We start from the raw sequence: 230686 nt of genomic DNA on the forward strand, positions 1-230686 counted from the left end.
CAGGGGCGCTTCCAGAAGGGGCGGCCCCGTGCTGACCGGGGGGCGCCGGGATGGTCGCCCAGGTCAGGGGTCGCGGGTGGCGGCGGGGTGTCGTGCGGAAGGCCCGGTGTGGTGCCGGTGAGCGCGGTCAGCAGCTCGACCGTGCGTCGCCAGAGGGCGTCCACGTCGGCTCCCGGGCGCTCGGCGGCCTCAAGGTCTCGGGCGAGGGCCGCCAGCTCGGGCTGGTCGGTCAGGTAGGTGGCCAGGGCCGCGAGCCGGCTGCCGAGGTCGGCCAGGAAGCGCAGCCGGTCGGGGAGCGGGAGTCGCTCGGCCGTACGCAGGCGGGTGAGCTCCTCGGCGAGTTGCGGGCGCACGGTGTCCAGTGAGTGCGGGACGGGGTGGGCGGACATGCCGCGGGAGAACATCCGGCCGCGCGGGGCGGCGGCGAACGACGGGGCCCCTGCGGGCTGGGCCAGGCCGGGATCGCCGCCGGCGAGGAACTCCGGAACGCTCGTCGCGGCGAAGGAAGCCGTCGTGGCCTGCATGCCGTACGCCATGGGTGCGGCCGACAGCGGCGCGGCGGGCATCTCCCAGCCGCTGGGCGGCTCGACGGGCTGGACGACGTGGTGCTTCGGCCCGCCCTCGGCGACGACCCTGGAGTCGATCGCGACGAAGGCCGTGAACCGGCACAGCACGCCGTACCGCAGTGAGGTCTCCACGATGGCCTGTTCCAGCGAGCGGTCGCCGACCGCGTAGCGGTCCTCCAGGGTGCGCAGGCGGGCGCGGGCCCAGATGGCGCGGACGGCGGGATTGCGGGCGACCCGGCCGGCGACCCGCCGCTCCCACGGCTGCCCGTCGGCGGCGAGCCCGTGTACGGCGAGCGCCGGGTCGGCCGAGGCCGAGCGGTAACGGCCGGAGACGGACAGCGGGACGCCGGAGTAGAGCGAACCGAGATGGGTGACGGTGTCGGCGACCAGGTCCATCCCTTCGGCCTTCAGGGTCAGGTCGGTGACCAGCGGCGCGCCGATCCGGCGGTGGATGTGCTCCATCGCCTCGTCGAGCCGGTCCTCCGACTCCACCAGCTCGCAGCGGCCCGCCCCGAGCCCGGCCAGGCGGCCGAGGAACCCGGCGTTGACCGCGCGGTCGATGCCGACGGTGTGCACGTGCACCCCGGACAGGCCGCCGCCCGCGCGTTCGAGGATCTGGTCCTCGTTGCCGACCTGGCCATCGGTGACCAGCACCAGCACCCGCCGCCGGGCCGGGTCCGCGAGCAGCGAGAGGGCCCGCTCCAGCGGGGCGAGCATCTCGGTGCCGCCGCGGGCCTCCAGCCGGGACAGATGCTCGACCGCGCGGTAGCGGTTGCGGTCGGAGGCGGCGACGAGCCCGTCCGGGAGGCGTTCGGGCGTCTCGACGACGGTGTCGAAGGACAGCACGGCGAACCGGTCGCCCGCCGTGAGGGTGTCGACGATCCGGGCGGCGGCCCGCCGGGCGGCGACCATCTTCCAGCCGCCCATGCTGCCCGATCGGTCGAGCAGCAGCACGACGTCTCGCGGGGTGCGCGTGTCCGCGCCCTCGGGGGGCACCACGCTGAGCGCGAAGGTGCCCTCGGTGGCGTCCTCGTCGGGGACCAGCACCAGCGACGTCGAGGTGTCGAAGGACAGCCGCAGGATGAAGTCGCGGTCGAGCCGCTCACCCGGCTGGAGCCGCACCTGGGCGCCCTCGCCGGTGACGACGTGCAGGCTGGAACGCATCTCGCGCAGGTCGAGCCCGGCGGGGTCGACGTTGACGGTCAGGGCCAGCCGTACCGGGTCGGGGAAGCCGGGCAGCAGCACGGGCGGGCTGATCCGCGAGGCGTCGGGGACCGCGTCGGTGTCCGGAGCGGTGCCGCTGCCCGCCGGGGCGTCGTCGATCGGGTTGCCGGGGATGTAGCGCGGCGCGACGACCAGCGGGAAGCGGAACGTGGCGGCGCCGTCCTCGTACGGCAGGGGCTGGCTCATGGTGAGCAGGATCCGGACCCTCTCGCCGGGCAGGATGTTGCCGACCCGGATGGTGAAGACGTCGGGCCGGTCCTCCTCGGCGATCGCGGCACGTCTGCCCTGGGCGACCGCCCGGTCGTAGTCGGCCCTGGCCTGGCCGCGCTCCTTGAGCACGCCGTCGACGACCCGGTCGGCGGCCTCCATCCGGAACGCGGTGACCGCGGCCCGTTCGGGCAGCGGGAAGATGTAGGTCGCCTCCAGCGGCACGTCGAACGGGTTGCGGAAGCCCTGCACCACCTCGACCCCGGCGATCAGGCCGGCGACGTCGGCGGTCACCTCGACGCTTTCGAGCGGCAGGTTGCCCCGCTCGGTGAGCAGCGCGCCGAGTCCCGCGTCGGGCACGGGGACGCACTCGTCCGGCTTGAGCGAGATGATCGGCACACTCATGGGGTGCTCCCTTCGGTGAGGCCGCGCTCCCCGAGCGCGGCCAGCAGCGGTCCGGCGGCCGCGACGAGCGCGGCCATGTCGTCGGGCGAGGGCGTACGGCTCGCGCCGTCGAGGACCACCGTCACCCCGGGCGCGAGCCGCACGCCGTGCACGAGGCCGGTGGGTGTCTGGGGACGCTCCGCCCAGAAGCGGTCTCGCGCGGGGCGGGGCGTGGCGGTCTCCGGTTCGGGGAGGCCGGCGGCCCCGGCGAGCTGGGCGTCGGTGGCGCCGGCGAGGTCGGCCTGGATGGCGGCGATGGAGTTGCCCGCCGCCTGGAGACGCTTGATCGCGACGAGCTGGAGCAGGTGGCGCCTGCCGTACAGGGCGATCCTGCCCCGGCGGGTGAGCGGCGGGTCGACCAGGCCGATCGTGGTGTACCACCTGATGAGGCGTTCGCCGGGGACCTCGCGCACCCGGCCGTTCACGGGCGAGCCCGACGCCGCGCGCAACGCGTCGGTCGCCCGCTCCGCCAGCTCGCGGATGGTCCAGGTCTCGCTCATATTGTGATAGTGACACTGTAATAGTGACAGTGTCAAGGCACGAAACCCGGGGTAGGGGGGTTGCGGCCTTTGATGTCCATCGAACGGGGAGGTACACATCATGGCCACGATCACCAGTACGTTGCGGCCCGAGGCGAAGAAGGTCGTCGGTGAGGTCCTGCAGGGAGCGCTCATCGACCTCGTGGATCTCTCGCTGCTGGCGAAGCAGGCCCACTGGAACCTGATCGGGCACAACTTCCGGTCGCTGCACCTGCAACTGGACGAGATCGTCGCACTGGCCCGCACGCACACGGACGTGATGGCCGAGCGGGCGGTCGCGCTGGGCGTGAACCCGGACGGGCGTTCGTCGACCGTGGCGCGTGACACCAAGGTGCCGCAGCTCGAAGCCGGCTACCTGCAGGACGGCAAGGTGGTCGCCGCGATCACCGACATCCTGGAGTCGATCGTGAACCGCATGCGGAAGCGGGTGAGTGCGCTCGAGGAACCCGACCCGGTGACCCAGGATCTCCTGATCAAGGTGACCCAGGAGCTGGAGAAGCAGCACTGGATGATGCAGGCACAGCGGTAGAAACGGACGATGCGGAACAGGCCGGGCGGGGCAGTCCGGTCTTTCTCGCGCACGTCCGCCGGCCGTCGGCGGGCGGACGCCGCCCGTTCACGTGGAACCGATCGAATCGACGCAAGCGGGCCCGCGTGGGGCGTAGCGTGGCCGTGAACGTCGCACTTTCCGGACATGTGGAGGCAGGTCCCATGCTGCGCCGTACGTTCGTCCGTTCCGACACCCTGGCCGCGAGCGCCGCCTTCGCCGGTTCGCTGTGGCAGGGCGCCGCCCTCGCGGCGGATGGTCCCACCAGCCGCGCGAGCGGTCCGTACGGCCCGCTCGCGCCGCCCGACTCCGGCGGGGTCTCCCTGCCGGACGGTTTCACCAGCCGCGTGGTCGCCAGATCCGGGCACCGGGTCGGCCGCCTGCGCTGGCACGCCGCCCCCGACGGCGGTGCCTGCTACCCCGACGGGGAGGGCTGGATCTATGTCTCGAACTCCGACATCCCGCTGTTCGGGGGCGCCTCGGCGATCAGGTTCCAGCCCGACGGCTCGGTGCGCGACGCCTACCGCATCCTGTCCGGCGCCGACCTCAACGGCGCGGGCGGCAGCACCCCGTGGCACACCTGGCTGTCCTGTGAGGAGACCCCGCGCGGCCGCGTCTTCGAGTGCGACCCGTACGGTGTCCGGGCCGCGATGCCGCGCCTGGCGATGGGCAGGTTCAAGCACGAGGCCGCCGCCTGCGATCCCGACGCGGAGGTCGTCTACCTGACGGAGGACGAACAGGACGGCTGCGTGTACCGGTTCAGACCCACCGAATGGGGCGATCTCACCGAGGGGACCCTTGAGGTGCTGTGCGCCCCAGCCGGCGGGGGCACGGTCACCTGGCAGCGGGTGCCGAGCCCGGCGGCGCTGTTCCAGCCCACCCGGCACCAGGTTCCGGAGGCCGTGCACTTCGACGGCGCCGCGGGCTGCTACTACGCGGCCGGAACGTGCTACTTCACCACGAAGGGCGACAACCGGGTGTGGGCCTACGACGCGACGGCGATGCGGCTGTCCGTCGTCTACGACCGGGGCGAGCCGCTGAGCGGCGTCGGCGGCATCGCCGGCGGCGACCGTTACGTGGCCGAGGACGGCGGGATCATGGAGATCAACGTCATCACTCCGGAGGGAGTCGTCGCGCCCTTCATGCGCCTCTCCGGCCACGGCAGGTCGAAGATCACCGGCCCGGCGTTCACCCCGGACGGCCGCCGCCTCTACTTCTCGTCGCAGCGCGGCGCCTCGGGCGCGAGCGCGGGCACCGGCGGCGTGACCTACGAGGTCACCGGCCCGTTCCGCGGCTGAGCGGCCCCGCCCGTCCGGGCGTTCCGGTCGTCGAGCGCCGGCAACAGGTAGCCGAGGAGCATCGACTTCAGTTCGGCGATGAGGTCGGCGGCGCGCTCCGGCGGGGCGGCGGCGACCAGCGGCATCACCGCCTTCACCATCGCCAGCGACATGGTGGCCAGCGTCAGGCAGCGGTCCTGCTCCAGGTGCGGGGCGCGAAGTGAGAAGATCTGCGCCACGCGCGCGGCGATGTCCGCGTGCAGCCGCCCGGAGGCCGCGGCCAGCCGGTCTCCGGTCGCCGAGCCGTGCAGCAGCGCCCAGTAGGCGGGCCGGCTGCCCTTGAAGTCGACGATCTCGTTCACCAGCTGGTCGATCAGCTCGTCGAGCGGCATCCGCGCCACGTCGCCGGTCAGCCGCGCGTTCCAGTGCTCGCGCCTGCCTTCGGTGAACCGGGTGAGCAGGCCCTGCAGGATCTCCTCCTTGTTGCGGAAGAACTGGTAGAGCGAGCCGGGGGACATGCCTGCGCGTGCGGCGACCGCGTTGGTGGTCATCTCGGCGTAGCCGGCCTCGCCGATCACCTCCTCCGCGGCGTCCAGGATCTCCTCCATGCGTTTGAGGCCACGCGCCTGGCGGCGCACCGGCCTGTGGGTCTCGGTCACGGGTACCGTCCAACGTTGACAAACACGAGTTTTTACTTGTATTTCTACTCTCGACGCCAAATGCGAGTAGTTTACCGACTTCGGGGATGATCAAGATGACCGTTCGCACCCACGCCCCTCCGGTGGCCGCCCCGCCGGGCCCGCCGCTGCGCCGCCTCGGCCACCTGGTGGTACGGCGCCGCCGCCTGGTGATGATCCTCGCGCTGCTGGCGACCGTCGTGCTGGGCGTGCTCGCCGCCGGCACGGTGAGCGGGTTGTCCCTGGCCAGGTACGACGCGCCGGGCTCGGAATCGGACCGGGCGCAGGACGAGCTGGCCACGCGGTTCGGCACCGGCAGCGCCGACCTCGTCCTGCTCGTCACCGCCAAGAACGGGAACGTGGACGACCCCGCCGTGGCCACCGCCGGTCGCGAGCTGACCACCAGGCTCGCCGCGTTCGACGGCGTGGCCGAGGCCGCCTCCTACTGGTCCCGCGGCGCCCCCGCCACCCTGCGCAGCGAGAACCGGGTGCACGCGCTCGTCGTCGCGCGCATTCCCGGCGACGCCGACCAGGTCAGAGGGCAGATCCTGCCGCGGATCATCCCAGCGGTGACCCGCGGAGACGCCACGATCACGGTGCGGGCGGGAGGCGGCGAAGAGGTCTTCCGGCAGACCGTCCCGCTGGCCAGGCAGGACTTCGTACGCGCCGAACTGGTGATCTTCCCGCTGGTGTTCGTGCTGCTGTGGGTCTTCCTGCGCCGGGTGCTGGCCGCCGTGCTGCCCATCGTGCTCGGCGTCTTCGTGATGGTGGTCGCGCTCGCGCTGATCCGCGTCCCGCTGCTCTACGCCGAGGTCTCCACCTTCGCGCTCAACCTCACGCTGGCGCTCGGGCTGGGGCTCGGCATCGACTACGCGCTGTTCATGGTCTCCCGGTTCCGGGAGGAGGTACAGCTCGGCCACGACCGGCACGAGGCGGTCGCCCGCAGTGTCGAGAAGGCCGGCCGTACGGTGATCTTCAGCGGGGTGACCGTCGCGGCCTCGCTCGCCGTACTGCTGCTGATGCCCTTCGACTTCTTCCGGTCCTTCGGCTACGCGGGGATCGCGGTGGTCATCGGGGGAGTGGTGGGCGCGGTGGTGGTGCTGCCCGCGGTGCTCGCCGCGGTGGGTGACCGGGTGCTGCCCCGCCGGGTCCGGCCGGAGGAGGGCGTCTTCTGGCGGAACCTGGCCGGGCGGGTCATGCGCAGGCCGGTGATCTTCGGCGGTGGGGCGGCGCTGGTGCTGCTGCTGCTCGGCTCGCCCTTCCTCGGACTGGAGTTCGGGGTGGCCGACGACCGCATCCTGCCCGCCTCCGCGCCGGCGCGGCAGACCTCGGAGGTGATCAGGGCGGAGTTCCCCGCCGAGGAGACCGACGCGCTGCAGGTCGTCTCCGCCGGCCCGGCCGACCCGTCGGACGTGCCTGGATACGCGGCCGCGCTGTCCCGGCTGCCCGGAGTCGCGCAGGTCGACTCGGTGGCCGGGTCCTTCGCCGGCGGACAGCGGGTCGGCGCCGGCGAACCCGCCCGGTTCCAGGGAGGCGCCGGGACCTGGCTGTCCGTGGTGCCGACGGCCGCGCTGATGGAGCGGGACCCGGTGCGGCTGGTGGCGGACGTCCGGGCGCTGGCGGCGCCGTTCGAGGTGCTGGTCGGCGGGTATCCGGCCGAACTCGGCGACTACCGGCAGGCCGTGGTGGACCGGCTTCCGCCGTTGCTCGCGCTGATCCTGGTGGTCACCTTCGTCATCCTGTTCCTGATGACGGGGAGCCTGCTGATCCCGCTCAAGGCCACGGTGCTCAACATGCTGAGCCTGTCGGTGATGCTGGGCGCGCTCGTCTGGATCTACCAGGACGGGAACCTGTCGGGCCTGCTCGGCTTCACCGCGACCGGGACCCTCGATCCGAGCATCCCGATCCTGATGTTCTGCATCGGATACGGGCTCTCGATGGACTACGAAGTGTTCCTGCTGTCGCGGATCAAGGAGGAGTACGACCTCACGGGCGACACCCAGGCCGCCGTCACGGCCGGACTCCAGCGCAGCGCGCCGCTGATCACCGCCGCGGGCGCCATCCTGGCGATCTCCTTCGCCGCGTACGTCACCGCGGGCGTCTCCTTCGTGCAGATGCTCGGCGTCGGAATGGCGGTGGCCATCCTGGTGGACGCGACGATCGTCCGCGCCATCCTGGTCCCCGCCTTCATGCGCCTGGCCGGCCGCGCCAACTGGTGGGCGCCCGCCCCGCTCCGGCGCCTGCACGCCCGGATCGGGCTGAGCGAGTGACCTCGGCTGGAACCGTGCGCGTTCCGATCGGAAACCCAGCGGTGACGTGGGTGGATGTGTGCCGGGTTCGTGTTGGTGACGTGGGTGGGGGTGTGCCGGGTTCGTGTTGGTGGTGAGGCGGGATGGAGCCGTGCGCGCCCGGTCGTTCGCGTCCGGCCGGGCGTGCACGGGGCTCAGGGGAGGTCGCGGGTCCAGATCTGCTCCACGACCTTCTTCCCCGAATCCTCCCCGGGGTGCTCCTCCATGAGTTCGAACCCGGCCGCGGCGTAGATCCGCCCCGCCGTGAGGAGATTCGCCCTGGTCCAGAGCATGATCCGCTTGTATCCCGCGCCGGCGGCGAAGTGCAGGCACTCCCGTACGAGCCCCGCGCCGATCCCCATTCCGCGGGCGGACGGCTCGACCAGGAGCAATCTGAGCTGGGCCGTCTCGTCGTCCTTGCGCACGCAGAAGACGCAGCCCGCCCGCTCGCCGTCCACTTCGGCGATCCAGCCCGCCTCACGCTCCGGGTCGTGCCGTTCGCCGTATCCGGCCACGATCCCGGCGACCAGCGCCTCGAACCCCTGGCCCCAGCCGTACTCCTGGCCGTAGAGCACCCCGTGCCGGTAGACCACCCACCCGAGGTCGCCCGAGCGCGGCGGCCGGATGACGTACGGCCCCGCCTTCGGGTCGCCGTCGAGCGTCCGGCGGATCGTGGTCATCGCGGAGATGAGCCGCCGCTGGTTCTCCTCGGTGAGCTTGGCCAGCAGGTCGCGCACGTGGGCGGCCGAGCGGTCGTCCAGGTCGGCGAAGGTGGATCGGCCTTCGCCGGTGAGCGCGACGATCTGCCGCCGGCCGTCGTCGGCGGACTTCTCCCTGGTGATCAGGCCGTCGGTCTCGAACCTGGAGAGCAGTCGGCTGAGATATCCGGCGTCGAGGTCGAGCAGCCCGCGCAGCTCGACGACCTCCATCCGCCCCCGCTGATCGAGCTCGAACAGCACCCGCGCCTCGGTCAGGGAGAACGGTGACTGGAGCATGGTGGCGTCGAGCACGCCGATCACCCCGGTGTAGAAGCGATTGAACGCCCGGACGGCCGCCACTCGCTCATCCATGGTTGCTCCAATCAACAAATAGCTTGACTGCGTCAAAGATATCGCCGGCTGTCTTCCATCACAACTCCCTCGGTCACCCCCCGCTCGACCGCACGTTCGGCCATGCGGGAAACTGTTCCAACGGAAGCGATCCTTTGGAGATGCCTTGCCGCTTTTCGACATGCCCCTGGAAGAGCTCCGCTCCTACCTTCCCGACCGTGACGAGCCCGCCGACTTCGACGACTTCTGGAAGCGGACGCTCACCGAGGCGGAGGCGTTCGACCTCGCCGCGGAGTTCACCCCCTATGACGCCGCGCTGACCAGCGTCGACGTCTATGACACGGCTTTCGCAGGATGGCGCGGACACCGGATCAACGCCTGGTTGCTGATCCCGCGTGGGGTGAGCAGGCCGGTCCCGTGCGTGGTCCACTTCATCGGCTACAGCGGCGGCCGGGCCTACCCGCACGACCATCTGGAGTGGCCCTCGGCCGGTTGGGCGACGCTCGTGGTGGACACCCGCGGGCAGGGCGGCAACAACCCGGGCGCCCCCGGCGCCACCGCCGACCCCGACGGCGGCGACTTCGCGGCGGCTCCCGGCATGATGACCCGCGGCATCATGGACCCGGAGAGCTACTACTACCGCAGGGTGTTCGCCGACGGCGCGCGCGCCGTGGACGTCGCGGCGGCCCATCCGGCGATCGACGCCGACCGTATCGTCGTGGAGGGCGGCAGCCAGGGGGGCGGCATCGCCCAGGCCGTCGCCGCGCTCCGCCCGCAGGTCAGCGCCGCGCTGATCGACGTGCCCTTCCTCACCCACTTCCGCCGGGCAGTCGAGATCACCGCCCGCGATCCGTACCACGAGCTGGTGCGCTTCCTGTCCACCCAGCGCCAGTCCGCGGAGCAGGTCTTCCGCACCCTGTCCTACTTCGACGGGATCAACTTCGCGGCCCGCGGCATCGTCCCGGCCGTGTACTCGGTGGCGCTGATGGACGACGTCTGCCCGCCGTCCACGGTCTTCGCCGCCTACAACCACTGGAAAGGGCAGAAAGAGATAGCGGTCTGGCCCTGGAACGGTCATGAAGGCGGGGGCGGCGCGCAACGGCAGGCGCACCTCCGCTACCTTCGCCAGATGTGGGGACCACAAGACTGATCTACATCGGCGGATACACGGTGGACGCCGGCGGGACCGGCCCCGGCATCACCACGGTGCTCGTGGGCCATGACGGGAAGCTCACCGTCGCGGCGGAGACGACGGCCACCGCGCCGTCGTTTCTCGCCGCTCATCCTCGGCTTCCTGTGCTATACGCGGTGGGCGAGACCGAGCGGGGAACCGTGAGCGCCTACACGCGGCGCGCCGACGGAACCCTCAGCCGGATCGCGGAGCTGCCGAGCGGCGGCTCCGACCCCTGCCATGTGGCGGTCGACCCGCAGGGCACCTGGCTGGCCGTCGCCAACTACGGCGACGGCACGCTCGGCGCGTACCGGCTGGACGAGTTCGGCCGGATGGTGGGCCGCGCGAAGCTGTTCCACAACACCGGCTCGGGCCCGGACGGGGAACGGCAGGCGAGCCCGCACGCCCACCAGTCGACCTTCGGCTCCGACTGCGTCCTCTACGTCACCGACCTGGGAACCGACGAGGTCCGCCGCTACCTGGTCGGCGACGAGATCGTGCCGCACCCCGACGGGAACATCCGGATCACCCCCGGCACCGGGCCCCGCCACCTGGCCTACACCGCCGGCCGGTGGTATCTCGCGGGAGAGCTCGACGGCAGCGTCTCGGTCTACGACGAGAACTGGACCGAACTCGGCCGGGTGCCCGCCAGCCAGTCGGCGACCCCCCGCAACTTCCCCTCCCACCTGGAGATCTCGCCCGACGGGCGGTCGGTCTACGTCGCCAACCGGGGCCCCAACACGATCACCGTCCTGGCCGCCGAACCTGAGCTCTCCCGGGTCGCGGAGACGCCCTGCGGCGGGAAGTGGCCCCGCCACTTCGCGGTGCTCGACGACCGGATGTACGTCGCCAACCAGCGCTCCGGCCACATCGCCGTGCTCGCCCTCAAATCGGGCGTCCCCGAGGCCACCGGAGATCTCCTGCCTGTCGGGACCCCCGCCTGCGTTCTCGCGGATCTCTAGCCGGGTTCGGCTTCGAGGTAGGCCAGCACCGCCATCACCCGCCGGTTGTGGTCGTCGGACTGTTGCAGCCCCAGTTTGGCGAAGATGTTGTTGGTGTGCTTGCCGATCGCCTTGTCGGTGACGCACAGGCGGGCGGCGATCGCGGCGTTGGACATGCCTTCGGCCATCATCGCGAGCACCTCGCGCTCTTTGGGGGTCAGCGCCCCGAGGGGCTGGTCCCGTTCCCGGCGGGTGAGGAGCTGGGAGATCACCTCGGAGTCCATCGCGGTGCCGCCCGCCGCCACCCGGCGCACCGAGTCGACGAACTGCTCGACGTCGCCGATCCGGTCCTTCAACAGGTAGCCCACCGCGCCGGAATGGTCGGACAGCAGTTCACGGGCGTAGAGCTGCTCGACGTACTGCGAGAGGATCAGCACGGGCAGCCCCGGCTGCCGCCTGCGCGCCTCAAGGGCGACCCGCAGTCCCTCGTCGGTCAGGGTCGGCGGCAGCCGTACGTCGATCACGGCCACGTCGGGCCGGTGCCGGATCAGCGCGTCCAGCAGCATCGGCCCGTTGTCGACGGCCTCCACCACCTCGAAACCGTGCGCGGACAACAGGCGGACCAGGCCGTCTCTCAGGAGTGCGAGATCTTCGGCGATGACAACGCGCAAGGGAGCTCCATGGTGAGTTCGCTCGGACCACCGGGGGGACTGTGTATGGCGAGCGTGCCGTCGAAGGCTGAGAGACGGCGCCGGATGCCGTCGAGGCCGGTGCCGGCCGCCGGGTCGGCGCCACCGCGTCCATCATCGCCCACGGTCAGCCGCAGGACGCCCGCCGCGTGGTGCAGCCGGACCCATGCCATGGTGGCGTCGCTGTGCTTGGTCACGTTGGTCAGGGCCTCGGCGGCGGCGAAGTAGACCGCTGACTCGACGGGCGGCTCCGGACGGGCGCGCAGGTCGATGTCGACGTGCACCGGGATCGGGCAGAGCAGCGCGGCGGCCTGGATCGCGCCCGCGAGCCCTCGGTCGGCCAGCACCGGCGGGTGGATGCCGCGCACCAGGTCGCGCAGGTCGACGAGGGCCTGCCCCGCCGACTCCCACGCCTCTCCGACCAGCTCGCGGACCTGGTCGGGATCGCTCGCGCCCTTGGCCAGCCCGAGGTTCATCCGCATCGAGATGAGCCTGGCCTGCGCTCCGTCGTGCAGATCGCGCTCGATCCGGCGCACCTCGGCCGCCTGCGCGTCGACGGCCGCGGCTCTGGACTCGGTCAGCTCCCTGACCCGCCCGGCCAGGGAGGACGCGGGCCGCAGCAGCCGCTCGGTCAGGCGGGCCTGCAGCGTGTGCAGCAGCGGGATCGCCGCGACCGCGATCGCCATGAAGGCCAGGATGGCCAGCGACAGGGTGAGCGTGATCGTAGTGCCGTACTCCGCCGTGCGCAGGTGAAGGATCACGCCGGCGAAGGACGGCATCGCCCCGATGGCGATCAGGCAGGCCGGCCCGACCACGGCGTAGACGGCCAGCCAGGCCACATCGCGCGCGGTGCGGCCCTGCCGACACGGCTCCATGATCTCGTGGCCGAGCGTCCGGGCCGCCCGGGCGCGCTGGAAGCCGGTCAGGGCGCGGACCACGACGAGCACGCGGGCCAGCAACGGCCGCCCGAGCCCGCCCAACGGGACCAGCGCCGCGCACCCTGCCAGCAGGAGGAGAAGCGGCCACGCCGCCACCCCCGTGGCGGCGTTCAGCAGCAGCCCGGCGGGTGGTTCGAGGAGGTGACGGATCCTGCGCACACCAGCAGTCTGCCCGCCCGGCGGCGCGAAGGCGGTAGGCCCAGCCCCACCACGACGAGGGCGAAATGCTACCTCCGTGGTGGGCGCAGGCCGATGGAGGAAGCCGGGCCACCTCTCGAAACTGGAGGCCCGCACCGAAACCATGGGGGGTCTCATGATCGAAGTAACCGGCCTGACGATGAGGTACGGCGACGCGCTCGCGGTCGACGACCTGACCTTCGCCGTCAAACCGGGCCTGGTGACCGGCTTCCTCGGAGTCAACGGCGCGGGCAAGTCCACCACGATGCGGGTGATCCTCGGCCTGGAGGCTCCCGACAAGGGGATGGCGCTGGTGGGCGGGCGGCCGTACGGCTCCATGAAGGAGCCGATGCGGGAGGTCGGCGCGTTACTCGACGCGGGCGCGGTGCACGGCGGGCGGACCGCCGCCGCGCACCTGTGGTGCCTGGCCCGCAGCAACGGCATCGGCCGCGGCCGGGTGGGTGAGGTGCTGGAACAGGTGGGGCTGCTCGATGTCGCCGGCCGGCGGATCGCCGGGTTCTCGCTGGGCATGCGCCAGCGGCTCGGCATCGCCGCCGCCCTGCTCGGCGACCCCGGCGTGCTGATGTTCGACGAGCCGGTCAACGGGCTGGATCCCGAAGGCATCCGCTGGATCCGCGAGCTGATGCGCCGGCTGGCGGGCGAGGGCCGTACCGTCCTGGTCTCCAGCCACCTGATGGGCGAGATGGCGCTCACCGCCGACCACGTCGTGGTCATCGGGCGCGGCAGGCTGATCGCCGACACCACCATGGCCGAGATGGTCGAGCGCTTCCAGCGGGGCGTGCTGGTCCGCGCCGCCGACCAGCCGACCCTGGCCTACGTGCTGAGCGCGGGCGGCGCGAGCGTGCGCGAGGAGGACGGCGCGCTGTCGGTGAGCGGCCTGGACGCCACGCGGATCGGCGAACTGGCCCTCGCCCGCGGGATCGCGCTGAGCGAGCTGACACCGCGCAGCGCCTCGCTGGAGGAGGCGTTCATGGAACTGACCGAGGAAAGCGTCGAGTTCGGCGCGGGGAGAGCAGCCTGATGATCGACGCCATCGTCTCCGAATGGCTGAAGCTGCGCACGCTGAGGTCCAATCTGTACCTGCTGGCCTTCTCGGTGCTGTCCGTGCTGCTCTGCGCCGGGGTGACGTTCCTGGTCACCCGCGGCTTCGACAACCAGTCAGGCGATGACCGCCTGAACTTCGACAGCATCGGCGCGGGGCTGGGCACCGGGCTCCCGGTCGCCTACTTCGTGATGGCCGCGCTCGGCGCCCTGTCGATCACCTCCGAGCACGCCACCGGCCTGATCCGCACGAGCCTGGTGGCCGTGCCGAGGCGGCAGTTGTTCCTGTTCGCCAAGATCCCGGCGCTGGCGGCCGTCACGCTGGTCGCCGGACAGGTGCTCGTGTTCGCCATGCACTTCGCCGCACAGGCCGTGCTGGGCGATCGCGCCGGGCACGTCCTCCTCGACGGCCGGACGCTGGGCGTGTCATTGTCGGATCCGGGTGTGCTGCCCGGGCTGCTGGTCGCCGGGGCGGCCATGCCACTGGTCGCCATGGTCGGGCTCGGCCTGGGCGCGGTGATCCGCTCCACCGCGGGCTCGCTGGTCACGCTGATCATGATCCTGTTCGTCCTGCCGGTGGTGGCGCAGACGCTGCCCTCGCCGTGGCGGGCGCGGATCGGCTCCTTCATGGTGGAGAACCTGCCCGACCAGATCGTGGCAGGAGACGGACCGGGCGTCCTCACCCCGTCGGCGGCCTTCGCCCTGCTGCTCGCCTATCCGGTCGTGGCACTCACCGCTGGAGCGGTCGCGATCGCGATGCGGGGGCGCGGAGCCAGGCCGCTGGTCGCGGGCGGGCTGGCCGCAGCCCTGCTGGTCGCGGTGACGGCGGTCCCCGCCGGAGCCACGGCGTCCGCGTTGACGTGGAAACCGTGCGGCAAGGAGCTCGAATGCTCCTCAGTCCAGGTGCCCGTGAACTGGTCGAAGCCGTCCGGGCGGAAGATCTCCATCCAGATCGCCCGCCTGCCTGCCACCGGCACCCACCGCAGGATCGGCACGGTGTTCGCCATCCCCGGCGGGCCGGGCGGATCGGGCATCGAGGACCTGCAGAAGAAAGGCGGCAACTTCGCCGACCTGCGTCAGCGTTTCGACGTGGTCAGCCTCGAGCCGCGCAACACTACGGATCTGGGCGTCATCCCGTTCGATTGCCTCTCCACCGGCCCATGGATCACCTTGCCTGCCGATCGCGCCGGATACGACAGGCTGGCCGCGCGGAACCGGAAGGCCGCCGAGCGCTGCCGCAAGACTGACCCCGAATACTTCGACCACCTCGACTCGGGCTCCGTTGCGAGGGACGTCGAGGCGATCCGCGTCGCGCTGGGCGAGGAGAAGCTGAACTTCCTCGCCACATCCTACGGCGGCGTGGTCGCCGCCACCTACGCCCGGCTGTTCCCCGGCGGCGTCCGCACGATGTACGTCGACGGCGGCATCAACCAGCTCGTCGACCAGACCAGCCACGTGCGGCTCAAATATGAGGCGATCGAGGGCCAGTTCACCCGGTTCGCCGCCTGGTGCGAGTCGGCCGCCGCCTGCGCCCTGCACGGGCGTGACGCCGGCGCCGTCTGGCGCGGCCTCACCGCCGCCGCCGACCGTGCGCCGGTTCCGGTGAAGGGGGAGCGGGTCGCCTACAGCGGGTTCGACTTCAAGGTCGCCGCCGCGCCCGACGTGATCACCCCTGGCCCTGCCCCCGACTTCCCCAACTGGCAGCGCTTCGCCAGGGCAATCGACCAGGCCGTGGCGGGAGACGCCGCCGGCTTCGCCGACTACGTCGAACAGGCCACGAAGACCATAAAGGTCCCCTCATTCAGGGGCATGAACTCGACTCACTGCACGGATGGGCTGGCCTTCAAGGGCTATGAGGAGTTCCAGCGGATGAAGGCGCTCGGCGAGCGTATCTCACCGAACTTCGCCGGAAACGCGCTTTGGCACCCGCTCGGCTGTGTCGGCTGGCCGGCCCCCGTCGCCAACCCCGCCACCCCGATGCCCGCCGACCGGCTCCCGCCGTTCCTCGGCGCCGGCACCTGGACCGACCACGCCGAAACCGCCGCGCTCGTGATCGGCGTGCCGGGGTCGTCCACGGTCCGCTACAACGGCTCAGGGCACGGCCTCTACCTCTCCGGCAACCTATGCACGATCTCCCACGCCAACCGCTACTTCACGTCCCTCCGGCTTCCCCCGCGAGGCACCACCTGCGAACCGCCAGCCGTCGAATAGCCCACCCGGCCTGGTGCCCGGCTCTCAGGGCTGGACCTGGCACGACGCCGACGCCATGCGGAGGTGGCGAATCTCTCAGGCTCGGACGCACCTGTCGGATCGAGGGCGTGGTGAAGGGTATCCTTCATGATCACCGCCTTTGCGGCGGGCCGTATGCGACACACACGAACGTGTTGGTCTAGACCAATACCGTCACCTACGGCAGAATGCCATGCGTCGGGGGGCGAAACACCCTCGCCGGCCGCGTGACACCCTTAGAGAGTCTGTGCAACCCCATGTGGAGGAAACCGCGATGCGTATCGGCGTGCTCACCGGTGGTGGCGACTGTCCCGGCCTGAACGCGGTGATCCGCGCGGTCGTCCGCAAGGGGGTGAGCGTCTACGGCCACGAGTTCGTCGGGTTCCGTGACGGCTGGCGTGGCCCGCTCGAAGGCGACACGATGCCGCTGGACATCCAGTCGGTGCGCGGCATCCTGCCGCGTGGCGGCACGATCATCGGCTCGTCGCGCACCAACCCGATCAAGATCGAGGGCGGGGTCGAGCGGATCCACGCCAACCTGGCCGCCTCGGGCGTCGACGCGCTGATCGCGATCGGCGGTGAGGACACCCTGGGCGTCGCCAAGCAGCTCTTCGACCTGGGCGTCAAGGTCGTCGGCGTGCCCAAGACGATCGACAACGATCTCAACGCCACCGACTACACCTTCGGCTTCGACACCGCCGTCAACATCGCCATGGAGGCCATCGACCGGCTGCACACCACGGCCGAGTCGCACCACCGGGCGCTGATCTGCGAGGTCATGGGCCGCCACGCCGGCTGGATCGCGCTGCACGCCGGCATGGCCGCCGGCGCCAACGTCATCCTCATCCCGGAGAAGCCCTTCGACATCGACCGGGTGTGCGAATACGTCCAGAGCCGGTTCGAGACCCGTTACGCGCCGATCATCGTGGTCGCCGAAGGCGCGCACCCGATCGAGGGCCAGATGGCCCTGCAGGCGGGCGAGCTCGACTCCTTCGGCCACGTACGGCTCGGCGGCATCGGCGAGATGCTGGCAGGCGAGATCGAGAAGCGCACCGGCAAGGAGGCCCGCACCACCGTGCTCGGCCACATCCAGCGCGGCGGCACCCCGACCGCCTTCGACCGCGTCCTGGCCACCCGGTTCGGCCTGCAGGCGATCGACGCCGCCCACGAGGGCGACTACGGCAAGATGGTCGGCCTGAAGGGCACCGACATCGTCCGGGTCGGTCTCGACGAGGCGACCAAGGAGCTCAAGACGGTCCCCGTCGCCCGTTACGAGGAAGCCGAAGTCTTCTTCGGCTGATCGTTGTAAGCGGTTTGCAAGCGGGTCGCCCTACGTTGACGACGTAGCGGTCGATCCGCTCACATCCCCTCCATGTACGGCTTGCGCCCCGGTAGAGCGGCCCGCGGCGGCGCAGGCCGTACATTTGTGTGCGGGCCCGGCCGGGCCCGCATCGGTCACCTGGGACGGGCCTCGAACATCGAGCGGGGCGGATCGTCCGGTCCGGGGGCGGGGCTCCCGGAGGCGTCGGGGACGCCGCCCAGCCGTGCCATCAGTTCGGCCTCGTTGTTCAGTTCGCGTTCCGAGGGCGACAGCACTACGGCGAGCAGCAGACCCAGCGTCAGCAGGCTGATTCCGGCCAGCAGCGGCAGCAGGAAGTCGATCGCCCCGGCTCCCGGGAGCGTTCCAATTTCTGAGAGCGTTCCAGAAACGCTCCGCGGCGAGACGTCGATCGCGAGCATGCCGGTGTAGTGCATGCCGCTGACCGCGATGCCCATGATGAGCGCCGCGCCGGTGGTCGCCGGCACGCCCCGCACGCGCAGGGTGAACCAGAGCGCGACCGTGGCGGCCGCGACCGCGATGACCACGGACAGGGCGACGATGAGCGGGTCGTAGCTCACCTCGGCGTGCATCCGCATCGCCGCCATGCCGAGGTAGTGCATGCCGGCCACGCCCAGTCCGGTGAGCACGCCGCCGCCGAGCAGCGAGGACATCCGCCGGCCGCCGTAGGAGACCAGGAACAGCCCGGTGCCGACCACGACGATCGCGACGACGGCGGAGGCGGCGGTGAGCGGGACGTCGTAGCGAATGGGCGTGCCCTCGACCTGGAAGCCCGTCATCGCTATGAAGTGCATGACCCAGATGCCCGTGCCGCCGATCGACACCGCGGCCCCGGCCAGCCACCTGGCCCTGGAGGCGCCTGCAGATGCCCGCGCTCTGGAGGTCAGCAGGAGTCCCAGCAGGGAGCCGATGCTCGACATCAGATAGGAGAGTGCGGGAGTCAGGAAGCCATTGGATAAATGATTAATATGCGACATAAGGTGACACCCCGTGAATGTGTGACTTGAGCGGCAGTATGTCACCACTTACAGTCATATGTGAGCCCTTGTCGCCTCCTGACCTGCGGATTTGACGAACTGAGGTCTCGAGAGGAAAGGACCGCATGGGGATCGAAGGGCCCTTCTGGCGAGCCATAGCGGTCTTCCGCGTCGCCTCGCTCGTCTACGCCGTCGTGCTCCTGCTGCGCGCCGCCGGCTACCAGGAACCCGCCGTCGGCTGGCTCGTCATGGGCGTGATGGCGCTGTGGACTGTGGCCACGATCTACGCGTACTCCCTGCCGGACCTGCGCGGATGGCCGCTGCTGACGGTCGACCTGCTGGTCACCGTCGGCTGCCTGCTCGCCACGCCGTACGTCCTGGGGGTCTACCAGCCGGGCGCGCTGCCGATCACCGCGACCTGGATGGGCGCCCCGGTCCTGGCCTGGGGCGTGTACGGCGGGCGCAGGGCCGGGGCGGTGGCAGCGGCGATCGTGGCCGCCGTCGACCTGTGGCTGCACGGCGTACGCGATCTCGGCGCGTTCGGGGCGGCCTCGCTGTCGATCAACGGAATGGTGCTGCTCTTCCTGGCCGGGGTGCTGGTCGGGCACATCGCCCGGCTGGCCAAGCAGGCCGAGGAACGCATGCAGCGGGCGGTGGAGATCGAGGCCGCGGGACGCGAGCGCGAGCGGCTCGCCCGCGGCATCCACGACTCGGTCCTGCAGGTGCTGGCGCTGGTGCAGCGGCGGGGGATGGAACTCGGCGGCGAGGCCGCCGAACTGGGCAGGCTGGCGGGGGAGCAGGAGGTGGCGCTGCGCGAACTGGTCAGCGTCCGGCGCGAGCCGGCCGCCGCGGGCGACACCGACCTGCGCATGCTCCTGCGAGGGTACGGCGGCGCGAGGGTGACGGTCTCGACCCCGGCGACCCCGCTCCACCTGCCCACCGCCACCGCGCGCGAGATGGCCCTCGCGGTGGCCGCGGCCCTGGACAACGTGCGCAGGCACTGCGGCGAGGACGCGCACGCCTGGATTCTCGCCGAGGGAGAGAACGACGCGGTGACCGTCACCGTCAGGGACGACGGGCCCGGGGTGCCGGAGGGCCGCCTGGCGGAGGCCGCGGCGGCGGGCCGGCTGGGTGTCGCCCAGTCCATCAAAGGCCGGATCGCCGACGTCGGCGGCACGGTGACCATCGTGTCGGCGCCCGGTCAGGGCACCGAGGTCGAACTCACGGTTTCCCGCTGAGGTTCGCCCGGGGTCGTTGATCGAGCGGCGGAAAGGCCCGGAGCCGCGAACGATGGCGCGCTGACACCGGCCGTGACCATCGCCGACCTGCTCACCCCTGATCACCGGCATCGCCCTGGCCACGGAACACCACCACCCGGACCTGCCGCCGAAGCATACTCGGCCTGACCGTAGCGGGAGTCAGCCTACGAGCAGGCGATCACGGGCCGAATCGGGCTGTCGGTAACGACGCTGTCAGCCAGATATGAGCCCGCTCAGCACGTCACTTCCCCTTTCTCCCGTTTCGGTATGTATGATCGCAGGCGAAGTGGAGGGGAGTACTCCTTCGCGGCCGCGTCGTCATCACGGACCCGTCTCGGGGCCCGGTGCGGTCGGTCCGCGACGCCGCGGGCGGAGAAGACCTCCGACAGACGTGCCAACGCCAAGTCGGAGGAGCTCTCATGCCCCCACCCATGCCCGTGCCCGCCTGGCTGTGGACGGCCACCATCGCGGTCCTGCTCGGGCTCGTCCTCCTCGATCTGATCATCGTCAACAGGAGACCCCACAAGGTCACGATCGCCGAGTCGGCGCGGTGGATCATCTTCTACATCGGCTGTGCCGTCGCTTTCGGCGCAGGCGTGTGGATCTTCGGCGGAGATGACCAGGCGGCCTCCTACATCACCGGCTACATCACCGAGTACACGCTGAGCGTCGACAACCTGTTCATCTTCATGCTCATCATGGCGAACTTCGCCGTGCCCGCGATCCACCAGCACCGCGTGCTGCTCATCGGGATCATGATGGCGCTGGTCATGCGCGGGATCTTCATCGGCGTGGGCGCGCAGGCCGTACAGCGCTTCAGCTGGGTGTTCTGGCTCTTCGGCGGCATCCTCATCTACACCGCGTGGAAATTCGCCTTCAACAGCAAGGACGACGAGGACTACAACCCCAACGGCGGCGTCGTACGGCTGGTGCGCAGGCTGTTCCCGGTCACCGACGACTACCACGGCTCACGGCTGACCATCAAACAGGACGGCCGCCGCCTGCTGACCCCGATGTTCATCGTCATCATCGCCATCGGCGGCGCGGATCTGGTCTTCGCGGTCGACTCGATCCCCGCGATCTTCGGCATCACACAGGACGCCTACCTGGTCTTCGCGGCCAACGCGTTCGCGCTGATGGGGCTGAGACAGTTGTACTTCCTGCTCGGCGGGCTGGTGGAGAAACTCGTCTACCTCACCTACGGCCTGGCGATCATCCTCGGCTTCATCGGCGTGAAACTCGTCCTGCACGCCCTGCACGAGAACGAGTTGCCGTTCATCAACGGCGGCGAGCACGTCACCTGGGTCCCTGAGATCAACAACTGGATCTCGCTGGCCGTCATCGTCACCGTGCTCGCCGTCACGACGGTGGCCAGCCTGCTCAAGTCCAGGCGCGACACACTCCAGCCCGCCGAGCCGTCCGAGTCCGAGTCCGAGCCCGCCGGCCAGGCGCGCAACTGACCAGGGGGCAGGCTCGCCGCCCGGCGGCGAGCCTGCCTCGGACATGCAACGGGTAGGGATCGGTGCGATGAGCTGATCTTCATGGGCGATGATCCCCAACCCGGGCAGGTGGACTGAGCGTGGACACCCTCGTCCGATCCCCGCAGCCGCGTCCTCGTGCCGCTACTCCTCGGAATCAGTCATCTAGGCTGGCGGGGTGAGCGGGCTGCGGGTCATGGTGGTGGACGATCATCCGATGTGGCGGGACGGCGTGGCCAGGGATCTGGCGGAGGCCGGTTATGACGTGGTGGCCACGACCGGGGAGGGACGGCAGGCGGTCCGGGTGGCGGCGGCCGTGCGGCCGGATGTCGTGGTGCTCGACCTGCAGCTTCCCGACATGACCGGGGTCGAGGTGGCGGGCCGGTTGGCCGCGGGGGAGCATCCGCCGCGGGTGCTGGTGCTGTCCGCGAGCGCCGAGCAGGAGGACGTGCTGGAGGCGGTCAAGGCCGGCGCCTCCGGATATCTCGTGAAGTCCGCCAGCAGGCCGGAGTTCCTGGACGCCGTCCGCCGTACCGCGGAGGGCGACGCGGTCTTCACTCCGGGGCTCGCGGGGCTGGTGCTGGGCGAGTACCGCCGGCTGGCCGCGCAACCCGCCGCGGACGACGGTCCCCGGCTGACCGACCGCGAGACCGAGGTGCTCAGGCTGGTGGCCAAAGGGCTCTCCTACAAGCAGATCGCGGACCGTCTCGTCCTCTCGCACCGCACCGTGCAGAACCACGTACAGAACACCCTGAACAAACTTCAGCTGCACAACCGAGTCGAACTCGTGCGGTACGCCATAGAACGAGGGCTCGACGAAGGCTGATCGGGGACTAAAGTGGCCTGGCCGCGGCGTTGTGCCGGGCGTGCACACCCGATCGTCTGCCGGAGGTAGACCTATGTCCGTAGGGACCCATGCAGATCTGGGCGAGCCCTGCGTGCTGCTCAAACTCGGCGAGGTCGTCCTCAAGGGCAAGAATCGCGAGCTGTTCGAGCGCCGCCTGCAGGCCAACATCAAGGCCGCCCTGAAGGACTTCGACTTCAGCATCGAGGTACGGCAGCGCCACGGCGTCATCGCCGTCTTCCTGCCCACCGGCACCACCGTCGAGGTCGCCGAGTCGGTGGCCCAGCGGATCTCCGACGTGCCGGGGCTGGTCTGGATCCATCGCGCCTGGCGCGTCGAGAAGACCCCGGAGGCCGTCACCAAGGCGGCGATCGCCCTGGTGGAGGGCCGCGAGGAGATCCAGCGCAAGGCCACCTTCGCGGTGCGCTCCCGGCGCAGGGACAAGCGCTTCCCGCTGCGCTCCAACGAGCTCGACCGCCTGGTCGGCGGCGAGATCAACGACATCTACGGCCTGCCGGTCGATCTCCGGAACCCGGAGTTGACGATCTTCATCGAGGTCGACAGGGACGAGGTCTTCGTCTTCACCGACGGCCTGCCGGGTCAGGGCGGCCTGCCGGTCGGCACCAGTGGCCGCGCCCTGGTGCTGATGTCCGGCGGCATCGACTCGCCGGTGGCCGCGTACCGGATGATGCGCCGGGGCCTGCGGGTCGACTTCCTGCACTTCTCCGGCATCCCCTTCACCACCTCGGAGTCCATCTACAAGGCGTACGCCCTGGTCCGGGCGCTGGACAAGTTCCAGGGCCGGTCCCGGCTGTGGGTGGTGCCGTTCGGCAAGGCACAGCAGTCGATCAAGGCGTCCGGCCAGGACCGGCTCGCGATGATCTCGCAGCGGCGGCTCATGCTCAAGACCGCCGAGGAGGTGGCCCACCGCATCCACGCCGGCGCCCTGGTCACCGGTGACTCCCTCGGCCAGGTCTCCTCCCAGACCCTGCAGAACATCACGGCCCAGGACCAGGCCGTCGAGCTGCCGATCCTGCGGCCCCTGATCGGCCTCGACAAGACCGAGATCATGTCCGAGGCCCGCCGGATCGGCACTCTGGAGATCTCCGAGTTGCCCGACGAGGACTGCTGCACCCTCCTCGCCCCGCGCCGGGCCGAGACTCGCGCCAAGATCGAGGATCTCCAGCGGATCGAGAAGCGGCTCGATGCGGAGGACCTGGCGGTCCAGCTCGCCGACTCCCTGCAGGAGTACAAGCTCGACGCCTAGACGTTCGGCTTGAAGGGGTCGTGTTCGGTCAGGAGTTTGTCCAGTCGTGCCTGGTCGACGCGGTTGTGCACCTCGGAGAGCTCCTGACGGTCGCGGACGCACTTGGCGAGCGTGAAGGCCGAGGTGACCACGTAGAGGGTGCCGACCGCGAGGAAGCCGCGCACCCAGCCGGAGACGGGCAGGTAGGCGATGCCGACGGCGACCGCCCCCACGGAGACGGCGAAGGAGATCACCGACTGGAGGTAGAAACCGCTGGTGTTGGTGGGCTGGATCGTTTTGGTCATACAGGAGATTCTGCGAGCCGCGAGCGCCCGGCACATGAGTCGTGATGCTTAGTTACTCATGAGTAGCATGGGCGCTCGCGGGCCGGATCAGATCGTCGCCAGAGGCTCGGGAGCGACCGCCGCCGTACGTCCGAGGAGCGGCGGGAACTGGCGCATCACCCGGGCGAGCTCCACGAGATCGCCGTCGACCAGGGCCTGCGGGCCGTCGCAGAGCGCCTGCTCCGGGTGCGGGTGCACGTCGACGATGATCCCGTCGGCGCCGACCCCGATCGCGGCGCGGGTCAACGGCAGCACCAGGTCGCGCCGGCCGCCCGAGTGGGAGGGGTCGACGATGACCGGGAGGTGCGACAGCCGCTGCGCCACCGGGACCGCCGACACGTCGAGGGTGTTGCGGGTGGCGGTCTCGAAGGTGCGGATGCCCCGCTCGCAGAGCACGATGTCGAGGTTGCCGCGCTGCGCGATGTACTCCGCCGCCATCAGCCACTCCTCGATGGTGGCGTTCATGCCGCGCTTGAGCATGACCGGCTTCCCGACCGAGCCCACCGCCTGCAGCAGCGCGAAGTTCTGCGCGTTGCGCGTGCCGACCTGGAGCATGTCGGCGTAGGACGCCACCAGCTCCACGTCGTGCGCGTCCACCACCTCGGTGACGATCGGGAGACCCGTCGCGGTGCGCACGTCGGCGAGGATCCTCAGGCCGTCCTCGCCGAGCCCCTGGAACGCGTAGGGCGAGGTACGCGGCTTGTAGGCGCCGCCCCGCAGCAGCGTCGCCCCGGCCGCCTTGGCCATCTCGGCCGCCTCCAGCGTCTGCTGCGGCGTCTCCACGGCACAGGGCCCGGCGATCAACGTCACGGTGTCCGGGCCGATCGGCACCCCGCCCACCCGGACGGTCGATCTTTGGGGATGGTTCTCCCTGCTGACCAGTTTGTACGGAGTGGACACCCTCATCACGTCGGCCACCCCGGCCATGCCGCGCAGGTTGAGCGAGCTGAACTGGGCCACGTCGCCGACGAGCCCGATGATCGTACGGCTCACGCCGCGGCTGACGAAGGCGTCGCCGCCCGCCGTGCCGACGAGCGTGACGATCGCGTCGACGTCTTCCTTGGTGGCGTGCGAGGCCATGATGATGACCATCTGAGGTACTCCTGTAGGTAGTGGAAAAGCACGAAGGCCCCGAGTCCTTTCGGACCCGGGGCCTTCGCGTTCGCCTTTAGCTGTCAGCGCAGCATCTGGTGGCGAACGGTCCGACCCACGGGCCCGTCGCCATACCAAAACCTGCACGCTGTACGCATCGTGGCAAATTGTAGCGCACGGTCGAAGGCGCGGGAGACGGTGCCCGTGTCCGACGCGCTGGCGCGGCGATGGGAGGATGGCGTCCGTGCCTGACAGGCGGTCAGAACCGGCGAGGGGAGTGACGGTGGAACCACCCGGGACTCCGAGGGAGGAGACCCGCCTTCCCCCGGGCCAGTACATCCCGCGGGGACGGCCGGTCATCCACTACGGGCGGGTGCCCGCCTTCCGCGCCGACACGTGGGACCTCCGCTTCTTCGGCGCCGTCGCCGCCGGGCAGGATCAGCGGCTCACCTGGCCCGAGTTCGCCGCCCTCCCGAGGACCACCCTCCTCGCCGACTTCCACTGCGTCACCAAGTTCTCCATCATGGGCAACGAGTGGAGCGGCGTCGCGGCATCCACCCTCCTCGCCGCGGTCCCGCCCGCCGACGACGTGCGCCACGTGATGCTGTGGGGGGAGTACGGCTACAGCGCCAACGTCCGGCGGGCCGACTTCGACGCCTGCCTGTTCGCGCTGGAACTGGACGAGAAGCCCATCAGCGCGGAGCGCGGCTCTCCGGTCCGGGCCGTGATCCCCCATCTCTACGCGTGGAAGAGCGTGAAGTGGGTCCGCGCGATCGAGTACCTGACCGAGGACCGCCGCGGCTTCTGGGAGGAGCGCGGCTATCACAACGTCGCCGACCCCTGGCGCGAGCAGCGCTACTCCTACCAGGAAGAACCCGGCGAAGGCCCCCCATAGCGCAGGCCACGATCGGAGTTTCCCGGGCCTGGCGGGGCCCGATTGGCTAGCGTGACGCGCATGTCCACCATCGGCTGGGCACTGCTGTGCCTCGCGAGCGCCCTCCTCGGTTTCCTCCTCTCCGTCCGGCGGTCCCGGGCCCGCAGGAGCGAGGGCGCGTTCGCGGCCCTGCACAGCGTCTCGATGGCCGCGCCGGCGTTACGCGGTGGCCTCACCTCCGACTCCGCCCGGGTGGCCGCCGGCCACCTCCGGATGCTGCTCGGCGCCGGCGCGGTGGCCATCGTGACCGGTGACGGCGAGGTGGTCTGGGAGGGGGCGGCCTGCTCGCACGTGCTCCAGGTGCCGCTGCACGCGTCCAGCGTGCTGGCCGCGGGGACGCCGCAGTTGCCGGCCGTACACGGCTGCGACACGTCCGGCTGCCCGCTGGACGCGGCCGTGGCGGTGCCGCTCACCGTGGGCGGACGGGTGATCGGCACCCTGGCCGCCTACGATGCCCGGGCGGGGGCGGCGCTGGTGCGGGCCGTCGCGGAGATCGGCCGCTGGGCCTCCGGCCAGCTCGAACTCGCCGAGCTCGACGCCTCCAGACGGCGCGCGCAGGACGCGGAGACACGGGCGCTGCGGGCGCAGATCTCCCCCCATTTCGTCTACAACTCCCTGACGACCATCGCGAGTTTCGTGCGCACCGATCCCGCCAGGGCCAGGGAACTGCTGCTGGACTTCGCCGACTTCGCGAGGCACGGCCTGCGGCGGGCCCGTGAGTTCACCACGCTGGCCGACGAACTGGGCTGTGTCGACCGCTACCTGTCGCTGGAGCGGGCGAGGTTCGGCGAGCGGCTGAGGTTCAGCGTGGAGGTCGCACCGGAGACGCTCCCGGTCCCGGTCCCGTTCCTCTGCGTGCAGCCCCTGGTCGAGAACGCGGTCAAGCACGGCCTGGGCGGCGGCAAGGGCACCGGCGAGGTGCGCGTCGTCGTCGAGGACGCCGGCCCGGAGACCCACATCAGCGTGGCCGACGACGGCACGGGCATGGATCCCGCGCGGCTCCGCGACCTGCTCAGTTCGCCGGACTGCGGTGACCACGGCATCGGCCTCGCCAACGTCGACATACGGCTCCGCCGTATCTACGGCGAGGACTACGGACTGCAGGTCGAGTCGAAGGTGGGCGTCGGCACGACGATCAGGCTGCGGCTGCCCAAGGTCAACGCGCTCGCCAATAGCTAAACGTAGCTATTTCTTTACCGAGAGCATGCATTCCGGTTGCGACGAGGGCCGCGGCAGGGCAGCGTGGGGGGATGCTGCGCATCCTGGCGGTAGACGATGAGCTGCCCGCCCTGGAAGAGCTGGCGTATCTCCTGCGCCAGGACTCCAGAGTGGAGCACGTGTCCATTGCGAACGACGGGGTCCAGGCTCTGCAGGACATGGTGCAGATGATCGGCGCCGGCGAGCGGCTCGACGGCGTCTTCCTCGACATCCGGATGCCCGGTCTCGACGGCCTGGACCTGGCCCGCCTGGTCGGCGGCTTCCCCATGCCGCCCCGGCTGGTCTTCGTCACCGCGCATGACGACTGCGCGGTGCAGGCCTTCGAGTTGGAGGCCGTCGACTACCTGCTCAAACCGGTGCGCGCCGACCGGCTCGCCGAGGCGGTGCGCCGCCTCGAGTCGGTGGTGGCGCCCCCAGTGGTGCCGCCGTCCGCGGAGGGCGATTCCTCACCTGGCACGGCCGGCGACGACATCATCCCGGTGGAGCTCGGCGGGCGCACCCGGTTCGTCCCCCAGCAGTCGATCTGGTTCGCCGAGGCCCAGGGCGACTACGTCCGGCTGCACACCGTCGACGGCAGCTACCTCATCCGCATGTCGCTGGTGGCCCTGGAGCGCCGCTGGGCCGCCTCGGGCTTCATCCGGGTCCACCGCAGCACCCTCGTCGCCGCACGGCACGTCCAGGAGCTTCGTTTCGAGGGCGGGAAGATCCTCCTCCAGGTCGGCACCGAGACCCTTCCGGTCAGCCGCCGCCACACCCGTCAGGTCCGGGAACACCTCGTCGGCCAGTTCCGCACCCTCCCGCCGGCCACCCAGCCGCACCCCTCCTGACCCGCGACTCTCCCTCCCTGACCCCAGCCCTTCCTCCCTGAGCCGGGCACGCCGGGCCCGGCGTCGCGCCGAGAGACGCCACGGGCCGCCTGAGCCGGCGTTCACTCACCGGACGGTCGCCCAGGTCCCACGGACGTACGGCGCCCAGGGTGTCGTACCGCGACCACGGGCCCGCGGGGAGGTTTCCGGCTCGCGCGGCCCGTCTCCGAGATCCCGCGGCCCGCTCGGCTCGGCGTCGGGCTCGCAGATCACGGGAGCCGGTCGAGGCCCATCGACGCCGACGTCGTGCTCCCGGTGCGCCGGGACGGCGGACGTGGACCTGCGTGGCGCTCAGGATGCCGTACGGGCCCGAGCCGGGAGGCGTCGCGGGCCGTCGGGGTCACCCCTCAGACGACCGGTCTGACGTCGGTCCGGCGGGCGTGACCCGGCCGCGCGACGTTATGGGCGCTGAGGGGCGCCGCGCAGGCGGCCCAGGGGCGCCGCACCGGCCTGGCAGGGGGCGTTTCGGTCTCTGCAGACCGGCCAAGGCTGAGGGCGGGCGCCGAGACGTCCACAGGGCCTTCCAGGCGTGGTCCGTGTCCGGACGGGAAGCGCCGGCGAGGCCGTAGCCAGCGGAGATGCGCGCGTCACCCGGGTCTGGTCAGGGGTGATGGGGCGATACGTCGCAGAAGTGCGAGTGCGCTCCGCGCGCATAGGCACGATCACGGAAGCCGGGGTCAATTCCCGGAAACGACCGTTCGTCGCGGCCGGAATGCCGCTCGGCGTGGGTGCACATTCCGTATGTCGACGGTTACAGACCGTTGATCGAGCTGTCGCTAAATAGGGTTTCGCACTTCATGATCGTGACCGTAATGTGTGCCGAGTCGGAGCCAACGCCGACGCATCGGGGGGGACCTGGCCGCGAGGCCGATTGGGGCCTGGTGCGCGGAGACCAGGGTGACCTCGGGGGTCGCCTGGCTGACGGGCCCTTGACCCGGGGGGGAGGGGCCCGTCGGCTCCGGCGTGGCGGAGGTGCTCGCGGGAGGCCGCGGAGCCGAACCGGCGATCCGGTCTGCGGGGGCGGCCGGATCGCCCGGAGCGAGCACCTTCGTCGCGCCCTGACCCAAGCCCTTCCCGCCCGCAGCGCACGCCCGAGCGGTTCTGAGCGGTCCTGAGCGGTCCCTGAGTGGTCCTGAGTGGGGCTCACGCCCCAGCGGTCCTGGGTCGGGCTCTCGGACTCCGGACGGGTAACCGGCGGGTTCGCGGGTCAGCCGTCGCGGAGCTTCTTCAGCAGGGTGATGTCGTCCCGGTGCTCGTCCACCTTGCCCGGCGTCTCGATGCACAGGGGCACCCCGGCGGCGACAGGGTGCCGCATGATCTCGGCGAACGGCTGGGCGCCGATGAGACCGGCTCCGATGTTCTCGTGGCGGTCACGCTTGGAGCCGCAGGGATCCTTCGAGTCGTTGGCGTGGATGAGCTTGAGGCGTCCGGGCGCGATGGCGTGCAGCGCGTCGAGGGTCTGGGCGACGCCGTCCGGCGCGGTCAGGTCGTGGCCCGCCGAGAAGGCGTGACAGGTGTCGAGGCAGACGCCGACGCGCGGATGGAAGTCGAGGACGCCGAGATAGGGGCCGAGGTCCTGGACGGTGGCGCAGAGCACCTGACCCTGTCCGGCCATGGGTTCGAGCAGCAGGTCGGGGCCGTCGGCGGGGATCTCGTCGAGGAGCGGCAGGAGTTGCTCGCGGACCTGGCGGAAAGCGTCGTCACGCGGCTGGCTCACGGCGGAGCCGGTGTGCACCACGACTCCCAGCGCGCCGATGTCGGCGCCCCTGCGCAGGCTGTGCCGTACGGCGGCGACCGACTTCTCCAGGGTGTCGGCGCTGGGCGAGCCCAGGTTGATCAGGTAGGGCGCGTGGACGAAGGTCGGCATGCCGGACTCGCGCAGGTCCCTGTCCTGCCCGGGATCGCCTGCGGCGAGCGCCCAGCCGCGCGGATTGCTGACGAACACCTGGATGATCTCGGCGCCGATGGAGTCGGCGTAGGCGAGGCCGCCCTTGGCCAGCCCGCCGGTGACCATGGCGTGTCCGCCGATGGCAGAAGTAAGGCTCATGATGGCCGCCAGTTTAGGCGCTGGCTCCGACGACTTGGAGCATGACACAAAAGGGCGGGCAAAGCCCCGGCCGACTTCGGAGTTCTGGATGCTGGACCTGGCCGGACGGGGGTGTGTCTACTTGACTCCATGCCGGATATCACCGCTTTCAACACCCAGGGGGAGGCCGACGCCCGTGCGGCGCTCCTCGCCTGCTGCGCCTCGCCGGCGTTCGCCGCGGAGGTCGCCGCCGGCCGGCCGTACGGGAGTGCGGCGGAGGTGGTCGCGGCGGCGGCGGACGCCGCGGGGCGGCTGCGCTGGCCGGAGGTGCGGGAGGCGCTGGCGGCGCACCCGCGGATCGGCGAGCGGGCGGCGGGGAGCGGCAGGGAGGCGTCGTGGTCGCGGGGGGAGCAGTCCGGCGCGGCGGACGCGGGCCAGGACGTGCGGCTACGGCTGGCGGCGGGCAACCTCGCCTACGAGGAGCGGTTCGGCCACGTCTACCTGGTCTGCGCCACCGGGCTGACCGCGGCGGAGATGCTGGGGCGGCTGGAGCGCCGGCTGGGCAACGACGAGGAGAGCGAGCGGCGGGCCGTACGGGAGGAGCTTGTGAAGATCACCAGGCTGCGGGTGGCGAAGCTGCTGGAGGAGGACGGATGAGCCTGTCGACCCACGTGCTAGACGCGGGCCTCGGCCGTCCCGCCGAGGGCGTCGCGGTACGGCTGGAGGGGCCCGGCGGGGTCATCGCGGAGGGGCGGACCGGGGCCGACGGCCGGCTGGCGGGATGGACGCCGGGGGCGGGGCCGCACCAGCTGGTCTTCGACACCGGCGGCTACTTCGCGGCGCGCGGCCTGGCGACCTTCTACCCCGAGGTCGTGATCGGGTTCACGGTCGGCGACCCGGGGGAGCACTACCACGTGCCGCTCCTGCTCAGCCAGTACGCCTATTCGACCTACCGAGGGAGTTAGCAGGTGGCCGTCGTGCTCGGACCCAACCGCTACGGGAAGGCGGAGACCCGTGTCGTCCGCGTGACCCGCGACGGGGACGTCCACCGGATCAAGGACTGCAACGTGAGCGTCGCGTTGTCGGGCGACATGACGGAGGCCCACATCAGCGGGAGCAACGCGGCGGTGCTGCCGACCGACACGCAGAAGAACACCGTCTTCGCCTATGCCAAGAAGTACGGCATCAGCCAGATCGAGGAGTTCGCACGGCTGCTGGCCAGGCACTTCACCCGCTCCCAGCCGGCCGTCCACCGCGCCAGGGTGGCGATCGAGGAATACTCCTGGGAGCGGATCCCGAAGGGCCCCTCGTGGTCCTTCGCGCGCGCCGGCGGCGAGATCCGCACCTGCGCGGTCCACTACGACCGGAACGGCACCGAGACGGTGGTCTCCGGGCTGAAGGACCTGGTGGTGCTCAACACGACCGGCTCGGAGTTCCACGGCTTCGCCCGCGACGAGTACACGACCCTGGAACCGGCCACCGACCGCGTCCTGGCCACCGAGGTCACCGCCACCTGGCGGTACGTCCCGCCCGTCGCCGACTACGGCGAGTCCTACGAAGAGGTACGGCGGTGCCTGCTGGAGGCGTTCGCGCGGACCCACAGCCTGTCCCTCCAGCAGACCCTCTACGCCATGGGCAGCAGGGTCCTGGCCGATCGGCCCGAGGTCTGCGAGGTACGGCTGACCCTCCCGAACCGGCACCACTTTCTCGTCGATCTCACCCCGTTCGGGCTGGACAACGACAACGAGGTGTATTTCGCCGCCGACCGTCCCTACGGGCTGATCGAGGGGCATGTCCTGCGCGACGACGCCCCCGCCGCCACCTTCGCCTGGGAGTGAGCATGGGATTCAGCAGGGGAGACGGCGGGGGAGGGAGCATGGCCTTCCTCAGGCCGACGACCTGGCCGGAGGCGCTCGCCGCCAAGGCCGAACTGCCGGGAGCCGTGCCCATCCAGGGCGGCACCGACGTCATGGTCGAGATCAACTTCGACGTGCGCAGGCCGGAGGCGCTGCTCGACCTCACCCGCGTGGCGGAGCTGGCACGGTGGTCGGAGACGGGCGGACGGCTCCGGGTCGGCGCGGGCGTGCCGTACTCCCGGGTGATCGGCGAGCTGGGCGACCGGTTGCCGGGGCTCGCGCAGGCGTCGCGGACGGTCGGCTCGCCGCAGATCCGCAACCGCGGCACGGTCGGCGGCAACCTGGGGGCGGCCTCGCCGGCGGGCGACAGCCATCCGCCGTTGCTGGCGGGCGGCGCGGTGATCGAGGTGGAGAGCGCCGCGCGCGGGGTCAGGATGATCCCGGCGGAGGAGTTCTATCTGGGCGTCAAGCGCAGCGCGCTGGAGCCGGACGAGCTGATCCGCGCCTTCCACGCCGAACCCGCGACCGGGCCGCAGTACTTCTCCAAGGTCGGCACCCGCAACGCGATGGTGATCGCCGTCTGCTCCTTCGCGCTGGCGCTGCACCCCGCCGAGCGCCGGGTGGGCACCGGGATCGGCTCGGCCGCCCCGACGCCGCTGCGGGCCAGGGCGGCGGAGGAGTTCCTCGCCGCCGAGCTCGACTGGGCCGCCGGGCTCGCACCCGCCGGGCTCGCACCCGGCGTGCTCGCCAGGTTCGGCGAGCTGGTGAGCGAGGCCGCCGCGCCGATCGACGATGTGCGCGGCACGGCCGGCTACCGGCGGCACGCGCTGGCCGTCATGGCCCGCCGCACCCTGACCTGGGCCTGGAACGACTACCGGAAGGCGAGGGAGCAATGCGCCTGAACTTCACGGTCAACGGCAGAGCCGAAACCGTGGACGACGTGTGGGAGGGCGAGAGCCTGCTCTACGTGCTCCGCGAGCGGGCCGGGCTGCCCGGTTCCAAGAACGCCTGTGAGCAGGGCGAGTGCGGTTCGTGCACCGTCTACCTCGACGGCGTCCCGGTCTGCGCCTGCCTGGTCGCCGCGGGCCAGGCGGAGGGCCGCGAGGTGCGTACCGTGGAGGGGCTCGCCGACGGCGACCGTCTCGACCCGATCCAGCAGGCGTTCGTCGACGCGGGCGCCGTGCAGTGCGGCTTCTGCACCCCCGGCCTGCTGGTGCAGGCCCACGACCTGATCGAACGGGTCCCACGGCCCAGCGACCCGGAGATCCGCGAGGCGCTGGCCGGCAACCTGTGCAGATGCACGGGGTACGAGAAGATCCTCGACGCCGTACGGCTGGCCGCGGAGCGGAAGGCGGGCGCCCGATGACCCTCGTGATCGAGAACGGCTACCTGGCCCCGATCGTCGGCGCGGAGATCCCCTCCGGGCACCTGGTGATCGAGGACGACCGCATCGCCGCCGTCGGGGCGGGGCCGTACGAAGGGGAGGCGACCCGGATCGACGCCTCCGGCTGCCTGGTCACCCCCGGCCTGGTCAACACCCACCACCATCTCTACCAGTGGGCCTCGCAGGGGATGGCTGCGCAGAGCACGCTGTTCGACTGGCTGGTCACGCTCTACCGCCCGTGGGCGAGGATGGACGCCGAGGTCGTGCGGGGGGCGGCGAGCGCCGGGCTGGCCTGGCTCGCGCTGTCGGGCTGCACCACCTCGACGGACCACCACTACCTGTTCCCGACCGGCCGCGGCGACCTGTTCGCGGCCGAGATCGAGGCGGCGCGCGAGCTGGGCATCCGCTTTCATCCGGCGCGCGGCTCGATGGACCGGGGCGTCTCGTCGGGCGGCCTGCCCCCCGACGAGGTGGTCGAGCCGCTCGACCGGATCCTTGAGCACACCGAGGCGATGATCGACGCCTACCACGACCCGTCGTTCTCCTCGATGCTCCGGGTGGCGGTCGCGCCCTGCTCGCCGTTCTCCGTCTCGCCCGAGCTGCTCACGGGATCGGCGGAGCTGGCCCGCGCCAAGGGGGTGCGCCTGCACACCCACCTGGCCGAGACGGTCGAGGAGGAGGAGCACTGCCTGCGGCAGCTGGGCATGACCCCGGTCGCGTACATGGCGGAGACCGGCTGGCTCGGCCCCGACGTCTGGCTGGCCCACTGCGTTCACCTGCACGACAAGGACGTCAAGCTGCTGGCCTCGACCGGCACGGGCACCGCGCACTGTCCCTCCTCCAACGCCAGGCTGGGGGCGGGGATCGCACGCGCCTCGGATCTGCTGCGCGCGGGCGCCCCCGTCGGGCTGGGCGTCGACGGGCCCGCCTCCGCCGAACTGACCTCGCTCGCCGGTGAGGTGCGGATGGCGATGCTCATGCAACGGGCGAGGTACGGCCCGGCCGCGCTGACCGCCCGCGAGGCCCTGGCGATGGCGACCATGGGCGGCGCCACGTGCCTGGGCCGCCAGGACGAGCTCGGCTCCCTGGAGGCGGGCAAGCTCGCCGACGTGGCGATCTGGCGGGTGGACGGCTTCCACGCCGCGATCGAGGACCCGGTGATCGCCTTCGTGCACGGCTCGACTCCGCCGCTGGCCCGGCTGCTGGTCGGCGGCGTCACGGTCGTGGCCGACGGCGAACTGCGGACCGTCTCCGGCGAGGCCGCCGCGCGGGCCGGGGCCCTGGCCAGGCGACGCCTGATGGAGCTCGCCCGCGAGGACCTGTGATGATGGAGACCCATCGCACAGGGCACGGGCACGCCGTCCTGCCCGCTCGCACCGGGCAGGACGGCGTACCCGGCCATTCTCCACCCAGGGAGCAGGATTGTCTGAGACGCCGGGCCACATCGTCATCGCCCCCGACAAGTTCAAGGGGTCGCTGACCGCCGCCGAGGTGGCCGCCCGGGTGGCCGCCGGGCTCGGTCCCCAGGTCACGACCGTGTGCCTGCCGATCGCCGACGGCGGCGACGGCACCGTGGACGCGGTGGTCGCCGCCGGGTTCGCCCGGGTCGAGGTTCAGGTGACCGGCCCGACCGGCGACCCCGTCCAGGCCGCGTACGGCTGGCGGCCCGGTGGTGGCGGCGACGTGCCGACCGCCGTCGTCGAGCTGGCCGAAGCCTCCGGCCTGCGCCGCCTCCCGCTGTCCGCCGTCACTCCGGCCGCGGGCTCGCCCGCCGCGCCCGGCGGGGCGTCCGCCTCGGCTCCGGCGCACGCGGGGGTGGCGCTGGCGCCGCTGACCGCGACCAGCCGGGGCACCGGCGAGCTGATCGCGCACGCCGTACGGCGGGGCGCCCGGCGGGTCGTGCTCGGGCTGGGCGGGAGCGCGTGCACCGACGGCGGCACCGGCATGCTGGCCGCTCTCGGCGCCAGGTTCCTCGACGGGGAGGGCGCGGAGCTGCGGCCCGGCGGCGGCGCGCTCGGGGAGCTGGCGACCATCGACCTGTCCGGGCTCGCCGACGTCCGCGGCGTCGAGTTCGTCGTCGCGAGCGACGTGGACAACCCGCTGCTCGGCCCGCACGGCGCCGCCGCCGTCTACGCACCGCAGAAGGGCGCCGCACCCGCCGACGTGACGACGCTGGAGGCGGGACTGGCCAGGCTGGCCGCCGTGGCCGCGCACACCCACGGCGTGCTGGGCGCCGTCGAGCACGACGGCGTGGTGCGCCAGATGGGCGTGGCGGCGCAGCCCGGCGCGGGCGCCGCCGGCGGAGTCGGCTTCGCCGCCCTGGCCTTCCTGCACGCGGAGGTACGGCCGGGCATCGACTATCTGCTCGACCTGCTCGGGTTCGCCGGCCATCTGGAGGGCGCCCACCTGGTGATCACCGGGGAGGGGGCGCTCGACGAGCAGACCCTGCGCGGCAAGGCCCCCGCGGGTGTCGCGAGCGCCGCCGTCAAGGCGGGGGTCCCCGTGGTGGCGGTCTGCGGGCGCCGCGCTCTGGCGGAGGAGGAGATGCGCGCGGCCGGCATCCAGGCCGCCTACGCGCTCACCGACCTCGAACCCGACCCCGCCCGTTGCATGGCCGAGGCCGGTCCGCTCCTCCAGCGCCTGGCCGCGGAGATGCTCACTCCCTGGATCGTCCGTGGCTGACCCGGTCCCCGCTGCCGGGGGCGGGTGGCCGGGATGCTGACACCTTGGAGGGTGCATGGCTGAGCCGTACGACCTGGTGGTGCGGTCGCGGCGGGCGGTGCTGCCCGCGGGGGTGCGCGGTGCGGCGGTGGCCGTGCGGGCGGGGCGGATCGCGGCCGTGCGGCCCTATGACGCGGAGCTGGGGGCGCGGGCGGAGACCGACCTCGGGGAGGTGGCGCTGCTGCCGGGGCTGGTGGACACGCACGTGCACGTCAACGAGCCGGGGCGGACCCACTGGGAGGGGTTCGCCACCGCTACCAGGGCCGCGGCGGCGGGGGGCGTGACCACGATCCTGGACATGCCGCTGAACTCCCTGCCGCCCACCGTGGACGTCGCCGCGCTGGCGGTCAAACGGGCGGCCGCGGCGGGGCAGTGCTGGGTGGACGTGGGATTCTGGGGCGGGGCGATACCCGGGAACCTGGCCGGTCTGCGGGCGCTGCACACGGCGGGGGTCTTCGGGTTCAAGTGCTTCCTGTCGCCGTCGGGGGTGCCCGAGTTCCCGCCGCTCGGCGACGCGGAGTTGCGGGCCGTGTTCGCCGAGGTGGCCGGGTTCGGTGGGCTGGTGGTGGTGCACGCGGAGGCGCCGGGGCTGTTGGCCGAGCCGTCCGGGGCGACATATCCGGATTTCTTGGCATCTAGGCCGGGGGAGGCCGAACGCCGGGCCGTACAGAGCGTCATCGCGGCCGCGCGTGACACCGGCGCGCGGGCCCACATCCTGCACGTCTCCTCCGCCTCCTGCCTGGAGCCGCTGGCCGACGCACAGCGCGACGGGGTGGCCGTCACCGCGGAGACCTGCCCGCACTACCTCACGCTCACCGCCGAGGAGGTCGGCGGCCCGGAGTTCAAGTGCTGCCCGCCCATCCGCGAGGCCGCCAACCGCGACGCCCTCTGGCGCGGGCTGGAGAGCGGCGTCCTCACCTGCGTCGTCTCCGACCACTCGCCCGCCCCCGCCGACCTGAAGGTGCCCGACTTCGCCGCCGCCTGGGGCGGGATCTCCTCCCTCCAGCTCGGCCTGCCCGTCGTGTGGAGCGAGGCCGCCGGTCGCGGGTACGGCCTGCGAGACGTCGTCAGATGGATGGCCGAAGGGCCCGCCGCGCTCGCCGGACTCGACCGGAAGGGCGCCATCGCGGAGGGCGCGGACGCCGGCCTCGTCGCCTTCGACACCGAGGCCGGGTTCACCGTCAGCGCGGGCGACCTGTACCACCGCAACCCGATCACGCCCTACCACGGGCGGAAGCTGACCGGCGTGGTCCGCCGTACCTGGTTGCGCGGCCACCTGGTGGAGGATCGACCGAGGGGAGAGTTCCAGTGATCGAGTTCGTCCGGTCGACCGGTCCGGTGTCGCGTGGCCTGCCTGGGCCGGGGCCGGCCGGGGTGGTCCTGGTGGTTGATCGGTTCGGCGGGGAGTTCCGGTGACCGAGTTCGTCCGGCTGCCCGACCTGGCGCTGCGCGGCCACGGCGGCACCGTCGCCGCGGCCAGCGACGAGTCCTTCGCCGAGCGGGAGAGCCTGATCAGGCCCGGCCGCCCCGAGTTCCGCCCGCACACCTTCGGCGCCAAGGGGCAGGTCTACGACGGCTGGGAGACCCGGCGGCGGCGTGAGCAGGGCCACGACTGGGCGATCGTCAGGCTCGGCATGCCGGGCATCGTGCGCGGGGTCATCGTGGACACCGCGTGGTTCACCGGCAACTACCCCCCGCACGCCTCCGTGGACGCGTGCGCCGTCGACGGCTACCCCTCGGTCGCCGAGCTGCACGACGCCGCCTGGACCGAGATCGTGCCCAGGAGCGAGCTGACGGGCGACGCCGAGCACCACTTCCGGGTGCTCGACGAGCGGCGGTACACCCATGTGCGGCTCAACATCCACCCCGACGGCGGAGTGGCCAGGCTGCGCGTGCACGGCGAGGTGGTGCCCGACCTCGCCGTCTGGGAAGGCATGACCATCGACCTGGCGGCGCTGGAGAACGGCGGACTGGTCACCGCCTGTTCCAACGAGTTCTACTCCGCGCCCAACAACGTGCTCGCCCCCGGACGAGCCCGGCACCAGGCGGACGGCTGGGAGACCGCCCGCCGCCGCGACGACGGCAACGACTGGCTGATCGTCCGCCTCGCCTGCCCGGGGACGATCCAGGTGGCCGAGCTCGACACGGCCAACCTCCTGTACAACGCGCCGGCCGCCGCCACGCTGACGGGCATGGACGACCGGGTGGACCCGGACGCCTGGTTCGGCCTGCTCCCCAGAACCCGGTTGCAGCCCGACACCCAGCACCGGTTCCGCCTCCGGGAGCGGCGCGAGGCCACCCACGTACGGCTCGACATCCATCCGGACGGCGGACTCGCACGCCTCCGCCTACACGGACTCGGCGCCGGTCCCTAGCGGCGGACCCGGCGCCGGGCTCAGTGCCAGATCGTGATCTCGGTCTGGGGCGGGGCGTTCCCGCTCATCGGCTGCTGACCGCGGACCCGGCCGCTGCCCAGCAGCTTGCGCGTCTTCACCTTGAACCCGGCGGCACGCAACTCCTGCTGCGCGTCCTTGACGTTCTTGAACAACACGTTGGGGATGACGTTGAAGGTGTCCTCGTCGTCCTCGCCCTCGTCGTCGCCCCGGTTGTCCCACGGCCACTGCCACTCGCCGTTGGAACACTGTGACAGGGTCAGCTTCGCCGTCGCGCCCTTGTCGACCTCGGCCTTGGCCTTGGGCTCCTGGGCGATGACGGTGCACGGCTGGGCGTCGTCGGCCTGTTCGACGACCTCCACGTTGTAGCCCTGCTCGCGCAGGAACTGCTCGGCCTGCTCACGGGACAGCCCCATCACGTCGGGCATCAGCAGGCCCGCGCTGAGCACCAGGCTGACCTTGCCGCCCTCCTTGACCTTCGTGCCCACCTGCGGGCTCGTGCGCAGCACCAGCCCGCGTTGCACGGTGTCGTCGGCGAGCTTGTGCACCCTGTGCACGCTGAGGCCGAGGTCGGACAGCCTGGCCCTGGCCCCGGCCTCGGTCAGCCCTTCCAGGTTGGGCACCGGAACCAGTTTGGGACCCAGCGAGGGCACCAGCGTGATCTTCGCGTCCGACTCCACCTCGGTGCCCGACGCGGGGTCCATCCTGACCACGTTGTCCTTGGCGACCTTGCCGTCGTTGACGCCGTCGCCGATCACCACGACGAACCCGCGCCCCTCCGCCTCGGACTTGGCGACCAGGATGTTCTTGCCCACCAGGTCGGGCACCTCGACGTACTTGCCCTCGGCGAACCACCAGCCGGTGAGCCCGATCGCGACGGCCATGACCGCCGCGAGCGCGATCAGGAACCAGTGGGGCCGCACGCCTCGCCGTACTCCCCGCACCGGAGCGGCGGGGCCGGTCAGCACCTCCTCGCGCGGCTGGATCAGCGTGTGGCCGATCGGCGGCGGGGGCGCGGCGGAGGTGCGGACGTCCTGCGGCATCGACGCGCGGGCGGTCGGGCCGCCCGGCGGCGTGCTCTCACGCGGCAGCACCCGATGCGTGTCCACGGCCGCGACCAGCAGCGCCGTCGCGTCGGCCGGGCGCACCTCGGGGTCGCGGCTGGTCGCCGCGGTCACCAGCTTGTCGAGCGCGACCGGCGAGCCCTCCAGCACCGCGGACGGCGGCGGCACCGTGTCGTGCACGTGCTTGTAGGCGATCGCCATGGACGTCTCGCCTTCGTACGGCTGGCGTCCGGTGACCAGCTCGAACAGCATCACGCCCGCGGCGTAGACGTCGCTGCGGGCGTCGGCGTGCCCGGAGGTGACCTGCTCCGGTGACATGTAGCCGATGGTGCCGATCATGACGCCGGTCCTGGTCTGGTTGCTCGCCTCGACCGCGCGGGCCAGCCCGAAGTCGACGACCTTCACCCGGCCGTCATCGCTGAGCAGGACGTTCTCCGGCTTCATGTCGCGGTGCACCAGGCCGCTCTGATGCGCGGAACCCAGCGCCGCCAGCACCGGGATCATGATCTCCAGCGCCTCGCGGGGGCCCAGCCTGCCCCGCTCGCGCAGCACGTCGCGGAGTGTGCGGCCCGGCACGTATTCCATCGAGAGGAAGACGATGTCGCCGTCCGTGCCCTGGTCGAAGACCTGTACCACGTTCGGGTGGGAGAGGCTGGCCACCGATTTGGCCTCACCGATGAACCTGCGCACGAAGGCGGGGTCTTCGGCGAGGGAACGATGCATCACCTTCAGGGCGACCGTGCGGTCGAGCCGGATGTCAAGGGCGAGGTAGACCGTCGCCATACCGCCCCTGGCGATCCGGGACTCAACGCGATAGCGCCCGTCGAGGAGCCGCCCGACGAGGGGATCCGCAAGCGTCGTGTCCACCTGCCCGAGTTTACGGGCGTTTTGCCACGGGGAGGGCCCGCACCTCCCAAACCGATGCCGAGCCGTTCTCCCCGAACGGCAAAATGACCTAGGGAACCCGTGGTGACGACGCCTCGGCGTACCTCCGGCGCGGAATCCGCCCCGCCAGCCGCGCCTGCCGTCCCGCCTCGACCGCGCCCCGCATCGCCGCCGCCATCAGATCCGGCCGCTGCGCCCGGGTGACCGCCGTCGCCAGCAGTACGGCGTCGCAGCCCAGCTCCATGGCCAGCGCCGCGTCGCTCGCCGTGCCGATCCCGGCGTCCAGCACCACCGGCACCGACGCCGCCTCCACGATCAGCTCGATGTTGTGCGGGTTGCGGATGCCCAGGCCCGACCCGATGGGCGCGCCGAGCGGCATCACCGCCGCGCACCCCGCCTGCTCCAGCCTGCGGGCCAGCGCGGGATCGTCGCCGATGTAGGGCAGCACCGTGAAGCCGTCGGCCACCAGGCGTTCGGCGGCGTCGAAGGTCTCGATGGGGTCGGGCAGCAGGGTCCGCTCGTCGGAGATCACCTCCAGCTTCACCCAGCTCGTCCCCAGCGCCTCCCTGGCCAGCCTGGCCGTCAGCACCGCCTCGCCCGCCGTGTAACAACCGGCGGTGTTCGGCAGCACCTCGATGCCCCGCCGCCGCAGCACCTCCAGCACCGACCCCTGCGACGAGGGATCGAGCCGCCGCATCGCCACCGTGGTCAGCTGGGTCCCCGAGGCGACGAGCGCCTGGTCCAGCACCTCCAGCGACGGCGCGCCGCCGGTCCCCATGATGAGCCGCGAGGAGAACTTCTCACCCGCGATGATCAGTTCGTCCGCCATCGTCATCCTCCCTGTACTGCCGTCAGAACCTCGACCCGGTCGCTTTCGGCCAGGGCGGTGGAGGTCCACGCGCCACGCGCCACGACCTCCTCGTTGACCGCCACCGCGATCCCGGTGGCGGCGGTCGTCAGCGTCTGTACGGCCTGCGACACGGTCGCCCCGTCGGGCAGGTCGTGCGGCGCCCCGTTGATGGTCACCTTCATCGAATCTCCTTGCAGACCCCGGTGTCTCGGCCCGGGGAGGGAAGTCAGGCGCGGTCCTCGAAACGCGACGGCGAGCAGGGATGGCCCGGGTCCGCGGCTCCCGTCAGCCCGTCCACGACCAGGTCGGCGGTGAGCGGGGCCAGCAGCACGCCGCTCCGGTGGTGCCCGGTCGCCAGATGGAGGCCCGGCAGGCCGGTGGGGCCGATCAGCGGCAGGTTGTCGGGCGTGCCCGGCCGCAGCCCCGCCACCACGTCGGCCACCTCCAGCTCCGTCACGCCGGGCACCAGCTCCCTGGCGTCCCGCAGCAGCTCCCACAGCCCGCCCGCGGTGATCCTGGTGTCGAATCCCAGTTCCTCCTGGGTCGCCCCCACGACCAGCTCACCGTCGCCGCGGGGCACCAGGTACACCGGAGAGCCGTGCACGGTACCCCGCACGCAACGGCTCAGCACGGGTACGGCCGAGCGCAACCGCATGATCTGGCCCTTGACCGGCCGCACCGGCGGCAGCACCCCTTCGGGCACCCCGGCCAGCCCGCCCGCCCAGGCGCCCGCCGCGAGCACGACACATCCGGCGTTCACCACCCGGGCCGCCGTGTCGGGGCCGGGGGCGGGCCGTACGTCGGCCGCCGTGTCGGGGGAGGGCCGTGCATCGGCAGCCGTGTCGAGGGCGCCGGAGAAGGCGGGCCGTACGTCGGCCGTCGTGCCCGGGGAGGAGGCGAGCCGTACGCCGGTCACCGTGTCGCCGGCGACCAGGATCTCGGCGGCGCGTTCTCTGAGGACGGGCACGCCCCGGCCGGCGAGGGCGCGTCGCAGCGCGCGCGTCACCCTGCGCGGGTCGACCCACGCGTCGTCCGGCGCCAGCAGCCCGCCTCGCACCGACGGCGCGAGCATCGGCTCCAGGCGGCGGCACTCACGTCCGGTGAGCCGTTCGACGGGCAGTCCCAGCTTCTCCATGAACGCGCCCAGCTCGCCCAGCGCGGCCAGGTCGTCGGCCCCGAAGGCGACATCGAGCGTCCCCTCGCGCCGCAGGTCCAGCTCCTGCCCGCTCTCCCGCGCCAGCTCGGCCGCGAACGCCGGCCATCTCGCCAGGGAGGTGAGCCCGAGCCCGAGCAGCGGTTCCTCGGTGTAGGTGACCTCGCTCACCGGCGCCAGCATCCCGGCCGCCGCGTGCGAGGCGCCCGACCCGGGCGCCGGATCCACCACGGCCACCGAGAGCCCTCGGGCCGCCGCCCGCCAGGCCACGCTCAGTCCGATGACACCGCCGCCCACCACGACGACGTCGAACCGCGAGGGTGACGCCGGGGTCGTACTCGATGATTCTGCTGGCCTCATTGGCCCGCGCTCCCTTCGCCGGCATGACCCGGATCAGGTTCTGTTACGGTCGAGGGCCGTGACAGCCCTCCTCTCAGCCCGGTTCGTCCGGGCTCCCGTGCGTTTATCGCTTACAGCCTAAGGGGCCGTCTGGTCTGCTTTCGCACAGGGTGGTCGCTCCTCTGTGCGCATGAATTAGCATTTTCGTTATCGGAACGCCATTAGCGTTTCGGTGCTGCGCCGACTTAAGGTCGTGGGTTACCACCTTTCCTCGGCCTGTAGGCCGGATGCGCAGTTCTTCGTTCTGACTGGAGGTCAGATGTCAGGCCGCGTTACCGGGGGCAAGCCCGGTGTTCGGCGGGTTGACGACAGCCCGGCGATCAGTGGGGATCGCCGCGATGTGGTCGGCGGGGCAGACAGGCCCGCACCTGGTACATCGGAAAACGCAGACAGATATCCGAAACGCGATCTTCCAGGGGGTCCGGTGCTCGAACGCCACTACACCCGCCCGGTCAGCGGTGGCTCCGGCCGGCCGCCAGGTCGCGGACAGGACGTCCGCCCGCGGACGCAAAAGTCGCCGACCGCACTCTCTGCGGGTGCGCGGTGAACGATGTCGTGGTGGTAGGCGCCGGGTTGGCCGGCGTGCGCAGTGCCGAGGCACTCCGGGCGCACGGGTTCGACGGCAGGATCACGCTGATCGGTGAGGAGCGGCACCGGCCCTACGACCGCCCGCCGTTGTCGAAGGCCGTCCTGTCGGGCGAGCTCGACTCGACGTACGTCGACTCCGACCTCGCCGCCATGAAGGTCACGCTGCGCTCGGGCGTGGCCGCGAAGGGGCTGCGCGAGGGGGTCGTGGAGACGACCGAGGGAGAGCTGCCCTACGACGGGCTGGTGATCGCCACCGGCGCGACCCCGATCAGGCTGCGCGGCGAGGGCAGGCAGCACGTGCTGCGCACCATCGACGACGCGCTGGAACTGCGCACCCAGTTCACCCGGGCGCCCCGCGTGGCGGTGGTCGGGGCGGGCTGGATCGGCGCGGAGGTGGCCACCGCGGCGCGCAAGGCCGGCTGCGCGGTGACCGTCGTCGAGGCGGCGGGCGCGCCGCTGAGCGCGGCGCTGGGTGACGACGTCGGCGCGTACACGGTCCCGTGGTACGAGCAGGCGGGCATCGAGCTGCGGCTGTCCACCCTGGTCGCGACCGTCGACCACGGCGGTCTCACGCTGGCCGGCGGTTCCACCGTCGAGGCCGACGTCGTGGTGACCGGCATCGGGGTGCGCCCGTCGGTCGGCTGGCTGGCCGGCTCGGGCATCGAACTGGACAACGGGGTCGTCACCGACGGGCACCTGCGCACCTCGCTGCCGGGTGTGGTCGCGGTGGGCGACTGCGCGGCCTGGTGGTCCCGGCGGTTCTCGCGGCGGCTGCGGGTGGAGCACTGGGACACCGCGCTCGGCGCGCCCGACGTGGCGGCGGCGTCCCTGCTGGGCGAGCCCACCGTCTACGACCCGGTTCCGTACTTCTGGTCCGAGCAGTTCGGGCGCATGGTCCAGTACGCCGGGCACCACGAGGGCGCCCGCCGTGTGCACCGCGGCGACCCCGCCGGCGCGAAGTGGGCGATCTGCTGGCTGACCCCCGACGACCGGCTGACCGCCATTCTGACCGTCGACCGGCCGCGCGATCTGGTGCAGGGCAGACGGCTCGTCGAGAGCGGGCAAAGGTTCGATGTGCAACGTCTGGTGGACCCTGCGATAACGTTGCGCGACTGTACGGTGGCGTGATCGGGCCGATGGGGTGTTTGGTGAGTGGCCAGTCGTGGTAGTGGTGGATTCGTGACGCTTTCTGTTGCACAGATCGACCGGCAGACCGATGAGCTCGTAGGTGAGTGGCTCACACTCTCGGAAGTCGCGAGGAGACTCGGGCTCAGTGCCGGACGTGCCAAACAACTGCTGAAGGACCGCAAGCTCATCGGAGTGCGCAGGGCCGGGGGCGAACCCCAGGTCCCTGCCGTCTTCCTCGGGCCCGACGACGTGCTCAAGGGGCTGCCCGGCACGCTGACCGTCCTCGCCGACGCGGGATACGACGACATCGAGTCGCTTCGCTGGCTGTTCACCCCGGAGGAGTCACTCCGGGGCGCGCCGGTGGAGGCCCTCGCCGCGGGTCGCCACACGGAGGTCAAGCGCTGGGCCCAGACCCTTGGGTTCTGAGCCGGCTTCCGAGCGTCTCGGTTCGGCTCGGCTCTACCTCTGCACCGACGGCCGCCGCGATCGCGGAGACCTGCCCGAGTTCCTCGACGCCGTGCTCGCCGGCGGCGTCGACATCGTGCAACTCCGGGAGAAGGGGCTGGAGGCGCGGGCGGAGCTCGCCCTGCTGGAGGTCTTCCGTGACGCGTGTGACCGGCATGGCGCGTTGCTGGCCGTGAACGACCGGGCCGACATCGCGCTCGCCGCCCGGCCGGACATCCTGCACCTCGGTCAGGACGACCTGCCGGTGCCGGTGGCTCGCGACATCCTCGGCCCCGACGTGCTCATCGGCCGCTCGACCCACTCGGCCGACGAGGCGACGGCCGCGTCGGCCGAGGAGGGCGTCGACTACTTCTGCTGCGGGCCGATCTGGCCGACACCCACCAAACCGGGCAGGCCCGCACCGGGTCCCGCCCTGCTGAAGCACGCGGCGTCGCTGGAGACGTCGCGCCCGTGGTTCGGCATCGGCGGCGTCGACCTCGGCAACCTCGGCGAGGTGCTGTCGTACGGCGTGCGCAGGGTCGTCGTGGTGCGGGCCATCACCGAGGCGGAGGACCCACGGGCCGCCGCCGCGGAGTTCAGCCGTCGCCTGTCCGGCCGGCCTTAGCCCCCGGCACGTGGCGGCGAGCTCCGCGCCGGGCCGTTCGGCGCCCCGCCGTCGTGTGGCGTGCGCCCGGTCAGGTGCGGCGTGAGGTGGCGGCGACGGCCAGGGCCGCGAGGGCGTCGCGGGCGTCCGGGGTGACCGGCGCCTGGTCGAGCGCGTGCAGGGCGTCTTCGAGGTAATGCTTGATCATTTCCTCGCAGGCGGCCAGTGCTCCGCTGTCCTCGATGATCGTGCGGAGCCTGCCGAGGCCGTCGGCGTCCAGCTCGGGATCGCCGAGCAGTTCGCGGACGACCGCAGCCTGCGCCGGAGCCGCGGCGGCGAGGGTCCGGGCGACCAGCATGGTCCGCTTGCCCTCACGCAGGTCGTCGCCCGCGGGTTTGCCGGTCTCCGCCGGGTCGCCGAACACGCCGAGCACGTCGTCGCGGAGCTGGAAGGCGATCCCGACCTTCTGCCCGTACTCCGCGCACAGGCGGTCGATCCACGGCCGGCCGGTGCGCGTGGCGAGGGTCAGACCCAGCCGGAGCGGCTGCTCGACGGAGTATTTGCCGCTCTTGTAGAGGGCGACCCGCAGGGCGCTGTCGAAGGTGTTCTCGCCGTGGGCCTGCTCCAGCAGGTCGAGATACTGCCCGCACATCAGCTCGCTGCGCATGTGGTCGTGGAGCGGTTGCACCGCCGCGAGGGACTCGGCGGGCAGCCCGCTCGTCCGCCACATCTCTCCCGACCACAGCAGCAGCAGGTTGCCGAGCAGGATCGCGGCCCCCTCACCGAACTGGCGGGCCGACCCCTGCCAGCCGGAGCGCTCGTGCAGCGCCTGGAACCGGCGGTGCGCGGCGGGCATCCCCCGGCGCAGATCGCTCTTGTCCATCACGTCGTCGTGGATGAGCGCGCTCGCCTGCAGCAGCTCCAGGGACGCGGCGGCGGTGAAGATCGCGGGGTCGGCGTCGCCGCCCGCGGCGTGCCAGCCCCAATAGCAGAAGGCGGGACGCAGCCTCTTCCCGCCGGACAGGAAGTCCTCGGCGGCGGCCAGCAGCGGCGCCAGATCGGGTTCGCCGATCAGCGGGCGCCGGCCGTCGAGGAACTTCCGGAGCGAACGGTCCACCTCGGCGCGGAGGTCCTCCAGCGGGGTGGCGGAAGTTGTCATGCCATGAGATTAACGGCCGGGGAACGACGGGGGAGATTCAGCATGGCCGTTGCGCCGAACCCAATTCGGTGATCATGGGGATGCTTCTTTCGCTTTCCCTCCCTTACGCCCGATACGATTCGTGCATGGCTGAGGGTCGCTCGTCCGTCCAACGTGAACGCGTGCCCACCGTCCGCGAACTGCTCGCGAATGGTGGCAGGTCGTTCTCCTTCGAGTTCATGCCGCCGAAGACCGAGGAGGGGGAGCGGCAACTGTGGCGTGCGATCAGAGAACTGGAGGCGTTGCGCCCGACGTTCGTCTCCGTCACCTACGGCGCGGGCGGCACCACCCGCGACCGCACCGTGGAGATCGTCGAGCGGGTCGCGCACGAGACCACGCTGACCCCCGTCGCCCACTTCACCGCGGTCAACCACTCGGTCAGTGAGCTGCGCCACCTCATCGGCAGGTTCGCCGGTGCGGGCGTGCGCAACATCCTCGCCGTCCGGGGCGACCCGCCCGGCGACCCGATGGGGGAGTGGGTCCAGCACCCGGAGGGCGTCCTCTACGCCGAGGAGCTGGTCAAGCTGATCAGGCGGTCGGGCGACTTCTGCGTGGGCGTGGCCGCTTTCCCCTACAAGCATCCGCGGTCCGACTCCATCGAGTCCGACACCGAGTACCTGGTGCGCAAGTGCCGCTCCGGCGCCGACTACGCGATCACCCAGATGTTCTTCCGCGCCGACGACTTCCTCCGGCTGCGCGACCGGGTGGCCGCCCAGGGCTGTGACACCCCGATCATCCCGGGCATCATGCCGGTGACCCAGATGAGCACGATCGCCCGCTCCGAGCAGCTCTCGGGGGCGCCGTTCCCGCCCGACGTCGCCGCGCGCTTCGAAGCCGTCAAGGACGACCCGGCGGCCGTTCGCGCCCTGGGCGTCGAGCACGCGGCCGAACTGTCCCGCCGGCTGCTCGACGAGGGCGCGCCGGGCATCCACTTCATCACCTTCAACCGGTCGAGCGCCACGCGAGAGGTGTTCTCACAGATCCAGCCGGCCTTCGACCGGCCCGCCACCGCCTAGCGCCCCGATCAACCCTTGAGCGGCCGCCGTCCCCGGACGGCGGCCGCTCTTTCGGGGTCGTCGCCACCATCCTGCTCGCGGAAGCGGGAAGGGCGTCCGCATGATGTGACGCATGCCGGCCGACGCCATCGCCTCCGAGGTCTACGGCATCTGGGTCTCCGCCGGGGTCGCGCTGGCCGCCTCATCTTCACGGACCCGCTGACCTGGGTCATGGGCCCGGGCATCGCCCTCATCATGTCCGGCTGCCCGATGGGCCGGTCGGATTCATGTTCGGCCGGTTCGTTCGTCCGCGCGAACCGGGTGGTCTCGATGCCGATCCTCTGCCGCCCGGCCTGAGCCGTCCTCAGGCGGGGCGGTCGCTCAGCGGCAGCACGGCGCCGACGATCGCGTAGCGCTCGTAGCCGCCCGGGAAGACGAACTGCGTCAGCAGGTCGCGGAAGCCCAGCGCGTGGTAGAGGTGCCGGGCCGCGGTGGGCTGGTCATGGGTGGAGAGCACGGCGGTGCGCTCGCGCCGCCCGTCGCACAGGGCGTGCAGCATGGCCCGCCCGGTGCCCTTGTCCTGGTAGTCGGGGTGCACGTGCACCTCGGCGATCTCCAGGGTGTCGGAGAGCCAGCCGAGCGCGGTCGCCTCGCCCGCCTGCTCGCTGATCGACCGGTGGATGACGTCGTGCCACCACTGGCCGGCCGCGCCGTGGAACGCGTAGGCGAAGCCCACCAGGCCGCCGTCGGGGCGTTCGGCGAACACGCAGGTGAACTCGGGATAGGTCGCGTGGTTGCGCATGATGCTCTTGCGGCCGGAGAGCTGGTCCGCGGGCGGGCGCATGGCGGCGGTGTAGATGTCGATCGTCAAGTCCAGGCATGCCTCGAACTCGCCTGGTCCGACATGCCGCAGCCCGATCACGCGTCGCACACTAGCAGGTGGTCCAGCGGCCTCATTCCACCTCGGCGGGGGTCCCGCCGGTGATGCGCACCAGCTCCTCGAAGGTCGTGGGGAACACCGTGTGGGGGTGGCCGCCGGCCGCCCAGACCACCTCGTGCTTGCCCAGCCAGGTGTCCACGAGGGTGCGCACCGGAGCCGGGTGACCCACCGGCGCGACGCCGCCGATCGGCTGGCCGGTGGCCTCCCTGACGAACTCGGGCGTCGCGCGCCGTACCTTCTCCGCGCCGACCGTGCGCGCGATGAGACCGGTGTCCACGCGGTGGGCGCCGCTGGTGAGCACGAGCAGGGGGGCGCCGTCGGCGTCGAAGATCAGGCTGTTCGCGATGGCCCCCACCTCGCAGCCGACCAGGGCGGCCGCCGCGGCCGCGGTGGGGGCGGACTCGGTCAGGACGAGGATCTCGCCGGTGGCGCCCTGCTCACGAAGGGCGGCGGCGACCTTGACGGCGTTCGGATGCAACTTTTCTGGCACCGGACCACTCTAATCATTGACGGTATAGGGCAGTTGATTACAGATCGATGACCTTTGCGGACGATGAGTGATCATTGCGCTAAAATTCGATGTCTTGAGCAGTATTGAAATAAGGGGAGGGTTTGACCGTGGGGGCTGTACGGCAGCTGGGAATTGCTGCGCTGATGACGGCTGGAGCCGTGTTCTTCTCCGCGGGCGGCGCGACGGCGGGCGTGGAGCCCGTCCCCGTCGTGAGCGCCGACCCCGCCGGAGTTCGGGTCACCTCGGTCGGCGCGGGGGTGCCGGTCGGGACGCCCTTCACCGCGCCCGGCAAGACGCTCAAGCTCGGGGCCAAGGGCACGGTGGTCAAGCGACTCCAGACGCGCCTGAAGGAACTGGGCTACCACCCCGGCAAGATCGACGGCCGGTACGGCGGGGGCACGCTGGTCGCCGTGTGGGCCTTCCAGAAGGTCAACGGGATCAAGCCGACGAGCACCGTGGCCACCAGGACGTGGAACGCGCTGGAGAGCCCGGAGACGCCGAAGGTGCTGATGCCCAAGGGCAAGGGGACGCGGGTCGAGGTCAACCTCACCAAGCAGGTCCTGGTGCTCTACGTGCGCGGCGAGGCGAAGCTGATCAGCCACATCTCCTCCGGCAGCGGGATCCCCTACTGCGAGACCGCCGAGTGGCAGGGCAAGTCGCAGCGCTTCTGCGGTGACGCGCGCACTCCGACGGGCAACTACAAGACCACCTGGCGCAGGGACGGCTGGCACAAGTCCTACCTGGGGCAACTCTACAACCCGGTCTTCTTCAACGGTGGCATCGCCTTCCACGGCGCGTTGTCGGTGCCGCTCACGCCCGCCTCCCACGGGTGCGTCCGGCTGCCGATGCACGTCGCGGAAATCCTTCCCGGGATGGTGGGCAAGGGCGTTCCCGTACACGTGAAGGGCAAGTTCGCCCGCTGACTCGGGGGTATCGGTTTTCGGGGAACGACGAAGGACTCAGGGCCGGCGCGATCAAGCGCCGGCCCTGAGTCGTGTCCGGGGGATGGATCACCGGCATACCCGGCCCGGGGATGCCGCCGCGGCCGGTTCGCGCGCCGGCGGCGGTCGTCCGGGACGACGCGCTCGCTCGGCCCGGACAGCTCGATCAACGGTGTCTCAGGGCTTTGCCCGGCGATCTCTGACCGATCCATCGAACCTGTGTTCGTGTGTTCTCTTGACAGGCTGTCGGATCGAATTTATGTTCGATGGTGTGCGAACGGGACTCGCGGCCCGTTCCACAGGGCGGTGGGCGGTGTCCTCGTCGTCGGCGGAGACGAGTGGGCACTGTCCGGCCGGACGGGGAGAGGGGAAGCTCCTCGTCCGGCCGCCCAGCCGGATTGTCGGTGGCTTCTGCGAATGTGGCCTCACCGGCTTCATTCGCCGGGGGCCGTCACGACCCAAGGAGGCTGCAGCATGACCTCACGGCTCAGCGATCTGAGTGGCCCACGGTTGTCGCCCGCTGCCAGGGCGCATCTTGCCGACGCACGTGACCGCCTGGCGCAGGCCGCGTCCGCGCCCACGCCGGCCGATCGCTACGTCTCGGCTCATCTGGCCGCCCTGCGGGCGGCCGCGGCGATCCTGGCCGCGCGTCCCCGCCCGATGGACGGCAGGCGGCGGCGGCTGCGCAGCGCGTGGGAACTGCTGCCGGAGGCCGAGCCCAGGCTCGCCGAGTGGGCCGCCTACTTCGCGGTGAGCGCGGACAAGCGCGCCGCGGCGGAGGCCGGTCTGGTGCGCACGGTGTCCGCGCGCGACGCCGACGAGCTCATCGCCGACGCCGAGACCTTCGTCGTCACGGTCGAGACGATCCTCGGCGTCCCGGGGCAGCCCGCGCTGCCCGTCACGGTTCCTCTCGCGGGCTGACCGCCTCTTCGAGGGCGGGCACCGGCGACCGGCGGAGCAGGAGCATCGCGGCGTCGTCGCTGAGCGGCCTGCCCACGTGGCGGAGCACGTCGGCGCGCAGGGCGTCGAGCGACCCCTGCGGGTCGGGCCCCGAGAGCAACTCCACGCGTGCGGTCAGCGGGTAGAAGGCCCCGCCGTGATCGCGGGCTTCGACGATCCCGTCGGTGTAGAAGAGGATCTGGTCGCCGACGACGAACCTCTCCCGGTGAATCACCGGGGCGTCCGGCTTCAGCCAGCTCAGGCCCAGCGGGGGAGTCTCCTCGGCGGGCTCGGCGAACTCCGCGGTGCCGTCGGCCCGCATGAGCAGCGGCGGCGGATGCCCGCAGTTGAGGATCGCGATCTCGTCCTCGCCGAGGATCTCGGCGAGCACCGCGGTGACGAACTGCTCGCCGCTGAGCCGCCTGGCCAGCGCGTTCTCCAGACGGTGGGTCACCCCCAGGAGGTCGGGCTCGTCGTAGGCGGCCTCACGGAAGGCGCCGAGCACGATCGCGGCGGTCTCGACGGCCTCCAGGCCCTTGCCCTGCACATCGCCCACGATGATCCTGACCCCGCCGCTGGGCGAGGTCACCACCTCGTACAGGTCGCCGCCGATCCGGGCCTCGGCCACCGCCGAGGTGTAGGAGACCGCGACGCCGAGGCCGGGCCCCGCCCTGCGCGGCACCGGCCGCAGCAGCACCCGCTGGGCGGCCTCGGCGACCGAGCGGACGTCGGCGAGCCGGCGCTCGTGGCGCACCCTGGCGGCGCTGGCGCCGAGGCTGGCGAACGTCACCCCGACGATGGCGATGAGCGCGACCTGCAGGCGGAACGGGCTGATCCCGTTGTAGAAGGAGAGCGAGAGGCAGAGCGCGACGGCGACGACCCCGACCAGGCCGGTACGGCGGACGTCACACGCGACGCTGGCGAAGGCGGGGCCGAGCGCGAGCAGCGAGATGAGGCCGACGCCACGGCCGGCCTGCCAGTCGGCCACCACGACCAGGGCCATCACCAGATAGGGCAGTACCAGCAACAGCGTGCGGGTCTTGGACGGGGTGGCGCGATGGGTCGCCGGAGGGTGGCCGCGACGACGACCGTCCTTGCGTCCCTTCGATGCCCGCGTCATACCTACCGATTCTCGTGCCACCGCACGCTCAGGCCAGTCCCTCCAACGGCAAGATCTCCGGGACGGCCCCAGACGTTACTACCATGGCGGAAAGCCGTTCACGTGTCCCGTGGAAGGCGAAGGGTGCGCCCCGGGCCGTGGCGCACCCTCACAGGTCCCGCCGGGTCAGAAGGACTCGACGGCGCGGCGCGCCTCGGCGTCCAGCACGCCCCAGCTGATCAGCTCCTCGGTCAGCTCGGTGGGCGACTTGTCGTAGATCACAGCCAGGGAACGCAGGTCTTCCTGCCTGATGGAGAGCACTTTTCCGTTGTAGTCGCCACGCTGGCTCTGGATGGTGGCGGCATAGCGAGCGAGCGCGCCCGCCTTCTCCTTCGGCAACTGGGAAAGACGCTCAAGGTCGATCACGAGCTTCGGCGTCGGGCCAAGAGGGCTCGGCGCCGCACCGCCCGGCAACAGTTCCGAAACCGGCACGCCGTAGAAGTCGGCGAGCTCCGCCAGCTTCTGCACCGTTACGGCACGGTCACCACGCTCGTAGGAGCCAACGACGACGGCCTTCCACCGGCCGCGAGACTTCTCTTCAACTCCGTGCAGGGACAGCCCCTGCTGGGTGCGAATGGCACGGAGTCGTGTACCCAGCGACTTGGCATACTCAGACGGCATCCTGTGGCCCCCCGGCTCTCTATGTGCGGCTCTCACTAGATTGTGCTACCTCGTGGCATATGCCCAGACCACCGGGGTGGGTGCCCGGGGTTAGGCACCATCGGTGACCGTTGCGCTGGGGTTTGGCCCAGAACGCCACGAGAAATGGTTACGCACAGTGACGGTAAAGCGGTGGAAGCCTAAGGTCAAGCTGATTGGAAATAAAGATGCCGAATCCGACCCGCTTGACCACCGCCTCGGACAACACACCTGTACCGTGAAAAACGCTCGCTGGTCAGGATTTACCGGTTCGCATCCTGCCCGCGGGTGCTCTCGGCAAGATCATAACAGGGCGTGGCGCGGCTCTGACGATCTTCATGGAAGTATCGCCGAGAAACACCCTCCGCAGCGGCCCCGTCCGGCTGGAGCCGCAGATCAGCAGCTCGCCCGGCAGCCACTCCAGTGAGCCGAGCGCCGCGGCGACGGTCCTGCCCTCGGCGATCTCCACCTCGACCGCCCCGCGCCGCCGGGGCCCCCGGGCGGCGTTCCTGAGGTCGGTGGTGTACTGCCGGCGCACCCGCGCCAGCAGTTCCTCCTCGATCGCCGCCGGCCCGGCTCCCCGGATCATCAGCGTGATCAGGCGCAGCCGCAACCCGAGCCGTCCCGCGGCTGCGGCGGCGAGCTTGACGGCCGCGTCGCAGCCCGGCTCCCGCCGGTAGGCGACCGTGAAGCGGTCGAGCGCCTCGGGCGCGTCCTCGGCGTACCCGCGGGGGACGAGCGCGACGGGCACCGGGGAGGAGTGCAGGAGCTGGTCGGCGGTGCTGCCGAGGGTGACGCGACCCCGTCCCCCGCGCGGTGGCGAGCCGATGACGATGACGTCGGCGCCTGACTTCCTGGCCACCGTGGCCAGGCCCCTGCCGCTGCCCCGTTCGATCGCGACGACCCGGTCCGGCTCGGCGACCCCGGCCGCCTCCGCCAGCTCGGCCGCCTCCGTCAGCGTCGCCATCGCCCGATCCTGTACGAACCTGGTCCACTCGGCGTCGACGCGCCCCGGAGACGGCGGGCCCCACCCCGGCGGCCGGATGTGGGCCACGGTGAGCGAGCAGTCGCCCGAACGCGCCACCAGCACGCTCAGCGCCAGCGCGTCCCGGCCGCCCCGGTCGGCGGTGTACCCCGTGAGGACGTGCGCGAGCTTCATCCGGCCTCCCCCGCCGACGTCCGCGGTTCGGCCAGCCGGGAACGCCGGAAGCCGTAGGCGAAGTAGGCGACGAGCCCGGCCGCCATCCACCCGAGGAACACCACCCACGTCGCCCGGTCGAGCCTGACCATCAGGAACAGGCAGAACGCCACGCCCAGGATCGGCGTGACCGGAAAGAACGGCGTGCGGAACGCACGGGACAGTCCGGGCTTGGTACGGCGGAGCACGATCACACCCACGTTGACCACGGCGAAGGCGAACAAGGTCCCGATGCTGGTCGCGTCGGCCAGCCGCCCGAGCGGCACCAGCCCGGCGAGCAGCGCGACGAAGACGCTGACCAGGATGGTGTTCGCCGCGGGGACCTGGCGGCGCGGGCTGACCTTCTGGAAGATCTTCGGGATCAGCCCGTCGCGCGACATGGCGAACAGGATGCGGGTCTGGCCGTACAGGACGGTCAGGACCACGCTGGTGATGGCGACCACGGCCCCCACCGAGAGGATGATCGAGGGCCAGGTGGAGTTCGTGGCGGTCTCCAGGACCTTTGCGAGCGACGCCTCGGAGCCCGCCAGCTCCTGCCATGGCATCGCGCCCACCGCGGCCAGCGCGACGAGCACGTAGATCACCGTGACGATGAGCAGCGACAGCAGGATGGCCAGCGGCAGGTCGCGGCGGGGGTTCTTGGCCTCCTCGCCCGCGGTCGAGGCCGCGTCGAAGCCGATGTAGGAGAAGAAGACCTTCGCGCCCGCGGCGCTGATGCCCGCCGCGCCGAGCGGGGCGAACGGGGTGAGGTTCCCCGAGTCGAACGCGGTGAAGGCGATCACGCAGAAGAAGAGCAGCACGCCGATCTTGATGAACACCATGACGGTGTTGGCCCTGGCGCTCTCCGAGGCGCCGCGCAGCAGCAGGAAGGTGGCGATCAGGACCACCGTGATGGCCGGGATGTTGACCACGCCTCCCGAGCCCGGCGGGCCGGCGATGACCTCGGGGATGCTGAATCCGGACAGCTGGCGGAGGAACTCGTTGAGGTACTGCCCCCAGCCGACCGCGACCGCGGACACCGAGACCGCGTACTCCAGCAGCAGGCACCACCCGCAGACCCACGCCACCAGTTCCCCGAGCGTGGCGTAGGCGTAGGAGTAGGACGATCCGGAGACCGGGATCGTCCCGGCGAGCTCGGCGTAGGACAGGGCGGAGAAGAGCGCGGTGACCGCCGCCAGCACGAACGAGAGGATGACGGCGGGCCCGGCCAGCGGGGCGGCCTCGCCGAGGATGACGAAGATGCCGGTGCCGAGCGTCGCGCCCACGCTGAAGAGGGTGAGCTGGGTGAGCGACATCGACCGTCGCAGGTCGCCGCCCTCGCCGTGGCCGCCCTCGGCGATGAGCTCCTCGGCCGGCTTGGTGCGGAACAGCTGCCGCCAGCCGCTCACGGCGTGCTCGCCGGTGCCGGGCCGCCCCGCGGCGTTCCCACCGCCGGCGCGGCCATGCCGTTCGGCGCGGCCATGTCGTACGGTGCGGCCATGCCGTTCGGCACGGCCATGCCGTACGGCATCGGCCGGGCGCTTCGCACGGGTGGCATGGTCCCTCTGTCCGGCCTGTTTGGACCGTTCCAAAGAACAGGTGAAACGGCGCCCCGTCCGGATGGGGCGCCGTCTACGAAGGTCGTCGGCGGGCGCACGGGTCAGCCGCCGTCGCGTTCCAGCGGGCAGCTCATGCAGCGCGGGCCGCCGCGCCCCCTGCCGAGTTCGCTGCCCCTGATGGTGATGACCTCCACGCCGTTGGCGCGCAGGAAGTTGTTGGTGGTGGTGTTGCGCTCGTAGGCGATCACCACGCCGGGCTCGACCGCCAGCACGTTGCAGCCGTCGTCCCACTGCTCGCGTTCGGCGGCGTGCACGTCCTGCTTCGGGGTGAGGACCTCGATGGAGTCGAGGTCGAGCGCCCGCGCGATCGCTCCGTGCATGTCCTCGGGCGGATGGTCGGTGACCTTGAGCTCCTTCTCGTTGTCTCCCGGCTCGATGGTGTAACTCGGCAGCATGCCGAGCCCGGCGTACTTGGTGAACCGGCCGACGTCGACCATCGTCATGACCGTGTCCAGGTGCATGAACGCCCTGGCGTGCGGCAGGCTGAGCGCCACGATCCGCCGTGCGGAGCCGGACGCGAAGAGGTTGCGCGCGACCATTTCCACCGCCTGCGGCTGGGTGCGCTCGCTCATTCCGATCAGGACCGAGCCCTTGCCGATGACCAGCACGTCGCCGCCCTCGATGGTGGCGGGGGCGGTCGCCGTGCCGGGGTTCCACACGTGGAAGCCGCCGTCCGCGCGGGAGTCGTAGCCGGCGGTGAACAGCGGGTGCCAGCGGTAGACGGCCTCCATGTTGACGGTCTCGTTCTTGCGCGCCTTCCTGCGCATCGCGTTGATCGAGACCCCGTCGTAGATCCAGCAGGAGGTGTCCCGGGTGAACAGGTGGTTGGGCAGCGGCTGCAGGATGAAGTCGTCGAGGTCGAGCGTGTGGAAGGCGAGGCTCTTGGGGTCGCAGCCGCGGTCGAGGATCTCGCGCTTGGTGATGCCGCCCGTCAGGTGCGCCTGCAGCGTCCGGTCGTCCATCGCGTCGAGCGTGTTGCGGATGGAGTCGGTGGCCAGCGGGCCGAACCACCGCTCGTCCACGATCTTGTCCAGGATGTGCTTGCGCGCCTCGGGGATCTCGACGGTCTCCCGCAGCAGGTCGGCGAGCAGGTGTACGGCCACGCCGCGGTCGCGCAGGGTGCGCTGCCACTCCTCGTGCTCCTCCAGCGCCCGCTGGACCCAGAGCACGTCGTCGAAGAGCAGGCCGTCCTTGTTGGTGGGTGTCAGGCGTTTGAGCGCGAGGTCGGGCTTGTGCACCAGTACGCGATGCAACTTGCCCACCTCTGAATCAACATGAAACGCCATATGTCCTCCCAACAGGTGGTCTTCCGTACATGCAAAGACCTGGGCGCCCCGATCAGACAAGCGTCCCCGCCGCGTCCGGCCGCCAAACGCCCGATGTCGCGTCCGCGTGGCCGCATCTCCGCTGGTGGGGCGGCGAGCCGCAGCGGAGCGCTGCTGCTAGTGTGAGGGAGCCCGACACCCTTTTAAGACCCGTCCAGTGAGGCGGGAAAGGTGGTGACCGTTCCATGACCGACGCCCGCACGCACACCCGGGCCGTACTTGAGGGACCTGACATCAACCGTGCGCTGACCAGAATCGCGCACGAGATCATCGAACGCACCAAGGGAGCGGGCGACATCGTCCTGCTCGGCATCCCCACCCGCGGCACCCCGCTCGCCTACCGGCTGGGGGAGCGGATCGCCCAGTTCGAAGGAATCAAGGTCCCCGTCGGCTCCCTCGACATCACCATGTACCGCGACGACCTGCGCCTGCGCCCCGCCCGCCCGCTCGGCCGCACCGAGGTGCCGCCCGACGGCATCGACGACAGGACCGTCGTCCTCGTCGACGACGTGCTGTTCTCCGGGCGCACCGTGCGCGCCGCGCTCGACGCGCTCGGCGACGTCGGCCGTCCCAGGGCCGTCCAGCTCGCGACTCTCGTCGACCGCGGCCACCGCGAGCTGCCCATCCGCGCCGACTACGTCGGCAAGAACCTGCCGACCGCCAAGAGCGAGCAGGTGAAGGTCTACCTGGAGGAGACGGACGGGCGCGAGGCCGTCGTCCTGATCAAGGGGGCCGGCCAGTGAACCGGCACCTCATCTCGGCCGCCGACCTGAGCAGGGACGACGCGCTCCTCATCCTCGACACCGCCGACGAGCTGGCGAGGGTCTCCGACCGTTCCATCAAGAAGCTGCCCACGCTGCGCGGCCGTACCGTGGTGAACCTCTTCTTCGAGGACTCCACGCGCACCCGGATCTCCTTCGAGGCCGCGGCCAAGAGACTGTCCGCGGACGTCATCAACTTCTCGGCCAAGGGCTCCAGCGTCTCCAAGGGCGAGAGCCTGAAGGACACCGCGCTCACCCTGCAGGCCATGGGCGCCGACGCGGTGGTCATCAGGCACGGCGCGTCCGGTGCGCCGCACCGGCTGGCGAGCTGGGTCGACGGCAGCATCGTCAACGCGGGCGACGGCACCCACGAGCACCCGACGCAGGCCCTGCTCGACGCGTTCACCATGCGCCGCCGCCTTTCGACCCTGGAGGGCCGCAGGGTCACCATCGTCGGCGACGTGCTGCACAGCCGGGTGGCCAGGTCCAACGTGCTGCTGCTGCGCACCCTGGGCGCGGAGGTCACGCTGGTCGCGCCGCCTACCCTGCTGCCGGTCACCGTCGAGTCCTGGCCGTGCGAGGTCTCCTACGACCTCGACTCGGTGCTGCCGAAGTCCGACGTCGTGATGATGCTGCGGGTGCAGACGGAGCGGATGAACGCCGCCTTCTTCCCCAGCGCCCGCGAGTACAGCCGCCGCTACGGCCTCGACCGCGACCGCCTGGCCAAGATGCCGGAGGAGGCGATCGTGATGCACCCCGGGCCGATGAACCGCGGCATGGAGATCGCCGCCGACGTCGCCGACAGCGCCCGCTCGACGATCGTGGAGCAGGTGGCCAACGGCGTCACCATCCGGATGGCCGTCCTGTACCTGCTGCTCGGGGGAGAGACCCTGTGACCTATCTGATCAAGAACGCGCGGATCCTCGGCGGCGACCCGGCGGACATCCAGCTCCGCGACGGCGTCATCACCGAGATCGGCACCGGCCTGTCGGGCGGCGTGGAGATCGACGCCACCGGCCTGATCGCCCTCCCCGGGCTGGTCGACCTGCACACCCACCTGCGCGAGCCCGGCAGGGAGGACGCGGAGACCGTCGAGTCGGGCACCCGCGCCGCCGCCCTCGGCGGGTTCACCGCGGTGCACGCCATGGCCAACACCTCGCCGGTCGCCGACACCGCGGGTGTCGTCGAGCAGGTCTGGCGGCTCGGCCAGGAGACCGGGGTCTGCGACGTCCGGCCGGTCGGGGCGGTGACCGTGGGCCTCGGCGGCGAGCGGCTCGCCGAACTCGGCGCGATGGCCGACTCGGCCGCCAGGGTCCGGGTCTTCTCCGACGACGGCAAGTGCGTCTCCGACGCGGTGCTGATGCGCCGCGCGCTGGAGTACGTCAAGGCGTTCGACGGCGTGATCGCCCAGCACGCCCAGGAGCCCAGGCTCACCGAGGCCGCCCAGATGAACGAGGGGGCGGTCTCCGGCCGCCTCGGGCTCACCGGCTGGCCGGCGGTCGCCGAGGAGGCGATCATCGCCCGTGACTGCCTGCTCGCCGCGCACGTCGGGTCCCGGCTGCACATCTGCCACGTCTCGACGGCCGGCTCCGTGGAGATAATCCGCTGGGCCAAGTCCAAGGGCTGGAACGTCACCGCCGAGGTGACCCCGCACCACCTCCTGCTCACCGACGACCTCATCGAAAACTCCCCGGTCGGCTCCTACAACCCGATCTACAAGGTCAACCCGCCCCTGCGCACGGCCGACGACGTCCGGGCGCTGCGGGAGGCGCTGGCCGACGGCACCATCGACTGCGTCGCCACCGACCACGCCCCGCACCCCGTGGAGGACAAGGAGTCCGAGTGGGGGGCGGCGGCCATGGGCATGATCGGCCTGGAGACGGCGCTGTCCGTGGTCCAGGAGTCCATGGTCGAGACCGGGCTGCTCGACTGGGCCGGAGTCGCCGACCGCATGTCGGCCCGCCCGGCGCGGATCGGCCGCGTCGAAGGCCACGGCATGCCGCTCGCGGCCGGCTCCACCGCGAGCATCGTGCTCTACGACCCCGTCCCGAGGGTGCCGGTCGAGCCCCACGGGTTCGCCTCCAAGAGCCGCAACACCCCGTACGAAGGCCTGTCACTGCCCGGCCGGGTCGTGGCCACATTCCTGCGCGGCAGGCCGACCGTCCTGGAAGGGAAGCTCGCTTGAACGCGATTCTGGTACTCGAAGACGGCCGCGTCTTCCACGGCACCGCTTACGGCGCGCAGGGCGAGACCTTCGGGGAGATGGTCTTCAACACCGGTATGACCGGTTACCAGGAGACCCTCACCGACCCCTCGTACCACCGGCAGATCGTCGCGATGACCGCCCCCCACATCGGCAACACCGGGGTCAACGAGGACGACCCCGAGTCCTCCCGGGTCTGGGTCGCCGGCTACGTCGTCCGCGAGCCCTCCCGCGTCCCGTCGAGCTGGCGTTCCACCCGGAGCCTGGCCGACTACCTGAAGGACCAGGGCGTCGTCGGCATCGCGATGCCCGGCACCCGGGCGCTCACCCGGCACCTGCGCGAGCGCGGGGCGATGCGCGCCGGGATCTTCTCCGGCGACGCGCTGCCGCCGGTCGAGGAGCTCCTCGACCGGGTCCGGCGATCGCCCGCCATGGTCGGGGCCGACCTGGCCGCCGAGGTCTCCACCCGCGAGCCGTACATCGTGCCCGCCGAGGGCGAGCGGCGGTTCAAGGTCGCGGCGGTCGACCTCGGCATCAAGGCCATGACCCCGCAGCGGATGGCTCAGCGCGGCTGCGAGGTGCACGTGCTGCCCGCGTGGTCCACCACGGAGGAGATCCTGGCGATCGCCCCCGACGGGGTGTTCTTCTCCAACGGTCCCGGCGACCCGGCGACGGCCGACGCCGCGGTGAAGGCGCTGCAGGGCGTGCTCGCCGCGGGCACGCCGTTCTTCGGCATCTGCTTCGGCAACCAGATCTTCGGGCGCGCCCTCGGTCTGGGCACCTACAAGCTCCGCTACGGCCATCGGGGCGTCAACCAGCCCGTCCAGGACCGGCGGACCGGAAAGGTCGACATCTCCGCGCACAACCACGGCTTCGCCGTACAGGCTCCGCTCGAGGGGCCCTTCGACACGCAGTACGGCAGGGCGGAGGTCAGCCACGTCAACCTCAACGACGACTGCGTCGAGGGGCTCCGGCTGCTCGACTACCCGGCCTTCAGCGTGCAGTACCACCCTGAGGCCGCCGCGGGGCCACATGACGCCGCGGGCCTGTTCGACGAGTTCTGCTCTCTGATGGAAGGTAGCAAGCGTGCCTAAGCGGAGTGACATCCGATCGGTCATGGTGATCGGTTCGGGGCCGATCGTGATCGGGCAGGCGTGCGAGTTCGACTATTCGGGGACCCAGGCGTGCCGTGTGCTGCGCGCGGAGGGCTTCCGCGTGATCCTCGTCAACAGCAACCCGGCGACGATCATGACGGACCCCGAGTTCGCGGACGCGACGTACGTCGAGCCGATCACCCCTGACATCGTCGAGAAGATCATTGCCAAGGAGCGCCCCGACGCGCTGCTGCCCACCCTCGGCGGCCAGACCGCCCTGAACACCGCCATCGCGCTGCACGAGGCCGGGGTGCTGGAGCGCTACGACGTGGAGCTGATCGGCGCCGACGTCGACGCGATCCAGGCGGGCGAGAACCGCGAGCTGTTCAAGGAGATCGTCGCCAAGGTCGCGGCCCGGCACGGCTTCAACGCCGAGTCGGCGCGCAGCGCGATCTGCCGCACGATGGACGACTGTCTCGCCGCCGCGGGCGAGCTGGGCTACCCGGTGGTCGTCCGGCCCTCCTTCACGATGGGCGGGGTCGGCTCCGGGTTCGCCCACGACGCGGAGGAGTTGCGCAGGATCGCCGGCGCGGGCCTCGACGCCTCGCCGACCACCGAGGTGCTCCTGGAGGAGTCCATCCTCGGCTGGAAGGAGTACGAGCTGGAGGTCATGCGCGACCAGGCCGACAACGTCGTCATCGTGTGCTCCATCGAGAACCTCGACCCGATGGGCGTGCACACCGGCGACAGCATCACCGTGGCGCCCGCGATGACCCTGACCGACCGCGAATACCAGAACATGCGCGACGTGGCCATCGCGGTCATCCGCGAGGTCGGCGTCGACACCGGCGGCTGCAACATCCAGTTCGCGATCGACCCCGTCACCGGGCGCATGATCGTGATCGAGATGAACCCCCGGGTGTCCCGATCCTCGGCGCTGGCCTCCAAGGCCACCGGCTTCCCGATCGCCAAGATCGCGGCGAAGCTCGCCATCGGCTACACCCTCGACGAGATCCCCAACGACATCACCCGGGAGACCCCCGCGTCCTTCGAGCCCTCGCTCGACTACGTCGTGGTCAAGATCCCCCGCTTCGCGTTCGAGAAGTTCCGCGGCGCCGACCAGACCCTCACCACCCACATGAAGTCGGTCGGCGAGGCCATGGCCATCGGCCGGTCCTTCCCCGAGGCGCTGCAGAAGGCCCTGCGCTCGCTGGAGAAGAAGGGGTCGTCGTTCACCTGGGCGGGCGACCCCGGTTCCCTGCCCGACCTGCTGGCGGCCGCCAGCGTGCCGCACGACGGCCGGCTGAACGTCGTGATGCTCGCCATCCGGGCCGGCGCGACCCCCGCGGAGCTGTTCGAGGCCACCGCGATCGACCCCTGGTTCCTCGACCAGCTCTTCCTCATCGACGAGGCCGCCCGCGACCTGCGCGACCAGCCGGACCTCAGCCCCGAGGCGCTCGTCGCGGTCAAGCGGCTCGGCTTCAGCGACGCCCAGATCGGCGAGTTGCGCGACATGGGCGAGTCGCGGGTCCGCGACCTGCGGCACGCGCTCGGCGTGCGGCCCGTCTACAACACCGTCGACACCTGCGCCGCCGAGTTCGCCGCCCAGACGCCCTACCTCTACTCCACCTACGACGAGGAGAACGAGGTCCCGGCCGGCGAACGGCCCAAGGTCATCATCCTGGGCAGCGGGCCGAACCGGATCGGGCAGGGCATCGAGTTCGACTACGCGTGCGTGCACGCCTCCTTCGAGCTGTCGGCCGCCGGGTTCGAGACCGTCATGGTCAACTGCAACCCCGAGACGGTCTCGACTGACTACGACACCTCCGACCGGCTCTACTTCGAGCCGCTCACCCTGGAAGACGTCCTGGAGGTCATCCACGCCGAGCAGCAGTCCGGGCCGATCGCCGGGGTCATCGTGCAGCTCGGCGGGCAGACGCCGCTCGGGCTCGCCCAGGCGCTGAAGGACGCGGGGGTGCCGATCGTCGGCACCTCGCCGGAGTCCATCCACCTCGCCGAGGACCGCGGCGCGTTCGGCGGCGTGCTCACCGAGGCCGGGCTGCCCGCGCCCCGGAACGGCACCGCCGTGACCGTGGAGGAGGCGCTGGCGATCGCCGCCGAGATCGGCTTCCCGGTGCTCGTGCGGCCCTCCTACGTGCTGGGCGGCGCCGGCATGGCGATCGTCTACGACGAGGAGACCCTCACCACCTACATGGAGCGGGCGGGGGCGGCCAGCGACCATCCGGTGCTGATCGACAAGTTCCTCGACGAGTCCATCGAGATCGACGTCGACGCGCTCTACGACGGCGAGGAGCTCTACCTCGGTGGCGTCATGGAGCACATCGAGGAGGCCGGCATCCACTCGGGCGACTCGGCGTGCGCGCTGCCGCCGATCACGCTCGGCTCGGCCGACATCACGAACATCCGCGCCGCGACCGAGGCCATCGCGAGCGGGGTGGGGGTCCGCGGGCTGCTCAACGTGCAGTACGCCATGTCCTCCGGCGTCCTCTACGTCCTGGAGGCCAACCCCCGTGCCAGCCGTACCGTGCCGTTCGTGTCCAAGGCCACGGCGGTGCCGCTGGCCAAGGCGGCGGCCAGGGTGATGATGGGCGCGACGATCCGCGACCTGCGCGCGGAGGGCATGCTGCCGGCCACCGGAGACGGCGGCACGCTGCCGCTCGACGCGCCGATCGCGGTCAAGGAGGCCGTGCTGCCCTTCAACCGGTTCCGCGGGGTCGACATCGTGCTCGGCCCGGAGATGCGCTCCACCGGTGAGGTGATGGGCATCGACGCGGTCTTCGGCACCGCGTTCGCCAAGTCCCAGGCCGCGGCGTACGGCTCGCTGCCCACCAAGGGGCGGGCGTTCGTCTCGGTCGCCAACCGGGACAAACGAGCGATGATCTTCCCGGTGAAGGCGCTGGCCGACCTCGGCTTCGAGATCCTGGCCACCCAGGGGACCGCGGAGGTGCTGCGCAGGAACGGCGTGCATGCCAAGATCGTGCGCAAGCACAGCGAGGGAACGAGTCCGGACGGAGAGCCGACCATCGTCCAGCGCGTTCTGGACGGTCAGGTGGATCTCATCGTGAACACGCCCTTCGGCAGCCCGGGCCAGGCCGGTCCGCGCCTCGACGGCTACGAGATCCGGACGGCCGCCGTGCTCCGCGGGGTTCCGTGCATCACGACCGTTCAAGGACTCGCCGCGGCCGTTCAGGGGGTCCAGGCCATCGTTCGGGGCGAGGTGGGCGTACGGTCCCTCCAGGAGCACGCACGGGCGCTGCGCGACCGATGACGGCTCAGCGGAGGTGATGGAGACTGGCTGCCACCCCGGTACAGGTGACGGGCACGGTGCTGACCACGCGCCGGGTCGACGCCTACCATGCGCTGACCGTGGTGGCGCCCGGCATCGCCGAGCCCTTCCGGCCAGGGCATTTCGTGGCCCTGGCCGTCGGCGGGCCGCAGTCGTCGATGCTCACCCGCCGTGCCTTCTCGGTCCACGACGTCAAGCCCGACTACGGCGGCACGGTGGAGTTCGTCTTCACCGTGCGCGGGCCGGGCACCGCCTGGCTGGCCGAGCGCCGGGCCCGCGACACGCTCGACCTGGTCGGCCCGCTCGGCCGCCCGTTCCCGCTGCCGCGTGACCCGGTCACGTGCGTGCTGGTCGGCGGCGAGTACGGCTCGGCCATGTTGTTCGGGCTGGCCGACGCGCTGCTGCAGCGCGGCTGCCGGATCGACTTCGTGCTCGGCGCGGCCTCGGCCGACCGGGTCTTCGGCGCGATGCGGGCCCGCAGGATGGGCGAGACCACCACGCTCACCACGGAGGACGGCTCGCTGGGGGTGCGGGGCAGGGTGACCGACGTGCTGCCGGGAGTGATCGCCGACGCGCGCGCCGACGTGGTCTACGCGTGCGGGCCGATGGCGATGCTCCGCGGGGTGACCGCGGTGTCCGTGGAGTTCGACATTCCGGTGCAGGTGGCCGTCGAGGAGGCCATGGCGTGCGGCATCGGCACGTGCATGACGTGCGTGCTGCCGGTGATCGGTGACGACGGGGTGACCCGCATGGTGCGGGCGTGCTCGGAGGGCCCGGTCTTCCGCGGCGAGCGGGTCAGGTTCGAGGACGTCGGAACGATCCCGTTCGACGCGCTGGGGGCACCGGGCTCGCCGGGTGGGGGAGCTCGACATGTCAGTTGATATGCGGACTTATCTGGCGCATGTGGAACTGGCCAACCCGATGACGACGGCAGCCGGATGCGCGTCCTCGGGCCGGGAACTGGCCCAGTTCTTCGACCTCAACCGAATCGGCGCGCTCGTCACCAGGTCGATCACGATGGCCCCGCGCGCCGGACGCCCCACGCCGCGGATGGCCGAGACGCCCTCGGGCATGCTCAACGCCATCGGCCTGCAGGGGCCGGGCATCGACGCCTTCCTCGAACGCGACCTGCCCTGGCTGGCCCAGCGGGGCGTGCGCACGATCGTGTCGATCGGCGGCGGCACCGTAGCCGAGTACGGCGCGCTCGCCCGCAGGCTGACCGACGCGCCCGGGGTCACCGCCGTCGAGGTCAATCTCGCCTGTCCCAACATGGAGGACCGCGGCCGGGTCTTCGCCCGCGACGGCGCCTCGGCCGCGGAGGTGATCTCCTCCGTGCGCACCCTGATGCGCTACGACGTCCCGGTGGTGGCCAAGCTGTCCCCCGACGTGGCGGACGTGGTCTCGGTGGCCAGGGCCTGCGTCGAGGGCGGCGCCGACGCCCTCTCCCTGATCAACAGCCCGCTCGGCATGAGCATCGACACCGAGACCCTGCGCCCCTCGCTCGCGGCCGTGTCCGGCGGCCTCTCCGGCCCCGCCGTACGCCCGCTGGCGGTGCGCTGTGTGTGGCAGGTGCACGCGGCGCTGCCCGGCGTCCCCATCATCGGCGTCGGCGGTGTGCTTACCGGCAGGGACGCCTTCGAGATGGTCCTCGCGGGCGCCTGCGTGGTCGGTGTCGGCACGGCACTGTTCCACGACCCCCACGCGTGCCTGCGCATCCTGCGCGAGCTTGAGGAGCTCCTGCAGGCGCGCGGGTTCCAGCGCCTCGCCGACGCGGTCGGCCTCGCGCACCGCCCGCCGGGAAACGCCCGGTCGCGTGCGGACACCACGGATATGGAGGAGAGTTCTCTGTGACACCCGCTCCGATCGCAGTCGCGCTGGACGCACCCGACCTGGAGACCGCGGCCCGCTGGGCGAGCCTGGTGACACCTCACGTCAGCACGGTCAAGGTCGGCCTCGAGCTCTACCTCCGCTACGGCCCCGACGTCATCGCCTCGGTGCGCGGCGCCAGCGGCGTCAGGGTCTTCCTCGACCTCAAGCTCCACGACATCCCCAACACCGTCGCCGGCGCGGCCAAGGCCGTTTCCCGGCTCAGGCCCGCCATTCTCACCGTGCACGCCGCGGGCGGTGCGGCGATGATCGAGGCGGCCGTCGAGGCGGCCCCCAACACCCAGATCGCGGCCGTGACGGTCCTCACGTCGCTCTCAGAGGCCGATCTCGGCCGGATCGGTCTGAACGGCCCGGCCGAGGACGCCGTGCGCCGTCTGGCCGTCCTGGCCGTGGGCGCGGGAGCCCGCGCCCTGGTCTGCTCGCCGCGTGAGGTCGCGGGGGTGCGCGCCGAGGTCGGGCCGGACATCACGCTGATCACTCCCGGCGTCCGCCTCGCCGGGGCCGATGCCCAGGATCAGGCACGCGTCGCCACCCCCGAACAGGCGCTCGCCGACGGCGCGGACCTCCTCGTGATCGGGCGTCCGATCACCGCGTCCGCCGATCCGGGTGCCGCTGCGGCAACAATAGCGGCTGCGCTGAGGCGCAAGATCACCACCCCCTGAAAGGGTGGTGGTGGGGGCCTTTTGATCTACAACGCGCATTTTGCCCGTCGCAGAGAGTGATGAAGTAGATTTTGTAAGCAGAGAAACCGCTCTTGACGTTGCTTGAAGGTCAATGACCAGCTAGTTTCCCTTCCCGTCCGAGTACATCGACAGAAATTCGAGGTGACCCGGCGTGGCTCTTCCTCCCCTGACCCCTGAGCAGCGTGCCGCAGCCCTGGAAAAGGCTGCCAAGGCCCGCCGAGAGCGTGCCGAGGTCAAGAACCGGCTCAAGCACGGCGCCATTTCTCTGGCTGAGGTGCTGAAGGATGGTCAGACCGACGACGTCATCGGCAAGATGAAGGTGTCGGCGTTGTTGGAGTCGCTCCCCGGCGTGGGCAAGGTCCGCGCCAAGCAGCTGATGGAGCGGCTCGGTATCGCCGAGTCCCGCCGTGTGCGGGGTCTCGGAGCCAACCAGCGTGCGTCGCTGGAGCGCGAGTTCGGTGGCGCCGAGAGCTGATCTCGGCATCGCCTGACGGATTCATCGGGGGTATGGAGTGACCGCAACGTCCTGGTCCGAGGAAGCTCGGGCCCATGAGGCAGCCGATCTCGGCGGGTCCGGGACAGGTGACGGTGACTTCATGCCTTCGGCGGAGCGTCCCGGGGTCCGCCCCGGGCGATCCGGAAGGCGTCTGACGGTCCTGTCCGGGCCGTCGGGCGTCGGCAAGTCCACGGTCGTCGCCGAGCTCCGGCGGGCACACCCGGAGGTGTGGCTGTCGGTCTCGGTGACAACCAGGAAACCGCGTCCCGGCGAGACCCACGGGGTCGAGTACTTCTTCGCCGACGACCCGGGGTTCGACCGCCTCATCGCCGAGGGCGAGCTGCTGGAGTGGGCCGAGTTCGCCGGCAACCGGTACGGCACGCCGCGCGGCCCGGTGCTCGAGCATCTGGAGGCGGGGGTGCCCACCCTGCTGGAGATCGACCTCCAAGGCGCCAGGCAGGTCCGCGAGACCATGCCGGAGGCGCTGCTGGTCTTCCTAGCACCGCCGAGCTGGCAGGAGCTGGAGAGCCGGCTGCGAGGCCGCGGCACCGAGCCGGAGGACGTGATCGCCCGCCGTCTCGACGCCGGCCGCGTCGAGCTCGCCGCGGAGAAGGAGTTCGACCTGGCCCTCGTCAACACGTCCGTCCAGGATGTGTGCCACCGCCTGATAGCCTTGCTGAGCGCGTAAACCATTTGACGAGAGGTTTCAACGTGGCAGTCACTGCCCCGGTTGCCGAAGGCATCACCAATCCGCCGATCGACCAGCTCCTCGAAGTGGTCGACAGCAAGTACAGCCTTGTGATCATGGGCGCCAAGCGGGCCCGCCAGATCAACGCCTACTACTCCCAGCTCGGCGAGGGCCTGCTGGAATACGTGGGCCCCCTGGTGGAGACGCACGCCCAGGAGAAGCCCCTGTCCATCGCCCTGCGCGAGGTCAGCGAAGGCCTGCTCACCTCCGAGCCCATCGAGGGCTGAGAGCCCCGTCCTGCTCGCCAGAAGGACGCCTCGCCAGAAGGACGCCTCGCCAGAAGGACGCGTCCGGCTCGCCAGAAGGAGGCGGCGTGATCGACGAGGCTCGCCCCGGAGTCGTTCTGGGGGTGAGTGCCGGGATCGCCGCCTACAAGGCGTGCGAGCTGCTGCGGCTGTTCACCGAGTCGGGTCACGACGTCCGCGTCGTGCCCACCAGAGAGGCGCTGCGCTTCGTCGGGGAGCCGACGTGGGCGGCGCTGTCCGGTCACCCGGTCACCGCAGAGGTGTGGGAAGACGTGCACGAGGTGCCCCACGTGCGGATCGGCCAGGAGGCCGATCTGGTGGTGGTGGCCCCCGCGACCGCCGACGTGCTGGCGAAGGCCGCGCACGGCATCGCGGGTGACCTGCTGACCAACACCCTCCTCACGGCGCGGTGTCCTGTCGTGTTCGCGCCCGCGATGCACACCGAGATGTGGGAACACCCCGCCACCCGGGCCAACGTGGCGACCCTGCGCGAACGCGGCGCCGTGGTGCTGGATCCCGCGGTCGGCCGTCTGACGGGCGCCGACACCGGGCGCGGCCGGCTGCCCGACCCTCGGGAGATCTTCGAGCTGTGCCGCCTGGTGCTCGCCGGCCGCCCGCGCGACCTCACCGGCCGGCACGTGGTGGTCTCCGCGGGCGGCACCCGCGAGGCGCTCGACCCGGTCCGCTTCCTCGGCAACCGCTCGTCGGGCCTGCAGGGCTTCGCCCTGGCCCGTACCGCGCTGGCCCGCGGGGCGGAGGTCACCCTCGTCGCCGCCAACGTCGCGCTCGGCGATCCGGCGGGCGCCAAGGTGGTCAGGGTGGAGTCGGCGAGGGAGTTGCGGGCCGCCGTCATCGAGGCGGCCGCGGCGGCCGACGCCGTGGTGATGGCCGCGGCGGTGGCCGACTTCCGGCCCGCCGAGCGGCAGGACTCCAAGATCAAGAAGACGGCGGGCGAGCCCGACCCCATCCGCCTGGTGAAGAACCCCGACATCCTGGCCGAGCTGGGGGAGCGACGCCGCTCGGGACAGCTGCCGGCGGGCACGGTCGTCGTGGGGTTCGCCGCCGAGACCGACGACATCCTGCGCAACGGCCGGGCCAAGCTCGAACGCAAGGGCTGCGACCTCCTGGTGGTCAACCAGGTGGGCGAGAACCTCGCCTTCGGCACGCCCGACAACGCCGCCGTCGTGCTGAGCGCCGGCGGCGCTCCCGTCGAGATCCCCCGGGGCCCCAAGGAGGACCTGGCCCACGTCGTCTGGGACCTGGTCGCCGCCCGTCTCTCCTGAGCGCCGTAAGGGGCGCCTCCGCCGTACGGCAGGGGCGGCCCGGCCCTGCGGGCGACCGGCGCGCGGCGGGTCGCTCTGGGCCCTGGCGGCGCGCGGGTGCGGGCTTCCCGCCGCGGCCACTTGTAGCACTTCAGGACACGGACGATTTCGCTCGGCCGACTAAGGTGGGGCTAGACTTCGGCGATAGCGCTCGTGGTGTGACACACGCCGGAGCCCCATTCGCCAGCAGCCGCTGCATGAGGAGCCACTGAGTTGTCCCGTCGCCTGTTCACCTCCGAGTCTGTCACCGAGGGCCACCCCGACAAGATCGCTGATCAGATCAGTGACGCGATCCTCGACGCCATGCTCAAGGACGACGCCAAGAGCCGGGTCGCGGTCGAGACGATGATCACCACCGGCCAGGTCCATGTCGCGGGCGAGGTGACGACGGAGACTTACGTCGACATCGCCGGCGTCATCCGGGAGAAGATCCTTGAGATCGGCTACGACGCCTCGCACAAGGGCTTCGACGGCGTCTCCTGCGGCGTGTCGGTGTCCATCGGCGCGCAGTCGCCCGACATCGCCCAGGGCGTCGACGACGCCTACGAGAACCGGGAAGGCGAAGGGGTCGACGACCTCGACCGCCAGGGTGCCGGTGACCAGGGCCTGATGTTCGGCTACGCGTGCCGTGAGACGCCCGAGCTGATGCCCCTGCCGATCATGCTCGCCCACCGCCTCGCCCGTCGCCTGTCCGAGGTCCGCAAGAGCGGGACGGTGCCCTACCTCCGTCCCGACGGCAAGACCCAGGTCACCATCGAGTACGACGGCGACCGTCCGGTCCGGCTCGACACCGTCGTCGTGTCCACCCAGCACGCCGCCGAGATCGACCTCAAGGAGATGCTCGCGCCGGACCTCAAGGAGCACGTGGTCGACCCCGTGCTCGCCGGTCTGGAGATCGACACCGAGGGCTATCGGCTGCTGGTCAACCCGACCGGCCGGTTCGAGATCGGCGGCCCGATGGGCGACGCCGGGCTGACCGGCCGTAAGATCATCGTCGACACCTACGGCGGCATGGCCCGCCACGGCGGCGGCGCGTTCTCGGGCAAGGACCCGTCCAAGGTCGACCGTTCCGCGGCCTACGCGATGCGCTGGGTGGCCAAGAACGTGGTGGCCGCCGGGCTCGCCGACCGCGCCGAGGTCCAGGTCGCCTACGCCATCGGCAAGGCGCACCCGGTGGGTGTGTTCGTCGAGACCTTCGGCACCGAGAAGCTGCCGGTGGAGGAGATCCAGAAGGCCGTTCTCCAGGTCTTCGACCTGCGCCCGGCCGCGATCATCCGCGACCTCGACCTGCTTCGCCCGATCTACTCGGAGACCGCCGCCTACGGCCACTTCGGCCGTGAGGAGCCCAACTTCTCCTGGGAGCGCACCGACCGTGCGGAGGCGCTGCGCACCGCCGCCGGCCTCTGAGGTTTCGCACGCCGCCCCGCCTGTCCAGGGCGGGGCGTCCGCGTGTCCGGAGGCATCGTGGTATCGGGGGCTGATATAGCGACATTTCTGGACATCTCAATGCTGCCGTTCCAAGATTGTGGTTTGGGATCTTGGGGGAGTGGGTGACCGGCTCATGGTGTCAAGTGGGCAAGGACTGCCTGCCGAGCTGACGAACTTTGTCGGACGGCGTAAAGAAACCGCTGACGTCCGGCGAACTCTTCAACGTTCGCGTCTGGTGACGGTCACCGGGATCGCCGGGGTCGGCAAGACCCGTGTGGCCCTCAAGGCCGCGGAGAGCATGCGCAGGGCCTTCGCCGACGGCATCCTGCTGGTCGAGCTGTCCAGCCTCACCGACCCCGAGCGGCTGGCGCAGGTCCTGGCGCGGGCCTTCGAGGTGCCCGACCAGTCGCCGCTGGCCGGTGCCGACGTCCTGGCCGCCTACCTCGCGGACAAGCAGCTCCTGCTGGTCCTCGACACCTGCGAGCACCTCGTGGAGGCCTGCTCCCGGCTGGTGCGGACCCTGCTGGCCGCCGCCCCCGGCCTGCGCGTGCTGGCCACCAGCCGGCAGCCGCTCGGCGCGCCGGGAGAGCACAGCCTGATGATCCGCCCGATGGCGGTGCCCACGAAACAGGACAGGGACTCCGTCGCCGCGCTGGCCGGGTGCGAGTCCGTCGCGCTCTTCCTCGACCGGGTCGCCACCGTCGACCCCGAGTTCGAGCTCACCGAGCGGAACGCCGACTCCGTCGCGGAGCTGTGCCTGCGCCTCGACGGGATCCCGCTGGCCCTGGAGCTCGCCGCCGTACGCGCCCGTTCGCTGTCGGTCGAGCGGATCCTGCACCTCATGGACGAGCGGTTCTGGCTCGTCCACGGCGACGCGGACGCCACCGACGCCCGCCACCGGACCATGCAGGCCGCCATCGCCTGGAGCCACGACCTGTGCACCGAGGAGGAACGCCGGCTCTGGAGCGGGCTGTCGGTCTTCCCCGACCGCTTCGACCTGGTGGCCGCCGAGGCCGTCTGCGTCGACGACGACATCCCGGCCGAACGCGTCTATCCGGCGATCGACGGCCTGGTCGGCAAGTCGATCCTGGTCTGTGTGAAGGAGGCCGACCGCACGACGTACCGGATGCTCGACAGCATCAGGGAGTTCGGCGCGTCGCAGATGCGCAGCCCGGAGTGCCGCCGCGTCTTCCTCGCCCGGCACCGGGACCACTACCTGGGGGTGGCCCGCGCCGCCTCGCGGGTGCCGGCGGGCGGCGACCAGGCCGGGCTGTGGTCACAGGTTCGCGGCGAGTGGCCCAACCTGCGGGCCGCGCTGGAGTTCTGCGCCGCCGACCCCGCCGAGACCGACGTCGGCGTGCGGATGGTCACCGCCCTGACGTTCCTGTGGATCGGCTGCGGCATGGCCCGCGAGGGCAGGCACTACATGGACTGGTTCGTCCGGGTCGGGCGGCCGGAGGAGTCGCTGCGGGTGCGGCTGCTCCTGTTGCTGTCCTACGTGCTGGTGGCCCAGGGCGACCTCCGTACCGCCCGGCGGACCCTTGAGGAGAGCGAGCAGCACGCCGTCGCGCACGAGGACCCGCTGTGCCACACGCACCTGGTGAAGATGCGCGGCACCGTCGCGTACGCCGAGGGCGACCTGGCCGCCGCCGACGTGCACCTCACCGAGGCCGTCGGGGTGCGCGACACCAGCGGGACGACCGACATCGTGGTGCTGACGGCGATGGTCGAGCTCGGCATCACCCGGCTGTGGCTCGGCCGGCTGGAGGAGGCCGCCGAGGTGCTGGAGGCGTGCCGGCGGGCCTGTGAGGAGTCGGGCCAGTCATGGGCGCGGTCCTGGGCCGACCTCGGGCTCAGCCTCGTCCTGCGCGCCAGGGGCGACGACACGGGCGCGCTCACCCTCGCCCGCGAGGCGCTCGGCATCCAGCAGCGGCTGCACGACGCCAGCGGCGCCTCCCTCTGCCTCGAACTCGTGGCCTGGCTCGCGGCCGGCCAGGAGGACCCCGTCTGGGTCACCCGCCTCCTGCACGCCTCCCACGGCCAGTGGCGGCAGGTCCGCCAGCCCCTGTACGGCTCGCCGCACTTCCTGGCCGAGCACGCGCAGTGCGAGGAGCGTCTGCGGCGTGCGCTGCCGCCCGCCGAGTACGAGGACGCCGCCGCCGAGGGCAGCGCCATGTCGATGGACGAGGCCATCAGCTACGCCCTCGGCGCCGCCGCCGACAAGCCCGTCGCCGTCACGCCGGCCGAGCCGCCCTCCCCGCTGTCCCCCCGCGAGTGGGAGGTCGCCGACCTCGTCGCCGAAGGACTGACGAACCGGGAGATCGCGCAGCGCCTGGTCGTCGGCCGCAGGACCGTCGACACCCACGTCGAGCACATCCTCGCCAAGCTCGACCTCGCCGCCCGCAGCCAGATCGCCGTCTGGGCCATCCAGCACCGCTGACCCGGGGTGGTCGTGACCGGCCGCCGTCGTCGGGCGAGGGCTGTCGTGGGCGCCGGCCGAGAAGCTGGAGCTCCTGCCGTTGTGGTTCACGTTCACCGTGATGCTGCTTCCCGAGACCGTTCCGTGACGCCGGTCGGCTTTCCGGGCTTCTCGCCGGGGGTCTCGCCCCGCCTGACAGCGGGCGGGCCGGCCGTCCCCCGGGAGAGACGCCGCCTCGTGGGGCTGCGGCGACGGGGGCGAAAGAACGTTCCATAGCGGGTTTCACGGTGTCGGCCGGCGGGGGGTGCCGTCGTGCTAACCTCCGCGACGTGCCCGTGGTGGCGCGCGTCCGGATGCGCGGGACCGCTCCAGGTCCCCGTCCGGCTCGACGGCTTCCAGGGAGGTGGACCATGGCCGAGCGGCGTGCAGGCAATCTCGCGGCCGAGCTGACCAGTTTCGTGGGCCGTGCCGACGAGGTGATGGCCGGGGTGCGCCTCCTGGAGGAGGGACGGCTGCTCACCGTGACCGGGCCGGCCGGGGTGGGCAAGAGCCGTCTCGCCCTGCGCGTCGCCGAGGCACTGCGCCGGCGCTCCCCCGACGGCCTGTGGCACGTGGACCTCGGCTCCGTACGGCCGGCCGTCGCCGGGGACGGTCCCGGCCGGCGTACGGGCACCGCACGGCAGGTCCAGCCGGGGGACGACCCGGTCCGGCAGGCGGGGGACGACCCGGTCCGGCAGGCGGAGAAGGACGCCGCCGCCGTGCCGTCGGATGCCGTCGTGCCGCCGGACGGCGGCGGCGATCCCGTCCGGCAGGCGGCGACCAATCCCGGCGACGGCGTCGCGGCGGAGCTCGTGGCGGTCGTCGCGGCGGCGCTGGGCGTCGGCGGCGAGCTCCGGTCGGCCGACGGGCTGGCGCGGGCCCTGCGCGGGCACCGGGCGGTCATCGTGCTGGACACCTGCGAGCACGTCCGCCCGGAGGCGGCCCGGCTGGTGGAGGCGCTGCTCCTGGGGGCGCCCCGGTTGCGCGTCCTGACGACGAGCAGGCGGCCCCTCGGGACGGACCGGGAGCGCGTGCTGCGGTTGCCTCCGCTGCCCCTCCCCGGTTCGCGCAGCCCCGACCCCGCCTCCCCGTCCGTGGCCCTGTTCGCCGCGCGGGCCGTCGCCTTCGACCCGGAGTTCTCGCTCACGCCGAAGGTGCTGGCGACCGTGGCCGAGATCTGCCGCCGGCTCGACGGCCTCCCCCTGGCGATCGAGCTGGCCGCCGCGCGTACCCGCTCGCTCGCGACCGGGGAGCTGCTCGAACGGCTCGACGACATGTTCACCCTGCCGGCCGGGGCGGGGGCCGCCGCCCAGCCGCGCCACCACGACCTGCGCGCCGCCGTGGCCTGGAGCCACGACCTGTGCGGCGCCGATCAACGATTCCTGTGGACGTGCCTGTCCACCGTCGGCGGCGACTTCGATCTGGAGACGGCGGAGCGGGTGGTGGCGGATGAGGCGGGCCGCGCTCCCGAGGGCTTGGCGGCCGGGTGGGTGGGGGAGACGCTCGCCGAACTGGCGGAGGGCTCCATCGTGCTGGCGGACGGGCCTCGTTACCGGATGTTGGAGACCTACCGGCGGTTCGGGCTGGATCTGCGGGGCGGGACGCCGGTGGCGCGGCGGGCGGAGCCGCGGGTGGACGAGCGCGCGCCCGCACCGGCCGCCGCCGGCGGCGTCCGGATCGGACGGCCGGTCACCGACGTTCTCACGCCCCGGGAGCTTCAGATCGCCGAGCTGATCGCCGAGGGTCTGTCCAATCCCCGGATCGCCGCGCATCTGCTGATCGCCAAGCGTACGGTGGACGCACACGTCCGGAACATTCTCGCCAAGGGCGGGCTCGTTTCGCGTACCCAAGTGGCCACCTGGTTCGCCGAACGCCATCATTGGGCTGACATATAGGCACTTTTCCGGATGTGCGATTACCCCTTCGGCCAGAACACTAAGGGCGGCCAGTGGGTGACGAGATGTGCCAATGTGTTTCCGCAGCGCTCAGGCGCCGAGCGGGAGGGGTCCCCCGCCGCCTGAGGACACAGGGTGGATCGCTCCAGTGTCGGGCGTGACCCACTGGCCAGACAACTTCCCGCCGCTCCCGCCCCGGAGCGGCCGCACGTCCCGGATCTGGTAGGACAGGTCCGTGACCGACCCCACCACCGAGCGAGCCCGCCAGGGCGACCCCCTGTCCACCCCGCGATCCGTGGAATCGGTCGCCCCCAATCCCCGCGAGGCCTCGCCCGAGGAGGTGGCGCCGGGCGGACCGGAGCCCGGGGAGCCGGCGGCGGCGCGGGACGGGCGGGGGACTCAGGGGGAGTTGCTCGCCGTGTCGCCGGCGGGGCAGGCCAAGGCCAAGGGGGTGGCCGAGCCGGCGGAGGTGGCGCCGGTCGCGCGGGTGGCGGTCGACAACCCGCTGCCGCACCTCGACCGTCCCTTCGACTATCTCGTGCCCATGGCGCTCGACGCCGCGGCCGTGCCCGGGTGCCGGGTGCGGGTCAGGTTCGCCGGCAAGCTCGTGCACGGGTTCCTGCTGGAGCGTGTGGAGACCAGTGAGCACACCGGCAGGCTCACGGCGCTCGAGCGTGTCGTCTCGCCCGAGCCGGTGCTGACACCGGAGATCTCTGGCCTGGCACGGGCCGTCGCCGACCGGTACGCGGGCACGCTGGCCGACGTGCTCCGCCTGGCGGTCCCGCCGCGCCACGCCCGGGTGGAGCAGGAGAAGCCCGAAACGCCTCCTGGCGACCTCGCGGGGCAGGCGGAGCCCGAGACACCCGGGGCGGCCGGAGACGCCGTGACGGGCCCTCGCGAGCCCGTTGCGGCCATCGATCGGGAAGGCCGGTGGGACGCCTACCCGATGGGGAGATCGTTCCTGGGGGCGCTGACCGAGGGGCGGGGGCCGCGGGCGGTGTGGACGGCGCTGCCGGGGGTCCGGGGGGCCCGGCCGGAGTGGGCGGAGGCCGTCGCGGCGGCGGTGGCGGCGACGCTCGCGGGGGCGAGGGGCGCCGTGGTGGTGATGCCCGACGGCAAGGACGTGGCCCTCGTGGACGCCGCGCTCGGCGCGGCGCTGGGGGCGGGGCGGCATGTCGCGCTGACGGCGGACCTGGGGCCCGCCGAGCGTTACCGCCGGTGGCTGCGCCTGCTGCGGGGACAGGTGGCGGCCGTGGTCGGCACCCGGGCGGCGATGTTCGCGCCGGTCCGCGATCTCGGGCTGGTGGTGATCTGGGACGACGGTGACGACCTGCACGCCGAGCCGCTCGCGCCGTACCCCCATGCCCGTGAGGTCCTGGCGTTGCGGGCGCACCGGACGGGCGCGGGGATGCTGCTGGGCGGTCACGCTCGTACGGCGGAGGCCACCCAGCTCGTCGCGCAGGGCTGGGCGCGGCCGATCGTCGCCTCCCGGGAGACGATCAGGGCACGCGCGCCCAGGGTGCGCCCGGCCGGCGACGACGCCGAGCTGGCCCGCGACTCGGCGGCGCGCGCGGCGCGGCTGCCCAGCCTCGCATGGCGGGTCCTGCGGCAGGGGCTGGAGAGCGGTCCTGTGCTGGTCCAGGTGCCGCGCCGGGGCTATCTCCCGGTGCTGGCCTGCCAGGGGTGCCGGGCGCCCGCCCGGTGCGTCCAGGCGACCGCGCGGCCGGTCGGCGAGCGCGGCTCCGGATTGTTCGATCAGGAGCCGTCCGGCCTGAGGTTCGCGGGGTCGGGCGTGGTCGGTTTCGGGGCGACCGTGCCGGCGGGGACCGGCCCGCTCAACGGCGGCGTCGCCGGGCTGGGCACCGGCGGAGACGACGGGCCGGCGGGGTCCGCGGGTCTGCCGGAGGAGCCGCGGCTGGCAGGACGGAGGTGCGGCGGGCCGCTGGCGTTGCGGGGCGGGCACAACGCGCCGTACTGCCGGTGGTGCGGCCGGATCGCGGGGGAGTGGCGCTGCCCGTCGTGCGGCTCCGGCCGGGTGCGCGCACAGGTGGTGGGGGCCAGGCGGACCGCGGAGGAACTCGGCAGGGCGTTCCCCTCGGTGCCGGTGCGCACCTCCGGGCGGGACGGGGTGCTCGCCTCGGTGGGGGCGGGGCGCGCGCTGGTGGTGGCGACGCCGGGCGCGGAGCCGGTGGCCGAGGGCGGGTACGCGGCGGCCGTGCTGCTCGACGGCTGGGCGCTGCTCGGCCGGCCGGATCTGCGCGCGGCGGAGGAGGCGCTGCGCCGGTGGATGAACGCCGCCGCGCTGCTGCGTCCCGCCGCCGAACTCGTGGTGCTCGCCGACTCGGGGGTGCCCGCCGTACAGGGACTGGTGCGGTGGGATCCCGTCACGCATGCCGAGCGTGAGCTGTCCGAGCGGTTAGAGCTCGCTTTCCCCCCGGCCGTACGGCTGGCGACGCTGACCGGCTCGCCCGGCGCCGTCAGGGAGATGCTCGCGGAGGCGCGGCTGCCGGGGTCGGCACAGGTGCTCGGGCCCGTCCCGGTGGAGGCGCCGAGACGCGAATCGCCGCAGGAACGTGCACTGGTACGAGTGCCGCGCGGGAGCGGCACGGCGCTGGCGGCGGCGCTGAAGGGCGCCAGCGGGGTGCGGTCGGCCCGAAAGGCGGCGGAGGTTGTACGGGTCTGCGTGGATCCGGTGGAAGGCATCTGATAGGCCCTCTTCGGGGGGCGTATGGGGTGATGCTCGGTTTCCCCGATTCGCCGTGCCCTCAGTAAGCCGTTAGTTTCTCCCTGTGTCGATCGAATGGGTGAATCGAGCCATCGACGATCTGCGTGCCTGGGGGCGCGCGCACGGCGTCGCCGTAGATGTCGACGAGATCCGGCTGCTCTGCGACTACGCCAGCGACTATCTGGAGGTGGGGAAGCTCGGCGACTTCACCCCGGCGACCTTCGAGGAGCTGCTGCTCTCCATCTACCCGCGCAAGGTCATCGCTCCGCCGGAGAGCGCACGGGAGACCCTGGCGGCGGCTCGCCTCCTGGTCGACTTCCTGCAGTCCGCCGGGCAGGTGGGCGGCAACCTCGCGGTGCGGATGCGCGCCACGCTCGACCGGATCGAGCCGGAGATGCCCGCCGCCCTGGCCGACACCTCCCGGTTCGGGATGGCCAAGAGCATCTTCAGCGCCATCGGTCCCGAGTCGCTGGAGCACCCGGAGCCGGTGGCGATCCCCGCGGGTGAGGCGGCCCGCGAGGATGATCCCGGCCAGGAGTTCTGCGACTGCCCGGGATGTTCGCCGCTGCCCGCCGTACGGCTCGCGTCCCGCGCGCACCTCGCCGCCGCGGCGCGCGGCGTTCCCCTGCTCGGCGACCTGCACCGCCTGGTCGACTGGATGGTCGCCGCCGGGCGCACCCCGACGGTCAAGGGCGCGATGCGGGTCAGGGACGTCGCGGAAGCCGCCCGCGAGCTGGAGATCGACGAGCCCCCGCTGCTGTGGGACCTCGCCGTCTACACCGGAGTGGCCGAGGCGCAGGGCGCCGTGCTGACCCTCGACGACGACTACGGCCCGCTCGCCTCCCGCGACGACGACGACACGCTCGAACTGTGGGCCGCCGCGCTGGAGTTCCTGGTGGAGAAGGAGACCGCGGGCCGGGTGACCGGCACGCGTGCCCTCGACGAGGAGCTCTACGACCTGTGCGACATGCTCTACCGGGTGCAGGTGCCCGTGTCGGAGCAGGTCCTGGCCGAGTACCTCGGCGAGATCGACCTCGGCGACGACGACCCGATCGACCTGGACCGCGCGCTGGCTCGGCTGGCCCGCTGCGGGCTGGTGGAGCGGAGCAGGAGCGACCTGGTGTCGCTGACCCCGCTGGCGGTCTGGGGCATGCGGGAGCACTACACCGGTCTCGGCGTCGAGGCGCCCGAGGCGGCGGACCTGGCCGAGGCGGGCGCTCAGGAGCTGATCGAAGGGCTGCTCTCCGGGGTGCCCGCCGAGCTGGCCGAGGAGGACATCGCGCGCTGGCTGCAGCGCAGGGGCGCGGCCGAGGCGGCCGGTGAGCTGCTCGCCGCCGCGGCGGGCGGCGCGCCGGCCGTGGCGAGGGGCATCGCGGTCACGATCGTCGACAGGCTCGGCGCGGAGGCGGAGCCCGCCGTACGGGCCCATCTCGGCGACGCCGAGCTGCGGCCGCACGCGATCCACTGGCTCTCCTCGCGTGGCCTGGTGGCGCCGGTGCTCACCCAGCAGGAGATGCTGTGGGTGAGCGTGGACATGCTCGCGCTCGCCATGCCCGCCGCGGAGGACGACCTGGAGATCTTCGCGGAGAACATGGCCGCCTCCGGCCCGCCCGCCCATCTGATCGAGGAGATGTGGCGGGTCGATCACCCGGACGTCGTGGCGGTCCTGGAGCTGCTCGGACGCTCGCTGTCCGACCGGCAGGTCGCCAAGGCCGCGCGCAAGGCCGCCTTCAAGGCGAGGTCCCGATCGATCCGATGACGTACGCAGCTGTGACTGCCGTGCAGTAAGTTTCCTGAGTGGCAAACAGCGGGAACAAGGGAAACGTCTTCGATCTCGGCGAGTTGCGCCAACTCGTGGATGACCTGGGGGAGGTGCCTCCCGAGGCGCGGACCGCGCTCCTTTCGGAGATCGCGGCCGACGCGGAGGGCTGCGACTGCCCCGACTGCGGCGCGGAGGTGCTGAGTTTCCCTCCGGTCGTGCTGACGGGCGACGCGGAGCTGGCCGCGGCGGTGCTCTCGGTGCCGCTGGTCACCGACGCGCGCAGGCTCGCCGAATGGACGGGCACCCGGCAGGTCACCGCCGAGCGTCTGCTGCCGATCGAGGCGGCCAGGGCGGCCGTCACCGAGCTGGGGCTCCCGGTCGAGGCCGCGGACCTGTCCGCCGCGACCGGCGCGGAAGAGCTGACCAGGCTGCACCTGCTCTGGGTCGTCGCGGTCAACACCGGGCTGCTGCAGATCATCGGCGGCACCGCCTCGCCCGGCCCGCTGGGCCGCTCCGAGCGACTCACCCACCGGGCCATGCTGGAGTTCTGGGACGGCGTGGTGATGGACGTCCTCGACCGCGCCGACGAAGGGCTGACCGGCTCGTCGGTCGTCGACGACCACCTGGCCGAAATGCTCGCGACCATGTACTCCGTGAGCGAGGGCCTCGCCGGGGCCACGTTGGTCAAAGGCATTCTGCAGTCGCACGAGGTGGCCTGCGAGGCGAGCCCGCACGAGATCCGCCGCCTCACCGTCACGCTTCCCGGGGAGCTGGCCGGCGCGCTGGACCTGCTGGCCTACTGCGGACTCATCGAGGGAGCCGGCGAGGGCATGCCGCGGTTGAGCCCCCTGGGGCTGTGGGCCGTGCGCCAGGACCTGCTGCGGGAGGGCCACGACGCGCCCACCCTGGAGGAGGTGTCCGTCTTCGCCGACCTCGACGCCCGCGCGCTGGTCGAGTCGATGCTGGCGGGCGAGGCCGCGCCCAGCGCCGTCGCCGTCTGGCTGGAGCGCCGCGCCCCCGCGGACGCCGCGCGGGAGCTGATCGAGGTGGCCGCCGCCGGCACCCCGGCCCAGCGCGGCACCGCGGGGACCATCCTGGAGGAGCTGGGGCCGGAGGCGGAGGCGCCCGTCCGCGAGGCGCTCGGCGACCCGACCATGTGGCGGTACGCCGCCTCCTGGCTGCACATCCGCGACCTCGAGGCGCCCGCGCTCAGCTCCGCGGACAGCACCTGGGTGGCGGTCGACACCCTCGCCTCCCTGCTCCACCTGGACGGCGGCCCCGAGGAGCCGGCCGGGTTCGACGCGTTCTCCCCCGGTGAGGAGCTGGAGCGGCTGGTGGAGGAGATGCCGGCCGCCGACCACCCCGACGCCATCGCCGTGCTCGACCTGCTCGCCGCCCACCATCCCGAGGAGTCCGTCGCCAAGGCGGCCCGCAAGTCGGCCATGCGCGCCAGGTCGGGCGCCATCGCCTGACCGGCCGTGATCCGCCGAGGCCGTAGACTTGGGAACATCCTCGAGTGAAACGGAGTGGCCCGTTGGCGATTCAGCCGATCCGCCTGTTCGGCGACCCGGTGCTGCGCACCCCCGCGGCCCCGGTGGTGGACTTCGACAAGGAGCTGCGCAGGCTCGTCAAGGACCTCACCGACACGATGATGGACGCGCCGGGAGCGGGCCTGGCCGCTCCGCAGATCGGTGTCGGGTTGCGGGTCTTCACCTACTACGTCGACGAGCAGGTAGGTCACCTGATCAACCCCGACCTCGACCTGTCCGGTGAGACGGACGAGGAGGGCGAGGAGGGCTGCCTGTCCTTCCCCGGGCTCTCCTTCCCGACGCCCCGGGCGATCCGCGCGGTGGCCAAGGGCTTCGACATGCACGGCGAGCCGGTCACCCTGGAGGGCACGGACCTGATGGCCCGCTGCTTCCAGCACGAGACCGACCACCTCGACGGGGTGCTGTTCATCGACAGGATGGACGCCGCCTACCGGAAGCAGGCGATGAAGGCGATCCGCGAGGCCGAGTGGGCCGGCGCGTCCGCCCCCGTGGTCAAGCTCTCGCCGCACGCCACGCAAGGGAAGGCTCTGTAGGAACAGTGCGCCTGGTCTTCGCCGGAACTCCGGAAACCGCGATCCCGTCGCTGCGTGCCGTGCTCGGCTCGCCGCGTCACGAGGTCGCCGCCGTCGTCACCCGCCCCGACGCGCAGTCGGGCCGCGGGCGCAGGCTCCATCCCAGCCCGGTCGCCGAGGTGGCGGAGGAGGCGGGGGTCGAGGTGCTGCGCCCCGCCAAGGCGGGCGATCCCGGATTCCTCGACCGGCTCAGGGAACTCGCCCCCGACTGCTGCCCCGTGGTGGCGTACGGCGCGCTGCTGCCTCAGGCGGCTCTCGACATCCCCCGCTCCGGCTGGGTCAACCTGCACTTCTCGCTCCTGCCCGCCTGGCGTGGCGCGGCTCCCGTGCAGCACGCCGTGCTCAACGGCGACAAGGTCACGGGTGCGTCCACCTTCGAGATCGTCAAGGAGCTCGACGCCGGCCCGGTGTTCGGGGTGGTGACCGAGGAGGTCCGCCTCGACGACACCAGCGGCGGGCTGCTCGGCCGGCTGGCGATCTCGGGTGCCGAGCTGCTGCTGGCCACGCTCGACGGCATCGAGGACGGCACGCTGGCCGCCCGCCCGCAGCCGGGCGACGGCGTCAGCCTGGCCCCCAAGATCAGCGTGGACGACGCACGCGTCGACTGGTCGGCGCCCGCCTTCCGGGTCGACCGGCTCGTGCGCGCCTGCACGCCCGCGCCCGGCGCGTGGAGCGAGTTCCGCGGCCAGCGGGTGAAGCTCGGCCCGCTGCGGCCGACGCCCGACGCCTCCGGGCTGGGGCCCGGCGAGATCCTCGTGGTGAAGAACCGCGTCCTGGTGGGCACCGCGAGCCACCCCGTGGAGCTCGGCGACGTGCAGCCGCAGGGCAAGCGCCTGATGAGCGCCGGCGAATGGGCCAGGGGGGTACGGCCGGCGGACGACGACCTGTTCAAGTGAGCGATGGCAGCGGCAGGCCGGCGGAGAGCGCCGGCGGAGCGCGAGCCGTCGGCGGAGTGAGAGCTGAGGAATGACGCAACGTGGGGGCCAACGCGGTGGCGGCGGGGACGCCGGCCGTGCACGAGCCCGCAAGCCGGTCCGTGACGAGGCCAGGAACACCGCCTACGACGTCCTGCGGGCCGTGGACGAGCGGGACGCCTACGCCAACCTGATGATGCCCAAGCTGATCCGTGACCGGCGGCTCAGCGGGCGTGACGCGGCGCTGGCCACCGAGCTGGCCTACGGGACCCTGCGCGGCCTGGGGTCCTACGACGAGATCATCGCCGCGTGCAGCGACCGGCCGCCCGAGGACCTGGACGCGCCGCTGCTCGACGCGATCAGGATCGGCGTCCACCAGTTGCTCAAGACCAGGGTGCCGCCGCACGCCGCGGTCGGCACCACCGTCGACCTGGTACGGCTCCGCGTCGGCACCGGGCCCTCCCGCTACGCCAACGCGGTGCTGCGCAAGGTCGCGACCCGGTCGCTGGCCGACTGGCTGCCGATCGTCTCGCCCGACCCCGACGACGACCTCGTCGGCAACCTCGCGGTCACGCACAGCCACCCGAGGTGGATCGTCACCGCGCTCCGCGACGCCGTCGGCGGTGACGCGCAGGAGACCGCGGCGTTGCTCGACGCCGACAACGAGCGGCCACGCGTCACGCTGGTCGCCCGTCCGGGACGCAGCACCGTGGAGGAGCTCGCCGAGTCGGGCGCGGCCCCCGCCGCCTACTCGCCCTACGCCGCCTACCTGCCGGAGGGCGATCCGGCCTCGGTGCCGGCGGTCGCCGAGGGGCGCGCCGCGGTGCAGGACGAGGCCAGCCAGCTGGTGGCCCTGGCGCTCACCCGGGTCCCGCTGGACGGCGGAGACTCCAGCTGGCTGGACATGTGCGCCGGTCCGGGCGGCAAAGCGGGCCTGCTCGACGCGCTCGCCGTACAAGGTGGGGGGCATCTGCTCGCCGCCGACCTGCAGTATCACCGGGCCCGCCTGGTGTGGCGGACGACCCGTGACGCGTCGGTGATCGTTGCGGACGGGCTCGCGCCCGCGTGGCGGGAGGGCGCGTTCGACCGCGTCATGCTCGACGCGCCGTGCACCGGGCTCGGCGCGCTCCGGCGGCGCCCCGAGGCCCGCTGGCGTCGCGACCCGGCCGCCGTGCCCGAACTGGCCGCGTTGCAGGGCCGGCTTCTCGACTCGGCCCTCGACGCCGTACGGCCGGGCGGCGTCGTCGCCTACGTGACCTGCTCGCCGCACCTGGCGGAGACCCAGGTGGTCGTGGGCGACGCGATCGGGCGGCGGGACGATGTCGAGGTCCTGGACGCGCGGGAGTTCCTGCCCGAGGTGGACGAGCTGGGACCAGGGCCGCACGCCCAGTTCTGGCCGCACCGGCATGGCACGGACGCGATGTTCCTGGCCCTGCTCAGACGCCGTTCCGGGTAAAGCAGGCCGGGGCGGCGGCCGCGCGGGAGGCAGCCGGCCCGGCAGGCGCGCCGACCGCCGCGGATCCCGGCCGGGTTGTCGCGGGCCGTGCGAGCGTGGCACGACCAGTCCTGTCCCGTAGGCCGTGACGACCTCCCGCGTCCTGTCGCGCAGGGCGAGCCCACTCCATGATCGCCGGTAGCGTGGCAGGACGGGATCACGCCGGAAGGGGGTGGACGTGGACTTCCTCGACGAATTGCACCGTGCCGAGATCGGCCCGATCGTCGCGCTGCAGGGCCTGCCCGGGTGGCTGGAGCCGGTCATGTGGCTGGTGTCACTGGTCGGGACCGACGCGATGGTCCTGGTGCTGCTGTCGGCGGTCTACTGGTGCCTGAGTCCGAGGCTCGGCCTCCGTATCGGCCTGGCGGTTATGTTCTCCGCCACCGTGAACGCGGTCGCCAAGCTGATCTTCCACGAGCCGCGCCCGCCCTGGATCGACGCGCGGGTGCAGGTGCTGTTCGGCGAGGGATCCTTCGGCCTGCCGTCCGGTCACGCCCAGACCGTGGTCGTGGTCGCCGGCGTCGTGGCGATGGCGTTCCCCCGGCGGGCGGTGCGCTGGGCCGCCCTGGCCGTCGTGGCGGTCGTGTCGCTGTCCCGGGTCTACCTCGGCGCGCACTTCATCTCCGACGTGGTCGCCGGCTGGCTGCTCGGCCTGGCCGTCCTGGCTCTGTACGTGGCCGCCGCCGGGCCGGTCGCCACCTGGTGGCGCGGGCGGTCACCGGCCGCCCAGGTGCTGCTGTCGGCGGGGGTCGCCGGCACGTTGCTCGGCGCCGGTCTGCTCGCGGCGCTCGTCCACGAGGGGTGGTCGGAGCCGGCGGCCTGGCTCGCGGGCGGCGCGCGCGATCCGGCGAGCCTGGACCGGCTGTGCGCCATGAGCGGGGCCCTGTTCGGCGCCCTGGTGGGCACCTCGGCCGTCGACCGGCTGGGCTGGTTCGCCGCGGCCGGACCGCCCTGGGCGCGGGTGCTGCGCTGGACGCTCGGGATGGGGGTCGCGGGCGCGCTCTGGCTCGTGGGGAGAGTACTCGGCGACTCGATCGCCGCCGATCTCCTGCGGTACGCCGTGGTGGGCGTCTGGGTGACCGCCGGCGCGCCACTGGTCTTCGTCCGGCTCGGCCTCGCCGGGGTCCCGCCCGCACCGGTACGACGCCCCGGCTGACCTGCGGGCCCGCGCGGTGGCGCCAGGCTGTGGACAGGGCGGGTGGGAGGTGGGCAATAGACTTCTCCCATCATGGCCGTACAGATCTCGCCCAGCATCCTGTCCGCCGACTTCGCCCGGCTCGCCGATGAGGCGGCTGCCGTGCCGAACGCCGACTGGCTGCACGTGGATGTCATGGACAACCACTTCGTGCCCAACCTGACCATCGGCCTGCCGGTCGTCGAGGCCCTGCTCAAGGCCACCTCGATACCCATCGACTGCCATCTGATGATCGAGGATCCCGACCGTTTCGCCCCGGCGTTCGCCGAGGCCGGCGCGGGCAGCGTGACGGTGCACGCCGAGGCCGCCAAGGCCCCGGTGCGCACGTTGCGCCAGATCCGCTCGGCCGGGGCCCGTTCCGGCTTCGCCCTGAACCCGGCCACCCCCGTCGAGCCGTACGAGGACCTGCTCGGCGAGATCGACATGCTCCTGCTGATGACGGTCGAGCCGGGCTTCGGGGGACAGCCGTTCCTCGACGTGGTGCTGCCGAAGGTGCGCCGGGCCCGAGCGCTGATCGCCCGGCACGGCGGCCAGGTGTGGCTGCAGGTCGACGGCGGGGTCTCCGCGACGACCATCGAGCGCTGCGCCGAGGCCGGGGCCGACGTGTTCGTCGCGGGCAGCGCCGTCTATGGGGCCGATGACCCGGCGCGTGCCGTAGAGGATCTGCGCGGGCTCGCGGAGCGGGCGGCGCGACCCTGAGCTGCCGGCCACCGCAGCGGTCCGGCCGCGATTCCGGACCCGGTGCCTGGCTCGGTCGCGGTGCGCCGGCACCGGGTGGGTCAGGTCTGGAGGGCGGGGTCGAGGATGACGTCGTGGCCCGTGGTGGTGGGTTCCTCGGGGAAGTGGCAGGCGGTGAGATGGCCGTCGAGGTCGCCGTCGAGGCGGGTCAGCGGTGGTTCGTCGGTCGCGCAGCGGTCCTGGGCCTTCCAGCAGCGGGTGCGGAACCGGCAGCCGGACGGCGGCTGGATGGGGGAGGGGACGTCGCCGGCCAGCCGGATGCGTTCGCGTGCGGAGCCGTCGGCGTCGGGGACCGCGGACAGCAGCGCGTGCGTGTAGGGGTGGCGGGGGCGTTCGTAGAGTGACCGGCGGTCGGCGACCTCAACGATCTTGCCGAGATACATCACCGCAACCCGCTGGGAGAAGTGCCGCACCACGGCGAGGTCGTGCGCGATGAACAGGAAGGCGATGCCCAGTTCGCGCTGGAGTCCCTGGAGCAGGTTGATCACCTGCGCCTGGATGGAGACGTCCAGCGCGGAGACCGGCTCGTCGGCGATGATCAGCTTGGGTTCGAGCGCGAGCGCGCGGGCCACCCCGACGCGCTGGCGCTGACCGCCGGAGAACTCGTGCGGGAAGCGGTTGTAGTGCTCGGGGTTGAGGCCGACGGTCTCCAGCAGCTCGCGGACCCTGGCGTCGCGCCCGCCGGGCGGCCGGATGTCGTGGATCTCCATCGGGCCGCGGATGATACTGCCCACGGTCTGGCGGGGGTTGAGCGAGGAGTACGGGTCCTGGAAGATCATCTGGATCTCGGACCTGATCGGCTTCAGCTCCCTGCGCGTGGCGTGCGCGATGTCCTGGCCCCGGTAGCGGATGGCGCCCGCGGTGGGTTCGAGCAGCCGGGCGGCGAGCCGGCCGGTGGTGGACTTGCCGCAGCCCGACTCGCCGACCAGGCCGACGCTCTCGCCCGCCCGGACGGTCAGGTCGATCCCGTCGACGGCGTGCACCTTGGCGATCTGCCGCTTGAGGATCAGCCCGCCCATGACGGGGAAGTGCTTGGTCAGCCCCGACATCTCCAGCAGTTCGTCGCTCACAGGCGTTCCTTGATCTGGTCGGCGAAGATCTCGCGCTTGTGCGCCGGGGTGAGGTAGCAGGCGTCACCGTGCCCGCGGTGCGGGGAGAGCTCGGGGCGGTCGCCCACGCACAGGTCGGGCCCGGCCTGCGCCTGGTAGTCGCAGCGAGGGTGGAACGGGCAGCCCGGTGGCACGTGGATCAGGCTGGGCGGGGTGCCGCGGACGGGTACGAGCGGGACGTCGACGGACGAGCGAAGGCGCGGCATCGACGACAGCAGCCCCCAGGTGTACGGGTGGCGGGGGGTGCCGAGCACCTCGCGGACCGTGCCGCGCTCGACCGCCCTGCCCGCGTACATCACCAGCACCTCCTGGGCGGCGTTCGCCACCACGCCGAGGTCGTGGGTGATCAGGATGATGGCGGTCCCGGTCTGTTCCTGCAGTTCCTTGAGCAGGTCGAGGATCTGCGCCTGCACGGTCACGTCCAGCGCCGTCGTCGGCTCGTCGGCGATGAGCAGGTCGGGGTCGCAGACCAGGGCCATCGCGATCATGACGCGCTGCCGCATCCCGCCGGAGAACTGGTGCGGGTAGTCGTCGACGCGGGAGACGGGGTGCGGGATGCCGACCCGGCGCAGCATCTCCACCGCCCGCCCGCGGGCCTCGCCGCGGCTCGCGCCGGTGTGCCTGCGGTAGGTCTCACTGATCTGGCGGCCCACCGAGTGGTACGGCGAGAGCGAGGTGAGCGGATCCTGGAAGATCATCGCCACCTTGTTCCCGCGCAGGCGCTCCAGCTCGCGGCGCGGCGCCGTGGTCAGCTCCCGGCCGTCGAGGACGATCTCTCCGCTGATCTTCGTGTAGGCGGGATCGTGCAGCCCGAGCACGGCGAGGTTCGTCACCGACTTGCCCGATCCGGACTCGCCGACGATGCCGAGGGTGGTGCCCTTCTCGACGTCGAAACTGAGCCCGTCCACCGCGTGCACGACGCCGTCCTCGGTGTCGAAGTCGACGGTCAGGTCGCGGACCGACAGGAACGGGATGGTCAACGGATACGCTCCTAGCTCAGCCGTACGCGCGGGTCGATGAAGGCGTACGCCGCGTCGACGACGATGTTGAACAGCACGATGGCGGTCGCGGCGACGAGCACCACGCCGAGCAGCATCGGCAGGTCCTGGTTGACCACGGCCTTGATGGACAGCTCGCCGATCCCGTGCAGGACGAAGGTCTGCTCGGTGATGATCGCGCCGCCGAGCAGCGCGCCGAGGTCGACACCGAAGATCGTGATGATGGGTCCCATGGCGCCGCGCCAGGCGAACCGGAGGAACACGGTGCGCGAGGGCATGCCCTTGGCGCGGGCGGTGCGGACGTAGTCCTCGCTGAGCTGCTCGACCATCGACGACCGGGTCATCCGGGTGTAGTTGGCGGTGAAGATGATCGACAGAACCAGCCACGGGATCAGCAGCCCGGAGAACCATTTCACGGGATCGGCCGTGAGCTCGTGGTACGCGGGACGTTCGAAGAGCTGCAACTGGTCGACCAGGACCCAGGTGGCCAGCACGCCCACGAAGTAGATCTGCATCGACGCGCCGATCAGCGACGCCGAGCTGGCGATCTTGTCGGCCGGTCTGCCCTGCCGCGCCGCGGCGATCATGCCCATGCCGATCCCGAACAGCAGGAAGACCACCGCGGCCCCGATGGTCAGCGACAGCGTCGTCGGGAAGCGGTCGACGATCGCGTCGAAGATCGGCTGCTGGTTGACGAAGGAGTAGCCGAGGCAGGGCGCGTCGCAGCGGCCGTAGGTGAAGTCGCGGCCGGCGAAGATGCCGATCAGCCAGTGCCAGTACTGCAGGAACACCGGCTCGTCGATGCCCATGTTGTGCCGGACGAGCTCCAGGGTCTCCGGCGGGCAGATCTTGCCGCAGGCGAACCTCGCCGGGTCGCGGGGGACGGCGAAGAAGAGGAAGAACGTCACGGCACTGATGATCATAAGGATCACCGCGGCGCCGAGGAGCCGGCGGAGCAGGAAGCGGGACATGGGCTCTCCGGTGAGGGCGGCGGGCGGGTCGGCCGACCCGTCCGCCGCGGGAGGGGCTACTGCTTGACGTAGACGTTGGTCGGCGACTGCTCACCCGTGATCGGGTCGAACTCCACCCCGCCGAGGCCGGAGCCGTACAGGCCGAAGTAGGTCTGGTAGAACTCGGGCACGATCGGCGCCTGAGCCATGATCATCTTGTCCACCGCGGCCCACGCCTTGCCCGCCTCGACCGGGTCGAGGATCTCGTTGGCCTTGTCGATGGCCTCGTTGACCTCGGGGACGTTGAGATGGGAGTAGTTCGATCCGTGGTCCACCAGCTGACGTCCGTCGTACGTCAGCGACACGGCCGTGGAACCGGTCGGCCAGTCGGCCGCCCAGCCGCCCCAGTACAGGTCGTAGGGGTTGTCGAGCAGCCCGATCGCGTCGTAGTAGGTGGCGGGGTTGAGCGGCTTGTTGACCACCTTGAAGCCGGCCTTCTCCAGCGACGACTTGATCACCACCGCGGCCTTCTCACCGGTGGGGGTCTGGTTGTAGGCGTAGACGAGGGGCGGGTTCGGCTGCCCGGCCTCGGCGAGCAGCTTCTTCGCCGCCTCGGGGTCGCCCTGCGGCTTGGTGGTCTGGCCGTACAGGTCGAAGGGCTGGTGGCCGAGCACGGTCGGGCTGATCACCGTGCTGGCGAACTTGCCGATGCCCAGCTCGCCGCCGTTGAGCTGGCGGACCTGCTGCATCGGGAACGCCTTGATGATCGCCTGGCGGACCTTGAGATCCTTCACCCGGGTCGTGTTGATGTTGTAGAAGGTGGTGAACGGGGTGAGGCCCTGCATCGTGCGCTTCATCAGTTCCGGGTCGCCGATGACCTGCTGGATGCGCTCGGTGGCGATCGGGTTGTGGAAGGTCATCGCGTGCTTGTCGGCGCCGTTGTCGGCGATGAAGCGGTCGGTCGACTGGAGTGCCTGGACCCCGAACTCCATGTGCCACTTGTCCGGGTAGGCGTTCCTGATCGGGTCGGTCGCCGGGTCCCAGTGCTCGTTGCGCTCCAGGTCCAGGGACTTGTCGGTGACGTGGCTCACGATCTTGTACGGCCCGGCGGAGAAGGGCTGCCTGTCGTACTTCTCCTTGGTGTCGTGCTTCTTCGGCACCGCCCCGTAGCCGGTCATCGCCACGGTGAAGTTGAAGTCGGGGTGGGGCGAGTTGAGATGGAAGACGATGTTCTTGTCGTCGACGGCCTCGATGGTGTCGAGGTGCTTGCCGTCATACGGGCCGGTGTACTTCTGTCCCTTGGGGAGCAGCCACTGCTCGGCGTACGGCGGGCCCTCGGTGGCGAACGGGGCGTAGAGGCGCTCGAAGGAGTGCTTGATGTCGGCGGTGCTGATCGGCGAGCCGTCCTGCCACTTCAGGCCGTCCTTGAGGGTGAACTTCCACGTCTTGCCGCCGTCGTCGGTGCTGCCCGCGTCGACCGCCAGGTCGCCCACCAGGGTGAGGCCGCCGTTGTCGGCCACCTTGTACTCGGTGAGCTGCCGGGTGAACAGCTTGGAGGCGGTGGCGTTGTAGTTCAGGTAGATGCGCGCGGGGTCGAGGTGGGAGAAGTCGTCGCGGTCGATCATGTTGACCGTGCCGCCCTTGACCGCGCCCGGCTCGGGGGCCGCGGGTCCCTTGGAGTCGTCGCCGGTGCCCACCGCGATCTTGTTGAGCGCCTTGACGTCCTGCGACTTGGCCGGCGCCGCGGCCGTGGGCGCCGTCACGCCGCCGCCGCCCTGGGCGCAGGCCGAGAGCGCCAGCATGCCCGCCGCGAGAGCCGCGACGGCGCTCACGGCCCTTCTGCTCGGAGATCTCATGTCGTCATTCCTTATCGTCGTGTCTTGGGATCCAGCGCGTCCCTGAGCGAGTCTCCGAGCAGGTTGAAAGCGAGCACGAAGATCACAATGGCCATGCCGGGGAAGATGAGAAAGGTGATGTCCTCGCGGTAGACCTCGGCGCCTCGCTGGATCATCCGGCCCCAGTCGGGTGTCGGCTCGATGATGCCGACGCCGAGGAAGGACAGCGCCGCCTCGGACGTGACGAACAGCGGCAGCAGCAGCGTCGACTGGATGATGATCGGCGTCCACAGGTTGGGCAGGAGTTCCTTGAAGATGATCCGCGCGGGGGAGGCGCCGGTGACCCTGGCGGCCTCCACGAACTCCCGCTCGCGCAGGGAGAGCACCTGGCCGCGCAGCAGCCGTGCGATCGTCGCCCAGCCGAAGAGGGTGAGCACGGTGATGAGCGAGGCCGCGCGCAGCCAGATCGGCGTCTCCTCCTGGGCGGAGACGAAGATCGACTCCACCACCGGCATGAACGCGATGAAGAACAGGGTGGAGGGGAAGGAGAGCAGGATGTCGATGACCCTGCCCACCAGGTAGTCGGTCTTCCCTCCGGCGTACCCGGCGGTGAGTCCCACGACGACGCCGATCACCGTGGTCAGCACGGTCGCCGCCGCCGCGATCAGCAGCGAGGTGCGGATGCCGTAGATCAGCATCATGAAGACGTCGCGGCCGAGACCGGGTTCGAGGCCGAACCAGAACTCGCCGCTGATGCCGCCGTTCGGCAGGACGGGCCAGCCGTACTCGTTCAGCAGGCCGGGGCGTTCCTGGCCGTAACGGGTGTATGGATCGTTCCCGTAGACCAGGGAGATGAGCGGCGCGCAGATCGCCGTGAGGAGGAAGAAGAGGACGATGCAGGCGGAGATGACGCCGGTGCGGTCGCGGCGGAACCTCAGCCACGTCAGCTGCCCCGGCGAGCGCCCCGCGGTCTCGGGCGCGGCAGCCGTGGCGGCCACGCCGGTGAGGTCGGGCGCGGCTGGTGCGGGCATGGTCATCGTGCGCGGTCTCCCAGGGGACGACCCGGGGGAACCCCGGTTGCGAAAACCATGGCAAACCGCGAGTACAGAAATCAATGGCCGGAGGAGTTCACTTTGTTTCGTTGTGCAATGTAAATCAGGTTGTGCTGCATTCTCCGTTGACATAAATAGGTGCCGACCTGGGAGAATGTTAAATGGATAAAAACTGTTATTCACGGATTTGTGACAGAGTGATGACGTGTTCGGGACACCTATATGCGATCATCTGCCATCACTGGTGTAGCATGCCGGTTTGAAGGGTAACTCTTTACTTATGGCGCCGGGGAGGTGAGGCATGGACCACGGGCTGTTCGGGCCGGAGTCGGTGACCTGGCGGGTGATGGGAGAGCCGATCCTGCTGGTCGGCGGGTTCCGTGCGCTCCTCATGCAGGGGCTGCACCCGAGGGCGATGCGCGGGGTGGCCCAGAACTCCACGCTGATGGACCCGGGTGAGGCGTGGGCGCGCTTCCAGCGCACCACGGAGTTTGTCAGGGTCCGCACGTACGGCACGCTCCCCGAGGTGGAACGGGCGGGCGCCCGGGTCAGGAAGATCCACGCGACCCTCACCGCCCACGACCCCGACACCGGCGAGCACTACCGGCTGGACGAACCCGGGCCGCTGCGCTGGGTGCACGCCTGCGAGGTCGACTCTTACCTGTCCGTGGCCCGCCGGGCGGGGGTGCGACTGGACGACGACGAGGCCGACCGCTTCGTCGCGGAGTGGCGCCGGGCCGCCGAGGTGGTCGGCCTGCGCCCGGCGGACGTGCCCGGCTCCGCCGGCGAGCTGCGCGACTACATCGAGGGGGAGCGGCCCGGCCTCTACTTCGTCCCCGAGGCCGCCCACCCGATGCGGCTGGCCTTCACCGCGCCGCTGCCGTCGCGCCTGGCGCCGCTGCGCCCCGTCCTGCCCGCGCTCACCATGCTCGCCCTCGCGACCATGCCGCGCTGGGCCCGCAGGATGTACGGCCTGCCGGCCACGCCCCTCAGCGATCTGTGGGCGAGCGCCACCCTGAAGACGCTGCACCTGGGCATCGGGCTGGTGCCCGAGCAGGTCCGCTACGCCCCCGACGCCCGCAAGGCCAGACGGCTCATGGCGGTGTGAGCGCCGATCCCCGGAGCGCCCGGCGGGTGGCCGTTCGCGGCGCCGCACCAGACCCGTGGATCGAACACCGCACGGGAGAAGAAGGCCCGCCTCCCGGGTGTCTCCGTGCCGCGGGCGGGATCGGCCGCGACGGTTCGCGCACCTGCCGAACGGCCTGCTCTTCCTGGTCAGGCCGTGGACCGGTGGGCCGGCGGGTGGCCTGGCCTGGAGGGTGCCCGGCGCCGTCATCGGGGGTCGCCATCCCGTCGACGACCAAGCTAGCGCTTGTTAATTCCCCGGGGCCGGTCCACCTTTTTCCTGCGGAACATGGCAGACTGAGATAAGAGCAAGCGTGCTCCGGGGTCGGTGAAATTCCGAACCGGCGGTGACAGTCCGCGACCCGGCCGAATCCATCGGCCGGTTGACCCGGTGGAAATCCGGGACCGACGGTGAGAGTCCGGATGGGAGGAAGCACGCGGGCGATCGGGCATCCACGTGGGCGCCCGCTCGCCAGGCGGTGCGTTCACGCACCCTGCCACCCCCGGGGCCCGCCATGGCTGAAGCTGATGGCGAGGAGGAGGGCCCAGGGTGAGCGACCTCATCCACATGCGGCGGGCGATCGAGCTGGCCGCAGGCGGCAAGGGGACGACCAGTCCCAATCCGGTCGTGGGATGCGTGGTCCTCGACGCCGGCGGACAGGTCGCGGGGGAGGGATACCACGCCCGCGCCGGCGGCCCGCACGCCGAGGTGGCGGCCCTGGCCGAGGCGGGCGAGCGGGCCCGCGGCGGCACCGCCTACGTCACCCTCGAACCCTGTGACCACACCGGCCGCACCGGCCCGTGCACGAAGGCCCTCGCCGACGCGGGCGTCGCCCGGGTCGTCGTGGCGGTGAGCGACCCCAACCCGCTGGCGGCGGGGGGCGCGGAGAGGCTGCGCGACCTGGGAGTGAGCGTCGTGACCGGCGTGCTCGCCGAGGAGGCGGCCCGTGGAAACGCCGAGTGGCTCACCGCCGTCCGCCTCCGCAGGCCCCACGTGACCTGGAAGTTCGCCGCCACGCTCGACGGCCGCTCCGCCGCCGAGGACGGCACCAGCCAGTGGATCACGTCCCCGGAGGCGCGCGCCGACGTGCACCGGCTCCGCGCCGGTTGCGACGCCGTCATCGCGGGCGTCGGCACCGTGCTGGCCGACGACCCCCGGCTCACCGCCCGCCCCCCGCGCGCGCACCCCGCCGGGCCGCCGCTGCGGGTGGTGGTCGACTCCTCGGCCCGCACGCCCGCCACGGCCCAGGTGCTCTCGGACGAGGCGCCGACCCTGCTGGCCGTCGCGGAGGACGCCACGGTCCCCGAGGGCAGGGCCGAGATCCTGCGGCTGCCGCGCGTGCCGTACGGGCTGGATCTGCACGCGCTGCTCGCCGAGCTGCGACGGCGGGAGATCGTCGGGGTGTTGCTGGAAGGCGGGGCGACCCTGGCTGGTTCGTTCATGAGGGAAGGGCTGATCGACCGCGTCGTCGGCTACCTGGCGCCGGCGTTGCTCGGGGCGGGCGCGGCCGCGCTGGGCCCGGCCGGGGTGCGGACGATCGGCGAGACCCACCGGCTTGTCTACGAAGACGTCACCCCTGTCGGGCCCGACCTGCGTGTGGTCGCCCGGCTGGCGAGCAAGGAGGGCTGAACCAGATGTTCACCGGAATCGTTGAGGAGCTCGGCGAGGTCGTCGCGGTGGAGCCGCAACGCGCCGCGGCCAGGCTGTCGATTCGCGGCAAGATCGTCCTGGGCGACGCGTCGCACGGCGACTCGATCGCCGTCAACGGCGTGTGCCTGACCGTGGCGGACACGGACGGCGAGGTCTTCACCGCCGATGTGATGAAGGAGACCCTGGAACGCAGCGCCCTCGGCGCGCTCCGGCCGGGCTCCCCGGTCAACCTGGAGCGTGCGGTCCGCGCCGACCAGCGGCTGGGCGGGCACATCGTGCAGGGCCACGTCGACGGCACCGGCGTGCTGCTGTCCCGTGAGCCCGACGAGCACTGGGAGGTCGTCCGGATCTCGCTCCCCGCCGAGCTGGACCGCTACGTGGTGGAGAAGGGCTCGATCGCGGTCGACGGCGTCAGCCTCACCGTGACCGCCGTCGATCAGGGCGCGTTCGCGGTCAGCCTGATCCCGACGACGCTGCGGGAGACCACCCTCGGTCCGAAACGCCCCGGCGACCCGGTGAACCTGGAGGTGGACGTGATCGCGAAGTACGTGGCGAAGCTGATGACCGGGGTCAGGTCGTGAGCTGGGCCGAAGCCGGATTCCACCTGCTCGGTCAGGACGTGCTCTGGGCCGACCTGATCGGCAACATCTGCGCGCTCGGCACGGTGCTGCTGGCGATCAGACGCACCATCTGGACCTGGCCGGTCCAGCTCACCGGGGCGGTGCTGCTGTTCGCCGCCTCGATCAGCGCCCACGTCACCGGCAACGCCCTCAAGCAGGTCCTCTTCGGCGCGCTGGCGGTCTACGGCTGGTGGAAGTGGTCATACGGCACCCGCGAGGGACGATCCCTCCCCGTACGGCCCGCCACCTCGGGCGAGCGCGCGGCGCTGATCGGCGCGCTGGTCGCCGGCACCGCCCTGGTGGCGACGATCTTCTGGTCGGTCAACACCTTCTTCTTCGAGATCTCATGGAACCCGCTGCCCGACGCCTACATCTTCGTGGGCAGCGCGGTGGCGACCTTCGCGCAAGGCAGGGCCCTGATCGACTTCTGGTGGATCTGGGTGCTGGTCGACCTGGTGGGCGTACCGCTCGCCTTCGCCTCGGGCCTGGTGGTCTCGGGGGCGGTATACGGGGTGTTCCTGGTGCTCGTCGTGATCGGTTACGCGACCTGGCAGCGGGAGTACCGGAACACGGACGAGGTGGTGACGGTATGAGCGACATCAAGCTGGACCCGATCGAGAGAGCGATCGCCGACATCCGCGACGGCAAGGGCGTCGTGGTGGTCGACGACGAGAACCGGGAGAACGAGGGCGACCTGATCTTCGCCGCCTCGGCGGCCACCCCCGAACTGGTCGCCTTCACCATCAGGCACGGCAGCGGCGTCATCTGCGTGTCCGTCCGCGGCGACGAGCTGGACCGGCTCGGCCTGCCGCTGATGGTGAGCGACAACCGCGAGCGGATGCGCACCGCCTACACCATCAGCGTGGACGCCCGCGACGGGGTGAGCACCGGCATCTCCGCCGCCGACCGCGCCCACACCATCCGCGTGCTGTGCGACCCGGCCACCGGCCCCGACGACCTGGTACGGCCGGGCCACGTGTTCCCGCTGCGCTACCGCGAGGGCGGCGTGCTCGCCAGACCGGGACACACGGAGGCGGCCGTCGACCTGGCCGTCCTGGCCGGGCTCCCCCCGGCCGGCGCGCTGTGCGAGGTGGTCAACGACGACGGGACCATGAAACGCCTCGCGGAGCTGCGGGCCTTCGCCGACGAGCACGACCTCGCGCTGGTCTCCATCGAGCAGCTCGCCGACCACCGCCGCCGCACCGAGAGCATGGTCACCCGGGTCACCGAGACCGCGCTGCCCAACCGGCACGGCGAGTGGCGGGCCTACGGCTACGCCAGCTCCCTGGACGGCGGCGAGCACGTCGCGCTGGTGTACGGAGACCTCGAAGACGGCGAGAACATCCTGGTCAGGGCACATTCGGAGTGCCTCACCGGTGACGTGCTCGGCTCCCTGCGCTGTGACTGCGGGGTGCAGCTCGACGGCGCCATGGCCGCGATCGCCGCCGAGGGCCGCGGTGTGGTCGTCTACCTGCGCGGGCACGAGGGACGCGGCATCGGCCTGCTGGCCAAGCTCAAGGCGTACAGCCTGCAGGACAACGGCAGCGACACGGTCGACGCCAACGTGGAGCTCGGGCTGCCGGTGGACGCCAGGGAGTTCTCCAACGCCGGGCAGATCCTCGCCGACCTCGGCGTCAAGTCGGTCAGGCTGCTCACCAACAACCCGGCCAAACTACGCGGGATGGACGGCTACGGCATCAAGGTGCTCGGCCGCGCTCCCATGCCCGCCGCCGTGAACCCCTACAACGAGAAGTACCTCTCGGCCAAGCGCGAGCGTCTCGGCCATTACATTCCCGAGGAGATCGGATGAGTGGGGACGGGCGTCCCGAAACCGGGACGGTGGACGCGAAAGGGCTGAGCGTCGCCATCGTGGCGGCCCGCTGGCACGAGAAGATCACCGACAGGCTGGCGGCGCGTGCCGTACAGGCGGCGCGTGACTGCGGCGCGCAGGCCACCGTGGTGCGGGTGGCGGGCTCGCTGGAGATCCTGGTGGTCGCGCAGGCGCTGGCCCGCACGCACGACGCCGTGGTGGCGCTGGGCGCGGTGATCCGCGGTGAGACGGCCCACTTCGACTACGTCTGCGACGCGGTGACGGCGGGGATCACCCGGATCTCCCTCGACGAGGAGACCCCCGTCGGCAACGGCGTCCTCACCTGCGAGAACCTCGACCAGGCGCTCGACCGGTCGGGCCTGCCCGGCGGCAAGGAGGACAAGGGGTACGAGGCGACCGTCGCCGCGCTGGAGACCGCGCTGATCCTGGGACGGGCGCGTGCCTGATCCGAGCTGACCTGAGCTGACCTGAGCTGATCCGTGTCATCCGCGTGGCTGACCCGGGAGACCGCCGAGGGGGTGCGGTAGGTTGCGTTCGTCCACGTCAGACGACCATGTGAGCGCCGATGTATCAGAACGCGACCCCGCCCTCCCTCCCCGTGACCTGGCGGCCACGCAGAGGCAGGATCGTCGCGTACGGCTTCGCGGCCGTGCTGGTGGTCGGGTCGGTGATCCTCGCGATCGCCCTGCCCGACCCGTTCACGATCGCCGACAAGCTCGCCATGGTCGCGCTGGGCTGTCTGATCGCCGGTGTGCTGCACCTGCTCGGCCGCTGCCGGGTCGAGGCGGACGAGCAGGGCCTCACGCTGGTCAACGCGCTGCGCGTGCACCGCTACTCCTGGCCGGAGGTGCTCGACGTGACCCTCATCGAGGGCGAGCCCTGGGCGAAGATCGACTTCGCCGACGGCGCCACGATCGGGGCGATGGGCATCCAGGGCTCGGAGAAGGAACGCGCCCGGCGGCAGGCGGCCGAGCTGCTCGCGCTGATCCACGAGCGCGCCGAGGCCGGCGAGCCCTGACTTCGTCAAGATCCACCGGAGCCCTCAGGCCCCGCCCCGGCGTAGCCTGATGGTGTGCTGAGCAAGCTTTCCGGCAGGGCCGCGGACATCGACTCGCCGACCAGGCTCGCCGACCTGCTCGACCAGCAGGCGTACCTGGCGGACGAGGGCCTGGCCACCGCATGCTTCCTCGCCCTGCGGATGGGACGCCCGCTGTTCCTGGAGGGCGAGGCCGGCGTCGGCAAGACCGAGCTGGCCAAGACGCTGGCCACGGTGCTGCACGCGCCGCTGATCAGGCTGCAGTGCTACGAGGGACTCGACGCCGCCCAGGCCCTCTACGACTGGGACTTCGCCCGCCAGCTTCTGCACCTCAAGGCCGCCGAGGCCGCCGGGATCACCGACGCGGCGAAGCTGGAGGGGGAGCTGTACGACAGGCGGTTCCTCATCGCCAGGCCGCTGCTCCAGGCCCTGGAGACCCAGCCGAGCGTGCTGCTCGTCGACGAGATCGACCGGGGCGACGACGAGTTCGAGGCGTTCCTGCTGGAGATCCTCTCCGACTACACGATCTCCGTGCCCGAACTGGGCACCATCCGCGCGTCGTCGCCGCCGGTGGTCGTCGTCACCTCCAACCGCACCCGCGAGGTGCACGACGCGCTGAAACGGCGCTGTCTCTACCACTGGCTGGAGCATCCGCCCTTCGACCGCGAGGTGGCCATCCTGCAGCGCCGGCTGCCGCACTGCTCGGAGACCCTGGCCCGGCAGGTGGCGCGGGCGGCGGAGCGGCTGCGCGGGGCCGACCTGGTCAAACCGCCGGGGATCGCCGAGACGCTCGACTGGGCCGAGGCGTTGCTCACGCTGGGCGCCAGGGACCTCGACCCCGGCACGGCCGCCGCGACCCTCGGCGCGGTCCTCAAGCACCGGGAGGACCAGACCGCCGCGCTGAGGAACGGGTTGTTCGGTGGCACGTGACATCGTCGCCACGATGACGGGGTTCGCCCGCACGCTGCGGGCCGCCGGGGTCGCCGCCGACCACGAGCGCACCCAGAACCTGTTGCGCGCCCTGTCCGCGCTCGACGCCGGTGTACCGGCCGACGTCTACTGGGCGGGCCGCCTCACGCTCTGCGCCTCGCCCGACGACCTGGCCAGATACGACCGCTGCTTCACCGCCTACTTCGGCGGCCTGCGCGCCGCCCCCGCCCGGCCCGGCGCGCCGGTGGTGACGGTCACCCGGCACACCGCCGCGTTCGACGGCCACCCCGGGACACGGGACACCGAGCCGGAGATCCTGGCCACCAGCGCGACCGAGGCCGAGACGCTGCGCCACCGTGACGTGGCGGGGCTGAGCGCGGCCGAGCGCGCCGAGGTCCACCGGCTGCTCGCGCTGCTCGGCGGCCACCGGTCCCGCCGCGGGTCACGGCGGTTCACCCCATCGCACCGGGGCGGACTCGACCACCGGCGCACGACCAGGGAGATGCTCCGCAGGGGCGGCGAGGTCGCCGCGCTGCGCCGCCGTACGCATCGGACCAGGCCGCGCCGGGTCGTGCTGGTCGTCGACGTCAGCGGCTCGATGACCCCCTACGCCGACACGTTGCTGCGCCTGGCGCACGCGCTGGTCAGGTCGGAGCCGCGGGCCACCGAGGCGTTCAGCGCCGGCACCCGGCTGACCCGCCTCACCGCCGAACTCCGCCACCGCGACCCGGGCCTGGCCATGGACGCGGCGTCGGCGGCGATTCCCGACTGGAGCGGCGGCACCCGCCTCGGCGAGGAGCTCAAGGCGCTGCTCACGCTGCACGTGGCGCGCGGCGCGACCGTGGTGATCGCCTCGGACGGCTGGGAACGCGGCGACGCCGGCCTGCTCGGCGCCCAGATGGCCCGCCTGGCACGGCTCGCCCACCGGGTGATCTGGGTCAATCCGCACAAGGGTCACGAGGGTTACGAGCCGCTGACCGCCGGGATGCGGGCGGCGTTGCCGTACATCGACGACTTCGTGGCCGGACACAGTCTGGCCGCGTTCGAGGAACTCGCAGAAAGGCTCGGCCATGCGTGACGTACTCAGCCAGATCACCCGGTGGTGGGCGGCGGGGGAGAAGTTCGGCCTGGCCACCGTGGTGAACACCTTCCGCAGCGCGCCGCGCCCGCCCGGCGCGTCGATGGCGGTGCTCGGCGAGGAGGCCGTGGGCAGCGTGTCCGGCGGCTGCGTCGAGGGCGCGGTCTACGAGCTGGCGCGCGAGGTGACCGGCACGGGCGAGGCGGTGCTCCAGAGGTACGGCGTGAGCGACGACGACGCCTTCACCGTCGGGCTGACCTGCGGCGGCATCATCGACATCCTGGTCGAGCAGATCTCCCGCGACACCTATCCCGAGCTGGGCGAGATCGCCGCCTCGATCGCGGCGCAGGAACCGGTCGCGGTCGCCACGGTGCTGTCCGGGCCCGGCGTGGTCGGCTCGCGCCGGGTCATCTGGCCGGAGCGTGCCTCCGGCTCGCTCGGCGTGCGCCGGCTCGACGACGCCGTCGACGACGACGTCCGCGGCATGCTCGCCCAGGGGCTCACCGGCATGCGGAGGTACGGCAGGCAGGGCGAGCGGCGGCTCGACGAGCTGACGGTGTTCGTCCAGTCCTTCGCCCCGCCGCCGCGGATGCTGGTCTTCGGCGCCATCGACTTCGCCGCCGGGGTCGCCAGGCTCGGCAAGTTCCTCGGCTACCACGTGGTGGTCTGCGACGCCAGGCCCGTCTTCGCCACGCCCAAGCGCTTCCCCGACGCCGACGAGGTGGTGGTGAAGTGGCCCCACGACTACCTCACGTCGGTGACCGTCGACGAACGTACGGTGATCGCCGTGCTCACCCACGACCCCAAGTTCGACGTCCCGTTGCTGGAGGTGGCGTTGCGCACGCCGGCGGGCTACGTCGGCGCGATGGGCTCTCGCCGTACCCACGAGGACCGCCTGGCCCGCCTGCGCGAGGCCGGCCTCACCGAGGCCGAGCTGGGCCGGCTGCGCTCGCCGATCGGACTCGACCTCGGCGCGCGCACCCCCGAGGAGACCGCGGTCGCCATCGCGGCCGAGCTGATCCAGCTGAGGTGGGGCGGGTCCGGCAGGCCGCTGACCGACACCACGGGTCGCATCCACGGCGAGCCGTAGGCGTCCGGCGGCGAATCTGGGAGAACATCTGAAGTGGGCGTCCGAGCCCTTGAGCGCATCTGGAGGAGCCACGAACACATCCACGGCGACGGTGGGGCTGCTGCTCGCGGCGGGCGAGGGCCGCCGGCTGGGCACGCCCAAGGCTCAGGTCGAGTTCGAGGGCGAGCGTCTGGTCGACAGGGGCGTGCGGACCCTGCACGACGGCGGCTGCCATCCGGTGGTGGTGGTGCTCGGCGCCGCGATCCTCCAGGTGTGCGGGGCCGTGGTCGTGGCCAACCCCGAATGGCGCTCGGGGATGGGTTCCTCGCTGCGAGCAGGTCTGTCGGCGCTGCCCCCCGGGGCCGAGCGGGTGGTGATCGCCCTCGTCGACCAGCCCAGAATCGAGGCGGAAGCCGTGCGCAGGCTCGTCGCCGCCGCGCACGCGGGCGCGTCCGTCGCCGTCGCCACGTACGGCGGAGCGCTGCGCAACCCGGTCCTGATCACGCGCGAACACTTCGCCGAGGTCGCCGAGGTCGCCGTCGGCGACGTGGGCGCCCGGGCCTTCCTGCGGGCCCGCCGCGACCTGGTGACCGAGGTGCCCTGCGACGACGTGGGTGATCCCACCGACATCGACACCCCCGAGGACCTCGCGATCCTGGAGAACCGCTAGCCCTGTCTCCGCACGTTGGGGTCATTGAGGATCAAGCGGATGTTCGATACACGAGATATCCGCTGAAATCACCCACGTGGGGGGAAACGAGGGGCTAGCCGCTGCTTCCGCTGCGATGTCCGCGACTGTCACGGTATTTCCGTATCATCGACTGCATGACCCCTGAGCGCCCGGAGCCCGTCCACCGTGGCGAGCTGCGCATCTCGCATGCTGATCGTGAAGCGGTGGTAGAGCGGCTGAGGGAGGCGGCGGCCGAGGGTCGCATCGACCTCGACGAGCTGGATGCCAGGCTGGGCCAAGCCCTGACCGCCAAGACCTTCGCCGATGTGGCGCCCCTCACCGCCGATCTGCCGTCCGATCCGCCCCCGGATCCGGGGAAGCCGCTGGTCCTCAAGGGAGGCATGCACGGCGCGGTGCGCGCCGGGTCCTGGCAGGTGCCAGCCAAAATAGCCGTGTACGGCGGGATGGGCAGCGCCAAGCTGGATTTCACCCGGGTCGGCTGCCGGCTGCCTGAGGTCGAAGTGGAAGTGCACGGCCAGATGGGCGGTGTCACGGTCATCATCCCCGACGGCTGGGCCGCGGACACCGGAGGAGTGGATCCCGGCCTCGGCGGGTTCAGGGACAAAACCACCCCCGACCGGCTCCCGGGCACACCGCTGATCCGCCTCATCGGCACCGGCGGTGCGGCGGGCGTGGTCATCCGCCACCCCAACAGCTGGGAACGCCGCGCGCTGAGACGCAGTCAGTCGCGGTGAGGAGCCGAGGGCTCCACCCCCCTGCGTGACTACAGCCGTAGTTCGGCCACCGCGGCGTGGTGGTCGCTGCCGGGGGCGGGCTCGACCGCGGCGCGGGTGGCGACGAGGCCGCGGTACAGGATGTGGTCGGGACGCGTGACGGGGAACCGCGCCGGCCAGGTGAAGCCGAAACCGGCGCCGGCCTCCAGATGGGCGTCGGACAGCGGGGGTACCAGGCTGTCGAGCTGCCGGTCGGTCGTGGCCGTGTTGAGGTCGCCGAGCAGCAGCAGATGCCTGCTGCGGTCGCGCGCGATCAGCCGCCGCGCGGTGGCGAGCGTCTGGTCACGTCGGACCGTCTCGCCCGGCCTGGCCGAGGCCAGATGCATGACGTAGACCGTCACCCTGCCCTTGGGCGTCCGGACGACCGCTCGCAGCGCACGCTCCCAGCCGAGGCCGGTGTCGATCCGGCGGGTGCTCGCGATGGGGTAACGGCTCCACAGCCCGACCGTGCCCACCGTGTAGTGGTGCGGGTAACGCGCGCGGAGCACCCGGGGGAGCCGGGCTCTGGCCTGGGCGGTCATCTCCTGCAGTGCGATCAGGTCGCGCCGGCCGGCCACGGCGCGGACGGTGTCGACCGGGTCGGTGTTCGCCGCGCCGACGTTCAGGGTGGCCACCGACAGGTCGCTGGGCCCGCCGGGCGGACTGCGCAGCAGGCCGGGCGCGAACAGCAGCCCCCAGACGGCGGCGGGCACCAGGGCCGCCGCGACGGGGGGCCAGGAACGGGTGCAGAACGCCGTGACCACTAGCACGGGCACCGCGAGCCCCAGCCAGGGCAGCAGGCTCTCCAGGATCGGCGTGGCCCCGCCCAGCTCCGGCAGCAGCCGATGGCCGCCGAGCAGCACCGCGAGGAACCCCGCGGCCACGATGACGGCCCTACCCAGCACAGCGCTCCCCCACGATCGTCATCCCGGACTGCGAGGTTAGCGGGCTGAAGACCTCTGAGTTGCCGCCACTGGCCGCTCGGATGTGGTTGGCCGGCTCGGCTGGTGGGTCAGGCGGTGGGTTCAGTGGCTACCCCCAGTAGTCCTGACTCCGGACGGAACGCGGAAACTCCACGATCGCCGCACTGTAAGCCATGACACTTCGTCTATTCGATCCGCCCCCACCGGCCATCCTTCGCGATCCGGCACAGTGCGATCCCGACGACGGTCTCCGGAGGGACATAACCGAAGGATCGCGAATCATAACTCTGCTCGGGATTATCGCCCAACAGATATAGATGCCCCTTGGGAACATTGCTCCCGCATTCTGGACTCTTACCCTCGGGGCCGGTGTCCGTTGAAGCCCCGGCCACACGGGCCACCCTCTTGATAAGCAGCCTGCTGAACCGGCCGTCTGCGTGCACGTCAAGATCGGGACCGACGGCGGGGCTTCCGAGAGCGGCGAATAACGCTTTAAGGTCGCGAGGCCGTTGCACGACGACTATCCGATCCAACGTTCGTGTCTCGCAGGCATTTTTCCACACCAGAACACGATCCCCGGCCAGGAGGGTGGGCTCCATGCTACTGCCGTTCACCTTTGCGACGATCAGGTACCTCCGCACCACGCATACTGTGACAAGCGGAAAGATCGCGAGGATAAGTGCTGCGAGATGGAAATCCATTCTATCCCCTCGGTGGAGATCAATCGATGGGCGCCGGCCCCATGCTTATCTCGTAGCCGTCCGACTGCAAGGAAAATAGCTTCGAATATACCCCTGCGTCATTCATGAGTTGATCGTGGGTGCCGTCCTCGGCAATGACGCCCTCATCGACGACAAGGATCCTGTCGGCATCGCGAATAGTGTTCAGCCTGTGCGAGATGAGGATCGTCACTCCTCTGCTTCTCATACCCTGCAGTCGTTCTCTGATGTCCGCCTCGCCGTTCGGGTCCAAACCAGAGGTAGGCTCATCCAGTAGAAGTAAGTCACGGCTGCCGCGGAAGAACGCTCGAGATATCGCGATTCGCTGCCATTGTCCCCCGGAGGGGACGACGCCTACCGCCGCGTCATTCTCATCCGGCCCGCCCATGAACAATCGAGAAAGCAGGGTGTCGTAGCCATTGGGCAGATTCTCAAGGTAATGTGCGATGTCCGCCTGATGGGCGGCCCGCTGAATCAGCTCCGCCTCGCCGATTCTGGCGATGTCGCCGAGTGCCACATTGACGGCCGCCGACATGTCATAGTTCATATGATCCTGAAATACCACACTGATCTTGCTGCGGAGTGCATCGACATCCATTTTACTGATGTCGATGCCATCCCAAAGAATTGTTCCCGACTGGGGCTCGTAAAAACGGCATAGAAGTTTGATCAGAGTGCTCTTGCCGGCGCCGTTGAGTCCTACAATGCCCACGGCCTGGCCTCGCGGGATGAAAAAGCTGACACCACGCAGGACCCAAGGATGTCCCTCTTCGTATTTAAACCAGACGTCGCGAACCTCAAGGCCTTCTCTCAATTGTGGCAACAGCGCGTCGTCGTGCGACGACGTCAGCCGCGATCGTGCGTGGACCAGCTCGCCGAAATGCCCGAAAAGCAAAAGTGACTCGTGAAGGCCGCCGACCGCATTCATGATGGAGCCGGCCGCTGTCTGGACACCTGTCGCGGCCGCTATGAATGCGGTCATTTCACCAATGCTGAGCGACCCGTCGCGAACGGCCCACACGGCCCAGATGCCGCCGAGTGCGATCGCCAGTATCCCAAGTCCGGAAAGAAACGTTTCCGTCAGCGACTCTTTCCTCTCGACGCTCTTCTTGGCGGCGTTGGCCCGGTTCCTGTCTGCGATTGCCTGTCGCTTGAAGAACTCGCTCAGATTGAACAGTCGAATTTCCTTGGCCGCTGACACGCTGACGAGGAGATTGCTGAAGAAGAACTCTCTGCGCTGTATCGGGCTGATATGCTCAATCACGGCCACGCGCCGCCTCGCGAGCCGCAACTGATTGAGAAGAACGACCACCGATGTGACGAGCAGGCTCGAGGCCATGGGAAGGCTGATGACCGCCAGCGCCCAGAGGATTCCCACCAGAGATATGGCATCACGAACCAAGCCTAACAAGCCCATCACGAGCCGATCACAGGTAGCGGTGGCCTGCTGCGCATGACGGATTCGGTCGAGGAAGTGCGGGTCTTCGAAATGGCTGATGCCTTTGATGTTCGCTAGAGCATCATATAAGGAGCCGACAGCCCTGACCCCCGCGCGTCTCCCGACCTCATTCCCGAAGTACAGAGTCCAGCTCGGAATGATCGCGCCCAGCAGCATCGCCCCCATGAGGCTGGCCAGGGATACACCGACAACGGAGATGGGAGCCCGCATGATCAGCGCATCCACAAGCACTTTCGTCTGCACTACGACCACGATGGGAAGTGCGCCCTGTATGACAGTCAGAACCGCGTGGCTCACCGTATGTATCCGTGCCGCCTGCCACACGATAGAGGTGGCGTGGGCTCCGGCTCTGACGAGCCGGTACGGCGTTGTCAGCCATCGCTCCCAGTGCTTCGGCCACATACAGCTAAGCCCTTGCCAGTTCACCGGTCAAAGAGCGCATGTCCGTCCCTGCGGCGATCACCACTCCGTCTGAATCGATCACGTACAACATCGGGTACGCCTTGGAATCGAACGCCTTCGAGATGTTCCCATCGAAGTCCTCGACGACTACCTGGGATACCTCACGTAGCTGGCTCACATAACGATCCATCTTCGAGGTATCAGCCTGGAAAACAGCGCTAATCACCTGGCCCCCGTTCACCGTAAATTCCTTCGAGTAGGCGAGGAACTCGGGGAGGAGGACCTCACACGGTGCGCAGCCAGGGAAGAAGAATCCCACAAGAGTAGAACCGGTAGGACTTGGCATGGCCACCTTGTGGCCTGCGACATCGACGGCTGTAGTCGCGTCTACCACCGCACCAAGCCGTAGACCCGAGTACGGAACATCTGTGAGTTCCGATCGCAGCCGAATACTTTCCTGTAATTTAGCCATAGCACTCCGGAACGCCCGAATCGTCAGCAGGATGAGGAGGAGGTTGCCCAGCGAAAGCACGCCCACGGCCACAACCGCGATCTCTGCCATGTGGAGTAATTCCTTTCACTTGTGAGTGGTCTCTGATGCATAATCTTGGTCGATAGGACCGGCGTCATGCAGTATGTCCCCAATTTTTCACCCACCACGAACATCAAGGCCACCGCTAACCCGCAGCTGACCGAGGTCAATGCGGAGAGTGCGTCCAACGGAAGTGGCTCTTGAGTGGTTAGTGTCAGTCCCAGGACCGCCAGTAAGAAGAACGCTGCATTGCGCAGGACATGACGAACGCCAAGGGGAACCGATGTGTCGCCGAAGCAACGGCAGGGTCTTGTTTTCTTGGCCCTGATAGCGAGCAGCACCGTGACTAGAAGAACAGCGGTCATCGCCAGCGAGACAAGGAAGCCGGGGCCGGCTGTCACATCGAACGCAAGCAGGAGCGGGATACAGAACTCAACCAGCATGAGAAGAGCGGCCAGTCGCGTCGCCCAGCGCATGGATACATGGAACAGGTAAATGAGGTATTCATGGAACTGCTTTCTGGAATCACGCGTCCATATTTTCGAGATTGCAGCCCAGGCGAACACGGTAGCCAGAAAGGATCGGATTCCAATTTCCAGATAGACCATTATGCGACTCGCTGAATTCTGCTCAGAGAACTTGGGGGCTACACGATGGTGCAGTGCGGAGATAGCACGAGGGGCTTCCTCCTTGGGGGCGCTGTTCAAGCGGAATGACGACCTCAAGGAGGAAGCTGCCTACTACCGGGCTAGCATGTGCCGCATGAGTCCGTCCAGCATGCCCAGCCGGTTCCGTCGCAGTAGTTCACGCAGGTCTTGAGCTTTGAATGCGTACTCGTGCAGTAGGTGCACTGGTAGGCATAGGCAGGCGGGCAGTCCGCCTTGACAGAGACTTCGGGAAGGATGACCGACAGAGCTTGGCCAAATCTTTTCCTAAGCAAACGCATCGTGCTTCGACCTCCGAATTTCTTCGCTGATGATATGCGCCTTGAACTTGTGTGCGTCGGACAATGCCCGACATGGGGATTGAACGGCGCCCTGCCGAACAAGCACCTACAGCGCGCCGGCAAGAGCCGCAAACACCTCACCGTCTTACGGTCACACCAAATTCGACTGGGTGGTTTCTGGATTTCCACCGGATGTCGGCACGCAAGCCGGGGAGCATCCCCTTTGAGATCGGCACGAAAAGTCACGATTATCAAAGAGGATGCAGGCCGCTACCGGGCTAGCACGTGCCGCATGAGTCCGTCCAGCATGCCCAGCCGGTTCCGTCGCAGTAGTTCACGCAGGTCTTGAGCTTTGAGCGTGTACCCGTGCAGTAGATGCACTGGTAGGCATAGTAAGGCGGGCAATCCGCCTTGACAGAGACTTCGGGAAGGATGACCGACAGAGCTTGACCGAGCTTTTCTGCAAGCAATCTCATCGCGCCTTGACCTCCGATTTGCTGATGATCAACTCTTTGAATTGCATCGGTTCGTGAATGTCGAAAGTTCTTCGTAGGCGTTTAGTGCACCCTCCTTGCTCGATTGTGTGCCGCACGGCCGGCGATGGCCTCGCCAAGGATTCCCCGTTCATGCGGCTTTACGGGATCCACTGCTTCGATCTGCGTCAACTATGTGGCGCCTGCTGAAATCCTGCGCTCCAACGCTCACTTTGTCGTTGACTCTCCTTGCACGGCTGTTGACTAATCCTGCACAGCCGTGGTGTACGAGGGGGAGTGTCTGTAGTCGCTAAGCCCCAGCGCGTGGCGATGGCGTGGATGGGGCGGTTGCGGAGGGAAGGATCGGCAAGGTCGTGGCGGCAGCGTTCCAGGCGGCGTTCGCGGATCCAGGCGGCCACGGCGCGGCCTTCTTCCTGGAAGAGGATGTACAGGAGGCGGGTGGAGATCCCGTGGGCGGTGGCGATGGTGTCGGGGGTGAGGTCGGGTTCGCCGAGGTGCTGCTGGATGAAGGCGTGGATGCGCTGCTTCAGGGCGCGTCTGCGGACCTCTGTGGGGATGGTTTCCTCGGCGTCCGCGTAGCCGGCGAGGACGGTGGTCAGGAGGTCGACGGTGACCTGAGTCAGGGTGGGGATGTCGGCTGGGGTGAACTCGCCGGCACGTGCGTTGAGGTCGGCCAGCCAGCGGGCCAACACCCCGCCCATGCCGCGGCGCCCGTCGATCGGGACAGCGAGCAGGTGCCGCATCGTCTTCTCCGGTATCGGCAGCAGCGCGCGTGGACACTGCACGGTCAGATGCGACCAGTTGTCCGGGAGGGCGTGGGCGTCGCCGCGGAAGAGGCGACTGCTGTCCAACACCACGAGGTCACCGGTACGCAACTCCGTGTCACTCCCGGCCACAGAGAGGACGCCCTCCCCGCAGAGGAAGTAGTTGATCTGGTACACCTCCGGGTCGGACTGCCGTATCACCTTCGCTGTCCGCGCGATCTCCAGATGCGGATAGGCCAGTGCGGACGCCTGTAATCGCCCTAAGTCCACGACGCGCATCTTGGCGCGGAAGTCCTCGTGGTCGTCGCTGCGCAGCCGGTTGGGCATGTGCGACCGTGCTGTGATTTCCCGCCACAGCGCAAACCGCTCCGGTGCGGCCACGACCTCCGTGCTGAAGTCGGTCACCAGCATCCAGCACCCCCCTCTAGCCGCCGGTCACCGCGGCTTTCGAGTTGAGTTCCATGCGAGACTCTGCAACAGAGCCGCTCATTGGAAGGTCCTACTTCTCCCGAACTGATACGGACAGGTTCTCTTGGGCGCGATTCCCAGACCTGATCCCGCTCTTGGCGCAGGAATGGGTGGGTTCGCCGCCCGAGGAGTACACACAGAGCCTTGTGGACACAAACGAGCCCTCATTAAAGGGGATCGCGCCGTGCACATCCAAGGTCTTTCGGCTGTCCCGAACAATCCCGAACAATCCAGAACAATCCCGAACGTTGTCGCGCGGGCCGGAACCGAGTGATCTCACTCGTGTCACCCGAGCCCGCCGAAGAGAGTCATGCGGTGGCCGAATCCCCGCACCTGGCAAGGCCGGGTTGCGCCCGCGGACGTGGTGTATGGGCTTCTCCAGCTAAGGGCCTCGTTCGCCGGGTGCCAACGCGCGGCTTTCCGAAGCGGAGGGCGGACCGATACGCTGACGGCGCATACCGAACAAGATTCTGTGCCAGCAGTGTCAGCAGTGCCATCGTCACGTCGCGGGAAGGACGCTCACAATGCGTATCGGGATGGGCCTCAACTACTCCGGGGGCTTCAAGGAGACGGTAACGGCGCTCGCCGACTACGAGAAGGCAGGGCTCGGCATCGTGTTCGTCGCCGAGGCGTACAGCTTCGACGCCGTCAGCCAGATGGGCTACATCGCCGCCAAGACCGAGCGGATGCAGATCGCCTCGGGCATCCTCCCGATCTACTCCAGGACCCCGACCCTGCTGGCGATGACGGCCGCCGGGATGGACTACGTCTCCGACGGCCGGTTCGTGCTGGGCCTCGGCGCCTCCGGTCCCCAGGTCATCGAGGGATTCCACGGCGTGCCGTACGACGCTCCGCTGGCTCGTACCCGCGAGGTCATCGAGATCTGCCGCAAGGTGTGGCGGCGGGAGCGGCTGATCCACGACGGCAAGCACTACACGCTGCCCCTCCCGCAGGGGCAGGGCACCGGCCTCGGCAAGCCGCTCAAGCTGATCAACCATCCGGTGCGCGCGCGGATCCCCATCGTGGTCGCGGCGATCGGCCCGAAGAACGTCGAGCTGACCGCCGAGCTCGCGGAGGGCTGGGAGCCCATCTTCTACGTGCCCGAGAAGGCCGCCGACGTGTGGGGGACGTCCCTCGCCGCGGGCAGGGCGCGGCGCGACCCCTCCCTGGGCGACCTGGACGTGGTGGCCCAGGCGAGCCTCGCCATCGGCGACGACGTCGCGGGCCTGCTGGAGTTCGGCCGCCCGATGGCCGCCCTCTACATCGGCGGCATGGGCGCCAAGGGCCGGAACTTCTACAACGACCTGGCCCGCCGCTACGGCTACGAGAAGGAGGCGGAGCAGATCCAGAACCTCTACCTGGAGGGCAAGAAGGAAGAGGCCGCCGCCCTCGTGCCGTACGAACTGCTGGAGAAGATGTCGCTGATCGGGTCTGAGGGCTTCATCCGCGACCGGGTGCAGGCCCTCCGCGACTCGGGCGTCACCACGTTGAACGTCAATCCCATCGCCGCCACCCACGAGGAGCGCGTCCGGTTGATCGAGAAGATCGTGGACATGGCCTCCTGATCGGGTGAGGGCGCCTGGCGATGACCGTGAGTGCTGGATCATGTGCGTTCTGTTGGCAAAGGCTCTCTGAAGTTGTTAGCATCTGCCTTGACCTGCCAACTAGTTCAAATATGGTGGAGGCATGAGTGCAGAGGTCGTCGTCCCGTGGTCCAAGCTGCTTCAGCAGCCCAATCAGGTCGTCTCCCTCCTGGAGGAGGCCGTGAGCGTCAGGCTCGCCCGGCGTGACGCCGAGGACCTCGTCATCACCCGCGCCTCCAGGGCGGAGCGGCAGGCGGGCAGCATCGGCGACATCACCAGGACCATGGCGGCCATGGTCCGCGCGGAGGGCGGCGCGGACGTCATCAGGCGCGCCGTCCCCGACGCGTTCCCCTGGATCCGCGTCATGCCCGCGGAGGCGCTCGACGAGTTCGCCGAGGAGTTCGTCGAGACGGCCCGCGGCTGCGCCGAGTTGGGCGTCTTCGCCCCTCTGGAGGTCGTCGTGGCCTCCTGGAAGCACACCGCCGAGATCGAGGCCGACCCCGAGCTCCACGCCATCCTCACTCGCCCGCTGACCCTTGACGGGCCTCGTGTCCCGATGCCCGAGGTCCGAGAATGAGCCCAAAGCGAGGAGACAGCGCCACGCCGCCCCCCTTGGAGGAGGAATGGGAGATCCGGTTCGACTCCACCGAGGTCGCCCGAGGCTGGACCGAGTTGTACCGCCAGGCTCCCGCTAATCTGAGGGTTTGCTACGACATCCTGCGGCTGAATCCGGCACCGGCCGGGGAGACCTCGCGACATCATCTCCTTCGCCGAGAGCACGCCCGCAGGTCAACCAGTTACTACGACTTCGATCAGTGGCAGTACGAGGTCACGTCGGGCGGGCGGGTCTGGTACGTGGTCGAGGAGAAAACGCGCACGGTGTGGATCACATACGCCTCACCGGCGCATCCCAAGGAGACCGAGTGACGGTCTCGTGTGCTCCGCTGTTCCTGGCGTGAGGGAGTGACGTCACGCCGCCCTTCCCGAAGGGTGGAGTGACGTTCGCCCCGAACCGCCCTCCTAATGTGATCGCTATCACTAATGGAGGGCGGAATAGTGGGTTTTGGGTGAGTGTTGTGGATCTCCGTGACATTCACTGTGGTGATCGTGTGGCTGGTGGAGCGGCTACATGTCGATTTGTGCCGCATCATGGGCGGGCTCTGTCGCTGATCGCGTCGTCTGACGCTTGATCGCCTCCCAAGCCCGTTTCCCCTGTCACCAGGTCACCTGCCATGACCTGTGACAGGCATGCCAGAAAGCATTTCGATGACCCGTCTCAAACGGATTCCGTTCTCTCTCCAACTACTGGCCGGCCTGGTGCTCGGTGTCGCGCTCGGTCTCCTCGCCCGGGCCGGCGAGATCGCCTGGCTGGGCGACACGCTCACCCAGATCGGCTCCATCTTCGTCTCGCTGCTCAAGCTCGCCGTACCGCCGCTGGTGTTCACCGCGGTCGTGGTGAGTGTCGCCAACCTGCGCAACGTCGGCGGCGCGGCACGGCTGGCCGGCAAGACGCTGGGCTGGTTCCTGGTCACCTCGCTGCTCGCCGTCGCGGTGGGGCTCGGCCTGGGCCTGCTGACGAACCCGGGGCGCGGAGTGACCCTGGCCGCCGAGGGCGCCAAGGCGCCCGAGCACGTCGGTGGCTGGAGCGACTTCCTGACCGGGATCGTGCCGACCAACGTCGTCGAGGCGTTCAGCGAGGTCAACGTCCTCCAGATCGTCTTCCTCGGGGTGGTGCTCGGCGCGGCGGCGCTGGCGGTGGGGGAGAAGGCGGAGCCCTTCCTGACCTTCAACCGGAGTGTGCTCGAACTGGTGCAGAAGGCGTTGTGGTGGGTGATCCGCCTGGCGCCGCTCGGCACGCTCGGCCTGGTCGGCAAGGCGGTCACGACCTACGGCTGGGACCTGCTCGCCCCCTTGGCGACCTTCAGCCTCGACGTCTACATCGGCTGCTTCATCGTCCTGCTGGTGATCTACCCGGCGCTGCTGTTCTTCGTCGGGCGGGTCAACCCGGCCCGGTTCCTGCGCAAGGCGTGGCCCGCGCTGGAGCTGGCCTTCGTCTCCCGCTCCTCGGTCGGCACGATGCCGCTGACCCAGCAGGTGGTGACCGAGCGGCTCGGCGTCCCGCGTGACTACGCGTCCTTCGCGGTCCCGTTCGGGGCGACCACCAAGATGGACGGCTGCGCCGCCGTGTACCCGGCCCTCGCGGCGATCTTCGTGGCGCAGGTGTTCGGGGTGCCCCTGGGCGTGGGCGACTACCTGTTGATCGCCTTCGTCTCGGTGATCGGCTCGGCCGCGACCGCCGGCCTGACCGGCGCGACCGTCATGCTCACCCTCACCCTGAGCACCCTGGGGCTTCCGCTGGAGGGCGCGGGCCTGCTGCTCGCGATCGACCCGATCCTGGACATGATCCGCACCGCGACCAACGTGGCGGGCCAGATGGTGGTGCCGGTCCTGGTCGCGCGTTCCGAGGGCACCCTCGACCAGGCCGTCTTCGACGCGCCGGGCGAACCGGCCGAGCCGGGTAAGCCGGCCGAGAGCGCGCTGCGGGCACCTGCTCCGGCTTGATCCCGGACACCGAAACGGCCCCCGTCCTCGCAGAAGGACGGGGGCCGTCGTGCTCCGGGGTGGGGGCACGACCCGGCGGCGCACCCGTCGAGGGAGGAGGGCGAGGTCCGGCCACCGAGGTGTTGAAAACATACCCTACAACGGGCTTTACAGGTAGATATCAAAAGAAGTCATGACTATCCGGGGAGGCGGTTCCGGGCGGATGACTGAGTTCGTCCCGCTCGCCTTGTGAACTCGCCGGCCCGCGGAACCCGCCCCCGTTACCGGAGGCGGGAATGCGGTGCCGAGATCCTAGTCGCGTGCCATCAGCGTGAGGGCATAAAGGGCGATCGCGGCGAAGTCGTCGGCGGGTTCGGAGGTCTGCCAGGATCGCACGTCGTCGGCATAGCGGGAGTTATGACCGGTGAACCGCTGATAACGATCCGGGCCCGCCGGGCAGCGGGTCATCTCCTCGAAATGGTCGCCCAGGCCGTCTTCGAACTGCTCCTCGCCGTTGGGGCCGTTGACCACCGCGCCCGTGGCGCTACGGCCGGTGAGGTTGGCGATCTGGTGGTGCGGGCACCGCAGCGCGTTCTCTCCGGCGCCGGTCATGAAGGACACGCCCCAGGCGTTGGCCCCGAAGACCCAGCCGCGCTGACCGGTGCCGAAGGCGTCGTAGGAGCGGTCGCCGCTGACCGAGCGGTAGAGCCGGGAGGTGGCGGCCAGGCCGAAGGCGTGCGGCACCGAGTCGAACTCGTCGTACCTCGCCCCGGCGCGGAACGGATCACCCGCCGCCCGGCCGGCGCCGATCTTCAGCTGGGCCTTCAGGTCGCCGATCAGATCCGCTTCGGAGACGGCCAGATCATGGGAACCCGGCGTGTCCTGTGAGATCGCGTCCTCCAGCGCGTACGTGTCAGTCGTTCCGGTGCCGGCGGGGTCCGTCGTGGCGCCGGTGCGCGATGGGTCCGCAGAGCTCCCGGTGTTCAGCGGCGGTGCGGTCTGGACGTACGGCCTGCCGAGGGGGTTGGGGGAGAGCAGCGGGACGTTGGTGTCCGGGGTGCGCAGGGCGCGGATCAGATCGGCGTGGGCCAGGGCGCTGACGTCGTAGAGGTTGAGCGTGTCGCCGCCCGCGTCGTGTTCGAGGTACTCGCCGGCCCAGTGCGCGGCCTGCTCCAGCCAGGTGGCCGCGCGCGGGTCGCCCAGCCGCTTCCCGGCCAGGGCGAGCTGGGCGCCGCCGAGTTCCATGTCGTCGCGCCACACGCTCTCGGGATAGAACGCGAACGGCAGCGAGGTGACCAGCCGCCCGACCTTCTCGGTCTTGGCCAGCGCGTAGACGGAGGCCGCCTTGCCGAGCAGCTCGCGTGCCCGTGCCGGGTCGGGTTCCACCTGCGCGGCGAGTGCGAAGGCGGCAGCCGTACGGCCGGCGAGGTTGGGGCTGAGCGGCTTCCCGGGTGGCGCGGCGCGGAAGACGGGACGATGGCGGATGAACCGCCGGTCCTCGCCCTTGTCACGGTCGTCGGCCTCGGGCAGCCGCCAGATGTCGTGGTCGCCGAGGAAGGTGCCCTTCTCATCGCCCGCGCCGATGCCGACCTGGATGTAGAGGGTCCGGGTCGTCTCGTCCCACATCTTGTCCAGCCACTTCAGGCCGTGTGCCGCCTCCGCGGTCAGCCGGGGGTCGGCGAGCGGTCCGGCGTCGCGCGCGGCGGCCAGGAGCAGCGTGTCCACGTAGGCGAGAATGTGGGTGAACTTGAGGTAGTCGCCCGCGTCGAACCAGCCGCCCTCGACGTCGACGGCGCCGCCGATCCGGGTCAGGCCGCCCTTGATCTGGTCGGTGTCGGGGCCGGTGAACTCGGGCCACTCGTAAACCGAGGCGGACCGGTCGGTGAGATGGCTGGGCCGGCGGTGCGACTCGCCGGGGAGCACGTCGGCGCCGTCGCGCTGGTTCTGGAAGAAGGTGACGACCTTGGCCGCGGGCCCGCCCGTCACCGCGGCGGCCGGGCCGACCTGGAACGACGGCGAGGTGGCCGCGCCCGCCTTGACCCGGTAGCGGCCCGGTGCGCGGACACGCGTGAGATCGAGGTCGTAGACGTGGGGGTACCGCGAATTCCAGGCGCCGAGGTCGGCGCCCGCCCGGCCGCTGAGCACCTCGCGGCCGCGCTGATCCACCACGGAGAAGCGGTGCGCGCCGGTCCCGGTCGTCATCAGGTAGGCGTGCTTGGCCTCGGCGGGGGCGAACCCGACCTGGTCGACCCTGACGAGCCCGGCGGGCGCGGTCGTCGCGACGGCGGGGCTCCCTCCGGCCAGCAGGGCGGTGGACAGGGCCACGACGGCCAGTGTGCGAGAGCTCATCGGGCGCTCCAAAGGGGGGATTGAAGTTAGGAAGCCTTCCTAATTTCGCCGGGTCACGGTATTCGCCGGGGGAAAGCATGGTCAAGGCAGCGGCTCGCCGTACATTCGAGGGCATGACCGTCTATCACGCCGATCGCCGTGCCCGCCTGGCCGCGCTCCTCCCCGGGGCGCAGGCCGACGCGATGCTCGTCACCAAGGCCGTGAACGTCCGTTATCTGACCGGCCTGGCCAGCTCCAACGCCGCCGTGCTGGTCCGTGCCGACGCCTCCGCCGTACTCGCGACCGACCTGAGGTACATCGAGACGGCCAGACGGCTCTGCCCGGAGCTCACCCTCGCGGAGCACCGCGACGTCTCCGGACACCTGGTGCAGACCGCCGGTCCCGTACGGCTGGCCGTGGAGGCCCACCACATGCCGGTGGCCGAGTACAACCGGATCGGCGGCGACCTCGTCCCGTACACCGGCCTGGTGGAGAGCCTCCGCATGGTCAAGGACGAGGCCGAGCTCGACCTGATCCGCACCGCCTGCGAGATCACCGACCAGGCGTTCGCCGACGTGCTCACCGAGATCAGGCCGGGGAGGACCGAGCGCGAGATCGCCAGGGCGCTGGAGTTCCGGATGATGGAGCTCGGCGCGGCCAAGCCCGCCTTCGACTCGATCGTCGCCGCGGGCGAGAACGGCGCGGTGCCGCACCACTCGCCCTCCGACCGGCCGGTGGCGCGCGGCGACCTGGTCACCATGGACTTCGGCGCCCTGCACGAGGGCTACCACGCCGACATGACCAGGACCGTCGCCGTCGGCGAGCCCGCGGCCTGGCAACGCGACGTCTACGACCTGGTCCGTACGGCGCAGCGCGCGGGAAGACACGCGGTACGGCCGGGCGCGAGCGTGCACGACGTCGACGCGGCGGCCCGCGGGGTCATCGCGACGGCCGGGCACGGGGAGTATTTCGGGCACGGCCTCGGCCACGGCGTCGGCCTGGAGATCCACGAGGTACCGTTCCTCGGCCAGGATAAGCCCGGTAGACTACAGGATCGAGTTCCGATCACGGTTGAGCCTGGGGTCTACCTACCAGGCAGGGGCGGCGTCCGCATCGAGGACACGCTCGTGACGCGAGACGGCCGGCCGGAGCTCCTTACCCAGACGACCAAGGAGCTGCTGGTCCTGTAGGAGCAGGGGCGGTAGCCGTACGCGGGAGAGAAGCGAGTGGCGACGACGAACGATCTCAAGAACGGCATCGTGCTGAAGCTCGACGGTGGCGAGCTATGGGCTGTCGTGGAGTTCCAGCACGTCAAGCCCGGCAAGGGCGGTGCGTTCGTGCGTACCAAGCTGAAGAACGTCCTGTCGGGCAAGGTCGTCGACAAGACCTTCAACGCCGGCGTCAAGGTCGAGGTGGCCAACGTCGACAAGCGCGAGATGCAGTATTCGTATCTCGACAACGAGGACTACGTGTTCATGGACACCGAGACCTACGACATGGTCAACGTGCCGAGGGCCACCGTGGGCGGCGCAGCCGACTACCTGCTGGAGAACACCCTCGCCACGGTGGCGTTCAACGAGGGTGCGGCGCTCTACGTCGATCTGCCCGCCGCGGTCGAGCTCACCGTGTCGCACACGGAGCCCGGTCTGCAGGGTGATCGCTCCACCGGCGGCACCAAGCCCGCCACGCTGGAGACGGGGGCCGAGATCAAGGTCCCGCTGTTCATCACCCCCGGTGAGAAGGTCAAGGTCGACACCCGCACCGGCGATTACCTCGGCCGGGCCTGATGTCGGCTAGGGGAAAGGCGCGCCGCCGCGCGCTGGACATCCTCTTCGAAGCCGAGTTGCGCGGTGAGGACCCGCTGGAGGTGCTCGCCGAGCGGGCGGAGAGGGCCGAGCCGCCGGTCAACGAGTACACCTCGGCCATCGTCGAGGGCGTGTGCAGGCACCGTGACCGCATCGACGAGCTGATCTCCACCTACGCCGAGGGCTGGACCCTGGACCGGATGCCCGCCGTCGACCGCAACGTGCTGCGCGGCGGGTCGTACGAGCTGCTGTGGATGCCCGACGTGCCCGAGGGCGTGGTCATCAGCGAGTGGGTCCATCTGGCCGCCGAGCTGTCCACCGATGAGTCCCCTCAGTTCATCAACGGCCTGCTGGCCCGTTTCAAGCAGCTCAAGCCCAGCCTCAGCCTCTGAGGACCCCGGATCCGGCGTAGGCTGGGGCCAGGTCGAGAGTGGTTGAAGGAGGCTGAAGGTGCGGACCGAAGGTGTCACCCGGCAGGCGGCGGTCCCGGCGGCGCGGACCGCCGTGGTCTGGGACGCGTTGCGTGCCGCGCTCGCCGCCAGGGTCTCCGCCACCGGGCGCGAGCGGCTCGACATCGTCGACGCCGGGGGCGGCACGGGCGGTTTCGCGGTGCCTCTCGCGGAGCTGGGCCACGCGGTCACCGTCGTCGACCCGAGTCCCGACTCGCTGGCCGCCCTGGAGCGGCGCGCGGCCGAGGCCGGCGTCGGCGTGCGTGGCCTGCAGGGCGACGCGGCCGACCTCGGCGAGCTGCTGCCGCCGGCCACCGCGGACCTGGTGCTGTGCCACAGCGTCCTGGAATACGTCGACGACCCGGCCGGCGCCCTGAGCGCCGCTGCGGGTCTGCTGCGGCCGGGCGGCGCGATCAGCGTGCTGGCCGCCAATCCGGTGGCCACCGCGATCCATCGCAGCCTGGCGGGGCGGTTCGAGGAGGCAGCCCAGGTGCTCACGGATCCCGTGGGCAGGTGGGGCGACCGCGATCCGACGCCTCGCCGGTTCACCGGGGAGGCGCTGGCCGGGCTGCTCGTCGCGACCGGTTTGGTGCCGGGCGAGGTGCACGGGGTGCGGGTCTTCGCCGACCTGGTGCCCAGCCGCCTCATCGACGGAGAGCCCGGCGCCGCCCAGGCCCTGGTCGCGCTCGAACAGGCCGCGGCCTCCCACCCCGTGTTGCGCGACATCGCGACACAACTCCACGTGCTGGCCCATCGATAGAACGCGCGTTCGCATAGGATGACGATGTGTCCAGGAAGCAGCAGATTCCCAGGGTCGCCTCCACGGGGAGCGCCGACGACACGGGCTGCTCGATCCTGCACGTCGACATGGACGCGTTCTTCGCCGGAGTCGAGTTGCTCGACCGCCCCGAGCTGGCCGGCACCCCGGTGATCATCGGTGCGCCGGGCGCTCGCGGCGTGGTCCTCAGCGCCACCTATGAGGCGAGGAGCTTCGGCGTCCACTCGGCGATGCCGATGACCCGGGCCAGGCGGCTGTGCCCGCACGCGACGATCATCCCGCCGAGTCACGGCAAATACTCCGAGGTCTCCCGGGGTGTGATGGAGATCTTCCACTCCATCACCCCCCAGGTGGAGCCGATCGCCTCCGACGAGGCGTTCCTGGACGTGGCGGGCGCCCGGCGCAGGCTGGGCTCGCCCGCGGAGATCGCCGCGCTGATCCGCGCCCAGGTCGCCGAGCGGCACGGCATCACCTGCTCGGTCGGGGTGGCGAGCAGCAAGTTCGTGGCGAAGCTGGCGTCGCGCCAGTGCAAGCCAGACGGCCTGCTGGTGGTCCCGGCCGACGGTGTGGTGGAATTCCTCCATCCGCTCCCCGTGGCCGCTCTTTGGGGCGTTGGGGAGCGTACGGAGCAGTCCCTGGTCCGGCTGGGCATCAACACGGTGGGTGATCTGGCGCGGGTGCCGGTCGCCACCCTGCGGCGCGAGCTCGGCCAGGCGTCGGGCACCCATCTCGCGGCCCTGGCGTGGGGGCGCGACGAGCGGGCGGTGACGCCGCACGTCCCGGACAAGAGCATCGGGGCGGAGGAGACCTTCGCCACCGACGTCGACGATCCCGCGGTGATCAGGCGCGAGTTGCTGCGCCTGTCCGAGCGGGTGGCCGCGCGGCTGCGCGCGGCCGGCCATGTCGGTCGTACGGTGAGTGTGAAACTTCGCAGTTCCGATTTCAAGACGATTACCCGGGCGCGCACTCTGCGTGAGCCTACCGACGTCGCCAAGGAGATTTATGTCACAGCGTGTGACCTCTACGCGTCCGCCGGCCTCGACCGGGTGCGTCTGCGCCTCGTCGGGGTAAGAGTGGAGAACCTCCGAGGTGCGGAGGCGGCCGTGCGTCAGCTTACTCTGGGAGAGCGAGAGACTGGCTGGAGAGAGGCAGAACGCGCTATGGACAAGGCGGTTCGAAGATTCGGCCCAGATGCGGTCCGCCCGGCGTCGCTGGTTCGGCCGAAGTTTGATGGAATAGATCTATGACGTCACCTCCGGTTTGGTCTACGTTGGACGTTTTCTTTCGCCTACGTCTACAGCCTCGTATTCTGGGGATAACCGACCGCGAGGTTCGGACACCCCGTGTCGTCCGTTGCCGTCTTCCCCGTCCTGGGGCCGTCCTTGGGAGGCGCCGTGCCGCTCTCTGAGCACGAGCAGCGCTTGCTCGACCAGATCGAGCAGGCCCTCTACGCCGAGGACCCGAAGTGGGCCAATACCGTCCGGATCCGTGATCCGCGCAACCACTACAAGCGCCGCCTGGTCAAGGCCTCTATCGGCTTCCTGCTCGGCGTCGTGTTGTTGATGGTCGGTGTCGTTTCGCAGTTCATCCTGCTCGGTGTCGGCGGCTTCGTGGTCATGCTTCTCGCGTGCCTGTGGGGCTTGTCGAGCTGGAAGAAGATGAACGGGTTCGGTGACTCCGCGGGAGCCGCCGCCACGCCCGCGGCCCCACCGGGCCCGCCGGGCAAGGCGGCGCGCCGCGGTCCCCGTCCAGGGTTCATGGAGCGAATGGAAGAGCGCTGGCGCCGTCGTCACGACGAGCGCTGAGCACTCCTGTTCGAATGGTTCACGGCGGCATGCCGCCATGCGGTCGAGCCGCCGGGGGGGGGGGGGGGGGGGGGGGGCGGGGGGGGGCGCGCCCCCCCGGGGGGGGCGCGCCCGGGCCCCGCCCCCGCCGCGGCGCCCCGCCCCCCCCGCCCCCCCCCCCCCCCACGGCTGGTCGGACTCTTGAGCGATGGTTCGCGCGGGGCCGGTCAGACACGGTCCACGGGACCGTGTCCGACCGGCTCACCCGAGGCCCGGTCAGACCGGCTTACCGGTCAGACCGGCTTACGCGACGGCCGGCGCACCCGCAGGTTCTCCAGCCGGTCGAATCCGTCGAGCAGTCGCTCACCCATTCCGCGCAGGCGCCGCAGGGTCGAGGGCGGCAGCAGCACGGCTCTGATCCTGCGTCCCCGCGACACGGTGGCGGCCAGCGACCTGCGGACCCTGTCGAGGTCCTCGGCGAGCGGGCGGATCTCACCGGGCGTCCTGGCGAACAGCATCCGCTCCGTCGCCGACGCGATCCTGTCGATCGCCGCCGTCGAGAGCGCGTCGAACCCACAACTCTCGGTCAGCCTGCGCGCCAGCGCCCGGGGGGTCTCGCTCGCCGGGCGTGACATCCCGTAGTCATAGAGCGCGTCGTCGAGTTCCGCCCACGCCGCCGACACGGACGCCGCCCGCCTGTCCACCCGGATCCGGCCCGCCGTGGCACCCGTGGTCCCGCCGGAGTCATCGGCCACGGCGGTGGACTCCACGGGAGGCCGGGCGATCATCCGCCGCCGCCTGCTCCGCGCCACGACGCGCAGCGACGCGGGGATGAGCAGGATGAGCAGCAGCACCACCAGGCCTGCACCGATCTGTGCGAGGAGGGGTGTGCCCTCGTCCACCGTGACGGGGGCCAGGGCCCCCTCGCGGTCCAGGGCGCGCGGGTTGCGCGTGGCGTCGGGCCCGCCGGTGGCCGTTCCCGCCTCCGGGCTCGAACTGTCGGTCGGGCTGGGCGACGAACTGCTGTCGCCCGGCTCCTGAACCGGGGGCAGGCTGTAGTCGGGGGCGCGGGCCGTACCCTGGCCGAGGCCGCCCGAAGGCGTGGGCTCGAAGGCGAGCCAGCCCACTCCTTCGAAGTACAGTTCCGGCCAGGCGTGCATGTCGTGCGTGCCGACCTGCCAGGAACCGCCCCCGATGCTGCTGCCGCCGGTGTAGCCGATCGCCACCCGCGCCGGGATGCCGAGGATGCGGGCCATCACCGCCATCCCCGCGGAGAACTGCTCGCAGTAGCCGACCCGGCTGTTGATCAGGAAGTCGTACAGCGCCGAGCTGCTGTGGCCCTGGGTGCGCAGATCGTAGGTGAAGTTGCCGGTCTTGGTGAACCACTCCTGCAGCGCGACCGCCTGTTCGTACGGCGTGTCCGCCTCCCGGGTCACGTCCTCCGCCTGCTCCCGGATCCTCGGGTGCACGTCGCGCGGCAGCCGCAGATAACGCTCGGCGACCTCCGGGTCGGGCACCCCCGCCGCGTTCAGCATCGCCGGCGTGGGGGCGGGACGGTCGGTCGCCACCTGATACTTCAGGCCGCTCGCGTAGTCGCGGGTGGAGAAGACCATGAGCGTGCTGCGGTCCGCGCGCCAGTCGCCCTCCGCCACCACCCGGCTCGCCGGGTACGGCAGCGGCAGGAACTGCAGCTCGTCGATGTCGTCGCTGATCTGGATGGTGCTCTCGGACCGTTTGACGGGTACGGCGGAGCCCTGTCCGGGGGGCGACGGCAGGGGGCCGTTCTCCACCCGGTTCTGCGGGCTGCCCGTCGGCGGCGTCATCGTCCACTGCTCGCCGGTGAAGAGGTCCAGCGACCAGATCCGCATGTAGTGCGGAGCGCTGTCGCTGCTGGAGTAGGTCAGCACGGTGGCGTTCTCCGGCAGCGTGAGATAGCCCCGCATGCTGACGATCGGGTTCGGGATGCTGATGGTGTTGCCGCCCCTGCCGGGTCCGGAACCCACGCCGAAGCCGAACATCGGGTTGGGCTCCAAGGTCGGCAGCAGCCCCGGGAGCAGGATCGCCAGCGCGATCGCGGTGACCCCGATGCGCTTGCCCGAGAGGCGGAGCTGCCCGGCGTCGGGGTTGCCACGCGTGATCCCGCCGACCCGGCGCACCAGCACCGCCCTGCCCCAGTGGCCGATCCGTTCCCGTCCGTCCGCGAGCAGCAGGCCCGTGTAGCCGAGAGCGGCGAGGATGAACGCCGGCCACCCGATCGGGTCGGTGACGATCTCCGCGGGGACGACGAACAGGGCCAGCAGCGGCAGGCCTGCCAGCGCGGCCCTGCGCATCCGGGCGGCGAGGAAGTCGACGATCACGGCGATGATCCCGATTCCGCCCGTGGTGAGCAACGTGATCGCCTCGTTCGAGGGCACGGGCGCGGCGAAGCGCTGGATGTCCTCGAACGCGGTGCCGACCAGCTCCATGAGGGCGAGCGCCGAGTCCCGGGTGGGCACCACCCTGGCCCACGCGTCGTCACCGGCGAAGACCACCGTCAGGTAGATCCACAACACGGCCAGTCCGGTGAGCGGCACCAGCCAGCGCGGGAAGGCGAAGTGCGAGGCGAACACGCCCATCGCCGTGATCACCAGGATGGCGCCGAGGCCGCTGACGAACCAGGTGCCGCCCGCGAAGAGCGGGTAGAGGGTGGCGGCGACGGCCGCCGTCGCCAGCCCGGACGCGATCGGCAACCTCATGCCGTACCTCCAGGAACGCTCATCATCGGTCCTGACCTCGAAGGACGCTGTGCCGCGTGATGCCACACCGAGGCGATCGAGGCGCCGGCGGGCAACCGCAGCACCCGCCAGCCCGATCCGATCAGCACGCCTCTGGCCTGCTGAAACTCCTCGGCCTCCGCGAGCTCGGGACTCTCCCAGGCGACCGTGTCGAGCAGCACGGCGACTCCCGTGACGCTGCCGTGCCTGAGCCTGGCCAGCGCGGTCGCCTCCTCCACGCCGATCGCGCCGAGCACCGCGACGATCAGGCCGTCGCCGCCGCCCTGGCGCAGGGCGGTGATGCCGTACTCGAGGGAGCGGGCCTGGCTCTGCCGTACGACGGCGAGGGTGTCGAGCAGCGACCCGCTCACCCCGGCGTCGGGGAGGTGCTCCGAGCCCTGGTCGGTGACCAGCCGCAGGCCGAGCCCTTCGCGGGCCAGATGGACGCCGATCGAGGCGGCGGCGGAGACGGCCACCTCGAAGGAGGACCGCGGGCCCTCGCCGCGGTGGGCGTACCTGCGGGTGTCGAGCAGGAGCGCGCCGCGGCTCTGCCACTGCTGCTCCTCCCGGCGCACCATCAGCTCGCCGTGCCGCGCGGTGGATCGCCAGTGCACCCGCCGCAGGTCGTCGCCTTGGCGGTACTCGCGCGGGGCCACGTCGTCGTCGCCCGCCGCGGCCACACTCCGGGTACGGCTGTCGCCGCCGCCGGTCCACTCGCCGGACAGCCGCACATGGGGGAGCGCCATCACCTGCGGCGTCACGACCAGCGTGTCACTGATCGTGAAACCCCGGGCCAGCTCCACCAGGCCGAACGGGTCGGTGATCCGCACGGACAGCGGCCCGATCGGGAACCTGCCGCGCAGATCCGAGCGGACCTTGTAGTCGATCTCCCTGATCCCCCGCGGCTCGACGCGGTCCAGCACGAAACGCGGCCGGGCGCCGAGCGCGTAGGGGACGGTGTCCTCGATCAGCAGCAGCCCGGTGGGCAGCCGCGTGACGTTCTCCAGTTTGAGCGTCACGGTGGCCTCGCCGCCCACCTCGGAACGTGCCGGGTCCAGGCGCCGCGCGCAACTCAGCCGGTAGCGGGTGCGGGCCACCACCATGGCGGCCAGCAACGGCAACGCGACGATCAGCACTCCGATGCGCAGCAGGTCGTGCTCGCCGAGGAGGAAGGCGCACAGCAGCGCCGCGACACCGGAGGCGATGAACGATCTGCCGCGCGAGGTGAGTGCCGCCAGTCCGGCCTTCACCGGCCCGGTCCCACCCCGCCGGGGCCGCTGGCCTGTGCCTCGGGCACCGGCACCCGGCGGACCAGCTCGGCCACCACCTGCTCGGGGTGACGCCGCTGGCCCTGAGCCTCGACGCTGGGCAGCAGCCGGTGCGCGAGCACGGGGACGGCCAGCTCCTGCAGGTCGTCGGGGATGACGTAGTCGCGGCCGGAGAGGGCGGCGTGCGCGCGCGCCGCCCTGACGAGTTGCAGCGTGGATCGCGGTGAGGCGCCCAGGCGCAGGTCGGGGGAGTGCCGGGTGGCGGTCACCAGGTCGACGGCGTACCTCTTGATGGGGTGGGAGACGTAGACCGCGCGCACCGCCTCGATCAGCGCCCGGACCTCCGCCGTGGTCGCGACCGGCTCCAGCTTGTCCAGCGGGGAGGCGGCCCCGTGCACGTCGAGCATCTCCAGCTCGGCGGCCGGCGCGGGGTAGCCCATCGCGATCCGGGCGGTGAACCGGTCACGCTGCGCCTCGGGGAGGGGGTAGGTGCCCTCCATCTCGATCGGGTTCTGCGTCGCGATCACCATGAAGGGCGTGTCGAGGTGGTAGGTGGCGCCGTCCACCGTCACCTGGTGCTCCTCCATGCACTCCAGCAGCGCCGACTGGGTCTTGGGGGAGGCGCGGTTGATCTCGTCGCCCACCACGATGTTGGCGAACACCGGGCCGGGCTTGAACTCGAACTCCCGGGTCTGCTGGTTGTAGGCGCTCACCCCGGTGATGTCACTGGGCAGCAGGTCGGGGGTGAACTGCACGCGGCGCACCGGGCAGTCGATGGATCGCGCCAGCGCCTTGGCCAGCATCGTCTTGCCGACACCCGGGACGTCCTCGATCAGCAGGTGGCCCTCGGCCAGCAGCACGGTCAAGGTCAGCCGGACGGCGTCTGTCTTGCCCTCGATGACAGACTCGATCGCCTGGCGGATCCTGTGCGCCGTGGCGACGAGGTCTCCGAGTTGCTGTCCGACGTCATGGCTTACTGCCACCAGGCCTCCATGAGGTGCGACGGTCGCCCCGCGCGCGGACGCAATAGCGGGAGCTTGCTTTTCCTTTTCCATTGTGTGTACCGACACTACGATGCTGTGGGTTCCTGGGCGACTTTTAGCGCCATTGCGGGTGGGCGGCACCAGTTTGCTCCTGTTTGATGCCAAACGCGTGCCGTACCCGTTCGAATCCTGTGACGCGGCTCGCCGTTCTCCCCGTCGCCGCCGGCCCGGCTTCCGATCAGTGCGCCGCCGGGTGTCTTCGACACGCCGTGCCGCGGCGGGGGCCACTCCCGGGGCCCACTCCCGCTCCACCCCTCTGAACTGGGGAAACGTCGAAAAAAATGCGATTCGGGGCGCGCGGAATCAGTTGACGGTGGGGAGAAGTGGAGTATGGTGGTGCGCAGTGGAGGGCAGGGGCTCCAGCGCTGAGCGCTTCACGAGGCACGGGAGGTGGGGCCGGTGTTCCTCGGCACTCATCAACCGCGTCTGGATGACAAGGGACGGCTGTTCCTGCCGGCGAAGTACCGTGAGGAGCTGGCGGAGGGTCTGGTGATCACCAAAGGCCAGGAGCGCTGCCTCTACGTGTTTCCCGTAGAGGAGTTTCAGCGCATCACCGAGGCTCTGCGTACCGCGCCGGTGACCGCCAAGGCGGTCCGCGACTACAGCCGGGTCTTCTTCGCCAGTGCGTCCGACGAATCTCCGGACAAGCAGGGGCGCATCACGATTCCCCAGGGTCTTCGCCAGTACGCCGGGCTGCGTCGTGACTGTGTGGTCATCGGGGCCAACACCCGGCTGGAGATCTGGGACGCGCAGGCATGGGAGACCTACCTGTCCGACCAAGAGCAGGCCTTCGCCGACCTGTCGGAGGAGGTGCTGCCAGGGGTTCTGTAGATCATGGTCGAAGTCGTCGGTGAACGAGTCGTTCGGCGAGGTCTCCACCCGCACCACCCGCCGCCAGCTGATGCACCTTCCCCGGTGTCAGGTGGCGGCAACGCGGAGCGGTTGCGGATGGGGACCTGGCCGGGCGGCAGGGTGGGGACCCGTACCAGGGACACCGGCGACGATCGACGTGCCGCATCATTTCCGCGAGCAGCGGCGAAAGGGGGTTTTCCGTCATGCGTGCAGACGACAACGGTCTTCAGGTTCGGGGCGGGCACGTGCCCGTGATGCTTGAGCGTGTGCTCGAGCTCCTCGCTCCCGCACTGACGGGCCCCGACCCCGTGGTGGTCGACGCCAACCTCGGCCTCGGCGGTCACGCCGAGGCGCTGCTCGCGGCCCACCCTTCCCTGCACCTGATCGGGATCGACCGCGATCCCACCGCGATCGAGCGCTCCACCGTACGGCTGGCGCCCTACGCCGGCCGTACGACGCTGGTGCGCGCGGTCTCCGATGAACTGCCCGACGTGCTCGCGCGCGCCGGGCGCCGGCGGATCGACGGCGCCCTCTTCGACCTCGGCGTCTCATCGCCGCAGCTCGACGAGGCGGAGCGCGGTTTCGCCTACTCCTACGACGCGCCTCTCGACATGCGGATGGACCGCGAGCAGGAGCTTACGGCCGAGCAGGTCGTGAACACCTACTCGGCGGGGGAGCTAACCCGCATCCTGCGTGATTACGGTGAGGAACGGTTCGCACCGCGTGTCGCACGCCTAATCACCCAGGAACGGGCCAAGGAGGCCATAACGTCGACTAAGCGGCTGGCCGAGATCGTCAAAATGGCGATCCCTGCCGCTACCCGGCGCACCGGAGGCAACCCCGCCAAGAGAACTTTCCAGGCACTGCGCATCGAGGTGAACGGGGAGTTGACCGCGCTTGACGAAGCGCTCCCCGCCGCCCTCGACGCGCTGGTGCTGGGCGGGCGAGTCGTCGTACTCGCCTACCACTCCCTCGAGGACCGGCTGACCAAGCAGGTGCTCGTGGCGCGAACCAAGGAGACGGGCCCACCAGGGCTGCCCGTCCCCCTTCCGGCCCACCAGCCGAGGTTCCGCCTGTTGACCAGGGGAGCAGAGCTCCCCAGCGAAGAAGAGGTGGCCCGCAACCCGCGAGCGGCGTCGGCCCGCCTGCGGGCTGCAGAGAGGATCCGTGAGCCAGTTGACGAAGACTGAGCAAGGCCGTGAGCGGGACGTCCGCACCCGTGGACCCAGGCCGGCGCGTGTGCCGGCACCGCCACGAGGCGTCCGGACCCGTCCGGCGCCGGCCCGGCCGAAGAGCCCGCCGGCCGCTCCCGCGAGCCCGCCGGAGACCGGCCGGCCCGCAGCGGCGGAACGCAAGGTCCGGCGCGTCGCCGAGCCCGCACGCCGCCGCGGCAGAGCGCCGCGTGCTCCCTTCGTGCTGCTCGTGGTCGGCCTGCTCTGCGGCGGGCTGGTGAGCCTGCTGCTGCTGAACGTCGTGCTCTCCCAGGACTCCTTCGAGGCCACCGAGCTCCGCAAGGAGAACGACAGGATCCAGCTCCTCAAGGAGCGGGAGACGCAGCGGCACGCCATCGCGGACACCCCGGAGAACCTCTCCAACCGGGCAAAGAGCCAGAATCTGCAGCCCGACGACTCGATCAACGTCATCACGCCCGGCAAGCGGGCCGCGAGCACCGACGAGACCAGGAACGGCACGGTAGCGGAGGACACGGACAGGTGAGCACCACCGGCGGCCGGGGATCCGGCCCCGGCCGCGGCGGTTCCGGCGCCTCCGGAGGACCTGGCGCCGGTCGCCGTGTCCCGGGCGGCCCGCGCAGGGCCGGTCCGCCCGCGGGGGGCGGCGCGCCAGGCGGGCGCCCGCCCTTGAAACCCCGTGGTGACGAGCCGGGGAACGACGACCCGCCCCTTCGCCCGGGCAGGTCCCGCGGCGAGGACGGCCCGGGGGCGGACAGATCTCAGGGCAGGCCCCAGGGCAGGTCCGGGGGCAGACCCGGAGATGAAGACGGTCCGCGTCCCGGCTCGGGCAGGCCCAGACGGGACGAGGTCCCCCGTACGGGAGCCGGCCGGCCCGGGGGGCAGGACCCGCGCCGGCCCGCGCGGCCGTGGTCCTCCCGGACAGGTGACGACACCCGGACCATGGGCCGGCCTCCCCGGCCGCCGCGGCCACCCCGTCAGCGGCCGCCGGCCAAGCCGCCCACCGTGCTGCGCCTGGGCAACCCGCGCAGGCGGCTGCACATCGGCCTGATCGCGATGACCTTCGTGCTGTCCATCCTCGCGGGCAGGCTGGTCCAGCTCCAGGGGCTCGACTCCAAGGTGTACGAGGCGCACGCCGCCGAACAGCGGGTGCAGCCGGAGCGCCTGCCCGCCAGGCGGGGCGCCATCACCGACGTCAGCGGGCACGAGCTCGCGGTCACCGTGGAGGCGCGTGAGGTGTCGGTCGACCCCGCCCTGATCTCCGCGGAGAAACGGACGGAGGTGGCCGCGACCCTGGCCAGGGAGCTGGGCAGTCCGCCCGCGCAGATCGTCGCCAAGCTGGCCCGTACGAACACGCGCTACCAGCTCATCGCCAAGGACGTCGATCCGGTCGTCGCGGAGGCGGTGCTGAAGCACGATTTCCGCGGCGTCAGCACCAAGCCGCAGTACCGTCGCGTCTACCCCGGCAACGACCTGGCCGGCAGCCTCGTCGGTTTCGTCGGGTTCGAGGGGCGCGGCCTGGCCGGGCTGGAAGGCGTGTACGACAAGATGCTCGCCGGTCAGGACGGCGAGCAGAGCATCGAGATCGGCAGCAAGGGCCAGCGGATCCCGATGACCCGCGACACCAGCCGGGCGCCGGTGCCGGGCCGGGACGTCCGGCTCACGATCGACCGCGACATCCAGTGGGCCGCCCAACAGGCGATCGCCTCGCAGGTGAAGGCCACCGGCGCGCGCAGCGGCAGTGTGATCATCATGGACGTGCAGAACGCGCAGATCCTCGGCATGGCCAACGCCCCCGAGCTCGACCTGAACAACTGGGAGAAGACCCCGGGCGAGGACCGGGGCAACCGGGCGGTGGCCGAGGTGTTCGAGCCCGGCAGCACCAACAAGGTCATCACCGCCGCCGCCGCCCTGGAGGCCGGTACCGTGCGCCCGGAGACCGTCTTCCAGGTCAAGGACAACATCCAGTGCGCCGACCGCGTTCTCCGGGACTCCCACCCGCATCCGCCGGAGCGGCTCACCTTCGCCGGGGTCGTGGCCACCTCGAGCAACGTCGGCACGATCATGGCGGCGGAGAAGGTCGGCGACCAGAAGCTGTACGAGAAGCTGCGCGCCTTCGGTTTCGGCGCCAAGCCGGGCGCGGGCCTGCCGGGCGAGGAGGCCGGTCTGCTGCCCGACTGGAAGACCTGGTCGGGCAGCCAGAGCTGCACCGTCGCGTACGGCCAGGGCGTCTCGGTCACCGCGCTGCAGATGGCGAGCGTCTACCAGACCATCGCCAACGGCGGGGTGCGCGTCACTCCCCAGATCATCGCGGGGATCAGCGGCGAGCAGGGCAAGAAGATCGTCCCCTCGAAGCCGGGCAAGCAGACCAGGGTCGTCAGCGAGCGCACCGCCGACGAGATCGCGGGCATGCTGGAGGCGGCCGTCGGTGAGGACGGCACGGGCAACCTCGCGTCCATCCCCGGTTACCGGGTGGCGGGCAAGACCGGTACGGCCATGCGATACGACGAGAAATGTCAGGGCTATTGTGGCTATACAGCGACTTTCGTGGGGTTCACGCCCGCCGACAAGCCCCGGCTGATCGCGCTCGCCGTGCTCCAGGATCCGAAGAAGGGGCACTACGGCGGCCAGATCGCCGCCCCGGTGTTCAAGGACGTGATGATGTTCGCGTTAAAGAGCAGGAAGATTCCCCCTACCGGCACGACTCCGCCTCCGGTGCGGATACGCGCCGGAGGGTGACGAGTGAAGGTACGCTCTCGCCGTGCGTCCCCCGTCGTCTATGCGTCCAACGACCAGCCCGCCCCGCCCGCTCTCCGGGCTCGCGGCCCTGCTCGGCGCCCCTTCGGGCGCGCCGCAGGGTCCGCGCGCCGCGGTGACGGGAGTCACCATCGACTCCCGCGAGGTGCGTCGCGGCGATCTCTACGTCGCCCTCAGAGGAGCGTCGTTCCACGGAGCCCAGTTCTCCGCTGACGCGCTCGCCGCCGGAGCCGTGGCGATCCTCACCGACCCGGGCGGCTGCGAGGCCGCCGCCGCCACCGGCCTCCCCGTGCTCGTCACGCCCGACCCCCGCGCCGTTCTCGGCCGGGTCGCCGCGTGGGTGTACGGCGGGCCCGCCGCCGACGTCATGGTCATCGGCGTCACCGGCACCAGCGGCAAGTCCACCACGACCTTCCTGCTGGAGGCGGGCCTCAAGGCGGCCGGGCACCGGGCAGGGGTGATCGGCGGGGTCGAGATCCACGCCGGCGACCTGTGCTTCACGCCCAAGCTCACCACGCCGGAGGCGACCGAACTGCACGGCCTGTTCGCCCTCATGCGCGAGAAGGGCGTCACGGCCGCCGCCATGGAGGTCTCCAGCCACGCCCTGGCACTCGACAGGGTCGACGGCGTCTTCTTCGACGTGGCCCTGTTCACCAACCTGTCCCAGGACCATCTCGACTTCCACCGTGATCTCGACGACTACTTCGCGACGAAGGCCAGGCTGTTCACGCCGGAGCTGAGCCGTACGGGCGTGGTCAACCTCGACGACGAGTACGGGCGGGAGCTGGTCGGGCGGTCCAAGATCCCGGTGACCACGTTCTCCGCGGCGGGGGCGGCCGCGGCCGGTTGGCGGGCGCTCGACGTGCGCTCGGGCGGCGACGGCAGCAGTTTCCGGGTGGTCGGGCCCGGCGGGGTCGAGGCCGACGTCACGGTGTCGCTGCCCGGCGCGTTCAACGTGTCGAACGCGCTCGGCGCCATCGTCTCGCTGGTGGAGGCCGGGGTGCCGCTGCAGGCCGCGGTGCACGGCGTGGGCTCGCTGACCGGGGTTCCCGGCCGGATGGAGCGGGTCGGCGAGGGGCACGGCTTCCAGGCGATCGTCGACTACTCGCACAAGCCGGGAGCGGTGGAGTCCGTGCTGCGCTCGCTGCGCGCGGTCACCCCCGGCAGGCTGATCGTCGTGCTCGGCTGCGGCGGCGACCGCGACCGCGGCAAGCGCCCGCTGATGGGCCGGGCGGCCGCGCTGCTGGCGGATGTGGCGTTTTTCACCAGTGACAACCCCCGAACCGAGGATCCTCTGGGCATCCTTGCGGCCATGCTTGACGGAGCACTGGAGGTGCCCGAGCATGACCGGGCTCATGTGATCATGGAGCCCGACCGTGCCGCCGCCATCGATCTGGCGATCGGCCGGGCAGAGCCCGGCGACGTCGTGATCGTGGCGGGCAAGGGCCACGAGCAGGGTCAGTACATAGCCGGCGAGGTGCTTCCGTTCGACGACCGGCAGGTCGTCGCGGCGGCTCTCGGCCGTAGAGCACATATGGAGAGTAGGGAAGAAGCATGATCCCGTTGCCGCTGGCCAGGGTCGCCGAGATCACCTCGGGCGCCCTCACGGGCATGGCCGACCCCCGCGCGGTCATTCGCGGCCCCGTCGTGATCGACTCGCGGGACGTCGTGCCGGGATCCCTGTTCGTCGCGATCAAGGGCGCCCGCGTGGACGGCCACGATTTCGCCGTGGCGGCGCGGGAGAGGGGCGCGGAGGCCGTACTGGCCTCCCGGCCCACCGACGCGCCCACCGTGATCGTGAGCGACGTGGTGGCCGCCCTGGCGGGCCTCGCCACCGCCGTCGCCGCGGAACTGCCCGCGACCACGGTGATCGGGGTGACCGGCTCGGCGGGCAAGACCACCACCAAGGACCTGCTGGCCAGGCTCACCGCACGGATGGGGCCCACGGTGGCGCCCGTCGGCTCCTTCAACAACGAGATCGGCCACCCGCTCACGGTGCTCAAGGCCGACGAGAGCACCAGGTTCATGGTGCTGGAGCTGAGCGCGCGCGACACCGGCCACATCGCCTACCTGGCGAGGATCGCGCCGCCCAGGATCGGCGTGGTGCTGAACGTCGGCACCGCCCACCTCGGCGTGTTCGGCGGCCGGGAGGCGATCGCCACCGCCAAGGGAGAGCTGGTGGAGTCGCTGCCCGCGGGGGGCGTCGCCATCCTCAACGCCGACGACCCGTACGTGCGGACCATGGCCGAGCGCACCGCCGCCCGCGTCACCTGGTTCGGCCGCTCGCCCGACGCCGCCGTCCGCGCCGACGACGTCACGATCGACGAGCGCGGCCGCGCGGGCTTCACGCTGTGCACCCCCTCGGGCGAGGCCCCCGTCAAACTCCGCCTGTACGGCGAGCACGCCGTGGAGAACACCCTGGCCGCCGCCGCCGGGGCCTACGAACTCGGCCTGCCGGTCGCCACCATCGCCCAGGAGCTGTCGGAGGCCGAGCCCCGCAGCCGATGGCGAATGGAGGTCACCGACCGGCCGGACGGCGTGACAGTGATCAACGACGCCTACAACGCCAACCCCGACTCCATGCGCGCGGCCTTCGTCGCGCTCGGCGACCTCGGCCGCCAGCGGCGCAGGTTCGCCGTCATCGCCGCGCTGCGGGAGCTGGGCGAGGAGAGCGCGGCGCTCAACGAGCAGGTGGGCCGGATGGCCGCCGGCGCCGGTCTGACCGGGCTGATCGTGGTGGGCCCCGGCTCGGGGCCGCTGCTCGCGGGCGCGTCCGGAGCACCGGTGCTGCACGTGCCCGACGCCGACACGGCGGCGGCCGAGCTGGCCCGCAGCCTGGCGCCGGGGGACGTGGTGCTGATCAAGGGCCCGCGCGCGATGGGGCTGGAACGCGTGGCGGATCTGCTGCTCGGAGGTGTCCGCCAGTGAGGGACATCATCGTCGCGGCGGCAGTGGGTCTCCTGCTGTCGATGATCGGCACGCCGATCGCCATGCGCCTGTTCTCCAAACGCGGTTACGGTCAGAACATCCGGGAGGAAGGCCCCTCGGGCCACTACGACAAACGGGGCACGCCCACCATGGGCGGCACGGTGATCGTGATCGCGGCCCTGCTCGGCTACGCGGCCTCGCACGCCGCCACGCTCTCCTCGCCGACGGTCTCCGGCCTGCTGGTGCTGTTCCTGATGACCGGTCTCGGCATGGTCGGCTTCCTCGACGACTTCATCAAGATCTACAAACAGCGGAGCCTCGGCCTGCGCAGCGGCGCGAAGGCGTTCGGCCAGCTGGTGGTCGGAGCGATCTTCGCGATCCTGGTGGTGCAGTTCCCCAACGAGTACGACATCCGCCCCGCCGAGACCAAACTCTCCTTCCTGCGCGACTTCGGGCCCTCCATCGGCATCGTCGCGTTCACGGTCTGGGTGCTCATCATCATCGTGGGCTTCTCCAACGCGGTGAACCTCACCGACGGCCTCGACGGCCTCGCCTCCGGCGCGACCGGCGTGGTGCTCGGCTCCTACGTCCTGATCGGCAACTGGCAGCTCCGCAACAGCTGCGTCGACCATCTCGGCCCCAACTGCTACTGGGTGCGCGACCCGCTCGACCTCGCGGTGGTCGCCGCCGCCGTGCTGGGCGCGCTGATCGGCTTCCTCTGGTGGAACGCGCCGCCGGCCAAGATCTTCATGGGCGACACCGGCTCGCTGGCGCTCGGCGGCGTGATCGCCGGGCTCGCCGTCACCACCCGCACCCAGCTGCTCCTGATCATCCTGGCCGGGCTCTGCGTGCTCATCACCATGTCGGTGATCATCCAGGTCGGCTTCTTCAAGATGACGGGGAAACGGGTCTTCCGGATGGCCCCGCTCCAGCACCACTTCGAACTGGCGGGCTGGGCGGAGACGACCATCGTGGTCCGTTTCTGGCTGATCGCCGGATTGTGCGCCGCGGCGGGCCTCGGCCTGTTCTACGTCGAATGGATGCCCAAGTAATGAGCGTCGTGGTGGCGGGTCTGGGCGTATCGGGCGCGGCGGCCGCCCGCGCGCTGGCGGCGTCGGGCGAGAGCGTCCTGGTGCTGGAGGCCAGGGACGGCGAGCGGCAGCGGGCGCTGGCGGGTGAGCTGGCCGGTCAGGGCGTGCAGGTGCGGTTCGGCGCGATCGCCGAGCCGCCGCCCGGCACCTCGCTGCTGGTCACCTCGCCGGGCTGGCGGCCGGACCACCCGCTGCTGACGGCGGCGGCCCGCGCGGGGGTGGAGGTGATCGGGGAGGTCGAGCTGGCGTGGCGGCTGCGTCCGCGAGGGGCCGCGCCGTGGCTCGCGCTGACCGGCACCGACGGCAAGACGACCGTGGTGCGCATGCTGACCGCGATGCTGACCGCGGCGGGGCACAAGGCCCTCGCGGCCGGGAACGTCGGCACGCCGATCGTGGAGGCCGTGTTCGGGCCGAGCGAGGTGCTCGCGGTCGAGCTGTCCAGCTTCCAGCTCCACTGGTCGGGCAGCCTGGCGCCGCACACCGCCGCCGTGCTCAACCTGGCCCCCGACCACCTCGACTGGCACGGCTCCATGGAGGAGTACACCCGTGTCAAGGGCCGGATCTTCGAGCGGGCCGGAACCGTCGTGCACAACGCCGACGACGAGCTCGCCGCCCGCCTGGCCGCGCCGTACCCCTCGGCGGTCGGGTTCACCCTGGACGTGCCGCGGCCGGGGCAGCTCGGCGTCGTGGAGGACCTTCTGGTGGACCGCGCCTTCGTGGCGAGCCCGCGCGACAGCGCGGAGGAACTGGCGTCCCTGGGCGACGTGCGGCCCTTCGCGCCGCACAACGTGGCCAACGCGCTGGCCGCCGCCGCCCTCGCCCGCTCCTACGGGGTCCCTCCGGCGGCCGTACGGCAGGGCCTGGCCGATTTCGTGCCCGACCCGCACCGGATGGAGACCGTGGCCGAGGTCGGCGACGTCCGCTACGTGAACGACTCCAAGGCGACCAACGCGCACGCGGCGGCCGCGTCCCTCGCGGCCTACCCGTCGATCGTCTGGATCGCCGGAGGTCAGCTCAAGGGCGCCGACGTGGCGGATCTGGTACGGCGGGCGGCGCCGCGGCTGCGCGGCGTGGTGCTGCTCGGCGTGGATCGCGATCGAATTCGGGAGGCTCTGGCGCGACACGCCGCGAATGTCCCGGTGGTGGAGGTGCCGGGGCAAGACACTGGGGTCATGGACCGTGTCGTCATCGAAGCCGCCAGGCTCGCCGCCCCGGGGGACACCGTGCTGCTCGCGCCCGCGGGCGCGTCACTGGACATCTTCCCCGGCTACGGAGCCCGCGGGGAGGCTTTCGCGGAGGCGGTGCACCGCCTGGCGGAAGGGGACCGCGGGCGGCGGGGATGACAACCGAGACCACGGGGAGCCCCGGAACCTCCGGGCCCTCCGGGACCACCGGCCCTCCGGCCGAGCCGGGGACGGTCCGCCGCAAGGGGTGGGTGCGCGAGCAGACCGGCTCGCTGATGGAGCTCCTGGACCGCCCGCTGACGTCGTACTACCTGATCATCGGGTGCAGCGCGCTGCTGCTCGCGCTCGGGCTCATGATGGTGCTCTCCGCCTCCAGCATCGAGGCGCTGGAGGAGACGGGCGACCCGTTCTCCTGGTTCATCAGGCAGTCCTTCTCCGCGGCGCTCGGCCTGCCCCTGATGTGGATCTGCTCGCGGCTGCCGCAGCGGTTCTTCCGGCTCGCGGGCTACCCGCTGATGGCGTTGTCGATCCTCGGTCTGCTGATCGTGATGTTCGTGGGCGAGTCGCACGGCGGCGCCCAGCGCTGGCTCGACCTCGGCATATTCTACCTGCAGCCCTCTGAGCCCGCGAAGTTCGGGCTGGTGCTCTGGGGGGCCGACCTGCTCGCGCGCAAGGCCAGGGCGGGCCGGATCGAGTGGCGGCGGCTGCTGATCCCGCTGATGCCGGGTACCGCGATCGTGGCCATCATGGTCATGCTGGGCAGCGACCTGGGCACCACGCTCGTGCTTCTGCTGATCTTCCTGTCGCTGCTGTGGGTGGTGGGAGCGCCGATCCAGCTGTTCGCCGGCATCTTGTCCGTCTCGGTGCTGGCCGCGTTGATCATGATCAAGGTCGAGCCGTACCGGATGGCGCGGATCAACTCCTTCCTCGACCCGTGGTCCGACGCCCAGGGCGCCGGCTACCAGGCCGTGCAGGGGCAGATCGCGCTGGGGTCCGGCGGCTGGTTCGGGCTCGGGCTGGGCAGCAGCAGGCAGAAGTGGAGCTGGCTGCCGCACGCGGAGAGCGACTTCATCTTCTCCATCCTCGGCGAGGAACTGGGGCTGGCGGGCACACTCGCCGTGGTCGCCCTGTTCGGCCTGCTGGGATACGCGGGACTGCGGGTGGCCTCGCGGGTCACCGACCCGTTCGTCCGGCTCGCCTCGGCCGCCGTGGTGGCCTGGGTGGCCGGTCAGGCGATCGTGAACATCGGCGCCGTGATCGGTGTGCTGCCCATCACCGGCATCCCGCTGCCCCTGGTGTCCTATGGTGGTTCGGCCCTGTTGCCCACGCTCGCGGCGCTCGGCATGTTGCTGTCGTTCGCCAAACGCGAGCCCGGCGCACGCGAGGCTCTCGCCGCGCGTGGCCCCGGACCGGTGGCTCGGGCCCTAAGCTGGCTTGGCCTGGGTGGCCCGAAGGCGAAGTCTCGCCGTACGGGCCGCTGAAGGCCGACATTCGACAGGTGAAGTGAAAGGACCGACATGAGGGTGGTCCTCGCCGGCGGCGGGACGGCCGGTCACATCGAGCCGGCGCTGGCACTGGCAGACGCGTTGCGCCATCTGGACCCGAACATCGGCATCACCTGCCTCGGCACCGAGCGGGGTCTGGAGACCCGGCTGGTGCCGCAGCGGGGATACGAGTTGCAGCTGGTGCCCGCGGTGCCGCTGCCCAGGGCGATCACGCCGCAGCTGCTCTCGGTGCCGGGACGCCTGGCAGGGGCGATCAACGCGGCGGCGGGCATCTTGGACAGGGTGCAGGCCGACGTGCTCGTGGGATTCGGCGGCTACGTCGCGACCCCCGGCTACCTCGCGGCCAGACGCCGCGGCGTGCCGATCGTGGTGCACGAGGCGAACCCACGCCCCGGCCTGGCCAACCGGCTCGGCGCGCGGCTCACCGAGCACGTGTTCACCGGCCATCCCGAGGCGTCGCTGCCGCATGCCCAGTACGTCGGCATCCCGCTGCGCCGCGACATCGTCAACCTCGACCGGCTGTCGACGGGCGACAAGGCGCGCTCCTGGTTCGGCCTGGAGGCCGACCTGCCGACGCTGCTGGTCTTCGGCGGCTCGCAGGGCGCCCGCTCGCTCAACCGGGCGGCCCTGGCGGCCGGCACCACGCTGCGCAGGGCCGGCATCCAGGTGCTGCACGTGCTCGGCCCGAAGAACACCCTCGACGAGGAGCCGCCCCCCGGCGATCCGCAGTACGTCGTGCTGCCCTACGTCGACCGGATGGACCTGGCGTACGCCGCCGCCGACTTCGCGCTGTGCCGCAGCGGGGCGATGACCTGCGCCGAACTGACCGCGGTGGGCCTGCCCGCGGCCTACGTGCCGCTGCCGCACGGCAACGGCGAGCAGCGGCTCAACGCCGCCCCGATCGCCCAGGCCGGCGGCGGTCTGCTGGTCGACGACGCCGACCTGACCCCCGAGTGGATCGTGCACCATCTGCTGCCGATCCTGTCCGACCCCGAGCGGGTGGCGATGATGTCGGAGGCGGCGTCGAGGATGGGCCGCAAGGACGCCGACCTCGAGCTGGCCCGCAGGGTGCTGGGCGTCGCCGCGGCGGGAAGACAGAGGTGAGCGTCTGATGAGTCTTGTGAAACTGGTTGAGCCGGTGTCGGCCGAGGAGCTGGGCCGGGTCCACTTCATCGGGATCGGCGGCTCGGGCATGTCGGGCATCGCGCGCATCCTGCTCAAGCGAGGCGTGCGGGTCACCGGCAGCGACGCCCGCAGCACGGAGATGGTCGCCGAGCTGCGCCGGCTCGGCGCCACCGTGCACATCGGCCACGCCGCCTCGCACGTCAAGAACGTCGACACCGTGGTGGTCTCCACCGCGATCCGCGACTCCAACCCCGAGCTGGGCGAGGCGCTGCGCCAGGGGCTTCGGATCATCCCGCGGGCCGCCGCGCTCGCCGCCGTGATGGCCGGGCGCAACGCCGTCGCCATCGCGGGCACCCACGGCAAGACGACCACCACCTCGATGCTCACGGTGGCGCTGCAGAAGTGCGGTGCCGATCCCTCGTACTGCGTGGGCGGCCAGCTCGTCACCACCGGGCTGGGGGCCGACGAGGGCACCGGAGACGTCTTCGTCGCCGAGGCGGACGAGAGCGACGGCTCGTTCCTGATGCTGGCCCCCCGCATCGCGGTGGTCACCAACGTCGAAGCCGACCACCTCGACAACTACGGCGACCCCCGGGCGGTGCACGACAGCTTCGCCCGCTTCGTCGAGCGCGTCGGCTCCGTCCTGGTGCTGTGCGCCGACGACCCCGGCTCGGCCGCGCTCATCCCCATCGCCCGCGCCCGCGGCCTGACCGTGCGGACGTACGGCGAGACGGACGGCGTCGACTTCCGGATCAGGGACGTCAAGCCGGAGGGCTTCGGCCTGGCCTTCGGCGTCGACGGGCTCGGTCCGGTCAAGCTCGCCGTCCCCGGCAGGCACAACGCGCTCAACGCCGCCGCGGTCATCGCGGTCGCGGCCGAGCTCGGCCTGCCCTTCGACGAGATCCGCGACGGTCTCGCCGCCTTCACCGGCGCCAAGCGGCGCTTCGAGTCCAAGGGCGAGGCCGACGGCGTCGCCGTCTTCGACAGCTACGCGCACCATCCGACCGAGCTGGCGGCCGACCTGCACGCGGCCCGCGACGTGGTGGCCTCCTTCTCCGGATCGGGCCGGGTCATCGCGGTCTTCCAGCCGCACCTGTACTCCCGGACCAGATTCTTCGCCGACGAGTTCGGCACCGCGCTCGGGCTGGCCGACGAGGCCGTCGTCCTCGACGTCTACGGGGCCAGGGAGGATCCCGAGCCCGGGGTCTCCGGTGCGCTCGTCGCCGGCCGGGTTCCGCTGCCCGCCGAGCAGGTGGTCTACGTTCCCGAGCGGTCCGCCGTGCCCGGCGTGGTGGCCGCGCGCGCCCGCCCCGGCGACGTCGTCGTCACCATGGGCGCGGGCGACGTCACCGAACTCGGCCCCCTGATCGTCGCGGAGCTGTCCACCCGGTGAGAAGACCTCTGCGCATGGTGCTGGTGGCGGTGCTCACGGCCGGGGTCGTGGGCACCGCGACGTGGGTGGTGTTCTTCTCACCGGTGCTGGGCGTGCGCGAGATCGAGGTTGTGGGAAATCTCACCGTGCCGTCCGCGCAGGTCGAACGGGCTGCGGGGGTGCCCGACCGGCACCCGCTGGCGACCGTCGACCTGGCCGCGGTGAAGGGCCGGGTGCTGGGCATCAGGCAGATCGAGACGGCCGATGTCGGCAGGGGATGGCCGGGCACGTTGCGGATCGAGATCGTGGAACGCGAGCCGATCGCCGCGGTCGTCGTGGCGGGCAGGGCGGCGTTGATGGACAGGCACGGGGTGGTGACCGAGGTGCGGCCGGTGGCCCCGCCGCGCCTGCCGCTGCTCCGCGTGGCCCGGCCGGGGGAGCGGGACCCGGCGACGCTGGCGGCGCTGGCCGTGATCGCGGCGTTGCCCGAGGATCTGGCGCGCCGGGTGGCCGAGGTCCACGCCGCCTCGGCGGAGAGCGTCTCGCTCCGGCTGGGCGACGGCCGTACCGTCGTCTGGGGAGGCGTCGACCGGGGGCAGGAGAAGGCGACGATCCTGGCCACGCTGCTGGATCGGACCGCCGACACCTACGATGTGAGTTCGCCCGAGGTCGTGACCGTGAAGTGAGCAGACGTGCGCGGCGTCGAGCGAATGGGACAGCCCGCGACACGCCGGGCGTGCTTGCGGCGCGGTTAGTTGACCCGCGTGGAGCGTAACTCCTACTGTCCGTATCAATCCTCAGGTTGACATAAATCTAAATCTCAACTTGAGGGTGAGGGTTGGGAATCGCGGTCACGGCATCGTCGTACCGCATGAAATCGCAAGTCAACGAGCGGAAAGGCCCCTCGTCGTGGCAGCACCGCAGAACTACCTCGCGGTCATCAAGGTCGTCGGCATCGGCGGCGGCGGCGTGAACGCCGTCAACCGAATGATCGAAGAGGGACTCAAGGGCGTCGAGTTCATCGCCATCAACACCGACGCCCAGGCGCTGCTGATGAGTGACGCAGACGTCAAACTGGATGTCGGCCGAGAGCTCACTCGCGGCCTCGGCGCGGGGGCCAACCCCGAGGTCGGGCGCAAGGCCGCCGAGGACCACCGTGAGGAGATCGAAGAGGTCCTCAAGGGCGCCGACATGGTTTTCGTCACCGCGGGGGAGGGTGGCGGCACGGGTACCGGGGGCGCGCCGGTGGTCGCCGGCATCGCTCGCTCCCTGGGCGCCTTGACCATAGGGGTAGTGACCAGACCGTTCAGCTTCGAGGGCCGCAGGCGTGCGTCCCAGGCCGAAGCCGGCATTGAGACGTTGCGCGACGAGGTCGACACCCTCATCGTGATCCCCAACGACCGGCTGCTGTCGATCTCGGATCGGCAGGTGAGCGTGCTCGACGCCTTCAAGGCCGCCGACCAGGTGCTGCTCTCCGGTGTGCAGGGCATAACCGACCTGATCACCACGCCCGGCCTGATCAACCTCGACTTCGCCGACGTGAAGTCGGTGATGTCCGGTGCCGGGTCGGCGTTGATGGGCATCGGTCACGCCAGGGGTGACGACCGGTCGGTCGCCGCGGCCGAGATGGCGGTCTCCAGCCCGCTGCTGGAGGCGAGCATAGACGGCGCCCACGGCGTGCTGCTGTCGATCGCCGGCGGGTCCGACCTGGGCTTGTTCGAGATCAACGAGGCGGCCCAGCTCGTGTCCAACGCGGCGGCCACCGACGCGAACATCATCTTCGGCACGGTCATCGACGACGCGCTCGGCGACGAGGTGCGGGTGACCGTGATCGCGGCCGGCTTCGACGAACCGGCCAAGGAGCAGCCCGCCGCGCCGCCGCTGCCCGCCGCGCGCCCGCAGGCCACCCGGCCCGCGGCCGCCTCGTCCGGCAACGGGCCCGGCGGCTCGGGGGCGACCGCCCCCGTGCGGCCCTCGGTGCCCAGCGCGCCGAGTGTGAAGGCCGAGCCGCGTCAGGAGGCACGACCGGAACCCCGCCCGGAGCCCCGCTACGAGTCACGGCCCGAGCCGCGCGCAGAGCCCCGGGAGCCGTCCGCGCCGGTGCGGCCGTTCGGCGAGCCCGCGCCGCAGCCCGCGGCCGCGGCCGAGGAGCACCCGGCGCCGGTCTCGATCCCTCGCCCGGCGCCGGAGTCTCCGGCCCCGCCGACGCCCATCAGCTCGCGGATGTCGGAGCCCACCAGGCGGCGTCCGGTGGTCTTCGAGGAGCAAGAGGAAGAGCTGGACGTCCCCGACTTCCTGAAGTGACCCCACTCACCAGGGGGCGGATGTCAGCCGTCCCAGGGTGAGGAGCACCATGGTTGCCGCCGGTTTACCTCTGACAACGGAATTGGCGGCGAAGAGTGACGGATCTTACACGGCGAGAGCAGATCGCCGCCGGGCTGGCCGAGGTGGAGGCCCGGATCGCCGGGGCCTGCCGTGCGGCGGGCCGCGGCCGCGAGGAGCTCACCCTCGTCGCGGTGACCAAGACCTACCCGGCCTCCGACGTCCGGATCCTGTCCGGCCTCGGAGTCCGCGACGTCGGCGAGAACCGCGACCAGGAGGCGGCGGCCAAGGCGGCCGAGACGGCCGGGCTTCCGCTGACCTGGCACTTCGTCGGGCAGTTGCAGACGAACAAGGTGCGTTCCGTGCTCGGGTACGCCGACGTGATCCACTCCGTCGACAGGATCCGGCTGGTCACCGCGCTGAGTCGCGAGGCGGACCGCGTGGGCCGGGAGGCGACCTGCCTGGTACAGGTCGCCCTCGACGACGATCCCTCGCGCGGTGGGGCGCGGCCCGGCGAGGTTCCCGCGCTGGCCGACGCGCTGGCCGGGGCCCGGGGACTCCGACTGGGCGGGGTGATGGCGGTGGCCCCGCTGGGCGAGGAGCCGGACAAGGCGTTCGCCAGGCTGCGGGAACTGGCGCAGGCCGTACGGGAGCGGCATCCCGGTGCGGAGATCATCTCGGCCGGTATGAGCGGAGATCTGGCGGCGGCGGTGGCGAACGGCGCGACACACCTGCGGATCGGTACGGCGTTGCTCGGTCGCCGGAAGCCCTTCGTCAGGTAATGTCCACTCAAGTGGGCCTTGGTGTCCACACTCAAGTGGAGGTCGCTCAGCGGTCAGCTCCAGAGGGGGTACGGCTGCCGTCACGGACCTGGAAGGCACGACGGAGGACCAAGTAGCGATGGCCGGCGCGATGCGCAAGATGGCGGTCTACCTCGGTCTCGTGGAGGACGACCGCTACGAGAGGTACGAGAGCTACCCCGACGACGACTACGACGAGTACGACGAGTCGCGCAGGGGCGGCGAGGAGCGTCCTGGGACGCCCGGTGACCGCGAGGAGGAGACCGATCCCGGTCTGCCCGCACAGCGGCCCACGACGGCCGTCATCGAGCGCCGCACCACCGATCTGGCGCGCATAACGACGCTGCACCCGCGAACCTACAACGAGGCGCGGACCATCGGCGAGCACTTCAGGGACGGCACTCCGGTCATCATGAACCTGACCGAGATGGTTGACAGTGACGCGAAGAGGCTGGTCGATTTCGCGGCAGGTCTCGTCTTTGGCCTACACGGAAGCATCGAACGTGTTACCAACAAGGTGTTCCTGTTGTCCCCTGCCAATGTCGAGGTGACCGCCGAGGACAAGGCTCGAATCGCGGAGCGCGGGTTCTTCAACCAGAGTTAGAGTTCCACTATGGACGTACAGGATCGGCCCAGTGGCCCTCGGCGTGGCCGGGGATGGGGATGGTGGCGTACCAGGACGGAGGCAGGACAACGCTGTGGGGATCGTTAGCGAGATCTTGGTAGTTGTCCTGTCGATCTATCTGGTACTGCTCATCGGTAGAATGATCTTCGAGACGGTGCAGGCGTTCGCGCGCCAGTGGCGGCCGACAGGGGCCGTGCTGGTGCTGGCGGAGGCCACATACACGGTCACGGACCCACCTCTCAAGTTCCTCCGCCGTTTCATTCCGCCGCTCCGGTTGGGTACGGTGGCCTTTGACCTAAGCTTCACAGTGCTCTTCATTGTGGTCTTGGTCTTGATCCAACTCGTGTCCGCGCTTCGTTGACGGGTACCGTCCCTCCGGACAAACTCCAAGCGCGCCAAGGAGACCGAAATGCCGCTGACGCCCGCCGATGTGCGGAACAAGCAGTTCAGTACGACCCGGCTGCGGCCGGGGTACGACGAGGAAGAGGTAGACGCCTTCCTTGACGAGGTGGAGGCAGAGCTCGACCGCCTCATCCAGGAGAACGAGGAGCTCCGCGCCAAACTGGCGGAGTGCCTCCGTGGCAAGGTGCCCGGCGGGATGGGCATGAGCATGGCCCCCGCACCGGTCGCCGAGCCCAAGCCTGAGATGATGGCGCCGCAGCCGGAGCCGATGAAGCCGCCGGAGCCGCCGCAGCAGCAGCCGCAGCCCGTCCCCGTGGGCATGGGAATGCCGCCCGCCGAGGACAACATGGACACTGCGGCTCGCGTGCTCGCGCTTGCCCAGCAGACGGCCGACCAGGCCATCTCCGACGCCCGTCGCGAGGCGGACGAGACCGTGACCAGGGCGCGCCGCGAGGCCGACGACATCCTCGGCAAGGCACGCCGCCAGGCCGAGCAGGTCATCGGTGACGCCCGTGCCCGGGCCGAGACGCTGGAGCGCGACGCGCAGGAGCGGCACCGTCAGGCCATGGGCTCGCTGGTGCAGACCCGCGACGAGCTGGAGCGGAAGGTCGAGGAGCTGCGCAGCTTCGAGCGGGAGTACCGCAGCCGCCTGAAGCTCTACCTGGAGGACCAGCTTCACAAGCTGGACGTCTCGGCCGAGGGCAGCGGCGCCTTCCCGGTGGTCGGCGGCCAGATGCCGGGCGGCCCTGCGATGTCCCACGCGGGCAACCAGCAGCAGCTCCCCGGCGCACCCGGCCCCTTCGGCGGCGACCCGTCGCAGCACCAGGCGTTCCAGACGGCTGACGGTCCGCACAACGATCGCAGGTAGGCTCTCGGGTCATCTTCCCTCCTGACCCGCTAGTGGGAGTTTCCCTGTGATCCTTGTCAGCGCCGGTTTCGTGCTCGCAGCGATCGTCTTGCTGATCGCGGGCCTCGTGCTGGCCGAGCCGTTCCTCGTGATGTGGTCGATCGTGGTCAGCGTGCTGTCCGCGGTCTTCCTGCTGATCGCGGTGTTGCTACGCCGACACGAGCTGTTCCCCAGTGGTGGACGAGACCGGACGGAGGCATTGACGCCCCCGTCCGCTCCTCTTCCCCCTCCGCCGATGGGGCCGCCCATGATGGTGCCGCAGACGGCTCAGCAGCGAGCCACGAGCCCCATTCCGCCCCGTGCCCACGCCATGGCCGCGGGAAGGATGCCAGCAGCCCCCAGACCCGGCTCAGGGGTCTCGCCGGACGCGATCGTCCTGGTGATCCCCGGGCGCAAGCGCTACCACGTTCCCGGCTGCCGACAGCTGGCCGGGCGCGATCATGAGGAGCTCACCTACGAGGAGGCACGCGAGGAGGGCTTCACGCCCTGCACCTCCTGCCTGCCCGACGCCGCGCTCGGCGGCGTCCAGACACCCCCCACTTCCGATTCCGACTCGGAGCGCTCGTTCGCCGAACCGACGACCGCCCCCGTCCGCGCGGCCAGGGAAGCCGCCGCAGGCCGCCCCGACCCGGTCCGCCTGGAATCCACGATCTCCCCTGCCCAGGCGCCATCCAGGCCCACCGGACCCGTTCCCGCCGGGCCCCCGGCCGTGGACCCCAGGGCCCCCGCCGTGCCCACACCAGGCCGCCCGAGCCCCGGCACCTCGTGGCCCCTGCCCGTCCCCGGCATCTCCGCCGCCTCCCCGGAGTCCGCTCCCACCGGCCCCGAACGCGCTCCCACCGGTTCCGAGCGCGCTGCCCGTGGTCCAGAGCGGAGCCCCGGCGCCGCGCAGCGCCCCGCCGGTCCCGAACGTCCGGCCAGTGGTCCCGAGAGTGCCGAACGCGTCGCGGGTGGTTCTGAGCCCGCTCCGGCTGGTTCCTCCGGACCGGCGAAACCCGGCACCGATGGTTCAGGCTCGACCGACGGGACTCCGGCATCCGGGTCGGTTCCGTCCCGCGGCCAGGAAAGCGGCCAGAAAAGCGGCCAGAAAGCCCGTGACACGGCGGCATCCCAGGACGCGCCGCCCCCGGGTCGTCCGGCAGTCGAGCAGACCGCACCTTCTTCCGCTGGACCGAAGTCCTCCGGCACCACCGGATCCGGATCAGAAGCCCTGTCATGGTTCAGCCGCCAGGAATCGGATTCCCGTGACGAGGGTCCCGTCGCCAAGTCGGCCACCCCCGGAAGCTCGGACCCCTCCGAGCCGGCCGCCCCCGGAAGCCCGGCCGCCTCCGAGCCGGTGGTCACCGCATCCGGACGCCCCGGGCCGCAGGTCTCCGGCGGCTCCGCTGACGCGATCCCCTCCTCCCCGGCGCGAAAGCCGGACGCCGCCGCCGATCAGGCGGTCCCCGGCTCCTCCGCTGGAACGCCCGCCCGTAAGAAGGACGAGCCGGGCAGGGCCGCGACGGAGGCTGCCGGGCAGGCATCGAATCCTCCCAAGGGCTCCTCTCCGGAGAGGGACGACGCGCCCGATGACCCCGACCCGCTCGACGCGGTCGTGGTCGTGGACGACGGCGGCACCCCCGAGAAGGCCGCACCCGCCCCCGGAAGGGGTTCAGGCCCGGCCACCGGCACGAACGGCACCCCGCCGCGAGAGACGCCCGGCCGCACCCAGTCGTCCGCCGAGGCCCGCAGCGGTGACGACGACGAGGCTGAACGACCGACCCCGGCGCCCGATCGGCAGCAGCGCGAAGCGGCCGATCCCGATCCCAAGGACGCGGCCCGGGGCACCGTGAAGATCATCACAGGCACCCGGCGGTTCCACAGCGCCACCTGCCCGTTGATCCGCGGCATCGATGACAGCGGGCTGGAGACCCTGTCCCGCTCGGCGGCCGAAGCCGGCGGCCTCAGCAGCTGCTCGGTGTGCCGGCACGACCACCAGATCGTCGGCTAGCAGCAGGTGCCCGTCGGCGGCGACCCGGGGTGACCTGGCGTAGCCGCCGGCGCCACCCGCAGGGCATCGCCGTCAGGGCCTGCCGCCGCTACTTCGGCACTGAACCACCGCTGCTCTGCCTGCGCGCTCTGCCTGCGCGCTCTGCCTGCGCGCTCGGCGTGTGCGCCCTGCCTGCGCTCTGCCTGCCTTGGCTTCGCCGCCGCCACCGACCTCGCGGAGTCGGCCGAGTGCGTACGACGACTACGGCGGGCACTCTGACACCGCCCGCCGCCGGGGCGCCGTCGGGAGCGCCTCTGGCGCGTCAGCGAGCGCATCTGGTCCTGCCCACCGGTTGGGGGTACCCGCTGAGCCGGCTCTGATCGCCCGCACCAGGTCACCGGCACCTGGCCGATGTTCCGGGACGGGACCCCGAGCCGATGTTCCGGGACCCCGAGGGGCCCCGGAACGTACGTCGGTCAGGCGGTGGCGCGCTGGAGCTGGAAGGTGAGGTGAAGGTCGGTGTCCTCGTGGGTGGGGAGACCGGGGTGGACGGACTCGGTGAGGGACGTGGCGAGGACCTCGTCGGCGACCGTCCGGCCCTGGGTGCGCAGGGCGCCGGCCAGGTCGGGGTCGGAGGTGGACCACCACACGTCGATCCGGTCGGTGATCGACAGGCCGGTGGACTTGCGGGCGTCCTGGACCAGCCGGATCACCTCGCGGATGAGACCGGCGCGCCGCAGCTCGTCGGTCATCGTCAGGTCGAGGGCCACGGTCTCACCGGTCCCGGTGTCGATCGCCCCGGTCTCCACCGCCCAGCCGGACTTCGGCTGCTCGGTGATGATCACATCATCGGGCCCGAGGTCCACCGTGCCGACCTCGGCGGCCCGCAGGGTGACGGCCTCGCCCGACCGCAGGGCGCGCGCCACGGTGGCGGGGTCGGCGGCGGTGATCGCGGCGGCGACCAGCTTGGTCTGACCGCCGAACCGCTTGCCCAGGGCGCGGAAGTTGGGCTTGACGGTGAAGGAGACCAGGTCGGCGCCGATGCCGGAGAGGTCTTCGAGTGACTGCACGTTCAGCTCGTCGGCGATGAGGTCGCGCAGCTCGCCGGAGAGCGTGGCCCAGCCGGGGGCGCCGACGAGCGCGCGGCCGAGCGGCTGGCGGGTCCTGACGCCCGAGGAGGCGCGAGCGGACCGGCCGAGCTCGACGAGCCGCCGGACCAGGGCCATCTGCTCCGACAGCGCGGGGTTCAGGAGCGCGGCCTCGGCGTCCGGCCAGGTGGTGAGGTGGACCGAGGTGGGGTCGCCGGGGCCGCGCAGCACGTCCCACACGTGGTCGGTGAGGAACGGCGTGACGGGCGCCATCAGCCGGGTCACCGTCTCCAGGCACTCGTACAGCGTGGCGAACGCCGACGTCTCGCCCTCCCAGAACCGGCGCCGGGAACGCCGTACGTACCAGTTGGACAGGTCGTCGAGGAACGCGGCCAGCCGGCGCCCCGCCCGCGCGGTGTCGTACTCCTCCATCGACGCGGTGACCTCGGTGACCGTGCGGTGCAGTTCGGCGAGCGCCCACCGGTCGATCAGCGGCCGTTCCCCGTACGGCGGAGCCTCGGCGAGCATCGCCGGTGACCAGGACTCCGCGTTGGCGTAGAGCACGAAGAAGGAGGCGGTGTTCCAGTAGGTCAGCAGGACCTTCCGGACGATCTCCTCCAGGGCGCCGTGGCCGACCCGGCGGGCGGCCCACGGGGAGCCCGCGCAGGCCATGAACCAGCGCAGGGCGTCGGCTCCGTGCTGCTCCATGAGCGGCATGGGCTTCAGCACGTTGTCCAGGTGCTTGCTCATCTTGCGGCCGTCCTCGGCGAGGATCAGGCCGAGGCACAGCACGTTCTCATAGGAGCTGCGGTCGAAGACCAGGGTGCTGACCGCCATCATCGAGTAGAACCAGCCGCGCGTCTGGTCGGTGGCCTCGCAGATGAACTGGCCGGGGAAGGACGCCTCGAAGACCTCCTTGTTGACGTGCGGCGCGCCCCACTGGGCGAACGGCATCGAGCCCGAGTCGTACCAGGCGTCGATCACGTCGGGGACCCTTCGGGCCTCCTCGCCGCAGGTCGGGCAGTCGAAGGTGACGTCGTCGACGAAGGGGCGGTGCGGGTCGAGCGCGGTCAGGTCGCGGCCCGCGTGCCTGCCCAGCTCGGCGAGCGAGCCCACGCAGGTGACGTGCGACTCGTCGGCCGAGCAGATCCACAGCGGCAGCGGCGTGCCCCAGTATCTGGATCGGGACAGCGCCCAGTCGACGTTGTTGCGCAGCCACTCGCCGTACCGGCCGTTCTTGATCGACTCGGGGAACCAGGAGGTCTTCTCGTTCTCGGCGAGCATCCGGTCCTTGATGGCGGTGGTGCGGATGTACCACGAAGGGAGGGCGTAGTAGAGCAGCGCCGTGTGACAGCGCCAGCAGTGCGGGTAGCTGTGGTCGAAGTGGCCGCCGCGGAACAGCAGGCCGCGCCGGCGGAGGTCCTCGGTGAGGTCCTCGTCGGCGTCCTTGAAGAACTGCCCGCCGACCATGGGCACCTCGGCGAGGAAACGCCCGTCGGGGCCGATCGGGTTCACCACGGGCAGGCCGTACCGCTTGCAGATCGTCAGGTCGTCGGCGCCGAAGGCGGGCGCCTGGTGGACCAGTCCGGTGCCGTCCTCGACGGTGACGTAGTCGGCGAGGACCACGTAGTGCGCGCCCGGGATGTCGACCAGCTCGAAGGGCCGCGTGTAGGTGGTGTGCTCCAGCTCCGTGCCGGGGACGCCGGCGAGCCGCTCGGCGTCCTCACCGAGCACCGCGGCGAGCAGCGGTTCGGCGACGACCAGCACCTCGTCCGAGCCCGCGGGGCGCGCGGCCACGTAGGTCACCTCGGGGTGGACGGCGACGGCCGTGTTGGACACCAGGGTCCAGGGCGTGGTGGTCCAGACGAGCAGGGACGCGCCGAGGTCGGCGAGGGGGCCGGCGGTGATGGGCATCTTGACGTACACCGACGGGCTGGTGATGGTCTCGTAGCCGCCGGGCTGGCCCAGTTCGTGGTCGGACAGGCCGGTGCCGCAGCGCGGGCAGTACGGCGTGATGCGGAAGTCGCGGAACAGCAGTTCCTTGTCCCAGATGTTCTTCAGCGACCACCAGACGGCCTCGACGTAGGAGGCGTCCATGGTGCGGTAGGCCTGGGAGGTGTCCACCCAGTAGCCCATCCGCTCGGTCATCTCCTCGAAGGCGTCCACGTGCCGCAGCACCGACTCGCGGCAGCGGGCGTTGAACTCGGCGATGCCGTACGCCTCGATCTCGGGCTTGCCCGACAGGCCGAGCTCCTTCTCCACGGCGACCTCCACGGGCAGGCCGTGGCAGTCCCAGCCGGCCTTGCGCGGCACGTGGTAGCCGCGCATCGACCGGTAGCGGGGGAAGGCGTCCTTGAACACCCGGGCCTCGACGTGGTGCACGCCGGGCATGCCGTTGGCGGTGGGCGGGCCCTCGTAGAAGATCCAGGAGGGACCGGTGGCGGTCTGCTCGACGGAACGCTCGAAGACCTTCCCGTCCTGCCACTTGGCGAGCACCTCGTGTTCGAGGGCGGGCAGGTCGACCTGAGAGGGGAGCGGGCGGAAATAGGGTGACGACATCGGGTGGACCTCCACGCGAAAGCTCGGCTTACCGTGCGTGGAGGGACGAAGCCGGTCAGGGCTCCGCGGTACCACCCTCCTTGGCCCCCTGCGCGGGTGGCCCACTCTTGGTGCCTGCTGCCGGGTCTAGTCAGCCCGTGGCGGGCCGTTCTTCCGGCGGCTCCGGGGTGATCTTCCTTCCGAGGGCTCGCCCCGGGCTCACACCATCCCCGGGTCGCTCGTGCGAGGGTGCCTGGAGCTACTGTCCCCATCGACGCCTTGCAGTGCGCGCGGGCCGTACTCGCTCCCGCGTTCCACACGATAACGCAAGGTGGGGGGCGCTCGCTTCCCGCTTTCCCGGGTACGGCTATGAGAAGGACGTGCCTGGTTGTTCCTGGAGGGGTAAATGTCCCGGCGAGTCGTTTGCCGTTCTGTTATCGGGCGACCTATGCTCTCGGCACTGTCGACCTGCTTGAGCAGCTAGGAGGCCGGAATGGCCGCAACCGCACGCGCCGGTAAGAGCACGGCCGTCCAGGCGGAGGAAGCCTGGACTGAGGAGGAGTTCGCGGCGGTCCGGAGCCGCCTCGACAAGGAGAACGACGAACTCCGCGCCGACATCGCCAGGTCGGAGTCGCAGATAGCCTCGGGTGACATCACCGACGGGGCGGGCGACGACCAGGCCGACGCCGGCGCCAAGACCTATGAGCGTGAACGCGAAATCGCCCTTACCCTTAACACGCGCGACCTGCTCGCGCAGAACGAGCGAGCGATCGCCCGGATCGACGCGGGGACCTATGGAGTGTGCGAATCGTGTCACAAGCCGATCGGCAAGGAACGGCTGAAAGCCTTTCCGAGGGCGACACTGTGCGTGGCCTGCAAGCAGCGGGAGGAACGCCGCTGAACGAGCGGGAGGACGACGGCGGCGCCGGGCGACCCCCGCTCGGCCCGCCAGAGGACACTGCCTCCACCGGCGGAAACCCTGCCGAGACCCCCGCCGACTCCGCTGCGGGTCCCGCCGACTCCGATTCCGCGCCCGTCGCGGAGGCGCCCCGGGCACGCAGGCTCGGCATCCTGGCGGCGATCGCCGCCGTGATCTACATCCTCGACCTGATCACCAAGGTCCTCGTCGTCGAGTACCTGGAGGGTCGCGAGCCCGTCCAGCTCATCGCCGACGTGCTGCAACTCCGCGTCATCCGCAACTCCGGCGCCGCCTTCAGCATCGGCGCGGGCCTGACGCTGCTGCTCACCCTGATCGCCACCGGCGTGGTGATCGCGATCCTCCGTACGGCACGCAACCTGCGCAGCCTGCCCTGGGCGATCACGCTCGGCCTGCTGCTCGGCGGCGCCTTCGGCAACCTGACCGACCGGATCCTGCGCTCTCCGTCGCCGCTGCAGGGCCATGTGGTCGACTTCGTCCAGGTCTTCCCCGCCACCGGGTTCCCCATCTTCAACGTCGCCGACTCCTCGATCGTCTGCGGCGGCATCCTCGCGGTCTTCCTGGCCTGGCGCGGTTACCAACTCGACGGCACTCGCCAGCACGGAGCGGACAGTTGAGCGACCAGCGCAGCCTCGCCGTCCCCGACGGACTGGAGGGGGAGCGCCTCGACGCGGCCCTCTCCCGGCTGTTCGGCTTCTCCCGTACGCGTGCCGCCGAGCTGATCGTCTCCGGTGACGTCCTGGTCGACGGGGCCTCGGCGGCCAAGTCGGACCGGGTCCACGCGGGCGCCTGGCTGGAGGTCACCCTGCCGCCGCCCGTCTCCGCCCCTCTCCCGGTCGCCGAGCCCGTCCCCGGCATGAAGATCGTGCACGAGGACGCCGACATCGTGGTGATCAACAAGCCGATCGGCGTCGCCGCCCATCCGACCGTCGGCTGGACCGGCCCGACCGTCCTCGGCGGCCTCCTCGGCGCCGGCCACCAGGTGGCCACCAGCGGCGCGGCCGAGCGTCAGGGCATCGTCCACCGCCTCGACGCCAACACCACCGGCGTGATGGTCGTGGCCAAGAGCGAGGTCGCCTACTCCCGGCTCAAGCGGGCGTTCAAGGAGCGGACCGTCGACAAGCGGTACCACGCCCTCGTCCAGGGTCACCCCGATCCGCTGCGCGGCACCGTCGACGCCCCCATCGACCGCCATCCCTCGGGCGACGGCCGCTTCGCCGTGGTCGCCGGCGGCAAGCCGTCGATCACGCACTACGACACGATCGAGGCGTTCCGGGCCGCCTCCCTGCTGGACATCAAGCTCGAAACCGGGCGGACCCATCAGATTCGCGTCCACATGTCCGCCCTCCGCCACCCCTGCGTGGGCGACCTCCTCTACGGCGCCGACCCCACCCTCGCCGCCCGGCTGGGCGTGACCCGGCAGTGGCTGCACGCCGTCTCCCTCGCCTTCGAGCACCCCACCAGCGGCGAACGGGTCTCCTTCAGCACCGACTATCCCCAGGACCTCAGCCAGGCCCTCGACCAGGTGCGACGCGAGTCCTGACACCCGCGTCTCGGGCGGTACGTCCGCCGCCGCCTGTTTCTCCGTGTGCGAAGAACGCGTTACAGCGGTCTTCCGCCGGGGTTGGCGGCGTGGTCAGGCGCCATCGACGGCCGGCCCCGGGGAGATCTCGCCGGGGGCGTCCTCGTCGTCGGACGGCTCCTCCTCGTCGTCCTCGGGGGGCGGGGACTGCTGGTCCTGTGTCGGCTTCTCCGTCGGCTTCGCTGTGGGCTTCTTCGGCTTGTCTTCTTCGTCCTTCGGGGTGCGGGTCGGCTCGTTCCGCGGCTCGTCGCGGTCGGCGGGGCCGTCGGACGTGGCGCTGGGCGTGGGGCTCGGCTGGGTGGGACCGGTCTCCGGTGGGCTGTGCCGTACGTGCTGGTCGGGGGGCGGTGCGGGGGCGTCGGCCGACATGCCGGGGGAGGGCGTGCCGGTGGCGGACGTCTGGACGATCGCCGGTCCGGCGGGCCCGGCGGGCGGGCGCGCGGACAGCCAGGCCATCCCGCCGCTCACCATCCCCACGGTGAGCGTCAGCGCCGTCAGTCCGGCCAGCGCGCCCAGCTTCGCCATGCCTCCGTTCTCCGTGGTCCTGACCTCGGGGGCGACCGGCGGAGCGGCGGCGGGACGGCGGCCGCCCTCGGGCGAGACGGGTTGCGGCGGGAACGGAGTGGGCGGCGGGTCCGGCGGGGAACGTCCGGCGGCGAGCGAGATGGGCGTGGTGTTCTGCGGTGACAAGCCCATCACCAGGGCGTTCAGCCCGGCGGCGGTCTCTTCCGCGGTGAGGCGTTCGGCGGGGTCCTTGCACAGCAGGCCCATGATGATCGGGGTCAGGGCCCCGGCGCGGCTCAGCGGGGCCGGGGCGTCGTGGATGACGGCCGCGAGGGTGGCCAGGGCGTGGCCGCGCTGGAAGGGGGAGCGGCCCTCGACCGCGAGGTAGAGCGTCACCCCGAGCGACCAGAGATCGGAGGCGCGTACGGCGTCGCCGCCCGCCGCGCGTTCCGGGGCGATGAACGCAGGGGTGCCGATCAGGGTGCCGGTGCGGGTCACCGAGGCGTCGTCTTCGAGCGTGGCGATGCCGAAGTCGGTGAGCACCGCACGGCCGTCGTCGGTCAGCAGGACGTTGTCAGGCTTGATGTCGCGGTGCAGCACACCGGCCAGATGGGCGGCCTGCAACGCGGCGAGGATCTGGACGCCGATCCCGGCGGCCTCGGCGGGGGAGAGCGGGCCATCCTCCCGCAGGGCGGCTCCCAGCGACCTGGAGGGGACGAGCTGCATCGCGATCCACGGATGCCCTCGTTCCTCCAGCACGTCGTAGACGGCGGCGACCCCCGGGTGGCTGACCCGGCCCGCGGCTCTGGCCTCGCGGAACGTGCGTATGTTGAAGATCTCCCGCTCCGGCCCCGCCATCTCGGGCGGCGGAGTGATCTCCTTGATCGCGATGTCCCGGCCGAGGACCTCGTCGTGGGCGCGCCAGACGGTGCCCATGCCGCCGCGGCCGATGGGTTCGAGCAACCGGTAGCGCCCGCCGACGACGTGGCCGGGCCCTTCAGAATCGGACATGACGGACGAGCTACCCAAGAAGCAGTCCGACATTCAGTGATTTATCCGGATCTGGTGCCGGGATTTGGACGGTGATGGCTTGGCAGGTGCGCGGCCGGCCGTACGGCAGCCGGACGAGCCGTCGTCGACCGCCCTACTGCTGGAGGCGGCGGTCGACGGCGGCCCGGACGGTCACTTCGCCGGTTTGAAGGTGTCGGAGAAGCCGTTGAAGAAGCGCAGATCGTCCTTCCACGTGTCGGCCAGGGTGTGCCAGTAGATCGCGTAACCCATGCCGCCGTCGGTCACGAACCCGCGGTTGATCACTCGCGCCTTGCCCGAACTCATCCGCCAGGTGAACTCCCAGTCGGCGGCGGACTTCATGTAGTCGACCTTCTCGATCTTGACGCGCTTGTATCCGGGGAAGTTCGGCCTGGACGCGCCTTCCTGCACGTACCAGTCCTTCAACGGATCCGGCCCCGGGTTCGCCGTCTGGTCGATCAGCAGATAACTGGCCGCCGTCGCCCCCGGGCCCCTGAACCACACCGAACCCCCGGCCCGCTTCGACACCTTCCACCCCTTCGGCAGCCCGATGGCGAACCCGTTGTCGTCCTTGTGCAGCCGCCACCCCTCGGGCAGCGCTCCGGCGGGTTCCGCCGTCTTCGGATCGTCCTTCTCGCCCTTCTCCTCCGTCTTCGGATCCGTCTTCTGGCCGGTTCCGGGGTCGGTCGGGGACTTTCCGTCGTTCTCCGAAGCTCCGCCGGGGTCACCGGAGTTCCCCGGCTCCGTCGCCTCGCTGGTGGCCTCCGGCATCCCGTCCGGTGAGGTCTCCGACGCGCTGCGCATGCCCAGCCACCAGGCGACCCCGGCCACCACCAGTACGGCGATCACCACCACGGGCAACGCCTTCCGGATCGACGGCATCCCCGGCCATCGATCCCAGGCTCGCTCGGGCAGCACCATCCCATCCGGCTCCGCGTCGTGCCGGTCGGCGCCGAAGAACCCCGACTGCCGGGACACGGCCTCCTGCATGATCGTGGCGGTGGGCCGGGAGACGGGCCGCTCCGCCCGCTGCCGCACGGCAGGCGGTTCAGCCCGTTGCCCGCCACCGGGCCGCTCGGCCTGCTGCCGTACGGCGGACGGCTCGGTCGGCCGCCGCGAGGTGCGGCCGGGCCCCTGGCCGCCGGAGGCATCCGGTTCCCAGCCCATCGGGAGCCTCGGCTGCTCCCGCCGTACGTCGTCGCGGGCCTTGAGCCGCGCGGGATTCTGGAGTTGCGCGGTCGGCCGCTCGGGTTCGACCTCTCCAGACGCCCCCACGGCGGTCCGCCCGGCGCCGGGTCGTCCGGCTGCGGGCTTGTCCTGCTCGGCCCGCACGCTCGCGTCTGCGGGCCCTGCGGCGTGCTCTCTCACCCCGGCTCGTCCGGCCGCGTGCTCGTACGGGTCGCGCCGGGTGGAGGTGAGCCCCGGCTTGGGCTGCCCGGTCTGGGGCCTGGCCGGCCGGCCAGGGACGTGACCGGGTACGGGGGCGCCGTCCGCGTCGTCCGCGGGCGTCTCCTGCGTGGGCTCCTGCGTGGGTTTCGGCGGGGTCTTCGGCGCTTCGGTCGCGGCTGACGGGGACGTGGCCGACCGGAGGGCGGGCGGCTCGGTCGCCTCCGGTGCCGTGTCGGTGGCGCCCTTCTTCGTGGGGCCGTCGCTGACGAGTGTGCCCGTGCCGACGATGGACGCGTCCATGCGGAGAGCCGGTGCGTCCAGGTCGGGATCGGTCGCGTTCTGGCCGAAGTCGGGAAGGTCCAGTTCGGTCGAGTCCGGGTCCCGGCTCGGCTCGTCCAGGTCCGGATTCGTCGTGTCGGGCTCGGGGGTGTCCGGGGTCTGCGCAGGGGTGGCCGCCGACCCGGTCGCCGTCTTGGTCGTTCCGGAGCCGCCCGTATCCGCCGCGTCCGATGGTCCCGGGGGCCGGTCGCCGGCTGCGGAGGCGTCCTCGTCCGATCGGGATCCGGTCTTCTTCGCGGAGGTGGACGCGACGTCCGGTGCGGCATCGGCCTTTCCGAGGTCCGCTTCGGGGGCGTTCTCGGCGGCTTCCGCGTCGGCCGTGGGCGCCGCCTCGGATCGCGACTCCGCTGCGAGGTCCGTCCCGGTTCCCGGTTCGGACCGCGTCTCTCCCGTCTGGGGTCGTGCTTTCCCGCCGGTTCCCGGCTCGGCGTCCGTCGCCGCCGGCCGGGGTCGCGGGGTGGGGCCGGTCCTCGCCGGGGCCGCGGTCCCGTCCTCGGACTCCGCGGCGGTGCCGGGGGCCGGGGAGGACCCGGTCGTGGCCGTCGCGGCGTCCTCCACCGCGGCCTCGTGATCCTCGCCCGCCACCGGAGCGCCGTCCGGTCGCGGAGCCTCGCCGCCCCCGGGTACGGCGGCGGCGGCCTGGGCGAGTTTGCCGGTCGGCTCGTCGCCGGCGGGGTCCGGCCCCGCGGCCGCCTCGTCCGCGGGCTTCTGCTGCGCCGCCTTGCGGGTCCTGGCCTTGGCGGTGGTCGTCTTACGGCCGGCGGGCGCGCCGGCTGGGGCCGGGGAGGCCGCGTCGCCGGTCTCGGGCGTGGCCGCCTCGGCGGAGGCGGCCGGCTTGCGGCCCTTCGTCTTGGCCGTCGAGCCGGTGGCCGGTTTGGCCTTGTTGCCGGCAGCGGTTTTGGCCGTGCTGCCGGTGGTGGTCTTGGCCGTCTTGGCCGAGGTGCCGGCAGCCGTCTTCGGGGTGCTTCCGGTGGCCGTCTTGGCGGTGCTTCCGGTGGCGGGCTCGGCCGTGGTCCCGGTCGCCGGTTCTGAAGTCGTCCCGGTGGCTGGTTCGGCCGGGGTGTCCGTCGGCGGAGTGGCCGGGGACTCGGTCGTGCTCTCTTCGGCGGTGGCTGCCTTGCCGCCCGTGGCGGCGGGGGACGTCCGGCCGCTCTGCGCCGTGCGGGAGGCGGCCGGCTCGGCGTCGCCGGACGTGTCCGACGGGGCGGCCTCGCCGTCGCCGGACGTGCGCGCCGTGGCCTTCGGTGCGGCCGGCTTGCGGGTCCTGGACTTGGCCGGGGGACCGGTCGCGCCGGACGTGGACTTGGCCGCGTCGGGCGTTTCGGGGTCACCGGCGGCGGCTGGTACCGCGTCCCCGGCGGTGGGGGTCTCGGGGTCACCGGGCGCGGATGAGCCGGGCGGGGTCCTGTCGTCCCCGGAGACGGAGGGCGCCGTCTTCGCGGGGGCGGCCGGCTTGCGGGCCTTCGGCTTGGCCGTGCTCTTGGCCGCAGGGGCCGCCGAGGTCCCCGTCGCGGGTTCGGGGGTGGCGGCTTCGGGCGGGACGGGATTCTGACGGGTCGCCTGCGGGGCCGGATCCGGAGGTGTCTCCCGCTCCCCGGGCTCGGCGCGCGTCGCGGACGGTCGCCGGGCCGGGGCGGCGACGGGCTTGACCGGCTGCTCGGCGGGGGCGGGCGGGCCGTCGGACCCGGTGCTACCGGCCGCCGACTCGTCGGCGCCACGTGCGGGGAGGTCGGGCTTGGGCCAGTCGCCCTTCGGCGCGGCCTGCCCGAAAGCTCCCACGCTGCTCGGCGCGGCCTGCTCGAAAGCTCCCGCGCTGCGCGCCGGCTGGGCGTACGGCGGGCGGCGGTGGGGACCCTGGGCGGGCTGGCCGGTCGAGGGCGGCTCGGCGGACGGCTCCGGGCCGGAGGTCTTCGGGGCGATCTGGTCCAAGGCCGCCGGTTCGGGCAGGTCCCGCCGGGGAGTCGCCTGCGCGGGCCGTACGGGCTCGGGGGTGGCCGGCGGGGCCTTCGGCGTCGCGGGGCCGGGTGTCTGCCTTTGGGGCGCCGGTCGCGGCCTCTCGCGCGCCGGGGGAGCGGCCGCGGATGGAGCGATGCGGGTGGGGGCCGGTGCCGCCGGTTCGGGGTTGACGGGCGGCGCTACCCGGGTGGGGTCGACCGGCGGCGCGATCTGGGTGGGGTTCGGGACTTCCCAGATGAGCGTGGCGTTCGGGGGCTCCTGGTCGAGGGCCGGGCTGGGAACCGGGCGGATCGGGGCGGGGCGTGGGGGCTGCCGGACGGGGGGCGCCGGTCGCGGCGGCCTGGCCGCCGGGGACGCGGGCCGTGGCGGTTCCCGGTCCGCGGGCCGCGGGGAGCCCGGCGGGCGGGCGGGACGCGGCGGGACGGGAACACCCGGGGAGGGCGCCGCGCCGGGCCGAGGGCCGGCCGGGGTCACGGGACGGGCGGCGGAGACGGCGGGCCAGGGACGGGTGGGGGAGCCGCCTTCCAGGACACGGCTGAGCATCCGGCTGGCCTCGTCGTGGGTGAGGCGCTGCACGGGCTCCTTCAACAACAGCCCTTCGATCACCGGAAGGAGGGGGCCGGCGTGGGGAGCGGGGTCCGGCGGGTCGGTGAGGACCGAGTGCATGGTGGCCATCGCGGCGCCCCGGTCGTGGGGCGGGCGGCCCTCGACCGCCGCGTAGAGAGTGGCGCCCAGCGACCACAGGTCGGACTCGCGTCGCGCGGGACGGCCCTGGAGCCGTTCGGGGGCGATGAAGGCGGGCGTGCCGGCCAGGCCGGTCATGGTCAGCGAGGTCTCGGCCTCCAGCGTGGCGATGCCGAAGTCGGTGAGCACCACCCTGCCGTCGTCGGCCAGCAGAACGTTCTCCGGCTTCACGTCGCGGTGCAGCACCCCCGCGCGGTGCGCGCTGCGCAGCGCGTCGACGACCTCCAGCCCGATCTTGGCGACCTGGCGCGGGGGCAGTGGCCCGTCCTCGCGGATCACCTGGCCGAGGGACCGCGACGGGACGAGTTGCATGACGATCCAGGGGCGGCCGTCCTCCTCGATCACGTCGTGGACGACGACGACGTTGGGGTGGCTCAGCCGCGCCGCGGCTCGTGCCTCCCGCAGTGTGCGCCGGTTGAGCTGTTGTACCTCGTCACCCAGCACGCTGGCGTAGCGCACCTCCTTGACGGCCACCTGGCGATCAAGCAGATCGTCGTGGGCGGCCCACACCACACCCATGCCGCCGCGCCCGATCGCTTCGACCAGATGGTAACGCCCGGCGACCACTCGTCCGCTGTGCTGCTGCCCGTCCGACATCACCGACTTCGAACCCCCTCTCAAGGCGAGAAATCCTCCCATAGCGGGGGATTGGGAGCGACCGGATGCGAGAGCCGGGCTCCTCGATCTCTCCTAACGTCGTCCGCCGACGATCTCGTCCCCCGGCCGTCCACACCCCGGGCACGAGTCCGCATGGTGAGAACGATCATCCACAGAGTGGCGTACGGCAGGACGATGGCCTAAGGTCAGGAGCATGACTCGCTATTTCTCCTTTATCGAGCCGGCTCCGGGAGGGCCGGTCGCACCAGCGTGATCTAGCGACCATCCGGAGCCGGCCAGAGGCAGAGACATCCCAGTCTCTGCCCTTTTGTTTTCCCGAGATCAGCGTGTCGTCCGACGCGCGTTTCGACGCCGGCTCGTGGATTGGCGACCGGCTGACCATCAGGAGCCGAGATGTCATCTGCCGCACAGATGTCCCGTGAGGCGAAAGCCGTACACCTGGGGGCGACGGCGCTGGGAGCGGGGCCCGCCGTGGTGATCGGTGGTGGGCCGGAGGCCGAGCCGGACGCGCGCTGGATCACCCTGCGCACGCAGGGCGGGGGACGTGAGGCCCGCGAGGCGATCGAGGAGGCCCGGTCCGACTGGCCGGGGGCGTTGCTGGTGGAGCCGTTCCGGGTGGCGGATCTGCGGTGGATCGGAGAGCACGCCGACGGTGTGGTCGTGGGCGGGGCGTGGCTCCGGGACGTCCGGCTCGTGCGGGAGGCGGCGACGCTCGGGTTGCCGGTGGTCGTGCAGCGGGGTTCCGCGGCGACGCTCGTGGAGTGGCTGGCGATCGCCGGGCAGTGCGTGGCGGAGGGCAACGATCAGGTGGTGCTGTGCGAGACCGCCGGCCGTGCCCACGGGGTGGATCTCGCGCTGATGCGCGAGGCGCGGACGCGTTCGGGGCGGCCGGTGCTGGTCGCGCTCGGCGACGACGCCGGGCTGGCCGCCGCCGCGATCGCCGCGGGAGCCGACGGGCTGCTGCTCGCGCCCGAGGCGGACGCGGAGGTCGTGCGGGCGGCGATGGAGGCGGCGACCATCGTCGGCGCGGTGGTGCGCGGGGAGATCCCCGACTCGGTGACCGCGGCGAGGGCGGCCATCGACCGGGTGGACGCCGTGCTGGCCACGATGCTGGAGCGCCGCGCCGAGCTGGCGGGCGTGATCCAGCGGCTCAAGCCGGTCGGCGGGTTCGCGGGCCGCGACATGGAGCGCGAGCGCCGGGTCGTGGCGGCCATGGCGCGCCGCGCGCCGCGCCTGGGAGAGGTACGGCTGGCGCCGGTCGTGAACGCCGTCATCGAGGCGGGGCTCCACCTGGCGGAGGAGGAGCGAGGGCAGCGAGACCAACGCCCGGGCAGGTGACGGGTACCTGGCGGGCTGGTGGCGGGAGTAGCTGACGGGCAGGCGGCGCGCACGGACGGGTACATAGCGGGCGGCAGGGCGGCCGGGTAGCTGACGGGCAGGCGGCGCGCACTGGACGGGTCCCTGGCGGTAATCGCCCCCCGGAGGCCGCAGGGGCTCTCGTGCGTCCGTTTCCGCGAGGAGATCCAGGGACTCTAGGCGCGGCGGGGCGGGTGGTCGTCGTGGGCGTTCGCGAGGAGCCCGTCGACGAAGGCGCGAAGCCCCTGTGCGTAGGTGTCCCGGGCGGCCAGGGCGGGCCAGCGGTCGGCGAGGGCCGCCAGGTGCGGAAACCGCGCCGGGTCGAGCTTGCTGAGCAGGGTGTCGCGGTGCGAGGGGCGGTCGAGTTCGCCGCGCCGGCGAGCGGCGTTGGCCCTGACGAGGATCTCGCCCACCGTGTAGTACCAGATGGCGCGGTAGAGGTCGGCGGCCTGTTCGGTGGTGCATCCGCAGTCGACGGCCCCCGCCACGATCGTCTCGACCATCCACATGGCCGCCTCGCCGGCGCGGTCGTCGGCGGTGAGGATCTCGGTGATCCACGGCCAGGCGGCCAGCGAGTCGTGGATGGCGCGGGCGGCCGTGATGATGCGCTCCCGGGGATCGGCGGGTAGCGGGGGGCGCGGTATCTGGTCGGCGTAGTCGTTCAGCAGCTGCGTCAGCAGGTCTTCCTTGTCGCGCACATGGTGGTACAGCGTCGTCGGAGCGGTGCCGGCCTCCGCCGCCAACCGCCGCATCGTCAGCTTCTGCCACCCGTCGCGATCGATCAGCAGCCGCGCCGCGGCCATGATCTGCATTCGGGAGGTCCGCGGCGGACGACCGGTGCGACCGGATGGTGAGACGGATTGCGGCATCACTCCATCATGCTGCCTCCCGTCATCCGGGGCGAACCCGATGACCCGGGACCCGTGTATCGACGGCCGAGCGCCGCCCGTGCTACTTTCCGTACACGTTCGGAAAGTAGGCGAAAGGGTTGATCTGAGGCAGGGACGACGGGCTGGTGAGCACCCACGATCGGCCGGCCGCGCCGTACGGCTGAGCTCGACGCCCCGGGAGTCCGGGATCGCCTGATCCGTCGGCCGGGAGAGAGAAGCGAGGCGATGAGGCCCGTGCGTGCTCGTTCAAGTAAGACTCTGAAAGCGAATGAGGAGCTTCTATGACGAAAGACTCGGGGGCTGGCACCCGGCCCATCCTGCTGATCTGCCTGGCCGTGTTCGGGCTCATGACCGGCCAGCAGATGGTCAACCCGATCCTCGCTCCGCTCGCCCGCGAACTCGGGCTCAGCGAGCTGCACCTGGGCATCGTGATGACCGTCGGGGCATCGGGCGTCGTGCTGGCCAGCCCGTTCTGGGGACGGCGCAGCATGTCGTGGGGGCATCGGCCGGTGCTTCTCCTGTCGCTCGCCGGAGCCACCATCGGTCTTGCCGCGTTCGCGGTCATCGCCCAGATCGGTCTCACCGGCGTGCTCGCCGTACCACTGCTCTTCGGGCTGATCCTGCTCAGCCGCAGCGTGGTGTTCGGGCTCGCGTGGGCCGCCACCCCGGTCACCGCCCAGTCCTACGTCGCCGACATGACCTCCGGTGAAGGCGAGCGGGTCCGGGGCATGTCCATGGTGGGCGCGGCCCAGGGGCTGGGCATGGCCCTCGGCCCGGCCCTCGGCGGAGTGCTGGTCTTCGGCGGCCTGCTGGTTCCCCTTTACGCGGCTCCGATCCTGATCGCCGTCATCGCGGTCCTGGTCTGGGCCGGTCTGCCGCGACCGGACGCCCACCGGACCCGGCCGGCGACGGCCGAGGTCAGCCCCTTCGACCCCCGCATGTGGCCCTTCCTCGCCGCCGGGTTCGGCATGTTCCTCTCCTTCGGCATCGTCATGATGACGATCGGATTCCTGCTGCAGGACCGGTTGCACCTCACCGCGCAGCAGACGGGCCAGACGACCGGCCTGGTCATGCTGGCCGGCGCGGGGATGATGATGCTCGTGCAGGCGGCCGTCGTCCCGCGCCTGGGCTGGTCACCGGTGCGCCTGATCCGGGTGGGAGCGATCGTCATGACCCTCGGCATGGTCATCATGATGATCTCCACGAACACCCCGCTGTTCGCGGCGGGGCTGGCGGTGCTCGGGACCGGGATGGGGTTCGGCCTGCCGGGGTTCATGTCCGCTCCGACCCTCCTCGTCACCAGGGAGGAACAGGGCGCGGTGGCCGGGCTGGTCGGCTCGAGCAACGCCCTCACCTTCATGTTCGGCCCCCTGGTGGGCACCGCCCTGTACGAGCTGGCGCCGATCGCCCCCTATGTTCTCGGCACGATCGTCCTCGCCGGGCTGGTGGTCTTCGTTCTCCTTCACCCCGGAGTGCGCCAGAGGCCGGTCGAGGCGCCGGCGACCACGGGGGAGGTCGAGGAGGTCCTCGGCACGGCAGGCCCGGGAGTGTGAGCCCCGGGGCGGCGGCGCATCAGTGCCACCGCCACGACCGCCGCGGGAACAGATCCCGGTGCCACGACCGCCAGTGCTTGCGCCACTTCGCCCACCCGAGGTGCCTGCGGGCCTCCGCCTGCGCCCGGCGCTCGCGCCTCTCGGCCTTGCGCTCCGCCTCCTCCGCCTCCTTCAGGCCGGGTGTGTGGCCGCCGCCGAAGCGGCTCATGTCAGGCCCTCTGAACCGCCTGGGCGGGGTGTCACGCAGCGCGCCGGTCATCGACGAGATCCAGATGGGACCGGGCAGCGAGGCGCCCTGCACGCTGCCGAAGTACCGGCCGCCGATCGTCACGTCGCGCAGCGGATAACGGTAGGAGCCACGGATGTCGCCGACGCTCACGGCGGAGGCCAGGTCGGGCGTGTAACCGGCGAACCAGGCCGAGGTGTAGCCGTTGTTGGTGCCGGTCTTGCCCGCCACCGGGCGGCCGATGCTCTGGCCGCGCATCGTGCCCTCGGCGAAGACGCCCTGAAGCACGTGGTTGACCGCGTCGGCGACCTCGGGATCCAGCGCCTGGGTGCAGGCCGGCGGGATCGACGCCCTGCTGCCGTCCTTGCCGGTGATCTCGGTGATCGCGAGCGGACGGCAGTGCCGCCCCCTGGCCCCGAACGTGGCGAAGGCCGCCGCCATGGTCAGCGGGTCCATCTCGTTGACCCCGAGGGTGAACGTCGGCACCTCGCGCAGCGCCGTGCCGTCCGCCCTGGCGACGCCGACCTTGCGAGCGGTCCGCACCACGTCGCACAGGCCGACCCGCCGCTCCAGCATCATGTAGAAGATGTTCACCGACTTCCAGGTGCCGGTGGACAGGCTGTGCGGGCCGCCGGCGCCCTCGCCGCTCGCGTTGTAGATCACGGTGTTCGGGTCGTTGACCCGGTTGCCCCGGCAGTCGCGGTAGCCGTCGGCGGCCACGAAACTGCCGGGAGTCTGGAAGCCCTGGTCGAACCGCCATCCCTCGCTCAACGCCGTGGCCAGGGTGAACGCCTTGAACGTGGAGCCCGCCTGCAGGCCCTGGCCGCCTCCGTGCGCGGCGTCGGCGGGCAGGTTGTAGGTGGTGCGCGGGCCGTTGCGCCGGCCCCCGTCGTTGCGCCCGTACCTCTTGCTCGCCGCCAGCGCCCGGATCTTGCCCGTGCCGGGTTCGACCATCGCCTCGGCCGCCACCTGGGAGTCGGCGGCGTTCACCCGGGAGGAGATGGCCTGCTCCGCCGCCCGCTGCGCCACCGGGTCCAAGGTGGTCATCAGGGTGAGCCCGCCACGCGTCAGGCGGCGTTGCCGCTCGGCCCTGGTGTCGCCGAAGACCGGATTGGCGAGCATCTCTTTCTGGACATAGAGGCAGAAGAACGGCGAGGCGCTCTCGTAGCAACCGCCCGGTTCCGGCCGGAGCCTGATCGCCAGCGGGGTCCGCTTGGCGGCGGCGGCCTGCGCGGCCGTGATCGCGCTCACCTCGACCATCCGGTCGAGGACCAGGTCGCGCCGTTCCAGCAACCGCTGCCTGCGCTGCCTGCCCAGCGCGGGATCCGTCGCGTACGGCGTGCGGACCGCGCCGGCGAGCGTGGCCGCCTGGGAGAGGTTGAGCCGGGAGGCGGACGTGGAGAAGAAACGGCGAGCCGCCGCCTCCACCCCGAACGCCCCCGCGCCGAAATAGTTGATGTTGAGATAGCGCTCCAGGATCTCGTCCTTGGAGTACTTCCGCTCCATGGCCAGCGCGTACCTCAGCTCGCTGATCTTGCGCCTGAGGTTGGGGGCCCGCGCGCGGTCGCGTTCCGCCTCGCTCTCGGCGTTCTCGACCAGGATGTTCTTCACTAGCTGCTGAGTGAGCGAGGAGCCGCCCTGACGGATGCCGCCCGCCTGGGTGTTCGTGATGAGCGCCCGCAGGGTTCCTTTGATGTCCAGCCCGGCGTGCTCGTAGAACCTGGCGTCCTCGATCGCCACGATGGCCTTGCGCATCACGGGGGCGACCTTGTCCAGGGAGACCTCGGTCCGGTTCTGGAAGTAGAACTGCGCGAACTGCCTGCCGTACCTGTCGAGCAGGCGGGTGTGCTCGGCCAGCGGGTTCTCCCGCGGCGCGGGCGGCAGGTCGGTGAACGTGCCGGCCACGCCCATCGCGCCGAGACCCGCGCCGCCCACCACCGGCAGGCAGAGCAGCCCTGCCAGCAGCCCGCCGAGCGCGCCCGCCATCCCCAGACCGGCCACGCCGGCCCGCACGCTTCGCTGCCTCTGCCGCGGGACTCTCACACGAAGAAAGGTGCGACCGGACGATCACCCCCAAACGCCCGCTTGCCAATCTTTACTTCGCGACTGCCATTTCCCTGCTGATCTTCAAGCCCAGCGAGGCGAACTGCTCGAACGGCCGGTGGTAACCCCGTTCGATGTGGTGGACGCCGCGCAGCGTGGAGGTGCCCTCGGCCGCGGCGGCGGCGAGCACGGCCGAGAAGCCCGCCCGGATGTCGGGCAGCGTCACGTCGGCGCCGCGCAGCTTCGACACGCCGCGCACCACGGCGGAGTGCTTGGCGTTGGTGTCGTGGTAGCGGCAGGCGGGCCCGCCCAGGCACACGTCGAACACCTCGATCTCACAGCCCATCTTCTGCAACGCGGGCACGTAGACCAGCCGGTTCTCGAAGACGGTCTCGTGCAGCACCGACATGCCGTGGCTCTGCGTGAACAGCACCATCAACGGCGTCTGCCAGTCGGTCATGAACCCGGGATGCGTGTCGGTCTGGACCGCGGCCTGCCGCAGCCCGCCGGGAGCCGAGGCCGACAGCCAGTCGTCGGTGATGTCGACCTGCGCGCCCATCCTGGCCAGCGTGGTGATCGCGGTGACCAGGCGGTCCTGCGGGCAGCCGTGCACCCGCACCTGCCCCCCGGTGATCAGGCCGGCCACCAGGTAGGAGAACGCCTCGATCCGGTCGCCGGCCAGCCAGGTCGAGGCGCCGCGCAGGCTGTCCACGCCCTCGATCAGGATGCGGCGGTCGGGGCTCATCTCGATCCGCGCCCCCATCCGCTGCAGGAAGAGCGCGAGCTCCACCACCTCCGGCTCCATGGCCGCGCCCTTGAGCACGGTCTTGCCCTCGGCCAGCACCGCCGACATCAGGATCGTCTCGGTCGCGCCGACGCTGGGGTAGGGCAGCTCGATGCGGGTGCCGCGCAGCCGGCTCGCCTTGGCGGTGATGCCCGCGTCGCTCACCTCGATCTCGGCGCCCATCGCCCGCAGCGCCTCGACGTGGAAGTTGACCGGCCGCCGCCCGATCGGGTCACCGCCGACCAGCGGCACGAACGCCTCGCCCGCCAGGTGCAGGAGCGGGCCGAGCATCAGGATGGGGATCCGGTTGAGCCCGGTGAAGGCTGCGGGGACCTGCGGCTGGATCACCGGCCCCCGGCTGATCGTGATCTCCCGCTGGGTGATGTCCACGTTGATGCCGAGCGCCCGCAGCATCGCCGCGGTGATCTCGACCTCGCCCACCTCCGGGGCGTTGTGGATCGTGCTCTCCCCCGTGCCGAGCATCGCCGCGACCATGTGCTTGGAGACGCCGTTCTTGGACCCCCGGACCTCGACGTCACCGCGCAACGGACCTGACGGCTCGATGAGCCACACCTCTTCTTCATTCACCTGCCACAGCCTAACGGCCTGCGCCCTCAGCCCCTCGGATGACAAAGTGATGCCTCTGTAGCATCGGACAGGTACGCAAAAAGTGTGAGGGGAGATTCGTTGCGGCAGTTGCGCGACTTCGCCGTGACCGTGCTCGTCCTGGCCGTCCTGGGGGTGGCGGCCGGGGTCGCCTGGTCGGCGGCGGCGCCGCGCGCGCCGTTCCTCGTCACCCCGGAGGGGACCAGGCTCGCCGATCCCGCCACCCAGGCGCTGATCGCGGCCGACGGCTGGTTCGCCGTGGTCACCGGCGCGGCGGGACTCGTCTGCGGAGTCGCCGGCTACTGGCTCGGCCGCCGCCGTCCCCTTCCGGTCCTGCTCGGCCTGGCGGGCGGCGGGCTGGTGGCGAGCTTCCTGGCCAGGTGGATCGGCGGCGTGGTCAACCTCGGCGCCGCCAGCGTGGCCGCCCCCACGGGCGCCGGCACGGGCGGTGGCACGGGCGGTGGCACGGTCACCGCGGGCGCGCTGGCGCTGACCGCGACCGGCGTGCTGGTGACGTGGTCGCTGCTCGCCGTGTCCGTGTACGGCCTGCTGGCCGCGATCGGCACCTACGGCGAGTCCAGGAAGCCGCCCTACGAACTTCCGGAAGGCCCCGGACTGCCGGGCGTGCCGGGCGTGCCAGACGTGCCGGGTTACCCGGGCGGGCCCGGGAGCGGCGGTCTGCGCGCGCCGTGACCGGTGGCCCGCTCGAACGCCGCGGCCACCCGCAGCACCTCCAGATCGGCGTGCGGCGGGCCGACGAGCTGGACGCCGACGGGCAGCCCTTGTGAGGTGAACCCGCACGGCACCGACGCGGCGGGGGAGTGCAGCACGCTGATCCAGTAGGCGGACCGCATCCAGGCCAGGTAGTCGGGCATGGGCACTCCCGCCACCGAGTCGACGTAAGGGTGCTCGACGGGGAACGGCGGCACCTGGCTGACCGGCGCGATGAGCACGTCGTGTTCCGCCCAGAACGCGTGCATCCGGAGGTACAGCCCGCTGCGCAGCCGTTCCGCCCGAGCCAGGTCCTCGCCGGTGACCGCCTTGCCGCGCTCGACGTTCCACCTGACGTTGTCGCCGAGCTCCTCCTGCGGCAGGCCGGCGTAGGAAAGCGCGTAGAACCACGCGCGATAGGTCCGGAAGGCGTCCTCGGCGTCCGACAGGTCCAGTTCCACCCGTTCCACGCGGGCGCCGAGCGCTTCGAAGGCGGCGGGCGCGGTGGCGGTGACCGCGGCGGTCTCCGGATCGACGGGCAGGCCGCCCAGATCGGGGCTCCAGGCCACCCGCAGCCCGGCGAGTGAGCCGTCGAGCGGCGCGGCGAAGGCGGAGCCGTCCTGCGCGATCGACAGCGGCGAGGCGGCGTCGAACCCGGCGATCACGCTCATGAGCAGGGCGAGGTCGGCCGCGGTGCGGGCCATCGGCCCGGGTACGCCGAGGGTGTACCAGGCCGCGGTGCCGCTGGGGGAGGGCACCCGGCCGGGGGTCGGCCGGAGCCCCGCGACGTTGCAGAAGGAGGCCGGGTTGCGCAGCGAGCCGCCCATGTCGGAGCCGTCGGCCAGCGCCACCATCCCGGTGGCCAGCGCCGCCGCCGCGCCGCCGCTGCTGCCGCCCGCGCTGCGCGAGAGGTCGTAGGGGTTCCTGGTGGCCCCGAAGATCTCGTTGACCGTGTGGGAGCCGGTGCCGAACTCGGGGGTGTTGGTCTTGCCCAGGCAGATCGAGCCGGCCGCGCGCATCCGCCGGACGATGAGGTCGTCCTCGTCGGGGACGTGGTCGGCGAACAGGCGTGAGCCGTACGTCGTGCGCAGGCCGGCCGTGTTCACCAGGTCCTTGTGCGCCACCGGGAGGCCGTGCAGCGGGCCGCGCGGGCGACCGGCGGCGATTTCGGCGTCGGCGGCCCGCGCCTCGTCGAGCGCCCGGTCGGCGGCCAGCGTGACGATGGCGTTCACCGCGCCGTTGACCTGGTCGATCCGGCGCAGGTGGGCTTCGGTGACCTCCACCGCGCTCACCTCGCGCCGCCGCAGCAGCCCGGCCAGCTCGCCGGCCGTCAGCTCGGTCAGTTCGTTCGCTTCGTTCGCCTCGGTCACCTGTCGGCCCGCCTTGTTCGCCTCGGTCACGGTCGCTCCGCCTCGGTCGGCTCGGTCGGCTTGGTCGCGGTCAGCCCGCTCTGGCGATCGGGGCGGTCACGGCCTGGGCGAGGCCCACCAGGTTGCCGGGCGCGGTCTCGATCTGCAGCCCCCTGCGGCCCGCCGAGAAGTAGATCGTGCCGAACTCCAGCGCCGAGCCGTCGACCACGGTCGGCAGCGCCCTGCGCTGCCCCAGCGGGCTGATCCCGCCGACCACGTAGCCGGTGACCCGCTCCACCTTGGCCGCGTCGGCCATCGCGGCCCGCTTGCTCCCCAGCGCCGCCGCGAACGCCTTGAGGTCGAGCTTGCCCGCCACCGGCACCACGGCCACCGCGAGCCCGCCGTCGACCTCGGCCACCAGCGTCTTGAAGATCCGCTCGTACGGCACGCCGAGCGCGTCGGCGGCTTCCTCGCCATAGGCCTGGGCGTTCGCGTCGTGCTCGTAGGGGTGCAGCGTGAAGTCGAGCGCGGCCTTGCTCAGCGCGACGGTGGCGGGAGTGCCCTGACCGCCCTTGTTCCTGGTCTTGCCCACACCATGGGAGCCTAGAGCACGGCTAGAAATCTACATTGTAAAGGAAGCGGGGTGGAAAGAAAGTGTCCGAATGATGGACAGAAGCGGGTTCGGTTCCTGGCCTCCGTAGACTGGTGGGGTGATTTCCCGTATCGATCTGCGCGAGGGTCTTCCCGATGACCTCCGCGCCGTGCTGCCGCGTGCCGATCTCGACGTCGAGGCCGCCCTGGAGAAGGTGCGTCTGATCTGCGAGGACGTGCGCCATCGCGGCGTGGCCGCGATCAGGGAGCTCACCGCGCGATTCGACGGGGTGGAGCTCGGTTCCACCCGCGTCCCCGCCGAGGCGATCACCGGCGCGCTGGAGGCGCTCGACCCCCGGGTGCGCGCGGCGCTCCAGGAGTCCATCCGCCGTGCCAGGCTGGTCCACCGCGACCAGCGGCGCACCGACACCACCACGCAGGTCGTGCCGGGCGGCACGGTCACCGAGCGCTGGATCCCGGTCGATCGGGTCGGCCTCTACGTGCCGGGCGGCCGGGCCGTCTACCCCTCAAGCGTGGTCATGAACGTGGTGCCCGCCCAGGAGGCGGGCGTTCCCTCGCTCGCGGTGACGAGCCCCGCGCAGTCCGATTTCGGCGGCCTGCCGCACCCGGCGATCCTGGCGGCCTGCGCGCTGCTCGGCGTCGATGAGGTCTACGCCGTGGGTGGCGCCCAGGCCGTGGCGATGTTCGCCTACGGCACGGAGGAGTGCGCGCCCGCCGTCATGGTCACCGGACCGGGCAACATCTGGGTGACCGCGGCCAAGCGGCTGCTCAAGGGCCGGATCGGCATCGACTCCGAGGCCGGCCCCACCGAGATCGCCATCCTGGCCGACCGGACCGCCGACCCGGTGCACGTCGCGGCCGACCTGATCAGCCAGGCCGAGCACGACGTGATCGCCGCCGCGGTCCTGGTCACCGATGACGAAGAGCTCGCCGACGCGGTGGGCAAGGAGCTCGCCGCCCAGGTCGCGGCCACCCGGCACGCCGACCGCATCGGCGAGGCCCTCGCCGGGCGCCAGTCGGGCATCGTGCTCGTGTCCGGCATCGACGACGGCCTGAAGGTCGTCGACACCTACGCGGCCGAGCACCTGGAGATCCACACGGCCGATGCCCGCGAGGTGGCCGCCCGCGTGCGCAACGCCGGCGCCGTCTTCGTCGGGGCCTACTCGCCGGTCTCCCTCGGCGACTATCTGGCCGGGTCCAACCACGTGCTGCCCACCGGCGGCTGCGCCTGCCACTCCTCGGGGCTGTCCGTGCAGACCTTCCTGCGCGGCGTCCACGTCGTCGACTACAGCCGCGAGGCACTCGCCGGAGCCGCGGCCCACGTGTGCGTGCTGGCCGACGCCGAAGACCTGCCCGCGCACGGGGCGGCCATCCGAGCGAGGTTCGACTGGGGGATCCCGGAGTGACGTCACTGGACGACCTGCCCATCCGCGATGATTTGCGCGGACGCACGCCGTACGGCGCGCCGCAGATCGACGTGCCGGTCAGGCTCAACACCAACGAGAACCCCTACTCACCCTCTCCCGCGCTGGTCGAGGACCTGGCCCAGGCCGTACGGCGCAGCGCCGGAAGCCTCAACCGCTATCCCGACCGTGACGCCCTCGACCTGCGCGCCGACCTCGCCGACTACCTGGGCCACGGGCTGACCGCCGAGCGCGTCTGGGCGGCCAACGGGTCGAACGAGGTGCTCCAGCAGATCCTGCAGGCGTTCGGCGGCCCCGGTCGTTCGGCGATGGGCTTCGAGCCGTCCTACTCGATGCACCCGATCATCACCGCGGGCTCCTCCACGGAGTGGATCTCCGGGGCCCGCGAGGACGACTTCGGGCTCGACGCCGGCAAGGCCGTGGCCGCGATCGAGGAGCACCGGCCCGACGTGGTCTTCCTGACCTCGCCGAACAATCCGACCGGCACCGCGCTGGCGCCCGAGGTGATCGAGCGGGTGGTCGCCGCGGCGCCGGGCATGGTGGTGGTCGACGAGGCCTACTTCGAGTTCGCCCGCACCGGCACCCCGTCGGCGCTGGCGTTGCTGCCCGGGCATCCGCGGCTGATCGTGACGCGCACGATGTCCAAGGCGTTCGCGATGGCCGGCACCCGGCTGGGCTACCTGGCGGCGCATCCCGCGGTCATCGAGGCGCTGCTGCTCGTCCGCCTGCCGTACCATCTGTCCACGCTCACCCAGGCGGCGGCGCGGGTCGCGCTGGCGCACCGCGAGGAGCTGCTGGGCACCGTCGACCTGCTGCGGGCGGAGCGGGACGCGCTGGTCGGGTGGCTGCGGGGCAAGGGCCTGGAGGTCGCCGACTCGGATGCGAACTTCGTGTTGTTCGGGCGGTTCGCGGACCGGCGGGCCGTCTGGACGGGGCTGCTGGAGCGGGGGGTGCTGATCCGCGAGGTCGGGCCGCCCGAGTGGCTGCGGGTGTCGATCGGCACCCGCGAGGAGACGGCGGCCTTCAGGGCCGCCCTGGAGGGTGTGCTGTGAACAGGGTCGGGCGTGTCGAGCGGGCGACGAAGGAGACCTCGGTGCTGGTCGAGGTGGGCCTCGACGGCACCGGGCGGGTCGAGGTGTCCACCGGGGTCGGGTTCTTCGACCACATGCTGGCCCAGCTCGGCAAGCACGGGTTGTTCGACCTGACCGTGAAGACCGAGGGCGACCTGCACATCGACGCCCATCACACGATCGAGGACACGGCGCTGGCGCTGGGCGCCGCGTTCCGTGAGGCGCTGGGCGACAAGTCGGGCATCCGGCGGTTCGGTAGCGCGTCGTGCCCGCTCGACGAGTCGCTGGCGCAGGTGACCGTCGACCTCTCCGGCCGGCCGTACCTCGTGCACAGCGAGCCCGAGGGCATGGCCCCGATGATCGGCCCCGACTACGACACGACGATGACCAGGCACATCCTGGAGTCGATCGTCGCCCAGGCCGCGATCTGCCTGCACGTCCACGTGCCCTACGGGCGCAACGCGCACCACATCGTGGAGGCCCAGTTCAAGGCGCTGGCCAGGGCGCTGCGCGAGGCGTCGGAGCCCGACCCCCGCGCCACCGGGGTGCCGAGCACGAAGGGCGTGCTGTGACGGAGAACTGGACCGCGGCCGTCATGGTCTTCGTCGGCCTCTTCATGATCGGCGGGGTCGTCTCCTTCTTCAAACAGGGGCTGAAGGTGTTCGCCGGAGTGCTGGGCGTCGCCGCGGCCCTGGCGATCACCGCGGGGGTGTTGTGGTGGTGAGGCTCGTCGTGCTCGACTACGGGTCGGGCAATCTGCGGTCGGCCGAGCGCGCGCTGGCCAGAGTCGGCGCCGAAGTCACCGTGACCAGCGACTACGACGCGGCGCTGGAGGCCGACGGCCTGGTGGTGCCGGGCGTGGGCGCGTTCGCCGCGTGCATGGCCGGGCTCACCGGGGTCCAGGGCGACCGGCTGATCGCCAGGCGGCTGTCCGCCGGGCGGCCGGTCCTCGGCATCTGCGTCGGCATGCAGATCCTGTTCGAGGAGGGCGTCGAGCACGGCGTCCACACCAAGGGCTGTGGTGAGTGGCCGGGCACGGTGGAGCGGCTCGACGCGCCCGTGCTGCCGCACATGGGGTGGAACACCGTCGACGCGCCCGAGGGCTCGGTGCTGTTCGCGGGGCTGCCGTCCGACACCCGGTTCTACTTCGTGCACTCCTACGGCGTGCGCGACTGGCAGCTGAACGTCGGCCCGGGCTTCACCGACCCGCTGGTGACCTGGACGGAACACGGTGTGCCGTTCGTCTCCGCGGTCGAGAACGGCGCGCTCACGGCCACCCAGTTCCACCCGGAGAAGTCCGGCGACGCGGGGGCCACCCTGCTGGAGAACTGGATCGGGACCCTGAAGTGAGTTTCTTGACGTGAGCAAGGAGCGGGCCAGGCGCAGGGCCGCGCGCGAGGCCGAGCGCGCCAGGGCGGCGGAGGTCAGCGCCGCGCGTGAGGCCAGGCGCGCCAGACGCCGCCGGTTCCGCGGCAGGCTCGCCGCCCTGCTGCCCCGCCCGATCAGGGTGGTCAGGCAGGGCGGGGTGCTCGCGCGCAGGCGCCGCGCGCAGAACGGCGTGGTCGCCGTGCTCTTCCTGATCATCCAGCTGATCGCGTGGCTGCTGCTGTCCAGCTGGGCGGCGTGGTTCGGGGTCCTGGTGCTGTCATTGTTGCTACTCCCGATGCTCGTCACCCTTGTCTTCGACCGGAGGTCTTGAACACATGTCGCTGGTGCTGCTGCCCGCCGTGGACGTCGCGGACGGCCAAGCCGTACGCCTGGTCCAGGGCGAGGCGGGATCCGAGACGTCCTACGGCGATCCGCTCGCCGCCGCGCTCGCCTGGCAGGAGGCGGGGGCGGAGTGGATCCACCTCGTCGACCTCGACGCGGCCTTCGGGCGCGGGAACAACCGTGAGCTGCTGGCCTCGGTGGTGGCCGCGCTCGATGTGAAGGTCGAGATGTCCGGCGGGATCAGGGACGACGCGTCGCTCGACGCCGCCCTGGCCACCGGTTGCCGCCGGGTCAACATCGGCACGGCCGCGCTGGAGGACCCGGCCTGGTGCGCGAAGATCATCGCTGAGCACGGCGACCAGATCGCCGTCGGGCTGGACGTCAGGGGCACCACCCTGGCCGCCAGGGGATGGACCCGCGAGGGCGGTGACCTGTGGGAGGTCCTCGACCGGCTGGAGGCCGACGGCTGCCCCCGCTACGTGCTCACCGACGTGACCAAGGACGGCACGCTGCGGGGTCCCAACGTGGAGCTGCTGCAGGAGTTCTGCTCGCGGACCGACAAGCCGGTGATCGCCAGCGGTGGTGTCTCGTCGCTGGACGATCTCCGCGCGCTGTCCTCCCTGGTGCCGGCCGGTGTGGAGGGCGCCATCGTGGGGAAGGCGCTGTACGCGCGGGCCTTCACGCTCCAGGAGGCCCTCGCCGCAGTCGGGACTTCCTAGGCAGGGTGCGGAGGGCATCGCGGTGGACAATCGGATCTTCAGCGGCGGGACCTGGGAGAAGCGGTACGGCTACGCCCGGGCGGTGCTGGCGGGACCATGGGTGATCGTCTCGGGCAGCACGGCGACCGTCGACGGAGAGGTCCTGCATGTGGGCGATGCCCGCAAGCAGGCGCTGACGGCGTTCGCCATCGCTCTCGAGGCGGTGGAGAAGGCGGGCCTGTCGTGCCACGATGTGGTCAGGACCCGCTACTACATCGTCGACGAGCGACACTATGACGAGGTGGGCGCCGCGCACAGGCAGGTCTTCGGGCACGTGCGGCCGGCGTGCACCGGGGTGCAGGTGGCCGGCCTCATCGACCCGCGGATGCTGGTCGAGGTGGAGGTCGAGGCATATCGGGAAGGAGCGGCGTGAGCGTCGCCGTACGAGTGATCCCCTGTCTGGACGTAGACGCCGGGCGGGTGGTCAAGGGCGTCAACTTCGAGAACCTGCGCGATGCGGGCGATCCGGTCGAGCTGGCCAAGCGCTATGACGCGGAGGGCGCCGACGAGCTGACCTTTCTCGACATCACGGCCTCCTCGGGGCAGCGGGAGACCATGTACGACGTGGTCCGCCGTACCGCCGAGCAGGTGTTCATCCCGCTGACCGTGGGCGGCGGGGTGCGCGCGGTCGACGACGTGAACCGCCTGTTGCGGGCCGGCGCCGACAAGGTGGCGCTGAACACCGCCGCCATCGCGCGGCCCGAGTTGCTGACCGAGGCGTCCAGGCGGTTCGGCGCCCAGTGCGTGGTGCTGTCGGTCGACGCCCGCCGGGTCGTCGACGGGCCGCCGACCCCGAGCGGCTTCGAGGTCACCACGCATGGTGGCCGCCGGGGCACCGGCATCGACGCGGTCGAGTGGGCACGTCGTGGCGAGGAGCTCGGGGTGGGCGAGATCCTGCTCAACTCCATGGACGGCGACGGCACCCGTGAGGGCTACGACCTGGAGATGCTTCGTGCCGTGCGGGCCGCCGTGTCGGTTCCGGTGATCGCCAGCGGTGGGGCGGGCGCTCTGGAGCACTTCGCCCCGGCGGTGGCGGCGGGGGCGGACGCGGTCCTGGCGGCCAGCGTGCTGCACTTCGGCCAGCTCAAGATTCCCGAGATCAAGGCGAGCCTGCGCGCCGCCGGTCACCCGGTCCGCTAGCCGTCCCGGGGGCCAGGAACAAACAGAGGTGGTATGTAGTTTAACCTTCAATCAAATAGAGGAGGGTCGGCATGAACGCCACCACCCAGCCCGTGATCGACGTACGGCGCGCCGCGGACAGGTTCGCCACGAAGATCGACTGGCTCGACTCCAAGCACTCCTTCTCCTTCGGCCACCACCGCGACCCGGCCAACGTCCACCACGGGCTGCTGCTCGTGAACAACGACGACGTGGTCCGGCCGGGCGCCGGGTTCGAGACCCATCCGCACCGGGACATGGAGATCGTCACCTGGGTGCTGCGCGGCTCCCTGGTCCACCAGGACTCCGAGGGTCACTCGGGCGTCATCTATCCCGGGCTCGCCCAGCGGATGAGCGCGGGCACCGGCATCCTCCACTCGGAGAAGAACGACTCCTGGCGGCTTCGGGGCGGCGACGAGCACGCCGACCCGGTGCACTTCGTCCAGATGTGGGTGGTTCCTGATGAGGGTGGCATCGCGCCGGGGTACGAGCAGCTCGAAATCGACGACGAACTGCTGCGCGGCGGCCTGGTCGCCGTCGCCTCGGGGATGCCGGAGCACCAGGGGAACGCGGCGATCCGGATCAAGAACAAGTACGCGGCGCTGCACGTCGCCAGGATCGAGCCGGGACGCAGCGTGCTGCTCCCCGAAGCACCCTTCCTGCACCTGTTCGTGCCGCGCGGCGAGGTCACGCTCGAAGGAGCGGGCGCACTCGCGGAAGGCGACGCCGTCCGCTTCACCGCCACCGGCGGGCAGCGCGTCACCGCCACCACGCCCGCGGAGATCCTGGTCTGGGAGATGCACGCCACGCTCGCCGCGTGACACGCCGGCGGCCGGAGCTCACCCCGCCCGGCACGGGCGACGGTGAGGACTCCGGCCACTCCTGGTGACCAGGCACCCCCACATGATCAACGAATCATCCGAGACCGGAGTCCCCGTTGATCGAGACGCTCAGCACCGGCGGATCGTCGGACCCGGCGGGGCCGAGTTCGATCCGGTGCCGCGTCTCCGGCACGAACCGGAGGTCGTGGGATATGAGGATGGTGGTGCGGCCGGACATGAGCCTGCGGAGAGGTTCCATGATTCTGGCCGCGGTGGGCGCGTCGAGCCCGGTCATGGGCTCGTCGAGGATGAGCACCGGAGCGTCGCGCAGGACGGCCCGCGCGATGGCGATGCGCTGGCGCTGCCCGCCGGACAGCAGTCTGCCGCGTTGCCCGACCGGTGTGTCGTATCCCTGCGGCAGCGTGGTGACGAAATCGTGCACGTCCGCCGTGATGGCGGCCTGAACGATCTCGTCCATGGTGGCTCCCGGACGGCCATAGGCGATGTTGTCGCGTACGGTCGCCGAGAAGAGCAGGTTCTCCTGTTGCAGCAGGGTGACGGCCTCGCGCAGGTCATGGCGTGACATGTCGCGCAGGTCGATCCCGTCGAGCAGGATCCGCCCGGCGCTCGGATCGTAGAAGCGGAGCAGGAGCTTGGCGATGGTCGACTTGCCGGCGCCGCTCGGCCCGGTGCAGGCCAGCAGGTCGCCCGGTTCCGCGGTGAACGACAGGTCGGCCAACGTGGCCTTGGTCCGGTTCGGATAGGTGAAGCCGACGTGCTCGAACTCCACCCGGCCGCGCACCGGCGCGGGCGTCGGCGCGATGACGTCACGGTCGGTGACGCTCGGCTGGGCATGAAGGACCTCGACGACGCGGTCGGAGCCCGCTGCCGCCTCCGAGACGGTCAGCGCGAGCTCGCCGAGGCTCTGCACCGCGGGGTACAGATAGGCGAGATAGGCCGCGAAGGCCAGCAGTCCGCCGATGGTGAGGCGGCCGGAGGCGATCTCCCACGCGCCGAATCCGATGATGACCAGCAGGCAGATGGTCTCCAGGATCTGCACGATCGGGCCGTACGTGGCGGACAGCTTGGCCTGGGACATGTTGGCCCGCAGCCAGGTGACGCCCTCGTTGTGCAGGCGTCCCGCCTCGGTCTCCTGGCGGTTGTGCGCCTGGACGAGAGACTGGTTGGCCAGGCTCTCCTCGATGACGCTGTTCATCGCGCCGTTGCTGGTTCGCTCCCGCGCGGACGCGGTCCTGAACCTTCCCGCGAAGCCCTTGGAGACCAGCAGGAACGCCGGGATCAGCGTCATCGTGACCAGTGCGAGGTCCCAGCGGATGTAGAAGGCCGCGCCGACGAAGAAGATAACGCTGACGACGGTCGTGAACGCCCTGACCAGTCCGGAGCCGATCAGCTCCTCGATGGCCTCGATGTCGTCGGTGAGCCTGGCCATCAGGTCACCGAGCCGGCGGTTCTCGAAGTAGTCGGGCGTTAGCGTCTGCAGGTGCGAGAACACCTTGTCACGCAGATTAAGCAGGAAACGCTCCCCGCCCAGAGCGGTGGAGTAGTTTCCGACAAATGAGGCCAGGGCGGCCACCAGGGCCACTCCCAGCCAGGCAAGACCAGGCAACCAGAACGCATCGAGTTGGCCCCTGGCGAGTACTTCATCGGTGATGTGACCGAACAGTCCGATCGCGCCGACCTCACAGGCGGCCGCCACGATAGCGAAGACGATTCCGGCCACGAACAACCTGCGAGAACCGCGGGTGTACGGCCAGAATCGCCGAATGGTCTGCCGAATGGAAACGACCGGCGCGAGCGCCGGTGTCTCCTCCTCCTCCGGCGAGAGCGGGGAAGGGGGTGGGAGCCGGCGGTTGTCCCGCCGGCCCCCACCCGGTGTTTCTACCACCAGAACCTGCGACGGCCACAACCGCCGCCGCAGCCGAAGAACCGACGACGGCAGCCGCAGCCGCAGCCGAAACGGCGGCGGCGGCAACCACAACCACCGAATCCACCGAACCCACCGAAGGTCGGGAACAGGCTGATGCTCATGGATCCCCCTCGTTGACTAGCCGATTTGCGCTGTCACCGAGAAGTTACCATGCGTAATCAGGCGAAATCGATAAAAGGGGCATCGATCTACTCCGAAGATTCTTTATCGGCTTATTCCAGATTAACGTTGGTGCTATCAGATTAAATTCGGGTTAAAGGGTAGAGCGGAAGCTTCGCGTTTTATCGACGTATGGGGCAGCTATTGGCAAGGTGGGGTGTGGTTGCTTCCCGTTGGCGCCATGACGATGCCTGCCGTACTCGTGCCGACTTGGTGGTTTGATCCTTGTAACACCGCGTGGCGTTACACGTACAACGCGTGACAGGGCCGCATACTGGACCGGCTGGCCTGTTCAGGGCCGGTATGGGGTCATCTTTACCAACCAACCCTCCAACGCCAGAGATCGGGCGTCCTGCCCGGCAGGAGGAGAAGACACATGCGTTTGCTTATAGGGGCAGGGGCGCTCGCCGCCCTGATGGTGGGGCCGATCGTTCTCCCACAGGCGGCCGTCGCCGAAGTCGCGGCCGCCATGCAGAATGCCGGTGGGCCGACCGGAGGCGGCGGCGGAGGAGGGAATGGGGATGAGGACGCCAGGAAGGATCCCCATCTGACGGCGCTGCGCCTCACGCCGTGGCGTCCGCGACGGGACTCCGAGATCGTCGTCCAGGTGCGCTGTCCGGTGGAGTCCACCCACGCGACCGTCGCCAGCAGCGCGTTCAACCGCGCGGGATCCAGGCGGGTCAGCAGGGAAGTGGGAATGGGGCTCGACGACCACGGCTACGGGCACGACAGCGAGAGCGTCGAGTTCGACTCCCGGCTGGGCGTCAGGGCCGTTTGGCTGCGCTGCGTGAAGGTCGAGGTCGACGAGGACACCCAGATCAGGAAGATCACCCTGATCAGCCGGCTCCGCACCACCCTGCGCGTGCGCAGGCTCATCATCCCGGACCTGAGGTGCAAGGGCGTCCGTCACCACTGCCACCGGGTGCTGAAGGGCGCCGCGCCGGAGAACCCGCCGGTCGGCTCCGAGGAGGGCGGCGACTTGGCGAACTGAGCGAACGCCCTCCCGCGTCCCCGTCAGAAGACGCGGAAGTGGTGGAACAGTTCGTATGACTCGTCCTGGGCGGCGAAGGCCGCCGCCTCGGACCGTTTGACGGCGAGATAGGCACTGCGACGCAGGGGGCCGAGGGCTTCCATCAGAAGCTCATCGGCCTCCAGCGCGTCCAGGGCCTCGCCGAGGCTCGCGGGCAGCCGCTCGATCCCCAGCCTGGCCCGCGCGTCGCCGGTCAGCGTGTCGGGGTCGACGGCGAGCGCGTCGCCCGGATCGAGCCGGCGGCGCACGCCGTCCAGCCCGGCGTGGATGACGGCGCCCAGCGACAGATAGGGGTTGGCCGAGGAGTCGGAGGGCTTGTACTCCAGGTTGGCCGAACCCGCGGCCAGCGGCGAGCAGATCCGGACGGCCGCCTCCCGGTTGTCCAGGCCGTAGCAGGCGTAGGCGCTGGACCACATCCGGGGCGCCAGCCGGCGGAAGCTGTTGACCGTGCCGCAGGTCAGCGCGACCAGCGCGGGCAGATGCGCGAGCAGGCCGCCGACGAAGTGATGGCCGAGTTCGGACAGGCCGTCCGGATCGGCGGGGGAGTCGAACAGGTTGGTGGTGGTCTCCGGATCCCACAGCGACAGGTGCAGGTGCGCGCCGTTGCCCGCCTGGTCGGCCAGCGGCTTGGGGGCGAGCGAGGCCCACAGGCCCGTCCGCAGCGCGACCCCGCGTACGGTCTCCCGATAGATGATCTGGTTGTCGGCGGCCCGCAGCGCGGGCGCGTGCCGGATCGACAACTCCTGCTGGCCGTGACCCAGCTCGGGATGGTAATGCTCAACCCGAAGGCCCTGCGTCTCCATGGCTTTGATCAGCTGGGCGATGTAATCGTGCGCCACGTCGAAGCCGGTGGTCGAGTAGCAGAGGCTGTCGTCGACCGGGGCGAGCCGGTCGAGGCCCTCGGTGGGCTCCCTCCTGCCCAGGGTGAACTCCGGCTCGAAGGCGGCCACCAAGGTGTAGCCCTCGGCGGCCAGCGACTCGACCGCCTCGCGCAGGAAGGTCCGCGGACAGGCGGCCCACGCCCCGCCGCCGGGAGTGCGCAGTTCGCACAGCATCGCTCCGGCCCCCTGCGCGTACGGCAGCGGCACGAACGTCGCCGGGTCGGGCATCAGCCGCACCTCGCCCACCGGTCCCAGGCCCTCGACCTCCTGAAGCTGGTCGAGCATGTTCATGGCCATCATCGCCACCGTGTGGCCGATCCCGGTGCGCAGGCGCTCGGCCAGCCTCGGACGCGAGGCGGCCTTCCCGCGGATCACTCCGCCGTGGTCGGCGTAGAGGAACCGGATCAGATCGATCCCCTCTACCTCGGCCCGCTCAAGGACGCGGCGGGAGGCCGTGTCGAGCCCTTGGACTCCGGCGGTGTTTCGGCGATCTGTCACTCTGTCTGCGTAACACGTTCCCGGCGCTGGGGATAGCACAATCCACACTTCGACGGTGCCGCGGAAGGACGCCGCGGTCACAATGGGCGGGAAGCCCGGTTTGATCCTTGGGCGGGCGGTGACGACACTGTCCGCGCCCGGGAAACCCTTCCTACCGTGACACTCAGGTCACCACTTGGCTGAAGAATGTGGCGAGTTGGTCAGCGCCGTTCATGATCCCGTCCAGCACGCCGTTGACCGCTGTCGCGGCCTCGGCGGGCCTGGTGAACAAGTAGAAGACCACAAAGGCCACGGCTACGTACGTGGCGACTTTCTTGACCTGCATGGGGGGCCTCCCGCAGTCCAATCTCTGGCGTATATACCCAGTTATGCCGGGTTGCTCTCGGGCACTTGGGTGATCATAGCTTTCCCGTCCTGTCGCCGCTGTGGCCCCGGCGGCCACGCGGCGATCCCCGCCGTCGTCGAAACCCTAGCCGCCGAGGGGGGTGTGCGTGCGTTCTTGAGTGCCCTGTCGCCGCCCGCGGGTCGGCTACACCCCGAGGCGGGCCGCCCGCAGGCGGGCGACATCCGCCTCGTCGCCCGACAGTTCCACCCGGGCGTGTTCCTGGCGGCCGAAGCAGAACATCAGCAACTCGCTGCCCCTGCCCGTCACCTCGACGGCCGCCGCGTTCCGGTCGCCGCCCAGCGCCACGCCGCCGCCCAGCCGGTGCAGCACGACCCCCACCGGTGCGCGGCGGAGCATGAGCCTGGCCATCTTGCCCAACCGGCTCCACACCATCCGCTCCAGATCCTCGGGGAGGTCGCGCGGTTCCCAGTCCGGCTGTGCGCGGCGGACGTCCTCGTGGTGGACGAGGTACTCCATGGTGTTGACGGCCTCGTCGGCGCCCGGAATGAGCCCGTAGACGCCGCCCGGGCCGTTCCGCACCAGCCGTACCAGTCCGGAATAGCCGTGCCTGGCCTTGAGCGCCTCCTGGACCGAGGCGGCGTAGCGGGCCAGCGGCCGGAGCGCGATGCCGGCGGCCGCGTCCAGGCGGCGCTCACGGAGCACCAGATGGGCCGCGAGGTCGAAGGTCTGCCAGCCCGCGCAGAGGGTCGTCGCCTCCGGGCCCAGCCGGTCCAGCAGGTCACTGAGCGCTGCGCGTTCCTCACGGGCGTACGTCATACCGCGATCGTAGCCAGGGTGGTGAAGGAATAAAGCTGTCGGTCTGCCGTGATACATGGGTAGGTAGTACGAATCCCCCTGGAAAGGACACCTTCACTAGTGGCGAGCAAGGTGACGTCCGCCGTCATGCGTCAAGGGCTGCACGTGCTCGCGGTCGCCATCCGCGCCGAGCCCCTGATCTTCACCCTGGCGGTCGCGGCCAGCACGGTCTACGGCGTGATGACCGTCGCGTCCGCGTGGGCGCTCGGCTGGGCCACCGACAACGTCGTGCTCCCCGCCTTCAGAGCGGGAGAGATCACCCGAGGCGCGATCCTGACCGCCGTCGCGCTGATCATCGGAGTGGCCGTGGTCAAGGCCGCGGGCGTCGGCGGGCGGAGGTTCCTGGCAGGTCTCATGCAGTACCGCATGCAGGCCCGCTCCCGCCGCGGCGTCACCAGGCAGTACCTCAAGCTTCCCCTCGCCTGGCACCACCGCCACCCCACCGGTCAGCTCCTGTCCAACGCCGGCGCCGACGCCGAGGCCGCCTGGGCCCCGCTCGCGCCGCTGCCGATGGCGGTCGGCGTCATCGTCATGCTGGTCACCGCCGCCGTCGGAATGGTCGTCACCGACCTGGTGCTCGCCCTGATCGGCTTCCTGATCTTCCCCGCGATCGCCGTGATCAACATGATCTACCAGCGCAGACTCAGCCCGCTGGTCACCCGGGCCCAGCAACTCCGGGCCGAGGTCAGCGAGATCGCGCACGAGAGCTTCGACGGCGCACTCGTAATCAAGACCCTCGGCAGGGAGGACCTGGAGGCCGAGCGCTTCCGGGCCAGGGCCCACGAACTGCGCGACGCCAACGTCGCCGTGGGCCGGGTACGCGGGCTGTTCGACCCCGTGCTGGAGGCCCTGCCCACGCTCGGTGTGCTCGCCGTGCTCCTGATCGGCGCGCACCGCCTAGCCGCCGGCGCGATCAACTCGGGCACCCTCGTCCAGGTCGCCTACCTCTTCACGCTGCTCGCCTTCCCGATCAGGGCGCTCGGCTGGGTCCTCGGCGAAATCCCGCGCAGCGTCGTGGGCTGGCGCCGGGTGCGGGCCGTGCTCGACGCGTCGGGCGCCATGGAGTTCGGTACGGCGAGCCTGACCGGCACCGCCCCGGCCAGGCTGGAGATCGATGGGCTCGGCTACGCCTACGACGACGCCACCGTGCTGCACGACGTCACCTTCGAGGTGCCGGCCGGCCGTACGGTCGCGCTGGTCGGGCCGACCGGCTCGGGCAAGTCGACGCTCGTGCAGACCCTGGCCCGCCTGGTGGACCCCGCGACGGGAGCCGTCCGCATCGACGGGACGGACCTGCGGGAGATCGAGCGCGGCGGGATCAGCCGCGCGGTCGCGCTGGTGCCGCAGCAGGCGTTCCTGTTCGACGACAGCGTCCGCGGCAACATCACCCTGGGCCTGCCCGTCCCCGACGAGGACGTCTGGGCGGCGCTGCGCCTCGCCCAGGCCGACGGGTTCGTCAGCGCGCTGCCCGCCGCCCTGGACACCATGGTGGGGGAGCGGGGCGCCACCCTGTCCGGCGGCCAGCGCCAGCGGATCGCCCTGGCCCGCGCCGTGGTCCGCCGTCCCCGCCTGCTCGTCCTCGACGACGCCACCTCCAGCGTGGACCCACAGGTCGAGGCCAGAATCCTGTACGGCCTGCGCGACGCCGCCGAGGCCGCCACGGTCGTGGTCGTCGCCTACCGGATGGCCACCATCGCGCTCGCCGACGAGGTGGTCTACCTCGAACACGGCAGAGTCGTCGACCGGGGCGGGCACCAGGAGCTGATCACCCGCTGCGCGGGCTACCGCAACCTGGTCACCGCCTACGAGCGTGAAGAAGCCGAGCGGGCCGCCGTCGAGACCGACTCCGAAGGAGTCTCCGCGTGACCATGTTGCAGAGGGTTGAGCGTTCCGCGCTGGCCACGGTGCGGCACGGGCTGTCCCTGACCCCGGAGTTCCGCAAGGGGCTCGCCGGTACCCTGGGGCTGGCCGTCGTCGCCACCATCGGCAAGATCATCGTGCCGATCGCGGTACAGCAGACCATCGACACCGGTCTCAAGGACGGCACCCCCGACCTGCCGTACATCAGGACCGCCGTGCTTCTCTGCGCCGCGGCCGTCGTGCTCACCGCCATCGCCGGCTATCTCATGAACGTGCGGCTCTACAAGTCGACCGAGTCCTCGCTCGCCACCCTGCGGGTCCGCGGATTCCGGCACGTGCACGACCTCTCCGTGCTCACCCAGAACACCGAACGCCGCGGCGCCCTGGTCTCGCGGGTGACCGGGGACGTCGACCAGATCACCACGTTCATGCAGTCGGGCGGACTGATGATCGTCGTCGCGGTCGGCCAGCTCGTGGTCTCCAGCGTGCTCATGTTCGTCTACTCCTGGCAGCTCACGCTGCTGGTGTGGGCGTGCTTCGTGCCGATGGCGATCTCACTGCCCAGGTTCCAGCGGTGGCTGTCCTCCGCCTACACCCAGGTCCGTGAGCGCACGGGCGACGTGCTGTCCGCCGTCAGCGAGTCCGTCGTCGGCGCGCCCGTCATCAGGGCCTACGGTTCCGAGGAACGTACGGCGGAGCGCGTCGACGCCGCCATCGAGGCGAACCGGCAGGCCCAGACCCGGACCCAGCGGATCGTCGCCACCATCTTCCCGCTCACCGAGGTGATGGCCGCGGTGGCGATCGCGGGCGTGGTGCTGCTCGGCGTCCGGCTCGGGCTGGACGGCGACATCACCGCCGGCCGGCTGGTGGCGTTCCTGTTCCTCATCACCCTGTTCATCTCACCGCTGCAGATCGCCACCGAGGTGCTCAACGAGGCGCAGAACGCGGTGGCCGGCTGGCGGCGCATCCTCGGCGTGCTCGACACCCCGCCCGACGTCGCCGACCCCGGCCCCTCGGGCGTCGAACTCCCGCGCGGCCCCATCGACGTGTCCTTCGAGGCCGTCGGGTTCGCCTACCCGGGCGGCGAGCCGGTGCTGCACGCGGTGTCGGTGGCCATCCCGCCCCGCTCCCGGATCGCGGTGGTGGGGGAGACCGGCTCGGGCAAGACGACCTTCGCCAAGCTCCTCACCAGGCTGATGGACCCCGTCTCCGGCCGGGTCCTGGTCGACGGCGAGGACCTGCGATCCGTCAAGTTCTCCTCGCTCCGCGAGCGCATCGTGATGGTGCCCCAGGACGGCTTCCTGTTCGACGGCACCCTTGCCGACAACATCCGGTTCGGCCGCCCCGCGGCCACCGACGAGGAACTGCTGCTGTCCCTCACCGAACTCGGCCTCGCCGACTGGCTGGAGGGCCTGCCCGCCGGCCTCGACTCCCCGGTCGGCCAGCGCGGCGAGTCGCTGTCCGCGGGCGAACGCCAGCTCGTCGCCCTGGCCCGCGCCTACCTCGCCGATCCCGACCTGCTCCTCCTCGACGAGGCCACCTCCGCCGTCGACCCGGCCACCGAGGTACGGCTGTCCCGCGCCCTGGAAGGCGTCACCCGGGGCCGCACCGCCGTCACCATCGCCCACCGTCTCTCCACCGCCGAGGCGGCCGACGAGGTGCTCGTCTTCGACCGGGGCCGCATCGTGCAGCGCGGCTCGCACGCCGACCTGGTCGCCCAGCCGGGCGTCTACGCCGACCTCCACTCCTCCTGGATCTCCGCCGCCCGCTCCTGACCCGCTCCGCCCGAGCCTTCCCGCTCCCGAACCTTCCCGCTCCCGAACCTGAAGGAGGCACCGCGACGCCCATGCGGCAGAATCGAGGTATGTCCCTCGACCCCGACGTCGCCGCAAGGCTGAAGCGCACCGCAGACGGCCTGGTGCCCGCCGTCGTCCAGCAGCACGACACCGGCGAGGTGCTGATGCTCGCCTGGATGAACGACGAGGCGCTGCACCGCACGCTCAGCACCGGCCGCGCCACCTACTGGTCGCGCAGCCGTGCGGAGTTCTGGGTGAAGGGGGAGACCTCGGGCAACGTGCAGCACGTGAAGTCCGTGGCCCTCGACTGCGACGGCGACACCATCCTGCTCCGCGTCGACCAGGTGGGCGCCGCCTGCCACACCGGCGACCGGACCTGCTTCGACGCCGGAGCCCTGGCGGTGACCGGCACACGATGACCTCACGCGACCCCGGCCCCGGCGTCTCCGCCTCCGAAGCCCCGGCCGCCTCCGAAACCACACGGGAAGCCCCGCGCGAGGGTCCTCCCGAGGCCGCGGCGGCGGCAGGGAAGGGCGCGGCGGGCCGCGGGCGGGGGGAGCTCGGCCTGTGGGTGCTGCTGTGCGCCGCCGGCGCCGGCCTGACGATGCTGGCGGCGGGCGGCGACTGGACGACGGCGAGCTTCCCGGGAGGGACCGCCGTGACGCTGGAGGGAACCAGGCTGACGCCCGTCCTGATCCCGCTGGCCCTGGCCGCCGGCGCCGGCACGCTGGCGGTGCCGGCCGCACGCGGCGTCTGGCGCCGGGCGGTGGCGGTCGTGGTCGCGCTGTGCGGCGCGGGCATCCTGGCGGGCGTCCGGGCGGGTACGGCGGGCGGCGCCGCGATGGAGGCGCTCAGAGACGAGAGGTCGTTCGCGACCGCGGGCCGGGTGGTCACCGAGACGGCGTGGCTCTGGCCGGGAGCGACGATCGCCGGCGGGCTGGTGCTGGTGGTGGCCGGCGTGGCCGCCCTCCTCCGAGGCGGCCGCTGGAGCGGCATGTCCGACCGCTACGACAGCCCTGCGGGAAGGAGCCGGACCCCGGCCGGGACCCCCCGGAGCGAGCGCGCCATGTGGGACGCCATCGACGGCGGCGACGACCCCACCACGGAGCCTCCGCCGGACCGCGGACACCCCTGAAACCCCGGCCCAGCCGCGCCTGGGATGATCGCGCGAGGTCACACGGCGGAACGAGCCGACGAGCTGTCAGATTGACTCTCGGTTACAAGTTGTCCACAAAGCGGACGAACTGATCCTCGACCGGCCGGTTCTCGCTAAGCTTTCGCCCCGCAACTCGCACATGACCTACTAGGAGTCATTTAATGAGCTACGGGAATCAGCCGGGTGGTCCTGGGGACTACGGGACGCAGCCTCCCGGCGGGGGTTACGGCCCGCCGTCCGGTGGCGGTTACGGCCCGCCCGGGGGATACGGCGCACCCCAGACCCCGCCCGACAACCACCTCGTCGCGGCGATCCTCACCACGCTGTTCTGCTGTCTGCCCTTCGGTATCGTGTCGATCGTGAAGTCGTCACAGGTCAACTCGAAGTGGGCGGCGGGAGACTACCAGGGTGCGATCGTGGCCTCCGACGAGGCCAAGACGTGGTGGAAGCGCGCGTTGATCACCGGCCTGATCGTCAACATCGCGATCGTCATCCTCTATGTCGTCCTGTTCGTCGTCCTGGCGTCGAACCTGCCGAGCACGCCGTACGACTACTGATGAACCCTGACCCCGTGCGGACCGAGCGGCGGGGCGCGGACCGGTTCAGGTCCGTGCTCGCGCCGCTCGGTGTCGCGGCGGCGGCCGGGGCGGCGGTCGCCTTCGTGGGCCTGGTCGATCCGAACCAGCCAGGGCACTATCCGACCTGTCCGTTCCTGTGGATCACCGGTCTCTACTGCCCCGGATGCGGCACGTTGAGGACGATCCACGCGCTCGCGCACGGGGACCCGGTCACTGCCCTCGGCCTCAACCCGCTCGCGGTGGTGACGATTCCGTTCCTGCTGTTCTGGTGGGGACGGTGGGTGCTGAGGGCGTGGCAGGGGCGGCCGAGACGGGTCACACTCGCCCATCCCGCCTATATCTGGGCCTTCTTCGCGGTGGTGATTCTTTACTGGGTCATCCGGAATCTGCCCTTCGGGGAGTTCCTCGCGCCATAGCAGGGCAGGTCGCCCACCCCATGGCCGGGTGAGTGCGGTGAGGCCGATAGCATCGGCAGACAAGGCCACGAGCGACGCACGGCCGGAGCCGAGGGCCCCGGGATACCGAGCCGGATTCCACGCCTTTTGAAACGCAGTCAACCGGAGGGACCCTGATCGGGTGAGCGAGCGGACGGATCGGCCCGGCATGTTCGCGACGTTCGCGGCGGCGGACTCCGAGCTCCAAGGCGAGGAGATGGCATGACAGTGCTCGATGAGATCCTTGAAGGGGTGCGCGGCGACCTCGCGGAACGGCAGAAGACCGTTTCGCTGGAGGAGCTCAAGCAGCGCGCCGAGCGCGCCCCGACCCCCCGTGACGCCTACGCCGCACTGGGCGGCGACAAGGTTTCGGTCATCGCCGAGGTGAAGCGGTCGAGCCCGTCCAAGGGGGCGCTGGCGGCGATCGCCGACCCGGCCGCCCTCGCCGCCGACTACGAGGCGGGCGGCGCGCACGTGATCAGCGTGCTGACCGAGAAGCGCCGGTTCGGCGGCAGCCTCGACGACCTCGCCGCCGTGCGCGCGGCGGTCGACATCCCGATCCTGCGCAAAGACTTCATCGTCGCCTCCTACCAGCTGTGGGAGGCCAGGGCCTACGGTGCCGACCTCGCCCTGCTGATCGTGGCCGCGCTGGAGCAGAACGCGCTGGTCTCGCTGATCGAGCGGGCCGAGTCGATCGGCCTGACCCCGCTCGTCGAGGTGCACACCCAGGAGGAGCTCGATCGCGCCCTGGAGGCCGGCGGGAAGATCATCGGGATCAACGCGCGCAACCTCAAGACGCTGGAGGTCGACCGCGAGGTCTTCTCCAAGATCGCGCCCAAGGTCCCCGACGGGGTGATCAAGATCGCCGAGTCGGGTGTCCGCGGCCCGCACGACCTGCTCGCCTACGCCAGGGCCGGGGCCGACGCGGTGCTCGTCGGCGAGAGCCTGGTCACCGGCAAGGACCCCAAGGCCGCGGTCGTCGACCTGGTGACCGCCGGGGCGCATCCGGCCACGCGGCTCGACACCACGCGCTCGGACAACGGACCCGAGGGGGAACAATGACCGCGACAGACGGTTTTGTCCTTACCGCCGCCGATCTCGCCGGCAACGGCGTCCACGGCGACGACCCCGACCTGTACGGCAAGTTCGGCATCTTCGGCGGCCGCTACGTGCCCGAGGCGCTCATCCCCGCGCTCGACGAGGTCGCGGCCGAGTACGCCAAGGCCAAGGTCGACGTGGCCTTCCTACGCGAGTTCGACCATCTGCTGCGCACCTACGCGGGCCGGCCCACCACGCTGACCGAGGTGCCCCGCTTCGCCGAGCAGGCGGGCGGCGCCCGGATCGTGCTCAAGCGCGAGGACCTCACCCACACCGGCGCACACAAGATCAACAATGTGCTCGGCCAGGCGCTGCTGACCAAACGCCTGGGCAAGACCCGGGTGATCGCCGAGACGGGCGCCGGCCAGCACGGTGTCGCCACGGCGACCGCGGCGGCGCTGCTGGGCCTGGAGTGCGTCATCTACATGGGCGCCGTCGACTGCGAGCGCCAGGCGCTCAACGTCGCCCGGATGAAGCTGCTCGGCGCCACCGTCGTCCCCGTGCACAACGGCAGCCAGACCCTCAAGGACGCCATCAACGAGGCGTTCCGCGACTGGGTCACCAACGTCGACCGCACCCACTACCTCTTCGGCACCGTCGCCGGCCCGCACCCGTTCCCCGAGATCGTGCGCGACTTCGCCCGCATCATCGGGGTCGAGGCCCGCCGGCAGATGCTGGAGCTGACCGGCAGGCTGCCCGACGCGGTCGCCGCGGCCGTCGGCGGCGGGTCCAACGCGATCGGCATCTTCCACGCCTTCATCGGCGACGAAGCCGTCCAGCTGCACGGATACGAGGCCGCCGGACACGGCATCTCCAGCGGCCGGCACGCCGCCACCCTCACCGAGGGCTCCGTCGGCGTCCTGCACGGCTCGCGCACCTACGTCCTGCAGGACGAGGAGGGCCAGACCATCGATTCGCACTCGATCTCCGCCGGCCTCGACTATCCGGGCGTCGGCCCCGAGCACGCCTGGCTCAAGGACACCGGCCGCGGGACCTACCACGCGATCACCGACGCCGAGGCGATGGACGCGTTCGCCCTGCTGGCCAGGACCGAAGGCATCATCCCGGCCATCGAGTCCTCCCACGCCCTCGCGGGCGCGCTCAAGCTGGGCCGCGAGCTCGGGCCCGAGGCGACCATCCTGGTCAACCTCTCCGGCCGCGGCGACAAGGACATGGGCACCGCGATGAAGTACTTCAACCTGTGACACGGGCCAACTAATGAGGACCTCAGCCATGACGACTCTCGCCTCGGTGTTCGACAAGGCCCGCGCGGAGAAGCGCGCCGCGCTGGTGGGCTACCTGCCGGCCGGGTTCCCCAGCAAGGACGGCGGTGTCGCCGCCGCGACCGCCATGGTCGAGGCCGGCTGCGACGTCATCGAGATCGGACTGCCGTACTCCGATCCGCTCATGGACGGGCCCACCATCCAGGACGCCGTGCACCGCTCCCTGCTCAACGGCACCCGGATCGCCGACGTGATGCGCACGGTGGAGGGCGTGGCGGCGACCGGGGCCGCGACGCTGGTGATGACCTACTGGAACCCGATCGACCGTTACGGCGTCGAGCGATTCGCCCGCGAGCTGGCCGCCGCCGGCGGCGCCGGCACGATCACCCCGGACCTGACGCCCGAGGAGTCCGGGCCGTGGCGCGAGGCCTCGGCCGCCGCCGGGATCGACACCGTGTTCCTGGTCGCGCCGAGCTCGACCGAGGAGCGCATCCGGGCCGTCGCCGAATGCTGCACCGGATTCGTCTACGCCGCGTCGCTGATGGGCGTCACCGGCGCCCGCGAGACCGTCAGCTCGGCGGCCGAGAGCCTGGTGAAACGAACCAGGGCGCACACCGACCTGCCCGTCTGCGTCGGGCTCGGTGTGGGCACCGGCGCGCAGGCCGCCGAGGTCGCCGGTTACGCCGACGGCGTCATCGTCGGCTCCGCCTTCATCCGCCGTATCCTGGACGCTCCCGACGAGGCCGCGGGCCTGCTGGCCGTACGTGAGCTCGGTGCCGAGATGGCCCGGGGTGTTCGCGCCTGACGGTGCCTTACCGGTGCCTTATTCTCGACGTGATGTGATGGAGATGGGTAGCGCGCGCGTCCATGGACTGCGACGCCCGGCGTGGCCTCGCCGAGGATGAACGCGTACCGACCACCAGCCCATAGAGGAGACCATGGTGCTCGTGACTTCAGACCAGCCCGCGCCGGTTAGGTCGCCGTGGGTCAATATGGCGCTACCCTGGGTGACAACGGTTGCCCGTCTCGTGGTGGCTGGAGTGCTGATCGTCGCCGGCTGGCTGAAGATCGGCAATCCCGCGCTGTCGGTCCGGGCGGTCGAGGCTTACGAGTTGCTCCCCGGCCAGGTCGCCACCGCGGTGGGTCACGGCCTGCCGATCCTGGAGATCGTCGTAGGGGTGTTGCTGGTTGTCGGGCTGCTCACGAGGGCCGCGGGCGTCGTCTCCGCGTTGCTCATGCTCGCGTTCGTCATCGGCATCGCCTCCGCGTGGGCTCGTGGCCTGCGCATCGACTGCGGCTGTTTCGGCGGCGGCGGGCAACTGGCGGCAGGGCAGGAACCGGAATACTTCTGGGAGATCGTTCGTGACTTCGGCATCTTCCTGCTGGCCGCCTGGGTCGTCTGGCGGCCACCCGGCCGCCTCGCACTCGACTCGGCTCTCGGACTGGCCCCCGACCGAGAGCCGTACGACCGGTATGACGATGACGAACTGGACGCCGACGAGGCGCCCGACACGAAGGAGAACGGCTGATGGGCGGCAAGGCCACGCGTGACACCGGGGCGCGCGATCGGATCAAGGCGCAGCGTGAGGCTGATCGCAAACGCGAGCAGCGTAAGCGGATGGCCACCTTCGCGACCGTGGCCGTGGTCGCCGTGGCGGCGGTCGGCGCAGGCTGGTGGTACGCGGCGCAGCAGAGCCAGTCGGAGACGGCGAGCGAGAAGACCGCGCCGATCACCGTGCAGAGCGACGGCGCCGTGGTGATGGCCAACGCGGGTGTCCAGAGCCCCGTGCTGGACATCTACGAGGACTTCCAGTGCCCCGCCTGCCAGTCGCTGGAGACGACCAGCGGCAGCACGATCAAGAACCTCGCCGTCGAGGGCAAGGTCAAGGTCGTCTTCCATCCGATCACGATCTTCGGAGACGATCCGACGAAGTCCAACTCGGTGCGGGCGGGCGCGGCCTCCAGGTGCGCGCCCTCCGGTCAGTGGCTGGCCTACCACGACAAGTTGTTCGCCGAGCAGCCCAACGAGGCCGTCGAGGGCTTCAAGACGCCCGACCTGGTCTCCTGGGGGAAGGACGTCGGCATCACCGATCCCGCCTTCGAGAAGTGCGTGACCTCGCAGCAGTACGCCCAGGCCCATCAGGCGTACAGTAAGAAGGTCCTCGACTCCAACGTCATCAAACAGGGCACTCCGACCGTCTTGCTGGGCGGCAAGGAGCTCGGCAATGTCGCCTTCCAGCCAAGTGACCTACGCCAAGCTGTTCTTGATGCCGCCAAGTAGCCGCCGACACGCTAATCTCACCTGACATGCCCCTCGCCTCGATTCCCAGCCCGCCCGAGGGGGTCTGGTACCTCGGACCGGTCCCCCTGCGGGCTTACGCTCTGTGCATCATGCTCGGCGTCGTCGTCGCCGTCTGGCTCGGCGAACGCCGCTGGCGCGCCCGCGGCGGCGCGCCAGGCACGATCATCGATCTCGCGGTCTGGGCCGTCCCGTTCGGCCTGGTCGGCGGTCGGCTCTACCACGTCATCAGCGACTGGCAGCTCTACTTCGGGCCCGACGCGCCCAACGAGCCGATCGAGGCGCTGTTCATCTGGAACGGCGGCCTCGGCATCTGGGGTGCCGTCGCGCTCGGCGGGGTGGGTGTCTGGATCGCCTGCAGGCGGCGTGGCATCTCGCTGAGCGCCGTGGCGGACACGATCGCCCCCGGCATTGTGATCGCCCAGGCGATCGGCCGCTGGGGCAACTACTTCAACCAGGAGCTGTTCGGCGGCCCGACCGATCTGCCGTGGGCGCTGGAGATCGAGCCCGGCCGCCCCGGCACGATCCCAGGTGAGGCCACCTACCATCCGGCGTTCCTGTATGAGTCGATCTGGGACCTCGGACTCGGTCTGGCGCTGATCTGGATCGGTAGCCGGTTCGCGCTGCGCCACGGCCGTCTGTTCGCGCTCTACGTCGCCGGCTACACCGTGGGCAGGTTCTGGATCGAAGGGCTGCGGGTCGACCCGGCCAACGAGATCCTCGGCATGCGGCTCAACCAGTGGACCTCGATCGTGCTGTTCATCGGCGCGGTGGCCTACTTCTGGCTCACCCGGAACAAGAGCACCGAGGAGTCCCTCGGCGTGGTGCCCGATCCCGGAGACGACGTCGACCCCGCGCACACCGCGGACCAGGCCGACGCCGACGCGGAGAACACGGCCACCGGCTCCGGGAAGGACGACGACGCGCCGCACACGGCCGCCGCCGCCGCACCCGACCCCGCGCATGATGGCGATCAGGCTGATGAGGAATCGGCCGGTGAGCGGGCTGAGGTGGCGTCTGCGGGTGTTTCACCTGATCCGGCGCACGACGATGACCAGGCTGATGAGGAATCGGCCGGTGAGCGGGCTGAGGTGGCGTCTGCGGGTGTTTCACCTGATCCGGCGCACGACGATGACCAGGCTGATGAGGAATCGGCCGGTGAGCGGGCTGAGGTGGCGTCTACGGGTGTTTCGCCCGATCCGGCGCACGACGATGACCAGGCCGACAAGAGCGACAAGGCGCCGGTCGGAGCCGAGAGCGAGGCCGGCAAGAAATGACCCGGTCCGGCTCGGGGGGGCGTGCCGAGAACCACCATGAGCACCGCGATGTCACCGGAGGTTGGCTCCGGCCGTCGGTGTTCGGAGCGATGGACGGCCTGGTGTCGAACTTCGCACTGATCGCCGGTGTCGCCGGAGGCACGTCGAACACCCGGGTCATCGCCCTGGCAGGCGTCGCGGGCCTGGCCGCCGGCGCGTTCTCGATGGCCGGGGGCGAGTTCGTCTCGGTGGCCAGCCAGCGTGAGCTCGCCCTCGCCGAGATCGCGGTGGAGCGGCGTGAGATCGAACGGCACCCCAAGGAAGAGGAGCGCGAGCTCGCGGAGAGCTACGAGCAGCGCGGTGTCGATCCCGGCCTCGCCGCAGAGGTCGCCAGGCAGATCTCCAGGAACCCCGACGAAGCGCTCAAGGTTCACGCCAGGGCGGAGTTCGGCGTCGAGCCGGGAGATCTGCCGTCGCCGAGGCTGGCCGCCGTGTCGTCCTTCTTCTCTTTCGCCGTGGGCGCGATCCTGCCGCTGGTTCCTTACCTGGTGGGCGTCAGCAGCCTTTGGGTGTCGGCCGTGATCTCGTGCCTGGCGTTGTTCGGCGCGGGCGCGCTGGTGTCCAGGGTGACCGCCAGGAACTGGTGGTACAGCGGGCTGCGCCAGCTCATGGTCGGAGCCGTCGCCGCCGCCCTCACCTTCGGGCTCGGCTCACTGATCGGGGGGAACGGACTGTGAGCCGGGAGTCGGGGGGCAGGCGCCGGCGTAGGCCGCCGGCCGGGGAAACGGGCTTGGGGGACACCGGTCGCCGGACGGCTCCGGTGGTGGACGAGGGCTCGGAGGACTGGCCTCGCGGGGCGGGTCCGGACGAGGAAGACGGCCCTGCGGGGGCCCGTCGCGGGGCGGCTCCGGTGGAGGAGCCGGGCTCCGGGGGCAGGCGCCGGCGCAGGTCTCCGGCAGAGGAGGAGGGCTCCGCGAGCAGGCGTCGCCGGGGGGCCGCGCCGGAGGAGGAGCACTCCGGGCGTCAACGCCGCCGGACGGCTCAGGCCGAGGAGGCGAGTCCCGGACGCCGACGCCGGCGGAAGTCTCCGGCCGAGGAGGAGGGCTTCGTTCCCGACCCTTACGGGATGACTGAGGAGGGGGGCTCCTGGCGCCCCCGCGGTGCGGTGGCCGAGGAGGCCGGCACCGCGCACGAAGCGCACGAAGCGCACGAACACCGCGGCATGGCCGATGAGGCCGGCTCCGCGCACGTACCGGCGGGGTCCGTATCGGCACGCCGCGGGGCGGCCGACGAGGGCGCGTCCGTGCGCACCCGCCGCGCGGTGGACGAAGAGGACGAGAACTTCCTGGCCAGGTTCGGGCTCAACCACCGCCAGGAGCGGTTGTTGAAGATCGTGACCGTGGCTGTGGGCATCGTGGTGGGCGCCGTGTCGCTCACCATCGCGGTGGCCTCGCTCGGCGGGGGTGTGGGCACCGACCAGACCAGCGCCGCCGTCGGCTTCGAGATGCCGCGTCCCGACTCCTACCAGGGCTGGACCTCGCCCAAGCTGTTCGCGCCCGTCGGGGAGCGCACGTCGGACGCCAAGGCCCTGACCGTGAAGGAAGTCTTCGCGACGAAGACCCTCAAATCAGGGCATGTCACACTGAAGCTCGTCAGCAGCCGCCTCGACGACTGCGCCTCGGTGGCATGGGGAGCGGCCCTCACCGAGGAACTCGCCGAGGCGGAGTGCACGCAGGCCGTACGCGGGCTGTACACGAGCGCCGACAAGCGCTACGTGGCGCAGTACACCCTGTTCAACCTGCGTGACACGCAGGCCGCGGACGGCCTGGTGGAGGCGATGGAGACCCAGCACCGAGGCGGTTGGACCCAGGCCCTCCCGTCGAAGAAGGCCGCCTTCCCCGCCGACGGCTACACCGAGGCGAGCGGCCACGCGATGGGTCACTACGCGGGGCTCGTCTGGCTGGCCAAGGCCGACGGCGCCGATCCCGCCGCAGGCGACGACTTCGTCACGTTGTCACTGGCGGTCAGAGGAGCGGAGAAGGCCGTCTACCGGAGAATAGTCGACATCACGGGCCCCTCGGCGAAGCCATCACAATAGGCACATCATGGTCACCCGTTTCCGACTCATCATCCTAGCCGTGGCCTTCGTGCTGCTCGCCGGCGCCACCGCCGTCGTCTGGCTGACCGCCGGGGATCCGCCGAGGGCCGCCGCCTTCCGCGGTGAGCGCACGTCCGCCGTCTATGCGCCGATCGCCACCCGCGTGCTCGACCCGGAACCGCTGACGGTCCAGGAGGTCTTCGCGGCGAGCACCGTCACCTCCGGCCGGGTCACCCTGGCGCGCCAGGGCACGGAGGCGCTCACCGACTGCGTGGAGGCGGTGTGGGGGACCGCCGCCACCGAGGCCGTCAAGGGCTGCAACCAGGTCATGCGGGCCCGTTACGGCACGCCGGACGGCAAGGTGTCGGGCCAGTTCACGGTGTTCAACCTGCCCGACGCGGCCGCCGCCGACCGGCTGGTCGCCGCGCTTGAGCCCGCCGGCGGCTTCGTACGGCTGGCAGCCGATCAGCCGCCGGACTTCGACGGCACCCGCAGCCGGGCACAGGCCAGGGCCCTCGGGCACTATGTGACCGTGGGCTGGGTCGCCCCGGTGGGCGGTAAGGGCAACGTCGACCTCACCTACCACCAGGTCGCACTCGACACTGTGGGGCGGGCCGTCAACCAGCGCGTCGTCGACGCCGGCTGACCCGGCCCGCTTCCTGTTCTACCATCACAGACATGAGCTCCCATCCCGCAGAATGTTCGCGTTGCGGACCGGGTGGGCACTAATCCGGCAGTGTGAGGTAACCTCTACCCACAATCGCAGCAGGGCCAACGTCGTCCCTCGCCTCAGCATCCAGCAGACGAAGACGACGGGAGGGATTCAATGCCTGCTGCCCGCCTCGGGTTCCCCGAGCCTCAGGGCCTGTACCACCCCGCGAACGAGCATGACGCCTGCGGTGTCGCCATGGTGGCCGACGTGGCCGGACGACGTAGTCACGGAATCGTCGCGAAGGCTTTGACGGCGCTCTGCAATCTCGATCACCGGGGGGCCAAGGGGAGCGAGCCGGACACCGGCGACGGAGCCGGGATCCTGACGCAGATCCCTGACGCCTTCCTGCGCGCGGTGACGGACTTCGGGCTTCCGCAAGCGGGGGCCTATGCCGCCGGTATCGCCTTCATGCCGTCGGATCCGCAGGCCAGGGAGATCGGCGTGCGGATGATCGAGGAGATCGCCGCCGAGGAGGGCCTGACCGTGCTCGGCTGGCGCGACGTGCCGGTCGACATCGCGCACGCCGGGCCGAGCGCCCGCGCCGTCATGCCGTTCTTCAAGCAGCTCTTCGTGAGTTCGCCCGGGGGCGAGTCCGGGCTGGAGCTCGACCGGCTGGTCTTCTGCCTGCGCAAGCGGGCCGAGCACGAGGTGGACGTCTACTTCCCCTCGCTGAGCGCGAGGACCATCGTCTACAAGGGCATGCTGACGACTCCGCAGCTTGAGCCGTTCTTCCCCGACCTGTCGGACGAGCGCTACGAGAGCGCCATCTCGCTGGTCCACTCGCGTTTCTCGACGAACACGTTCCCGTCGTGGCCGCTGGCCCACCCCTACCGGTACGTCGCGCACAACGGCGAGATCAACACCGTCAAGGGCAACAGGAACTGGATGCGGGCCCGCGAGGCGATGCTCGACACCGGTCTCATCCCGGGCGACATGTCGCGACTTTTCCCCATCTGTGACCCGGACGCCTCCGACACGGCCTCCTTCGACGAGTGCCTGGAACTGCTCCACCTCGGCGGTCGCAGCCTTCCGCACTCCGTGCTCATGATGATTCCCGAGGCGTGGGAGAACCACACGGAGATGGATCCCGCGCGGCGGGCCTTCTACGAGTTCCACTCCACGCTGATGGAGGCGTGGGACGGCCCCGCGTCCATCACCTTCTCCGACGGCACCCTCGTCGGCGCCGTGCTCGACCGCAACGGCCTGCGCCCCGGCCGGTTCTGGGTGACCGCCGACGGGCTGGTCGTGCTGGCCTCCGAGGCCGGCGTGCTCGACATCGCCCCGGAGGACGTCGTCCGCAAGGGCCGGCTCCAGCCGGGCAAGATGTTCCTCGTCGACACCGCCCGCGGCAAGATCATCGAAGACGACGAGGTCAAGGCGGAGCTCGCCGCGGCCCTGCCGTACGAGGAGTGGCTGCACGCCGGGCTGGTCCGTTTCGAGGAGCTGCCGGCGCGCGCGCACGAGATCCCCACGCACGAGGCGCTGGTCAAGCGGCAGCAGACCTTCGGTTACACCGAGGAGGAGCTGCGGATCATCCTCGCGCCGATGGCCACGAGCGGGGCCGAGCCGATCGGCTCGATGGGCACCGACACCCCGGTCGCGGTGCTGAGCGAGAAGCCGCGGCTGCTGTTCGACTACTTCAGCCAGCTCTTCGCACAGGTCACCAACCCGCCGCTGGACGCCATCCGCGAAGAACTCGTCACCTCGCTGCAGTCGACGATCGGGCCGGAGGGCAACCTGCTCGAACCGGGCGCGGCCTCCTGCCGCCGTCTCGTCCTGCCGTACCCGGTGATCGACAACGACGAGCTCGCGAAGATGATCCACATCAACGACGAGGGCGCCCTGCCGGGCTTCCAGCCGTACGTGGTCTCCGGGCTCTACCAGGTGAGCGGGGGCGGCGAGGCGCTGCTGCACCGGCTGGAGGAGATCTGCTCCGAGGTCTCGCAGGCCATCGCGGACGGCGCGCGGATCATCGTCCTGTCCGACCGCGGCTCGTCCGCGGCGAAGGCGGCGATCCCGTCGCTGATGCTCACCGGCGCGGTGCACCACCACCTCATCCACGAGAAGACCCGCACCCGGGTCGGCCTGGTGATCGAGACCGGTGAGGCGCGCGAGTGCCACCACATGGCGCTGCTCGTCGGCTACGGCGCCTCGGCGGTCAACCCCTACCTCGCCATCGAGACGGTCGAGGACATGATCGCCAACGGCGGTCTGGACCTCGACCCGCACAAGGCCGTGCGCAACCTGATCAAGGCGTACGGCAAGGGCGTGCTGAAGGTCATGTCCAAGATGGGCGTCTCCACGGTCGCCTCCTACACCGGCGCGCAGATCTTCGAGGCGCTCGGCCTGGGCCAGGAGATCATCGACGCCTGCTTCTCCGGCACCACCTCCCGCCTGGGCGGGGTCGGCTTCGCCGTGGTCGCCAGGGAGGTCGCCGAGCGGCACCGCCGGGCCTACCCGCGTGCCGAGAACGCGCACCGGCGTCTGGAGGTCGGCGGGGAGTACCAGTGGCGGCGCGAGGGCGAGCCGCACCTGTTCAGCCCCGAGACCGTCTTCAAGCTGCAGCACGCGACCCGCAGCAGGAAGTACGAGATCTTCAAGGAGTACACCGGCCTCGTCGACTCCCAGGCCGAGAAGCTGATGACCCTGCGCGGCCTGTTCCGGCTGCGTAAGGGCACCCCGATCCCGATCGACGAGGTCGAGCCCGTCGAGAGCATCGTCAAGAGGTTCTCGACCGGCGCCATGTCCTACGGGTCGATCTCCATGGAGGCGCACGAGACCCTCGCCATCGCGATGAACCGGCTGGGCGGCAAGTCCAACACCGGTGAGGGCGGCGAGGACCCGGAGCGGCTGTACGACCCCGAGCGGCGCAGCGCGATCAAGCAGGTGGCCAGCGGCAGGTTCGGCGTGACCAGCGAATACCTGGTGAACGCCGCCGACCTGCAGATCAAGATGGCCCAGGGCGCCAAGCCGGGCGAGGGCGGCCAGCTCCCGGGCCACAAGGTCTACCCGTGGATCGCCAAGACCCGGCACTCCACTCCGGGCGTCGGCCTCATCTCGCCGCCGCCGCACCACGACATCTACTCCATCGAGGACCTCGCCCAGCTCATCCACGACCTGAAGAACTCCAACCCGGCCTCCCGCGTGCACGTCAAGCTGGTGGCCGAGGTCGGCGTTGGCACGGTCGCGGCGGGCGTGTCCAAGGCTCACGCCGACGTCGTGCTGATCTCCGGTCACGACGGCGGCACCGGCGCCTCCCCGCTGACCAGCGTCAAGCACGCGGGCGCGCCGTGGGAGCTCGGGCTCGCCGAGACGCAGCAGACCCTGCTGCTCAACGGCCTGCGCGACCGCATCGTGGTCCAGGTCGACGGCCAGCTCAAGACGGGCCGCGACGTGGTCATCGCCGCGCTCCTCGGCGCCGAGGAGTACGGCTTCGCCACCGCGCCCCTGGTGGTGTCGGGCTGCGTGATGATGCGCGTCTGCCACCTGGACACCTGCCCGGTCGGGGTGGCCACCCAGAACCCCGAACTGCGCAAGAGGTTCTCCGGCAAGCCCGAGTTCGTGGTCAACTTCTTCGAGTTCATCGCCCAGGAGATCCGCGAGTACCTCGCCGAGCTGGGCTTCCGCACGCTGGAGGAGGCCATCGGGCACAGCGAACTGCTGGACACCGAGGTCGCCAAGGATCACTGGAAGGCGGCGGGGCTCGACCTCGCGCCGATCCTGCACCGCCCCGACCTGCCCGCGGGCACGCCGCTGCGCCGTACCCAGGTGCAGGACCACGGCCTGGACCGGGCGCTGGACAACACGCTCATCCAGCTCGCCGAGGGCGCGCTGCGCCTGGGCGAGCGGGTCACCCTCGAACTGCCCATCCGCAACGTCAACCGCACGGTCGGCACCATGCTCGGCTACGAGGTCACCAAGCGGTACGGCGGCGAGGGCCTGCCCGAGAACACGATCGACGTGTCGCTGCGGGGCAGCGCGGGCAACTCCTTCGGGGCCTTCGTGCCGCGCGGGATCACCCTGCGGCTCACCGGCGACGCCAACGACTACCTGGGCAAGGGCCTGTCGGGCGGCCGGCTCACCGTGCGGCCGCACGACGACTCGCCGTTCGCGGCCGAGACCCAGGTCATCTCCGGCAACGTCGGCCTGTACGGCGCGACCTCGGGCGAGGTGTTCGTCCGGGGTGTCGTCGGGGAGCGGTTCTGCGTCCGGAACTCCGGCGCCACCGCCGTCGTCGAGGGCGTCGGCGACCACGGCTGCGAGTACATGACCGGTGGCAAGGCCGTGGTCATCGGCCCGACCGGCCGCAACTTCGCGGCGGGCATGTCGGGCGGCATCGCCTACGTGCTCGACCTCAACCCGGCGCGGGTCAACCGCGAGATGGTGGAGATCGAGGCGCTGGAGACGTCCGACACGGAGTTCCTGCGGGAGATCGTCGAGCGGCACCTGGCCGAGACCGGTTCCACGGTGGCCAAGTCGCTGCTCGCCGACTGGGACGCCTCGCTCGCCCGGTTCGGCAAGATCATGCCTCGCGACTACAAGCGGGTGCTCGCGGCGCGGGCCTCCGCCGAGGCCGAGGGCCGCGACATCGACGAGGCGGTCATGACCGCCGTTCACGGATAAGGGGGGTTTTCACCGATGGCTGACCCGAAGGGTTTCCTCACTCACGGACGCGAGCTGCCGGCCCGCCGCCCGATCGACGTCCGGATCCGCGACTGGCGCGAGGTGTACGAGGACTTCCCCGCGCCCGCGCTGAACAAGCAGGCCGCGCGCTGCATGGACTGCGGCATCCCGTTCTGTCACAACGGCTGCCCGCTGGGGAACCTCATCCCCGAGTGGAACGACCTGGTCTACCGCGACGACTGGCGCGAGGCGATCGAGCGGTTGCACGCGACCAACAACTTCCCGGAGTTCACCGGGAGGCTGTGCCCCGCCCCGTGCGAGGCGGCGTGCGTGCTGGGCATCAACTCCGACCCGGTGGCGATCAAGCGGGTCGAGGTCGAGATCATCGACAGGGCCTTCGACGAGGGCTGGGTGACCGCCCAGCCGCCCGCGACCAAGACCGGCAAGCGGGTCGCGGTCGTCGGCTCCGGCCCGGCGGGGCTCGCCGCGGCCCAGCAGCTCACCCGTGCGGGACACGACGTCGTGGTCTTCGAGCGGGCCGACCGGATCGGCGGGCTGCTGCGGTACGGCATCCCCGAGTTCAAGATGGAGAAGCGGCACATCGACCGCCGGCTCGCGCAGATGCGGGCCGAGGGCACCGAGTTCAGGGCCGGCGTCAACGTCGGCGTGGACGTCACGGCGGCCGGGCTCCAGGCCGAGTACGACGCCGTCGTGCTCGCGGGCGGCGCCACGGCCTGGCGCGACCTGCCGGTGACCGGGCGCGAGCTGGGCGGCGTCTACCAGGCGATGGAGTACCTCCCGCCGTCGAACAAGGTGCAGGAGGGCGACTACACCGTCTCGCCGATCTCCGCCGAGGGCAAGCACGTGGTGGTGATCGGCGGCGGCGACACCGGGGCCGACTGCATCGGCACAGCCCTGCGGCAGGGGGCCGCCTCGGTCACCCAGCTGGAGATCATGCCGCAGCCGCCGGAGCTCAGGCCGGGGCACCAGCCGTGGCCGACGTTCCCCATCCTGTTCAAGACGGAGAGCGCCCACGAGGAGCTCGCCGACAACGGCGGCGACCGGGTCTACGCGGTCTCCACGACGGAGTTCGTCGGGGACGCCGCGGGCAACGTCCGGGCGCTCCGCCTGGTCGAGGTCGAAGGGCCGCAGGGCGGGTTCAAGCCGATCCCCGGCACCGAGAGGGAGATCCCGGCCGAGCTGGTCACGCTCTCGATGGGCTTCCTCGGCCCGGAGAAGGGCGCGCTGCTCACCGACCTCGCCGAACTGTCGGGGGATCCGGAGGGGTTCTTCGACGCCCGAAGCAATGTCAAGCGCGATAAGTCGTATATGTCCGGCATAGATGGCGTATTCGTCGCGGGGGACATGGGACGGGGGCAGTCGCTGATCGTCTGGGCGATCGCCGAGGGCCGTTCCGCCGCCGCGGCGGCCGACCGGTACCTCACCGGTCAGACGGCGCTGCCGGTCGCGATCCCGCCGACCGCGCGTCCGCTCGTGTGATCAACCGATTCTGAACCGCGGGGCGCGCCCTCCCCTTCCCGGGAGGGCGCGCTCCTATGCTGGTTCGTGGGTATGGTGCCGCAAGCCGTACATAGTGGGAAAAAGCACCAAGTGCTGGCGCTTGGGGGGACGTTGAGCTGAAAAGATGGCTTCTCTGGGTGGTCCGGCGGGGAGGATGCGATGAACCGGGGGAGCAGGCGCCTGGCCCGCGTGGTCACGGCGGCGGTACTGGCGATGGCCGGGTCCACGGCGGTGTCGGCCGCCGAGCCGGTCCGTGAATACCTGGTGTTCTACGCCGAAGGGGCCAAGGCCGGCGCCGAGCGGGCCGTCAGGGACGCGGGCGGGACCGAGGTGTCCCGCGACGCACGGCTCGGCTACCTGGTCGCCAAGGGCGCGGGGAACGCCTTCGTGGAGGCCCTCGGGCGCAGCGACGCGATCGTGGGCGTCTCCACCGACAAGAAGATCGGCACCGCGACCGCCGTCCGGGCCGTGCCCGCCGCCGTGCCCGCCGTCGACAAGGACCTCGTACAGAAGGCCGTCGTCGCCGACCCGGTCCCCGACCCCCTCGCCGACCGGCAGTGGGACATGAAGATGATCGGCGCCACCGCCGACAAGTCCTACAAGGACGCCCCCGGCTCCAAGAAGGTGCTCGTCGGCATCATCGACACCGGCGTCGACGGCAACCACCCCGACATCGCCCCCAACTTCGACCGCGAGCGGAGCCGTAACTTCGTCGTCGACAAGCCCACCGACCCGGGCGGCGAGAAACTCGACGGACCCTGCGAGCACGCCGGCTGCGTGGACCCGGTCGACGCGGACGACGACGGGCACGGCACCCACGTCGCCAGCACCATCGGCTCCCCGCTCAACGGCCTGGGGATGGCCGGCGTCGCCCCCAACGTCACCCTGGTCAACCTGCGGGCGGGGCAGGACTCCGGCCTGTTCTTCCTCAAGCCCAGCCTGGACGCCCTCGCCTACGCGGCCGACGCGGGCATCGACGTGGTCAACATGAGCTACTACATCGACCCCTGGCTGTTCAACTGCAAGGACAACCCCGCCGACACCAAGGCCCAGCAGCTCGAACAACGCGGCATCATCACCGGCATGCAGCGCGCCCTCGACTACGCGCGCAGCCGCGGGGTGACCCTGATCAGCGCGATCGGCAACGGCCAGACCGACCTCGGCAAGCCGCGCAACGACGCCACCAGCCCCGACTACCCGGCCGGCCAGGAACGCAATCGCAAGATCGACAACACCTGCCTCAACGTCCCCGCGGAGTCCGACGGCGTCATCTCCGTCACCGCCGTCGGCCCGTCGGGCACCAAGGCGTACTACTCCGACTACGGCATCGAGCAGAGCGACCTCAGCGCACCCGGCGGCGACGACTCGGGCGGCGACTCGGGCGGCGACGGCGGAGCCGACGTGACGCGCACGATCCTCGCCGCGGCCCCGGAGGCCGTGCTGCGCGTGAAGGGGCTGATCGGCAGCGACGGCAAGCCGACGACCAGCTCCGTTGTGCGCGACTGCAAGGACGCGACCTGTGCCTACTACCAGTATCTGCAGGGCACCTCGATGGCCGCCCCGCACGCCACCGGCGTCGCGGCCATCCTGATCAGCCGCTTCGGCGAGCCGGTCAAGGACGGGCTCACGCTGGAGCCCGACACCGTCGAACGGCTCCTCTACGAGAGCGCCGTCAAGAAGGAGTGTCCCTCGCCGCGCGCGCACTCCTACAAGGCCACCGGGCAGGAGGCCAGCCACACCTGCGAGGGCGGTCGCGACAAGAACGGCTTCTACGGCCGGGGGCTGGTCGACGCCGCCCGCGCCGCGACGATCGAGCGGTGATACTCATCCCGGCCTGAGTACGGAAGCGGATGCCCCGTTCTCCCGCCCGATCTAGCGTCGACGCATGATCTATCGGGTCGTCGGGGAAACGGCGATGGTCGTCCACTTCCTCATCCTGCTCTACATGGCGCTGGGCGGGTTCCTCGCGTGGCGCCTGCCACGGACGATCTGGGCCCATCTCGCCGTGGCCGCCTGGGGGCTCGTCTCCATCACGACCGGCGTCGTGTGCCCGCTCACAACCCTGGAGAACTGGGGCAGGCACCAGGCGGGCCTCGAAGGGCTGCGGCCCACCGGCTTCATCGATCACTACATCGAGGGGATCATCTACCCGGAGGAGTACACCGGCCTCGTCAGGCTCGCGGTGGTCGCCGCCGTGCTCGTCTCCTGGACCGGCTTCGTGATCCTTCGCCGTGCACGACGTCTCGCCCCCATGAGATAGCGTGAAGTCACCGAGATTTTCTACCCCGCTACGACCACCGTCATCATCAAGTGGTCTGTACCAATTAGGCTAGGACCCGTGACTCGTCGCGCGAAGATTGTCTGCACCCTCGGCCCCGCCACCTCCTCTCCCGAACGCATCCGCGAGCTCATCGCGGCCGGGATGGACGTCGCACGGTTCAACCTCAGCCACGGCAGCCACGAGCTGCACAAGGAGATCTACGACAGGGTGAGGGAGGCGGCGGCCGACCTCGGCCGCGGTGTAGGAGTGCTGGCCGACCTCCAGGGCCCCAAGATCCGTGTCGGCAAGTTCGAGGAAGGCCCGGTCAGGCTCGGTTTCGGCGACGTCTTCGCCATCACCACCGAAGAGGTCCCCGGCGACCGCGAACAGGTCTCCACCACGTACGCCGGCCTTCCTGGTGACGTGCACCCGGGCGACACCATCCTGGTCGACGACGGCCGCGTCGTGCTGGAGGTCACCCGGGTCGACGGCCCGCGTGTCACCACCCGCGTCGTCATCGGTGGCATGATCTCCGACAACAAGGGTCTCAACCTCCCCGGGATCAACGTCAGCGCCCCCGCCCTCACCGACAAGGACGAGGCCGACCTGCGCTGGGCGCTCCGCGTCGGCTGCGACATGATCGCCCTGTCGTTCGTGCGCCGCCCCTCCGACGCCGACGTGGTCCGCAACATCATGGAGCAGGAGGCCGTCCGCCTCCCTCTGCTCGCCAAGATCGAGAAGCCGCAGGCCGTCGAGCGGCTCCCCGAGATCGTCGAGGCGTTCGACGGCATCATGGTCGCCCGCGGCGACCTCGGCGTCGAGCTTCCGCTCGAAGAGGTCCCCATCGTGCAGAAGCGCGCGATCGAGCTCTGCCGGGAGAAGGCCCGCCCCGTCATCGTCGCCACCCAGATGCTCGACTCGATGATGAGCGCGCCGCGCCCCACCCGCGCCGAGGCCTCCGACGTCGCCTACGCCGTCATGGACGGCGCCGACGCGGTGATGCTCTCCGGTGAGACCTCCGTCGGCAGCTACCCGATCGAGTCCGTCGCCACCATGGACCGCATCGCCTGCGCCGCCGAGCGCGCCTCGCTCCAGGCCACCCACACCCTGGAGCGCATGCCCGAGACCACCGGCGGCGCCATCGCCCGCGCCGCCGCCGAGGTCGGCGCCATCGTCGGTGCCAAGGCCCTGGTCGCCTTCACCATGTCCGGTGAGACGGCCCGCCGTCTGGCCCGCTACCGCTCCCCGATCCCGCTGGTCGCCTTCACCTCCTCTCCCCACGTCCGCGGCCAGTTGTCCCTCACGTGGGGCGTCGAGACCTTCCACGTCCCCTTCGTCCACCACACCGATGACATGGTCCGCCAGGTCGAATCCTCCCTGCTGGCCCTGGGCCGGTGTGAGAAGGGCGACAAGGTCGTCATCGTGGCCGGCTCCCCTCCCGGCAGCCACGGCTCCACCAACGCCCTGCGCGTCCACACCATCGGCTCCGCCGTCTCCCACCCCAGCTGACCTTTCCGCCCCGTGCATCCATCACCCGTGGGGTGGTGGATGCACGGCAAGCCACGTGAACGCCACGCGCCGCCGCCGGTGGCGGTCCGTGGGCACATGGCACTCCAGCGCGCGTGGCAGGCCGCCGTCACGGCTCCACTTCCCTGAAACCGGAGAAGCCGTGTGCGCCCATCTGGGGAAGTCGCTCACGGCTGTCCGGGGGTGGCGTACGAACGTCCACGACAGGTCGTCCAGAGTGAGCTCAGGAGCCGGACGCCGACGTCCGGGGCGTCCCCGCGAAGCTAGGTCATGGTCCTGCGGAGCGAAGGCTCAGGCGGGAGGCTGGTGGAGGCCGAAGGGGGAGCCCTGGTCGTCCTCGCAGAGCACGAAGCGGCCGAAACGGGCGATGGACTCCTCGTCGCCCTCCACGTCGGCGTCGCCGATGATGCCGCCGAGTTCGCGGACGCGGGCGAGCGCCGTGTCCATGTCGTCGACCTTGAAGAACAGGTATGGGCCCGCGCCCGGGTCGCCGCTGTGGATGCCGCCGGGGAGGTTCGGTGCCGTGATCGTGAAGCCCTTGTCGGACGCGCCCGACTCGAAGGTCCAGCCGAACAGCCCGCCGTAGAAGGCGCGCCCGCGCTTGGCGTCGGCCACGCCGAGCTCGAAGAAAGAGACCTCACCCGTCATAGCGGCATCCCCCATGTCCCTGGTCGATGCTGACGACCTTACCCGCGCCCGTTCACATTCCCCGGCTCCGAAACGCGGGCCCGCGCCATCGCCGGGCGTCTGTTCTGACCAGAACAGACCACGGTGTCCTGCGACCGAGGGTCGTCGATCAACTCTGTGCCGGAAGTGGGATTCGAACCCACATGCCCTTGCGGACAAACGCTTTTGAGGCGTTCGTGTATGCCATTCCACCATTCCGGCATATATCCGGACTCGTCCGGTTGTAGCCCGCAGCTGCAGCGCGATCAACAGTTTGACCGGCCGTAGCCGCCAGCGTGGTCCAAGCCTAGCGGACATCGGTACTCTCTTGCTCGTGAGTACGCAGCGGCGAGTGGTGATCGCGGAAGACGAGGCACTGATCCGCCTCGATCTCAAGGAGATGCTGGAGGAGGACGGCTATGCGGTCGTCGGGGAGGCGGGAGACGGGGAGAGCGCGGTCAAGCTCGCCATGGAACTGCGGCCCGATCTGGTGATCCTGGATGTGAAGATGCCGATCCTGGACGGGATCTCGGCCGCCGAGCGGATCGTGTCCGAACGGGTGGCCCCCTGCCTGATCCTGACGGCGTTCTCGCAGCGGGATCTGGTGGAGCGGGCGCGCGACGCGGGGGCGATGGCCTATCTGGTCAAGCCGTTCACCAAGTCCGACCTGGTGCCGGCGATCGAGATGGCGGTCAGCAGGCACGACGAGATGGCGGCGCTGGAACGTGAGGTCAGCACGCTGTCCGACCGGCTGGAGACGCGCAAGCTGGTGGAGCGGGCCAAGGGGTTGCTGATGGCGCAACACGGGTGGAGTGAGCCGCAGGCGTTCAGGTGGATCCAGAAGGCGTCGATGGACCGCAGGCTGAGCATGCGCCAGGTGGCCCAGATCGTGGTGGACGAGGCGGCGGGCTGATTCAGCCGCCGCCCTGCTCCTCGCCCCCCTCGCCGAGGCAGGTGTCGGTGACGAGGTCGTCGAGCAGGGCGCGCATCTCGGGAGTCACCTCGAAGGGGATGAACTGAGGTTCGAGGTCCGCGAGGCCGGTCCAGTGGGTGAACCCGTAGGGCTTCTTCGCCTCGGCCAGGGCGTGCGGGGTGCAGTGGACCGCCTTGAAGCGCACCGGAACGACGAGGCGGGTCCGGCCGGGGTCGAGAACGGCCAGCGGAGGCTTCCGGCGGCCGACGGGGGTGAGGTTGAAGATCACGCTCCCGCCGAGGTCCTGCAGGGTGACGGCGCCGGGGGCCCTGCGTTCGATGACGACCGTGCCGCGCAGCGCGTCGCCCTCGCGTCTCCAGCGGGTGCCGAGCCGGACCTCGGCCGTCCTGAGCACGACCTCGGCGCCGCAGTCGAGCCTGACCAGCCGCCTGAGCAGCGTGCTGGGATGCGGGAGGGGCAGGCGGATCCGCCGGGTGCCGCCGGCCTCGCGGATCCAGGCGAGCACGTGGGCCGGTCCGGGCTCGGGTATCGCGTCGCCCGCGCAGCTCGCCCTGCCGTACTCGAGCCGCAGGTCGACCCGGGGGGTCGGCTTGACCTCGGTGTCGACGGGGGCGGGGGGCAGGGTCCGCAGCGGCGGAGCGACGAGCTGGAGGCGTTCGACGTGGACGGAGCCCGGCCCGTCGTTGCGCATGGCGACGGACAGGACGTGCTTGGTCTCGTCGATGCGCGCCTGTTCCAGCGTGACGGAGAGCGCGGGGGCGGCGGAGGGCGCCGGGGACGGCGGTTCGGCCGAGCACGCCGCCGTGCCGCCGATCATCAGCAGGCACACCGCCAGGCGCAGCGCGGGGGGCGTACGGCGCGACGGGGACGAGGCGGAGCCGGTCACGCCGGTAACCCTACGCGGCCCCACGACGATGACACGAGAGTGCGAAGAGGGGTGGTGGCCCGTAATAAAGCGGTACGTTGTCGTTCAAGGGCGTCGTGCGACAGATGCGACGTCCGGTATTCGAGATGTGCCGATCGGATCGCGAGACGGCAACGGTAGAACCCGGCGTTGCGGAGTGCGTCACACCAGGGCGGCTCCTCTGACGGCCGGTAAGTTGAGGACTGATTACGACTCCGCATCCAAGTGTCCTCAGTTCAGGCGCATGTCTGGCTTGTGACCCTTGCGGTTTTATACGTTGCCGTCATTCGATCGGGACGGGTCGGCGGCGCTGACATATCCCGGCATGGATGAAGGAGAAACTTCATGATCCGCATTGCCCCCCTCGGGCGCGCACTGGCCGTCGCGGCAGCGGCGAGTCTCGCCATGACGGCCTGCGGTGGTGGCGACAACGCCGCCGCGCCGGCCGACACCGCCGCACCGGCGTCCACGGCGCCGGCCGCGGGTGAGAAGAAGGGCGACGGCACACTCACCATTGGCACTCTGCTACCGCAGACGGGTGACCTTGCCTTCCTCGGCCCCCCCGAGTTCGCCGGCGTCGACCTCGCCGTCGAGGAGATCAACGGTGCGGGCGGTGTCCTCGGCAAGCCGGTGGCGAAGATCCACACGGACTCGGGCGACACCAAGACGGACATCGCCTCGCAGTCGGTCGACAAGCTCCTGCAGCAGAAGGCCGACGCCATCGTCGGCGCGGCCTCCTCGGGTGTGTCGTTCACGGTCATCGACAAGATCGTGAACGCCGGTGTGATCCACTTCTCGCCGGCCAACACCTCGCCCGACTTCACGTCCTACAACGACAAGGGCCTGTACTTCCGCACCGCCCCGTCGGACGTGCTCCAGGGCCGGGTGCTCGGCGACCTGATGATCCAGGACGGCAACGACACGATCGCCATCCTCAACCGCCAGGACTCCTACGGCACCGGCCTGGCGAAGGAGGTGCAGAAGTCCGTCGAGGGCGGCGGCGGCGAGATCTCCGACACGATCGCCTACGACCCGGCCGCGGCCGACTTCTCCGCCGACGTCGCCAAGATCAAGGCGAAGAGCCCGAAGGCGATCGCGCTGATCGCGTTCGAGGAGACCAAGAAGATCATCCCTGAGCTGAAGAAGCAGGGCCTCGGACCGGACAAGGTCAAGATCTACTTCGTCGACGGCAACCTGTCCGACTACTCCAAGGACTTCCCCGAGGGAACGCTGACGGGCGTCAAGGGCACCCAGCCCGGCGCGGCCGTCACCGAGGACCTGAAGGCCAAGCTGCTCAAGATCAACCCGGAGCTGAAGGACTACAACTACGGCCCCGAGTCCTACGACGCGACGATCCTGCTCGCGCTGGCCGCCGAGGCCGCCAAGGACGACTCCGGCACCGCCGTGGCCGCGAAGCTGCCCGAGGTCAGCAAGGGCGGCGAGAAGTGCAAGGACTTCAAGTCGTGTGTCGACCTGATCAAGGCCGGCAAGGACGTGGACTACGACGGCACGAGCGGCCCGATCGAGTTCAGCGACGCGGGTGACCCCTCAGAGGCCACCATCGGCGTCTACCAGTACGGCAAGAACAACATTCACAAGAACATCAACTACCTGTCGGGCAAGGTCGCCGGCTGATCCAACGCGCTTGACGACGAGGGCCCCGGCCGCTTCGGCCGGGGCCCTCCTCACGTGCTGGGGCGGGCACGCCGTGCGGCTTCACGTGCTGGGGCGGGCACGCCGTACGGCTTCACGTGCTGGGGCGGGCACGCCGTACGGCTTCACGTGCTGGGGCGGGCACGCCGTACGGCCTCACGTGCTGGGGCAGGCGCGCCGTACGGCCCCTGCCGCGGTCCGGTAGTCCTTCAGCAGCCGGATCCGCTCACCGCGCGGCGTGGCGGCCGGGGCGAGCCCTCTGGTCGTACGGCGCAGCTCGGCCTCGTGGGGGAGCACCTCCGGAGGCAGGCGGGAGCCGTACTCCAGAAGGACGCCCTCGACATACGCGAGACGGCCCCTGACGGCGTCGTCGAAGCTCTGGCGTCGTTCCTGGCCCTCTGGGGCCAGCAGCAGGTCGGCGAAGCCCAGCGCGGACACCACGCGCGCGCAGGGGGTGTCCTGAGCGGCGGCGGGAGCGGTCGTGGCGGTGGACGGGACACCGGACGGGGCGCTGGACGGGGTGGCGGCCCGGGCGCAGCCGGCCAGGGTCAGGCAGGGGAGCGCGACGCAGATGACCGCCGCCTTCGTCGGGAGTCGCATGAAAGACATCCTGCGCGAGGGGGCGGCGCATTGAGAAGCCCCGTGGACGACGGGCGTCCACGGGGCTCGGAAGGGGTCACGCGCGGGCGAGGGTCCCCAGATAGAGCTCGATCACCTTGGGGTCGTTGATCAGGTCACGGCCGCTCGCGGTGTAGGCGTTGCGGCCCTGGTCGAGCACGTAGCCGCGGTCGCAGATCTGCAGGCAGCGGCGGGCGTTCTGCTCGACCATGACGACCGTCACGCCGGCCCTGTTGATCTGCTGGGCGCGGATGAACACCTGGTCCTGCAGCTTGGGCGAGAGCCCGGCGGAGGGCTCGTCGAGCAGCAGCACGGACGGCTCGGTCATCAGCGCCCTGGCCATGGCGACCATCTGCCGTTCGCCGCCGGACAGGGAGCCGGCGCGCTGCTTGCGCCGCTCCTTGAGCGCCGGGAACAGCTCGGCGACGAACTCGAAGCGCTCCTTGAACTTCTTGGGCGCGTGGTAGGCGCCCATCTCGAGGTTCTCCTCGATGCTGAGGCTCGGGAAGACGTTGTTGGTCTGCGGGACGTAGCCGACCCCGCGTTCCACCAGCGCGTGCGCCTTGAGGTTGGTGATGTTCTCACCCTTGAGGGTGACCGACCCGGTGCGCACCTCCACCAGGCCGAACATCGACTTGAGCAGGGTCGACTTGCCGGCTCCGTTGGGGCCGATGATGCCGATCAGCTCGCCCTCGCCGACGTAGAGGTCGCAGCCGTTGAGGATGTTCACGCCGGGCACGTAGCCGGCGAACAGCTCGTCGGAGCGCAGCACCGCGTTCTCCGCCCCGCGCAGGTGCGCACTGCGGTCGGCCACCGCCGGGGAGGCGTCCTCGGCTTCCTGTGCGCGGGTGACCGCGCCCGCCTCCGGGTCACTCATCGACCGGCTCCTTCCTGGTGGTGACGGTCTCGTTCGGCCCTGCCCCGGACGCCAGCCCCGCCTCGGCCACCAGTGCGGCCTCGGCCTCGGCGAGCTGGCGCTCCTCCTCCTCGGCGGACAGCGGAGCGTCATGGTGGGCGCCGAGGTAGGCGTCGATCACACGGTCGTCGGACATGATCGTGTCCGGCGGTCCCTCGGCGATGACCTTGCCCTGGGCCATGACGATCACCCAGTCGCTGATGTCGCGGACCATGTCCATGTCGTGCTCGACGAACAGCACGGTCATCCCCTGCTGGCGCAGATCCTTGACGTGCCCGAGCAGCGACTGGGTGAGGGCGGGGTTGACCCCGGCCATCGGCTCGTCGAGCATGACGAGCTCCGGCTTGACCATCAGGGCCCTGGCCATCTCCAGGAGCTTGCGCTGGCCGCCGGACAGGCTGCCGGCGAAGTCACCGCGCTTGGCGTCGAGCTTGAAGCGCTGGAGCAGCTCCTCGGCCCGCTCGGTGATCTCGTCCTCCTGCTTGCGCCACAGGCTCGGGATCAGGGCGCGCAGAAAGCTCTCGCCGAGCTGGTTCTGAGCCCCCAGGCGCATGTTCTCCAGCACGGTCAGCTTGGACAGCGCCTTGGTGAGCTGGAAGGTGCGCACCATGCCGAGCCGGGCCACCTTGTGGGCCGACACGCCGTTCATCCTGCGCCCGTTGAAGGTCCACTCGCCCGAGTCGGCGTTGTCGAACCCGGTGAGCTGGTTGAAGAAGGTGGTCTTGCCCGCGCCGTTGGGGCCGATGAGCGCGGTGATCGAGCCGCGCTGGATCTCCACGTGCGCCACGTCGACCGCGGTCAGGCCGCCGAAGCGGCGCACGACGTTGTCGACGACCAGGATGGGGTCGGGCTTGGCCACCCCCGGCTCGGTGGCCAGACCGGCGAATACGGCCTGTGCGCCGTCCTTGCGGTTGGCGACGGCTTCGTCAGCGTGCATCGAGTGCGATCTCCCTCTTGTCGCCGAAGATACCTTGAGGGCGGAAGATGAGCAGCAGTATGAGCCCGAGTCCGACCAGCATGAACCTGATGGGCCCCACCTGGTTCACGGTGATGAAGGTGATGACGCCGCTGTTGACGGCCTCCTCCAGCCCCGTGGAGATCAGCACGAGCAGCGCCCAGAAGATCGCGGAACCCACGACGGGACCGAGGATCCGCGCGGCGCCGCCCAGGATGAGCACCGTGTACGCGTAGAACGTCAGCTCGGTGCTGAACAGGTCCGGCTGTACGGCGGAGCGGCTCAGGGCGAAGATGAACCCCGCCAGCGAGCCGATGACGCCGCCGAGCACGAGCGACTGCATCTTGTAGGAGAAGACGTTCTTGCCGAGGCTGCGAACGGCGTCCTCGTCCTCGCGGATGGCCTTCAGCACCCGGCCCCACGGGCTCTTCATGAGCAGATAGATCACGAAGCAGGACGCGGCGACCAGCACCCAGCCGACGGTGAGCACCCACATGGTGCGCTCGTCGAAGCCGATGATGCTGCCCAGGTTGTACTGGCCCGCCGGGTAGGGGTTGAGGCCGTAGAAGGAATCGGAGAACGCCTGGATTCCGTCCGTGCCGCCGAAGGTCTCCTCCAGGGCCACCGAGCGCACCACGAGGCGGACGATCTCCGCCGCCGCGATGGTGACGATGGCCAGGTAGTCGGCTCTCAGCCGCAGCGTCGGGATGCCGAGCAGCAGCGCGAGGACCACGGCCAGCAGGAGGCCGATCCCCACACCGAGGAAGAACGGCAGGCCGAAGGTGGAGACGGTGACCGCGATGGCGTAGGCGCCGACGGCGAGGAAGGCCGCCTGACCGAAGTTGAGCAGGCCGGTGTAGCCGAAGTGGACGTTGAGGCCGATCGCGGCGAGCGCGTAGATCACGGCCTCGGTGCCGATTCCGGACTCCACGGCCCTGCTGAAGATGAGTGTCCAGTCCATGTCGCCTCCCCTAACCGATCCGCTCGCGACGGCCGAGGATGCCCTGCGGCCTGACCATAAGCACGACGATGAGGACGGCCAGCGCGCCGACCGTCTTCATCTCCGGCGGGATCCAGAGCGTGGAGAGCTGGATGAACAGGCCCACGATCAGCGAGCCGACCAGGGCGCCGAAGGCCGTGCCCAGGCCGCCGAGGGTGACGCCGGCGAACATCAGCAGCAGGACCTGCAACCCCATCTGGTAGGTGAGGTTCTGCTGCATGCCGAGCAGGATGCCGGCGAGCGCCGCGATGGCGGTGCCGGCGGCCCAGACGATCCGCACCACGCGGTCGACGTTGATGCCGGACGACGCGGCGAGCGCCGGGTTGTCGGCCACGGCCCGGGTGGCCTTGCCGATGCGGGTGTAGAGCAGGGCCAGCCCGACGGCGATCAGGACGACGATCTCGATCCCCATGGCGACCAGGCTCTTGGGCGTGGCGAAGATCGGGCCGATCGCGATGCCCTCCTGCGCGACGTACTGCTCGTACGGCCGGCCGCTGCCCCCGAAGAGGAACAGGAACAGGTAGCGCAGGAAGATCGCCAGACCGATCGAGATGATCATCATGGAGATGACCCCGGTCTTGCGTTTGCGCAGGACCCCCCAGAACCATCTGTCCTGCGCGTAGCCGATCCCGGCCGAGACGATCACCGCCAGCGGCGCGGCGATGAGCAGGTGCAGTCCGGCGGTGTTGAAGATGAGGGCGATGAAGGCGCCCATGGTCAGCAACTCGCCGTGGGCGAAGTTGGTGAGCCCGGTGGTGCCGAAGATGAGGGACAGCCCGACGGCGCCGAGCGCGATCACCAGGCCCAGGCTGAGTCCTTCGAAGCCCAGCTGGGCGACTCTGGTCCAGTACTGGGACGACTCACTGGGCGTGGCGTCGGTGCCGGTGCCGTTCTCACCGCCCGCGTTCCCTGATGTCAGGGCGAACAGGACGTTGCGCTCGTTGCCCTCGAAGACCTGGACGGTGAGCGTCGCCCGGTCCTTGAACTTGAGGGACACTCCTTGTGGGAGCGACGTCTGGTCAAGTGTGACCTTGTATGTGCCCGCTTTCGGGACGGGGATCTTCCATTCGCCTTTGGCGTCTGTCGTGGCGTCCGCGACGGGGGCGTTGCCCTCGTCCGCCACGCTGATCTTCACGCCGTTCACTGGCTGGCCTTGGTTCCTGAGTGTTCCCTTCAGGCCCTCTCCGTCCGCCCACGCCATGGTGGTGCTTGACGCGAGCAAGAAGATGAGTCCACCCAGGAAGGCCGTGAACGCGATCACGGCTCTGCGCAATGGTGCTCCCTATATGAGGTCTGGCGGGGGTTGTGCCCCCATCTCGGCACGCCACATCGCTTGAAGAGGTGCAATGCTGTGGCCGGAGCTTAGCTTTGCGCCGCCCGGTTCGGGGCTGTTCGTCACCAATCGGTGACCAGGGTGTTTCATGGGCGTGAGGAAAAAGCGGCCTGGTCAGAGCATATTTACTGACTTTGTGGAATCTTGACAGGGCCGTCTTACGGTTTCGCTCATTACGCGGCTCGGGAAATGCGCCCCAGAATACGCAAAAAGCCGTGAACACGGCCTGTGGCCAGGTGTTCACGGCTGATCGAAGAGGGGCCCGGAGGTGACCTTTGGTGCCATGTCAGGGCTTCAGGGCCCCGCACGTTTTCTACTCGGGCACCCCCGGGCACCGATGACACCACGCTAGCGACCCCTGACGCCCAAATGCAAAAAATACGGCAAGAGCCTCCGAAATCCCGGTTGGGTCAGGAGTCGCGGAGCATGCAGGTGAGCCTGGCGGTGCAGACGCGCCGGCCCTGGTCGTCGGTGATCACGATGTCGTAGGTCGCCAGGGTCCGGCCGCCGTGCACGCGGGTGGCGACGCCGGTGACGAGACCGGAGGAGGCGGGGCGGTGGTGGGTGGCGCTGATCTCGATGCCGACCGCGGTCCGGTCCGGCCCCGCGTGGATCGCGGCGGCCACCGAGCCGATCGACTCGGCCAGCGCGCAGGAGGCTCCGCCGTGCAGCAGGCCGTACGGCTGGGTGTTGCCCTCGACCGGCATCGTGGCCACCACGCGCTCGGCGCTCGCCGCCGTGAACTCGATGCCGAGCCGCTCGGCGAGCCTCCCCTTGGCGGAGTTCCACGCGGCCACGGACAGGCCCGCCGGATCGCCGGGATCAGTCATCGTCAAGGGGACGCCTCCACTGTGCCGAGCCAGGGTTTTCTGTCGCAGGGGGAGACTAGGCTGCCTGTGTGCCGAAGAGTGAAGCGACCCCTGCCCGTCCGTGTCTGTTGCTCCTGGACGGGCATTCCCTGGCCTATCGGGCGTACTACGCGCTCAAGGAAGCAGATCTGCGGACGACGACCGGCCAGCCCACCGCGGCCGTCTACGGGTTCACGTCGATGCTCACCAACATCCTGCGCGACGAGCACCCGAGCCATGTCCTGGTGTGCTTCGACCGCAGCGAGCCGACGTTCCGCCACGAGGCGTACGAGGAGTACAAGGCCAACCGGTCCTCGACGCCCGACGAGTTCCGCGACCAGGTGAAGCTCATCTTCGAGCTGCTCGACACCCTGCGCATCCCGCACCTGTCCCTGGCCGGCTACGAGGCCGACGACCTGATCGCCACCCTCGCCACCCGCGCCTCCGCCCAGGACATGGACGTGCTGATCGTCACCGGCGACCGCGACGCCCTGCAACTCGTCGACGAGCGGGTCACGGTGCTGATGACCCGCCGCGGCATCACCGACATGACCCGCTTCACGCCCGCGGCCGTCGAGGAGAAGTACGACCTCACCCCCGTGCAGTATCCCGACTTCGCGGCGCTGCGCGGCGACAGCAGCGACAACCTGCTGGGCATCCCCGGCGTGGGCGAGAAGACGGCCGCCAAGTGGATCAGGGAGTTCGGCTCGCTGGCCGCGCTGGTCGACCGGGTCGACGAGGTCAAGGGCAAGGTCGGCGACAAACTGCGCGACCACCTCGACCGGGTGCTGATGAACCGCCGCCTCACCGAGCTGATGCGCGACGTCCCGCTGGAGACCGACATCGCCGACCTCACCCAGGGGCAGTGGGTCCGCGAGGAGATCATCAAGCTGTTCGACACCCTGCAGATCCGCGGCGAGCTGCACGAGCGGGTCTTCAAGGTGCTCGGCACCGCCGAGGCGGAGCCCGAGCAGGGCTTCGAGGTCGAGACCGTCATCCTGGGCCCCGACCGTGTCGGAGGCTGGCTGGAGGCGCTCCCCGCGGGCCGCGCCGGGCTGGCCTTCAAGGGCGCGTACGGCAGCGGCACCGGCCGGATCGACGGCGTCGCGATCGCCTCGCCCGACGGCACCGCGGCCTACCTGGACCCGGCCAAGCTCACCGAGGCCGACGAGCTGGCCCTGCGCACCTGGCTGGCCGACCCCGACCGGCTCAAGGCCGTGCACGACGCCAAGGGGCCGATCCTCGCGCTGTGGGCGCAGGGCATGTCGCTGGCCGGGCTCAGCTGCGACACCGCCCTGGCGGCCTACCTGGCGATGCCCGGCCAGCGTGACTTCAAGCTCGAAGACCTGGTGCGCCGCTACCTCCACCGCGACCTGCGCGCGGAGGTGGAGCCGGACGGCCAGGGCACCCTGTTCGGCGACGACGACGACGCGCCGGCCAAGGACCTCGCCCTGCGCGCCCACGCCGCCCGCGAGCTGGCGGAGACGCTGGAGGCGTTCCTGGACACCCGTGGCGGCACCCACCTGCTCGCCGAGGTGGAGCTGCCGCTGGTGACCGTGCTGGCGGAGGTGGAGCGGGCCGGGATCGCCGCCGACCGGGAATACTTCTCGGCCCTGGAGTCCCAGTTCGGCGGCGCGGTCAAGCAGGCCGTGGAGGAGGCGCACCGGGTCGTCGGAGAGCAGTTCAACCTGGGCTCGCCCAAGCAGCTGCAGGAGATCCTGTTCGTCAAGATGGGCCTGCCCAAGACGAAGCGCACCAAGACGGGCTACAGCACCGACGCCGACCAGCTCGCCTGGCTGGCCACCCAGACCGACCACGAGCTGCCGACGATCATGCTCAGGCACCGTGACCAGACCAAGCTGCGCACCACCGTCGAGGGCCTGATCAAGGAGATCGCCGACGACGGGCGGATCCACACCACGTTCAACCAGATCATCGCGGCGACCGGGCGGCTCAGCTCGGAGAAGCCCAACCTGCAGAACATCCCGATCCGCACCGCCGAGGGCCGGCGCATCCGGCAGGGCTTCACGGTGGGGGAGGGCTACGAGACGCTGCTGACCGCCGACTACAGCCAGATCGAGCTGCGCATCATGGCGCACCTGTCGGGTGACGAGTCGCTGATCGCCTCCTTCGAGTCCGGCCACGACTTCCACCAGGCCACCGCCGCGCGGGTGTTCAGTCTGCCGCCCGAGCAGATCGACGGCGAGCTGCGGGCGCGGATCAAGGCGATGAACTACGGCCTGGCCTACGGGCTGTCCGACTTCGGGCTCTCCGGCCAGCTCAACATCCCGGTGGCCGAGGCCCGTGCCCTCAAGGACGAGTACTTCGAGGAGTTCGGCGGAGTCCGCGACTTCCTCAAGGAGATCGTCGCCCAGGCGCGCACCGAGGGTTACACCGAGACCATCATGGGCCGCCGCCGCTACCTGCCCGACCTGACCAGCGACAACCGCCAGCGCCGCGAGATGGCCGAGCGGATGGCGCTGAACGCCCCGATCCAGGGCTCCGCCGCCGACATCATCAAGGTCGCGATGCTCAACGTGCAGCGGGCGCTGCGCGCGGAGGAGCTGCGCTCCCGGATGCTCCTGCAGGTGCACGACGAGCTCGTCTTCGAGGTCGCGCCCGGCGAGCTCGACCGGTTGCGCGAGCTCGTCACCGGCCAGATGAACGCCGCCTACCGGCTCCGCGTCCCGCTCGACATCTCCATCGGCGTCGGCCGCACCTGGGAGGACGCCGGGCACTGACTTCTGTCATGTGCCGGTTACTTTGCCAAGGTTTTAGGGTGGAAGGCGTTCATCCTCGACCGGCACGGGAGTTTTGTGCGGAGTTCAGCAGCTGTCACGCGAGCCGTGGCCATCGCGAACGTGGTGGTGATGGTAACCGCGATAGTCGCCCTGTCGGTGATGCCCACGGCGTCCGCACCGCCGCCCCCGCGCGAGCACGGCCACGCCCGGCAGCAGCCCGCTGAGGTGGCGAGGAAGCCGGTCGAGGCGCCGCCCCGATGGGCGTTCCCGCCACCCGTCACCGCGACCGCGGAGTCGGCCCGCAAGGCCAAGGCCAACGAGGCCGGTCTGGTTCCGGTGATCATGTATCACCGGATCCTCGCCAAGCCGCTGTCCGACCTCGACCGGACGCCCTCGGAGGTGCGCAAGGAGCTGGAGCGCCTGGCGAGGTCCGGCTACGTGCCGATCACCGCCAGGGAGTTCGCCACCGGTGAGATCTCCATCCCCGAGGGCAGCCACCCCGTGGTGCTCACCTTCGACGACGGGCATCCCAGCCACTTCGCGTTCGACGAGCAGGGCGAGCCCGCGAAGGACACCGCGGTCGACCTGATCCTCGACGTCGCGGAGAAGCACCCGGACTTCCGTCCCGTCGCCACGTTCTGGGTCAACCGCGAACCCTTCGGCCTGCGCGAGCGGTCCGAGCAGAGCCGCGCCGCGTCGTGGCTGGCCGAGCGCGGCTTCGAGGTGGCCAACCACACCTGGAGCCACCACAACCTGGGCGTCCTCAGCAGGAAGAGGGTCCGCGAGCAGATCGTGCGGGGCGAGCGGCTGCTGACGAAGATCGGGCTGAAGCGCTCCGAGACGCTGGCGCTGCCGTACGGCTCGATGCCGCGGTCGCGGAAGACGGCGCGCAGCGGTTCGTGGGACGGCACCGGATACGACTACAAGGGCGTGTTCCTGGCCGGGGCCGAGCCCTCGCGCGCGCCGTACGACAAGGATTTCGACCGGTCGGCCATCCAGCGGATCCAGAGCAACGGCAAGAAGGGCGAGTGCCGCAAGTGGTGCTCGAAGTACTGGCTCGACTGGCTGGACGATCACCCCAAAGAGCGGTATACGGCCGATGGCGACCCTGAACGGATCTCCATCCCGGAGAAACTTCGGGGTAATATCGCTCCCAAGCGGAGGCGGCAGGTCAACGCCTATTAGCCGCCGCGGTGGGGGTAGGGGCCTCGACTCGGGTGCGCGCCTGGATTGACCGCACACCGTACGTCTCATATGCTGATCGCTGCGCTGTGGGCTCGCGCGCGCCTCAGACGGAGCGGGCTCGCGCTCGACCATGTCGATGACGAATCCTCGGCTTGAAAGAGGGCCTGCCGCGCCTGCCACATCGACATCTGTCCGCGTTCGGAGCAATTCCACACATGACGAGCAGCACTGAGGCCACCTCGAACACCCCGCAGGTAGCGGTCAACGACATCGGTTCCGAAGAGGCCTTCCTCGCCGCGATCGACGAGACCATCAAGTACTTCAACGACGGCGACATCGTCGAAGGCACCGTCGTCAAGGTCGATCGAGACGAGGTCTTGCTCGACATCGGCTACAAGACCGAGGGCGTCATCCCCTCGCGTGAGCTCTCGATCAAGCACGATGTCGACCCGGCCGAGGTCGTCGAGGTCGGTGAGCACGTCGAGGCCCTCGTCCTCCAGAAGGAGGACAAGGAAGGCCGCCTGATCCTGTCCAAGAAGCGCGCGCAGTACGAGCGCGCCTGGGGCACGATCGAGAAGATCAAGGACGAGGACGGCATCGTCACCGGCACCGTCATCGAGGTCGTCAAGGGTGGACTCATCCTCGACATCGGCCTGCGTGGCTTCCTGCCGGCGTCGCTGGTGGAGATGCGCCGCGTCCGCGATCTGCAGCCCTACGTCGGCCGCGAGCTCGAAGCGAAGATCATCGAGCTGGACAAGAACCGCAACAACGTGGTCCTGTCCCGTCGCGCGTGGCTGGAGCAGACCCAGTCCGAGGTGCGCCAGACGTTCCTCAACACCCTGCAGAAGGGTCAGGTCCGCAAGGGCGTCGTCTCCTCGATCGTCAACTTCGGCGCGTTCGTGGACCTCGGCGGTGTCGACGGTCTGGTGCACGTCTCCGAACTCTCCTGGAAGCACATCGATCACCCCTCCGAGGTCGTCGAAGTCGGCCAGGAGGTCACGGTCGAGGTGCTCGACGTCGACATGGAGCGCGAGCGGGTCTCGCTGTCGCTCAAGGCGACGCAGGAGGACCCCTGGCAGCAGTTCGCCCGCACGCACCAGATCGGCCAGGTCGTTCCCGGCCGGGTCACCAAGCTGGTGCCGTTCGGCGCGTTCGTCCGGGTCGAGGAGGGCATCGAGGGCCTGGTCCACATCTCCGAGCTGGCCGAGCGTCACGTGGAGATCCCCGAGCAGGTCGTCCAGGTCGGCGACGAGATCTTCGTGAAGATCATCGACATCGACCTCGACCGTCGTCGCATCTCCCTGTCGCTGAAGCAGGCGAACGAGGGTGCGATCGGCGCCGACGTAGAGTTCGACCCCACGCTGTACGGCATGGCGGCGACCTACGACGACCAGGGCAACTACATCTACCCGGAGGGTTTCGACCCGGAGACCGGGGAGTGGCTCGACGGCTTCGACAAGCAGCGCGAGGAGTGGGAGCGGCAGTACGCCGAGGCTCAGACCCGCTTCGAGGCTCACAAGAAGCAGGTCGAGGATGCCCGCAAGGCCGAGGCCGAGGCCGGCGAGGTCCCGCAGACCTACACCGGTGAGACCCCGGCTCCGTCCGGCGGTTCCTCCTCCACCGGGTCGGCCCCCGCGGCCGGCGCCCTGGCCTCCGACGAGGCTCTCGCGGCTCTGCGCGAGAAGCTCGCGGGCGGTCAGAACTAAGTAGTCCCGCTTCACCAGAGGGCCTCGCGTCGCGGCGGGGCCCTCTGTCGTTGTCCGGGGCTCCCCACTAGGGTGGGCGCCGTGACGCGGATCGAGCGGGCGGTGACCGCGGACGCGGGAGAGATCCTGACGCTGCAGCGAGCGGCCTACGTGACCGAGGCCCAGCTGTACGGGGATCCGTTCATCCCGCCGCTGGTGGAGTCGGTCGACCAGATCCGTAAGATCATCGGCGACGGGACGGTGCTCAAGGCCGTCGAGGGCGGCCGGATCATCGGTTCGGTGCGCGGCCGCCTCGCCGGCGCCACCTGCCTGGTCGGCCGCCTGGTCGTGGCGCCCGACGCGCAGGGCCGCGGTGTCGGCGGCGCCCTGCTGGCCGCGCTGCACGACGATCTCGCCGAGGCCGCCGTCTTCGACCTGTTCACGGGACACCTCTCGGACGGCAACCTGCGGCTCTACCGGCGGCACGGCTATCGGGAGACCGGCAGGGAGCGCGTCCACGACCATCTCACGCTGGTGCACCTGCGAAAGGAACGTCCCTGATGCTCAAGGTCGGCCTCACCGGCGGGATCGGGTCCGGCAAGAGCGAGGTGGCCAGGCGTCTCGCGGCGCGGGGCGCGGTGGTGATCGACGCCGACCGGATCGCCCGGGAGGTCGTCGAGCCGGGCACCGAGGGGCTGTCCGGCATCGTCGAGGCGTTCGGTTCGGAGGTGCTGCGCGGCGACGGCTCGCTCGACCGGGAGAAGCTCGGCTCGATCGTCTTCAACGACCGCGACAAGCTCGCCAGGCTGAACTCCATCGTGCATCCGCTCGTCGGCGCCAGGGTGGCCGCGTCGCAGGCCGCCGCGCCCGGTGACGCGATCGTGGTCTACGACGTGCCGCTGCTCGCCGAGAACGATCTGGCGCCGATGTACGACGTGGTGATCGTCGTCGACGCCTCCGACGAGACGCGGCTCGACCGTCTGCTCCGGCTCCGCGGCATGACGAAGGCCGACGCGGAGGCCCGTATCGCCGCTCAGGCGTCCCGGGAGGCCCGTCTGGCCCTTGCGGACCTGGTAGTGCCCAATGACGGCTCTCTGGACGACCTGGAGGCCCGCACGGCCGAAGTCTGGGACGTCCTCCAGCGGCACACCGCCTGACACCTTCCGGCACACCTCCCCGACACCGGTCTCGGGGATCATCGGCGCAGCCGTCGCCGGTGAGATCGATCTTGCTGGTCGCCCGCTCTCCGAGGCCTGGGGCACTCGGGCCTGGAGACGCCGGCGAAGGTCGGCTTCCTCGGGCGTCAGCGGGTCTCGGATGCGGGCGGGTTCCCCCGAGGCCGGACACCACCGGGCGGCCTCAGCGGGTGGCCTCAGCGGGCGGCTTCAGCGGGTGGCCTCAGCGGGTGGCCTCAGCGGGCGGAAGGGCCGCCGACCAGCATGGCCCCGCCGAACTCGATCTGGGAGAGTTTCTCCAGGACCCTCTCCAGATCCTCTATCAAGACCTTCATGGCCGAGGGCTCCGCGAGTCCCTTCTCCTCGATCAGCTCCTCGACCCGGCGGGCCCGTTTGAGCGAGGCGGCGACGTAGCCGGCGAGCACCACGCAGCGCTCCTTGGGCGGGGACATGATGTTCCTGCCGAGCAGGGCCTCCAGGTCGCGCACCGCCTTGAGGGTGTCGGAGGTCATCACGGTGAAGGCCCCCCACAGCTCGTCGATCGGTATCGTGTCGAACTGGCCGAGCAGGGTCTCGTAGGTCTCGTTCCGGCGGGCAGATGCCTCCTGCAGGTCGCGCAGGGCGTCGCTGAGCTGCGACCGGACGTCGCTCGGCAGGGTGTGGACGATCTGTGCGTCCTTGCTGCCGACGGCGTGCCCGAGTTGCGTGACGTTGCCGAGCGCCTCGTCGAGATCCTGCAGGGCGACCCGCAGCAGCGGGGCCGTGATGTAGAAGCGCGGTTCCTTGGTCTGCAGGTCGTAGTACTCGCAGGTGCGCTTGTTGGCGGCGCTGATGTTCCTGTTCAGCAGGGCGATCTGCTGGTGTACGCCCTTCGCGTGCAGCCGCCGCTGGATCTCCTGCTCCACCGCCTCGGAGACCTCCTGGGTGCGCCCGTCCCTGATCAGCTCCAGCGCCGTGGTGACGTTCGTCCGGCTGAACGCCTTGGCGAAGCAGAAACCGGTCAGGGCGAGCAGCGACCCCAGGAAGAAATCGGGCTGCGCGTCGTAGATCTTCGTGAGGTTGCCGCGGGCGACGGCGGCGACGACGACGATGATGCCGATGCCGGAGAAGGCCCAGAAGAGCTGGGCGCGCGTCATGCGGGTGAGCCACTTGGGGGGTCGCATCAAATGGCCTTTCCGATGATCGCTTTATGATTGTTTCTGATTCTAGTCGTGACGCGTGAAGGCCGCGCTACACGACGAATGGGAATCCATTACCGAATAATTTGATGAGAAATATCCCTTTTGATCAGGACGATACGACCATGCCCCCGCCGGGAACGAGTACGGCCCGCGCCCCAGCGGGGCGCGGGCCGTACGGCGTCGGGGTCAGAACCAGCCGCGGTGCCGGGCCATCGCCTGGAGACCGGCGGTCAGGGACTGCTCCGCCGCGCCGGGTCCGTCGTCGTGGCGGACGGTGAACCCGCTGTAGCTGTCACCGCCCGAGCTCAGGAAGCCGCCGCGCTTGTCGGCCTCCAGGATCACCTGCAGCGACTGCGGACCGGCGATGAAGGTGAGTTCGAGCTCGTTGAAGTGGCGGCGCCACTCGTGACCGGCGTAGTACTCGATCTCCTGGAAGAACGGCATGGTGGAACCGCGCAGGGTGCCGCGTTCCAGATCGGCCTTCTTGAACTGGAAGCCCAGGCGGTCGAGCGCGCCGAGCACGGCCTCCTGGGCGGGGAGCGGATTGACGAACAGCGGGTCCAGGTCGCCCTTGTCGAGCGCCCCCGCCAGGACCAGCTCGGTGGCCACGCCCAGGCGCATCCCCCTGAGCGGATGGCCCCCGATGGCGCTGACCGGCGCCTCCCACGGCACCGGGATCTCGAACGGAGCCGACCGCGCCTCCCCGGAGCCCAGCTCGAAGGAGCCGGCGACCTGGCGGCGCAGGAAGCTGTAGGTCGCGTTGTACTCGTTGTCGCCGCTCTCGACCTCGACCACCGCGGTGAAGTCGATGAAGATGCCGTCGACCTTGTGCCCCGACGACCCGCCGCGGAAGCGGACGTCGCCGCGGAGCGTCTCGCCGGGGCGGACGTTGGAGTTGTGCAGGACCGTGTCGACCTCGACACCCGCGCCGAACGCGGCCATCAGCTTGCGGAACACCATCGGGGCGTCTCCAGGGGATGGTTGGACAGATGATTGGTTAACTGGGAATCTGCGGCTGTCCGTTCCCCGCGGCGAGCTTCGGCAGAAGCTGGGCGAGCAACAGCGTGGACAGGGCGGAGGAGTCACCCGAACCCGCGGGGGTGCGCACCACGATGGGCTGCGGGGCGTTCTCGGTGAGCTTGGCGCCGACGTCGAGGCGGCGACGCGCCAGCTCGTACTGGAGCACCGCGCGGTTGTCACGGTAGGAGTCGGACAGGCGGCGCAGGGCCTTGCCCTCGTTCTCCGCCGAGGTCAGCTCGGCGCGGCCGCGGGCCTCGATCTCCCACTTGACGCGCTGGGCCTGAGTCTCGTGCTCCTCCAGCATCCGCGCCACGTCCTTGCGCGCGGTGTTGTGCGCGGCCTTGACCTCGACGATCCGGGCGTCGCGGGTCTTCTTGGAGCGCTCGATCTCCATCAGCAGGGTGTCGATCCTGCGCTTCCTGGTCAGCTCCCACTCCCGCTCGTAGGCGGCGAGTTCCTTGGCGACCTTCTCCCTGGTCGACAGGTGCTGCTGGTACTGGTCGGGGAGTTGCACGTCGGGGATGTTGGAGCCGGTGACGCGCACGCCGTACCTGCCGAGCTGGCGGTTCAGCGACTCCTGCATGTCGCCCACGTCGGAGCCGCGCAGGTCGTAGGCGCGTTCGGTCTGCACCCGGCGGCTGCGCTGGCGGATCGCGTCCTGCACCGCGCTGGACAGCACCAGGTCGAAGTTGCCGGCGCCGATGGTCCGCACGAAGGCGACCGGGTCGACGATGCGGAACTTCAGGAAGAACTCGATCGACTTCAGCGGCACGCTCTCGGCGGTGGGGCAGGCGGTGATCGGCGCGGTGTAGGGGATCTCCGTCGAGGTGTCCACGACCGCGTCCACCCGGTCCCAGGGCAGCCAGAGGTAGTGGCGGCCGGGGTCGAGCGTGCCGGTGATCGCGCCCCACCTGCTGCGTACGCCGGTGGTGCCCTGCTCGATCTCGATGATCGCGCGGCGCCACAACCAGACCAGCGCGACGACGAGGAAGAACGCCGCGCCGATTCCGGCCGCCACGGTCAGGATCCCCTCGGCCAGCGCCGCCGTCCCGGCGAGGTGGATCGCCAGGAACAGGAGCGCCACCCAGGCGAACCCGCGCCGGTCCTTGGGGATGACCACGGGCACGAGCTGGCCCTGCTCGCCGCCGCGCAACAACTGACGGATCTCGGACCAGGAGGCCAGCGACTCTTTGATCTTGGAGAACTCGCGGTTCATCAGGCCTCCTCGGCCGGGGCGTGGGCGGTGACGTCGGCCACCGCGAAGCTCGGCACGACACTCCCGCTCGCGGCGGGACCCGTCACGGCCGGGGGCGGCACGACGCCGTCGGTCACGCCCTGCCGTACGTCGGCGGCGGTGGCCAGCAGGCGGGAGATCTCGTCCTCGCGTCCGGAGACGCGGCGCTGGATCTCTCCCATCCGGGACCGGATCGCGGTCATGTCCTCGCTGGAGAACAAGACGGCGCCACGGCCGCCGATGAGCTGCTGAGCCAGGTCGAGGAAGTCGAGGTCACCGCTGTCGCCCACCTGGACGACCTGTGGCATGCGGGACGCCACGCTCTCCAGCTTGTCGAGCAGATCGGTCTGGAACCGGTAGTCGAGGATCTCCGGGGCCTCGGCGGCCGACAGCGCCCTGATGTCCAGCGCCTGCGCCTCCAGCAGCGCGGAGTTGGCCTTGGCCGTGCTCTCCGCCTCCACCAGCCGCTGGCCGGCCTGAGCCTTCGCCTGGTGCGACGCGCGCTCCAGCGCGGTGTCCATCTGGGCCTGGTATCCAGCGATCTCGGCGTGGATGGCCGACAAGGTCTCCTGCAGTCCCGCCAGCTCCTTGGTCAGGTCGCCCTCGTTCTGCTCCTTGCGCAACTGGAGCTCGTACTCATAGGTGTACGCCTCCTTGGCCACCCGCACCATCTCGGGCGCCGCCAGGTCCATGCGGTACTCCTGGCTGGTGGGCTCCGCGTGCGTGATGTTCACGTCGGTCAGCCGTACGGCGGGCAGGAACTGCTGGTTGAGACTGTCCAGCATGCCGATCGTGCTCTCGCCCACCAGGTCGTAGATGTCCTCGGCGCGCTGGGCGTAGATCAGGCTCCTGGTGACCTCGCTGATCGCGTTCTGCAGTTTGGCCTGGAAGCCGCTGACCGAGCCGAGCACGAAGATGAACTCGGCCGGGTCCTCGATCCGGAACTGCAGGAACAGGTCGACGCTCGCCTTGACGCCCTGCTGGGTGGGGGCCTCGCTGATCGGGGCGTTGAAGGGATACTCGCGGGTGGTGTTGACGATGTAGCTGACCCGCTTCCAGGGGTTGAACAGCGTCACCCGCCCGGGCTCGGCGACCTGCACGAGCTTGCCGAACTTGGTGATCAGCGCGCGGCAGCCCTCGGGCACCATGACCACGCTGCGCCGCCACCACAGGAACCCCGCGGCGAGCACCAGCACGATCCAGTAGTGCGGGCCGAAGAGCACCCGGGTGCTCTCCAGTCCGGTGGCGATCAGGCCGACCAGGCCGAGCGCCACGAGGACCACCAGCGGAATGATCAGCTTGGCGGCGCCGCTCTTCGGGATGACGACGGGGGAGATGACGTGGACGGCCTCGCCGTCCGGTCCCTTCCCGGTGAAACTGCGGTTGATGATCTCGCCGGCCTCGTTCAGCGAGGCGGAACGGGCCTCGATGTGCGTGCCGATCGAGGTGCCCTGCTCGCGGGCGGCGAGGAAGTCGTGCGCGTTGAGCTGGAAGCCGGTCCCCTTCTCGCCGGGTATCTGCCCGGCGAGGCTGCCGACGGCCTGCCCGACCGCGCCCCGCAGGTCACCTCCGCCGGCGACCGCCTGGGCTACGCCCCTCGCCTGTTCGATGACCGCCTGTCGTGGTCGGGACATCCATAACACCTCCGGTGTTGAACCCTAAAAGCTTGGAAAGCTGGATATATCACGGCTCGTAGTGACCTGCACACTCGCGTGATCGCAAGTCAAGGGGATCCCGGTTGCGATCCGGTTGAAGGGCGATTGACGTCGCCGTGCAGGCGGCGGCCGTTTCTGTCGGAGGCGCCGCCTACAGTTGGGCGTGTGAGGCCGGTAACAGATTTGCAGCGCAGGGTGGCACCGTTCGAGGTCGTCACCGAGATGACACCATCCGGTGACCAGCCGCAGGCGATAGCCGAGCTGGAGCGCCGCGTCACGTCGGGAGTGAAGGACAACGTCCTGCTCGGCGCGACGGGCACCGGCAAGACGGCCACGATCGCCTGGCTCATCGAGCGGCTCCAGCGGCCCACCCTCGTCATGCAGCCCAACAAGACCCTGGCCGCGCAGTTCGCCAACGAGCTGCGCGAGATGATGCCCAACAACGCCGTCGAATACTTCGTCTCCTACTACGACTACTACCAGCCCGAGGCGTACGTCCCGCAGAGCGACACCTACATCGAGAAGGACTCCTCGATCAACGAGGAGGTCGAGCGGCTCCGTCACTCGGCCACCAACTCCCTGCTGACCCGCCGCGACACGATCGTGGTGGCCTCGGTGTCGTGCATCTACGGCCTGGGCACCCCTCAGGAATACGTCGACCGGATGGTCAGGCTCAGGGTCGGCCAGGAGATGGAGCGCGACCAGCTCCTCCGCCGCCTGGTCGAGATGCAGTACGCGCGCAACGACCTCGCCTTCACCCGCGGCACGTTCCGGGTGCGGGGCGACACGATCGAGATCATCCCGCAGTACGAAGAGCTGGCCGTCCGGATCGAGATGTTCGGCGACGAGATCGAGAAGCTCGCGACGCTGCACCCGCTGACCGGCGAAGTGATCACGGAGGACGACGAGCTCTACATCTTCCCCGCGTCCCACTACGTCGCGGGCCCGGAGCGGATGGAGCGGGCGATCGGCGGCATCGAGCAGGAGCTGACCGCCCGGCTCGCGGAGCTGGAGCAGCAGGGGAAACTGCTGGAGGCGCAGCGGCTGCGCATGCGCACCACCTACGACATCGAGATGATGCGGCAGATCGGCACCTGCTCCGGCATCGAGAACTACTCCCGCCACATCGACGGCCGTGGCCCCGCCACCGCCCCCAACACGCTGCTCGACTACTTCCCCGAAGACTTCCTGCTGGTCCTCGACGAGTCGCACCAGTCGGTGCCCCAGATCGGCGCGATGTACGAAGGCGACGCCTCCCGCAAGCGCACCCTGGTCGAGCACGGTTTCAGGTTGCCGTCCGCGATGGACAACCGCCCGCTGAAGTGGGAGGAGTTCCTGGACCGCATCGACCAGACCGTCTACCTCTCGGCCACCCCGGGCTCCTACGAGCTGGGGCGCGTCAAGGGCGACGTGGTCGAGCAGGTGATCCGCCCCACCGGGCTGGTCGACCCCGAGGTGATCGTCAAGCAGACCAAGGGTCAGATCGACGACCTGGTCCACGAGATCCGGACGCGCACCGACAAGGACGAGCGGGTCCTGGTCACCACGCTCACCAAGAAGATGTCGGAAGACCTCACCGATTATCTGCTGGAGCTCGGCATCCGGGTCCGCTACCTGCACAGCGAGGTCGACACCCTGCGCCGCATCGAGTTGCTGCGCGAGCTGCGGCTGGGTGAGTTCGACGTGCTGGTCGGCATCAACCTGCTCCGCGAGGGTCTCGACCTCCCGGAGGTCTCCCTGGTCAGCATCCTCGACGCCGACAAGGAGGGTTTCCTGCGCTCGGACACCTCCCTCATCCAGACCATCGGCCGCGCCGCGCGAAACGTCTCCGGTCAGGTCCACATGTACGCGGACACCGTCACCCCCTCCATGCAGCGTGCCATCGAGGAGACCAACCGCCGCCGCGCCAAGCAGGTCGCCTACAACGAGGAGCGCGGCCTCGACCCGCAGCCGCTGCGGAAGAAGATCGCCGACATCCTCGACCAGCTCTCCCGCGAGGACGCGGACACCGACCAGCTCCTCGGCGGCGGCCGCAGTCAGAGCCGCGGCAAGGCGCCCGTCCCCGGCCTGGCCAAGCACACCGGCCAGCACGCCAAAGCCATCGTGGGCGAGATGCCCCGCACCCAGCTGGAGTCGTTGATCGAATCCCTCACCGACCAGATGCACCAGTCCGCGGCCGACCTCCAGTTCGAGGTCG

Annotated in this window: 200 protein-coding genes, 1 tRNA gene and 2 riboswitches (2 of these 203 only partly in view); of the genes, 138 read left to right on the forward strand and 63 right to left on the reverse strand. The window is 70.7% G+C overall.

The features are described from left to right. Positions 1-2402, reverse strand: partial view of a VIT domain-containing protein gene (locus MBA17_RS03355; RefSeq protein ID WP_238494721.1) — the 5' portion only. Its footprint begins 1 nt before the window's first position; only the first 2402 of its 2403 coding nucleotides appear in the window; it begins with the start codon at positions 2400-2402; its stop codon straddles the left edge of the window (only 2 of its three bases are visible, at positions 1-2). Further along, a complete protein-coding gene (locus MBA17_RS03360) occupies positions 2399-2941 on the reverse strand; it encodes a MerR family transcriptional regulator (protein WP_238494722.1) in 543 nt (180 codons plus the stop codon). Before MBA17_RS03360 ends, MBA17_RS03355 begins: the two co-directional genes overlap by 4 nt. A gap of 100 nt (positions 2942-3041) precedes the next feature. On the opposite strand from MBA17_RS03360, the gene MBA17_RS03365 reads away from it, so the two are divergent. Both MBA17_RS03365 and MBA17_RS03370 read left to right on the forward strand, forming a co-directional pair. Further along, a complete protein-coding gene (locus MBA17_RS03365) occupies positions 3042-3509 on the forward strand; it encodes a Dps family protein (RefSeq protein ID WP_238494723.1) in 468 nt (155 codons plus the stop codon). A gap of 143 nt (positions 3510-3652) precedes the next feature. Further along, positions 3653-4825 (forward strand): alkaline phosphatase PhoX, encoded by a 1173-nt coding sequence (locus tag MBA17_RS03370; protein WP_455432677.1) that lies wholly within the window; start codon positions 3653-3655, stop codon positions 4823-4825. Here MBA17_RS03370 and MBA17_RS03375 read toward each other — a convergent pair. After that, a complete protein-coding gene (locus MBA17_RS03375) occupies positions 4795-5463 on the reverse strand; it encodes a TetR/AcrR family transcriptional regulator (RefSeq protein WP_238494724.1) in 669 nt (222 codons plus the stop codon). The two genes, MBA17_RS03370 and MBA17_RS03375, sit on opposite strands and share 31 nt — an antisense overlap. Before the next feature lie 95 nt (positions 5464-5558). Here MBA17_RS03375 and MBA17_RS03380 point away from each other — a divergent pair, with 95 nt between their 5' ends. After that, positions 5559-7751 carry an MMPL family transporter gene (locus tag MBA17_RS03380; protein WP_238494725.1) on the forward strand — a complete coding sequence of 731 codons (2193 nt, stop codon included), beginning with the start codon at positions 5559-5561 and terminating at the stop codon, positions 7749-7751. Between the two features lie 173 nt (positions 7752-7924). On the opposite strand, the gene MBA17_RS03385 is transcribed toward MBA17_RS03380, so the two are convergent. Continuing rightward, a complete protein-coding gene (locus tag MBA17_RS03385) occupies positions 7925-8839 on the reverse strand; it encodes a bifunctional helix-turn-helix transcriptional regulator/GNAT family N-acetyltransferase (RefSeq protein WP_238494726.1) in 915 nt (304 codons plus the stop codon). Positions 8840-8984: 145 nt separating this feature from the next. Here MBA17_RS03385 and MBA17_RS03390 point away from each other — a divergent pair, with 145 nt between their 5' ends. After that, a complete protein-coding gene (locus MBA17_RS03390; protein WP_238494727.1) occupies positions 8985-9968 on the forward strand; it encodes an acetylxylan esterase in 984 nt (327 codons plus the stop codon). Continuing rightward, a complete protein-coding gene (locus MBA17_RS03395; RefSeq protein WP_238494728.1) occupies positions 9950-10951 on the forward strand; it encodes a lactonase family protein in 1002 nt (333 codons plus the stop codon). Before MBA17_RS03390 ends, MBA17_RS03395 begins: the two co-directional genes overlap by 19 nt. On the opposite strand, the gene MBA17_RS03400 is transcribed toward MBA17_RS03395, so the two are convergent. Together MBA17_RS03400 and MBA17_RS03405 are read right to left on the reverse strand one after the other, a co-directional pair. After that, positions 10948-11601, reverse strand: coding sequence for a response regulator (locus MBA17_RS03400; RefSeq protein WP_238494729.1), 654 nt, complete (start codon positions 11599-11601; stop codon positions 10948-10950). The genes MBA17_RS03395 and MBA17_RS03400 overlap by 4 nt on opposite strands. Next, the gene (locus MBA17_RS03405; protein WP_238494730.1) at positions 11565-12716 is read right to left on the reverse strand and encodes a sensor histidine kinase; all 1152 of its coding nucleotides are present in this window, start codon (positions 12714-12716) and stop codon (positions 11565-11567) included. The genes MBA17_RS03400 and MBA17_RS03405 overlap by 37 nt, the downstream gene beginning before the upstream one ends. Positions 12717-12870: 154 nt before the next feature. On the opposite strand from MBA17_RS03405, the gene MBA17_RS03410 reads away from it, so the two are divergent. From MBA17_RS03410 to MBA17_RS03420, 3 genes are all read left to right on the forward strand, one after another. After that, complete coding sequence (locus MBA17_RS03410) at positions 12871-13776, forward strand: ABC transporter ATP-binding protein (RefSeq protein ID WP_238494731.1); 906 nt, start codon at positions 12871-12873, stop codon at positions 13774-13776. Continuing rightward, complete coding sequence (locus tag MBA17_RS03415) at positions 13776-16007, forward strand: alpha/beta fold hydrolase (RefSeq protein ID WP_238494732.1); 2232 nt, start codon at positions 13776-13778, stop codon at positions 16005-16007. The genes MBA17_RS03410 and MBA17_RS03415 overlap by 1 nt, the downstream gene beginning before the upstream one ends. A 292-nt stretch (positions 16008-16299) precedes the next feature. Beyond that, positions 16300-17325: a 6-phosphofructokinase gene (locus MBA17_RS03420; RefSeq protein WP_238494733.1), complete on the forward strand. Its 1026-nt coding sequence runs from the start codon at positions 16300-16302 to the stop codon at positions 17323-17325. A gap of 155 nt (positions 17326-17480) precedes the next feature. Here the strand turns inward: MBA17_RS03420 and MBA17_RS03425 are convergent, their stop codons facing one another. Then, positions 17481-18284, reverse strand: coding sequence for an MHYT domain-containing protein (locus tag MBA17_RS03425; protein ID WP_238494734.1), 804 nt, complete (start codon positions 18282-18284; stop codon positions 17481-17483). A 182-nt stretch (positions 18285-18466) separates the two neighbouring features. Here MBA17_RS03425 and macS point away from each other — a divergent pair, with 182 nt between their 5' ends. From macS to thiI, 4 genes are all read left to right on the forward strand, one after another. Next, complete coding sequence (macS, locus tag MBA17_RS03430) at positions 18467-19579, forward strand: MacS family sensor histidine kinase (protein ID WP_238494735.1); 1113 nt, start codon at positions 18467-18469, stop codon at positions 19577-19579. Positions 19580-20019: 440 nt separating this feature from the next. Further along, on the forward strand, positions 20020-21060 hold the full coding sequence (locus MBA17_RS03435; RefSeq protein WP_238494736.1) for a TerC family protein: 1041 nt from the start codon (positions 20020-20022) through the stop codon (positions 21058-21060). A 214-nt stretch (positions 21061-21274) separates the two neighbouring features. Next, the gene (locus tag MBA17_RS03440) at positions 21275-21904 is read left to right on the forward strand and encodes a response regulator (protein ID WP_238495032.1); all 630 of its coding nucleotides are present in this window, start codon (positions 21275-21277) and stop codon (positions 21902-21904) included. 73 nt (positions 21905-21977) lie between these two features. Continuing rightward, complete coding sequence (thiI, locus tag MBA17_RS03445; RefSeq protein WP_238494737.1) at positions 21978-23189, forward strand: tRNA uracil 4-sulfurtransferase ThiI; 1212 nt, start codon at positions 21978-21980, stop codon at positions 23187-23189. On the opposite strand, the gene MBA17_RS03450 is transcribed toward thiI, so the two are convergent. Both MBA17_RS03450 and aroF read right to left on the reverse strand, forming a co-directional pair. Beyond that, positions 23186-23473, reverse strand: a complete 288-nt coding sequence (locus MBA17_RS03450) for a YiaA/YiaB family inner membrane protein (protein WP_238494738.1) — start codon at positions 23471-23473, stop codon at positions 23186-23188. The genes thiI and MBA17_RS03450 overlap by 4 nt on opposite strands. An 87-nt stretch (positions 23474-23560) precedes the next feature. After that, a complete protein-coding gene (aroF, locus tag MBA17_RS03455; RefSeq protein WP_238494739.1) occupies positions 23561-24604 on the reverse strand; it encodes a 3-deoxy-7-phosphoheptulonate synthase in 1044 nt (347 codons plus the stop codon). Positions 24605-24887: 283 nt separating this feature from the next. Between aroF and MBA17_RS03460 the strand changes: the two genes are divergently transcribed. The 3 genes from MBA17_RS03460 (at position 24888) to MBA17_RS03470 (ending at position 27583) form a co-directional block, all read left to right on the forward strand. Further along, on the forward strand, positions 24888-25499 hold the full coding sequence (locus MBA17_RS03460) for a molybdopterin-dependent oxidoreductase (protein ID WP_238494740.1): 612 nt from the start codon (positions 24888-24890) through the stop codon (positions 25497-25499). A 60-nt stretch (positions 25500-25559) separates the two neighbouring features. Continuing rightward, complete coding sequence (locus MBA17_RS03465; RefSeq protein ID WP_238494741.1) at positions 25560-26717, forward strand: sensor histidine kinase; 1158 nt, start codon at positions 25560-25562, stop codon at positions 26715-26717. 71 nt (positions 26718-26788) lie between these two features. Next, positions 26789-27583: a LytR/AlgR family response regulator transcription factor gene (locus MBA17_RS03470; RefSeq protein WP_238494742.1), complete on the forward strand. Its 795-nt coding sequence runs from the start codon at positions 26789-26791 to the stop codon at positions 27581-27583. 1246 nt (positions 27584-28829) lie between these two features. Here the strand turns inward: MBA17_RS03470 and MBA17_RS03475 are convergent. Next, a complete protein-coding gene (locus MBA17_RS03475; RefSeq protein ID WP_238494743.1) occupies positions 28830-29669 on the reverse strand; it encodes a deoxyribonuclease IV in 840 nt (279 codons plus the stop codon). Positions 29670-29798: 129 nt separating this feature from the next. Here MBA17_RS03475 and uraD point away from each other — a divergent pair, with 129 nt between their 5' ends. From uraD to alc, 9 genes are all read left to right on the forward strand, one after another. Then, entirely contained in the window at positions 29799-30305 is a 507-nt protein-coding gene (gene uraD / locus MBA17_RS03480) for a 2-oxo-4-hydroxy-4-carboxy-5-ureidoimidazoline decarboxylase (RefSeq protein ID WP_238494744.1), read from the forward strand. Then, positions 30302-30613, forward strand: a complete 312-nt coding sequence (uraH, locus tag MBA17_RS03485; RefSeq protein WP_238494745.1) for a hydroxyisourate hydrolase — start codon at positions 30302-30304, stop codon at positions 30611-30613. The genes uraD and uraH overlap by 4 nt, the downstream gene beginning before the upstream one ends. Before the next feature lie 3 nt (positions 30614-30616). After that, on the forward strand, positions 30617-31486 hold the full coding sequence (pucL, locus tag MBA17_RS03490; RefSeq protein WP_238494746.1) for a factor-independent urate hydroxylase: 870 nt from the start codon (positions 30617-30619) through the stop codon (positions 31484-31486). Positions 31487-31524: 38 nt separating this feature from the next. Beyond that, entirely contained in the window at positions 31525-32406 is an 882-nt protein-coding gene (locus MBA17_RS03495) for an FAD binding domain-containing protein (protein WP_238494747.1), read from the forward strand. Continuing rightward, entirely contained in the window at positions 32397-32870 is a 474-nt protein-coding gene (locus MBA17_RS03500) for a (2Fe-2S)-binding protein (protein ID WP_238494748.1), read from the forward strand. Before MBA17_RS03495 ends, MBA17_RS03500 begins: the two co-directional genes overlap by 10 nt. After that, positions 32867-34213 (forward strand): 8-oxoguanine deaminase, encoded by a 1347-nt coding sequence (locus MBA17_RS03505; RefSeq protein ID WP_238494749.1) that lies wholly within the window; start codon positions 32867-32869, stop codon positions 34211-34213. Before MBA17_RS03500 ends, MBA17_RS03505 begins: the two co-directional genes overlap by 4 nt. A 97-nt stretch (positions 34214-34310) precedes the next feature. Continuing rightward, positions 34311-35570 carry a glycerate kinase gene (locus MBA17_RS03510; protein ID WP_238494750.1) on the forward strand — a complete coding sequence of 420 codons (1260 nt, stop codon included), beginning with the start codon at positions 34311-34313 and terminating at the stop codon, positions 35568-35570. Positions 35571-35625: 55 nt separating this feature from the next. Continuing rightward, a complete protein-coding gene (gene allB / locus MBA17_RS03515; RefSeq protein WP_238494751.1) occupies positions 35626-36921 on the forward strand; it encodes an allantoinase AllB in 1296 nt (431 codons plus the stop codon). Positions 36922-37021: 100 nt separating this feature from the next. Further along, complete coding sequence (gene alc, locus MBA17_RS03520) at positions 37022-37984, forward strand: allantoicase (RefSeq protein ID WP_238494752.1); 963 nt, start codon at positions 37022-37024, stop codon at positions 37982-37984. 20 nt (positions 37985-38004) lie between these two features. Here the strand turns inward: alc and pknB are convergent, their stop codons facing one another. From pknB to MBA17_RS03540, 4 genes are all read right to left on the reverse strand, one after another. After that, entirely contained in the window at positions 38005-39933 is a 1929-nt protein-coding gene (gene pknB / locus MBA17_RS03525; RefSeq protein WP_238494753.1) for a Stk1 family PASTA domain-containing Ser/Thr kinase, read from the reverse strand. Positions 39934-40021: 88 nt separating this feature from the next. Beyond that, on the reverse strand, positions 40022-40786 hold the full coding sequence (locus MBA17_RS03530) for a thiazole synthase (RefSeq protein WP_455432678.1): 765 nt from the start codon (positions 40784-40786) through the stop codon (positions 40022-40024). Continuing rightward, on the reverse strand, positions 40783-40983 hold the full coding sequence (gene thiS / locus MBA17_RS03535) for a sulfur carrier protein ThiS (protein ID WP_238494755.1): 201 nt from the start codon (positions 40981-40983) through the stop codon (positions 40783-40785). Before thiS ends, MBA17_RS03530 begins: the two co-directional genes overlap by 4 nt. Positions 40984-41027: 44 nt before the next feature. Continuing rightward, complete coding sequence (locus MBA17_RS03540) at positions 41028-42314, reverse strand: FAD-dependent oxidoreductase (RefSeq protein WP_238494756.1); 1287 nt, start codon at positions 42312-42314, stop codon at positions 41028-41030. After that, positions 42308-42423: riboswitch (TPP riboswitch) on the reverse strand. (Overlaps the previous gene by 7 nt.) Before the next feature lie 473 nt (positions 42424-42896). On the opposite strand from MBA17_RS03540, the gene MBA17_RS03545 reads away from it, so the two are divergent. Genes MBA17_RS03545 through thiE form a run of 3 tightly spaced genes read left to right on the forward strand, consistent with a single transcriptional unit; the run spans position 42897 to position 45138 of the window. Beyond that, complete coding sequence (locus tag MBA17_RS03545; protein WP_238494757.1) at positions 42897-44069, forward strand: NAD(P)/FAD-dependent oxidoreductase; 1173 nt, start codon at positions 42897-42899, stop codon at positions 44067-44069. Between the two features lie 51 nt (positions 44070-44120). Then, positions 44121-44495, forward strand: a complete 375-nt coding sequence (locus tag MBA17_RS03550; RefSeq protein ID WP_238494758.1) for an Rv2175c family DNA-binding protein — start codon at positions 44121-44123, stop codon at positions 44493-44495. Continuing rightward, a complete protein-coding gene (gene thiE, locus MBA17_RS03555) occupies positions 44485-45138 on the forward strand; it encodes a thiamine phosphate synthase (protein WP_238494759.1) in 654 nt (217 codons plus the stop codon). The genes MBA17_RS03550 and thiE overlap by 11 nt, the downstream gene beginning before the upstream one ends. Positions 45139-45208: 70 nt before the next feature. Here the strand turns inward: thiE and MBA17_RS03560 are convergent, their stop codons facing one another. Beyond that, positions 45209-46276, reverse strand: a complete 1068-nt coding sequence (locus tag MBA17_RS03560) for a polyprenyl synthetase family protein (protein ID WP_238494760.1) — start codon at positions 46274-46276, stop codon at positions 45209-45211. A 125-nt stretch (positions 46277-46401) separates the two neighbouring features. Between MBA17_RS03560 and metF the strand changes: the two genes are divergently transcribed. Continuing rightward, positions 46402-47331, forward strand: a complete 930-nt coding sequence (gene metF / locus MBA17_RS03565; RefSeq protein WP_238494761.1) for a methylenetetrahydrofolate reductase [NAD(P)H] — start codon at positions 46402-46404, stop codon at positions 47329-47331. Positions 47332-47674: 343 nt separating this feature from the next. Here metF and MBA17_RS03570 read toward each other — a convergent pair whose 3' ends face one another. Beyond that, the gene (locus MBA17_RS03570) at positions 47675-48232 is read right to left on the reverse strand and encodes a GNAT family N-acetyltransferase (RefSeq protein WP_238494762.1); all 558 of its coding nucleotides are present in this window, start codon (positions 48230-48232) and stop codon (positions 47675-47677) included. 31 nt (positions 48233-48263) lie between these two features. Then, a complete protein-coding gene (locus tag MBA17_RS03575) occupies positions 48264-48740 on the reverse strand; it encodes a YbaK/EbsC family protein (protein WP_238494763.1) in 477 nt (158 codons plus the stop codon). Between the two features lie 164 nt (positions 48741-48904). On the opposite strand from MBA17_RS03575, the gene MBA17_RS03580 reads away from it, so the two are divergent. Both MBA17_RS03580 and MBA17_RS03585 read left to right on the forward strand, forming a co-directional pair. Continuing rightward, entirely contained in the window at positions 48905-49684 is a 780-nt protein-coding gene (locus tag MBA17_RS03580) for a L,D-transpeptidase family protein (RefSeq protein WP_238494764.1), read from the forward strand. 492 nt (positions 49685-50176) lie between these two features. Next, positions 50177-50623, forward strand: a complete 447-nt coding sequence (locus tag MBA17_RS03585) for an SAV_6107 family HEPN domain-containing protein (protein ID WP_238494765.1) — start codon at positions 50177-50179, stop codon at positions 50621-50623. Here the strand turns inward: MBA17_RS03585 and MBA17_RS03590 are convergent. The 6 genes from MBA17_RS03590 to MBA17_RS03615 form a co-directional block, all read right to left on the reverse strand. Further along, positions 50601-51761 carry a PP2C family protein-serine/threonine phosphatase gene (locus tag MBA17_RS03590; protein ID WP_238494766.1) on the reverse strand — a complete coding sequence of 387 codons (1161 nt, stop codon included), beginning with the start codon at positions 51759-51761 and terminating at the stop codon, positions 50601-50603. The genes MBA17_RS03585 and MBA17_RS03590 overlap by 23 nt on opposite strands. Positions 51762-51926: 165 nt before the next feature. Then, complete coding sequence (gene bldD / locus MBA17_RS03595; protein WP_238494767.1) at positions 51927-52421, reverse strand: transcriptional regulator BldD; 495 nt, start codon at positions 52419-52421, stop codon at positions 51927-51929. Between the two features lie 274 nt (positions 52422-52695). After that, positions 52696-53598 (reverse strand): universal stress protein, encoded by a 903-nt coding sequence (locus tag MBA17_RS03600; RefSeq protein WP_238494768.1) that lies wholly within the window; start codon positions 53596-53598, stop codon positions 52696-52698. Continuing rightward, positions 53595-55025 (reverse strand): amino acid permease, encoded by a 1431-nt coding sequence (locus MBA17_RS03605; RefSeq protein ID WP_238494769.1) that lies wholly within the window; start codon positions 55023-55025, stop codon positions 53595-53597. Before MBA17_RS03605 ends, MBA17_RS03600 begins: the two co-directional genes overlap by 4 nt. Continuing rightward, the gene (locus tag MBA17_RS03610; protein WP_238494770.1) at positions 55022-55165 is read right to left on the reverse strand and encodes a hypothetical protein; all 144 of its coding nucleotides are present in this window, start codon (positions 55163-55165) and stop codon (positions 55022-55024) included. The genes MBA17_RS03605 and MBA17_RS03610 overlap by 4 nt, the downstream gene beginning before the upstream one ends. Positions 55166-55276: 111 nt before the next feature. Beyond that, complete coding sequence (locus tag MBA17_RS03615) at positions 55277-56521, reverse strand: arginine deiminase (protein ID WP_238494771.1); 1245 nt, start codon at positions 56519-56521, stop codon at positions 55277-55279. Positions 56522-56745: 224 nt separating this feature from the next. Here MBA17_RS03615 and pyrR point away from each other — a divergent pair, with 224 nt between their 5' ends. The 23 genes from pyrR to rpe all read left to right on the forward strand — a co-directional run bounded on the left by pyrR (position 56746) and on the right by rpe (position 85999). Further along, complete coding sequence (pyrR, locus tag MBA17_RS03620; RefSeq protein WP_238494772.1) at positions 56746-57303, forward strand: bifunctional pyr operon transcriptional regulator/uracil phosphoribosyltransferase PyrR; 558 nt, start codon at positions 56746-56748, stop codon at positions 57301-57303. Next, complete coding sequence (locus MBA17_RS03625; RefSeq protein ID WP_238494773.1) at positions 57300-58217, forward strand: aspartate carbamoyltransferase catalytic subunit; 918 nt, start codon at positions 57300-57302, stop codon at positions 58215-58217. Before pyrR ends, MBA17_RS03625 begins: the two co-directional genes overlap by 4 nt. Continuing rightward, positions 58214-59506: a dihydroorotase gene (locus MBA17_RS03630; RefSeq protein ID WP_238494774.1), complete on the forward strand. Its 1293-nt coding sequence runs from the start codon at positions 58214-58216 to the stop codon at positions 59504-59506. Before MBA17_RS03625 ends, MBA17_RS03630 begins: the two co-directional genes overlap by 4 nt. Beyond that, on the forward strand, positions 59503-60618 hold the full coding sequence (gene carA / locus MBA17_RS03635; protein ID WP_238494775.1) for a glutamine-hydrolyzing carbamoyl-phosphate synthase small subunit: 1116 nt from the start codon (positions 59503-59505) through the stop codon (positions 60616-60618). Before MBA17_RS03630 ends, carA begins: the two co-directional genes overlap by 4 nt. After that, positions 60611-63907 (forward strand): carbamoyl-phosphate synthase large subunit, encoded by a 3297-nt coding sequence (gene carB, locus MBA17_RS03640; RefSeq protein ID WP_238494776.1) that lies wholly within the window; start codon positions 60611-60613, stop codon positions 63905-63907. Before carA ends, carB begins: the two co-directional genes overlap by 8 nt. Positions 63908-63930: 23 nt before the next feature. After that, entirely contained in the window at positions 63931-64806 is an 876-nt protein-coding gene (locus tag MBA17_RS03645) for a dihydroorotate dehydrogenase electron transfer subunit (protein ID WP_274384940.1), read from the forward strand. After that, complete coding sequence (locus MBA17_RS03650) at positions 64796-65776, forward strand: dihydroorotate dehydrogenase (protein WP_238494778.1); 981 nt, start codon at positions 64796-64798, stop codon at positions 65774-65776. The genes MBA17_RS03645 and MBA17_RS03650 overlap by 11 nt, the downstream gene beginning before the upstream one ends. Next, positions 65773-66474: an orotidine-5'-phosphate decarboxylase gene (gene pyrF / locus MBA17_RS03655; RefSeq protein ID WP_238494779.1), complete on the forward strand. Its 702-nt coding sequence runs from the start codon at positions 65773-65775 to the stop codon at positions 66472-66474. The genes MBA17_RS03650 and pyrF overlap by 4 nt, the downstream gene beginning before the upstream one ends. Before the next feature lie 172 nt (positions 66475-66646). Beyond that, a complete protein-coding gene (gene mihF / locus MBA17_RS03660; protein ID WP_238494780.1) occupies positions 66647-66970 on the forward strand; it encodes an integration host factor, actinobacterial type in 324 nt (107 codons plus the stop codon). Between the two features lie 121 nt (positions 66971-67091). Next, on the forward strand, positions 67092-67679 hold the full coding sequence (gene gmk, locus MBA17_RS03665; protein ID WP_238494781.1) for a guanylate kinase: 588 nt from the start codon (positions 67092-67094) through the stop codon (positions 67677-67679). A gap of 23 nt (positions 67680-67702) precedes the next feature. Beyond that, on the forward strand, positions 67703-67966 hold the full coding sequence (gene rpoZ / locus MBA17_RS03670; RefSeq protein ID WP_238494782.1) for a DNA-directed RNA polymerase subunit omega: 264 nt from the start codon (positions 67703-67705) through the stop codon (positions 67964-67966). Between the two features lie 86 nt (positions 67967-68052). Then, positions 68053-69267 (forward strand): bifunctional phosphopantothenoylcysteine decarboxylase/phosphopantothenate--cysteine ligase CoaBC, encoded by a 1215-nt coding sequence (coaBC, locus tag MBA17_RS03675; RefSeq protein WP_455432679.1) that lies wholly within the window; start codon positions 68053-68055, stop codon positions 69265-69267. A gap of 252 nt (positions 69268-69519) precedes the next feature. Continuing rightward, positions 69520-70713, forward strand: coding sequence for a methionine adenosyltransferase (gene metK / locus MBA17_RS03680; RefSeq protein WP_238494783.1), 1194 nt, complete (start codon positions 69520-69522; stop codon positions 70711-70713). Positions 70714-70969: 256 nt separating this feature from the next. Next, positions 70970-73174 (forward strand): ATP-binding protein, encoded by a 2205-nt coding sequence (locus MBA17_RS03685; protein ID WP_238494784.1) that lies wholly within the window; start codon positions 70970-70972, stop codon positions 73172-73174. Between the two features lie 389 nt (positions 73175-73563). After that, the gene (locus tag MBA17_RS03690) at positions 73564-75087 is read left to right on the forward strand and encodes a LuxR C-terminal-related transcriptional regulator (protein ID WP_238494785.1); all 1524 of its coding nucleotides are present in this window, start codon (positions 73564-73566) and stop codon (positions 75085-75087) included. A 409-nt stretch (positions 75088-75496) separates the two neighbouring features. Then, complete coding sequence (locus MBA17_RS03695; protein WP_274384944.1) at positions 75497-77794, forward strand: primosomal protein N'; 2298 nt, start codon at positions 75497-75499, stop codon at positions 77792-77794. A gap of 82 nt (positions 77795-77876) precedes the next feature. Then, a complete protein-coding gene (locus tag MBA17_RS03700; RefSeq protein WP_238494786.1) occupies positions 77877-79571 on the forward strand; it encodes a hypothetical protein in 1695 nt (564 codons plus the stop codon). A gap of 38 nt (positions 79572-79609) precedes the next feature. Then, entirely contained in the window at positions 79610-81046 is a 1437-nt protein-coding gene (locus tag MBA17_RS03705; protein WP_238494787.1) for a hypothetical protein, read from the forward strand. Positions 81047-81108: 62 nt separating this feature from the next. Next, the gene (def, locus tag MBA17_RS03710; RefSeq protein ID WP_238494788.1) at positions 81109-81657 is read left to right on the forward strand and encodes a peptide deformylase; all 549 of its coding nucleotides are present in this window, start codon (positions 81109-81111) and stop codon (positions 81655-81657) included. A 5-nt stretch (positions 81658-81662) separates the two neighbouring features. After that, positions 81663-82592 carry a methionyl-tRNA formyltransferase gene (gene fmt, locus MBA17_RS03715; RefSeq protein ID WP_238494789.1) on the forward strand — a complete coding sequence of 310 codons (930 nt, stop codon included), beginning with the start codon at positions 81663-81665 and terminating at the stop codon, positions 82590-82592. A 70-nt stretch (positions 82593-82662) separates the two neighbouring features. Continuing rightward, the gene (locus MBA17_RS03720) at positions 82663-84066 is read left to right on the forward strand and encodes an RsmB/NOP family class I SAM-dependent RNA methyltransferase (protein WP_238494790.1); all 1404 of its coding nucleotides are present in this window, start codon (positions 82663-82665) and stop codon (positions 84064-84066) included. A 217-nt stretch (positions 84067-84283) separates the two neighbouring features. Further along, entirely contained in the window at positions 84284-85261 is a 978-nt protein-coding gene (locus MBA17_RS03725) for a phosphatase PAP2 family protein (protein WP_238494791.1), read from the forward strand. Between the two features lie 72 nt (positions 85262-85333). Beyond that, positions 85334-85999, forward strand: coding sequence for a ribulose-phosphate 3-epimerase (gene rpe, locus MBA17_RS03730; RefSeq protein ID WP_238494792.1), 666 nt, complete (start codon positions 85334-85336; stop codon positions 85997-85999). A gap of 80 nt (positions 86000-86079) precedes the next feature. Here the strand turns inward: rpe and MBA17_RS03735 are convergent, their stop codons facing one another. Genes MBA17_RS03735 through MBA17_RS03755 form a run of 5 tightly spaced genes read right to left on the reverse strand, consistent with a single transcriptional unit; the run spans position 86080 to position 91961 of the window. Beyond that, positions 86080-87087, reverse strand: coding sequence for an ABC transporter ATP-binding protein (locus tag MBA17_RS03735; protein ID WP_238495035.1), 1008 nt, complete (start codon positions 87085-87087; stop codon positions 86080-86082). 17 nt (positions 87088-87104) lie between these two features. Then, positions 87105-88127 (reverse strand): ABC transporter ATP-binding protein, encoded by a 1023-nt coding sequence (locus tag MBA17_RS03740; RefSeq protein WP_238494793.1) that lies wholly within the window; start codon positions 88125-88127, stop codon positions 87105-87107. An 11-nt stretch (positions 88128-88138) separates the two neighbouring features. Then, positions 88139-89116 (reverse strand): ABC transporter permease, encoded by a 978-nt coding sequence (locus tag MBA17_RS03745; protein WP_238494794.1) that lies wholly within the window; start codon positions 89114-89116, stop codon positions 88139-88141. Between the two features lie 56 nt (positions 89117-89172). Further along, positions 89173-90951 carry an ABC transporter substrate-binding protein gene (locus MBA17_RS03750; protein ID WP_238494795.1) on the reverse strand — a complete coding sequence of 593 codons (1779 nt, stop codon included), beginning with the start codon at positions 90949-90951 and terminating at the stop codon, positions 89173-89175. Positions 90952-90962: 11 nt separating this feature from the next. Next, positions 90963-91961, reverse strand: coding sequence for an ABC transporter permease (locus MBA17_RS03755; RefSeq protein ID WP_238494796.1), 999 nt, complete (start codon positions 91959-91961; stop codon positions 90963-90965). Between the two features lie 322 nt (positions 91962-92283). Here MBA17_RS03755 and MBA17_RS03760 point away from each other — a divergent pair, with 322 nt between their 5' ends. The 12 genes from MBA17_RS03760 (at position 92284) to MBA17_RS03815 (ending at position 102747) form a co-directional block, all read left to right on the forward strand. Further along, positions 92284-93090: an oxygenase MpaB family protein gene (locus MBA17_RS03760; protein ID WP_238494797.1), complete on the forward strand. Its 807-nt coding sequence runs from the start codon at positions 92284-92286 to the stop codon at positions 93088-93090. Between the two features lie 327 nt (positions 93091-93417). Next, positions 93418-93548, forward strand: a riboswitch (FMN riboswitch). 109 nt (positions 93549-93657) lie between these two features. Further along, complete coding sequence (gene ribD, locus MBA17_RS03765) at positions 93658-94737, forward strand: bifunctional diaminohydroxyphosphoribosylaminopyrimidine deaminase/5-amino-6-(5-phosphoribosylamino)uracil reductase RibD (protein WP_238494798.1); 1080 nt, start codon at positions 93658-93660, stop codon at positions 94735-94737. Between the two features lie 5 nt (positions 94738-94742). Then, positions 94743-95339 (forward strand): riboflavin synthase, encoded by a 597-nt coding sequence (locus MBA17_RS03770; RefSeq protein ID WP_238494799.1) that lies wholly within the window; start codon positions 94743-94745, stop codon positions 95337-95339. Further along, positions 95336-95971 (forward strand): nicotinamide mononucleotide transporter family protein, encoded by a 636-nt coding sequence (locus tag MBA17_RS03775; RefSeq protein WP_238494800.1) that lies wholly within the window; start codon positions 95336-95338, stop codon positions 95969-95971. The genes MBA17_RS03770 and MBA17_RS03775 overlap by 4 nt, the downstream gene beginning before the upstream one ends. After that, entirely contained in the window at positions 95968-97188 is a 1221-nt protein-coding gene (locus tag MBA17_RS03780) for a bifunctional 3,4-dihydroxy-2-butanone-4-phosphate synthase/GTP cyclohydrolase II (RefSeq protein WP_238494801.1), read from the forward strand. The genes MBA17_RS03775 and MBA17_RS03780 overlap by 4 nt, the downstream gene beginning before the upstream one ends. Next, positions 97185-97655 (forward strand): 6,7-dimethyl-8-ribityllumazine synthase, encoded by a 471-nt coding sequence (ribH, locus tag MBA17_RS03785; protein ID WP_238494802.1) that lies wholly within the window; start codon positions 97185-97187, stop codon positions 97653-97655. Before MBA17_RS03780 ends, ribH begins: the two co-directional genes overlap by 4 nt. A gap of 119 nt (positions 97656-97774) precedes the next feature. Beyond that, positions 97775-98227 carry a PH domain-containing protein gene (locus MBA17_RS03790; RefSeq protein WP_238494803.1) on the forward strand — a complete coding sequence of 151 codons (453 nt, stop codon included), beginning with the start codon at positions 97775-97777 and terminating at the stop codon, positions 98225-98227. Between the two features lie 54 nt (positions 98228-98281). Continuing rightward, positions 98282-99175 (forward strand): AAA family ATPase, encoded by an 894-nt coding sequence (locus MBA17_RS03795; protein WP_238494804.1) that lies wholly within the window; start codon positions 98282-98284, stop codon positions 99173-99175. Then, entirely contained in the window at positions 99165-100253 is a 1089-nt protein-coding gene (locus MBA17_RS03800) for a vWA domain-containing protein (protein ID WP_455432681.1), read from the forward strand. The genes MBA17_RS03795 and MBA17_RS03800 overlap by 11 nt, the downstream gene beginning before the upstream one ends. Continuing rightward, positions 100246-101343 (forward strand): XdhC family protein, encoded by a 1098-nt coding sequence (locus MBA17_RS03805; RefSeq protein WP_238494805.1) that lies wholly within the window; start codon positions 100246-100248, stop codon positions 101341-101343. Before MBA17_RS03800 ends, MBA17_RS03805 begins: the two co-directional genes overlap by 8 nt. A gap of 91 nt (positions 101344-101434) precedes the next feature. After that, positions 101435-101992 carry a nucleotidyltransferase family protein gene (locus MBA17_RS03810; RefSeq protein ID WP_238494806.1) on the forward strand — a complete coding sequence of 186 codons (558 nt, stop codon included), beginning with the start codon at positions 101435-101437 and terminating at the stop codon, positions 101990-101992. A gap of 155 nt (positions 101993-102147) precedes the next feature. Beyond that, on the forward strand, positions 102148-102747 hold the full coding sequence (locus tag MBA17_RS03815; protein WP_238494807.1) for a DUF1707 SHOCT-like domain-containing protein: 600 nt from the start codon (positions 102148-102150) through the stop codon (positions 102745-102747). A 29-nt stretch (positions 102748-102776) separates the two neighbouring features. Here MBA17_RS03815 and MBA17_RS03820 read toward each other — a convergent pair whose 3' ends face one another. From MBA17_RS03820 to MBA17_RS03840, 6 genes are all read right to left on the reverse strand, one after another. Then, positions 102777-103670 (reverse strand): endonuclease/exonuclease/phosphatase family protein, encoded by an 894-nt coding sequence (locus tag MBA17_RS03820; protein ID WP_238494808.1) that lies wholly within the window; start codon positions 103668-103670, stop codon positions 102777-102779. Between the two features lie 203 nt (positions 103671-103873). Further along, positions 103874-104389, reverse strand: a complete 516-nt coding sequence (gene lepB / locus MBA17_RS50205; RefSeq protein WP_455432682.1) for a signal peptidase I — start codon at positions 104387-104389, stop codon at positions 103874-103876. Between the two features lie 19 nt (positions 104390-104408). Continuing rightward, positions 104409-106109, reverse strand: a complete 1701-nt coding sequence (locus MBA17_RS50210) for an ABC transporter ATP-binding protein (RefSeq protein ID WP_238494809.1) — start codon at positions 106107-106109, stop codon at positions 104409-104411. A gap of 163 nt (positions 106110-106272) precedes the next feature. After that, positions 106273-106830, reverse strand: coding sequence for a TlpA family protein disulfide reductase (locus tag MBA17_RS03830; protein WP_238494810.1), 558 nt, complete (start codon positions 106828-106830; stop codon positions 106273-106275). Next, entirely contained in the window at positions 106764-107408 is a 645-nt protein-coding gene (locus MBA17_RS03835) for a MauE/DoxX family redox-associated membrane protein (protein ID WP_238494811.1), read from the reverse strand. Before MBA17_RS03835 ends, MBA17_RS03830 begins: the two co-directional genes overlap by 67 nt. A 999-nt stretch (positions 107409-108407) precedes the next feature. Continuing rightward, positions 108408-109415: an AraC family transcriptional regulator gene (locus MBA17_RS03840; RefSeq protein ID WP_238494812.1), complete on the reverse strand. Its 1008-nt coding sequence runs from the start codon at positions 109413-109415 to the stop codon at positions 108408-108410. A 581-nt stretch (positions 109416-109996) separates the two neighbouring features. Here MBA17_RS03840 and MBA17_RS03845 point away from each other — a divergent pair. The 4 genes from MBA17_RS03845 (at position 109997) to MBA17_RS03860 (ending at position 113617) form a co-directional block, all read left to right on the forward strand. Next, complete coding sequence (locus tag MBA17_RS03845) at positions 109997-111037, forward strand: LLM class F420-dependent oxidoreductase (RefSeq protein WP_238494813.1); 1041 nt, start codon at positions 109997-109999, stop codon at positions 111035-111037. A gap of 121 nt (positions 111038-111158) precedes the next feature. Continuing rightward, positions 111159-111632 carry a hypothetical protein gene (locus tag MBA17_RS03850; protein WP_238494814.1) on the forward strand — a complete coding sequence of 158 codons (474 nt, stop codon included), beginning with the start codon at positions 111159-111161 and terminating at the stop codon, positions 111630-111632. Continuing rightward, positions 111629-111982 carry a hypothetical protein gene (locus MBA17_RS03855; RefSeq protein ID WP_238494815.1) on the forward strand — a complete coding sequence of 118 codons (354 nt, stop codon included), beginning with the start codon at positions 111629-111631 and terminating at the stop codon, positions 111980-111982. Before MBA17_RS03850 ends, MBA17_RS03855 begins: the two co-directional genes overlap by 4 nt. A 339-nt stretch (positions 111983-112321) precedes the next feature. Further along, positions 112322-113617 carry a dicarboxylate/amino acid:cation symporter gene (locus tag MBA17_RS03860; RefSeq protein WP_238494816.1) on the forward strand — a complete coding sequence of 432 codons (1296 nt, stop codon included), beginning with the start codon at positions 112322-112324 and terminating at the stop codon, positions 113615-113617. Positions 113618-113908: 291 nt separating this feature from the next. Here the strand turns inward: MBA17_RS03860 and MBA17_RS03865 are convergent, their stop codons facing one another. Continuing rightward, positions 113909-115945 carry a glycoside hydrolase family 9 protein gene (locus MBA17_RS03865; RefSeq protein ID WP_238494817.1) on the reverse strand — a complete coding sequence of 679 codons (2037 nt, stop codon included), beginning with the start codon at positions 115943-115945 and terminating at the stop codon, positions 113909-113911. Positions 115946-116058: 113 nt separating this feature from the next. Between MBA17_RS03865 and MBA17_RS03870 the strand changes: the two genes are divergently transcribed. From MBA17_RS03870 to MBA17_RS03895, 6 genes are all read left to right on the forward strand, one after another. Then, on the forward strand, positions 116059-117114 hold the full coding sequence (locus MBA17_RS03870; RefSeq protein ID WP_238494818.1) for a M24 family metallopeptidase: 1056 nt from the start codon (positions 116059-116061) through the stop codon (positions 117112-117114). A gap of 36 nt (positions 117115-117150) precedes the next feature. Beyond that, positions 117151-117711 carry an elongation factor P gene (gene efp / locus MBA17_RS03875; RefSeq protein WP_238494819.1) on the forward strand — a complete coding sequence of 187 codons (561 nt, stop codon included), beginning with the start codon at positions 117151-117153 and terminating at the stop codon, positions 117709-117711. Further along, the gene (nusB, locus tag MBA17_RS03880) at positions 117711-118121 is read left to right on the forward strand and encodes a transcription antitermination factor NusB (protein WP_238494820.1); all 411 of its coding nucleotides are present in this window, start codon (positions 117711-117713) and stop codon (positions 118119-118121) included. The genes efp and nusB overlap by 1 nt, the downstream gene beginning before the upstream one ends. 58 nt (positions 118122-118179) lie before the next feature. Beyond that, positions 118180-118938, forward strand: coding sequence for a methyltransferase domain-containing protein (locus tag MBA17_RS03885; RefSeq protein ID WP_238494821.1), 759 nt, complete (start codon positions 118180-118182; stop codon positions 118936-118938). Between the two features lie 26 nt (positions 118939-118964). Further along, positions 118965-120203 (forward strand): DNA polymerase IV, encoded by a 1239-nt coding sequence (dinB, locus tag MBA17_RS03890; RefSeq protein WP_238494822.1) that lies wholly within the window; start codon positions 118965-118967, stop codon positions 120201-120203. A 147-nt stretch (positions 120204-120350) separates the two neighbouring features. Further along, a complete protein-coding gene (locus tag MBA17_RS03895; protein WP_238494823.1) occupies positions 120351-120761 on the forward strand; it encodes a DUF3040 domain-containing protein in 411 nt (136 codons plus the stop codon). Positions 120762-121033: 272 nt separating this feature from the next. Here the strand turns inward: MBA17_RS03895 and MBA17_RS03900 are convergent, their stop codons facing one another. Genes MBA17_RS03900 through MBA17_RS03910 form a run of 3 tightly spaced genes read right to left on the reverse strand, consistent with a single transcriptional unit; the run spans position 121034 to position 125816 of the window. Further along, positions 121034-123475 (reverse strand): transglutaminase TgpA family protein, encoded by a 2442-nt coding sequence (locus MBA17_RS03900; RefSeq protein WP_238494824.1) that lies wholly within the window; start codon positions 123473-123475, stop codon positions 121034-121036. Beyond that, a complete protein-coding gene (locus MBA17_RS03905) occupies positions 123472-124743 on the reverse strand; it encodes a DUF58 domain-containing protein (protein ID WP_238494825.1) in 1272 nt (423 codons plus the stop codon). The genes MBA17_RS03900 and MBA17_RS03905 overlap by 4 nt, the downstream gene beginning before the upstream one ends. Next, on the reverse strand, positions 124740-125816 hold the full coding sequence (locus tag MBA17_RS03910; protein ID WP_455432683.1) for an AAA family ATPase: 1077 nt from the start codon (positions 125814-125816) through the stop codon (positions 124740-124742). Before MBA17_RS03910 ends, MBA17_RS03905 begins: the two co-directional genes overlap by 4 nt. A 387-nt stretch (positions 125817-126203) precedes the next feature. On the opposite strand from MBA17_RS03910, the gene mraZ reads away from it, so the two are divergent. The 18 genes from mraZ (at position 126204) to MBA17_RS04000 (ending at position 146854) form a co-directional block, all read left to right on the forward strand. Further along, positions 126204-126635: a division/cell wall cluster transcriptional repressor MraZ gene (gene mraZ, locus MBA17_RS03915; RefSeq protein WP_238494827.1), complete on the forward strand. Its 432-nt coding sequence runs from the start codon at positions 126204-126206 to the stop codon at positions 126633-126635. Between the two features lie 224 nt (positions 126636-126859). Further along, positions 126860-127846 (forward strand): 16S rRNA (cytosine(1402)-N(4))-methyltransferase RsmH, encoded by a 987-nt coding sequence (rsmH, locus tag MBA17_RS03920; protein ID WP_238494828.1) that lies wholly within the window; start codon positions 126860-126862, stop codon positions 127844-127846. A gap of 223 nt (positions 127847-128069) precedes the next feature. Next, entirely contained in the window at positions 128070-128372 is a 303-nt protein-coding gene (locus MBA17_RS03925) for a hypothetical protein (protein WP_238494829.1), read from the forward strand. Between the two features lie 479 nt (positions 128373-128851). Beyond that, on the forward strand, positions 128852-130585 hold the full coding sequence (locus MBA17_RS03930; RefSeq protein WP_455432694.1) for a peptidoglycan D,D-transpeptidase FtsI family protein: 1734 nt from the start codon (positions 128852-128854) through the stop codon (positions 130583-130585). A gap of 40 nt (positions 130586-130625) precedes the next feature. Then, positions 130626-132161: a UDP-N-acetylmuramoyl-L-alanyl-D-glutamate--2,6-diaminopimelate ligase gene (locus MBA17_RS03935; RefSeq protein ID WP_238494831.1), complete on the forward strand. Its 1536-nt coding sequence runs from the start codon at positions 130626-130628 to the stop codon at positions 132159-132161. Continuing rightward, positions 132158-133531 (forward strand): UDP-N-acetylmuramoyl-tripeptide--D-alanyl-D-alanine ligase, encoded by a 1374-nt coding sequence (locus MBA17_RS03940; RefSeq protein ID WP_238494832.1) that lies wholly within the window; start codon positions 132158-132160, stop codon positions 133529-133531. Before MBA17_RS03935 ends, MBA17_RS03940 begins: the two co-directional genes overlap by 4 nt. Then, a complete protein-coding gene (gene mraY / locus MBA17_RS03945) occupies positions 133528-134583 on the forward strand; it encodes a phospho-N-acetylmuramoyl-pentapeptide-transferase (protein WP_238494833.1) in 1056 nt (351 codons plus the stop codon). The genes MBA17_RS03940 and mraY overlap by 4 nt, the downstream gene beginning before the upstream one ends. Beyond that, positions 134568-135965: a UDP-N-acetylmuramoyl-L-alanine--D-glutamate ligase gene (gene murD, locus MBA17_RS03950; RefSeq protein WP_238494834.1), complete on the forward strand. Its 1398-nt coding sequence runs from the start codon at positions 134568-134570 to the stop codon at positions 135963-135965. Before mraY ends, murD begins: the two co-directional genes overlap by 16 nt. Continuing rightward, positions 135962-137287, forward strand: a complete 1326-nt coding sequence (gene ftsW / locus MBA17_RS03955; protein WP_455432684.1) for a putative lipid II flippase FtsW — start codon at positions 135962-135964, stop codon at positions 137285-137287. Before murD ends, ftsW begins: the two co-directional genes overlap by 4 nt. A 36-nt stretch (positions 137288-137323) precedes the next feature. Continuing rightward, on the forward strand, positions 137324-138415 hold the full coding sequence (gene murG / locus MBA17_RS03960; RefSeq protein ID WP_238494835.1) for an undecaprenyldiphospho-muramoylpentapeptide beta-N-acetylglucosaminyltransferase: 1092 nt from the start codon (positions 137324-137326) through the stop codon (positions 138413-138415). A gap of 7 nt (positions 138416-138422) precedes the next feature. Then, the gene (gene murC / locus MBA17_RS03965) at positions 138423-139829 is read left to right on the forward strand and encodes a UDP-N-acetylmuramate--L-alanine ligase (protein ID WP_238494836.1); all 1407 of its coding nucleotides are present in this window, start codon (positions 138423-138425) and stop codon (positions 139827-139829) included. Then, entirely contained in the window at positions 139826-140494 is a 669-nt protein-coding gene (locus tag MBA17_RS03970; protein ID WP_238494837.1) for a cell division protein FtsQ/DivIB, read from the forward strand. The genes murC and MBA17_RS03970 overlap by 4 nt, the downstream gene beginning before the upstream one ends. A 223-nt stretch (positions 140495-140717) precedes the next feature. After that, positions 140718-142112, forward strand: coding sequence for a cell division protein FtsZ (gene ftsZ, locus MBA17_RS03975; RefSeq protein WP_238494838.1), 1395 nt, complete (start codon positions 140718-140720; stop codon positions 142110-142112). Positions 142113-142207: 95 nt separating this feature from the next. After that, positions 142208-142912 carry a YggS family pyridoxal phosphate-dependent enzyme gene (locus MBA17_RS03980; protein WP_238494839.1) on the forward strand — a complete coding sequence of 235 codons (705 nt, stop codon included), beginning with the start codon at positions 142208-142210 and terminating at the stop codon, positions 142910-142912. A 118-nt stretch (positions 142913-143030) separates the two neighbouring features. After that, complete coding sequence (locus tag MBA17_RS03985) at positions 143031-143534, forward strand: cell division protein SepF (RefSeq protein WP_238494840.1); 504 nt, start codon at positions 143031-143033, stop codon at positions 143532-143534. Between the two features lie 94 nt (positions 143535-143628). Continuing rightward, a complete protein-coding gene (locus MBA17_RS03990) occupies positions 143629-143916 on the forward strand; it encodes a YggT family protein (RefSeq protein ID WP_238495038.1) in 288 nt (95 codons plus the stop codon). Between the two features lie 48 nt (positions 143917-143964). Next, the gene (locus MBA17_RS03995) at positions 143965-144825 is read left to right on the forward strand and encodes a DivIVA domain-containing protein (protein WP_238494841.1); all 861 of its coding nucleotides are present in this window, start codon (positions 143965-143967) and stop codon (positions 144823-144825) included. Between the two features lie 46 nt (positions 144826-144871). Further along, complete coding sequence (locus MBA17_RS04000; protein ID WP_238494842.1) at positions 144872-146854, forward strand: hypothetical protein; 1983 nt, start codon at positions 144872-144874, stop codon at positions 146852-146854. Positions 146855-147309: 455 nt separating this feature from the next. Here the strand turns inward: MBA17_RS04000 and ileS are convergent, their stop codons facing one another. Next, positions 147310-150480, reverse strand: coding sequence for an isoleucine--tRNA ligase (gene ileS, locus MBA17_RS04005; protein ID WP_238494843.1), 3171 nt, complete (start codon positions 150478-150480; stop codon positions 147310-147312). Positions 150481-150952: 472 nt separating this feature from the next. On the opposite strand from ileS, the gene MBA17_RS04010 reads away from it, so the two are divergent. From MBA17_RS04010 to MBA17_RS04020, 3 genes are read left to right on the forward strand one after another with little or no spacing between them, the layout of a single operon-like run. Beyond that, positions 150953-151360 (forward strand): TraR/DksA family transcriptional regulator, encoded by a 408-nt coding sequence (locus MBA17_RS04010; RefSeq protein ID WP_238494844.1) that lies wholly within the window; start codon positions 150953-150955, stop codon positions 151358-151360. Beyond that, positions 151324-152013, forward strand: a complete 690-nt coding sequence (gene lspA / locus MBA17_RS04015) for a signal peptidase II (protein ID WP_238494845.1) — start codon at positions 151324-151326, stop codon at positions 152011-152013. Before MBA17_RS04010 ends, lspA begins: the two co-directional genes overlap by 37 nt. Beyond that, positions 152010-152939, forward strand: a complete 930-nt coding sequence (locus MBA17_RS04020; protein ID WP_238494846.1) for an RluA family pseudouridine synthase — start codon at positions 152010-152012, stop codon at positions 152937-152939. The genes lspA and MBA17_RS04020 overlap by 4 nt, the downstream gene beginning before the upstream one ends. A 93-nt stretch (positions 152940-153032) precedes the next feature. On the opposite strand, the gene MBA17_RS49155 is transcribed toward MBA17_RS04020, so the two are convergent. Together MBA17_RS49155 and MBA17_RS04030 are read right to left on the reverse strand one after the other, a co-directional pair. Beyond that, positions 153033-154493 (reverse strand): serine/threonine-protein kinase, encoded by a 1461-nt coding sequence (locus MBA17_RS49155; protein WP_274384790.1) that lies wholly within the window; start codon positions 154491-154493, stop codon positions 153033-153035. A 171-nt stretch (positions 154494-154664) separates the two neighbouring features. Beyond that, positions 154665-159560 carry a serine/threonine-protein kinase gene (locus MBA17_RS04030; protein ID WP_238494847.1) on the reverse strand — a complete coding sequence of 1632 codons (4896 nt, stop codon included), beginning with the start codon at positions 159558-159560 and terminating at the stop codon, positions 154665-154667. Between the two features lie 390 nt (positions 159561-159950). Between MBA17_RS04030 and MBA17_RS50215 the strand changes: the two genes are divergently transcribed. Beyond that, positions 159951-160895: a chorismate mutase gene (locus MBA17_RS50215; RefSeq protein ID WP_455432685.1), complete on the forward strand. Its 945-nt coding sequence runs from the start codon at positions 159951-159953 to the stop codon at positions 160893-160895. A gap of 194 nt (positions 160896-161089) precedes the next feature. Here the strand turns inward: MBA17_RS50215 and MBA17_RS04040 are convergent, their stop codons facing one another. Further along, entirely contained in the window at positions 161090-161725 is a 636-nt protein-coding gene (locus MBA17_RS04040) for a TetR/AcrR family transcriptional regulator (protein ID WP_238494848.1), read from the reverse strand. A 359-nt stretch (positions 161726-162084) separates the two neighbouring features. Between MBA17_RS04040 and MBA17_RS04045 the strand changes: the two genes are divergently transcribed. Further along, positions 162085-163356 carry an MFS transporter gene (locus MBA17_RS04045; RefSeq protein ID WP_238494849.1) on the forward strand — a complete coding sequence of 424 codons (1272 nt, stop codon included), beginning with the start codon at positions 162085-162087 and terminating at the stop codon, positions 163354-163356. 19 nt (positions 163357-163375) lie between these two features. Here the strand turns inward: MBA17_RS04045 and MBA17_RS04050 are convergent, their stop codons facing one another. Together MBA17_RS04050 and murA are read right to left on the reverse strand one after the other, a co-directional pair. Continuing rightward, entirely contained in the window at positions 163376-165595 is a 2220-nt protein-coding gene (locus tag MBA17_RS04050; protein ID WP_238494850.1) for a transglycosylase domain-containing protein, read from the reverse strand. Between the two features lie 82 nt (positions 165596-165677). After that, positions 165678-166997 carry a UDP-N-acetylglucosamine 1-carboxyvinyltransferase gene (gene murA / locus MBA17_RS04055; RefSeq protein ID WP_238494851.1) on the reverse strand — a complete coding sequence of 440 codons (1320 nt, stop codon included), beginning with the start codon at positions 166995-166997 and terminating at the stop codon, positions 165678-165680. Between the two features lie 99 nt (positions 166998-167096). Between murA and MBA17_RS04060 the strand changes: the two genes are divergently transcribed. Next, complete coding sequence (locus MBA17_RS04060) at positions 167097-167708, forward strand: hypothetical protein (RefSeq protein WP_238494852.1); 612 nt, start codon at positions 167097-167099, stop codon at positions 167706-167708. Here MBA17_RS04060 and MBA17_RS04065 read toward each other — a convergent pair. Continuing rightward, positions 167666-169126 carry an amidase gene (locus MBA17_RS04065; protein WP_238494853.1) on the reverse strand — a complete coding sequence of 487 codons (1461 nt, stop codon included), beginning with the start codon at positions 169124-169126 and terminating at the stop codon, positions 167666-167668. The two genes, MBA17_RS04060 and MBA17_RS04065, sit on opposite strands and share 43 nt — an antisense overlap. 40 nt (positions 169127-169166) lie before the next feature. Beyond that, positions 169167-169667 carry a Cys-tRNA(Pro) deacylase gene (gene ybaK / locus MBA17_RS04070; RefSeq protein WP_238494854.1) on the reverse strand — a complete coding sequence of 167 codons (501 nt, stop codon included), beginning with the start codon at positions 169665-169667 and terminating at the stop codon, positions 169167-169169. Positions 169668-169785: 118 nt separating this feature from the next. Here ybaK and hisD point away from each other — a divergent pair, with 118 nt between their 5' ends. The 10 genes from hisD to MBA17_RS04120 all read left to right on the forward strand — a co-directional run bounded on the left by hisD (position 169786) and on the right by MBA17_RS04120 (position 176628). After that, positions 169786-171093 carry a histidinol dehydrogenase gene (hisD, locus tag MBA17_RS04075; protein ID WP_238494855.1) on the forward strand — a complete coding sequence of 436 codons (1308 nt, stop codon included), beginning with the start codon at positions 169786-169788 and terminating at the stop codon, positions 171091-171093. Then, complete coding sequence (locus MBA17_RS04080) at positions 171090-172163, forward strand: histidinol-phosphate transaminase (protein WP_238494856.1); 1074 nt, start codon at positions 171090-171092, stop codon at positions 172161-172163. Before hisD ends, MBA17_RS04080 begins: the two co-directional genes overlap by 4 nt. After that, a complete protein-coding gene (gene hisB, locus MBA17_RS04085; RefSeq protein ID WP_238494857.1) occupies positions 172160-172753 on the forward strand; it encodes an imidazoleglycerol-phosphate dehydratase HisB in 594 nt (197 codons plus the stop codon). The genes MBA17_RS04080 and hisB overlap by 4 nt, the downstream gene beginning before the upstream one ends. Then, positions 172750-172905 (forward strand): hypothetical protein, encoded by a 156-nt coding sequence (locus tag MBA17_RS04090; RefSeq protein ID WP_238494858.1) that lies wholly within the window; start codon positions 172750-172752, stop codon positions 172903-172905. The genes hisB and MBA17_RS04090 overlap by 4 nt, the downstream gene beginning before the upstream one ends. Continuing rightward, the gene (gene hisH, locus MBA17_RS04095; RefSeq protein WP_238494859.1) at positions 172896-173531 is read left to right on the forward strand and encodes an imidazole glycerol phosphate synthase subunit HisH; all 636 of its coding nucleotides are present in this window, start codon (positions 172896-172898) and stop codon (positions 173529-173531) included. The genes MBA17_RS04090 and hisH overlap by 10 nt, the downstream gene beginning before the upstream one ends. A gap of 10 nt (positions 173532-173541) precedes the next feature. After that, positions 173542-173880: a hypothetical protein gene (locus MBA17_RS04100; RefSeq protein ID WP_238494860.1), complete on the forward strand. Its 339-nt coding sequence runs from the start codon at positions 173542-173544 to the stop codon at positions 173878-173880. Between the two features lie 4 nt (positions 173881-173884). Next, on the forward strand, positions 173885-174610 hold the full coding sequence (gene priA, locus MBA17_RS04105; protein WP_238494861.1) for a bifunctional 1-(5-phosphoribosyl)-5-((5-phosphoribosylamino)methylideneamino)imidazole-4-carboxamide isomerase/phosphoribosylanthranilate isomerase PriA: 726 nt from the start codon (positions 173885-173887) through the stop codon (positions 174608-174610). Between the two features lie 22 nt (positions 174611-174632). Further along, the gene (locus MBA17_RS04110) at positions 174633-175022 is read left to right on the forward strand and encodes a RidA family protein (RefSeq protein ID WP_238494862.1); all 390 of its coding nucleotides are present in this window, start codon (positions 174633-174635) and stop codon (positions 175020-175022) included. Next, complete coding sequence (hisF, locus tag MBA17_RS04115) at positions 175019-175789, forward strand: imidazole glycerol phosphate synthase subunit HisF (protein WP_238494863.1); 771 nt, start codon at positions 175019-175021, stop codon at positions 175787-175789. Before MBA17_RS04110 ends, hisF begins: the two co-directional genes overlap by 4 nt. Positions 175790-175860: 71 nt before the next feature. Next, a complete protein-coding gene (locus tag MBA17_RS04120) occupies positions 175861-176628 on the forward strand; it encodes a pirin family protein (protein WP_238494864.1) in 768 nt (255 codons plus the stop codon). Between the two features lie 94 nt (positions 176629-176722). Here MBA17_RS04120 and MBA17_RS04125 read toward each other — a convergent pair whose 3' ends face one another. Next, entirely contained in the window at positions 176723-178369 is a 1647-nt protein-coding gene (locus tag MBA17_RS04125; protein ID WP_238494865.1) for an ABC transporter ATP-binding protein, read from the reverse strand. Between the two features lie 742 nt (positions 178370-179111). Between MBA17_RS04125 and MBA17_RS04130 the strand changes: the two genes are divergently transcribed. Then, a complete protein-coding gene (locus MBA17_RS04130) occupies positions 179112-179726 on the forward strand; it encodes a hypothetical protein (RefSeq protein ID WP_238494866.1) in 615 nt (204 codons plus the stop codon). 23 nt (positions 179727-179749) lie between these two features. Here the strand turns inward: MBA17_RS04130 and MBA17_RS04135 are convergent, their stop codons facing one another. From MBA17_RS04135 to MBA17_RS04145, 3 genes are all read right to left on the reverse strand, one after another. Then, entirely contained in the window at positions 179750-181144 is a 1395-nt protein-coding gene (locus MBA17_RS04135; RefSeq protein ID WP_238494867.1) for a glutamine synthetase family protein, read from the reverse strand. Positions 181145-181307: 163 nt separating this feature from the next. Beyond that, the gene (locus MBA17_RS04140; protein ID WP_238494868.1) at positions 181308-181469 is read right to left on the reverse strand and encodes a hypothetical protein; all 162 of its coding nucleotides are present in this window, start codon (positions 181467-181469) and stop codon (positions 181308-181310) included. 204 nt (positions 181470-181673) lie between these two features. Beyond that, positions 181674-182306 carry a TIGR03085 family metal-binding protein gene (locus MBA17_RS04145; RefSeq protein ID WP_238494869.1) on the reverse strand — a complete coding sequence of 211 codons (633 nt, stop codon included), beginning with the start codon at positions 182304-182306 and terminating at the stop codon, positions 181674-181676. 126 nt (positions 182307-182432) lie between these two features. Here MBA17_RS04145 and MBA17_RS04150 point away from each other — a divergent pair, with 126 nt between their 5' ends. From MBA17_RS04150 to pyk, 20 genes are all read left to right on the forward strand, one after another. Beyond that, complete coding sequence (locus tag MBA17_RS04150) at positions 182433-184211, forward strand: ABC transporter ATP-binding protein (RefSeq protein ID WP_238495040.1); 1779 nt, start codon at positions 182433-182435, stop codon at positions 184209-184211. Positions 184212-184213: 2 nt separating this feature from the next. Continuing rightward, positions 184214-185980, forward strand: a complete 1767-nt coding sequence (locus MBA17_RS04155; RefSeq protein ID WP_238495041.1) for an ABC transporter ATP-binding protein — start codon at positions 184214-184216, stop codon at positions 185978-185980. Between the two features lie 89 nt (positions 185981-186069). Next, complete coding sequence (gene hisI, locus MBA17_RS04160; protein WP_238494870.1) at positions 186070-186420, forward strand: phosphoribosyl-AMP cyclohydrolase; 351 nt, start codon at positions 186070-186072, stop codon at positions 186418-186420. Beyond that, a complete protein-coding gene (locus tag MBA17_RS04165; protein ID WP_238494871.1) occupies positions 186417-187136 on the forward strand; it encodes a Trp biosynthesis-associated membrane protein in 720 nt (239 codons plus the stop codon). Before hisI ends, MBA17_RS04165 begins: the two co-directional genes overlap by 4 nt. A gap of 182 nt (positions 187137-187318) precedes the next feature. Further along, positions 187319-187714 carry a CD225/dispanin family protein gene (locus MBA17_RS04170; RefSeq protein WP_238494872.1) on the forward strand — a complete coding sequence of 132 codons (396 nt, stop codon included), beginning with the start codon at positions 187319-187321 and terminating at the stop codon, positions 187712-187714. Then, positions 187714-188151, forward strand: a complete 438-nt coding sequence (locus MBA17_RS04175) for a DUF2752 domain-containing protein (protein ID WP_238494873.1) — start codon at positions 187714-187716, stop codon at positions 188149-188151. The genes MBA17_RS04170 and MBA17_RS04175 overlap by 1 nt, the downstream gene beginning before the upstream one ends. 240 nt (positions 188152-188391) lie before the next feature. Then, positions 188392-189231 carry an indole-3-glycerol phosphate synthase TrpC gene (gene trpC, locus MBA17_RS04180; RefSeq protein ID WP_238494874.1) on the forward strand — a complete coding sequence of 280 codons (840 nt, stop codon included), beginning with the start codon at positions 188392-188394 and terminating at the stop codon, positions 189229-189231. Beyond that, the gene (gene trpB / locus MBA17_RS04185; RefSeq protein ID WP_238494875.1) at positions 189228-190472 is read left to right on the forward strand and encodes a tryptophan synthase subunit beta; all 1245 of its coding nucleotides are present in this window, start codon (positions 189228-189230) and stop codon (positions 190470-190472) included. Before trpC ends, trpB begins: the two co-directional genes overlap by 4 nt. 28 nt (positions 190473-190500) lie before the next feature. After that, entirely contained in the window at positions 190501-191295 is a 795-nt protein-coding gene (gene trpA, locus MBA17_RS04190; protein ID WP_238494876.1) for a tryptophan synthase subunit alpha, read from the forward strand. 187 nt (positions 191296-191482) lie between these two features. Beyond that, entirely contained in the window at positions 191483-192019 is a 537-nt protein-coding gene (locus MBA17_RS04195; protein ID WP_274384970.1) for a MauE/DoxX family redox-associated membrane protein, read from the forward strand. After that, a complete protein-coding gene (locus MBA17_RS04200; protein WP_238494878.1) occupies positions 192019-192771 on the forward strand; it encodes a DsbA family protein in 753 nt (250 codons plus the stop codon). Before MBA17_RS04195 ends, MBA17_RS04200 begins: the two co-directional genes overlap by 1 nt. A 26-nt stretch (positions 192772-192797) precedes the next feature. Further along, positions 192798-194066: a prolipoprotein diacylglyceryl transferase gene (gene lgt, locus MBA17_RS04205; protein WP_238494879.1), complete on the forward strand. Its 1269-nt coding sequence runs from the start codon at positions 192798-192800 to the stop codon at positions 194064-194066. Then, the gene (locus MBA17_RS04210; RefSeq protein ID WP_274384793.1) at positions 194063-194782 is read left to right on the forward strand and encodes a VIT1/CCC1 transporter family protein; all 720 of its coding nucleotides are present in this window, start codon (positions 194063-194065) and stop codon (positions 194780-194782) included. The genes lgt and MBA17_RS04210 overlap by 4 nt, the downstream gene beginning before the upstream one ends. 389 nt (positions 194783-195171) lie before the next feature. Beyond that, positions 195172-196143, forward strand: coding sequence for a hypothetical protein (locus MBA17_RS04220; protein ID WP_238494881.1), 972 nt, complete (start codon positions 195172-195174; stop codon positions 196141-196143). 40 nt (positions 196144-196183) lie between these two features. Next, positions 196184-196789: a hypothetical protein gene (locus MBA17_RS04225; protein ID WP_238494882.1), complete on the forward strand. Its 606-nt coding sequence runs from the start codon at positions 196184-196186 to the stop codon at positions 196787-196789. A 180-nt stretch (positions 196790-196969) separates the two neighbouring features. Next, positions 196970-201478 carry a glutamate synthase large subunit gene (gltB, locus tag MBA17_RS04230; RefSeq protein WP_238494883.1) on the forward strand — a complete coding sequence of 1503 codons (4509 nt, stop codon included), beginning with the start codon at positions 196970-196972 and terminating at the stop codon, positions 201476-201478. A gap of 15 nt (positions 201479-201493) precedes the next feature. Then, positions 201494-202978 carry a glutamate synthase subunit beta gene (locus tag MBA17_RS04235; protein ID WP_238494884.1) on the forward strand — a complete coding sequence of 495 codons (1485 nt, stop codon included), beginning with the start codon at positions 201494-201496 and terminating at the stop codon, positions 202976-202978. Between the two features lie 180 nt (positions 202979-203158). Then, positions 203159-204820 (forward strand): S8 family peptidase, encoded by a 1662-nt coding sequence (locus MBA17_RS04240; RefSeq protein WP_238494885.1) that lies wholly within the window; start codon positions 203159-203161, stop codon positions 204818-204820. A gap of 64 nt (positions 204821-204884) precedes the next feature. Further along, the gene (locus MBA17_RS04245) at positions 204885-205259 is read left to right on the forward strand and encodes a DUF2784 domain-containing protein (RefSeq protein WP_238494886.1); all 375 of its coding nucleotides are present in this window, start codon (positions 204885-204887) and stop codon (positions 205257-205259) included. 78 nt (positions 205260-205337) lie between these two features. Next, the gene (gene pyk, locus MBA17_RS04250; protein ID WP_238494887.1) at positions 205338-206768 is read left to right on the forward strand and encodes a pyruvate kinase; all 1431 of its coding nucleotides are present in this window, start codon (positions 205338-205340) and stop codon (positions 206766-206768) included. A 309-nt stretch (positions 206769-207077) separates the two neighbouring features. Here the strand turns inward: pyk and MBA17_RS04255 are convergent, their stop codons facing one another. Together MBA17_RS04255 and MBA17_RS04260 are read right to left on the reverse strand one after the other, a co-directional pair. Next, complete coding sequence (locus MBA17_RS04255) at positions 207078-207434, reverse strand: VOC family protein (protein ID WP_238494888.1); 357 nt, start codon at positions 207432-207434, stop codon at positions 207078-207080. A 157-nt stretch (positions 207435-207591) separates the two neighbouring features. Further along, positions 207592-207674: transfer RNA gene (locus MBA17_RS04260), tRNA-Leu, on the reverse strand. Positions 207675-207786: 112 nt separating this feature from the next. On the opposite strand from MBA17_RS04260, the gene MBA17_RS04265 reads away from it, so the two are divergent. Continuing rightward, positions 207787-208365, forward strand: coding sequence for an ANTAR domain-containing response regulator (locus tag MBA17_RS04265; protein WP_455432686.1), 579 nt, complete (start codon positions 207787-207789; stop codon positions 208363-208365). A gap of 1 nt (position 208366) precedes the next feature. Here the strand turns inward: MBA17_RS04265 and MBA17_RS04270 are convergent, their stop codons facing one another. Further along, a complete protein-coding gene (locus MBA17_RS04270; protein WP_238494889.1) occupies positions 208367-209272 on the reverse strand; it encodes a hypothetical protein in 906 nt (301 codons plus the stop codon). Positions 209273-209635: 363 nt separating this feature from the next. On the opposite strand from MBA17_RS04270, the gene MBA17_RS04275 reads away from it, so the two are divergent. Further along, positions 209636-210925, forward strand: a complete 1290-nt coding sequence (locus MBA17_RS04275; RefSeq protein WP_238494890.1) for an ABC transporter substrate-binding protein — start codon at positions 209636-209638, stop codon at positions 210923-210925. 174 nt (positions 210926-211099) lie between these two features. Here the strand turns inward: MBA17_RS04275 and MBA17_RS04280 are convergent, their stop codons facing one another. The 6 genes from MBA17_RS04280 to MBA17_RS04305 form a co-directional block, all read right to left on the reverse strand. Then, a complete protein-coding gene (locus MBA17_RS04280; RefSeq protein WP_238494891.1) occupies positions 211100-211543 on the reverse strand; it encodes a hypothetical protein in 444 nt (147 codons plus the stop codon). 76 nt (positions 211544-211619) lie between these two features. After that, on the reverse strand, positions 211620-212438 hold the full coding sequence (locus tag MBA17_RS04285; protein ID WP_238494892.1) for an ABC transporter ATP-binding protein: 819 nt from the start codon (positions 212436-212438) through the stop codon (positions 211620-211622). Beyond that, positions 212431-213414, reverse strand: a complete 984-nt coding sequence (locus MBA17_RS04290) for an ABC transporter ATP-binding protein (protein ID WP_238494893.1) — start codon at positions 213412-213414, stop codon at positions 212431-212433. Before MBA17_RS04290 ends, MBA17_RS04285 begins: the two co-directional genes overlap by 8 nt. Beyond that, on the reverse strand, positions 213404-214393 hold the full coding sequence (locus tag MBA17_RS04295) for a branched-chain amino acid ABC transporter permease (protein ID WP_238494894.1): 990 nt from the start codon (positions 214391-214393) through the stop codon (positions 213404-213406). Before MBA17_RS04295 ends, MBA17_RS04290 begins: the two co-directional genes overlap by 11 nt. 10 nt (positions 214394-214403) lie before the next feature. Continuing rightward, on the reverse strand, positions 214404-215633 hold the full coding sequence (locus MBA17_RS04300; RefSeq protein WP_274384971.1) for a branched-chain amino acid ABC transporter permease: 1230 nt from the start codon (positions 215631-215633) through the stop codon (positions 214404-214406). Between the two features lie 542 nt (positions 215634-216175). Then, entirely contained in the window at positions 216176-216595 is a 420-nt protein-coding gene (locus tag MBA17_RS04305; protein ID WP_238495043.1) for a PaaI family thioesterase, read from the reverse strand. 68 nt (positions 216596-216663) lie between these two features. Here MBA17_RS04305 and polA point away from each other — a divergent pair, with 68 nt between their 5' ends. From polA to coaE, 5 genes are all read left to right on the forward strand, one after another. Then, a complete protein-coding gene (gene polA / locus MBA17_RS04310; protein ID WP_238494896.1) occupies positions 216664-219354 on the forward strand; it encodes a DNA polymerase I in 2691 nt (896 codons plus the stop codon). A gap of 129 nt (positions 219355-219483) precedes the next feature. Then, positions 219484-220539 (forward strand): polysaccharide deacetylase family protein, encoded by a 1056-nt coding sequence (locus MBA17_RS04315; protein WP_238494897.1) that lies wholly within the window; start codon positions 219484-219486, stop codon positions 220537-220539. Between the two features lie 215 nt (positions 220540-220754). Next, a complete protein-coding gene (gene rpsA / locus MBA17_RS04320) occupies positions 220755-222245 on the forward strand; it encodes a 30S ribosomal protein S1 (protein ID WP_238494898.1) in 1491 nt (496 codons plus the stop codon). 81 nt (positions 222246-222326) lie between these two features. Continuing rightward, complete coding sequence (locus MBA17_RS04325; RefSeq protein ID WP_238494899.1) at positions 222327-222785, forward strand: GNAT family N-acetyltransferase; 459 nt, start codon at positions 222327-222329, stop codon at positions 222783-222785. Further along, positions 222785-223381, forward strand: coding sequence for a dephospho-CoA kinase (gene coaE, locus MBA17_RS04330; protein ID WP_238494900.1), 597 nt, complete (start codon positions 222785-222787; stop codon positions 223379-223381). Before MBA17_RS04325 ends, coaE begins: the two co-directional genes overlap by 1 nt. A 254-nt stretch (positions 223382-223635) precedes the next feature. On the opposite strand, the gene MBA17_RS04335 is transcribed toward coaE, so the two are convergent. The 4 genes from MBA17_RS04335 to MBA17_RS04350 all read right to left on the reverse strand — a co-directional run bounded on the left by MBA17_RS04335 (position 223636) and on the right by MBA17_RS04350 (position 228468). Beyond that, on the reverse strand, positions 223636-224562 hold the full coding sequence (locus MBA17_RS04335; RefSeq protein WP_238494901.1) for a hypothetical protein: 927 nt from the start codon (positions 224560-224562) through the stop codon (positions 223636-223638). A 204-nt stretch (positions 224563-224766) separates the two neighbouring features. Next, a complete protein-coding gene (locus MBA17_RS04340) occupies positions 224767-225540 on the reverse strand; it encodes a sporulation protein (protein ID WP_238494902.1) in 774 nt (257 codons plus the stop codon). Between the two features lie 37 nt (positions 225541-225577). Continuing rightward, entirely contained in the window at positions 225578-226816 is a 1239-nt protein-coding gene (locus MBA17_RS04345) for an SPFH domain-containing protein (RefSeq protein WP_238494903.1), read from the reverse strand. Beyond that, the gene (locus MBA17_RS04350; protein ID WP_238494904.1) at positions 226816-228468 is read right to left on the reverse strand and encodes an SPFH domain-containing protein; all 1653 of its coding nucleotides are present in this window, start codon (positions 228466-228468) and stop codon (positions 226816-226818) included. The genes MBA17_RS04345 and MBA17_RS04350 overlap by 1 nt, the downstream gene beginning before the upstream one ends. Positions 228469-228654: 186 nt before the next feature. Here MBA17_RS04350 and uvrB point away from each other — a divergent pair, with 186 nt between their 5' ends. Beyond that, positions 228655-230686, forward strand: partial view of an excinuclease ABC subunit UvrB gene (uvrB, locus tag MBA17_RS04355; protein WP_238494905.1) — the 5' portion only. The gene runs 74 nt beyond the window's last position; only the first 2032 of its 2106 coding nucleotides appear in the window; its start codon is at positions 228655-228657; the stop codon falls past the right edge of the window.

The organism is Dolomitihabitans soli, assembly GCF_022213955.1.
GTDB classification, from domain to species: Bacteria; Actinomycetota; Actinomycetes; order Streptosporangiales; family Streptosporangiaceae; genus Streptosporangium_A; species Streptosporangium_A soli.

Excerpts from the sequence above, each read along its gene's own strand:
- macS (WP_238494735.1), top strand. The coding sequence starts at position 18,467 with ATGGGGATCGAAGGGCCCTTCTGGCGAGCCATAGCGGTCTTCCGCGTC.
- MBA17_RS04305 (WP_238495043.1), bottom strand. The coding sequence starts at position 216,595 with ATGACTGATCCCGGCGATCCGGCGGGCCTGTCCGTGGCCGCGTGGAAC.
- thiS (WP_238494755.1), bottom strand. The coding sequence starts at position 40,983 with ATGAAGGTGACCATCAACGGGGCGCCGCACGACCTGCCCGACGGGGCG.
- MBA17_RS03440 (WP_238495032.1), top strand. The coding sequence starts at position 21,275 with ATGGTGGTGGACGATCATCCGATGTGGCGGGACGGCGTGGCCAGGGAT.
- aroF (WP_238494739.1), bottom strand. The coding sequence starts at position 24,604 with ATGGTCATCATCATGGCCTCGCACGCCACCAAGGAAGACGTCGACGCG.
- rpsA (WP_238494898.1), top strand. The coding sequence starts at position 220,755 with ATGACGAGCAGCACTGAGGCCACCTCGAACACCCCGCAGGTAGCGGTC.
- MBA17_RS04120 (WP_238494864.1), top strand. The coding sequence starts at position 175,861 with ATGAACGCCACCACCCAGCCCGTGATCGACGTACGGCGCGCCGCGGAC.
- MBA17_RS04130 (WP_238494866.1), top strand. The coding sequence starts at position 179,112 with ATGCGTTTGCTTATAGGGGCAGGGGCGCTCGCCGCCCTGATGGTGGGG.
- MBA17_RS04345 (WP_238494903.1), bottom strand. The coding sequence starts at position 226,816 with ATGAACCGCGAGTTCTCCAAGATCAAAGAGTCGCTGGCCTCCTGGTCC.
- MBA17_RS03365 (WP_238494723.1), top strand. The coding sequence starts at position 3,042 with ATGGCCACGATCACCAGTACGTTGCGGCCCGAGGCGAAGAAGGTCGTC.
- thiI (WP_238494737.1), top strand. The coding sequence starts at position 21,978 with ATGTCCGTAGGGACCCATGCAGATCTGGGCGAGCCCTGCGTGCTGCTC.
- trpA (WP_238494876.1), top strand. The coding sequence starts at position 190,501 with ATGACGACTCTCGCCTCGGTGTTCGACAAGGCCCGCGCGGAGAAGCGC.
- murC (WP_238494836.1), top strand. The coding sequence starts at position 138,423 with ATGAGTCTTGTGAAACTGGTTGAGCCGGTGTCGGCCGAGGAGCTGGGC.
- lepB (WP_455432682.1), bottom strand. The coding sequence starts at position 104,389 with ATGGATTTCCATCTCGCAGCACTTATCCTCGCGATCTTTCCGCTTGTC.
- MBA17_RS03435 (WP_238494736.1), top strand. The coding sequence starts at position 20,020 with ATGCCCCCACCCATGCCCGTGCCCGCCTGGCTGTGGACGGCCACCATC.
- MBA17_RS03935 (WP_238494831.1), top strand. The coding sequence starts at position 130,626 with ATGCGTCCAACGACCAGCCCGCCCCGCCCGCTCTCCGGGCTCGCGGCC.
- MBA17_RS04280 (WP_238494891.1), bottom strand. The coding sequence starts at position 211,543 with ATGCGACTCCCGACGAAGGCGGCGGTCATCTGCGTCGCGCTCCCCTGC.
- MBA17_RS03380 (WP_238494725.1), top strand. The coding sequence starts at position 5,559 with ATGACCGTTCGCACCCACGCCCCTCCGGTGGCCGCCCCGCCGGGCCCG.
- MBA17_RS04045 (WP_238494849.1), top strand. The coding sequence starts at position 162,085 with ATGACGAAAGACTCGGGGGCTGGCACCCGGCCCATCCTGCTGATCTGC.
- MBA17_RS03900 (WP_238494824.1), bottom strand. The coding sequence starts at position 123,475 with ATGAGGTTGCCGATCGCGTCCGGGCTGGCGACGGCGGCCGTCGCCGCC.
- MBA17_RS03735 (WP_238495035.1), bottom strand. The coding sequence starts at position 87,087 with ATGTCGGGGCTGACCAAGCACTTCCCCGTCATGGGCGGGCTGATCCTC.
- MBA17_RS03450 (WP_238494738.1), bottom strand. The coding sequence starts at position 23,473 with ATGACCAAAACGATCCAGCCCACCAACACCAGCGGTTTCTACCTCCAG.
- trpB (WP_238494875.1), top strand. The coding sequence starts at position 189,228 with ATGACCGCGACAGACGGTTTTGTCCTTACCGCCGCCGATCTCGCCGGC.
- MBA17_RS03590 (WP_238494766.1), bottom strand. The coding sequence starts at position 51,761 with ATGACGCGGGCATCGAAGGGACGCAAGGACGGTCGTCGTCGCGGCCAC.
- ribH (WP_238494802.1), top strand. The coding sequence starts at position 97,185 with ATGAGTGGGGACGGGCGTCCCGAAACCGGGACGGTGGACGCGAAAGGG.
- coaE (WP_238494900.1), top strand. The coding sequence starts at position 222,785 with ATGCTCAAGGTCGGCCTCACCGGCGGGATCGGGTCCGGCAAGAGCGAG.
- MBA17_RS04285 (WP_238494892.1), bottom strand. The coding sequence starts at position 212,438 with ATGAGTGACCCGGAGGCGGGCGCGGTCACCCGCGCACAGGAAGCCGAG.
- trpC (WP_238494874.1), top strand. The coding sequence starts at position 188,392 with ATGACAGTGCTCGATGAGATCCTTGAAGGGGTGCGCGGCGACCTCGCG.
- murD (WP_238494834.1), top strand. The coding sequence starts at position 134,568 with ATGGATGCCCAAGTAATGAGCGTCGTGGTGGCGGGTCTGGGCGTATCG.
- gmk (WP_238494781.1), top strand. The coding sequence starts at position 67,092 with ATGCCTTCGGCGGAGCGTCCCGGGGTCCGCCCCGGGCGATCCGGAAGG.
- MBA17_RS03830 (WP_238494810.1), bottom strand. The coding sequence starts at position 106,830 with ATGGCAGAGATCGCGGTTGTGGCCGTGGGCGTGCTTTCGCTGGGCAAC.
- uraD (WP_238494744.1), top strand. The coding sequence starts at position 29,799 with ATGCCGGATATCACCGCTTTCAACACCCAGGGGGAGGCCGACGCCCGT.
- MBA17_RS03755 (WP_238494796.1), bottom strand. The coding sequence starts at position 91,961 with ATGCCCGCACCAGCCGCGCCCGACCTCACCGGCGTGGCCGCCACGGCT.
- MBA17_RS04140 (WP_238494868.1), bottom strand. The coding sequence starts at position 181,469 with ATGCAGGTCAAGAAAGTCGCCACGTACGTAGCCGTGGCCTTTGTGGTC.
- MBA17_RS49155 (WP_274384790.1), bottom strand. The coding sequence starts at position 154,493 with ATGTCCGATTCTGAAGGGCCCGGCCACGTCGTCGGCGGGCGCTACCGG.
- MBA17_RS03865 (WP_238494817.1), bottom strand. The coding sequence starts at position 115,945 with ATGAGCTCTCGCACACTGGCCGTCGTGGCCCTGTCCACCGCCCTGCTG.
- MBA17_RS03790 (WP_238494803.1), top strand. The coding sequence starts at position 97,775 with ATGTATCAGAACGCGACCCCGCCCTCCCTCCCCGTGACCTGGCGGCCA.
- MBA17_RS03470 (WP_238494742.1), top strand. The coding sequence starts at position 26,789 with ATGCTGCGCATCCTGGCGGTAGACGATGAGCTGCCCGCCCTGGAAGAG.
- MBA17_RS03745 (WP_238494794.1), bottom strand. The coding sequence starts at position 89,116 with ATGTCCCGCTTCCTGCTCCGCCGGCTCCTCGGCGCCGCGGTGATCCTT.
- rsmH (WP_238494828.1), top strand. The coding sequence starts at position 126,860 with ATGCGTGCAGACGACAACGGTCTTCAGGTTCGGGGCGGGCACGTGCCC.
- MBA17_RS04290 (WP_238494893.1), bottom strand. The coding sequence starts at position 213,414 with ATGCACGCTGACGAAGCCGTCGCCAACCGCAAGGACGGCGCACAGGCC.
- bldD (WP_238494767.1), bottom strand. The coding sequence starts at position 52,421 with ATGCCGTCTGAGTATGCCAAGTCGCTGGGTACACGACTCCGTGCCATT.
- allB (WP_238494751.1), top strand. The coding sequence starts at position 35,626 with ATGGCTGAGCCGTACGACCTGGTGGTGCGGTCGCGGCGGGCGGTGCTG.
- uraH (WP_238494745.1), top strand. The coding sequence starts at position 30,302 with ATGAGCCTGTCGACCCACGTGCTAGACGCGGGCCTCGGCCGTCCCGCC.
- MBA17_RS03585 (WP_238494765.1), top strand. The coding sequence starts at position 50,177 with ATGACCTCACGGCTCAGCGATCTGAGTGGCCCACGGTTGTCGCCCGCT.
- MBA17_RS04155 (WP_238495041.1), top strand. The coding sequence starts at position 184,214 with ATGTTGCAGAGGGTTGAGCGTTCCGCGCTGGCCACGGTGCGGCACGGG.
- ftsW (WP_455432684.1), top strand. The coding sequence starts at position 135,962 with ATGACAACCGAGACCACGGGGAGCCCCGGAACCTCCGGGCCCTCCGGG.
- MBA17_RS04240 (WP_238494885.1), top strand. The coding sequence starts at position 203,159 with ATGAACCGGGGGAGCAGGCGCCTGGCCCGCGTGGTCACGGCGGCGGTA.
- MBA17_RS03845 (WP_238494813.1), top strand. The coding sequence starts at position 109,997 with ATGCGTATCGGGATGGGCCTCAACTACTCCGGGGGCTTCAAGGAGACG.
- lgt (WP_238494879.1), top strand. The coding sequence starts at position 192,798 with ATGCCCCTCGCCTCGATTCCCAGCCCGCCCGAGGGGGTCTGGTACCTC.
- gltB (WP_238494883.1), top strand. The coding sequence starts at position 196,970 with ATGCCTGCTGCCCGCCTCGGGTTCCCCGAGCCTCAGGGCCTGTACCAC.
- MBA17_RS03910 (WP_455432683.1), bottom strand. The coding sequence starts at position 125,816 with ATGGAAAAGGAAAAGCAAGCTCCCGCTATTGCGTCCGCGCGCGGGGCG.
- MBA17_RS03650 (WP_238494778.1), top strand. The coding sequence starts at position 64,796 with ATGTCAGTTGATATGCGGACTTATCTGGCGCATGTGGAACTGGCCAAC.
- MBA17_RS03815 (WP_238494807.1), top strand. The coding sequence starts at position 102,148 with ATGACCCCTGAGCGCCCGGAGCCCGTCCACCGTGGCGAGCTGCGCATC.
- MBA17_RS04275 (WP_238494890.1), top strand. The coding sequence starts at position 209,636 with ATGATCCGCATTGCCCCCCTCGGGCGCGCACTGGCCGTCGCGGCAGCG.
- MBA17_RS04150 (WP_238495040.1), top strand. The coding sequence starts at position 182,433 with ATGCGTCAAGGGCTGCACGTGCTCGCGGTCGCCATCCGCGCCGAGCCC.
- metF (WP_238494761.1), top strand. The coding sequence starts at position 46,402 with ATGGCTGAGGGTCGCTCGTCCGTCCAACGTGAACGCGTGCCCACCGTC.
- MBA17_RS04210 (WP_274384793.1), top strand. The coding sequence starts at position 194,063 with ATGACCCGGTCCGGCTCGGGGGGGCGTGCCGAGAACCACCATGAGCAC.
- murG (WP_238494835.1), top strand. The coding sequence starts at position 137,324 with ATGAGGGTGGTCCTCGCCGGCGGCGGGACGGCCGGTCACATCGAGCCG.
- priA (WP_238494861.1), top strand. The coding sequence starts at position 173,885 with ATGTCGCTGGTGCTGCTGCCCGCCGTGGACGTCGCGGACGGCCAAGCC.
- MBA17_RS04315 (WP_238494897.1), top strand. The coding sequence starts at position 219,484 with ATGGTAACCGCGATAGTCGCCCTGTCGGTGATGCCCACGGCGTCCGCA.
- MBA17_RS04170 (WP_238494872.1), top strand. The coding sequence starts at position 187,319 with ATGAGCTACGGGAATCAGCCGGGTGGTCCTGGGGACTACGGGACGCAG.
- MBA17_RS03530 (WP_455432678.1), bottom strand. The coding sequence starts at position 40,786 with ATGACGATGGCGGACGAACTGATCATCGCGGGTGAGAAGTTCTCCTCG.
- MBA17_RS03385 (WP_238494726.1), bottom strand. The coding sequence starts at position 8,839 with ATGGATGAGCGAGTGGCGGCCGTCCGGGCGTTCAATCGCTTCTACACC.
- MBA17_RS04255 (WP_238494888.1), bottom strand. The coding sequence starts at position 207,434 with ATGACGGGTGAGGTCTCTTTCTTCGAGCTCGGCGTGGCCGACGCCAAG.
- MBA17_RS03835 (WP_238494811.1), bottom strand. The coding sequence starts at position 107,408 with ATGGTCTATCTGGAAATTGGAATCCGATCCTTTCTGGCTACCGTGTTC.
- pyrR (WP_238494772.1), top strand. The coding sequence starts at position 56,746 with ATGACCGACGCCCGCACGCACACCCGGGCCGTACTTGAGGGACCTGAC.
- MBA17_RS03805 (WP_238494805.1), top strand. The coding sequence starts at position 100,246 with ATGCGTGACGTACTCAGCCAGATCACCCGGTGGTGGGCGGCGGGGGAG.
- MBA17_RS03360 (WP_238494722.1), bottom strand. The coding sequence starts at position 2,941 with ATGAGCGAGACCTGGACCATCCGCGAGCTGGCGGAGCGGGCGACCGAC.
- MBA17_RS03475 (WP_238494743.1), bottom strand. The coding sequence starts at position 29,669 with ATGAGCCTTACTTCTGCCATCGGCGGACACGCCATGGTCACCGGCGGG.
- MBA17_RS04350 (WP_238494904.1), bottom strand. The coding sequence starts at position 228,468 with ATGTCCCGACCACGACAGGCGGTCATCGAACAGGCGAGGGGCGTAGCC.
- nusB (WP_238494820.1), top strand. The coding sequence starts at position 117,711 with ATGTCGGCTAGGGGAAAGGCGCGCCGCCGCGCGCTGGACATCCTCTTC.
- MBA17_RS04245 (WP_238494886.1), top strand. The coding sequence starts at position 204,885 with ATGATCTATCGGGTCGTCGGGGAAACGGCGATGGTCGTCCACTTCCTC.
- MBA17_RS03505 (WP_238494749.1), top strand. The coding sequence starts at position 32,867 with ATGACCCTCGTGATCGAGAACGGCTACCTGGCCCCGATCGTCGGCGCG.
- MBA17_RS04335 (WP_238494901.1), bottom strand. The coding sequence starts at position 224,562 with ATGCGACCCCCCAAGTGGCTCACCCGCATGACGCGCGCCCAGCTCTTC.
- MBA17_RS04200 (WP_238494878.1), top strand. The coding sequence starts at position 192,019 with ATGGGCGGCAAGGCCACGCGTGACACCGGGGCGCGCGATCGGATCAAG.
- MBA17_RS04295 (WP_238494894.1), bottom strand. The coding sequence starts at position 214,393 with ATGGACTGGACACTCATCTTCAGCAGGGCCGTGGAGTCCGGAATCGGC.
- MBA17_RS03615 (WP_238494771.1), bottom strand. The coding sequence starts at position 56,521 with ATGGCGTTTCATGTTGATTCAGAGGTGGGCAAGTTGCATCGCGTACTG.
- MBA17_RS03690 (WP_238494785.1), top strand. The coding sequence starts at position 73,564 with ATGGCCGAGCGGCGTGCAGGCAATCTCGCGGCCGAGCTGACCAGTTTC.
- MBA17_RS03560 (WP_238494760.1), bottom strand. The coding sequence starts at position 46,276 with ATGACAACTTCCGCCACCCCGCTGGAGGACCTCCGCGCCGAGGTGGAC.
- MBA17_RS03415 (WP_238494732.1), top strand. The coding sequence starts at position 13,776 with ATGATCGACGCCATCGTCTCCGAATGGCTGAAGCTGCGCACGCTGAGG.
- MBA17_RS03750 (WP_238494795.1), bottom strand. The coding sequence starts at position 90,951 with ATGAGATCTCCGAGCAGAAGGGCCGTGAGCGCCGTCGCGGCTCTCGCG.
- MBA17_RS03495 (WP_238494747.1), top strand. The coding sequence starts at position 31,525 with ATGGCCTTCCTCAGGCCGACGACCTGGCCGGAGGCGCTCGCCGCCAAG.
- MBA17_RS50215 (WP_455432685.1), top strand. The coding sequence starts at position 159,951 with ATGTCATCTGCCGCACAGATGTCCCGTGAGGCGAAAGCCGTACACCTG.
- ileS (WP_238494843.1), bottom strand. The coding sequence starts at position 150,480 with ATGTCGTCACCCTATTTCCGCCCGCTCCCCTCTCAGGTCGACCTGCCC.
- MBA17_RS03840 (WP_238494812.1), bottom strand. The coding sequence starts at position 109,415 with ATGCTGGTGACCGACTTCAGCACGGAGGTCGTGGCCGCACCGGAGCGG.
- MBA17_RS03500 (WP_238494748.1), top strand. The coding sequence starts at position 32,397 with ATGCGCCTGAACTTCACGGTCAACGGCAGAGCCGAAACCGTGGACGAC.
- MBA17_RS03420 (WP_238494733.1), top strand. The coding sequence starts at position 16,300 with ATGCGTATCGGCGTGCTCACCGGTGGTGGCGACTGTCCCGGCCTGAAC.
- MBA17_RS04175 (WP_238494873.1), top strand. The coding sequence starts at position 187,714 with ATGAACCCTGACCCCGTGCGGACCGAGCGGCGGGGCGCGGACCGGTTC.
- MBA17_RS04220 (WP_238494881.1), top strand. The coding sequence starts at position 195,172 with ATGACTGAGGAGGGGGGCTCCTGGCGCCCCCGCGGTGCGGTGGCCGAG.
- MBA17_RS03855 (WP_238494815.1), top strand. The coding sequence starts at position 111,629 with ATGAGCCCAAAGCGAGGAGACAGCGCCACGCCGCCCCCCTTGGAGGAG.
- MBA17_RS03600 (WP_238494768.1), bottom strand. The coding sequence starts at position 53,598 with ATGAAGCTCGCGCACGTCCTCACGGGGTACACCGCCGACCGGGGCGGC.
- MBA17_RS04040 (WP_238494848.1), bottom strand. The coding sequence starts at position 161,725 with ATGCAGATCATGGCCGCGGCGCGGCTGCTGATCGATCGCGACGGGTGG.
- MBA17_RS03985 (WP_238494840.1), top strand. The coding sequence starts at position 143,031 with ATGGCCGGCGCGATGCGCAAGATGGCGGTCTACCTCGGTCTCGTGGAG.
- MBA17_RS04340 (WP_238494902.1), bottom strand. The coding sequence starts at position 225,540 with ATGGTGTTCCGCAAGCTGATGGCCGCGTTCGGCGCGGGTGTCGAGGTC.
- MBA17_RS03540 (WP_238494756.1), bottom strand. The coding sequence starts at position 42,314 with ATGAGGCCAGCAGAATCATCGAGTACGACCCCGGCGTCACCCTCGCGG.
- MBA17_RS03580 (WP_238494764.1), top strand. The coding sequence starts at position 48,905 with ATGACGGCTGGAGCCGTGTTCTTCTCCGCGGGCGGCGCGACGGCGGGC.
- MBA17_RS04145 (WP_238494869.1), bottom strand. The coding sequence starts at position 182,306 with ATGACGTACGCCCGTGAGGAACGCGCAGCGCTCAGTGACCTGCTGGAC.
- MBA17_RS03780 (WP_238494801.1), top strand. The coding sequence starts at position 95,968 with ATGAGCGACATCAAGCTGGACCCGATCGAGAGAGCGATCGCCGACATC.
- MBA17_RS03410 (WP_238494731.1), top strand. The coding sequence starts at position 12,871 with ATGATCGAAGTAACCGGCCTGACGATGAGGTACGGCGACGCGCTCGCG.
- MBA17_RS03425 (WP_238494734.1), bottom strand. The coding sequence starts at position 18,284 with ATGTCGAGCATCGGCTCCCTGCTGGGACTCCTGCTGACCTCCAGAGCG.
- MBA17_RS04300 (WP_274384971.1), bottom strand. The coding sequence starts at position 215,633 with ATGGCGTGGGCGGACGGAGAGGGCCTGAAGGGAACACTCAGGAACCAA.
- MBA17_RS03940 (WP_238494832.1), top strand. The coding sequence starts at position 132,158 with ATGATCCCGTTGCCGCTGGCCAGGGTCGCCGAGATCACCTCGGGCGCC.
- rpe (WP_238494792.1), top strand. The coding sequence starts at position 85,334 with ATGGCCGTACAGATCTCGCCCAGCATCCTGTCCGCCGACTTCGCCCGG.
- MBA17_RS03760 (WP_238494797.1), top strand. The coding sequence starts at position 92,284 with ATGGACCACGGGCTGTTCGGGCCGGAGTCGGTGACCTGGCGGGTGATG.
- MBA17_RS03860 (WP_238494816.1), top strand. The coding sequence starts at position 112,322 with ATGACCCGTCTCAAACGGATTCCGTTCTCTCTCCAACTACTGGCCGGC.
- MBA17_RS03720 (WP_238494790.1), top strand. The coding sequence starts at position 82,663 with ATGACGCAACGTGGGGGCCAACGCGGTGGCGGCGGGGACGCCGGCCGT.
- MBA17_RS04235 (WP_238494884.1), top strand. The coding sequence starts at position 201,494 with ATGGCTGACCCGAAGGGTTTCCTCACTCACGGACGCGAGCTGCCGGCC.
- MBA17_RS03995 (WP_238494841.1), top strand. The coding sequence starts at position 143,965 with ATGCCGCTGACGCCCGCCGATGTGCGGAACAAGCAGTTCAGTACGACC.
- MBA17_RS04010 (WP_238494844.1), top strand. The coding sequence starts at position 150,953 with ATGGCCGCAACCGCACGCGCCGGTAAGAGCACGGCCGTCCAGGCGGAG.
- hisI (WP_238494870.1), top strand. The coding sequence starts at position 186,070 with ATGTCCCTCGACCCCGACGTCGCCGCAAGGCTGAAGCGCACCGCAGAC.
- MBA17_RS03850 (WP_238494814.1), top strand. The coding sequence starts at position 111,159 with ATGAGTGCAGAGGTCGTCGTCCCGTGGTCCAAGCTGCTTCAGCAGCCC.
- MBA17_RS03770 (WP_238494799.1), top strand. The coding sequence starts at position 94,743 with ATGTTCACCGGAATCGTTGAGGAGCTCGGCGAGGTCGTCGCGGTGGAG.
- MBA17_RS03465 (WP_238494741.1), top strand. The coding sequence starts at position 25,560 with ATGTCCACCATCGGCTGGGCACTGCTGTGCCTCGCGAGCGCCCTCCTC.
- MBA17_RS04165 (WP_238494871.1), top strand. The coding sequence starts at position 186,417 with ATGACCTCACGCGACCCCGGCCCCGGCGTCTCCGCCTCCGAAGCCCCG.
- MBA17_RS03870 (WP_238494818.1), top strand. The coding sequence starts at position 116,059 with ATGACCGTCTATCACGCCGATCGCCGTGCCCGCCTGGCCGCGCTCCTC.
- MBA17_RS04195 (WP_274384970.1), top strand. The coding sequence starts at position 191,483 with ATGGCGCTACCCTGGGTGACAACGGTTGCCCGTCTCGTGGTGGCTGGA.